Source organism: Burkholderia sp. Bp9004 (assembly GCF_003858025.1).
Lineage (GTDB): Bacteria > Pseudomonadota > Gammaproteobacteria > Burkholderiales > Burkholderiaceae > Burkholderia > Burkholderia diffusa.
This window is the reverse complement of the sequence record NZ_QTQD01000008.1, coordinates 55,774-226,379: the sequence shown is the minus strand read 5'-3', so window position 1 is coordinate 226,379 and position 170,606 is coordinate 55,774. Positions and strand designations below refer to the sequence as shown.

The following is a 170,606-nucleotide window of genomic DNA, read 5'->3' as shown; positions in this document are numbered from 1 at the left end:
GCCGCGATCTTCGCGAGCGAACCGCCGAATTTGCCGACCGCGGTCCGCGCGGCCGATACGATCACTACGTCCGTCATGTTCTCTTCCTGCATTGAAATCAGTGGGTCGATCCGTATTGCGTGCCGGTACCGCGCGGCGGCGGCGCGTGAGCGCCGTGCGGCCGGCGATGCGGCTGCACGTTCGCACGCTCACGCGTGCCGCTCATCCGCCCGCCCCGACCGTGTCCGGGCACGCTGCGGCGGCCGGACATACGCCGAACGCCACGCGGCACACGCGGCGGCCGGCGCCCGCCGGCGCCGCTCAATCAGTGTCGCGCCTGTGCGCGACATGCGCTCATGCAGCCGATTCGCGCGAAGCGGTTTCCTTGCGAGCGGCGGCGGCGGTCTGCTTGGCACCGCGGGCCGTCGTTTCGCTGACTGCGTCGAAACCGCTTTGCGCAGCTTCGATCGCCTGCCCCGTCGCTGCACGCACGGAGTCGGCCGCGGCGGTCGCCGCGGACAGCGCGGAATTCAGCGCGGCGACCACGGCGCCCGAACCCGCCGGCGCATGCTTCGTCAACTCGCCGACCACTTCCTTCACGCGCTGGTCGTTCTGTTCGTACTGAGCCTGGGCAACCTTCGCCCACTCGGCCTGCGTCGACACGGCAATATCGAACAGATGGCGACCGTATGCGACAGCCTTGCCGGCGGCTTCCTGCGGTGCGGCGACTTGCTGCGCGAAGCCTGCAGCCGGGTTGCTCGCGTTGAACGCGTTCTTCAGCATGTCCTCGTATTCCTGGAGCGCCGTCTTGGCCGCTTGCAGGTTGAGTTCGACGACTGCCTCGAAACCATTGATTGCCGGACGGGCAATCGCGAACCACGCGGCGATTCCGGACTGATAATCGGCGGCGAATTTTTCGGGGGCAAATACGGACATCGGGCACGCTCCTGTTGGCAATGCGAGAGACGACGTAAAGAAAATGGAAGTCAGATCGAGGGCCTGCTTCCTTATTCACAACCCTCAGGCACGATTGATTGTTAAGAGTTGAGGATGGCCATTTTAGATGGATTAATTGTCAATTAAGTGGCATTAATACTAGGTGAAAACCCTTAAATGTCGAAGTGACCGCTTCACAACGGTGCTTATTCATAATGGGGTCACCTCGCAACGCCTTGCCCGACAATGACCTTTACCTTTTTACAGCATAACCCGCGGTAGCCGGCCGCAACATTTACCCCGTCATTATTCCCGTTATTAGAAAAAGGGCGCGCATTGAAAACGGGACAGATGATTATGTAATCGTTTTTCCAGATTTATTTTGAAATCGTTTCCGGGATTATTAATGGCGAATTCAATGATCGTATATGAATTGCCGGGAGGGAGCTGCGGCGACACCCTCACCCGACCAGTTCGCGATGCAGTGCCCGAAACTCCTGCGCGAGCTTGTGCGCCGGCTCGAGATGGATCACCGGCGTCGACTGCTGATGCGACTCGCGGATCTTCACCGACGCCGACAGCCGCGACGCCAGCACCGGCAGGCCTTCCTCGACGAGTTCGTCGACCAGCCGCTGCGGCAGGCTCGCGCGCGGCTGGAACTGGTTGATGACGATCCCTTCGACCTCGAGCGCCGCGTTGTGGTCCTGCTGGATTTCCTTCACGTTCTCGAGCAGCGTGTACAGGGCCCGACGCGAGAAGTCGTCGCAGTCGAACGGAATCAGGCAACGCTCGACCGCGATCAGCGCCGAGCGCGTGTAGAAATTCAGCGCGGGCGGCGTGTCGATGTAGACGGCATCGTAGGAGTCGAGCTCGTTGAGCGCATCGCGCAGCTTGTAAATCTTGTAGCGCGATTCGAGCTTGCCGTGCAGCGCGTCGAGGTCCGGATGCGCAGGCATCACGTCGAGCCCGTCGAACGGCGTCGGATGGATGAACGAGGCAACGTCGACCGGCCGGAAGTTGAACGTCAGCGCGGTCTCGAAGAATTCGGCGACGCCGGGATGCGCGTCGGCCGCGCGGTCGCCGAGCAGGTAGCGCGTGGAATTCGCCTGCGCGTCGAGGTCGATGACGAGCGTGCGCAGCCCTTCGCTCGCGCTGATCGCCGCCAGGTTGCAGACGATCGTCGACTTGCCCACACCGCCCTTCTGGTTGAATACGACCCGCCGCATGGTGTCTCCTTCGATCGAAACGTCGAAAGGACGAGCTTAGCCGGTCAATCGTGGCGGCCGCGTGACATACGTCAGATGCGCGGCAGCGGTCCCGACACATGACGGTTGCCGGGCACGCTCCATCGCCAGGGCAGCTCCTGGCCGACGCGAATGCCGACGCGCGGCCCGCCCGCCAGGTTCGCGGGCGGCGCCATGCCGTCATCCACGAGCGCGAAACCTTCAAGCGCGGCGACCAGATCGACCCCGTCCTGCGCGCCGGCGATGCCGAGTGCCTGGGTCAGCCGCGCGGGCCCCCGGCACAGATCGCGATCGCGCGTCAGCGGCGGCCGGGCCGCACGCATCCGTTCGAGCCCGTGCAGCGGCTCCAGCGCACGGATCAGCACGCCCGTCCCGGCGCCTTGCGGACCGCACACGCAGTTGCAGCACCAGTGCATGCCATAGGTGAAATAGACGTACATATGCCCGGGCGGCCCGAACATCGTCGCATTGCGCGGCGTTTTGCCGCGGTAGGTGTGCGCGGCCGGGTCGATCGCACCCGCATAGGCCTCCACTTCGACGATCCGGCCGGCACGGCCGTCCGCTGCCGCCAGGATCTTGTTCAGCAGTTGCGGTGCGACTTCGGTGGCCGCGCGATCGAAGAACGCGCGCGGCAACAGCGCGCCCGGCCAGCACGACGCGGGCTTATTGCGCGGCATCCGACGTTCCCTGCTGCCGGCGGCCCGAAACGGCGTGCGCCGCTTCTCGTAGCTCGCGATACGCGTCGACCAGGTCGTCGATGCCGAATGCGCGGTTCCTGCCGCTCGGATTCGGCAGGATCCAGACGGTCGCGCGCTGCATGTGCTCGGCTTGCCGGCCCCACGTGATCTCGCGTCGTCCGGAGAGCGCGGCGTACGCGGCCTTGCCCAGGAACGCGACGAAGCGCGGCGCGTAATGCACGATCTTCTGCTCAAGGACGGCCGCCTCGGCGACGAATTCCGCGTGCGACAGCTGATCGGCGCTCGCGGTCGGTCGCGGTACGACCGCGGTCAGCCCGCATCCGTACGCGAGGATCGTCCGGTCGTCCCTCGGCGCGATTTCGTCCGGCGTGAAGCCCGCGAGATGCAGCACGCGCCAGAAGCGGTTGTTCCTGCCCGCGAAGTGATGCCCTGTCGCGGCGGCGGTCATGCCGGGGTTGATCCCGCAGAACAGCACATCGAGCCGCGGGGCGATGAGGTCGGGGAGCGCGTCAGCCACTGGCGGTCTCCGGGGCGCGGGGCGTAAACGGAAAAAGACCCGAAGGTCCGTGCCAAGCGATTGGCTTGACTCGGACATTCGGGCCCATTCCGGTGCGGGATGCCGACGTTCCGTCAGAACGGAATATCGTCGTCCATCTCGTCGAAACCGCCGCCTGCCGGCGCGCTCGGACGGCTCTGACCGCCGCCTGCACCGCCGCGCGGCGCACCGCCGGCACGGCCGCCGCCACCGCCGCGTTCCATCTGTTCGCCGCCGCGACCGCCGCCACCACCACCGTAGCCGCCGCCGTAACCGCCTTCGTCACCGCCGCCACCGCCGCCGCCCGAACCGCCGCGGCCGCCGAGCATTTGCATCTGGTCGGCGACGATTTCGGTCGAATAGCGATCCTGGCCGTCCTGGCCCTGCCACTTGCGCGTGCGGATACGGCCTTCGATATAGACCGACGAACCCTTCTTCAGGTATTCGCTGACGATTTCAGCGAGACGGCCGAAAAACGCGACGCGGTGCCACTCGGTCATTTCCTTGAAATCGCCGCTTGCCTTGTCCTTGTAGCGATCGGTCGTCGCGAGACGGATGTTCGCAACCGCGTCGCCGCTCGGCAGGTAACGGACTTCAGGATCGGCGCCGAGATTGCCGACGAGGATGACCTTGTTGACGGATGCCATGTGTTTCTCCAGTAAATTCGATGCCGGGCCGCCCGCGAATATCGTCGGAGCGGCCCGCCGGGCAAGCCGGCGAGCGTCGCCGGTGCCTGCCCGAAAAGAGGGTTCAGGCCTTGCGCGGCGGCGCTTTCATGCTGGCCGCGATTATAAGCCACGCCGCCACGAGCCCCGAGCAGGCATAGAAGACGGTGTTCGCGCCGCCGTGCTTCAGCAGCCAGCCGCCCACGATGCCGCCGAGCGCGAGCCCGATCGATTGCGTGGTGTTGTAGACCCCTGTGGCCGCGCCCTTGCGCGAACCGGGCGCGAGCTTCGACACGAGCGACGGCTGCGACGCTTCCAGGATGTTGAAGCCCAGGAAGTACACGAACAGGATCGCCGCCACAATCAGGATGGTATGCGGTGCGCTGCCGAGCAACAATTGGCCGATCAGGATAGCCAGAATGCCGCCGAGCAGCACCGGTTTCATCTTGCCCCGTTTTTCCGCGACGATGATCGCCGGGACCATCATCACGAACGCGAGCCCCATCACCGGCAAGTAGACCTTCCAGTGCGCGGCGACCGGCAGCCCGCCGTCGACCAGCAGGCGCGGCACGACGAGGAACAGCGCCGTCTGCGTCGCGTGCAGCACCAGCACGCCGAAGTTCAGGCGCAGCAGCTCGACGTTGTGCAGCACCTCGCCGAACGGCGCCGGCACGTGCACGGGCTTCGCCGCGTCGGGCACGATCCACACCACGACGCCGATCGCGAGGATCGACAGCACGCCGACGATCGCGAACAGCCCGCTCATCCCGACCCAGTGAAACACGATCGGCGCGCCGACGATCGCGACCGCGAACGACACGCCGATCGAGCCGCCGACCATCGCCATCGCCTTCGTGCGGTTCTGCTCGGAGGTCAGGTCGGCGATGAACGCGAGCACTGCGGACGACACGGCGCCCATGCCCTGGATCACGCGGCCGACGATGATCCACGTGATGTCGTGCGCGAACGCGGCGACGAAGCTGCCGAGCGCGAAGATCAGGAGGCCGGTGGCGATCACGGGCTTGCGGCCGAACTTGTCCGACGCCCACCCGTAGAAGATGTACAGCAGCGACTGCGTGACGCCGTAGGCCCCGAGCGCGATGCCGACGAGCAGCACGTTGTCGCCGCCCGGGATGGTTTTCGCGTAGACCGAGAACACCGGCATGATCATGAACAGGCCGAGCATGCGCAGCGCGAAGATCGCCGCGAGCGACGTGGTCGCGCGCAGTTCGGGCGCACTCATGCGGGAAGACGTGGCGGACGGATTGGACATCGGGAATGAATTTCGAATGATCGGAATGTCCGCCCGGCGGCGGGCGGCGGAAGATCAGGGCCACCGGCCCGGCAGGCGCTTTCCGGGACCGCTTTCCGGGAGGTCACGCAGGCTGCCTGCGGGCCGCCTCGAGCCGTGCGGCGCGGCCGCTTCCCCGGCGTGGACACCGCCTTGCTGCCAGCTGCTGCAAAGGCTGGGGACCCCCAACGACGGCCTCGAAAAGCCGTTATAGTAGCAGGTTTGGTTCCCTCCATTTTCGCCAGGTTCATGGAACAGATCCGTATCCGTGGGGCACGCACCCACAACCTGAAAAACGTCAATCTCGACCTGCCGCGCCACAAGCTGGTCGTGATTACCGGGTTGTCCGGGTCGGGCAAGTCGTCGCTCGCGTTCGACACCCTTTATGCCGAAGGCCAGCGCCGCTACGTCGAAAGCCTGTCCGCGTACGCCCGCCAGTTCCTGCAACTGATGGAGAAACCCGACGTCGACCTGATCGAGGGCCTGTCGCCCGCGATCTCGATCGAGCAGAAGGCGACGTCCCACAACCCGCGTTCGACCGTCGGCACGGTCACCGAGATCCACGACTACCTGCGACTTTTGTTCGCACGTGTCGGCACGCCGTATTGCCCCGACCACGACATCCCGCTCGAGGCGCAGAGCGTGTCGCAGATGGTCGACGCGGCGCTCGCGCTGCCCGAGGAAACCAAGCTGATGATCCTCGCGCCCGTGGTCGCGAACCGCAAGGGCGAGCACGTCGAGCTATTCGAGGAGATGCAGGCGCAGGGCTTCGTGCGCTTTCGCGTGCGCTCGGGCGGCGGCACCGCGAACGAAGGCGTCGCGAAGATCTACGAGGTCGAGTCGCTGCCGAAGCTCAAGAAGAACGACAAGCACACGATCGACGTCGTCGTCGACCGCCTGAAGGTGCGCCCGGACATGAAGCAGCGCCTCGCGGAATCGTTCGAGACCGCGCTGCGCCTCGCCGACGGCCGCGCGATCGCGCTGGAAATGGACACCGACCGCGAACACCTGTTCAGCTCGAAGTTCGCCTGCCCGATCTGCTCGTACTCGCTTCAGGAGCTCGAGCCGCGCCTGTTCTCGTTCAACAACCCGATGGGCGCGTGCCCGGAATGCGACGGCCTCGGCCAGATCACGTTCTTCGATCCGAAGCGGGTCGTCGCGCACCCGTCGCTGTCGCTCGCCGCGGGCGCCGTGAAGGGCTGGGACCGCCGCAACCAGTTCTACTTCCAGATGCTGCAGAGCCTGGCGGCGTTCTACGAATTCGACATCGACGCCGCTTTCGAGGACCTGCCGGAGAAGATCCGCAAGGTGCTGCTGTTCGGCTCGGGCAAGCAGACGATCCCGTTCTCGTACATCAATGAACGCGGCCGCACGACGATCCGCGAGCACGTGTTCGAAGGGATCATCCCGAACCTCGAGCGCCGCTACCGCGAAACCGATTCGGTCGCGGTGCGCGAAGAACTCGCGAAATACCAGAACAACCAGCCATGCCCGTCGTGCGACGGCACGCGGCTGCGCCGCGAGGCGCGCCACGTGCGGGTCGGCACCGGCGACTACGCGCGCGGCATCTATGAAATCAGCGGCTGGCCGCTGCGCGACGCGCTCGGTTATTTCGACGGCCTGTCGCTCGACGGCGCGAAGCGCGAGATCGCCGACAAGGTGATCAAGGAAATCGTCGCCCGCCTGACCTTCCTGAACAACGTCGGCCTCGACTACCTGTCGCTCGAGCGCAGCGCCGAGACGCTGTCCGGCGGCGAGGCGCAGCGCATCCGCCTCGCGTCGCAGATCGGCTCGGGCCTGACGGGCGTGATGTACGTGCTCGACGAGCCGTCGATCGGCCTGCACCAGCGCGACAACGACCGCCTGATCTCGACGCTCAAGCACCTGCGCGACCTCGGCAACTCGGTGATCGTCGTCGAGCACGACGAGGACATGATCCGCACGGCCGACTACGTCGTCGACATGGGCCCCGGCGCGGGCGAGCACGGCGGCGTGGTGGTCGCCGAAGGCACGCCGAAGCAGGTGCAGTCGAACCCGCAGTCGCTGACGGGCCAGTATCTCGTCGGCAAGCGCACGATCGAGTATCCGGACGAGCGGATCGCGCCCGATCCGGAGCGGATGCTGCGCATCGTCGACGCGCACGGCAACAACCTGAAGCACGTCGATCTCGAGCTGCCGGTCGGCCTGTTGACCTGCATCACCGGCGTGTCGGGTTCCGGCAAGTCGACGCTGATCAACGACACGCTGTACCACGCGGTCGCGCGCCACCTGTACGGCTCGTCGGCCGAGCCGGCGCCGCACGAGGCGATCGAAGGCCTCGAGCACTTCGACAAGGTGATCAACGTCGACCAGTCGCCGATCGGCCGCACGCCGCGCTCGAACCCGGCCACCTACACGGGCCTGTTCACGCCGATCCGCGAGCTGTTCTCGGGCGTGCCGACCGCGAAGGAGCGCGGCTACGATCCGGGCCGCTTCTCGTTCAACGTGAAGGGTGGCCGCTGCGAGTCGTGCCAGGGCGACGGCGTGCTGAAGGTCGAGATGCACTTCCTGCCGGACGTCTACGTGCCGTGCGACGTGTGCCACGGCAAGCGCTACAACCGCGAAACGCTCGAAGTGCAGTACAAGGGCAAGAACATCAGCGAAGTACTCGACATGACGGTCGAGCACGCGTACGAATTCTTCAGCGCGGTGCCGGTCATCGCCCGCAAGCTGAAGACGCTGCTCGACGTCGGCCTGGGCTACATCCGCCTCGGCCAGTCGGCCACGACGCTGTCGGGCGGCGAGGCGCAGCGCGTGAAGCTGTCGCTGGAGCTGTCGAAGCGCGACACGGGCCGCACGCTGTACATCCTCGACGAGCCGACCACCGGCCTGCATTTCCACGACATCGCGCTGCTGCTCGAGGTGATCCACCGGCTGCGCGACCAGGGCAACACGGTCGTGATCATCGAGCACAACCTCGACGTGATCAAGACGGCCGACTGGGTGATCGACCTCGGCCCCGAAGGCGGCGCCGGCGGCGGCCAGATCATCGCGCAGGGCACGCCCGAGCAGGTCGCGAAGACGAAGGCGAGCTTCACCGGCAAGTACCTCGCGCCGCTGCTCAAGCGTCCGACCCGCAAGGCGGCGGCCGGCTGACAATTGCCGTTCCCGCGCGCGGCTGCCGGCCGCGCGCGCCCGGTGCCCGCGGCGGCGCCGGCGTCATCGTTTTCCCTTCCGCGGTTTTCCCCTCTGCGTTTACACCACGAGCCAAACAGCCCCGTGGCGGACCATAATGGCAGCTATACTTTACGGTCGTAAGGTTCGCCATCCGCACCAATCCGGTGCGGCGCCGGGCGACCGCCGTCCTGCCGCCCACCGCGCGGCATGACACACGAACGACAGGAATCCACGATGGAGAAGCAACAAGAGTCGCGCGACGCCCAGAGCCGCGAGCCGCACCTGCGCAGCGTGCGGCTGACGAGCGACTTCAGCCTGCCGAAGCTGTCGGCGATCGAGATCGGCAGCTATCTGTTCGCCCTCGTCGCGATGGTGCTCGTCATCGAGCTCAAGCTGCTGGGCGGGCTGCTGGCCGGCCTGCTGGTCTATCAGCTGATCCACACGATCGCGCCGGTCATCGAACGCCACACGACGAGCATGCGCGCCCGCTGGGTCGCCGTCGTGCTGCTGTCGACCGCGATCGTCGGCGGGCTCACCGGCCTGACGATCGGCATCATCGAGCACTTCGAGCACACGGTGCCGAACCTGCAGAGCCTGCTCGACCAGCTGATGCAGATCGTCGAGCAGACCCGCGCCCGCACGCCGGCCTGGATCGCGAACCTGCTGCCCGTCGACGTCGAACAGATGAAGACCAAGGCGGCGCTGCTGATGCACTCGCACATGGATCAGCTCCAGCAAGGCGGCAAGAGCGTCGCGCGCGGCTTCGGCCACGTGCTGTTCGGGATGATCATCGGCGCGATGATCGCGATCGGCGTCGAGCACGGCAAGGTGCGCCGGCCGCTGTCGACCGCGCTCGTCACGCGCGTGTCGCGCTTCGCCGAGTCGTTCCGCCGGATCGTGTTCGCGCAGATCAAGATCTCGGCGATCAACGCGGCATTCACGGCGATCTACCTGCTCGTCGCGCTGCCGATCTTCCACCAGCGGCTGCCGCTGTCGAAGACGCTCGTGCTCGTCACGTTCATCGTCGGGCTGCTGCCGGTGATCGGCAACCTGATCTCCAACACGCTGATCGTCGCGGTGTCGCTGTCGGTCAGCATGGGCACCGCGATCGCGTCGCTCGCGTTCCTCGTCGTGATCCACAAGTTTGAATATTTCCTGAACGCGAAGATCATCGGCGGCCAGATCGAGTCGCGCGCGTGGGAACTGCTGCTCGCGATGCTGATCATGGAAGCCGCGTTCGGGCTGCCGGGCGTGATCGCCGCACCGATCTTCTATGCATACCTGAAGCGCGAGCTGTACATGCTGCGGCTGATCTGACGCAACGCTGCCCGGCGCGTCACGCGCGTCGCGCGATAAAAAAACGCCGCGCCCCGTCAAGGGTGCGGCGTTTTTGCATCCGGGCCAGCGGCCGGCCAATGGCCGCCCCGCACCGCCGATCAGCGGAACACGACCGTCTTCGTGCCGTTCAGCACGACCCGGTGCTCGACGTGCCACTTCACGGCGCGCGCGAGCGTCACGCACTCGACGTCGCGGCCGATCGCGGTGAGCTGGTCGGGCGTCATGCTGTGGTCGACGCGCTCGACTTCCTGCTCGATGATCGGGCCTTCGTCGAGATCGGTCGTCACGTAGTGCGCGGTCGCGCCGATCAGCTTCACGCCGCGGTCGAACGCCTGGTAGTACGGTTTCGCACCCTTGAAGCTCGGCAGGAACGAATGGTGGATGTTGATCGCCCGGCCGGCGAGCTGCTGGCACATGTTCGGCGACAGGATCTGCATGTAGCGCGCGAGCACGACGAGATCCGCCTGGTGTTCGTCGATCACTTCAAGCACACGCGCTTCCTGCGCGGCTTTCGCCGCATCGGACGAACCGCCGACGAGCGGGAAGTGATGGAACGGAATGTTGTAGCTCGCGGCGAGCTGGTAGAACTCCTTGTGGTTCGACACGATCGCCGGGATCTCGATCGGCAGCTGGCCCGTGCGGTAGCGGAACAGCAGGTCGTTCAGGCAGTGGCCGATCTTCGACACCATGATCACGACGCGCGGTTTCACGGCCGCGTCGTGCATCTCCCAGCGCATCGCGAACTGCTCGGCGAGCGGCGCGAATTCGTTGCGAAGCGTGTCGAGCGCCGACGCGGCATCCGCGCCCCCGCCGTCCTGCACGAAGTGCACGCGCATGAAGAACTCGCCGGTGCGGCTGTCGCCGAACTGCGCCGAATCGAGGATGTTGTTGGCGCGTTCGAACAGGAAGCCCGAGACTGCGTGGACGATGCCGTGCCGGTCGGGGCACGACAGTTTCAAGATAAAGCTGTGATCGGTCGACATGACCGCTACTCCCTTCGTTTCGGTGTTCGTCAAATAGGCCATTCGTTCGGCCGCGCCCGGGCCGGCGTGCTGCGCGTTACGCGGCCGGCGCGAACAGCGCGTCGATGCCCGCCGCGTCGGCCGCCGCGAGCCAGCGATGGCGCAGCAGCGTGTCGAGCATCGCGAGGCTCGCATCCATCGTCGCGCGGCCTTCGCGCAGCCAGCCGATCACCTCGGATACACCGGCCAGCAGGTGCTCGGCCACTTCGCCATCCTGGTTGTGCGGCGCGAAGTCGCGCGGCAGCGGCAGGTCGTACACGAAGATCAGTTCGGACTGCGTGCCTTCCGGCAGCGAGCACAGCACCTGCACCGCCCGGCCCGCGATCGCGCGCGCCGCCAGTTCGGCCGGCATGCCGGCCTCTTCCCAGCATTCCTTCGTGAGCGTCTCGTGAACGCCCAGGCCCCAGCCGATGCCGCCCGCGACGACGTTGTCGAGCATGCCGGGATCGGTTGCCTTGGTCGCGCTGCGGCGGCCGAGCCACATCCGCGGCACGGCCGGCTCACCCGGCGCAACCGCATATTCTACGATGCCGTTCAGGTGCACTGCATACGTCTGCGTGCCGAAGAAGCGCGACGCGGCGCGTTCGATATACGCGAGCGGTGGATCGTCGAAGCGGTTGCGGATCGCGTAGATCTCGTCGCGCCAGCCCGGAATCGCGCCCTCGGCCGCCAGCGCACCGATCGCGCTCGCGAGCGCCATGCTGCGCGCGTCGACCGTGTCATAACGCGCCGACAGCACGACGCGCGTGTCGGTCAGCTCGAACACGTCGGGCCAGCGGGCGAGCTTGGCGACGTCCTGGCGACGCACCCAGCCGACCTGCTCGCCGGCGATCTCGAAACGCAGGTGCGCGGCCGGATCGAAGCGGCGCGCGGCCGCGATGCACGGAAACGTCATCGGGCTCAGTCCTTCAGCGCGACGCGAATGCCGATCGCAATGAACGTCGCGCCGGCGATCCGGTCGAGCCACACGCCGGCCTTCGGGCGGCGCTTCAGCCATGTGCCGATCGCGCCCGCGCCGACGCCGAACAGCGAGAACACCACGGCCGTCTGCAGCATGAACAGCGCCCCGAGCTCGAACATCTGCAGCGTCACGCCCTGCACGCCATGCGGATCGACGAACTGCGGCAGGAACACGACGAAGAACAGCGTGACCTTCGGGTTCATCAGGTTACCGATCACGCTCTGCCGGAAGATCGCGCCAAGCGGCTGCGGCGGACGCGCGTGCGCGTTCGCGAGCCCCTGGCTGCGCAACGCCTTGATGCCGATCCACACGAGGTACGCGGCGCCCGCGAGCTTCAGTGTCTGGAACGCGACCGGCGACGAGCGCAGCACGGCCGCGACGCCGAGCGCCGCGAGCGTCGTATGGAACAGGATCCCGGCCGTGAAGCCGAGCGCGGCGACGAAGCCGGCCGCTCGGCCCTGCGAGATGCCGCGCGCGAGCACCTGCAGGTTGTCGGGACCCGGCGCGAACGTGATCGCGATCGACGTGGCGAGAAACAGCATGAAGTTGGGCATCGTGACCTCGCGGCGTGGGCCGGCGTCCAGTGGTTCAGTGGCCGGCGAATTCGGTGACGGTATAGACGGGCAGCCCCGCGTTGCGCAGCAGCGTCGAGCCGCCGAGATCGGGCAGATCGATGATCGCCGCACCTTCGACGACGACCGCGCCGAGCCGCTGCAGCAGGTTGCGCCCCGCCATCATCGTGCCGCCGGTCGCGATCAGGTCGTCCATGATGATCACGCGGTCGCCGGCGCGGCACGCGTCTTCGTGGATCTCGACGGTCGCGCTGCCGTATTCGAGGTCGTACGACTCCGAGCACGTCTTGTACGGCAGCTTGCCGACCTTGCGGATCGGCACGAAGCCGACGCTCAACTCGTACGCGACGATCGGCGCGATGATGAAGCCGCGCGCGTCGAGCCCCGCGACATAGTCGAGCTTCGCATCGACATAGCGTTCGACGAACAGGTCGACGAGGATGCGCAGCGCCTTCGGGCTCTGCAGCAGCGTCGTGATGTCACGGAACATCACGCCCGGCTGCGGCCAGTCGGGCACGGTGCGGATCTGGCTGTGGATGAAGGCGACCGGATCGAGCGGTGCGCCCGACGACGAATGCGGCATGAAACTCTCCGAAAAAAACGGTGCGCGAAGATCGGGCACCGTTTCGAGTAAATACGGGTCAGGTTATCGAATCGCGACTCACGCGACTGCGGCCGGCGGTTCGCGCCGATGCCGCGACAGCCGCTCCTCCGCGAGCGCGAGCGCCTCGGGCAGCCCGCGCAGCACGACGATGTCGCTCGCGCGCAGCTTGGTCTGCGGATCGGGTTCGACGCCGCGGATGCCGTGCCGGCGGATCGCCGTGACTTCCAGCCCGAGCGCATACAGCCCGAGTTCCTCCAGCGAGCGCCCGACCGCATCCGCGCGCGCGTCGACCGGCACCGATTGTAGCCGCACCTGCTCGTGATCGTCGTCGTCCGCATCGTCCGCGCCGCGGAAATAGCCGCGCAGCAGGCTGTAGCGCTCGTCGCGCATCTCCTCGACGCGCCGCACGACCTTGCGCATCGGCACGCCGACCAGCACCAGCGTGTGCGACGCGAGCATCAGGCTGCCCTCGACGATCTCCGGAATCACCTCGGTCGCGCCGGCCGCGAGCAGCTTCTCGAGATCGGCGTCGTCGACCGTGCGCACGATCGCCGGCAGCGTCGGCTCGAGTTCGTGCACGTGATGCAGCACGCGCAGCGCGGACGGCGTGTTCGCATACGTGATCGCGACGGCCGCCGCGCGATGGATACCGGCCGCGAGCAGCGACTCGCGACGCGCCGCGTCGCCGAACACGACCGATTCGCCGGCCGTCGCGGCCGCGCTCACGCGATCGGGGTCGAGGTCGAGCGCGACGTATGGAATGCCTTCCTGCTCGAGCATGCGCGCCAGGTTCTGCCCCGCGCGGCCGTAGCCGCAGATGATCACGTGGCCGCGCTGCTTGAGGCTTTGCGTCGCGATCCGCGTCATCTGCAGCGACTGCTGCATCCATTCCGTCGACGACAGCCGCATCACGATCCGGTCGGCGTTCTGGATCAGGAACGGCGCGGCGAGCATCGACAGCAGCATCGACGCGAGGATCGCCTGCAGCAGCGTCGAATCGACGAGATGGCGGTCGAGGATCAGGTTCAGCAGCACGAAGCCGAATTCGCCGGCCTGCGCGAGGCCGATGCCGGTGCGCATCGCGACGCCCGGCGTCGCGCCGAACAACCGCGCAAGTCCGGCGATCGTCGTCGCCTTGAACAGGATCTGCCCGACGAAGAAGCCGAACACGAGCACCGGATGCTCCCAGATCACGCGCGGATCGAGCAGCATCCCCGTCGTCACGAAGAACAGGCCGAGCAGCACGTCGCGGAACGGCTTGATGTCCTCCTCCACCTGATGGCGGAACGGCGTCTCGGAGATCAGCATCCCCGCGATGAACGCGCCGAGCGCGAGCGACAGGCCAAAGCGGTCGGTGATGAACGCGGCGCCGAGCGTGACGAGCAGCAGGTTCAGCACGAACAGCTCCTGCGAGCGGCGCCGCGCGACGACGTTCAGCCAGCGCGTCATGAAACGCTGCCCGATGACCAGCAGCAGCGTCAGCGCGATCACGATCTTGACCGCCGCGAAGCCGAGCGTGAGCGCGAGATCCTTCGACGACTCGGCGCCGAACGCGGCGATCACGATCAGCAGCGGCACCACGGCCAGATCCTGGAACAGCAGCACGCCGAAGATGTTGCGGCCGTGCGCGGTCTCGATCTCGAGCCGCTCGGCGAGCATCTTCGACACGATCGCCGTCGACGACATCGCGAGCGCGCCGCCGAGCGCGATGCAGCCCTGCCACGTGATGTGCACCCAGCGCTCGAACAGCAGGCCGAGCGCCAGCGCGAGCACGAGCGTCGCGACCACTTGCAGGAGGCCCAGCCCGAACACGAGCCGCTGCATCGCCCGCAGCTTCGCGAGCGAGAATTCGAGACCGATCGAGAACATCAGGAACACCACGCCGAATTCCGCGAGATGCTCGGCCCGCTCCAGATCCGCGGCGACGCCGAACGCGTGCGGCCCGACCAGGATGCCGACGGTCAGGTAGCCGAGCATCGGCGGCAGGTTCAGCGAGCGAAATACGACGACGCCCACCACCGAGGCCAGCAGCAGCAGCAGGGTCATTTCGAGCGGGGAAATCACGGGCGAAGCGTCCTCGTTCGTCGGGGCCACGGCAATGCGGGCGCGGGTGGTGGCGGTGGGCAAGCGACATCGGACGAGTCCGAAGGCGCGGCGCGGCGAACAAACGCCTTTGCTATACTCCGCGCATGATAGCGAAAATCAATGATGATCGGGCGCTCGCGCTCGCCCGCGACGTGCTCGACATCGAGGCGGACGCCGTGCGCGCGCTGCGCGACCAGCTCGACGGCGACTTCGTCCAGGCCGTCGCGCTGCTGCTCGGCTGCCGCGGCCGCGTCGTCGTATCCGGCATCGGCAAATCCGGGCATATCGCCCGCAAGATCGCGGCCACGCTGGCGAGCACCGGCACGCCGGCCTTCTTCGTCCACCCGGCCGAGGCCAGCCACGGCGACCTCGGCATGGTCACGTCGGACGACGTCTTCATCGGCATCTCCTATTCCGGCGAGTCGGAAGAACTCGTCGCGATCCTGCCGCTCGTGAAGCGGATCGGCGCGAAGCTGATCGCGATCACGGGCCGTGCGGAATCGAGCCTCGGCACGCTCGCCGACGTGAACCTGAACGCCGCGGTCTCGAAGGAAGCCTGCCCGCTGAACCTCGCCCCCACCGCGAGCACGACCGCCGCGCTCGCGCTCGGCGACGCGCTTGCCGTCGCGGTGCTCGACGCGCGCGGCTTCGGCTCCGAGGATTTCGCGCGCTCGCATCCGGGCGGCGCGCTCGGCCGGCGCCTGCTCACCCACGTGCGCGACGTGATGCGCTCGGGCGACGACATTCCGCGCGTCGGGCTCGACGCGACGCTGTCGGACGCACTGTTCCAGATCACCGCGAAGCGCCTGGGCATGACCGCCGTGGTCGACACCGACGGCCGCGTGGCCGGCATCTTCACCGACGGCGACCTGCGCCGCGTGCTGGCGCGCGACGGTGATTTCCGCACGCTGCCGATCGTCGACGTGATGACGCGCGAACCGCGCACGATCGGCCCCGACAATCTCGCGGTCGAGGCCGTGGAACTGATGGAGCGCCACCGGATCAACCAGATGCTGGTGGTCGATGCCGACGGTGCGCTGATCGGCGCGCTGAACATGCACGACCTGTTTTCGAAGAAGGTGATCTGATGAGTGCAGCGCTGACTGCGGCCGAACGCGCGAGCCGCGTGAAGCTGATGGTTTTCGACGTCGACGGCGTGCTGACCGACGGCGGCCTGTTGTTTACCGCGGCAGGCGACGCGATGAAGTCGTTCAATTCGCTCGACGGCCACGGCGTGAAGCTGCTCGGCGAGGCCGGCATCGCAACCGCGATCATCACCGGGCGCCGCTCGGACATCGTCGCGGCCCGCGCGAAGGAAATGAAGATCGCGCATCTGTTCCAGGGCGTCGAGAACAAGCTCGCCGTGTTCGGCGACCTGATCGCATCGCTCGGCATCACCGCCGACGCTTGCGGCTATATGGGCGACGACTGGCCCGACCTGCCGGTGATGCTGCGCTGCGGCTTCGCGACGGCACCGGCCAACGCGCACCCCGAGGTGATCGCCCGCGCGCACTGGGTGGCCGAGGCCCGCGGCGGCCACGGCGCGGTGCGCGAAGTCTGCGACGCGATCCTGCGCGCGCAGCGCCGCTACGACGCGCTGCTCGCCGCTGCCTGCGGAGCCTGACGGATGAACACGCATTTCCGCTGGACCCAGCTGCTGCCGCTCGTCGCGGTCGCCGCGCTCGCGGGCATCACGTGGTGGCTGCTGCAGGCGACGCTGCCGCCGCCCGGCGAAGGCACCGTGCAGCCGAAGCGCCACACGCCCGACTATTTCGCGGACAACTTCTCGGTCACCGAGCTCGACCAGACGGGCACGACGCAGTACCGTCTGACGGCCGCGAAGCTGATTCATTACGAAGACACCGAAAACAGCGACCTGACCGATCCGGCCATGCGCGCATTCCAGCCCGGCAAGCCGGTCGTGACGACCACCGCGAAGCGCGGCACCGTCAACGGCGACGTGTCGATCGTCGACTTGTACGACGACGCGCGCATCCTGCGCGTGGCCGGCGGCGGCGACCCGCAGATGCAGGCCGATTCCCAGCATTTCCGGATCTTCGTCAATGACGATGTGATCCAGACCGAAAAGCCGGTTAAACTTCAGCGCGGCCTGTCGCTCGTCAACGCGACCGACGGCATGAAGTACAACAACGTCACCCGGGTCATCGAGCTTTACGGCAACGTGCGCGGCACGATCGCCGCGGCGGACACGTCCGGCGGCTCGAAAGGTCAATCCAGGTGACGCATCCCTCACGTGACTGCATGAACGAACCGTTCCCTCGACAGAATTCCGGCGGCGCTGCGCGCGCCGTCCGCGCCGCGCTCGCCGCGACGCTCGTGGCGCTCCCGCTCGTCGGGCTGGCGCCGCTCGCCCATGCCGAGAAGGCCGACCAGAACAAGCCGATCAACGTCGAGGCGGACAACCTGACCTATGACGACCTGAAGCAGGTGACGGTCGCGACCGGCAACGTCGTGATCACGAAAGGCACGATCATCATCAAGGGCGACCGCGTCGAAGTGCGCCAGGATCCCGAAGGCTATCAGTACGCGACGTCGTTCGGCAGCGGCAAGAAGCACGCGACGTTCCGTCAGAAACGCGAAGGTCTCGACGAATACATCGACGGCGACGCCGAGCGCATCGACTACGACGGCAAGCAGGACCTGACGACGCTGACCACCGCCGCGACCGTGCGCCGCCTGCAGGGCACGTCGACGATCGCCGACACCGTGCACGGCAGCGTGATCACGTACGACGGCCAGCGCGACTTCTACACCGCGAAGGGCGGCAAGGACGTCGCGGCGCCGGGCAACCCGAACGGCCGCGTGCGCGCGATGCTGTCGCCGAAGAACGGTGGCCCCGGGCAGCTGAACGGCGCGCCGGCGAAGTTGTCGCCGTCGACCACGATCCAGGGAGCGCCGGGCCAATGAACGCGCTTTCGAACCGCCAGCCAGCCGGCACGACGAGCTCGCTCGTCGTCCGCAACCTGAAGAAACGCTACGGCTCGCGCACGGTCGTCAAGGACGTGTCGCTCGACGTGAAGAGCGGCGAAGTCGTCGGCCTGCTCGGCCCGAACGGCGCCGGCAAGACGACGTCGTTCTACATGATCGTCGGCCTCGTGCCGCTCGACGCGGGCGAGATTTCGCTGAACGGCAGCTCGATCAGCCTGCTGCCGATCCACAAGCGTGCGTCGCTCGGCCTGTCGTACCTGCCGCAGGAAGCGTCGGTGTTCCGCAAGCTGACCGTCGAGGAAAACATCCGCGCGGTGCTCGAACTGCAGCACGGCGACGACGGCAAGCGGCTGTCGAAGGACGCGATCGCGGCGCGCACCGAGGCGCTGCTCGACGAGCTGCAGATCGGCCACCTGCGCGAGAACCCGGCGCTGTCGCTGTCGGGCGGCGAACGCCGTCGCGTCGAAATCGCGCGCGCGCTGGCGACCAACCCGAACTTCATCCTGCTAGACGAACCGTTCGCCGGCGTCGACCCGATCGCAGTGCTCGAGATCCAGAAGATCGTCAAGTTCCTGAAACAGCGTAACATCGGCGTGTTGATTACCGATCACAACGTCCGCGAAACGCTCGGCATCTGCGACCACGCATACATCATCAGCGACGGTTCGGTGCTCGCCGCCGGCGCGCCGAGCGAAATCATCGAAAACGAAAGCGTGCGCCGCGTGTACCTCGGCGAACACTTTCGCATGTAACCTTCCCCGCGGCTGGCCGCCCCCTCCGGCGTCCGGCGGCTCCCGCCTGCGGCCGTGCGCCGCGCCGCGCGTAATCGCGGATGGCTCAAGGCACCTGGGTCGTGGCAAACTGCCGGTATGACTCCCTCTCTGCCATGAAAGCCAGCCTTCAACTCCGCCTGTCGCAACACCTGGCACTGACACCGCAACTGCAGCAGTCGATCCGGCTGCTGCAGTTGTCGACGCTCGAACTGCAGCAGGAAGTCGCGATGGCCGTCGCGCAGAATCCGCTGCTCGAGAACGATGACGAATGGATCGCGAGCCCGCTGCGCGTCGCGGCGGACGGATCGCTGATCGCGCAGACGCCTCCCAGCCAGAATACCGAGTCGGGCGCCGCGAACGGCAGCAGCCAGTCGAGCGATCGCGCCGAGCGCGACGAACCGGCCGCCGCCGACGAATACGACAGCTACGCATCGGGCGACGCCGGCGACGGCCCGCAGTGGAATCTCGACGAGTTCGGCCGTTCGAGCGGCGCATCGGACGACGACGACCTCCCGCCGCTGCAGGTGCAGGAAGCCGCGACGTCGTTGCGCGACCACCTGTCCGCGCAATTGCGCGTCACGCAGGCCAGCCCGCGCGATCGCGCGCTCGTGATGTTCCTGATCGAATCGCTCGACGACGACGGCTACCTGACCGCCTCCCTCGACGAAGTGCTCGCCGACCTGCCGCCGGAACTGGAAATCGACTGCGACGAACTGAATGCGGCGCTCGCGCTGCTGCACAGTTTCGACCCGGCCGGGGTCGGGGCCCGCTCGGCGTCCGAATGCCTGAAGCTGCAGTTGCTGCGCCTCGATCCGTCCCCGACACGCACGCTCGCGCTCGAGATCGTGTCGCAGCATCTCGAACTGCTCGCCGCCCGCGACTTCACGCGGCTGCGCAAACACCTGAAGGCGAGCGACGACGCGCTGCGCGACGCGCACGCCCTGATCCGTTCGCTGGAGCCGTTCCCCGGCGCCGCGTACGGCAAGGCCGAGGCCGACTACGTCGTGCCCGACATCATCGTGAAGAAGGCCGGCCAGGGCTGGCTCGCGGAACTCAATCCGGAAGTGATGCCGCGCCTGCGAATCAACAACCTGTACGCGAACATCCTGCGCAACAGTCGTGGCGACCCGTCGGCCGGATCGTTGAAACAGCAGCTCCAGGAAGCACGCTGGCTGATCAAGAACATCCAGCAGCGATTCGACACGATCCTGCGTGTCGCGCAGGCTATTGTCGAACGTCAGAAGAATTTCTTTGCGCACGGTGAAATTGCCATGCGCCCCTTGGTTTTGCGGGAAATAGCTGATACGCTGGGCCTACACGAGTCGACTGTCAGCCGTGTGACAACTGGCAAGTACATGCTGACCCCGTTCGGGACGCTTGAATTTAAGTACTTCTTCGGATCACACGTTTCGACCGACACCGGAGGCGCCGCATCGTCGACCGCCATCCGAGCCCTGATCAAGCAACTGATAGGAGCTGAAGACCCAAAATCGCCACTTTCGGACAGCCGCATTGCCGAGCTGCTGGCAGAACAGGGATTCGTGGTCGCGCGCCGCACGGTTGCCAAGTATCGCGAAGCCCTCAAAATCCCGGCAGTGAATCTGCGCAAGTCTCTTTAAGCCTGCTGCCTGCCCGGCGGCAGGCGTGTTCCGGCCACCGCGCACACGGGGAACAGGCCGGGCGACTTGTCCGCGAATGTGCCGCTACCTGCGGCAGGGGCAAGTCGACCGGAGCGCCGCCTCGATGCGGCCGGGTGGTCACTCGCTTGGAGAAGCACTATGAACCTGAAGATCAGTGGACATCATCTCGAAGTCACGCCTGCAATTCGCGAATACGTGATCACCAAGCTGGACCGGGTGCTACGGCATAGCGATCAGGTAATCGATGGCACTGTGATCCTCTCGGTCGACAATCACAAGGAAAAGGACAAGCAGCAGCGCGCGGAAATCAATCTGCATCTGAAGGGCAAGGACATCTTCGTCGAAAGCGCGAACGGCAACCTGTACGCTGCGATCGATCTGCTGATCGACAAGCTGGATCGCCAGGTCGTCAAGCACATGGAGCGTCTGCAGACCCATGCGCACGACCCGATCAAGCTGCAGCCGTCGATCGACCAGATCGAACTGCCGCCGCAATAACGTTCACCGCAATACACACGCCGCCCGGTTCGCCGGGCGTTTTTTTTGTGTCCGAGCGGCAGTGGTGCGACCGGTCCGTCCATGCCGCGCCACGCACGCGGCTGTGCTCTATAATGTTCCGGTTATCGCCGGGGGGCGTTGGGTGCGGTAGCTGCCTTGCAGGTTTCCGATGCCGAACGCCTTGATATCGCCGAACATGGAAAATCAGTCTGCCGCCGCAAGGAGACCCCAGGCCGCCCAATCGCCTGCCAACATGAATCGCCTAGCCAAAATCCTGCCCATAGAGAACGTCGTCATCGACCTCTCCGTCACCAGCAAGAAACGCGTCTTCGAACAAGCCGGGTTGATCTTCGAGAATCAGAACGGCATCGCCCGCAGCACCGTCACGGATAACCTGTTCGCGCGCGAGCGCCTCGGTTCGACCGGGCTCGGCGAAGGCGTCGCGATTCCGCACGGGCGCATCAAGGGGCTCAAGCACCCGCTCGCCGCGTTCGTGCGGCTGGCCGACGCGATCCCGTTCGAAGCGCCCGACGGCCAGCCCGTCGGTCTCCTGATTTTCCTGCTCGTCCCCGAGCAAGCCACCCAGCAGCACCTCGAGATCCTGTCGGAAATCGCGCAACTGCTGTCCGATCGCGACGCGCGCGAGCGTCTGCACAACGAAACGGATATCGCCGAGTTGCATCGCCTGCTCACTCAGTGGCAACCTTGAGTTGATCCGGGCGGAATTTTTCCGGTACGAGGCGGCATACGCCGTCGTCCAGGGCCGCCCGGCATGGCGACGTCCGTCGCCGCGCGCCTGCACACCGGCCCATTGGAGTGACGAGAGTCATGGATACGTCCAGCATCAACGCCCAGAGCATCTTCGACGACAACGCGGCCACGCTGAAGCTGAGCTGGCTGACGGGGCATGAAGGCTGGGAGCGCGGTTTTTCGGCCGACACCGTCGCCAACGCAACGTCGAGCGCCGACCTCGTCGGCCACCTGAATCTGATCCACCCGAACCGGATCCAGGTGCTCGGCGAAGCCGAAATCGACTACTACCAGCGGCAGACCGACGAAGACCGTTCGCGCCACATGGCCGAGCTGATCGCCCTCGAGCCACCGTTCCTCGTCGTCGCCGGCGGCGCTGCGGCGCCGCCCGAACTCGTGCTGCGCTGCACGCGCTCGTCCACGCCGCTGTTCACGACGCCGATGTCGGCCGCCGCGGTGATCGACAGCCTGCGGCTCTACATGTCGCGCATCCTCGCGCCGCGCGCGACGCTGCACGGCGTGTTCCTCGACATCCTCGGGATGGGCGTGCTGCTCACCGGCGACTCCGGGCTCGGCAAGAGCGAACTGGGCCTCGAACTCATCAGTCGCGGCCACGGCCTCGTCGCGGACGATGCCGTCGACTTCGTCCGACTTGGCCCCGATTTCGTCGAAGGCCGCTGCCCGCCGCTGCTGCAGAACCTGCTCGAAGTGCGCGGCCTCGGCCTGCTCGACATCAAGACGATCTTCGGTGAAACGGCGGTCCGCCGGAAAATGAAGCTGAAGCTGATCGTCCAGCTCGTGCGCCGCCCGGACGGCGAATTCCAGCGGCTGCCGCTGGAAAGCCAGACGGTCGACGTGCTTGGCCTGCCGATCAGCAAGGTCACGATCCAGGTTGCGGCCGGCCGCAACCTCGCGGTGCTCGTCGAGGCGGCCGTGCGGAATACGATCCTGCAGTTGCGCGGAATCGACACGTTGCGCGATTTCATGGATCGGCAACGACTCGCGATGCAAGATCCCGACAGTCAGTTCCCCGGCAAGCTCGTGTAACGCTCCCCGCGCCGGCCTCGCAGCGCCGACGCGTCGAGCCGGTGCTATGATGAAACGTCAGGATTCTCTGCTTCCCATGCGCATCGTCCTTATCACCGGCATCTCCGGCTCAGGCAAGTCCGTCGCGCTGAACGCGCTCGAAGACGCAGGCTACTACTGCGTCGACAACCTGCCGCCGCACGTGCTTCCCGAACTCGCCCGCTACCTGGCCGACGGCGGCCAGCACCGGCTCGCGGTCGCGATCGACGCGCGTTCGAGCGCGTCGCTGGACGAAATGCCCGGTCTGATCCGCGCGCTGTCGCTCGAGCACGATGTCCGCGTGCTGTTCCTCAACGCGAGCACGCAGGCGCTGATCCAGCGCTTCTCCGAAACGCGCCGGCGCCACCCGCTGTCCGGCTCGCCGTCGCACGACGCGAACGTCGGGCTGCTGTCGTCGCTCGAGGAAGCGATCGAGCGCGAACGCGAGCTGGTCGCACCGCTCGCCGAATTCGGCCACCAGATCGATACCAGCACGCTGCGCGCGAACGTGCTGCGCACGTGGGTCAAGCGCTTCATCGAGCAGAAGAACAACGACCTGATGGTGATGTTCGAGTCATTCGGCTTCAAGCGCGGCGTGCCGCTCGATGCCGACCTGATGTTCGACGTGCGCGCGCTGCCGAACCCGTACTACGACCATGAGCTGCGCCCGCTCACCGGGCTGGACCAGCCGGTCATCGCCTTTCTCGACGCACTGCCGATCGTCCACCAGATGATCGACGACATCCATGCGTTCCTGACGAAATGGCTCCCGCACTTTCGCGAAGACAACCGCAGCTACCTGACCGTCGCCATCGGCTGCACGGGCGGTCAGCATCGCTCGGTGTTCATCGCGGAAACGCTCGCCGCGCGCCTCGCGCACGATGCGAACGTGATCGTGCGGCATCGTGACGCGCCCGTGGATGTCGACGCGTCGTCGCGGCTCGTCGCCGAGGTCGAACGACCTTAGCGACACCGCCCTCTTGCCGGTGCGCCATGTCCACGCTATCGACCACCCTGATCGACCTGCCGCTGTTTCCGCTGCACACGGTGCTGTTCCCCGGTGGCTGGCTGCCGCTCAAGGTGTTCGAGGCGCGCTATCTCGACATGTCCCGCGCATGCCTGCGCGACGACGCGCCGTTCGGCGTGTGCCTGCTGAAGAGCGGGCCAGAAGTCGCGCAGGACGGCGCCGTGTCGGTGCCCGAAACGATCGGCTGCATGGCGCGCATCACCGAGTGCGATACCGGCGAATTCGGGATGCTATACCTGCAGGCGATCGGCACGCAGCGATTCGAGCTGCTGTCGTATCGCGTCGAAGGCAACGGGCTGCTGGTCGGGATCGCGGAGCCGCTGCCCGACGACATCCCGCTCGAAGGTGAACAGGCGCTCGCGCAATTCGGCTCGTGTGCCGAGGTGCTGGAGCGCATCATCGAAGCGCTGAAGAAATCCGAACCGGACAAGATGCCGTTCGCCGAACCGTTTCGTCTCGACGACCCGAGTTGGGTATCGAACCGCCTCGCTGAACTGCTGCCGCTCGACCTGCGTGCGCGGCAGAAATTGATGGAATTTCCGGACGTCGGCGCGCGGATCGATGCCGTGCACCACGTGCTCGATCGGCACGGATGGCTGTAAGCCTCGGCTGGCCAAACGCGTCGCAGCGGCGTCGCCGAGCGAATCATCCTGGCGGGCAAAACACCCGCGGCGGCCCGGCGCTTCCGTGAGCGCGCCGCGCCCTTCCCTTTTCTTTACAGCAGCGGCCCGCTCAACGCATCGAGCAGCTTGCGCACGGGCGCCGGCACGCCGTACGCATCGAGCCCCGCCAACGGCACCCACGCCGTCTCGGCATCCTGCGCGTGCGTGAGCGGCCGCCCGCCGTTCGCCACATCGCTCAGCCGCGGCTCGATCTCGAGCCGGAAATGCGTGAACGTGTGCGTGAACGGCGCGAGCGGCACCGGGCCGCCACCGCCGAAGCCGCGTGCGAGTTCCGCGAGTGCCACATCGCCGTCTGCCTGCGGCAGGCACCATAGGCCGCCCCAGATGCCGGCCGGCGGACGCCGCTCGAGCAGCACGGCGTCGCCGTCGCGCAACACGAGCATCCAGGTCTTGCGCGTCGGCACCGCCTTCTTCGGCCGCGCGGCCGGAAGTTCGCGCTGCCGGCCCGTCGATTGCGCGACACAGTCGCCCGCGAACGGGCAGCGCGCGCAATCCGGCTTGCCGCGCACGCACAGCGTCGCGCCGAGATCCATCAGCCCCTGCGTATAGGCACTCACGTCGGCCGCGTTCGCGGCATCCGGCAGCAGCGATTCCGCAAGCGCCCACATGTCGTTCTCGACGCGCTTCTCGCCCGGAAAGCCTTCGACGCCGAACACCCGCGCCAGCACGCGCTTCACGTTGCCGTCGAGGATCGTCGCGCGCGCACCGTACGCGAACGACGCAATCGCCGCGGCCGTCGAACGGCCGATGCCCGGCAGTTCGGCGAGCGCTTCCGGCGTCGACGGGAATACGCCGCCATGCTCGGCGACGACGACCTGCGCGCAGCGATGCAGGTTGCGTGCGCGCGAGTAGTAGCCGAGCCCGGCCCACAGCGCCATCACGTCGTCGGACGGCGCGGCCGCGAGCGCGGCGACGTCGGGAAAGCGCTCGAGAAAGCGCGTGTAATACGGGACGACGGTCGAGACCTGCGTCTGCTGCAGCATGATTTCCGACAGCCAGATCCAGTAGGGATCGCGGGTGTTCTGCCACGGCAGGTCGTGGCGACCGTGCACGCGCTGCCAGGCGATCAGGCGCGTGGCGAACGTGCGATGCAGCGGTGTGACGGGGAACGGAGCGGGAGCAATGCGGGGCGGCTTCAAGTGTTCGAATCTTTGGAAAGAGGTTGCAACGCGCGACTCAACGCTGGCAGGTCGGGCAGAAATAGGTCGAGCGCTGCCCCTGCACGATCTGGCGGATCGGCGTGCCGCATGTGCGGCAAGGTAGCCCCGCCCGGTCGTAGACGAAGCAGTCGAGCTGGAAATAGCCGCTTTCGCCGTTGCTGCCGACGAAATCGCGCAGCGTGCTGCCGCCGCGCTCGATCGCGTCGGCGAGGGTCGCGCGCACCGCGTCGGCCAGCCGCTCGTAGCGCGGCAGCGACACCTTGCCGGCGGCGATCGTCGGCCGGATGCCCGCGCGAAACAGGCTCTCCGACGCATAGATGTTGCCGACGCCGACGACCATGTTGCCCGCGAGCAGCGCCTGCTTGACCGACACCGTGCGGCCGCGCGTGCGCGCGTGCAGCAGCGCGCCGGTGAACGCCGGCGAGAACGGCTCGACGCCGAGGCTGGCGAGCAGCGGATGCGCATGCACGTCGCCCGCTTCGCGCGGGTGCCACAGCACCGCGCCGAAACGGCGCGGATCGCGGAACCGGAGCACGAATTCGTCGAAGATCCAGTCGATGTGGTCGTGTTTCGCGGCGACCGGCACGCCGGCCGCGGGCAGCACGCGCAGCGTGCCCGTCATCCCGAGATGAACGATGAACCAGCCCGCGTCGACCTCGAACAGCAGATACTTGCCGCGACGCTCGACAGCGAGCACCTCGCGCGCGCGCAATTGCTCGGCGAGCTCCGCCGGCACGGGCCAGCGCAGCATCGCGGTACGGACGTCGACACGCTCGACGCGGCGGCCCGCGACAAAGGGCTCGATGCCCCGGCGCGTGACTTCGACTTCTGGCAACTCTGGCATGTTTTGCGGGTCTGAGACTGGATTCACGATCGTGCGTGTATTGTAGCGAGCGCGTTACAATCGGTTGAAACATCGAACGGATTTCCATGACCTTGCCCTCGAAGCTGCTTCTGAAGCGCCCCGCCGCCGTGCGCGGCGCGCGCGCCTTCCCGGTCCGCCGTGCGCTCGGCGCCGCGCTGTTCGCCGCGTGGACCCTCACCGCCTTCCCGGCTCACGCGCAGAATCCGGCATCGGACGACGCGGAGCCGCAGGGCGCGTTCGAGCACGTAATGCCGGACGAGAAAAAGGATCTGCCGGGCGTCCCGCTGACGAGCCAGATCGTCTACCAGGTGCTGGCCGCCGAGGTCGCGCTCCAGCGCAACCAGCCCGCGCCGGCCTACCAGACCTACCTCGCGCTCGCCCGCGACACGCGCGACCCCCGCATGGCGCAGCGTGCGACCGAGATAGCGCTCGGCGCGCAAAGCCCGGCCGACGCGCTGTCCGCAGCCAATCTGTGGCGCCAGTACGCACCCGATTCGAACCGCGCATCGCAAGTCGACGCCGCGCTGCTCGTGCTCGCCGGCAAGCCGGCCGACGCGCAGCCGATGCTCGCGCGCGAACTGGCCCGCGCGACCGGTGAAACGCGCGGCCCCGCGATCCTCGCGCTGCAGGCACTGCTGGTGCGCGGCGCCGACCGCGTCGGCGGCCTCGCGGTGCTGAAGGACATGCTGAAGAACGACATGAACCGCCCCGAGGCGCAGCTCGCGATCGCGCGGCAGCAAATCGCGGTCGACGACAAGGAAGGCGCGGCGCAGTCGCTGAAGCAGGCGCTGCAGATCCGCCCCGACTATCTGCCGGCGGCGCTGATGCTGTCGCAGATGGGGCCCGCCGAGCGCGCGGCCGGCATCGCGTCGTTCGAGAAATATGTTCAGCAGAATCCGAAGTCGCGCGATGCGCGCCTCGCTCTGTCGCAGCTCTATCTCTCCGACGACCGCCTCGACGACGCGCAGAAGCAGTTCGAGACGATGCGCAAGCTCGACTCGAAGGACCCGACGCCGCTGATGGCGCTCGCGCTGATCAAGATCCAGCAGAAGAAGCTCGACGACGCGAGCGCGTACCTGAAACAGTACGTGCAGCTCGGCGACAAGCAGCCGAACCTCGACGTCGGCCAGGGCTACATCTACCTCGCGCAGATCTCGATCGAACAGGGCAACGATGCGCAGGCGTCGCAATGGCTCGACAAGGTCGACCAGACGAGCCAGCACTACCTGCCCGCGCAGATCACGCGCGCGCAGCTGCTGCAGAAACAGGGCAAGACCGACGAGGCACGCAAGGTGCTCGACGACCTGCCGATCAGCGATCCGCGCGATGCGGCCGTGGTCGCACGCACCGATGCGTCGATCCTGTTCACCGCGAAGCGCTATCCGGAAGCCGAGGCGCGACTCGCGCAGGCAGTCCAGGATTTCCCGGACGATCCCGACCTGCGCTACGACTACGCGATGGCGGCCGAGAAGACCGGCCACTACGCGGCGATGGAAAAGCAGCTGCGCGAGCTGATCCGCACGCAGCCCGACAACCCACAGGCGTACAACGCGCTCGGCTATTCGCTCGCCGATCGCAACCAGCGCCTGCCCGAGGCCAGCAAGCTGATCGACAAGGCACTGTCGCTCGCGCCGAACGACGCGTACATCATGGACAGCCTCGGCTGGGTGAAGTACCGGATGGGCGACACGGCGGGCGCGACGAAGGTGCTGCGGCGCGCGTACGAGCTGCAGCCGAACGCCGAGATCGGCGCGCACCTCGGCGAAGTGCTGTGGAAGAGCGGCGCGCAGGACGACGCGCGCGTCGCGTGGCGTGCCGCGCAGAAACTCGAACCCGACAACGACACGCTCGTGCAGACGCTCAAGCGCCTGCAGGTCAACGGCCTGTGATGCGGATGTTCCCGATGCTTTCCCCGTCTTCCCGCGCGCTGCGCGCGCTTGCCGCGGCTGGCGCCGCGCTCGCGCTCGTCGGCTGCGCGAGCACGCCGCCGTCGGCAAATGCGCCGTCGGGCGCCGTGCTGCAGACGGCCGCGACACACGCGTACCACGGCCGCTTCGCGGTGCAGTACAGTGACCGCCTCGGCCGACCACAGAACGTGTACGGTAACTTCGACTGGCAGGAGCACGGCGACGACGTGTCGCTCGAACTGCGCAGCCCGCTCGGCCAGACGCTCGCGGTCGTGAAATCGACGCCGCAGGCCGCATCGCTCGAACTGCCGAACCGCCAGCCGCAATACGCGACGGACGTCGGCGAACTGATGCAGAACGCGCTCGGCTTCTCGCTGCCGCTGGCCGGTCTGCGCTATTGGCTGCTGCCGACGCCCGCGCCCGCGACGCCCGCGCAGACGGTGCGCGACCCCGCGGACACGACGCACGTCAAGCAGATCCGCCAGGACGGCTGGACGATCGACTATCTCGCCTACGCGGACGCACCGGCGACGGGCGTCAAACGCGTCAACCTCGTGCGCGCGACGCCGCCGCTCGACATCAAGCTCGTGCTCGACCAGTAAGCACGTGAACCTAGCCCCGACATACGCATGACCGATTCGATCCGCTCGCTGCGCAACTGCCTTGCGCCCGCGAAACTCAACCTGTTCCTGCACATCACCGGCCGTCGACCGAACGGCTATCACGATCTGCAGAGCGTGTTCCAGCTGCTGAACTGGGGCGATACGCTGCACTTCACGCTGCGCGACGACGGTCGCGTCGCACGCGTCACCGACGTGCCGGGCGTGCCCGAGGAAAGCGATCTCGTCGTGCGCGCGGCCAACCTGCTGAAAACGCACACGGGCACCACGGCCGGCGTCGACATCGAGATCGACAAGCGCCTGCCGATGGGCGCGGGCCTCGGCGGCGGCAGCTCGGACGCGGCGACGACGCTGCTCGCGCTGAACCGCCTGTGGCAACTCGATCTGCCGCGCACGGAACTGCAGTCGCTCGCGGTGAAACTCGGCGCGGACGTCCCGTTTTTTGTTTTTGGAAAAAATGCGTTCGCTGAGGGTATCGGAGAAGAATTAGCTGAGGTAGAATTGCCGACTCGCTGGTTCTTGGTTGTGACGCCACGAGTTCATGTCCCCACCGCTGAAATTTTTTCAGATGAGTTGTTGACAAGAGATACGAAGCGCGTCACAATTACGGACTTTCTTGCACAGCAAAGCAGCGATGCGGGATGGCCAGACAGCTTCGGCCGGAACGACATGCAGCAAGTTGTGACAAGTAAGTACGCGGAAGTTGCGCAGGTGGTCAAATGGTTGTATGATGTGACCCCCGCGAGGATGACCGGCTCCGGAGCAAGCGTGTTTGCAGCGTTTCATAGCAGGCACGAGGCAGAAGCGGCGAAAGCCAAGCTGCCCACCAGTTGGAACGGTGCAGTTGCCGAGAGTCTGAACGAGCATCCGCTCTTCGCTTTCGCGTCATGAAGTTTTGCTTTATCGGATAGCCTACAAGTCCGGTGAAGTTATCAGTTGAGTGTAGGGGAGTCGCCAAGTTGGTCAAGGCACCGGATTTTGATTCCGGCATGCGAGGGTTCGAGTCCTTCCTCCCCTGCCAAAAATTTTCCCGCATTTCCCGCCTAAGCCTGAAGCAGGTGCACGATGAGCAGCCACAGCCATGATGGCTTGATGGTCTTTACTGGCAACGCGAATCCCGCGCTCGCCCAGGAAGTCGTCAATATCCTTGGAATTCCCCTCGGCAAAGCAATGGTCAGCCGTTTCTCCGACGGCGAGATCCAGGTCGAGATCCAGGAAAACGTGCGCGGCAAGGACGTCTTCGTCCTGCAATCCACGTGCGCGCCCACGAACGACAACCTGATGGAACTGATGATCATGGTCGACGCGCTCAAGCGTGCGTCCGCCGGCCGGATCACTGCCGCCATCCCCTACTTCGGCTATGCCCGCCAGGACCGTCGCCCGCGCTCGGCGCGCGTCGCGATCTCGGCGAAGGTCATCGCGAACATGCTGGAAATCGCCGGCGTCGAGCGGATCATCACGATGGATCTGCACGCCGATCAGATTCAAGGCTTCTTCGACATCCCGGTCGACAACATCTACGCAACGCCGATCCTGCTGGGCGACCTGCGCAAGCAGAACTACTCGGATCTGCTCGTCGTGTCGCCGGACGTCGGCGGCGTGGTCCGTGCCCGGGCACTCGCGAAGCAGCTCAACTGCGATCTCGCGATCATCGACAAGCGTCGTCCGAAGGCGAACGTCGCCGAAGTGATGAACATCATCGGTGAAGTCGAAGGCCGCACCTGCGTGATCATGGACGACATGGTCGATACGGCCGGCACGCTCTGCAAGGCCGCGCAAGTGCTGAAGGATCGCGGTGCGAAGCAGGTGTTCGCGTACGCGACGCACCCGGTTCTGTCGGGCGGCGCCGCCGACCGCATCGCCGCATCGGCACTCGACGAGCTGGTCGTCACCGATACGATCCCGCTGTCGGCAGAATCGCTGGCGTGCTCGAAGATCCGCTCGCTGACGAGCGCGAGCCTGCTGGCCGAAACGTTCTCGCGGATTCGCCGCGGCGACTCGGTGATGTCGCTGTTCGCGGAATCCTGATCGCGGAACGACACGACATAGCATGCGCGGAAAGCGAAGCGGCAACGCTTCGCTTTTTGCACAATCGGACGGGATAGACGAAGCCCCGTCCGTTTCATCGGGGGCCGCCATTTCGCCGGCCCCGTTTTACTGCCTGGTCGCGGGCAGCTAATGGAGAATCACATGAAAGTCGTCGCTTTCGAGCGCCAACAGCAAGGTACGGGTGCGAGCCGCCGCCTGCGCAACGCCGGTAAGACCACGGGTATCGTCTACGGTGGCGAAGCAGCCCCGCAAAAGATCGAACTCGATCACAACGCGCTGTGGCACGCACTGAAGAAGGAAGCCTTCCACTCGTCGATCCTCGACCTCGAAGTGGCTGGCCAGTCGCAACAGGTTCTGCTGCGCGACGTGCAATACCACCCGTTCAAGCAACTCGTGCTGCACGTGGACTTCCAGCGCGTCGACGCGAAGAAGAAGCTGCACACGAAGGTGCCGCTGCACTTCCTGAACGCTGAAGTCAGCCCGGCAGTGAAGCTGTCGAGCGCAATCGTCTCGCACGTCACGACGGAAATCGAAGTCGAGTGCCTGCCGTCGGCTCTGCCGGAATTCCTGGAAGTCGATCTGTCGAAGATCGAAGCAGGTCAGTCGCTGCACGCGAAGGACATCGTACTGCCGAAGGGCGTGACGCTGGTCGCGCACGTCGACGCGGAAAACCCGGTTGTCGCATCGGCGACGGTCCCGGCTGGTGCCGTGTCGGACGCAGCAGGCGAAGGCGAAACGCCGGCTGCCTAAACGGCCGCCTACGCGCCCGTTCGATCCGTTTCGAGAAACGGTCGACACAACCCGCCGCGGCTTGCCCGGCGGGTTTTTCTTTTTCTGCGCCCAGGCGGGCGCTGCCGCCTACGAAACGTCATGATCAAACTGATCGTCGGCCTCGGCAATCCCGGGGCAGAATATACTGCGACGCGCCACAACGCCGGCTTCTGGCTGATCGACCAGCTCGCCCGCGAAGCAGGCGCGACGCTGCGCGACGAGCGCCGCTTCCATGGCTTCTATGCGAAGGCGCGCCTGCACGGCGAGGAAGTCCACCTGCTCGAGCCGCAAACCTACATGAACCGCTCCGGCCAGTCGGTCGTCGCGCTCGCGAGTTTCTTCAAGATCCTGCCCGACCAGATCCTCGTCGCACACGACGAACTCGATCTGCCGCCCGGCACGGTGAAGCTGAAGCTCGGCGGCGGCAGCGGCGGTCACAACGGTCTGAAGGACATCACCGCGCATCTGTCGTCGCAGCAGTACTGGCGCCTGCGCATCGGCATCGGCCATCCGCGCGACCTGATCCCGGAAGGCGCGCGCGCCGGCGCGAAGCCCGACGTCGCAAACTTCGTGCTGAAGCCGCCGCGCCGCGAAGAGCAGGACGTGATCGACGCATCGATCGAGCGTGCGCTCGCCGTCATGCCGATGGTCGTCAAGGGCGAACTCGACCGCGCGACGATGCAGTTGCATCGCAACTGACTGCGCACCGCACCGGCATGGTGCAACGTGCCGTCCGGCGCCGCCGGGCGGCGTCTCGGTCGTGCGCAATCGCGCACCGCCGCATCCACATGCGGTAATCTGGTTGTTTTTGCCCGTCAGGAGCCAAGCGGTGAGCCGTTACTGGAGCGACATCGTTCAGCAACTCGTGCCTTACGTGCCGGGCGAACAGCCCGCGCTCGCACACCCCGTCAAGCTGAACACGAACGAGAATCCCTATCCGCCTTCGCCGCGCGTCGTCGCGGCGATCGCACGCGAACTCGGCGACACCGGCGACACGCTGCGCCGCTATCCCGACCCGCTCGCGCGCGCACTGCGCGAGACGGTCGCGGCCCATCATCGCATCAAGCCCGAGCAGGTCTTCGTCGGCAACGGCTCCGACGAGGTGCTCGCGCACGCGTTCCAGGCACTGCTCAAGCATGACCGGCCGCTGCGCTTTCCCGATATTTCGTACAGCTTCTACCCGACCTACGCGCGCCTGTACGGTGTCGAGACCGCAATCGTGCCGCTCGCGGACGACTTCTCGATCCGTGTCGAAGACTATCTCGACGATGTGGGCGGCGTGCTGTTTCCGAACCCGAACGCGCCGACCGGGCGCGCGCTGCCGCTCGCGGACATTGAGCGGATTGCGGCCGCGAACCCGTCGTCGGTCGTGTTGATCGACGAGGCGTACGTCGATTTCGGCGCGCAATCCGCGATCACGCTGATCGACCGCCATCCGAACCTGCTCGTCGTGCACACGACGTCAAAGGCGCGCTCGCTCGCGGGCATGCGCGTCGGCTTCGCGTTCGGCGATGCGGCGTTGATCGACGCACTGAATCGTGTGAAGGACAGCTTCAATTCCTATCCGCTCGACCGGCTCGCGCAGGTCGCCGCGCAGGCGGCATACGAGGACACCGACTACTTCGGTGCGACCTGCCGACGCGTGATCGACAGCCGCGCGCGGCTCACGCACGCGCTGGAGGCACTCGGTTTCGACGTCGTGCCGTCGAGCGCGAATTTCGTGTTCGCGCGCCATCCCGCGCACGATGCGGGCACGATCGCGGCAAAGCTGAAGGATCGGGAAATTTTTGTACGGCACTTCCGGGCGCCACGCATCGACCAGCATTTGCGCATCACCGTCGGCACCGACGCCGAATGCGACGCGCTCGTCGCGGCATTGCGCGACCTGATCGGCTGAAGCGAAGGGAGAAGTGGAACCGGCGCCGAACGGCGCCGGTCAGGGAATTCATGACGTTGCGACGCTCGCGTCACCACACGGTCACTGCGCGTCGTCACCCTTCGCGGCGATCAACGCGTGATACTTCGCCATCAACTGCGCGTGCGATTCCTCATGCTGCGGATCGCGCGGAATGCATTCGACCGGACACACCTGCTGGCACTGCGGTTCGTCGAAATGGCCGACGCACTCGGTGCACTTGTTGGGGTCGATCACGTAGATATCCGGGCCCATCGAAATCGCGCCGTTCGGGCACTCTGGCTCGCACACGTCGCAATTGATGCACTCGTCGGTAATCATCAAAGACATACTGATCTCACTTCTTCAGGCCAGCGGCCGGCTTCGCAGCGAAACCGGCCGGCGCCGCGTCACGCGGCCGGGCCTCCCATCGCGGCGACTTTCTCGGTCAGCCACTTCTCGACGGACGGGAACACGAACTTGCTGACATCGCCGCCCAACTGCGCGATTTCGCGCACGATCGTCCCCGAGATGAACTGATACTGATCGGATGGCGTCATGAACATCGTCTCCACGTCGGGCAACAGATAGCGGTTCATCCCCGCCATCTGGAACTCATATTCGAAATCGGACACGGCACGCAGGCCGCGCACGATCACGCGCGCGTTGTTGGTGCGGACAAAGTCCTTCAACAGGCCCTTGAAACCCATCACCTTCACGTTCGGATAATGGCCGAGCACCTCGTTCGCAATCTTCAGACGTTCTTCCAGCGAGAAAAACGGCTTCTTCGCGCGGCTGTCGGCAACACCGACCACCAGCGTATCAAAAATGCTCGATGCACGCCGCACGAGGTCTTCGTGCCCGCGTGTCAGCGGATCGAACGTACCGGGATACACGGCGACTACCATGTCGCTCCTCCTGTCATCACGCAAACGGGGTGGCAGCCGTGCGACGCGCACGCCGCTGCCGAGATGGGCATGCGTCGCCTTTGCGGCGCGCCGCCTCGTATGGAACGCGCATTATTCATCATTTTCGCGCCGCAGCAAATGAAAGTGAACCGCACCCGCCTTGCCGTGCTTCACCACCTGCCAACCGGCCAGCGCTTCGTGCGCGGCCGGGTCAAGCTCCGCGCCCGTCTCGACGTACAGGGCGCCCTCCGGCGCGACGAGCGGCGCCGCCAGCGCGATCGCGCGATCGAGTACGGCCGGCTCACCGAACGGCGGATCGAGGAACACGACGTCGAACGCACCCGGGGTCAGCCCGGCCGCGAGCCGCAGCGCGTCGGCTTCCGCGACCTCGACCGAGCGTGCGCCGAGCTTGTCCTTGATCGCGCGCAGTTGCTGCGCCGCGCGCGGGTGGCGCTCGACCATCACGACGCTCGTCGCGCCGCGCGACGCGGCCTCGAACCCGAGCGCACCGGTGCCCGCGAACAGGTCGAGGCAGCGCCGGCCTTCGAGATCCTGGCCGAGCCAGTTGAACAGCGTCTCGCGCACGCGATCGGGCGTCGGCCGCAGGCCGTCGAGATCGAGCACGGCGAGCGGCGTGCGTTTCCAGTCACCGCCGATGATGCGGATCGTGTGCGGCTTGCCGCGGCCAGGGGGGGCCGTCGGGCGGCCGGAAGAGGAACGGGACATACGGAATATCGACAACGGGGGGACCGGGTGCGCAGGAGGGCGCACCGCCAAACAGGCGCACGTTACCACAGCGGCGGCACCGGCTGACGCGAGTGCGCCGCCGCACTGATAAAATGCACGGTTTCGGCCGCCATGCGCACGCACGACGGCCCGTCCGGCGCTGCGCCCTAGCGGCGCCCCGCCCTCTTCCCGACGTCAGACCATGTTCAGCTTCTTCAAACGATTCAAGAAAACGCAGGAGCCCGACTCCGCGGAATCGCAATCGATCGATGCACCGCAACCGGACGAACCGTCCGACACGCGCCAGGCGATCGAAGCACCGCAAGCACCCGCGCAACCGCAGCAGGCCGCGCCTGCCGTCGTGATGACGGTCACGCCGACCAACGACGGCAGCGACGAAGTCGTCGAAGCGGTCGAGATCGTGCCGCCGCCGACGCAGGACGCCTCCGCGAAGAAATCGTGGCTCGCGCGCCTGAAGTCGGGCCTCGCGAAGACGGGCTCGAGCATCACCGGCGTATTCGTCAATACGAAGATCGACGAGGACCTGTACGAAGAGCTCGAGGCCGCGCTGCTGATGTCCGACGCCGGCGTCGATGCGACCGAGTACCTGCTCGGCGCGCTGCGCGAGAAGGTGCGCGCGGGCCGGCTGACCGATCCGCAGCAGGTGAAGGGCGCGCTGCACGACCTGCTCGTCGAACTGCTAAAGCCGCTCGAGAAATCGCTGATGCTCGGCCGCGCGCAGCCGCTCGTGATGATGATCACGGGCGTGAACGGCGCAGGCAAGACCACCAGCATCGGCAAGCTCGCGAAGCACCTGCAGAGCTTCGACCAGTCGGTGCTGCTGGCTGCGGGCGACACGTTCCGCGCGGCCGCGCGCGAACAACTGGCAGTCTGGGGCGAGCGCAACAACGTGACGGTCGTCCAGCAGGAAAGCGGCGACCCGGCCGCCGTGATCTTCGACGCGGTCAGCGCGGCGCGCGCGCGCAGGATCGACGTGATGATGGCCGACACGGCCGGCCGCCTGCCGACGCAGCTGCACCTGATGGAAGAGCTGAAGAAGGTGAAGCGCGTGATCTCGAAGGCGCACGATGGCGCGCCGCACGAGGTGCTGCTCGTGATCGACGCGAACACGGGCCAGAACGCGCTCACGCAGGTGAAGGCATTCGACGATGCACTCGGCCTCACGGGCCTGATCGTCACGAAGCTCGACGGCACCGCGAAGGGCGGCATTCTCGCCGCGATCGCGCGGCAGCGCCCGGTGCCCGTCTACTTCATCGGCGTCGGCGAGAAAGTCGAGGACCTGCAGCCGTTCAGCGCAGTCGAATTCGCGGACGCGCTGCTCGACTGAACGCCGCCGGCCCGCACCGCACGGGGCGCCTTCGGGCGCCCTTTTTTCATGCACGTCCGGAAGCCGTCAGCCGGCGGCTGGCTGACCCACGGCGTCATTCGGCGTCATTCGGCGTCGGGCTGCGCGCCGGGCTCGGCGGCCTTGAACGCGTCCAGCGTCGACGCATGATCGGCGATCCGCTGGATCGTCGGAAAGCGCGTCGTGTCGATCGAGAAACGGTTCGCGTTGAACACCTGCGGCACGATGCAGATATCGGCGAGCGTCGGCGTGTCACCGAAGCACAGCTTGCCGGTGCGCGGATCGTTCGCGAGGCGCGTCTCCAGCGATGCGAAACCCGCCTCGATCCAGTGCCGGTACCAGTCGTTCTTCGCTTCCTCGGACACCTTCAGCGAGTGCTTCAGGTACTTGAGCACGCGCAGGTTGTTCAGCGGATGGATCTCGCACGCGACCTGCAGCGCAATCGCCCGCACATATGCGCGGTCGACCGGCTGCTTTGGCAACAGCGCCGGTTCGGGATGCGTTTCCTCGAGATATTCGATGATCGCGAGCGATTGCTGCAGCGTGGCATTGCCGTCGACCAGCGTCGGCACGACCGCATCCGGATTCACCGCGCGGTAGGCGTCCTTCAATTGCTCGCCGCCGTCGCGCAGCATGTGCACGGGAACCGTGTCGTACGGCAGCTGCTTCAGGTTCAGGGCGATCCGCACGCGGTACGACGCGGAACTGCGGAAATAGCTGTAGAGCTTCATGGGATGTCTCTCTGGTTCGTATTCGGCCGGCGACTGCGTCCGCGACGCACGCGGCACCGCCGGGAACCCGAGTTTAGCGCGCCGCGCCGCATCGGCGCGCGCGGCCGTGCCCGTGCGATACTCGGGGCATTCCTCACCGCTCACCGCGCGGCCCGATGCCGGCCGCCCGCCCCACGCCCCGATGACCGCTCCCCTCGACCCAGCAGCCTCGCCGTTTCCTTGCGCCCGCTTCATCAAGGAAATCGGCCGCGGCCCGCACGGCGCACGCGCGCTGTCCGCCGAAGACACGTTCGAGCTTTATCGCGCGATGCTCGATGCGCGCGTGTCGGACGTCGAACTCGGCGCGATCCTGATCGCCTATCGCCTGAAGGGCGAAAGCGCCGACGAACTGGCCGCGATGCTCGCCGCCGCGCAGGCGTCGTTCGAACCCGTGCACGTGCAGGACGCCGCGTTCCGCCCGGTGTCGATCCCGAGCTACAACGGCGCGCGCAAGCAGCCGAACCTGGTGCCGCTGCTCGCGCTGCTGCTCGCGCGCGAAGGCGTACCGGTGCTCGTACACGGTGTCGAGCGCGATCCGGGCCGCGTGACGAGCGCGGAGATCTTCTCTGCGCTGTCGATCCCGCCGTCGACATCGCACGACGCGATCGAGGACACGCTCGCGGAGCGCCGCGTCGCGTTCGCGCCCATTGACGCGCTGGCGCCGCGCATCGCGCGTCTGCTGTCGCTGCGCGGCGTGCTCGGCGTGCGCAACTCGACGCACACGCTCGTGAAGATCCTGCAGCCGTTCGCGCCGGCCGGGCTGCGGCTCGTCAACTACACGCATCCGCCGTACCGCGACAGCCTCGCGCAACTGTTCCGCGATCATCCGGACGCCGCACTGGGCGGCGCGCTGCTCGCGCGCGGCACCGAAGGCGAAGCGGTGGCCGACACGCGGCGCCAGGTGCAGGTCGACTGGCTGCACGACGGCGTGTGCGACACGCTGATCGAGCCGGAGCGCTCGTCGAGCGACGCGCCGCCTGTGGCGCTGCCCGAATCGCGCGACGCGGCCACCACGGCCGCGTGGACGGACGCCGTGCTGCGCGGCGAAATTCCGGTACCCGACACGCTTGCGCGGCAGGTCGAGACGATCGTGCGGATCGTACGAATCGAGCGGACAGCCCGGCTCGCACCGTGACCGGCGTCCCGGGCCGGCACGCCGTCGCGCCGGCGTTTCAACCGACCATTTGACACGCGCATGCTTCCTGACATAGAGTTGTCGCCATGCGTTCCTTTCCGAACACCCTCCGAATTACCTCCGGCCGCCTAGCGCGGTCGCTATCGCTACGACTAGCCTAAGGCTGTCGTAGCGCCGTGTGCTGTCCGCACGGTCCCTCCCTGCAGTTCCTCGCAGCACCCTTCTCGCAGTTTTTACAACCCGAAGTCGTCAGCATTCGTCCGTCTATCCGTCGGCCGATTCGCGAAGATCATCCGCATCCGCAGCGCGTTTCCGGCGCCACGGTGCGAGGCAGCGCCACCCGTCGCCCATGCCGCCCGTCTTCGCTCGCGACTTGAGACCCGAGGTCCAGAAGATGAAGCGCAACCCGCAAGACAAGTACCGTCCGTTCGAACCCGTCCGCATCAATGGCCGCCGCTGGCCGACCCGCACCATCGAGCGTGCGCCGGTCTGGATGAGCACCGACCTGCGCGACGGCAACCAGTCGCTGATCGAGCCGATGAGCATCGAACAGAAGCTGGAATTCTTCGACATGCTGGTCGCGATCGGTTTCAAGGAGATCGAAGTCGGTTTTCCGTCGGCGTCGCAAACCGATTTCGATTTCGTCCGCAAGCTGATCGACGATAAGCGCATTCCCGACGACGTGACGATCGAAGTGCTCGTGCAGTCGCGTGAAGACCTGATCGCGCGCACCTTCGACGCGCTCGAAGGCGTGCCGCGCGCGATCGTGCACCTGTACAACGCGATCTGCCCGTCGTTCCGGCGCATCGTGTTCGGGATGTCGAAGGACGACGTGAAGGCGCTCGCGGTCGAGGGCACGCGACTCATCAAGGAACACGCGGCGGCCCGCCCGGACACGCACTGGACCTACCAGTACTCACCGGAAACCTTCAGCATGACCGAGCTGACGTTCGCGCGCGAGGTGTGCGACGCGGTCGCGCAGGCGTGGCGTCCGACCCGCGATCACAAGATGATCGTCAACCTGCCGGCGACCGTCGAAGCCGCGAGTCCGAACGTGTTCGCCGACCAGATCGAGTGGATGGACCGCAACCTCGCGTATCGCGACAGCATCGTGCTGTCCGTGCATCCGCACAACGATCGCGGCACCGCGGTCGCGGCCGCGGAACTCGCGCTGCTCGCGGGAGCCGACCGCATCGAGGGCTGCCTGTTCGGCAATGGGGAGCGCACCGGCAACGTCGATCTCGTCACGCTCGCGCTGAACCTCTATACGCAGGGCATCGATCCGGGCCTCGATTTCTCCGACATCGACGCGGTGCGCCGCGTGGTCGAGCGCTGCAACCAGATTCCGGTGCATCCGCGCCATCCGTACGCAGGCGACCTCGTATTCACCGCGTTCTCGGGCTCGCACCAGGATGCGATCCGCAAGGGCTTCGCGCAGCAGCGCCCCGACGCGGTGTGGGAGGTGCCTTACCTGCCGATCGACCCGGCCGATCTGGGCCGCAGCTATGACGCGGTCATTCGCGTGAACAGCCAGTCCGGCAAGGGCGGCGCGACGTTCCTGCTCGAACGCGGGATGGGCTTCACGCCGACGCGGCGCGTGCAGATCGAATTCAGCCACGCGGTGCAGACACTCGCCGATGTCTCCGGCGAGGAAGTGACCGGCGACGCGATCTGCGCGCTGTTCGCCCGCGAATTCTTCGAGACCGACGGTCCGGCCGCGCGCCACGGCGACGCCGCACGCTGGCAGAACCGCGACATCGCGGGCGCACCGCCGGCCGACGCGACACCGGAAGAGGTCGTGCAACGAATGGCCGCGGCCTTCGCGACGGCGGCCGGCGCGACAGTCGACGTCGCCTCGTGCGAACACGCGCGCACGACGGACGGACGAATCGCGGTATCGGTCGGCTGCCGGGTCGGCGATGCGCCGCTGCGGCACGGCGTCGGAGTGCATGCCGATGCGACGAGCGCCGCGCTCGATGCGGTCGTCAGCGCGATCAACCGTTCGGCCTGGCAGTGCGCCGACCGCCGTGCGGCGGCCTGACCGGCAGGTTTTCGCTTCAGGGTTCAAACGTCAAGCGAGCGGTGCGTGACCGCCCGTGCTGCGCGCAATCCGCGCCGCACGGGCAATAAAAAGCGGCCCAGAAGGCCGCTTCGGTCGGGACACGAAAAAGGAGCGCCACGCGCGCTCATGTCTCGGTCGCGCACCGCGTCGCCTGCCACGCCAGCAGACGCCACTGCCCCTGCTCATGGGTATGGACGGCGGTATAGGCGATCGGAAACACCAGCCCGCCGTTGTTCGTTTCCATCTCGATCAGAGCGCGCCCGGTGACGACGCAGGTTGCGTCACCGACGGGAAGCAGATCCTGCGACTGGATTTCGATCTGGCGATAGCGGCGGCGGCCGGCGACGATGGCGTCGATGAACTGCTGCTTGGTTTCGCGTTTGCCGTTGGTGTGCACGAAGAACACCTTGTCCGACAATTGCGCATCGAGCGCCTCGCCGTCCCCGTCGACCATCGCCCGGAACCGATCGCGCTCGAGTGCGCGAATCGCATCGACCACCTTCGCCATCGCCTGACTCCTCGGCAACGCGCCCGCCGTGCGCGGGCGTGCGGATCAGAAGTTGTACTGCACGTAGAACTGGTGGAAATTTATACCAGGATTCGGCTCTTTGATACCCGCGTTAGACACATGTTGAAAACGGTAGCCGAGCTGGTACTGTTGCCGTTCTCCGAACTGCGCGCCGACACCGGCGACGTCCACGAACTGGAACGACGTCGCCAGCGACAGTTTGTTGGAGATCGTCGGGGAAGTCAGGAAGCGGATGCCGGCGCCGGCCTCGATGAACGGACGTACCTGGCCCGCGCTCTTGATGAAGCGGAACATCGGCGTCGCGCCGAATTCACCGATGCTGCCATGAACATTGCCGCCCGTGTGCCAGTAGCCGGCGTGGCCTTCCATCACGAACGCGAAGTGCCAGCCGCCGATTTCCCACCAGTTCCAGCCCGGATCCCACACGACGCCGAGATCGGCCTTGTCGATCCCGTGGCGATCGGAAAACCCGCCGCCCGCCTGGATTCCCCATCGATCCGCGAACGCCGCACCCGATCCGCCCAGCAGCGACGCCGCCAGCAGCGCATGCAGCGCAAGCCGGCTACGGGGCCGGCAATTCTTCTTATTGTTCATCAGACACTCCAACTTTGTGGATTGAATGGAGCCTTGCCGCAGCGGCCGGGCCCGAGCGAACTGAATGGTATGGTAAAGGACTTTTCGGATCGGCATCACGAAGCGAAATTGTTTGCTTCCAAAACTACAAAAATCGAAACCGTCTACTGATTACTATCAGAAACAACAACTTACGGAACTTCCTCCGGTCAGCCTTGTCGCAAATTAGACTATCGATTCGACAAGTTCGATAGAGAATCGGGAACTTGGATGCCCCCGCCCCCTCTAAGGAATTAGCACTCAGATTACGGGAGTGCTAAGATGAGCCTCGGAATCTCATCCGAGACTAGGGGTTTGTCCCTGATTCCAAAGGAGTTTTTTAGTGAGCTACGCCCTGACCCTTCCGAACACCCTGAGCCCGACGCCGGCCAAGGCCGAATCGGCAGGCTCGCTGGCGCTCGCAACTCAATCGATGTTGCCGGGCCAGCTTGGCAACATCGACGCGTACATCCAGGCCGTCAACCGGATCCCGCTCCTGACCGCCGAAGAGGAACGCCAGTACGCGACCGAATTCCGCGAAGACAACAACCTCGACTCGGCACGCCGCCTCGTGCTGTCGCATCTGCGGCTCGTCGTGTCGATCGCGCGCAACTACCTCGGCTACGGCCTGCCGCACGGCGACCTGATCCAGGAAGGCAATATCGGCCTGATGAAGGCTGTGAAACGTTTCGACCCGGCGCAAAACGTGCGCCTGGTGTCGTATGCGATCCACTGGATCAAGGCCGAGATCCACGAGTACATCCTGCGCAACTGGCGGATGGTGAAGGTCGCGACGACGAAGGCGCAGCGCAAGCTGTTCTTCAACCTGCGCAGCCACAAGAAGAGCATGCAGGCGATGACGCCCGAGGAAATCGACGGCCTCGCGCAGGAGCTCAACGTCAAGCGCGAAGACGTGACCGAGATGGAAACGCGTCTGTCGGGCGGCGACATCGCGCTCGAGGGCCAAGTGGAAGACGGCGAGGAGTCGTACGCACCGATCGCCTACCTGGCCGATTCGCACAACGAGCCGACCGCCGTGCTCGCCGCGCGTCAGCGCGACATGCTGCAGACGGACGGCATCGCGCAGGCGCTCGAGGCGCTCGACGCGCGCAGCCGCCGGATCATCGAGGCGCGCTGGCTGAACGTCGACGACGACGGCTCGGGCGGCTCGACGCTGCACGATCTCGCGGCCGAGTTCGGTGTGTCGGCGGAACGCATCCGCCAGATCGAAGCGAGCGCCATGAAAAAGATGCGCACGGCACTCGCCGAATACGCCTGACTCCCTGATTTAGAGCGCTTTACCCAAAACCGCTGCCCGCCCGGCAGCGGTTTTTTTTCGTCTGTTATTTCGCCTCGATCGCGCCGCGTTAATCGACCGTATTGATCGGGTATCGGGCAAATTCCGGCCCCTTCCGCATAACCTTGATCTACCTCAAGTTTTGACATGCGCTTCGCGACGGTCTGCCGCAGCGCAGCACTCGGCATCGGAAAGCCGGCATTTTAAAATTGGCATGTCGGCTTAAAAGGATTAAAACAGCTTAACCGCCGTCATAAATCCGACGTAGAGTCGCCCCAAAACCCACGTAAATCGATTCAGGATAATCACCTTGATCTCGATCAATAAAGAGCCTGCGCCGCCTCCCCCGCAGGCCACCGGCACGCTCGGCTGGCGCGCGCGCATCGCCGCGTGGGCTCGCGGGCCAACCCTCGCCCGCGACATCACCCTGGTGTTGATCGTCAAGCTGATCCTTTTGATGTCGCTCAAATACGCATTCTTCAATCATCCGCAGGCTGAGCACATGTCGCTTCCGCCTGCCGCCGTCGCCGAGAAGTTGCTCTCGGTACCGGCGCCCGCACCTACCGAGGGAGACCACCATGATAAGCAGTGAAGTCGTCGATCTGTCACGTCTGCAGTTCGGCATCACGGCGCTCTACCACTTCCTGTTCGTGCCGCTGACGCTCGGCCTGTCCTGGCTGCTCGTCATCATGGAAGCCGTCTACGTGATGACCGGCAAACAGGTCTACAAGGACATGACCCAGTTCTGGGGCAAGTTGTTCGGGATCAACTTCGCGATGGGCGTGACGACCGGCATCACGCTCGAATTCCAGTTCGGCACGAACTGGTCGTACTACTCGCACTACGTCGGCGACATCTTCGGCGTGCCGCTCGCGGTCGAAGGGCTGATGGCGTTCTTCCTCGAATCGACGTTCGTCGGCCTGTTCTTCTTCGGCTGGAACCGCCTGTCGAAGGTCAAGCACCTGATGGTCACGTTCCTCGTCGCGCTGGGCTCGAACCTGTCCGCGCTGTGGATCCTCGTCGCGAACGGCTGGATGAACAACCCGGTCGGCGCCGAGTTCAACTATCAGACGATGCGCATGGAGCTGACGAACCTGTTCGACGTGCTGTTCAACCCGGTCGCGCAGGTGAAATTCGTGCACACGGTGTCGGCCGGCTACGTGACGGCTGCGATGTTCGTGCTCGGCATCTCGTCGTGGTACCTGCTGAAAAAGCGCGACACCGATTTCGCGCTGCGCTCGTTCGCGGTCGCGGCCGGCTTCGGCCTCGCGTCGACGCTTTGCGTGATCGTGCTCGGCGACGAGTCGGGCTACACGACCGGCGAAGTGCAGAAGATGAAGCTCGCCGCGATCGAGTCCGAATGGGAAACGCAGCCGGCACCCGCATCGTTCACGCTGATCGGCCTTCCGAACCAGGAAGAACAGCGTACCGACTACGCAATCAAGATTCCGTACGCGCTCGGCCTGATCGCGACGCGCTCGGTCGATGAACCCGTGGTCGGCCTGCGCGAACTCGCGAAGCACAGCGAGGAGCACATCCAGAGCGGGATGGTCGCGTACGGCGCGCTGCAGAAGATGAAGGAAGGCGACACGAGCGCGGCCACGCGCGAACTGTTCGACCAGCACAAGCAATATCTCGGCTACGGGCTGATGCTCAAGCAGTTCACGCCGAACGTGGTCGATGCGACGCCCGAGCAGATCAAAGCCGCCGCGAAGAAGACGATCCCGCCGGTCGCGCCCGTGTTCTTCTCGTTCCGGATCATGGTGTTCCTCGGTTTCCTGTTCCTCGCGACCTTCGTCGCCGCGTTCTGGTTCTGCGCGCGCCGCCAGCTGCTGCAGGACAACCGCCGCTGGTTCCTGCGCTATGCGGTGTGGGCGATTCCGCTGCCGTGGCTCGCCGCGGAATTCGGCTGGGTCGTCGCCGAGCTCGGCCGCCAGCCCTGGACGATCGCGGGCATCCTGCCGACGCATCTGTCCGCGTCGAGCCTCACGCCCTCGGACCTGTACCTGAGCCTCGCCGGTTTCATCGCGTTCTACACGGCGCTGTTCATCATCGAGATCAAACTGATGTTCAAGTACGCACGCCTCGGCCCGTCGTCGCTGCATACCGGCCGCTATCACCACGAACTCGCCGCGGCCAGCGAGCGCGCTCCGGCCTGAGCACGCACCTGAAACGGAACAAGGAATCGCTATGGACTATGCAACTCTCAAGCTGATCTGGTGGCTGCTCGTCGGCGTGCTGCTGATCGGCTTCGCCGTCACCGACGGCTTCGACATGGGCGCGACCGCGCTGCTGCCGTTCCTCGGCAAGACCGACGAGGAGCGCCGCATCATCGTCAACACGGTCGGCGCGACGTGGGAAGGCAACCAGGTGTGGCTGATCACGGCCGGCGGCGCGATGTTCGCCGCCTGGCCGCTCGTCTATGCCGCGTCGTTCTCCGGCTTCTACTTCGCAATGCTGCTCGTGCTGTTTGCGCTGTTCTTCCGGCCGGTCGGCTTCGACTATCGCAGCAAGCGGCCCGACCCGCGCTGGCGCGCGGGCTGGGACTGGGGCCTGTTCGTCGGCGGCTTCGTACCGGCGCTGGTGTTCGGCGTCGCGTTCGGCAACCTCCTGCAGGGCGTGCCGTTCAAGTTCGACAGCGACCTGCGCGTAACCTACTACGGCGGCTTCTGGGCGTTGCTGAACCCGTTCGCGCTGCTCTGCGGGCTCGTCAGCCTCACGATGCTGGTCGCGCACGGCGCCGCGTTCATCAAGATGAAGACCGACGGCGTGATCGCACGCCGCGCGTCGGTCGCGCTGCGCGTGTCGGCGCTCCTCGCGGTCGTGCTGTTCGTGCTGGCCGGCGTGCTGATCGCGTCGACCATCGGCGGCTTCCACATCACGCACGCCGCGCCGACCGACACGGTCGCGAACCCGCTGCTCAAGGACGTCGCCGCCGGCTCGGGCCTGTGGCTCGCGAATTACGGCGAGTATCCGTGGATGATCGCGGCACCCGTGGTCGGGATCGCGGGCGGCCTGCTCGCGCTGCTGCTCGCCGGCTCGAAGCAGGAAAAGACGGCGTTCTTCTGCACCGGCCTGATGATCGCCGGCGTGATCCTGACCGCAGGCTTCTCGATGTTCCCGTTCATCATGCCGTCGTCGCTCGACCCGCGCAGCAGCCTGACCGTGTGGGATTCGACGTCGAGCCACAGGACGCTGCAGGTGATGCTGTTCGCGGTGATCGTGTTCCTGCCGATCATCCTGCTCTACACGAGCTGGGTGTACCGCGTGATGCGCGGCAAGGTCACGCATCAGTCGCTCGAAGAGAACAAGCACTCGATGTATTGAACCCGGCCGGGGCGCCTGCGCGCCCTCGCCCACCGTTTCGCAAGGAGTCGGATCATGTGGTATTTCAGCTGGATTCTCGGTATCGGCGTCGCGCTGTCGTTCGGCATCGTCAACGCGATGTGGCTCGAAGTGCGGCAGAAGCCGCAGGAAGCGCCGGTGCGCGCACGTCGCGACTGACCGCGCGCGGGAGGCGCACCGCCCCTCCCGTCCGGAACGAACCTCGCGTCACGCGAGGTTTTTTTTCGTCCGTACCATCGGCGCACCCGCGATTCCTCGATGCCAATTTAGCGCCAGATTGATACCACTTGAATACCAATCAAAGGTTTCATAAGATCTTTGAACACGGCCGCCGACAGGCCGAATCCATCGGGTGGGGGAGACATGCGAATCCCGTGTCTGGCGCGCGCCTGCGTGCCGAGTTGCCATGCGTATGCGGCAGCGTCTGCCGTTGCGATCATGCGCGGCCGGTCGAACGCGGCCTGCTGCGGCCGCATCGTTGCCGCGGCGTTTACCGTGCGCCGCCGATGAGCACGCATACGCCGCCCCGCCGATCCGATCGGCACGCGTGCCCGCCTCCCGTTCCGTAACGCACGCCCCTGCGTGCCGAATGCGCGCGGTGCAGCCGCATCGCCCCGTGCGCGGGTTTCTCCCGCAGCTCCATTGAAAGACCCCGATCGCAGCGACGTCGCCCCCACGACGCCGCTACGCCTACTTTTTTCTCAGGAGTTCGAATGAAGCACACCTTGCCATCCTTCGTTGCCGGCCTGTTCATCGCAGCGCTACCGCCTGCCGCGATCGGCGCGCAGCCGACGCCGACCGCCGCCGTCGCGACTGCCGGCATCGCACATCCAGCCGCGCAAGCGGCCAGTCTCGCGACGCTTCTGTCGAACGACCTCGCGCTGCGCGTCGCCGTCGACAACAACCACGCGGCCGCGGCCGGCGTGCCGTGCGCCGATCTCGGCGCCGACGGCGCGGCCTGCGCGACCGGCCGCCTGATCCTGCAGAACCGCGGCCACCAGACGATCGCCGACGGCGGCTGGAAGCTGTACCTGCACAGCATCCGACGCCTGCTGCGAATCGATCATCCGGGCTTCGCGCTGCGGCGGCTCACCGGCGACCTGTACGAGCTGACGCCGCAGCCGGGCTCGGTGCGGCTTGCGCCCGGCGAACGCATCGAACTGCCGTTCGTCGCCGAATACTGGCTGCTGCGCTACAGCGACGTGATTCCGCGCCCGTACGTCGTCGTCGACGGCGCACCGCCCGCCGTGCTCCGCTACAACGACACCGACGACGAGCTCCGCTATGTCGAATCGCTGCCGGCCGACGCGCAAAACAATTCGACCGGCAACGCGCCGCCCGTGGCGGCACGCCCCGACGCGAGCCGCGCGCTGCCGAGCGTGAAGCGCGAACAGCGGCTGCCCGGCACGCTCGACCTGCGCGGCATCGAGCTCGCGCTGCCGGAGCTGCCGGACGTGCAGATCGCGGCGCTGCGCGAACGTGCGACGACACTCGGGCTCGACGGCGCGCGCGTGCCGGTCCGCGGTGCCGTCGCACCGCGCCGGCTGCCGGCCGATATTGCGGTGCCGGGCGGGTACCGGCTCGCGATCGGGCCGCGCGGCGTGCTGATCGAAGGCTACGATCGCGCGGGCCTCTACTACGGCGTGCAGACGCTCTACTCGCTCGCGCCCGCCGGCGGCGGCCCGATCCCGGCGATGCTCGTCGAGGATGCGCCGCGCTTCACGCATCGCGGGATGCACGTCGACCTCGCGCGCAACTTCAAGCACCCGGCGACGCTGCGTCGCCTGATCGACCAGATGAGCGCGTACAAGCTCAACCGCCTGCACCTGCATCTGTCCGACGACGAGGGCTGGCGTATCGAGATTCCCGGCCTGCCGGAGCTGACCGAAATCGGCTCACGCCGCTGTCACGACCCGAGCGAGACACGCTGCCTGCTGCCGCAACTCGGCTCGGGCCCCGACAACCGCTCGGGCGGCGGCTACCTGACGCGCGACGACTACGTGGCGCTCGTGCGCTACGCAGCTGCCCGCTTCGTCACGATCATCCCCGAGATCGACATGCCCGCGCATGCGCGTGCGGCCGTCGTGACGATGGAGGCGCGCTACCGCCGGCTGCATGCGGCCGGCCGCGAGCAGGAAGCGAATGCGTACCGGCTGCTCGATCCGCAGGACACGACGAACCTGACGACGGTGCAGTTCTACGACCGGCGCAGCGACCTGAACCCGTGCGTGCCGGGCGCGCTCAATTTCGCATCGAAGGTGATCCGCGAGATCGCGGCGATGCATGCGGACGCGCAGGCGCCGCTGCACACCTGGCACTACGGCGGCGACGAGGCGAAGAACATTTTCCTCGGCGCGGGCTTCCAGCCCGTGAACGGCACCGACCCGAACAAGGGGCGCATCGATGTCGCCGCGCAGGACAAACCGTGGGCGCGTTCGCCCGCGTGCACGGCGCTGCTCCAGCGCGGCGAGATCAAGTCGATCGACGAGTTGCCGACGCGTTTCGCGAAACAGGTGAGCGCGGCGGTCGACGCGAACGGAATCGACACGATGGCCGCGTGGCAGGACGGCATCAAGCATGCGAACGGGCCGCAGGACTTCAGCACGCGACACGTGATGGTGTCGCTGTGGGACACGATCTTCTGGGGCGCATCGGACAGCGCGCGCGATCTGAGCGGCAAGGGCTACCTGACGGTGCTCGCGCTGCCCGACTACCTGTACTTCGACTTCCCGTACACGCTCAACCCGCGCGAGCGCGGCTACTACTGGGGCTCGCACGCGACGGACGAGTACAAGGTGTTCTCGTTCGCGCCCGAGAACCTGCCGCAGAACGCCGAAGTGATGGGCGATCGTGACGGCAACGCGTTCGAGGTGACGGGCTCGGGCCCCGCGCCGCGCATCGAAGGCATGCAGGGGCAGGCGTGGGGCGAGGTGATGCGCAACGACACCTTCCTCGAATACATGGCCTATCCGCGGCTGCTCGCGCTCGCCGAGCGCGCATGGCACCGGGCCGACTGGGAGCTGCCGTATGCGGCCGGCGTGCGCTTCAAGCGCGGCGACACGCATCACGTCGACCTGACCGCGCTGCAGCGCGACTGGGCCGGCTTCGCGACGCTGCTCACGCAGCGCGAATTGCCGAAGCTCGACCGGGCCGGCATCGGCTACCGGAAGCCGACCTTCACGCTGACGAATCCGTGAACGGTGAAGCGCTTGAGCAACTGAGCGGTTGCTGATCCACGCAAACGGTGCGCGGTGCGGACGAATGCATCGCGCACACGCCCCGCCAAGAAAAAACGGCTTGCGACGCATCGCAAGCCGTTCTCGTTTTACCGACCGGCGGCCCGAACCCGCCACGCGGACCGGGCCTGCCTCATCGCATCATGCCGGATCAGGCCGGTTGCGGGGCCGCCCCGCCGCCCGTCGACGTCAGGCGCGCGCCGAGCTGTTCCGCGTAGCGTGCCGCCGCGTTGCCGCAGACGATGTGGAACGTGTCCGGCGACACCCATGCGACATCGAGCGCGCCGAGTCGATCGCGATCGACCGCCGATGCGTCACGCACGACGACGCGCAGGCGCGTGGTCGCGATCGCGTCGAGCGAAGCGACGTTGGTCGCACCGCCGAACACCGCGAGCCAGCGCAGCGGATCGGGATCGAGCGGACCGGCCGCCGCACCCGTGACCGGCTGAGCTGCAGGGGCCGTCGCCGTCGCCGCCGCGATGGTCGCGCCGCTGCTGATCGCCGAGCGCATCTCGTCGGCGATGATGTCGGCCTCGGGCCCGATGATCACCTGCACGCTGTTGCCGCCGCGCTTGAGCACGCCGCGCGCGCCGATCGACTTCAGTTCCGGCTCCGACACCTTCTCCGGATCGACGACGGTCAGGCGCAGGCGCGTCGTGCATGCGTCGACGACCGTCAGGTTGCCGGCGCCGCCGAGCGCGGCGATGTAGCGCTGCGCACGCGGTGCCGCCGCCGCGCCAGCTGCCGGCGCGACGAAGCCGCCCGATGCGTACGACTCGGCCGCAGCGTCGGTCGAGGCCGGCTCGCGGCCCGGCGTCGCCATGTTGAACTTGCGGATGAAGAAGCGGAACAGCCCGTAATACGCGACGCCGTATGCGATACCGAGCGGCACCGCGATCCAGCCCTTCGTCGACAGCCCATAGTTCAGCACGTAGTCGATCGCGCCGGCCGAGAACGTGAAGCCGAGCTTCACGCCGAGGATCTGGCAGATCGCGAGCGACAGCCCCGTGAGCACCGCGTGGATCACGTACAGCACCGGCGCGAGGAACATGAAGCTGAATTCGATCGGCTCGGTCACACCCGTCAGGAATGACGTGAGCGCCATCGAGAACAGCAGGCCGCCGACCATCGCACGGCGCTCCTTCGGTGCTTCGTGCAGCATCGCGAGACACGCGGCCGGCAGGCCGAACATCATGATCGGGAAGAAGCCGGCCATGAAGGTGCCCGCGGTCGGATCGCCCGCGAAGAAGCGGTGCAGGTCGCCGTGCACGAGCTCGCCGCCGGCCGGCGGCGTGAAGTTGCCGAACACGAACCACGCGAGCGAATTGATGATGTGGTGCAGGCCCGTGACGAGCAGCAGGCGGTTCAGGAAGCCGAACACGAACGCACCGATCGCGCCCGCCGTCGTCAGCCACTGGCCGGCCGCGTCGATCGCATGCTGGACCGGCTGCCACACATACCCGAACACGATGCCGAGTACCACGCAGACCAGCCCCGTGATGATCGGCACGAACCGTTTCCCGCCGAAGAACGCGAGGTAGTCGGGCAGCTTGATGTCCTTGTAGCGGTTGTACAGCAAGCCCGCGACCACGCCCGCGATGATCCCGGACAGCACGCCCATGTTCAGCTTGGGATCGATATCCTTCATGATCGCGGTTTCGATCAGGTAACCGATCGCACCCGCGAGTGCCGCCACGCCGTTGTTGTCCTTCGCGAAACCGACCGCCACGCCGATTGCGAACAGCAGCGGCAGGTTGTCGAAGATCGCGCCGCCGGCGTCGGCGATCATCTTGATGTTGAACACGTCCGGCTGTCCGAGCCGCAGCAGGATGCCGGCGACCGGCAACACCGCGATCGGCAGCATCAGCGCCCGGCCCAGGCCCTGTATCTTCAGAAACGGATTCCCGTCCATTCAGTCCTCCAATCCATGTCTCGTCATTAATCGTCGTTGACCTAATTGCTTGCGTCGTGAAACGCTCGCGCGCCCGCCGTCGACGTTCAGTCGAGCGGCCAGACCTCGCGGCTTGCTGCCCTTACCGCCTGTGCCGAGTCGAGTGCGAGCAGATCCTGCGCACGCTGGCGACACAACTGGTAATCGAGACGGCGCACGCGCGCCTTGATGCCCGGCACCGACACCGGGTCGACCGACAGTTCGGTCACGCCGAGGCCGACGAGGATCGGTACCGCGAGCGGATCGCCGCCGAGCGCGCCGCACACGCCGACCCACTTGCCGTGCTTCGCCGCGCCGCGCACCGCGATGTCGATCAGGCGCAGCACGGCCGGATGCAGGCCGTCGGACTGCGCGGCCAGATCGGCCTGGCAGCGGTCCATCGCGAGCGTGTACTGCGTCAGGTCGTTGGTGCCGATCGACAGGAAATCCGCATGCTGCGCGAGCTGGTCGGCGAGCAGCGCCGCCGACGGCACCTCGATCATCACGCCGACTTCGATCGGCTCGGTACGGCCCTGCGCACGCGCGAATTCGTCGATACGCTTGCGCAGCCGCACGAGCTCGCCCGCATCCGTCACCATCGGCAGCAGGATGCGCACCGCGCCGAACGGCTTCACCGCGAGCAGGCCCTGCAGCTGATCGTCGAGCAGATCGGGGCGCACCTGCGCGAGGCGAATGCCGCGCAGGCCGAGCGCCGGGTTCGGTTCGGGCGGCAGCGTCAGGTAGTCGACTTCCTTGTCGGCGCCGACGTCGAGCGTGCGGATGATCGCGGTGCGGCCCTGCAGCGCGTCGACGATCGACTGGTAGCTCTGCTGGTGCTCGACGACGCTCGGTGCGGCCTGGCGATGGATGAACATCAGCTCGGTGCGCAACAGGCCGACCGCATCCGCGCCGTTGTCCACCGCGGTGTTCGCGTCGTCGAGCGTCGCGATGTTCGCGGCGATCTCGATGGCGCGGCCGTCGACGGTCGCGGCGGCGACGCCGGCCAGTTGCCGGTTCGCTTCGCGCACACCGTCCAGCCGCTGGCGTTCGTGGCGCGCGCGTTCGACGTCGAGCGCGGTCGGCGCGTGTTCGAGACGGCCCGCGCTCGCATCGACGACGACCTGCGTGCCGTCCGGAACCGCGTACAGCGCGTCGCCGACCGCGACGAGCGCCGGAATGCCGAGCTGGCGCGCGATGATCGCCGCATGCGACGTCGCGCCGCCGCGTGCCATCACGAGCGCGGTCACGCGCTGGCGATCGAGCGACGACAGGTCCGACGGCGTGAATTCCTCGGCCGCGAGCACGGCCTCGTCGGGCAGCGTGCGCGTCGCGCCGCTCGTGTGGCCGAGCGCGCGCAGCACGCGCTTCTCGATATCGCGGAGGTCCGCCGCACGCTCGGCGAGCAGTGCGTCGTCGAGCTTCGACAACGTGTCGATCTGCGTGCGGATCGTCGCGCGCCATGCGAAGCCCGCGCTCTTGCCGAGGCTGATCTGATCGCGCGCCGCGTCGACCAGCGTCGGGTCCTCGAGCAGCACGCGATGCACCGCGAAGATCCCCGCTTCGCCAACCGCGCCGCGCGCCGATGCGCTGCGCACCGTTTCGTCGAGTTCGGCGTCGACCGCCATCAGCGCCTGGTCGAGCCGGCGGCTTTCCGACGCGGGCGTGCCGGTCGCCTGCTCGGGCGGCACGATATCCGCATCGTCGAGACGCACCAGCGTGCCGACCGCGATGCCGGGCGCCGCGCACACGCCCGCGAGCGTGTTCGGATCGAGTGTTGCGCCGGTGTTGCGCACGATCGGCTGCGGTGCGGGCGACTTGAGCCGCGCCGGCCTTTCCTCGACCTCGCCGTGCGCTTCGCGCAGCAACTCGTGCTCGACCGCTTCGACGGCTTGCTGCGCGTGCGCACCGCGGCCGACCAGCTCGATCGTCGCGCCTTCGCCGGCGCCGAGGCCGAGCAGGCCGACCACGCTTGCGATCGGCGCCTTGCGACCGTCGAAATGCACTTCGACATGTGCGTCGAGCCCGCGCGCGGCTTCGCGCGCCCGCGCGGCCGGGCGCGCATGCAGGCCACCGGGCTGCGTCAGCACGACCTTGCGGCGCACTTCGTTCATCGCCGCCGCGCCGGCCTGCGCCGCCTGCGCGGCGGCCTCGCCCTTGCCGCGCAGCGTCAGCAACGGCGTCTCGCCGGCCGTCGCGAAACCGCTCGCGCGCTCGATGACGTCGAACGCGTCGGAGTTCGCGATGGCGATCACGGAGACCAGCGAATGCGCGCTGCGTGCAACCGCGTCCTGGTCGAACTCGATCAGCAGATCGCCCGCTTCGACGCGCGCGCCGGCCTCGACATGCGCGGCGAAGCCCTGCCCGTTCAGCTCGACGGTGTCGATGCCGATGTGCAGCAGCACTTCCGCGCCTTCCGGCGTCGTAATCGTCACCGCATGGCCGGTGCGCGCGAGATGCGACACGATGCCGGCGCACGGCGCGACGAGCCGGCCCGCGAGCGGATCGATGCCGATGCCGTCGCCGAACATCCCGCCGGAGAACACCGGATCGGGCACATCGGCCAGCGCGACGATCGGCCCGGTCAGCGGGGCAAGCAGGACGATCTGATCATGGGTGGAACTCTTCAACTGGGACTCCTCGGCGCGTCTCATCGGCTGTCTCGGCTATCAGTGCGTTTCGGTGACTTTGTTCAGGTGGCGCGGCGTGTCGGGATTGCGGCCGCGCGCGACGGCGAGATCCGCCGCCATCACGTAGAACGAAAGAATGGCGGCGATCGGGTCGAGCGCCGAATGGGCGGACTGCGCGAGCGGCAAGGTCGCGCCGGGCGTGCCGGCGGGCGCCGCGAGCAGCACGGCCGCGCCACGTGCGCGCATGTCCTGCGCGAGCTGCAGCAGCCCGGCCTGCTCCGGGCCCGGCGGCGCGAACACGAGCAGCGGATAGTCGCGGTCGATCAGCTCCATCGGGCCGTGACGGACTTCGGCGCTCGAGAATGCCTCGGCCTGGATGCCGGAGGTTTCCTTCAGTTTCAGCGCGGCTTCCTGAGCGATCGCAAGACCGAGGCCGCGGCCGATCACGATCATCCGCTCGATGCCCGCGAGCGCGGCAACGGCCGGCGACCAGTCGAGCCGGCCGGCCTGCGCGAGCACGTCGGGCAGGCCGCGCAATGCCGTCATCAGCGCGGCGTCGCGCTGCCAGTACGCGACGATCTGCGCGGACAGCGACAGCATCGCGATGTAACTCTTGGTCGCGGCGACCGACAGTTCGGGGCCGGCAAGCAGCGGCAACTGGTGCTCGCACGCGTCGGCGAGCGGCGACGGCAGGACGTTGACGGCGGCGACGGTGCGCGCGCCGGCTTCGCGCAGCGCGGCCATGGTGTTGACGAGGTCGGGGCTCTTGCCCGACTGGGAAAATGCGATCGCGAGCTGATCCTGCACCTTCAGCGGCGCCTGCTGCAGCGTCGCGACCGACATCGGCAGCGACGCGACGGGCACGCCGAGGCGGCTCATCGTCAGGCTCGCGAAATAGCTGGCGGCGTGATCCGAGCTGCCGCGCGCGACCGTCAGCGCGACGGCCGGCGGGTGATCGAGGAGTTGGCCCGCGAGCGCTTCGACGCGCGTGGTGTCGGCGAGTTGCGCGGCGACGACCTGGGCGGACTCGCGCGCTTCCTTAAGCATATTCGACAATCGATTCTCCTTCGACGTAGGTCGCGGTGAGGTTCAGGTCGCGATCGAACACCACGAGGTCGGCCCATGCGCCTCGCTCGAGGCGGCCGCGATCGGTGACGCCGAGGTAGTCGGCCGCATAGCGCGACATCCGGTTCGACACGTCGGCGATCGGCAGGCCGAGCGACACGAGGTTGCGCAGCGCCTGGTCCATCGTCAGCGTGCTGCCGGCGAGCGTGCCGTCGGCCAGCCGCACGCCGCCGAGGCACTTGGTCACGTGCTGGCTGCCGAGCCGGTATTCGCCGTCGGGCATGCCGGTGGCGGACGTGCTGTCGGTCACGACGTACAGGCGCGGGATCGCGCGCAGCGCCGCACGAATCGCGCCCGGGTGCACGTGCAACAGATCGGGGATGATTTCCGCGTATTCGGCATGCGCGAGTGCGGCGCCGACGAGGCCCGGGTTGCGGTGATGCAGCGGCGACATCGCGTTGAACAGGTGCGTGAAGCCGCATGCGCCGTGCTTGAGCGCGGCGACGGCGTCGTCGTAGGTCGCGAGCGAGTGGCCGAGCTGCACGCGCACGCCGCGCGCGGCCATCTCGCCGATGATCTCGATGTGACCGGCGATTTCCGGCGCGAGCGTGACGACCCGGATCGGCGCGATCGACAGGTACTTCAGCACTTCGTCGAGCACGGCCGACACGGCCGCGTCCGGCTGCGCGCCGAGCTTGCCGGGGTTGATGTACGGCCCTTCGAGATGCACGCCGAGCACGCGCGCGCCGCCCGGCGTGCGGGTGCGCGCGACGGTGCCGAGATTCGCGACGACCTGCATCAGTTCGTCGCGCGGCGCGGTCATCGTCGTCGCGAGCAGGCTCGTCGTGCCGAACTGCGCGTGTGTGCGTGCGATCGTCTCGATCGCGTCGCCGCCTTCCATCACGTCGGCGCCGCCGCCGCCGTGCACGTGCAGGTCGATGAAGCCGGGCAGGATGTACGGCGCATCGTTCTTCGCGGGATCGGCGGGCGTGCCGTCGAGCGTGGTGATGCGGCCGTTCTCGCTGTCGAGCGAGCCGAGAATCCAGCCGTCGGGGGTAAGGATGTTGCCAGTCAGCATGACGTTTCTCTTGATGATCTGGTGACGCGGACATCCGCGTCGCGATTTGCAAATCGTTGTGCTTCGTTGCGCTGCGCCGCGCGTAGCGCGCGGGCAGTCTCGCGCGTCAGCGTTTCAGTTCGGCGACGAAGTCGTAATAGTCGTCGCGGCAATACGTTTCGGACACTTCGATCGCGCGCTGGTCGGCACCGTAGCCGATGCGCGTGATCACGAGCAGGGCCGAGCCCGGCTTCACTGACATCCACTTCGCGATCTCGTGCGTCGCGTTCGCCGCGCGAAAGTGCTGCAGCGCGCGCACGACGGTCATCCCGCGCGCGTCGAGGTATTCGTACAGCGACGCGCCAAGCGCCTGCGGATCCGGCACCACCGCGGCCGGCAGCGTCGAATGCTCGACGGCCATCACGATGCCGTCGGCGCGGCGCAGCCGCTCGAGCCGCGCGACCGTCGCTCCCGGCGCGAGGCCGAGACGCGTGATCTCGTCGCGGCTCGCGGTGCGCAGCGTTCGCGACAGCCACACCGAATCGGGCACGAAACCGCGCTGCCGCATCTTCGCGGTGAAGCCGACGAGACGCGACAGCGGATCGGCAACGCGCGGCGTGATGAAGCTGCCCGCCCCGCGCGCCCGCTTGATCAGCCCCTGCTCGACCAGCAGCGCGAGCGCACGGCGGGCCGTGATCCGCGACACGCCGACCGTTCCCGACAGCAGCCGCTCCGACGGCAGCGCCTCGCCGGCCCGCCACGCGCCGGCGTGAATCGCGCTCGCCAGGTTGCGGGCGAGCTGCAGGTACAGCGGCGTGTCGTCGAGGGGATCGGGCGCCAGTTCGGACCAGCCGGTTTCCATGTGCCTCCGGGTGTCGGACGACGACCTCGGGCCGTCGAAAGTGAACGCATTATATAACCACCATAATACCAGTCAACGAACTGGTATTAGTGACGCGAAAATCGCCGAAAGCCTTGCCCGGCAAGCGTTTTAGTTGCCAGAAAGCCTTTGTTTATAAAGCGATGCAGGATAGGGATTTACCCGGATTGGTATGCAAGGGGACAGTTCCCGGGCCAGATTTCCCAGGCTTGGGAAGCTGGAAACGATACCGGAATAGAACCAGTTAGGCCGACTGGTATGCATGCGGCGGCAGCGCGCGGGCGGCGTGCCGGCGCGCCGTGTCAGTGGAACTCGCGGCTCGACGTGCGCAGCCCGCCGAGCAGCGGCGTCAGATCCTCGAAATGCTGCGCGACGAGGTGCCTCACGTCGCTGACGACCTGCCATACGCCCGATGCCGCGAGCAGTCGCGAATCGAGCGTTTCGCGGCGCTGCCGCGCGAGCAGCTCGGGCCGCACGATCACGTTCACGCAGCCCGTCTCGTCCTCGAGCGTCATGAACATCACGCCCTTCGCGGTGCCCGGCATCTGCCGTGCGGTCACGAGCCCGCACGCGCGCGCGAGCCGGCCATCGGGACGGTCGCGCAACTCGGCCGCGGACGACAGCCGCTGCGCGCGCAACGCGGGCCGCAGCAGCGCGACCGGGTGGCGGTTCAGCGTGAGGCCGGTGGTGTGATAGTCGGCAAGGATGTCGTCGGCCTCCGAAGGCGCGCCGAGCACGGGCTGCTCCGTTTCGTCGATCGGCGCGGCGGCGAGCAGGTCGCGCTCCGGTGCCGCGGCGACGGCCTGCCACAGTGCATCGCGGCGATGGCCGGCGAGCGTCGCGAGCGCGTTCGCGGCGGCGAGCGCTTCGAGATCGCGTCGTTCGAGCTGCGCGCGGCGCGCGAGCGCGTCGACGTTCTCGAACGGGCCGGCCGCGCGCGCGGCCTCGATGCGCCGCGCGGCAGCCTCGCCGAGGCCGCGCACGAGCGACAGGCCGAGCCGCACCGCGGGCTGACCATGCGGCGGCGGCTGGCCGGGCAGCGCTTCGAGCGAGGCTTCCCAGTTGCTTTGCGTCACGTCGATCGGCAGCACCTTCGCGCGATGACGCTTCGCGTCCTGCACGAGTTGCGACGGCGGATAGAAACCCATCGGCTGGCTGTTCAGCAGCGCGGCGAGGAAGATCGCCGGTTCGTGGCATTTGAGCCAACTGCTCGCATAGGCGAGTTTCGCGAAACTGGCCGCATGGCTCTCGGGGAAACCGTATTCGCCGAAGCCCTTGATCTGCTCGAAGATCTGCTCGGCGAATTCGCGTGTGTAATTGCGTTCGAGCATCCCGTCGACGATCTTGTCGTAATACTTCTCGAGGTTGCCCTTGCGTTTCCACGCAGCCATTGCCCGGCGCAACTCGTCAGCCTCGCCAGGCGTGAAGCCTGCCGCGACGATCGCGATCTGCATCACCTGTTCCTGGAAGATCGGCACGCCGAGCGTGCGTTCGAGCACTTCCTTGAGCGCATCGCTCGGATACGTGACCTCACCCTCCTCTTCGCCGGCCATGATCCTGCGCCGCTTCAGATACGGATGCACCGCGCCGCCTTGAATCGGACCGGGCCGCACGATCGACACCTGGACGACGAGATCGTAGTAGTTGCGCGGCCTCAACCGCGGCAGCATCGACATCTGCGCACGCGATTCGATCTGGAACACGCCGACCGTATCGGCGCGGCAGATCATGTCGTAGGTTGGTTCGTCGTCCTGCGGAATGTGCTTCAGCGTGAACGGCTCACCCCCCGGTTCCGGCGGCCCGCGCCACGCCGTGCGCATGTCGAAGGCGCGATGCAGCGCCGACAGCATGCCGAGCGCGAGCACGTCGACCTTCATCAGCCCGAGCGCCTCGAGATCGTCCTTGTCCCATTGAATCACGCGCCGCCCGTCCATCGCCGCGTTCTCGACCGGCACGAGCCGCGTGAGCTTGCCGCGGCTGATCACGAAGCCGCCCGAATGCTGCGACAGGTGGCGCGGAAAGTTGAGCAAGCGCCCCGCGAGTTCGGCCCATGCGCGAATGATCGGCGTGGCCGGGTCGAGCCCGGTCGTCGCGAATTGCTGCAGCAGATCGCGACTGCCGTCGAACCAGCGATGCCCTTTAGCGACGCGATCGATCAGCATCGGATCGACACCGAGCGCCTTGCCGGTTTCGCGCAGCACGCCGCGCGGGCGATACGTCGAGACCGCCGCCGCGAGTGCTGCGCGGTCCTTGCCGTATTTTTCGTAGATATGCTGAATGACCTCTTCCCGGCGCTGATGCTCGAAGTCGACGTCGATATCCGGCGGCTCGCCGCGCTCCTCGCTGATGAAACGCTCGAACAGCATCGTGCTCTGGTCGGGATCGACCTCGGTGATGCCGAGGCAGTAGCAGACGACCGAGTTTGCCGCCGAGCCCCGGCCCTGGCACAGGATGTTCTGGCTGCGCGCGTATTTGACGATGTCGTAGACGGTCAGGAAGAACGGTTCGTAGCTCAACCTCGCGATCAGGTCGAGTTCATGGCGGATCTGCTTCTCGACCTTCTCCGGAATGCCTTGCGGATAACGCCCCGCCGCCCCCGCGAAGGTTTCCTGTTCCAGATAGCGCGTCGGCGTCAGCCCCTTCGGCACGATCTCGTCGGGATACTCGTAGCGCAGCGAATCGAGTTCGAAAAGACAAGCATCGAGAATCGCGCACGTCTCCGCGATCTCCTCCGGCGAGTACAGTTGCCCGATCCGCTGTCGCGAACGCAGATGCTGTTCCGCATTCGGCGCGAGCGCATAGCCGCACTCTGAAACCGGCATCCCGACGCGGATCGCCGTCATCACGTCCTGCAGCGGCTTGCATGAACGCCGGTGCATCGTCACATCGCCAAGCGCGACGATACGCACGCCGCGCCGCGCGCCGGCCGCACGAATCTCCTCGCGCTGCGCACCGTCCAGCGCGCGCTGCAACTGCACGAGCCCGAGCCGCGCACGTTCGCCGAACGTCGCGCGAAACCACGCGACCTGCGCATCGAGTACATCAGCACGCACCGGATACGTGGGCACGAGAATCGCGAAGCAGTCGGGCATGCCGCGCAAGTGGGCAAACTCGGCAGGCGGCGCCGACAGCATCCGCGACGTCAGCTTGTAAGTGCCCTTCGGCGATGCCATCCGCCGCCACGAGATCAGCTCGGAAAGATTGCCGTAACCCTCGCGATTCTGCGCAAGCAACACGAGCCCGAACGCGCCGGGGCCCGGATCGTGGCCGGGCGCGACTTCATCCGGCATGACTTCGAAATACGAACCGATGACGAGCGGCAGCCCTTTCGCCTTCGCCGCGACATGCATGCGCGGCGCACCTGCGAGCGAGCATTCGTCGGTGATCGCGATCCCGCGATAGCCGAGTTCGGCCGCGCGCTCGACCAGCTCGTCCGCATGCGACGCGCCATGCAGGAACGAAAAGTTCGATCGGCAGAACAACTCCGCGTAATCGGGCAGCCAGCTCAATTCTGCAATCATGACGGCTCACCCGAACAGGCCGTGCAGGAACCAGCGCGGCTCGGACTCGCTCCCCGCCCGTTCCTTGAATACCCAGTAGCACGCACCGACCTCGTCTTGCGCGACGTAGTAATCGCGTGCGGCCAGTTGCCCGTCGAACCACCCGGCTTCGATCCGCTCGGCCGACGACATCATCCTGAGCGGCGTATGGAACACCGGCCGGTTCTCGCGCATCAGGAGCGGCTGCGGCTCGGCCAGCAGCCATGCGGGGCGCGGCGGCACGGCCGGCGGACCAGCGGCCGGCTTGCCTGCTTGCGCATCGAGCGGCAGCCAGCGGTTCGCGGCCTCCGGACGGTGATCGGCGACGGGTGCCGCGCGCAGCACGTTCTCCGCGCCGAGCCGTGCGATCAGCAGTTCGAACAGCCGCGCGCGCGTCTCGCGCGTGCCGCCCGGCTCGGGAAAGAGATCGTCGGCCGGCGGCGCGACCGATTCGACGCGCGTGGCCTTCAGCCGCACCGCGATCACCGCGGACGGCAATTCGACGCGCGCGAGCCGCTCGCCGAGCAGCCGCATGAAGTGCGTCTCGTCGCGCACGGGCGCGGCGAACGCGAGTTCGAGCGGTGTCGGCGGCACGGCCTGACGGCCGCGCTCGTGCTCGAGATCGAACGTCATCGCGGCCAGCGACAGCTGCCGCGCGGCCAGCCATCCGCAGAGCTGCACGACGAGCCGCCGCGCGGCGAACAGCACGGCTTCCGCGTATTCGACGCGCTCCGGCAATTCGAGCCGCACGTCGAACACGGGCGGCACCGCCATCCACGCAAGCGGCTCGATCGCATCGCCGTACGCGCGATCGAGTGCGGCGAGCAGCGCGGGGCCGCAGCGGCGCTGCAACCCCGCGCGCGGCAAGCCGCGCAGATCGGCGAGCGTGCGGCAACCGAGGCCGTCGAACCAGCCCGCATACGGGCGCGCGTCGGGCAGCAGCGCGCACGGCAGCCCATCGAGCGCGCGAACCAGCGACGCAGGGGCGGCCAACCGGCGCCGGATCCGCGCGCGGGCCGAGACACGCGCGAGCAGCCACGCACCGCGCCCGGTCGGCGCGGCGGACAGGCGCGCCGCATAACCGAGCGCCGCGAGCGTCGCGCGCACCTGGCGGCACAGCGACGGCAAGCCGCCGAACAGGCGCAGGCTCGGACCGACGTCGACGATCAGCGTCGCTTCGTCGTCGAGCGCGACGCACGGCGAGAAGCGCAGCAATGCGAGCGCGACCGCGCGCAGCGCATCGGCCTCGCGCGCGGGATCGCGTTCGACGAGTTGCGTCTCGGGCGCGAGCGTCAGCACGCCGCCGCGCTTCATGCCCGCGCGCACGCCTTGCCGGCGCGCGGCTGCATCGGCGATCAACACGACGCCTTGCTCGAGCACCGCGCAGCCGGCGCCGCCGGCCGCTGCGTCAGACGGCTGCGGGGCGCACACGTCGAGCGGCAGGCGCGGCAGATGGATGCCGAGCAAGACGCGCATAGCGGCTCTCCACGATGGGCGACGGCAGGTCGAGCACGAGCGGCTCGCCGCTCGCAGGCCCGCGACGCTTGACGATATCGAGCGACACGCCGCCCGGCACGGGATACAGCGCGACGCGCAGCACGGCCGGCGACGGCTGCCGCGCGGCCGACAGCGGGCGCAGCATCACGAACAGCGTGTCGCCCGTGCGCGCGGCCGCGAGATGCAGGCGCCGCAGTGCATCGGGCCGCGCGTCCTGCCAGAGCAGCAGCGCGCCGCAACAGCCGGTCTTGAGCGCCTGTTCGGCGGCCCATAACGCATCCGTGCGGCTGCCGGCGCGCAGCCACAGCAACGCGTCGGCCGGCACGCCGAGACTGGCGAGCGCGGTCGCATGCGGCGATTGCGGCGGCGCGACGAGCGCGAGCGGACGCCGCGCGCTGACGGTGCGCGCGAGCGCGGGTGCAAGCAGCCGCATCTCGCCGCAGCCCGGCTGCGCGGCCAGCAACTCGACGAGCCCGCCGACCGGCCAGCCGCCGCCCGGCAGCTCGGCGGACAGCGGCGCGAAGCCGGTATCGATCGTGCGCAGACCACCGCGCGCGAGCTGCGAGCCACGCCAGAGCGATGGATGAAGGGATTCGGGAGAAATGGAGGATGCGAGCATGACGCCACCCACAACTGTATGGATATACAGTATATGGCAATGCGCTCGCATCGCACAGCGCCGGTGCGAAACCGGCTTTTGTCGGAGGAAAAACGGGGAGAAAGCCGGCGCGCCCCGTCATGCTACGGCGCGCCGGATCGGGCGTGGCCGGATCGCGCCGCCCGAACGCCCGCCCCAACCATCCGGCCCGATGCGGCGCACGCGCGCCGAATCGCCCGGCCGGATCGGCATGCCAACCCTCACGCAAACCGGCACGATGCAGCACCTCGCACCGCGCCGGCCCGCCCGCCGCGCGTCAGCCGAGCAGCAACGCGTCGTCGTCGAGCTGCTCGTGCCGCACCTTCTCGAACATCTGCAGCAGGTCCGGCACGTCGAGCCCGCGGCGCTGGTCGCCCGACACGTCGAGCACGACCTGCCCCTGGTGCAGCATCACCGTGCGGTCGCCGTAGTCGAGCGCCTGCCGCATGCTGTGCGTGACCATCATCGTCGTCAGCTTGCTTTCGGCGACGATGCGCGCGGTCAGTTCCAGCACGAACGCGGCCGTCTTGGGGTCGAGCGCGGCCGTGTGCTCGTCGAGCAGCAGGATCCGCGACGGCCGCAGCGACGCCATCAACAGGCTCACCGCCTGCCGCTGGCCGCCCGACAGCAGCCCGATCCGGTCGGTCAGCCGGTTCTCGAGACCGAGGTTCAGCAGACGCAGCTTGTCGCGGAACAGCTCGCGCGACGGACGGTCGAGCGCGGCCCGGAAGCCGCGCCGCACGCCGCGCGCCGTCGCGAGCGCCATGTTCTCCTCGATCGTCAGCGCCTCGCAGGTGCCGGCCATCGGATCCTGGAACACGCGCGCGACGAGGTGCGCGCGGTCCCACGCGGGCTGGCGCGTGACATCCGTGCCGTCGATCGCGATGCGTCCCGAATCGACGCGCTGGTCGCCGCTGACCGCATTGAGGAAGGTCGACTTGCCGGCGCCGTTCGAGCCGATCACCGCGACGAACTGGCCGTCGGGAATCTCGAGCGACAGCCCGCGCAGCGCACGCGTCTCGATCGGCGTGCCGGGATTGAACGTGAGTTTCAGGTCTTGTGCGGACAACATGTCAGGCCCCTCCGTTCTTGCGCGCGAACAGCTTCTTGCGCGTCGCCGGCAGCACCAGCGCGATCGTGACGAGCGCAGCCGTCACGAGGTTCAGGTCCTGCGCTTTCAGGCCGATGAATTCGCTGTTCAGCGCGAGCGCGATGAAGAAGCGGTAGACGATCGCACCGAGCACGACCGCGAGCGTCGTCAGCACGAGCCGGCGCGCGGGCAGCAGCGTCTCGCCGATGATCACCGCGGCCAGCCCGATCACGATCGTGCCGATCCCCATCGAGATGTCGGCGCCGCCCTGCGTCTGCGCGAACAGCGCACCGGCGAGCGCGACGAGCGCGTTCGACAGCGCCATCCCGGCGAGCGTCGCGCGGCCCGTCGCGATGCCCTGCGCGCGCGCCATCCGCGGGTTCGCGCCGGTCGCGCGCATCGCGAGGCCGAGCTGCGACGAGAAGAACCAGTCGAGGCCGAGCTTCGCGACCACGACGACGATCGCGAGCAGCGCCGGGCGCAGCACGTAGTCGGGCATCCAGTCGGGCTGCAGCACGGTGAAGATCGTCGGCTCGGTGATGAGCGGTACGTTCGGCCGGCCCATGATCCGCAGGTTCACCGAATAGAGCGCGATCATCATCAGGATGCTGGCGAGCAGGTCCATGATCTTCAGGCGCACGTTGAGCCAGCCCGTGACGAAGCCGGCCAGCGCGCCCGCGACGATCGCGAGCACCGTCGACGTGAACGGGTCGTGGCCGGCGGAGATCAGCGTCGCGGCGACGGCGCCGCCGAGCGGAAAGCTGCCGTCGACGGTCAGGTCGGGGAAGTTGAGGATGCGAAACGAGATCAGCACCCCGAGGGCGACGAGACTGAAGATCAGGCCGATCTCCAGCGCGCCCAGAAACGAGAACAGAGACATGATGGGGAAATCCTGTTGCTTCCCGGCCTCACGTGTACGGCCGGGCGAAGCGGACGGGCGGCCCCGGGTGGGAGCCGCCCGTCCGGCGGTTTCGTTCGGGCCCGGATCGGGCCCGCAAGCGCGGCGGTCGGGCCGCGGCTTACTTGATGACCGTCTTCGCTTCCTTGAGCAGATCCGGCGACAGTGTCACGCCCTGCTTCGCGGCCGCGCCCGTGTTCGCGAACAGCTCGAGGTTGCTGCTCGTTTCCGATGCGATCGCGCCCGGCTTCTCGCCCTTCAGGATGCGCGCGACGACCTTGCCGGTCTGCCGGCCGAGGTCGCCGTAGTTGATGCCAAGCGCCGCGATGCCGCCGCGCTTCACGCTGTCGGTGTCGCCGGCGACGAGCGGGATCTTCGCTTCGTTCGCGACCTTCACGAGCGCTTCGTATGCGGACACGACGTTGTTGTCGGTGTTCGTGTAGATCACGTCGACCTTGCCGATCAGGCTCTTCGCGGCCGGGCCGATGTCGACGGTGCGCGGCGCGGCCGCTTCCTTCAACGTCATCCCCTGCTTCGCGAGGATCTCCTTGAGCTCCTTCACGACCACGACCGAGTTCGCCTCGCCCGGGTTGTAGACCATGCCGACCGTCTTCGCCTTCGGCACGACGCGCTTGATCAGCGCGACCTGACGGTCGAGCGGCAGTTTGTCGGAGACGCCCGTCACATTGGTGCCCGACGGGCCCCAGCCCTTCACGAGCTGGGCTGCGACCGGATCGGTCACCCCCGAATAGACGACCGGCACGCTCTTCGTCGATGCAACCACCGCCTGCGCGGCCGGCGTCGCGATCGCGACGATCACGTCGGGCTGGTCGCCGACGAACTTGCGCGCGATCTGCGCGGCCGTGCCCGTGTTGCCCTGCGCGCTCTGGTATTCCCACTTGAGCTTGTCGTCGCCGTAACCTTCCGCCTTCAGTTCGGCGCGCACGCCGTCGCGGATCGCATCGAGTGCCGGGTGGTCGACGATCGACAGCACCTTGACCGTCTGTGCGTGCGCGGCGCCCGCGAGCGCGAATGCGGCGACACCGGCCGTGATCGAACGGATCGCGAAAATCTTGAAACGCTTCATGGGTGAGTCTCCCCCGTATTTGTGTCGGTTCTGGATGATGGATTCCCGCCGCCGTCATGCAGGTGCCGAGCACGCGCAACCGGGTGACGGTGTGGGCGGCAGCGGCCCCGCGCGGGCCCCGGGAAGGCGCGCGGCGGCGAACGCACGAGGATACCATTTCCGCAGACCACCACCTGACTTCGCGCTTTCGGGCGTCCGGCCGGCACACGCGGCCGCCGAGCGGCTGCGAAACGCTCGGGAAGCCCGGCCGGCGGCGCTTGGCGCCGGCCCCGGCGCAACACGTCAGCCGCGTTCACAGCTTTACGTTATGCTGTCCGCGGACCCAATCCACACCAACGGAGCGTGCATGAAACGGGGAATCCGTGCGATCGCGTGCGCGGTCGTCGCGCTGGCGCTGCCGAGTGCGGCATTCGCGCTGACCGACGGCTATGCGCAATACGACGACTGCATGCTGGGTGCGCTGCGCGAGAGCCGCAACGGCGCGGCCGCACAACTGATCCAGCGCTCGTGCGACGCGCTGTACCGCAACAACGCGATGCTGCTGCCGCGCGAGCGGCGCTTTCACGAGTGCGTCGTGCAGTCGCTGCCGGGCGTGCGCGACAACTACGCGATCCAGCAGATCATGGCGATCTGCTCGCGGCGCGGCGAGATGTGAGCCAGCGCTGAACGCCGGGCGCCGCGCAATGATCTGCAGCCGCGCCAATGAAAAAGGGCCTGCGCGAGGCAGGCCCTTTCGTTTCAGCGGTCCGACCGGTGTGCGCCGTTCAGAACGACGCGACCATCGAGCCCTTGAACTGCTTCTTGATGAATTCCCGCACTTCCGGCGACTGGTACGCCTTGACCAGCTTCTTCACCCACGGCTGATCCTTGTCCTTCGCGCGCACGGCGATCAGGTTCGCATACGGGCTCGTCAGCGATTCGAGCGCGATCGCGTCCTTGGTCGGCTGCAGGTTCGCGGCGAGCGCGTAGTTCGTGTTGATCACGGCGGCGTCGACATCCGACAGCACGCGCGGCAGTTGCGCGGCGTCGAGCTCGGAGATCTTCAGCTTCTTCGGATTCTCGGCGATGTCGAGCACCGTCGCGTTGTTGCCGCCCGTGCCGGCGCCGGCCTTCAGCTTGATCACGCCTTGCGTCTGCAGCAGCAGCAGCGCGCGGTTCTCGTTCGACGGATCGTTCGGCACCGCGAGCTTCGCGCCTTGCGGCAGGTCCTTCAGCGCCTTGAACTTCTTCGAGTACACGCCGATCGGCGAGATGTAGGTCAGGCCCGCGCCGACGATCTTATAGCCGCGCTGCTTCACCTGGCTGTCGAGGTAGGGCTGGTGCTGGAAGCTGTTCGCGTCGAGGTCGCCCGCATCGAGCGCCGCGTTCGGCTGCACGTAGTCGTTGAACTCGATGACCTTCACGTTCAGGCCTTCCTTCTCCTTCGCGACCTTCTGCACGACCTGCCACACTTCCGCATCCGGGCCGGCGACCGTGCCGACCTTGATGACCTTGTCTTCGGCGTGCGCGCCCGCCGACAGCGTCAGCGCGGCACCGGTGGCCAGCACGGAAAATACCTTCAGGAGACTGCGACGCTTCATCTGTTTCTCGCTTTCTTGCTAACTAAAAATGGGGCGCGATACGGGTATCCCCGAACTCGCAGGAAGGGGCAAATGGTGTCACAGGATCGGCCGGAAGTGAAATACATCCCGCTCATATGGGTATGCACCGCAGCGGTGCTGGCGAACGATGCGCGACCAGGCCGCTACCACGCCGCCATCAGGCCGTTAGTTGCGTTCAATGCACGCGGCCACCGGCATCGGCGACCCGGAACGCGCTGATCGCGTCGCGCAGCCGGCCGGCCTGCTCCTGCAGCGACGCCGCGGCCGCGCTGGCCTCCTCGACGAGCGCCGCGTTCTGCTGCGTGACCTGATCCATCTGTGTGACCGCGCGCCCAACCTGCGTAATGCCGCTCGCCTGCTCTTCGGACGCCGCCGCGATCTCGCCCATGATGTCGGTCACGCGCGCGACCGCCTGCAGGATCTCGCCCATCGTCGTGCCGGCCTGGCCGACCAGCGTCGAGCCGTTACGCACGCGCTCGACCGAATCGACGATCAGTTGGCGGATCTCCTTCGCAGCCGTCGCGCTGCGCTGCGCGAGCGAACGCACCTCGCCCGCGACCACCGCGAAGCCGCGCCCCTGCTCGCCGGCCCGCGCTGCCTCGACCGCCGCGTTCAGCGCGAGGATGTTGGTCTGGAACGCAATGCCCTCGATCACGCCGATGATGTCGGCGATCTTGCGCGAGCTGTCGTCGATCTCGCCCATCGTTCCGATCACGCGACTGACGACGTCGTTGCCCGCCCGCGCGATCTCCGATGCATTGTTCGCGAGCCCGCTCGCCTGCCGCGCGTTGTCGGCGTTCTGCTTCACCGTCGCGGTCAGCTGCTCCATGCTCGCGGCCGTTTCCTCGAGCGACGCGGCCTGCTCCTCCGTGCGCTGCGACAGGTCGTCGTTGCCGGACGCGATCTCGCGGCTCGCCGACGCAATCGACTCGGCCGACTGGCGGATTCCGCCGATCGTCGCCTGCAGGCGCGCCTGCATGTCGCGCATCGCCGCCATCATGCTCGTGTCGTCGCCTGCGCGCACCGGCACCGGCCGCGTGAGGTCGCCCTGCGCGATGCGGGTCGCCAGCGCGGCCGCTTCGTCCGGCTCGCCGCCAAGGCTGCCGCGCACGTTGCGGATGATCACGAGCATCGCCGCGCTGATCGCGAAGCCGATCGCGAACACGACCGCGAGGTGGCCGAACAGCGTCCGGTAGTAGACGGTATCGATGTCCTTGAGGAACACGCCGCTCGAGATGTTCCAGTCCCACGGCGCGAAGCGCGTGACGTAGCTGATCTTCGGCACCGCGGTCTCGCTGTGCGGCAGCCGCCCGCGATACTCGGCGAAGCCGCTGCCGGTCGCCTTCGCGGCGTTCAGGATCGTGACGAACAGCGGCTTGCCGTCCGGGTCGAGATAGTCGCCGACCTGCGTGCCGACAAGTTTCGGCAGCGTCGGGTGCATCAGCACGACGGGTTTCGAATCCATCACGAACACATAGCCCGACTCGCCGTAGCGCATCGCGGCCACGCTCGCGAGCGCGTCGCGCTTCGCGTCGGCCTCGGACAGCGTGCCGCTCTGCGCGAGCGCGTGATATGCGCTGACGATGCCGGCCGCCGAGTCGACCAGGTTGGCGATGCCTGCCTTGCGTTCGGCGAGCATCGTCGCGCGCGTCTCGTATGCGCTCCATGCGCCGACGCCGAGCAAGCCGATCCATACCAGCGCAAGCGCGAGCCACAGCTTGCGATTCAAACTCATTCTGCTCATCTGCGTGCCTTGTTGTCGAAGTCGATGCCCGCGATACGCGCGAACGGCCGGTCGCGCGCAAACGGTTGCCTCCGTATTTACGGCAACGAGACTTACAACTTGAATACACGCACGACGGCCGGCACGACACGGGACAGCCGCTGTGCTAAAAAGACCGGCTGACCGGCACACGACGCGCCGGCGACATTCCAGGGCCATCCATGTACGTCATCGACATCCACTACAACGCGTCGCTCGAGCGCATCGACGATGCGCTCGAACGCCATCGTGCGTATCTGCAGCCGCTGTTCGAGCGCGGCATCTTCATCGCAGCGGGGCCGAAGGTGCCGCGCGAAGGCGGCGTGATCCTCGCGGCCCGCATCGACCGCGACGAACTGGACGCGATCCTCGAGACCGATCCGTTCGTGACCGAAGGGCTCGCGACGTATCGCGTGACGGAATTCCGGATCACGCGTGCCGCGCAGGGCTTCAACGTGCCGGCACTGCCGTAACGCGCCGGCGCGCGAATGTGCGCACGCACGCCGCCTCGCGAGGCGGCGCATGCAGATCGAGGGGAAACAGGAAGAATGCGTGACGGCGCATCGCGGCCGTCACGCGTTTCGCCGGGCGAACGCCCGCGCGAACATGCGGCGCGCGCCGCTCAGTCGACCAGCAGCTTCAGGTCGTGAACCCACGGGCCGGGGCCCTGGCCGTCGCGCACGAACAGGCGCAGCTTGCCGTCGCGGTCGAACACGTAGCTCGCGGCGGTGTGATCCATCGTGTAGCTGCCGGGCGTCTTGCCGGGCACCTTCGCGTAGTACACGCGGAAATCCTTCGCGACCTTCTTGAGCGCCGCTTCGTCGGCCGGCCGCAGGCCGATGAACGACGGATCGAACGCGGGCACGTACTGGCCGAGCAGCGCCGGCGTGTCGCGCTCCGGATCGACGGTGACGAACAGCACCTGCACGCGCTTCGCGGCATCGGGCCCGAGCTGCTTCAGTGCTTCAGACAGCTCGGCCATCGTCGTCGGGCACACGTCCGGGCAGTGCGTATAGCCGAAGAACATCACGACCGCACGGCCCTTGAAGTCGGCGAGCGTGCGCACCTTGCCCGTCGTGTCGGGCAGCGAGAAATCGCTGCCGAACTGCGTGTTGCCGGTGATGTCGAGATTCTGGAACTTCGGCGCGTTGTCGCAGCCGGCGAGCAGCGTGGCTGCCGCGAATGCGCACGCGAGCATCCAGCCTTGGCGCGCGCGGCGCCCGAACCATGAATGGAGCATTGCGTTCAAACCGTGCGGTTACACGCCGAGCAGCGGGCGTGCATAGTGATCGACGAGCAGCGCGGCGAACAGCAGCGACAGATAGACGATCGAGTAGCGGAAAGCCTTGCGGGCGAGTTCATCCGAATAGTCGCGGTGGATCTTCCAGGCATACGCGAGGAACACCGCGCCGAGCAGCACCGCGCTCGTCAGGTAGACGGCCCCGCTCATCCCCGAGATGAACGGCATCAGCGTGACCGCGAACAGGATCACCGTGTACAGCAGGATGTGCAGCCGCGTGAATTTCTCGCCGTGCGTGACGGGCAGCATCGGCAGGCCCGCGTTTTCATAATCCTTGCGGCGATACAGCGCGAGCACCCAGAAATGCGGCGGCGTCCACACGAAGATGATCAGCACGAGGATCCAAGCATCGCCGGGCACCGCGCCGGTGACCGCGGCCCAGCCGAGCGCCGGCGGCATCGCGCCCGATGCGCCGCCGATCACGATGTTCTGCGGCGTCATCGGCTTGAGCAGCAGCGTGTAGATCACCGCGTAGCCGACGAAGGTGGCGATCGTCAGCCACATCGTCAGCGGGTTCGTGAACGTATAGAGCGTCCATGCGCCGACACTGCCGAGCACGGCCGAGAACAGCAGGATCTGCGGGGTCGTGATCTCGCCGCGCGCGGAAGGACGCCATGCGGTGCGCCGCATCATCGCGTCGATCTTCTGTTCGACGAGGCAGTTGATCGCGAACGCCGCGCCGGCCAGCAGCCAGATGCCGACGGTGCCGCCGATCAGCACATGCCACGGCACCATGCCCGGCGTCGCGAGAAACATGCCGATCACCGCACAGAACACCGCAAGCTGCGTGACACGCGGCTTCGTCAGCGCCATGTACTGAGAAAACCGGCTACCGGGCGATTGGGAAAGGGTGCTTTGCATGGGGGCGGTCACGCCGGGGCGGCGTCGCGCGCGTGCTGCGCGACACGGCCGGGGCGGCTTGAAAGGATGCGAAAGTTTAACATGACGACGAGCAGCAGCAGGATCGCGGCGCCGCCGTTGTGCGCGACGGCGACCGGCAGCGGCCACTGCAGCACGATGTTGGTCAGGCCCGTCAGGAACTGCAGCAGGACCACCAGCAGCACGCCGTTCGCGGGCCGGCGCAGCGACTCGAAGCGGCGCATCTTGAGCGCGAACGCGACCAGGAACGCGACCACGACGAACGCGAACGTGCGGTGCGTCCAGTGGATCGCGACCAGCGCGTCCTGCGTGATCGCGTCGCCATCCTTCGTCATGCCGAGCGCGCGCCACAGATGGAAGCCCTGCTCGAAATTCATCGGCGGAATCCACTGACCGTTGCAGGTGGGGAAGTCGGTACACGCGAGCACCGCGTAGTTGGTGCTCACCCAGCCGCCGAGCGCGATCTGCACGACCAGCAGCACCAGCGCCGCGAGCGCGGCCGCGCGGTAGCGGCCGGCCTCCGGGTCATGCGACGGCAGCGGCGTCTGCCGCGCCGCGAGCCAGCCGAGCGTGCCGAGCAGCGTGAGGCCGAGCAGCAGGTGCGTCGTGACGATCACCGGCTGCAGCTTCATCGTGACCGTCCACGCGCCGAACACGCCCTGCACGACGATCAGCAGCAAGAGGCTCGTCGGCCACCACGGCGACACGTGCAGCGGGCGGCGGCGCAACCGCGCGGACCACGCAATCACGACCTGGGCGATGATCAGCACGCCGATCGCCATCGCGAAATAACGGTGGATCATCTCGATCCACGCCTTCGTCATGCTGACGGGGCCGGTCGGCATCGCCTGGTGCGCGGCCGTGATCGCGGCGTGCGCGATGAACGGCGACGACGTGCCGTAGCAGCCGGGCCAGTCCGGGCAGCCGAGGCCCGAATCGGTCAGCCGCGTGAAGCCGCCGAACATCACGAGGTCGAGGGTCAGGAACGTGGTGATCCACACCAGCTTGCGGAACTTGTCGTCGTCGGCCTTGACCCACACGTACGACAGCGGCAGCAGCGCGATGCAGAGGCCGATCAGGCCGAGTTGCAGTAGATACGACATTGAATGGTTGCCTCGTCGTCTCGCCTTAGCCGATGCTCGACCACTTCAGCAGCTTCGTGACGTCCGCCTTGATCTTGCTGGGATTCGGGTCCTTCGGGAAACGCATCATCAGGTTGCCGTTCGGATCGACCATGTAGATGTGGTCGCTGTCCCTGGTGCCGGCGTCTGCCGGCAGCCACGCGGCGACCGCGGCCGGATCGGCGACCAGCCGGCGCGTGTCCGGATAGGCCTCCAGCACCTTCGGCGGGACCGCGCCCGCATCGCTGCGCAGCCATACCATCGTGATCCGGTGCCGCTCGCCCGCCTGCGTGACGCGGACCTGGCGCATGAAGTAGAGCTTTTGCGCGCAGGCGTCATCGCACGCGCTGCGATCGGTCATCACGAACAGCCACACGCCGCGCAGCGACGACAGCGGCACCGTCTTGCCGGTTTCGTCGGTCACCTGCAGGTCGGCCGGGATCGGCCGCTGCGGCTCGATCAGCGTGCCGTAGTTGGTCGAGCCGCCCTTCGGCTTGATCACGTAATAGGTGAAGTACGACGCGATGATCGGTGCTGCGCACACGAGACCCAGCAGCACGAGCATCCAGCGGCCGCGCTTGCGGGCCGCGGGCGAAATCGGCGCTGCGGCCGGACCCCGACGGGAAGATTGCATGGACAAATCAGACCTCTCGAAACGAACCCGCGGCGCGTGCGCCGCGTCCTGGCATGGCGCTCACGCGCCGGCCGATTTCTTCGCCGCACGCCGCGCGGCGTACAGGCCGAAACCGAGCGCGGCAGCCGCCATGGCCCACCACTGAAACATGTAACCGTAATTGCGCTCGACGCCGGTCGTCGCCGCCGGCCAGTCGCGCACGAGCTTGTCGCCGTCGTCGCTCGTCTGCTGGATCACGAACGGCTGTAGCGGCAGCCCCGTTTCCTTCGCATACGCGGCGACGTCCAGGTTCTGCCGGATCTTCTGGTGCGCGGCCGAGCCGCCTTCGCCAAGCTCGAACGCGCGCGACGCATCGGCGCGCGCGATGCCTTCGATCTCGATGTCGCCATCCGGTGTCGAAAACGGCTCGATCGCCGTGCGATCGGCGATGTTGCGCGGCAGCCAGCCGCGGTTCACCAGCACGACGCCGCCGCCCGAGAGTTTAAACGGCATCACGACGTAAAAACCCGGCTGGTCGTTATACGGCCGATTGTCGAGGAACACCGCTTGCTCCGGCAGGAAGCGACCCCTGGCCCGCACGCGATGGAACTCGATCGACGCGAGCGGAATCGGCTGCGCACCGACGTCGACGGGCACCGCGTGCTCGTAGCGCACGATGCTCGCCTGCAGCGCCTCCTTCTGATGCGCACGGTCGCGCTGCCAGAACCCGAGGCGAATCGTGACCGCGACGATGGCGAGTATCAGCAGCGCAGGCAGCCAGCGGATCCTCATCGGGCCACCCGCGAGACGCATTCGCGAAAGCGAAGTGCGATAATTATCCTCTTCCTTTCGAATTGCCGTCGTCCGGTTCGCGTCATGCACATCCTCGTTCCCATCGCCTTCGTCCTCATCGTCGCCAGCATGGGCTCGGCGCTCTACTTCATGATGCAAGACCGCGGCCACACGAAACGCATGGTGTGGTCGCTTGCCACCCGCGTCGGGCTGTCGGTCTCGCTGTTCCTGTTCATCCTGTTCGCGAACTGGATGGGCTGGATCCATTCGACCGGCCTGCCGATCGGGCGTTGATGCATTCGTGCCGGCGGTCACCGTGACCGCCGCGACCGCTGTGACATTTCGCCGCACAACGGCACCACCAAGCAAAAGCGCCGCCTGACGAAGTCGCGGCGGCGCCGGGTTGGCGTTGAGCGCAGGCAACCAGCCGCTGCCCCGTCCCCGCCAATGAAAACGGCCCGCGCATCGCTGCGCGGGCCGTTCCTGCATTTACAGCCAGTAGACGACGACGTACAGGCCGAGCCAGACGACGTCGACGAAGTGCCAGTACCACGCGGCGCCTTCGAATGCGAAGTGGTGATCGGGCTTGAAGTGGCCGCGGATCATCCGCACCAGCACCACCGCGAGCATCGTGCCGCCGAGGAACACGTGGAAGCCGTGGAAACCCGTCAGCAGGAAGAACGTCGAGCCGTACACGCCCGAGTTCAGCGTCAGGTTCAGTTCGTTGTACGCGTGGTAGTACTCGAAGCCCTGCATGAACAGGAAGCAGACACCGAGCACGAGCGTCGCGGCCAGCCAGGCGATCGCCTTGTTGCGGTGGTCGTCGCGCAGCGCGTGGTGCGACACCGTCAGCGTCGCACCCGACGCCAGCAGGAATGCGGTGTTCAGCGTCGGGACCGGCCACGGGCCCATCGTCTTGAAGTGACCGGCAAGCGCGGCCGGGCCTTCGTTCGGCCACACGGCGGAGAAGTCCGGCCAGATCAGCTTGTAGTCGAGGCTGCCGAGCTGGTGCAGCGCGATTTCACGCGCATAGAACAGCGCGCCGAAGAATGCGCCGAAGAACATGACTTCGGAGAAGATGAACCAGCTCATGCTCCAGCGGTACGACTTGTCGACGTTCTTGCCGTAATGACCGCCTTCCGACTCGGCGATCGCGTCGCCGAACCAGTGATACAGCGTGAAGAGCAACCACAGCAGGCCAAGCAGCGCCGTGTACGGAGCCCAGTCGTGACCGTTGATCCACAGCGCCACCGACGCGAGCATGACCAGCAGGCCGATGGCCGCGCTGATCGGATGCTGCGACGGATGCGGCACGAAATAGTACGGGGTCTGGTTTTGACCGCTCATGCTTGATTCTCCACTTCAGTCCAATTTGTGTACCGGAAACCGCTCCGGCTTTATTTCTTGCACGGCGCGTGCCGCCGCCGCTCTTTCCCGCACGCAGCGCCCGGGCGCCACGCACTGCATTCTTTCGTGGCCGCGGGCCTCAACCCACGACCGCGCGCACGATCAGGATCAGCACGCCGATGAACACACCGGCCGCGATCAACGCGACGATCAGCACGTGCAGCGGATTGAGCTGCGTCGCGTCGGCCTCCAGGTCGCGCCGCTTGCGCACCCCGAAGAACGACCACAGCACCGCTTTCACCGCCTGGCCGAACGACCCGCTCCGCTTGGTCTCTGTCACCGCCCCGTCTCCGTCGTCATGCGTCCGGCTTCGCCGCGCCCTGCGCCGCCGTCTTGCGCGGTGCCGGCGCCGGCGTGGCCGGCGTGTTCAGCTCGAAGAACGTGTACGACAGCGTGATCGTCTTCACGTCCTTCGGCAGCTTCGGATCGATCACGAACACCACCGGCATCTTGCGCGACTCGTTCGCGGCCAGCGTCTGTTGCGTGAAGCAAAAACACTCGATCTTCTTGAAGAATTCCGTTGCCTGCTTCGGCGCGTAGCTCGGAATCGCCTGCGCCACCATCGGCCGGCCCTGCCCGTTGGTCACGTCGTACACGATCGTCGTCAGCTCGCCCGGATGCACGTCAAGGCTGTTGTGCTCCGGCTTGAACCCGAGCGGGCCGCGCGCATTCGCGTCGAACTCGACCGACACCGTGCGGCTGTAGTCGACCTGCGAGTTCTTCGCCTCGCGTTCGCTGACATCGCGCTGCACCAGGTTGTTGATGCCGGTGATCTGGCAAATCGCGCGATACATCGGAATCAGCGCGAAGCCGAAGCCGAACATCAGTCCGGCCACGACGAAGAGCTTCATCAGCATCGAACGATTGAACGCGCGATCGACGGCGCCCTCTTCCGGCTTCGACATACGACTACTTCCTCGCTACTGCGTCAGTTGCTGCATCAGTGAGTGGACAGCCACCACTGCTTGATCACGACACCCACAAAAAAAACGGCGGCGATGACGAGCAGGATGAGGCCGAGCCGCTTGTTGCCCGCGCGAATCTGCTCGGGCGTTCGTCTTTCTTGTGGATTCCGGTTCATCTGAAACTTCGCTGAAACTTCGATTCGGCGTCCGCCGCGCCTGCCCGCACGGCAGGCAGCGACGGAACGCCAAGTGAAACTTATTCGACGTGCGGCGGTTGCTCGAACGTGTGGAAGGGAGCCGGGCTCGGCACCGTCCACTCGAGGCCCGTCGCGCCATCCCACGGCTTGTCCGACGCCTTTTCCAGCTCGCCGCCGCCACGGTAGGCCGGCAGCGCGACCGCGAACAGGAAGTACACCTGCGCGAGGCCGAAGCCGAATGCACCGATCGTCGCCACCTGGTTGAAGTCCGTGAACTGCGCCGGGTAGTCCGCATAGCGGCGCGGCATGCCCGCGAGACCGACGAAGTGCATCGGGAAGAACGTCAGGTTGAAGAAGATCATCGACGCCCAGAAGTGGATCTTGCCGCGCGTCTCGTTGTACATCCAGCCCGTCCACTTCGGCGCCCAGTAGTACCAACCCGCGAACAGCGCGAACAGCGAACCGGCCACCAGCACGTAGTGGAAGTGCGCCACCACGAAGTAGGTGCCGTGATACTGGATGTCGAGCGGCGCCATCGCCAGCATCAGGCCCGTCAGACCGCCGAACGTGAACACGAACAGGAAGCCGATCGCGAACAGCATCGGGGTTTCGAACGTCATCGAGCCGCGCCACATCGTCGCGAGCCAGTTGAACACCTTCACACCCGTCGGCACGGCGATCAGCATCGTCGCGTACATGAAGAACAGCTGGCCGGTGACCGGCATGCCCGTTGCGAACATGTGGTGCGCCCAGACCATGAACGACAGGATCGCGATCGAAGCCGTCGCGTACACCATCGAGCTATAGCCGAACAGCGTCTTGCGTGCGAACGCCGGGATCACCTGCGACACGATCCCGAACGCCGGCAGAATCATGATGTACACCTCGGGGTGGCCGAAGAACCAGAAGATGTGCTGGTACATCACCGGGTCGCCGCCGCCTGCCGCGTTGAAGAACGACGTGCCGAAGTGGCGGTCGAACAGCACCATCGTGATCGCGCCTGCCAGAACCGGCATCACGGCGATCAGCAGGTACGCGGTGATCAGCCAGGTCCATGCGAACATCGGCATCTTCATCAGCGTCATGCCCGGTGCGCGCATGTTCAGGATCGTCACGACGATGTTGATCCCGCCCATGATCGACGAAGCACCCATGATGTGGACCGCGAAGATCGCGAAGTCCATGCCCGGGCCCATCTGAGTCGACAGCGGTGCGTACAGCGTCCAGCCGGCGGCCGTCGCGCCGCCCGGCGCGAAGAACGAACCGACCAGCAGCACGGCCGCGACCGGCAGCAGCCAGAAGCTGAAGTTGTTCATCCGCGCGAACGCCATGTCGGATGCGCCGATCTGCAGCGGAATCATCCAGTTCGCGAAGCCGACGAACGCCGGCATGATCGCGCCGAACACCATGATCAGGCCGTGCATCGTCGTGAGTTCGTTGAAGAACTCCGGACGCATGATCTGCAGGCCCGGCTCGAACAGCTCGGCACGGATGGCGAGCGCCATCACGCCGCCCGACAGGAACATGATGAACGAGAACAGCAGGTACAGCGTACCGATGTCCTTGTGGTTGGTGGCGAACAGCCAGCGCCGCCAGCCGTGCGGGGCTTCGTGCGCGTGGTCGTCGTGCGCGTGGTCCGCGGCTACGTCGTGCCCGATGCTAGACATGAGAATCTCCTAATGCGAATACGTCGACTAACTCAGCGACACGTCAAGCCGCCGGCCCGATCTCGACACGCCGGGCTTCCTTGGCGTCAGCCCCGCCCGTGATCGTTTCCGGCTTTTTGAGAATAATGTGGTCTTCCGCCACGCCTGCTGCCTTCAGCGCGTCGCGCACGGCCTGTGCACGATGCTTGGCGAGTTCGGCATTCGCGTCGGCCGAGCCCGTCTTGTCGGTGAAACCCGACAGCGCGAGCTTCGCGTCCGGATGTGCCTTCGCATAGTCGGCCGCTGCAGCGATCGCCGCTTTCGCGTCGGCCGGCAGCACGCTCTTGCCCGTCTCGAAGTAGATCGTCGACAGCGCAGCCGATGCCGACGCTGCCTCCGCGCCCGACGCGGCTTGCGCCGGTGCCGAGGCCGCTTCGGCCGGGGCCGCCGCACCTGCCGCGTCTTCCGGCATCTTGCCGTTGCGCGCGTCAGCCACTTGCTTCGGCTGCAGCAGGTCGTTCTTGTGGTTGCCCCACGAATTGCGCTCGTACGTGATGACCGATGCGATGTCGAGGTCCGACAGCGATGCCCACGACGGCATTGCACCCTTGCCGTGCAGCACGCGCTCGACGTGACCTGCGATCGGGCCGTTCACGATCTGGCTGCCGTCCATCGCCGGGAAGGCGCCGAGGCCCTTGCCGTTCACCTGGTGGCAGGCCGCGCAGTTCGCCTTGTAGACTTCCTCGCCGTGCGCGACGAGTTCGGCCATCGTGTAGACCTTGTTCGGATCGACCGAAGCGCTGGCCAGCTTGGCCTTCTGCGCGGTCACCCACTTCGCGTAGTCGTCGTCCGACAGCACCACGACCACGACCGGCATGAACGCGTGTTCCTTGCCGCACAGTTCGGTACAGAAGCCGCGGAACGTGCCGACCTTGTCGGCCTTGAACCACGTGTCGCGCACGAAGCCGGGGATCGCATCCTGCTTCACGCCGAACGCGGGCACGTACCACGAGTGAACGACGTCGTTCGCGGTCGTGATGATGCGGATCTTCTTGTTGACCGGCACGACGAGCGGGTTGTCGACTTCCTGCAGGTACGTCTCGGTGATCGGCTTCTTGCCCATCACTTCGTCACGCGGGGTGCTGAGCGTCGACAGGAAGCTGATGCCCTCGCCCGGGCCCTTCACGTAGTCGTAGCCCCACTTCCACTGGTAGCCGGTGACCTTGATCGTGAGATCGGCGTTGGTCGTGTCCTTCATCGCGACGACGGCCTTCGTGGCCGGCAGCGCCATCAGCACGACGATGATGAACGGCACGATCGTCCAGATGATTTCGACGGTCGTGCTTTCATGGAAATTGGCGGCCTTGTGGCCTTTGGATTTGCGATGCGCGAAGATCGAATAGAACATCACGCCGAACACGCCGACGAAGATCACCGTACACAGGATCAGCATCATCGTGTGGAGATCGTAGAGCTCCTCGGCGATCTTCGTGACAGGCGGCTGAAAATTGATTTCGTTGACGCGGGGGCCGCCCGGGCTATCACCGACCGCCAGAGCAGCGCCGGCAAAGAGCAATCCGCTGCATGCCAGCACGCCCGTGAGGGCTCGCTTGATTGTTTTCATAGCATCCTTACCCAAAATTTCCATTCAAACCCCTCCCCCGTCGCAAGCCGCCGGCCCGTTCCGGCCGATGCCCGCGCCTCGTCAGCCGCAGCGCCTGAGCGACACGCGCAGTTCATCGGCGAACTGCGCCCGCTTGTGCTGCGCGAGATGCTGCCCAATTACGACGGTCTGCCCGCGCGATACGAGTCGAATCGGATCGCGTGGCGTCGCCCCCGGCTCGACCCGCACCCAGCGCGGGTTGAATTCGATCTGCGTGAACCGCTCCGCATCCATCCGCTCGATCACGAGCCGGTGCGGAAACAGCCTGATGCGCTCGTAATCGACCGCATGACGGGCGTAGACCGCAAACGCGACGCCTACCGCCAGCAATTCGATTCCGGTGAAGGGCATGACGAGCCAGGCCCCCCGCCACATCAGCAATGCCGCGATCACCAGCGAGAAGCCCGCGAGCGACGCGTAAAACAGCACGAACTGGCGCGGCGACACCGAACAGTTACGTTTCATGAGCCAGTCTTCGAGGACCGGCTCACCGTTCGTCGTCTCCGCCAAAACCCTCGCTGCTTCCATCGCCGCCTCACGCGAATGGCATGCGATGCATGCCTGCATCGGACTCGTCGGCCCGTATTGCGGGGACCCCGGGACGACAAGCTGACGCATTATAGGCGGGTTCAATGGCATCCACAAGCAAGCGGCTATCGGCCCGCGAGCCAAGCGCCACAAGCTTCCCGGCCGTTTTTCACGTCAATTCGACCCCGCTTTGCGCCGCTAATTTCGGGCATAACAAAACCCCTCTTTACCGCTTTACCGATTCTTCGGACGCCCCTTTCCGATATCTTCGATGCGCACGATCCCGTGCCCCTCGGCGGTCGTGCGCGGCACGGCCTTCCACGCGTGGCCGTAGATCACTTCGAACGTCAGGGCAATCGTGCCATCCGCGCGCCGGCGCGCTTCCAGCGCATCGCCGAGCGCCGCGCGAAAGCGCCGCGCCGCACGCTGCGGCACCGCGCGGTCGAACGGATAGGCGCCCCAGCGGCGCACGTCGGCCAGCAGGGAATCGGGCGTCTTGTACGTCACGGTCAGCACTTCCTGGTCCATCACCGGAATCTCGAAGCCGCTTTCGACGAGCATGTCGCCGAGGTCGTGCATGTCGACGAAATCGACGACGCGCGCGGCGGGCGGCGCGATGCCGAGCGCCGCTTCGGCGTCCGTGCAGGCCGCGCGCAGTTCGCGCAGCGTGTCGGGGCCGAGCGTGCTGAACATCAGCAGGCCGTTCACCCGCAGCACGCGCTGCCATTCAGGAAATACCGCATCGGGACGCGAATGCCAGTGCAGCGCGAGATTCGACCAGATCAGGTCGAACGCGCCGGCCGCGAACGGCAGCATCGAGAAGTCGGCCTGCGCGACGCGCGGGCCGCGCTGGCCCAGCGCCCGGCCGAGCGACGCGGGCAGCCAGCGGCGCCAGCTCGTCTGCTCGACCTCGCGGTGACCCGCCCGCGCGAGCATCGCGCCGGACAGGTCGACACCGAACACCGGCGCTTCGGGAAAGCGCGCGCGCAGTGCCGGCAGGTCGTCGCCCGGACCGCAGCCCGCGTCGAGCACGGCCGCGGGGCTCACCTTGATGTATTCGAGACGCTCGTTCATCCGCTGCGCGATCTCTCGCGGCAGGAACGCGACCGCGTCGAACGCGGCGGCGCGGCGATCGAAGATCCGCCGCAAACGCCGGGCGTCATTGGCCGGACGGCCGGTTGAAGTCGAAGCTGGGGACATGTCAGGCACACTGGCGAAGAGCCCGAAGTATACTCGCTCGCCTCGCGGCCTTCAGCGAGACGGGGGTCGCCAGGAGTGTTCGCAATGGATCGCCGTTTCGCCCCGCGCCCGATGCGCGTCGTTTTGTCGCAGGTTCGTGCGCTAGCCGTGCGCGTCGTCGCGCTCGCGTTGCCGAATCGGTGCGCACTGTGCGGCAATTTGTCACATACGGTGATTTGCAGCGCCTGCGACGCAGCGTACTGGAACGAAGCGCGGCTGCGCTGCGACGTCTGCGCGGTGCCGCTGGGCGTCGGGCAGCCGCGGCTGCGCGAAGCGCGCGGCCGGCACGGTGGTGCCGCTTCCGCATCCGCGTACCGGTGCGACGCATGCTGCGCGACGCCGCCGCCGTTCGATGCGACGCTCGCGCTCGCCGATTACCGCGCGCCGCTCAACGGGCTCGCGCGCGGCCTGAAGTTTCATGCGCGGCTCGCGCTGGGTGCGGAATTCGCGGCCCGGCTCGCGCAGCGGATCGAAGACACGGACGCGATGCGCGCCGCCGGCGGCTTCGACGTGATCGCACCGGTGCCGCTGTCGCGCGGACGGCTCGTCGCGCGCGGCTACAACCAGGCGTGGGCGATCGCGCGGCCGCTCGCGCGCCGGCTCGACGTGCGCGCCGACGCGGCACTGCTTGCACGCGTGACCGAAACCGCGCCGCAGTCGCGGCTCGACCGGCGTGCGCGGCGCGACAACGTGCAGGCAGCGTTCGCAGCGGCGGGCGACCTCACCGGCTGCCACGTGGCGCTCGTCGACGACGTGATGACGTCCGGTGCGACGCTCGCGGCAGCCGCGAGTGCATTGAAGGCGGCGGGTGCCGCGCGCGTGACGAATCTGGTTGCGCTGCGCACCGCCAGGGATTAATTAGTTAGAGAGGCCGGCCGCCCGCACGCGGCGACGGTCGTCACGAACCGGCCTGCCGGGACGGAATGCACGCTGCTCCGCCCCGGTCGGCCCAGCCAGACCCAACCATGTTCAACGTCGTCCTCGTCGCCCCCGAAATTCCGCCGAACACCGGCAACGTGATCCGCCTGTGCGCCAATACCGGCGCGCGTCTGCATCTGATCGAGCCGCTCGGCTTTCCGCTCGACGACGCGAAGATGCGTCGCGCGGGCCTCGACTATCACGAGTACGCGGAAATGCGCGTGCACCGCGACTGGGACGCGTTCGTCGCCACCGAAGCGCCCGATACCGCGCGAATGTTCGCGTTCACGACGCGCGGCTCGGGCCGCTTCCACGACCATGCGTTCGTGCCCGGCGACTGGTTCGTGTTCGGCTCCGAGACGCGCGGCCTGCCGGCCGAATTGCTGGAACGCTTCCCGAACGAACAGCGCGTACGCCTGCCGATGCGGCCGGGCAACCGCAGCCTGAACCTGTCGAACACGGTGGCCGTGGTCGTGTTCGAGGCGTGGCGTCAGGCCGGTTTCGAAGGCGGCGCCTGACGCGCGCCCGGCCCGAACCGCACCGCGCGGCCGGGCAGCGCTAGCTGCGCGCGAGCCGCGCGCGATACAGGTCGTAGATGTCGGATGAAAAACACGCGAATATCACGCGTGCGAGGTTCGGCGCCTGCGGCAGCATTTCGGCGACCGTGCCGACGGCGATCTCGACGGCCTCCTCGGCTGGATAGCGGTACACGCCGCAACTGATCGCCGGGAAGGCGATCGAGGTCGCCGCCACCTCCTCGGCCAGCTCTATCACGCGCCGGTAGCATGCCGCGAGCAGCTCGGGCTCGCCGCGCCCGCCGCCGTGCCACACCGGGCCGACTGCATGAATCACATACTTCGCCGGCAACCCGTGGCCACGCGTGAGCTTCGCGTCGCCGGTCTCACAGCCGCCGAGCGTGCGGCACTCGGCCAGGAGGCCCGGGCCGGCCGCGCGATGGATCGCGCCGTCGACCCCGCCACCGCCGAGCAGCGAACCGTTCGCGGCGTTGACGATCGCGTCGACGTCGAGCGTCGTGATGTCGACGAGTTGCGCGTCGAACGTGGTGGAACCGATCTGCAGCATGACACCCTCCCGAAACGCCGGAGACAGTTCAAGCGTAGTGCGCTTTGGCGCGGCCCGCTTTGCGCGAGCGCGCCCGGCCGCAATAATCGGTGAGATTCGTCCGTGCTATTCGGCGCGCGCGTCGCGCCGCAGCAGGCCGCTGACCGCATCGCGCGGTGCGACGCCGTCGAACAGCACGCCGCACACGGCTTCGGTGATCGGCATTTCGATCGCTTGCGCGCGCGCGAGCGCGAGCACGGCCTGCGCGCAGCGCACGCCTTCGGCCACATGGCCGAGCGCGCCGAGGATGTCGTTCAGCGAGCGGCCAGCCGCCAGTTGCAGGCCGACCGTGCGATTGCGCGACAGGTCGCCCGTCGCGGTGAGGATCAGGTCGCCGAGGCCCGTGAGGCCCGTGAAGGTTTCAGCACGGCCGCCGAGCGCGACGCCGAGCCGCGACATTTCGGCGAGGCCGCGCGTGACCAGCGCGGCGCGCGCGTTCAGCCCGAGCCCGAGGCCGTCGGAGATGCCGGTCGCGATCGCCAGCACGTTCTTCACCGCGCCGCCAACCTCGACGCCGATCACGTCGTCACCCGTGTAGATCCGCATCGCGCCGTGATGAAACGCGGCGAGCGTGCGCTCGCGGCATTCGGCGGAGGTGCTTGCGACCGTCAGCGCGACGGGCAGCGCGAGCCCGACCTCGCGGGCGAAGCTCGGCCCCGACAGCACGCCGTTGCTGTGCTGCTCCGGCAGCTCGGCCGCGATCACCTGATGCGGCAGCAGGTGCGTGTCGGCCTCGAAGCCCTTGCAGACCCACACGATGTGCGCAGGCACGCAGCCTGCGTCGCGCATCGCGCCGAACAGCGCGCGCAGCCCGGCCACGGGCGCGGCGATCACGCACAGCGCGTCGTCCGCGGCGCCGTGCGCGAGCGCGGCGCCGAGATCGGCGTCGTAGCGCAGCGCATCGGGCAGCGCGATGCCGTCCAGATAGCGGGAATTTTCGTGCCGGGCCTGCAGCCCGGCGATCAGCGCAGCGTCGCGCGCCCAGAGAAGCGTATCGTGCCGCGCGGCCAGATGGCCCGCGAGCGCGGTGCCCCAGGCACCGGCGCCGAGAACGGCTACTTTCATACCCAGCACCGGTCCGGAGTGAAACGTCAGTTCAGCGTCGTGCCGTTCGGTGCGCCTGCTGCACCGGCCTGCTGCTGCTGAAGCTGCGCGAGACGCTGCTCGTACAGCGCCTGGAAGTTGATTTCCGCCAGGTGGATCGGCGGGAAGCCCGCACGCGTGATCGCGTCGGCGATGTTCGAGCGCAGGTACGGGAACAGGATCGTCGGGCACGCGATGCCGACGAGCGGGTCGAGCTGTTCGTCCGGAATGTTGCGAATGTCGAAAATGCCGGCCTGCTTCGCTTCGATCAGGAACGCGACCTTGTCCTTCACCTTCGCGGTGACGGTACCCGACACGACGACCTCGAACACGCTTTCCGCGAGGCGGTCGGCCTTGACGTCGACTTCGACTTCAACCGACGGCATGTCCTGCTCGAGGAAGATCGCCGGCGAATTCGGCTGCTCGAGCGACATATCCTTCAGGTAGACGCGCTGGATGTTGAAGAACGGTTGGTTTTCGACGTCGGACATGGTGTTTCCCTAAAAGTGGTGACGGGGCGGCCCGGCTTCACGCCGGCCGCCTCGGTTGAATCCTGCGCGCTCGAGCCGCGGCGCGACCGGCGGCCATTCTGCCCTAATCAGGCCGCTTGCAGAAGCGGCAAGAGCCCGCCTTCGCGGTCGAGCTTCGACAGATCGTCGTAACCGCCGACATGCGTGTCGCCGATGTAGATCTGCGGCACCGTGCGACGGCCCGTGCGCGTCATCATTTCCTCACGGCGGGCCGGGTCGCGGTCGATCAGCACCTTCTCGATCTGCTCGACGCCGCGCAGCTTCAGCAGGCGCTCGGCCTGAATGCAATACGGACACACCTGCGTGCTGTACATCAAAACCTTGCTCACTTCGCCACTCCTTGTTTGACGACCGGCATCCCGGCCTGCTGCCAGGCGGCGACGCCGCCCTCGAGCACGTGCACCTCGGCATAGCCCGCCGCCTCGACCTCGCGCGCCGCCTTCTGCGACTGCTGGCCGTTCTGGCAGACGAGCAGCACGGGGGTGCTCTTGTTTTTCGCGACCTGCGCGATCTTCGCGCCGATCTCGCCGGCGGCGACCTGGCGCGCCGACGGCAGATGGCCGGCGGCGAAGTCGGACGCGGTACGCAGGTCGATCACGACCGCGTTGCGGCGATTGATGAGCTGCGTCGCCTCCGCGGCCGACAGGCCGCCGCGGCCGCGGCGCAGGGCCGGCCATGCGAGCAGGCCGCCGGAAACCACCAGGATCGCGATAAGGGCCAGGTTCGTGTAATTGGTAAAGAACGTCACGGAATGCCGCCGGAAAAAGAGAAATCGGAAAAGGACAATCCCGCCATTATAAAATAACCGTCTTGCGCGATGGCGGACCCGGACCGGGTACCGCGCGACGCGCCCCGCTTCCTTCACTACCGACCGCAAGATCCATGTACAAACTCGTTCTCATCCGCCACGGCGAATCGACGTGGAACAAGGAAAACCGCTTCACCGGCTGGGTCGACGTCGACCTGACCGAACAGGGTCGCAACGAGGCCTACCAGGCCGGCGAATTGCTCAAGGAGGCCGGCTACACGTTCGACATCGCGTACACGTCGGTGCTCAAGCGCGCGATCCGCACGCTGTGGCACGTGCAGGACAAGATGGACCTGATGTATCTGCCGGTCGTTCACTCGTGGCGCCTGAACGAGCGCCACTACGGCGCGCTGTCGGGCCTGAACAAGGCGGAAACGGCCGCCAAGTTCGGCGACGACCAGGTGCTCGTGTGGCGCCGCAGCTACGACACGCCGCCGCCGGCGCTCGACCCGACCGACGAGCGCGCGCCGTTCGACGACCCGCGCTACGCGAAGGTGCCGCGCGAGCAACTGCCGCTCACCGAGTGCCTGAAGGACACGGTCGCGCGCGTGCTGCCGCTGTGGAACGAATCGATCGCGCCGGCCGTCCGTGCGGGCAAGCAGGTGCTGATCGCCGCGCACGGCAACTCGCTGCGCGCGCTGATCAAGTACCTCGACGGCATCTCGGACAGCGATATCGTCGGCCTGAACATCCCGAACGGCGTGCCGCTCGTGTATGAACTCGACGAGAACCTGAAGCCGATCCAGCACTACTACCTGGGCGACCAGGACGCGATCGCGAAGGCTCAGGCCGCCGTCGCGAAGCAGGGCAAGGCGGGCTGATACCCGCGATGCCGGGCATGCCGCCGCGCGCGCGGCCTGCCCGGCGCACCCCGGCGTGCGGCGCGAACCTTCGCGGCCCCGGTGCTGTCGAATCCGCTTTCGAATCCGCTGCGCGTGGGGCGGCACCCCGCCGGGAACCAGGGCTCCGGGGCCATTTCGCACCGTTGCACTGAGCAATCGGACGAACAGTTATACTTGTCCGCTACATCCCCGCTACAGCCACGCGCTTCCCGACCGCACCAGACTCTCTATGCGAATGAAATTGAAGAACATCGGCCTGATTGCCGCGGGCCTCGCCACGGGCGTATTCGCCACGCTGCAGGTTTCGGCGTCGGCCGAGCAGACCGCCACGACGCCGCTTCCCCTCGACCAGCTCCGCCTGTTCGCGGAAGTGTTCGGCCAGATCAAGCGCGAGTACGTCGAACCGGTCGACGACAAGAAGCTGCTGACGGCGGCGATCAAGGGCATGGTGTCGAGCCTCGACCCGCATTCGTCGTTCCTCGACAAGACCGACTATGACGAACTGCAGGAGCAGACCAAGGGTCGCTTCGCGGGTCTCGGCATCGAGATCTCGCAGGAAGACGGCCTCGTCAAGGTGATCTCCCCGATCGAAGATACCCCCGCGTTCCGCGCCGGCATCCGTCCGGGCGACCTGATCACCCGCATCAACGACAAGCCCGTGCGCGGCATGACGCTCGACAAGGCCGTCAAGCAGATGCGCGGCGAGCCGGGCACCAAGGTCACGTTGACGATCTTCCGCAAGAGCGACGACCGCACGTTCCCGATCACGGTCACGCGCGCGATCATCCGGGTCCAGAGCGTGAAGATGAAGCTGCTCGACCCGGGCTACGCATACATCCGGATCACGAGCTTCCAGGAGCGCACGACGCCCGATCTCGCCGCGAAGCTGCAGGACATCGCACGCCAGCAGCCGAATCTGAAGGGCCTGATCCTCGACCTGCGCAACAACGGCGGCGGCCTGCTGCAAAGCGCGGTCGGCGTCGCCGGCGCGTTCCTGCCGCCCGACTCCGTCGTCGTGTCGACCAACGGCCAGATTCCGGATTCGAAGCAGGTCTACCGCGATACTTACGACAACTATCGCCTGCCGTCCTTCGACGGCGATCCGCTGAAGAGCCTGCCGCCGGTCTTCAAGACCGTGCCGATGGTCGTGCTGACAAACGCGTATTCGGCGTCCGCGTCGGAAATCGTCGCCGGCGCGCTGCAGGATTCCAAGCGCGCGCAGATCATGGGCAAGACGACGTTCGGCAAGGGCTCGGTGCAGACGGTCCGTCCGATGACGGCCGACACCGCGCTGCGCCTGACGACGGCCTACTACTACACGCCGAGCGGCCGTTCGATCCAGAACAAGGGCATCACGCCCGACGTGCCGGTCGATCAGTACGCGGACGGCGATCCGGACGACGTGCTCGTGACGCGCGAGGTCGACTACACGAACCACCTCGCGAACACGCAGGATCCGAACGAGAAGAAGGAACAGGAAGAACGCGAGCAGCGCCGAATGGACCAGCTGCGCGTCCTCGAGGAGCAGAACGACAAGAAGACGCCGGAGCAGCGCCAGAAGGACCGCGATCGCAAGCCGATCGAGTTCGGCAGCACCGACGACTTCATGATGCAGCAGGCGCTCAACAAGCTGGAGGGCAAGCCGGTGCAGGAATCGAAGTCGCTGCTCGCCGAAAGCACGGCGAAGAGCCCGGCCGGCAAGGCCGCGGCCACCACGAAGGCATCGGGCGCGAAGGCGGCCGCACCGAAGCCCGCGTCGGCACCGCAGTAAGCGCCGGCCGGCATCCGACGGGCCATCGCGGGAAGACCGCGATGGCCCGTTTTTCATGTACGCCTAGAATGAATCGATACGCCGGCGCTTCCGCCCCGCTCACGACTGTCCCATGAACGACGATCAACTCCTCCGCTACTCCCGCCACATCCTCGTCGACGAAATCGGCATCGAGGCGCAGCAGCGCTTTCTCGACGCGCATGCGATCGTCGTCGGCGCCGGCGGTCTCGGCTCGCCGGCCGCAATGTATCTCGCGGCGTCCGGGGTCGGTACGATCACGCTCGTCGATGCCGACACGGTCGACCTCACGAACCTGCAGCGGCAGATCCTCCACGTGACCGCATCGGTCGGCCGCAGCAAGGTCGAATCGGGGCGCGACGCGCTCGCGCAGCTGAACCCGGAAGTGACCGTGCATGCGGTCGCGGCGCGCGTCGACGATGCGTGGCTCGACGAACACGTGCCGCAGGCAACCGTCGTGCTCGACTGCACCGACAACTTCGCGACGCGCCATGCGATCAACCGCGCGTGCGTCGCGCACGGCGTGCCGCTCGTGTCGGGCGCCGCACTGCGCTTCGACGGCCAGATCAGCACGTTCGACTTCCGCGACCCGAGTGCGCCCTGCTACGCGTGCGTGTTTCCGGAAGACCAGCCGTTCGAGGAAGTCGCGTGCGCGACGATGGGCGTGTTCGCGCCGACGGTCGGCATCATCGGTGCGATGCAGGCTGCCGAGGCGCTGCGCGTGATCGGCGATATCGGCACGACGCTCAACGGCCGGCTGATGATGCTCGATTCGCTGCGGATGGAATGGACGACGATGAAGATCGCGCGCCAGGCCGACTGCCCCGTGTGCCAGGGCCGGCACTGACGCGCGCGGGATGCATGCGCCGGGCGGCGCATGCGTGACGTTTCGCAACCTTCGCGACGGTTCCGCAGCGCGGCGCGTGCCGCCTAGGCGGCCGCGTCCGCGCGCGGTTCCGCGACCGACAGGCGCTTGAGCGCCGCCTGCACTTCCTCCGGCTCGAATGCGGCCAGCACATCGGCCGTGGGCTTCTCGAGCGCCTTCAGGTGCGCGCGCAGGATCTCCTGCTTCACGACCAGCAACTGGCTCGGGTGCATCGAGAACTCGGTGAGCCCCATCCCGAGCAACAGGCGCGTGAGCGCCGGATCGCCCGCCATCTCCCCGCACACCGACACCGACACGCCCGCCCGCTTCGCTTCGCGCAGCGTATAGGAGATCAGGTGCAGCACGGCCGGATGCAGCGGGTCGTACAGGTGCGCGACCGCGTTGTCCGCGCGGTCGATCGCGAGCGTGTACTGGATCAGGTCGTTCGTGCCGATCGACAGGAAATCGAACCGCTTCAGGAACAGCGGCAGCGCGATCGCCGCGGCCGGAATCTCGATCATCGCGCCGATGCGCACGTTCGGATCGTACGCGAGCCCCGCGTCGTCGAGCTGGCGCTTCGCCTCGCGGATCAGGTCGAGCGTCTGGTCGATCTCCTGCGCGTGCGCGAGCATCGGGATCAGGATCTTCACCTGCCCGAACGCGGACGCGCGCAGGATCGCGCGCAACTGCGTGAGGAACATCTGCGGCTCGGACAGGCTCCAGCGGATCGCACGCAGGCCGAGCGCCGGGTTCGGCGCCGTCTCGTAGCCCTCGTCGAGCGCCTCGAGCGGCTTGTCCGCGCCGACGTCGATCGTGCGGATCGTCACCGGCATGCCCTTCATCCACTCGACCGCGCGCTTGTACGCGGCGAACTGCTCCTCCTCCTCGGGCATTTCCTTCTGATGCATGAACAGGAACTCGGAGCGGAACAGCCCGACGCCGACCGCGCCAGCCTCGACCGCGGCCTTCGCGTCGTCGGGCAGCTCGATGTTCGCGTACAGCTCGATCTTCGTGCCGCACAGCGTTTGCGTCGGCGAGAACTTCAGGCGCTGCAGCTTGCGTTGCTCGAGCAGCTTCTCGGACTGGCGGTACGAATATTCCTCGAGGACGATCGGCGCGGGATCGACGATCACGATCCCCTGGTCGCCGTCGACGATGATCAGGTCGTCCTGCCGGATCAGCGAGCTCGCATGCTGGACGCCGACCGCGGCGGGAATGCCGAGGCTGCGCGCGACGATCGCCGTGTGCGACGTGCGGCCGCCGAGATCGGTGACGAACGCCTGGAACGACTGCGACTTGAACTGCATCATGTCGGCCGGCGCGATGTCGTGCGCGACGACGATCATCTCGTTCGTGCCGTTCGCGGCCGCGCGGTCGAGCGCCTGCGACGCGGACGGCGCACCGGCGAGTGCCTTCAGCACGCGCTCGACCACCTGTTCGATGTCGGCCTTGCGCTCGCGCAAGTATTCGTCCTCGATGTCGTCGAAGTGGCGCGTGAGCAATTCGAGCTGCTCGGTCAGCGCCCACTCGACGTTGTAGCGGCGCGTGCGGATCAGGTCGATGGTTTCCTGCACGAGCATCGCGTCGCTCAGGATCATCATGTGGACGTCGATGAATGCGCCCACTTCGCTCGGGGTGTCGTCGGTCAGGTCGGCGCGCAACGCGTCGAGTTCGCGATGCACGACTTCAAGCGCCGTGCGGAAACGCTCGACCTCGGCGTCGATCTGGTTCGCCTCGACCAGGTAATGGGCGACGTCGAGCGCCGCCGGCGCGATCAGATACGCTCGCCCGATCGCGATACCACGTGAGACGGGAATGCCATGCAGCGTGAAGGACACGCGCACCTCCTCTGTACATGTAAAGCCGCGGCACACTGCTGCGATGCGCTTATGACCCCGGTTAGTGATTATAAATTCCGTACCTCCATGCTGACTGCGTGCAGCGCAGCATTACCATTTCCGCATCAACGCCGCGGACGAAAAAAATGCCGCGGCAAACGCGGCATTCTGCTTCGAAACGACAACGATCCCGCGCGGGGATCACTGACCTTCGCCGAACTTGTCCGCGATCAGCTTGAGCAGTGCATCCATCGCCTCTCGTTCGTCGGGACCGTCGGTCTCGATCGACACGGTGCTGCCGATGCCCGCCGCGAGCATCATCACGCCCATGATGCTTTTCGCGTTGATCTTGCGTCCGTTACGCGTCATCCAGACTTCGGACTGGAAGTTGCCGGCCAGTTGCGTAAGCTTGGCCGATGCGCGTGCATGGAGCCCCAATTTGTTGACGATGGTGGTTTCTTGTTGAAGCATGATTCTCGGTCGGGTCGGTCGCGGCCGCCGGCGACGTGCGTCGGCGGGTCAGTCTAAAACGAAAAACGGGACGGTCAGTGCGATTCGGTGCGCGGTTGCGGCTCGGGCGGAATCGGCGCGCATTGGCCGCAGCCGACTTCGGTCGGCGGCGGCGGTGTACCGGCCGCCACTTCGTGGACGCCCTTCGCGCCGCCGGACAGCGCCTTGTCGACGAGCTTGTCGAGCGGCACGGAACGGTAGCAGACGGCCCGCACCAGCATCGGCAGGTTCACGCCCGCCAGCACGCGCACGTTGTCGAGCTTCGCGAGCTGGCCCGCGATGTTCGCGGGCGTCGCGCCGTACATGTCGGTCAGCACGACGACGCCATTTTCTTCCCTGAGCCGCGCGAGCTCCGCGTGCGCGAACGCCATCACCTGGGTGGGATCGCTGTCGGCCAGCACGTCGATGCAGCCGATGCGCGCGGGCACGCCGCCGTAGATGTGCGCGATGCAGTCCCGCAGCGCGGTGGCGAGCGGTGCGTGCGCGATGATCAGAATCCCGGCCATGTCAGACTGCCCCCGGCCGCCCCTGGCGGGCCGACGCCCCGCAGCGGGGCAACGAGCATAGCGAGTGAGGGAATCGTTTCATGTTCAGCCTTGCAACGGTTTCGGCCCGACCGCCGGGCCTTCGGCGCGCTGGTCGCGGCACCGGGCAAGCGGGCATTGTAGCAGGCCAGTCAAGCTGCTCCGGCGACGGGGGACCTGCGCGGCCGCCGCCGGGGTTGCGCGGGAAGACGGCCTACGCGGCCGCACGCTCCAGCGCGTCGATGAACATCGCGGCGACGTCGAAGCCCGTCTGCTCCATGATCTCGCGGAAGCACGTCGGGCTCGTCACGTTCACCTCGGTCAGCCAGTCGCCGATCGCGTCGAGCCCGACCAGCAGCAGCCCGCGCGACGCGAGCACCGGCCCGAGCGTCTCCGCGATCTCGCGATCGCGGGCAGTCAGCGGCTGTGCGACGCCGAGCCCGCCCGCGGCGAGATTGCCGCGCACTTCGCTGCCCTGCGGAATGCGCGCGAGCGAATACGGCACCGGCTCGCCCGCGATCAGCAGAATGCGTTTGTCGCCCGCCGTGATCTCGGGGATGAACTTCTGGATCATCAGCGAGCGCGTGCCGTCGTGGCCGAGCATCTCGATGATCGCGCCGAGATTCATCCCGTCGGCCTTCACGCGGAACACGCCCATCCCGCCCATGCCGTCGAGCGGCTTCACGATCACGTCGCCGTGCTCGGCATGGAACGCGCGCAATCGTGCGGCATCGCGCGTGACCAGCGTCGGCGCGACGAATTGCGGAAACTCGCCGATCGCCAGCTTCTCCGAATGGTCGCGGATCGACTGCGGCTTGTTGAACACGCGCGCGCCCGCGCGCTCGGCGAGTTCGAGCATCCACGTGGCCGTCACGTACTCCATGTCGAACGGAGGATCCTTGCGCATCAGCACCGCGCCGAACGACGTCAGCAGACGCGATTGATGCGCGGCCGCCTCGTACCACGGATGGCGATGCAGGTCGGCCGTGTCGCCGACGATCGTCACGCGCTGCACGTCCGCCTCGACGCCCGACCCCGTCCACGCAAGCTGGTGCGGCTCGCACGTGTAGATCGCGTGCCCGCGCCGCGCGGCCTCCGCCATCATCGCGTAGGTCGAATCCTTGTAGATCTTGAAGCGCTCGAGCGGGTCGGCGATAAAGAGAATGTCCATGCGGGTCCTGTACGTAGCGAAGCCGTTACACCTGGATGGCTTCGGGATCGGTCTTTTCCAGTTCGATCGACGACGCGATCAGCGACAGCCGCGCGACGACGCCGTACATGTAGAAACGGTTCGGCGGCGCGGCGCCCGGCTTCGCGCCGGCATCCGGCAGCGCGGTGTGCTCGAAGCCGAGCGGGACGTAGTGCATGCCGGGCGCGTTCAGGTTCTGGTCGCGCTCGCGGCCGCCGTGCGTGCGGTAGAAACCGCCGACCACGTAGCGGTCGATCATGTACACGACCGGCTCCGCGACTTCGTCGCCGACGCGCTCGAACGTATAGACGCCTTCCTGCACGATCACGTCGCGCACCGCGAGGCCGGCCTTCGACTCGGCCATCTGCGCGCGCTCGGCCTTCGACATGCGGCCGATCTCGGCCGCGTCGTGCACGGTCATCACGCCGCGCCCGGCGGTGCCCGCGTCGGCCTTCACGACGACGTACGGCTTTTCGCTGATCCCGTATTCGCGATACTTGCGCGCGATCTTCTTCAGCACGCCGTCGATCGCGTCGGCGAGCGCCTGCTCGCCTTCATGGCCCTGCCAGTCGACGCCTTCGACGTGTGCGAAATACGGATTCACCATCCAGGGATCGACGCCGACCATCTTCGCGAACTTCTTCGCGACGTCGTCGTAGCACGAGAAGTGCGTCGACTTGCTGCGCACGGCCCAGCCCGCGTGCAGCGGCGGCAGGAGGTACTGCTCGTGCAGGTTTTCCAGCACGGCGGGAATTCCGGCCGACAGGTCGTTGTTCAGCAGGATCGAACACGGATCGAAATTCTTCAGGCCGAGGCGGCGCTGCGAACGCTCGAGCGGTTCGAGCACGATCTTCTGGCCGTCGGCCAGCGTGATCGGTGTCATGTCGGTGATGCTCGGGTCGAGCGAGCCGAAGCGCACGTTCAGGCCGGCCTGGCGCATGATCGTCGCGAGCCGCGCGACGTTTTCCAGGTAGAACGCGTTGCGGGTCGGCAGCTCGGGAATCACGAGCAGGTTCTTCGCGTCCGGGCAGATCTTCTCGATCGCGGCCATCGCGGCCTGGACGGCGAGCGGCAGCACTTCGGACGGCAGATTATTGAACGCGCCGGGGAACAGGTTCGCGTCGACGGGCGCCAGCTTGAAACCGGCGTTGCGCAGGTCCACCGAACAATAGAACGGCGGGGTGTGTTCCTGCCATTCGAGCCTGAACCAGCGTTCGATCGCAGGCGTCGCGTCGAGGATCTTCTGCTCGAGCTCGAGCAGCGGACCGTTCAACGCGGTAACGAGGTGGGGAACCATGAATCACTCGCGAGCGGGAGAATGAAGATTGTAGAGCAATTGCCCTGTCCATTTGGGGATTGTTCCCGGCTTCGCAAGGGTTTGGAGGAAGTTTTCGGCTATTGACCCGATAGCGTGAAGGGTTATGCGCTACGGCAGCGCGCGACAGGAGAAAAAAAAGCCCGCCGTGCGGGCGGGCCGAAGTCGCTGCGCTCATTCGTGGCGGGTGCCGTCTGCGCGGCGGCCCGCCGTCATCCGTACGACTTATTCGACGTGCTCGCCGTGCAGGATCACGTCGAGGCCTTCGCGCTCTTCCTCTTCGGACACGCGCAAACCAATCGTCAGGTCGATCAGCTTGAGCAGCACGAAGCTCAGCACGCCGCTGTAGACCAGCGTGATCAGCACGCCCTTCGCCTGCAGCAGCAGGCTGCCGTCGGCGCCGCCGATGTCCTTGACCGCGAACACCCCCGTCAGCAGCGCGCCGAGAATCCCGCCCACGCCGTGCACGCCGAACGCATCGAGCGAATCGTCGTAGCCGAGCTTCGACTTGAGCCACGTCGCCGACCAGAAGCAGACCACGCCCGCCGCGATGCCGATCACGAGCGCACCCGCCACGCCGACGAAGCCGGCAGCCGGCGTGATCGCCACGAGACCCGCGACCGCGCCCGACACGATGCCGAGCACCGACGGCTTGCCCTTCGCGACCCACTCGGCAAACATCCAGCCGAGCGCCGCGCAGGCCGTCGCCACTTGCGTGGTCAGCATCGCGAAGCCGGCACGGCCGTCAGCCGCGACCGCCGAACCCGCGTTGAAGCCGAACCAGCCGACCCACAGCATCGAGCCGCCGATCATCGTCAGCACGAGGTTGTGCGGCGCCATCGATTCGCGGCCGTAGCCGACGCGCTTGCCGAGCACGAGGCACGACATCAGGCCCGCGATACCGGCGTTGATGTGCACCACCGTGCCGCCCGCGAAGTCGAGCACGCCGTCGGCCGACAGCCAGCCGGTCGGCTCCCACACCATGTGCGCGATCGGCACATAGACGATCAGCGACCAGAGCGTCATGAACACGAGCATCGCCGAGAACTTCATCCGGTCGGCGAACGCGCCGCAGATCAGTGCCGGCGTGATGATCGCGAACGTCATCTGGTAGACGAAGTAGACCGATTCCGGAATCGTCGTCGCCAGGTGGCTGACGGTCAGCGTGGTCGCCTTGTCGCCCTTCACGTAGGTCATCCCGTGCAGGAACGCGCGCGACAGGCCGCCGATGAAGCCGTTGCCCGGCGTGAACGCGAGGCTGTAGCCGACCACCGTCCACAGCACCGTGATCAGTGCGGTGATCGCGAAGCTCTGCATCACGGTCGCGAGCACGTTCTTCTTGCGGACCATGCCCGCGTAGAACAGCGCGAGGCCGGGGACCGTCATGAACAGCACGAGCGCGGTGGACGTCAGCATCCACGCGGTGTCGCCCGAGTTGATCTTCGACGAATCGACGGAGAACGGCTCGGTCGGCGCGGCGGGTGCGGCCGGCGCGGACGCGGCGGCGGCGGCCGATGCGTCGGAGGCGGCGCCCGAAGCGGGTGCGGCGGCAGCGGCGGATGCGTCAGGCGCGGCGCTCGCCGTCGCGGCGGGTGCCGCGGCAGCCGATGCGTCGGAAGCCGTTGCGGCGGGCGCGGACGCAGCCGCGGCGGACGCCGCGTCGTCGGCGAGCGCGGGGCCGACACCGGCCGCGATCAGCGAGCCGGCCATCAGCAGGGACATCAGAAGTTTGCGCATCTTGGATTTCCTCTTGTCGCTTGTCTTTGTCTGTTACAGCGCGTCTGCGCCGGTCTCCCCGGTCCGGATCCGGATCACTTGCTCGATCGGCGTGACGAAGATCTTCCCGTCGCCGATCTTGCCGGTGCGGGCGGCCCGCTCGATCGCCTCGACCGCCTGGTCGACCAGATCGTCGGACACGGCCGCCTCGATCTTCATCTTCGGCAGGAAGTCGACCACGTATTCGGCGCCCCGGTACAGCTCCGTGTGCCCCTTCTGGCGCCCGAACCCTTTCACCTCCGTGACCGTGATGCCGGAGACGCCGAGCGCTGAGAGCGCTTCGCGCGTCTCATCGAGCTTGAACGGCTTGATGATTGCGGTAATGAGTTTCATGAAGTCCTCTCGCTGGGTGGTCCCGTCGAATTGGTTGGAATGGTGTAACGGTCTCTCTTCAGCAACTCGCATGCCATGTTCGTGCGAACACCGCCTCGAACGGCTCTTAAACAGGGTCGCATCTGATGCTGAAAGGTGCGAAAGCCCGGCCGAATGGCCAACATGGCCCGGTTCGCTGGCGCGCCGAAAGGATCGTTGCTAGAGTGCACGCACGTCCCGGCTTACCGGGCCATTCACCCATGCGGGCGCCATGCCCGGAAATCGCGCCGCGGGCGCACCATTTCCGGTCATGCGTGCATCATGGGCACGTATGCAACTGAAGATGCACATTTTTTGTGCAAGGAAGGGAAATCTCATGAAGCAACCCAGCGATGTTTTCAACGACCTGCAGTCGCGCGTCAGCGACCTGCTAAAAAACTCGCCGGCCAAGGATGTCGAGCGCAACGTGAAGGCCATGTTGTCGCAAGGCTTCTCGAAGCTCGATCTCGTCACGCGCGAGGAGTTCGACACGCAGGCACATGTGCTCGCCCGCACTCGCGTGCGTCTCGAGGAACTCGAGAAGCGCGTCGCGGAACTCGAGCAGAAGCTCGCAGCGCCCCAGGCCTGACGCCCCCACCCGACCGACTGGTCCGGGCGCGGGCCGCCTCGCGCGGCCCGCGCCTGCCACCCGGAAATCAGCCAGTCGGCAAGCCGTTCCGTCGTTCTTCGCTGTTCCTCGCTCTTCGCAGTTCGTCGTTCCTCGTTCTTTTCCGCGCCACGCCGGCAGCGCGCAACGATTCCTCCGATTCCCGCGGCATGCGGCCCTGAACGGCCGTCGCCCGTCCGATTCATCTACAGGAGCCTCGCCATGTCGCTCGCCGTGGTGCGCAGTCGCGCGCCGGCGGCCGGCCGCGCGCCGGACGTCACCGTCGAAGTTCATCTTGCCAACGGGTTGCCGTCGTTCTCGATCGTCGGCCTGCCTGATCTCGAAGTCCGCGAAAGCCGCGAGCGCGTGCGCGCCGCGCTGCAGAACTGCGGATTCGACTTCCCCGTCAGGCGTATCACCGTCAATCTCGCGCCGGCCGACCTGCCAAAGGAGTCGGGCCGCTTCGACCTGCCGATCGCGCTCGGCATCCTTGCCGCGAACGGCCAGCTCCCGGCCGACGCGCTGGCCGGCCGCGAATTCGCGGGAGAACTGTCGCTGACCGGCGCGCTGCGGCCGATGCGCGGCGCGTTCGCGATGGCGTGCGGCGCCGCGCGCGACTGGCGCGCGGGTCATGCCGAAGCGCAACTCGATTCCGGCGCCCGTTTCAGTTTCGATTCCAGCGGCCATGCCGGCGTCGATTGCGTCGCGATATCCGGCGAGACAGCCCCGTCGCGCCCGCCCGAGCTGTACCTGCCGCTCGACAGCGCGGCCGAGGCCGCGCTGGTGCCGGGCGTCACCGTGTTCGGCGCGCCCGACCTCCCCGCGCTGTGCGCGCACCTGGCCGGTGCGCCGGATGCCCGGCTCGCGCCGGTCGCGGCGCCCTGCCTCGATGGCGTGCCGGCGCCGGCCGCGCCCGATCTCGCGGACGTCGTCGGCCAACGCGGCGCCCGGCGCGCGCTCGAAGTCGCCGCCGCCGGCGGGCACCACATGCTGATGATCGGGCCGCCCGGCGCCGGCAAGTCGATGCTCGCCGCGCGGCTGCCCGGCCTCCTGCCGCCGCTGACCGACGACGAGGCGCTGACGTCGGCCGCGCTCCTTTCCGCGAGTCGCATCGGCTTCTCGCCCCCGCAGTGGCGGCGGCGCCCGTTCCGCTCGCCGCACCATTCGTCGAGCGCCGCCGCGCTGGTCGGCGGCCGCAACCCGCCTCAGCCGGGCGAGATCACGCTCGCGCACCTCGGCGTGCTGTTTCTCGACGAGTTGCCCGAATTCGACCGGCATGTGCTCGAAATGCTGCGCGAACCGCTGGAAGCGGGCCGCATCACGATCTCGCGCGCGGCCCAGCAGGCCGACTTCCCCGCCGCATGCCAGTTGATCGCCGCGATGAATCCGTGCCCGTGCGGGTGGCACGGCGATCCGTCCGGGCGCTGCCGCTGCACGCCGGATGTCGCCACGCGCTACCTGCGCAAGCTGTCGGGCCCGTTGCTCGACCGGATCGACATCCAGATCGACCTGCCAGCGCTGTCGCCGGCCGAACTCGCGTCGCGCGCGACGGCACCGGGCGAGCCGAGCGCGGCGGTCGCCGCGCGGGTCGCCCAGGCGCGTGCGTTGCAGCTCGAGCGGCAGGGCAAGACCAATCACATGCTGAGCGGCCGCGAGACCGACGACCTGTGCCGGCCGACCGACGACGGCGAGCGGCTGCTGCGCGAGGCCGGCGAGCGCTTCGGCTGGTCGGCGCGCGCGTATTTCCGCGTGCTGAAGGTCGCGCGCACGATCGCCGACCTGGCCGGCGACCCGTTGCCGACGGCCGCGCAGATCGCCGAAGCGATCCGCTACCGGCGTGCGCTCACGGCGCTGTGAGCGTCTTCGGAGGACAAAATACGGCTGTCAAGACTTGACTTATGCACAATTTCACGAACCCGGCCCCAGATCACCCTGCATGGCCGCCCTTTCATCTAGAAATTCATATCCCTTTGTTTTTATTGATTTTTCCCAAGGGAAGCGTGAACTGTCAAATGCGCCGGAGGGCCGTCCGGCGCGGCTTTGCGGGAGATCCGGTCAACTTTTCAACAAAGTTATCCACATGCGCTGTGGATAGCCGAAAAATCCCCGCAAAATCCGGCGATTAGCGTCGAAAGCTGCGAATGAACTTTCAATTGTCACGGGAGTCGGAGGCGCCCTCGCCGGCCGCTGTCAGTCGAGTTTGAACGAGCCGAAAAACTGGTCGATCTGTTCCTGCGCGAGCGGCCGGTCGGCGATCGCGACGGCCTGGTACGCGTGCCGGCCCCGCGCCACGAGCCGCGCCACGATTGTCTTGTGGGAATGGTCGCCGCCGCTGGCCGCGCCCGCGACGCGCAGTTCCAGCCCGTTCACCGCACCGCCGGCCGCGAGCGGCACCGGCACCGAGGCCGTCTCTGGCACGCCTTCGAGATTGCGCGACAACCCGGCCCGCAGGAACTCGAGCGCCGCGCGGCGCGTATCGTCGCGATCGTCGGGCAGCGTCAGCGTGCCGACCGCGAACACCGCGCCGTCGACATGCGCGGCCTGCATCCGCATCGGCATCGACGCACCGCCGACCGCCACCGGCTGATCCTCGACGGTCGGCTTCGCCGGCAGGTCGATCGTGTAGCCGGCGTCGTTGTGCAGCGTACGCCAGTCATATGACGGCGAGCACGCGGCCAGCGCCGCGCTCACGCACGCGAGCGCGGCGAAGTGTCGCAGGGGGCGAAAAAGGGGGCGCAACGAATGGAGAACTTCCTTCGGCATGGCAGTGATGGGGACAGGCAAAACGCCATTATCCGCCGAAGCCGACGCCCGGTATGCGTGGCGGCCGCCGGTGCATGCGCCGCATTCGCGCTAAAATGAGCGCCGAATTTCGACGTCCTTTGCATCGATCCGCGTCATCGACCGACTCCGAGAGCACCGCAGATGAACACCACGCCTCCCGCCCAGCGCCGCACCGGCCCCGCCCGCTATATCGTCGCGGCCGTCGTCGTCGCGGCCATCGCCATTGCCGGCTTCTTCGCGTTCAACGGCAAGTCCACCGTGCCGGACGCCACGTTCACGCTGCTGTCGGGCCAGAAGGTGTCGACGGCCGGCGACCTGAAAGGCAAGGTCTACCTCGTGAATTTCTGGGCGACGAGCTGCGCGACCTGCATGCAGGAAATGCCGCAGATGGTCGATACCTACAATCGCTTCAAGGGCCAGGGGCTGGAATTCGTCGCGGTCGCGATGAACTACGATCCGCCGATGTACGTCGCGAACTACGCGCAGACGCGCCAGCTGCCGTTCAAGGTCGCGCTCGACGACGGCAGCGTCGCGAAGCAGTTCGGCAACGTGCAGCTCACGCCAACGACCTTCGTCGTCGACAAGGACGGCAAGATCCTGAAGCGCTACGTCGGCGCCCCGCAATTCGCGGAACTCGACGCGCTGCTCAAGAAGGCGCTCGACGGCAACGCGGCCTGAGCGCCGCACGACAGGACTCGCGGGGGCGCCCACTGCGCCCTGCTCCGCACCACGGACCGCCCGACCGGCCAGCCCGGTTCCGCGGTCCGTCTCTTTTTCAGCGCTCGGTTTCGCCTTTCGCCGACAGCCCGTAGCGCTTCATCTTCTCGTACAGCGTCGCCTTGCCGACATGCAGCCGGTCGGCCGTCGCCGCGACCGCGCCGCCCGTCTGGTTCAGCGCCTCGGCGATCACTGCGCGCTCGAACTGCTCGATGCGCTCCTTCAGCGTCTGGTCGCTCTGCGCATCGTCGTCGCCCGCGCCGGCTTCCTGCGGCATGTCGGCGACGCCGAGCACGAAGCGGTCGGCCGCGTTGCGCAGCTCGCGCACGTTGCCGGGCCAGTCGCGCTGCATCAGGCTCGCGCGCTGCCGGTCGGTCAGCACGGGGGCCGGCCGCCCGTAGCGCACGGCCGCGTCGAGCATGAAGTGCTCGAACAGCGGCACGATGTCCTCGCGGCGCTCGGCGAGCGGCGGCAGCGCGATCGTCACGACGTTGAGCCGGTACAGCAGGTCGCGCCGGAACGTGCCGGCCGCGACGAGCTCGCTCATGTCGCCTTTCGCGGCCGCGACGACGCGGCAGTTCACGCGGATCGGCTGGTTCGAGCCGAGCCGCTCCAGCACGCCGTCCTGCAGCACGCGCAAGAGCTTCACCTGCAGCGCGAGCGGCATGCTTTCGATTTCGTCGAGGAACAGCGTGCCGCCGGATGCGTATTCGAGCTTGCCGACGCGGCGTTTCGCGGCGCCGGTGAACGCGCCGGGCTCGTAGCCGAACATCTCCGACTCGAACATCGGCTCGGGCAGCGCGCCGCAGTTCACCGCGATGAACGGCTTGTCGCGACGCGGCGACAGCTCGTGCAGGCTGCGCGCGATCAGCTCCTTGCCGGCGCCCGTGTCGCCGTTGATCAACACCGATGCGTCGGTCGGCGCGACGTTCGCGATCAGCTTGCGCACTTGTTCGATCGCCGGGCTGCGGCCGATGATGCGCGGCGCGACGATGTTCTGCCCGGCCAGCTCGCGCCGCAGCGCATGGTTCTCGAGCACGAGCTCGCGCCGCTCGAGCGCGCGACGCACGGTCTCGATCAGCCGCTCGGCCGCGAACGGCTTCTCGATGAAGTCGTACGCGCCGTCGCGCATCGCCTGCACGGCCATCGAGATGTCACCGTGGCCTGTGACGAGGATCACCGGCACGTCGGGCACGCGCTCGCGGCACTGCGCGAGCAGGTCGAGCCCGCTCGCGCCGGGCAGCCGGATATCGCTGACGATCGCGCCGGCGGTTTCCGCGACGATCGCCTTGTCGGCCGCCTCGGCCGATTCGAACCCGACGACGTCGAACCCCGCGAGCTGGAGGCTCTGCACGCTCGCCCGGCGAACGAGCGCATCGTCTTCGATATAGATCACTTGCAGCCGGTTGGCCATCTTGGTCACTTGCTCCTGACAGGCCGCGCGGCGCAGGTGCGCGCGGCTCTCGTTGATGCCGGTCGTGCGGCAAACGGGTTTGCGGCGAGTCCTAGTGCGAGCCCGCCGGCTCGGACACCGAGTCCGGATGATGCGTGCGCGCGCGCCGCAGCGTCAAGACGAACAGCGCGCCGCCGGACGGTGCATTGCGCGCGGTCAGCGCGCCGCCCGCGTCGCTCGCGATCGACGACGAGATCGCGAGGCCCAGCCCGAGCCCGCGCCCCATTTCCTTGGTCGTGAAGAACGGCTCGAACAAGCGTGGCAGCAAGTCGGGCGCGATGCCGGAGCCGTTGTCGCGCACCTCGATCGCGAGCGTCGCGACCGACACCGCGATCGTCACTTCGATTGCCGGTGCCGCGACGCCCGCGACCGCGTCGAGCGCGTTGCCGAGCAGGTTGATCAGCACCTGTTCGAGACGCAAGTCCTCGCAGCGGGCGACGAGTTCCGGATAGTCGCACGCGAGGTCGAGCGGCGCATCCTGCGCGGGCGATACGGTCGCATCCTGCAGCGTCAGCGTGAGCGCGACGCCGCGCAGCCGGTCGCCGAGCAGCGACAGCACGCTGCGCAGCGCGCGCACGACGAGCGCCCGTTCGTTGCGCGGCTTCGCGCGGCCGACGAACAGCTTCAGCTGGTTGGTGATCTTGCCCATCCGCTCGGTCAACGCGGCGATCGCCTCGAGGTTCTCGCGCGCGGCCGCCTGCTCGCCTCGATCGAGCAGCACGCGCGTGTTGTCCGAGAAGCTGCGCAGCGCCGCGAGCGGCTGGTTCAGTTCATGCGTGATGCCGGCCGCCATCTGGCCGAGCGCGGCGAGCTTGCTCGCCTGGATCAGTTCGTCGTGCGCGGCGCGCAATTCCTGTTCCGCGCGGATCCGGTCGCCGACTTCCTTCTGCAATTGCTCGTTCGCCTCCGACAGGTCGGCCGTGCGCTCCTCGACGCGCCGGTTCAGCTCGGCATACGCCTGCTGCAGCAATGCGCGGCCGCGGATCATCTCGCGCACGCGCGCGCGGCGCATGCGCCAGTAGAACGCAAGCAAGGCGACCGACACGAAACCGAAGCCGGTGACGATCGTCGCATTGCGCGCGTCGGCGTCGATGGGCGCGATCGGCGCGAGCGTCACCAGCAGCCAGTCGGGTTCGCCGATCCGCCGCTTGCTGGCGAGGAAGCGCGGCGCGCGCAGGCCGGGACCGAGACGCACGATCTCCGCGTCGGCGTCGAGCACCTGCTCGACGCGCAGCGGCAGCGGCGTGACGGGTTGCTGCGCGTACTGGCGCGTCTCGTAGATCGACGCGGCGACAGGCCCCGTCAACGGATGCAGCGTGTGGTATTTCCAGGCGGGCACGGACGACAGGAACACGACGCCGTGATCGTCCGCGACGACGAGCGGCTCGGACGCGTCGGCGCCCTGGAACCATTCGAGATTGAGCTTCACGACGACGACGCCCGCGATCCTGCCGTCGCGCCACACAGGCTGCGAGATGTAGTAGCCGGGATCGCGCGAGATCGTGCCGATCCCGAAGAAGCGGCCGACCTGGCCCCCCATCGCATCGATGAAATACGGACGAAACTGGTATCCGGTCCCGACGAAGCTGTCGGGCGCGCGCCAGTTGCTGGCGGCGACGCACAGGCCGTCCGCGCCGATCACGTAGGTGACGGTCGCGTGCGCGTGCTCGTTGAGGTCTTCGAGATAGCGGTTCGCGCGCGCGGTGAAATCGGCGCGCTTCGGCTCGGCGAGCAGGTCCAGGACGTACGGGTGGCTGCCGAGCAGATAAGGCAGCGACTCGTAACGGTCGAGCGTGCTCTTGAGCGCGTTGGTGGTGCGGTCGACCCGCACCGCGGCGTTGCGCTGCAGCTCGGCGACGCCGCGCCGCCACGTGATGGTCCACGTCAGCGCGCATGCCGCCGCGAGCGCGGCGGCAAGCATGACGAGGATGAGCAGGCGGCGCTTCACGGACGTGACTTCCTGGCGATGCGGATCGCCTATTGTGTCATAGGGCTCCATATCGCCGCCCGGGCCGCCCGGGCCGCCGCGCGGCGCTCCGCCCGCGGGCGGTGCCGCCGCCTGCTCCTTCATGACGTCAGACGCCGGCCGTCTCGGTCGTCGTGACCTCGCCGCCGCCCTTCAGCGCCTGGCGCAGCTTGTTGCGGTCAAGCTCCTTTTCCCAGGCCGACACGACAACCGTCGCCACGCCGTTGCCGACGATGTTGGTCAGCGCGCGGCATTCGCTCATGAAGCGATCGATGCCGAGGATCAGCACCATGCCCGACAGCGGGATCGTCGGCACGACGGCGAGCGTCGCGGCGAGCGTGATGAAGCCCGCGCCCGTGACACCGCTCGCGCCCTTCGACGTCAGCATCGCGACCGCGAGCAGCGTGAGCTGCTGCATCCACGTCAGCTCGATGTTGGTCGCCTGCGCGATGAACAGCACGGCCATCGTCATGTAGATGTTGGTGCCGTCGAGGTTGAACGAGTAGCCGGTCGGCACGACGAGGCCAACCACCGAGCGCGAGCAGCCGGCCTTCTCCAGCTTTTCCATCAGCTGCGGCAGCGCGGCTTCCGACGAGCTCGTGCCGAGCACGATCAGCAGCTCTTCCTTGATGTAAGACACGAAGCGGATGATCGAGAAGCCCGTGGCGCGTGCGATCGCGCCGAGCACGACCAGCACGAACACGACCGAGGTCAGGTAGAACGTGCCGATCAGCTTGAGCAGCGGCACCAGCGAGCCGACGCCGTACTTGCCGATCGTGAACGCCATCGCGCCGAACGCGCCGATCGGCGCCAGCTTCGTGACGATGTGCACGATGCCGAACAGCACGCGCGTGAGGCCGTCGATGAAGTCGGTCACGACCTTGCCGCGCTCGCCGAGGTGCGCGAGCACGCTGCCGAACAGCAGCGCGATCAGCAGGATCTGCAGGATTTCGCCCTGCGCGAACGCATCGACCATCGTGTTCGGGATGATGTGCATCAGGAAGTCGACCGTCGACTGCCCGTGCGCCTTCGCCGCGTACGACGCAACGGCCTTGCCGTCGAGCGTCGCCGGATCGATGTTGAAGCCGACGCCCGGACGCAGGATGTGCGTGGCCGCGAGGCCGAGCAGCAGCGCGAAAGTCGACACGATCTCGAAGTACAGCAGCGCCTTGCCGCCGACGCGGCCGACCTTCTTCATGTCCTCCATGCCGGCGATGCCGGTGACGACCGTACAGAAGATGATCGGTCCGATCACCATCTTGATCAGCTTGATGAAGCCGTCGCCGAGCGGTTTCATGTCGGTGGCGAGCGCCGGGTAGAAGTGGCCGAGGATCACGCCGACGATGATGGCGAAGATCACCTGCACGTAGAGCACTTTGTAGAAGGGTTTCTTCTTCACGATGGTTCCTGCTGAAGTAGATGAGCCGGTGGAAACGGCGTCACGCGCGCGGACGAATGTCAGGGGAAGAGCCATTCGCCCGCGCGGCTGCCGTGCCGCAACAAGCGATGCCTCAGGACGTCCGGAGGGAGTGGAAGGCAGTGGTCATCGATTGTCTCCTTGGTTTAATAGTCGGCCGGGGGGGATGGCCGTGCTTTTCATATCGCAAGGTCGATGCCAGGTGTCCGGAACCCCTCAAGCCGTTGTTTTCATTGTATTTCTCATAATGCGGCAGGCAAGGAAATCCGGGATTCCGGATTTCCGGAAAACATCCGTCCGGCGATCCGGACGGATATGGCATTTCATCTGACGAATCAGTGCTGCACGGCTTCACCGGCCAGCACGCCCGTCTGCGCGTAGAACTCCTGCCGCGCGAAGGCCTCGCGCTCGCGCCGCGCGCGCTCGCCGCGGTCCGCGAGCGAGCCGGCGATGATCCCGACGAACGCGAGCGGCACCGACACGAGCGCCGGGTTGTCGAGGAACACCGGCGCATGCGCGTGGTGCAGCACGTCGACCCACACCGACTTCGACAGCACCGTGAGCGCCACCGCCGACGCGAGGCCCAGGCTGCCGCCGAGCACCGCGCCGCGCGTCGTCATCCCGCGCCAGAAGATCGACATCGCGAGCACCGGGAAATTGGCGCTGGCGGCCACCGCGGCGACGAGGCCGACCATGAACGCGACGTTCACGTGCTCGAAGAGGATCGACAGCGCGATCGCGACCGCGGACAGCCCGATCGTCGCCGCGCGCGAGATGCGCATTTCCAGCCGCTCGTCGGGCTTGCCGCGCGCCCACATCTGCGCGTACAGGTCATGCGAGATCGTGGTCGCGCCGGCGAGCGTCAGCCCGGCGACCACCGCGAGGATCGTCGCGAACGTGACGGCAGCGATGAAGCCGTAGAACCAGTTGCCGCCGACCGCCTGCGCGAGCTTCACCGCGACCATGTTGGAGCCGCCGAGCAGGTCGTGCGTCAGGTTGAAGGTGCCGTTCGCGCCTAGCTTGAAGAACTCGGGATGCTGCGCGAGCAGCACGATCGCGGAGAAGCCGATCACGAAGGTCAGCAGGTAGAAGTAGCCGATGAAGCCGGTCGCGTAGAGCACCGACTTGCGCGCCTCCTTCGCGTTCGGCACCGTGAAGAAGCGCATCAGGATGTGCGGGAAGCCGGCCGTGCCGAACATCAGCGCGATGCCGAGCGACAGCGCATTGGCCGGATCGCGGATCAGCTTGCCGGGCCCCATGATGCCGAGCGCGCCCGGATGTACGGCCACCGCACGGCGGAACATCTCGTCGATGCTGAAGCCGAATTCGGCGAGCGCGAGCAATACGAGCAGCGTCGCACCGCACAGCAGCAGCACGGCCTTGATCACCTGCACCCAGGTGGTCGCGGTCATCCCGCCGAAGAACACATAGACCACCATCAACACGCCGACGATCAGCTCGGCCGTGCCGTACGACAGCCCGAACAGCAACTGGATCAGCTTGCCCGCGCCGACCATCTGCACGACCAGGTACAGCACGACGATCGTCAGTGCGTTCGCGGACGTCAGTAGCCGGATCGGCCGCTGCGCGAAGCGGTACGCGACGACGTCGACGAACGTGAACTTGCCGAGGTTGCGCAGCGGCTCGGCGATCAGGAACATCACGAACGGCCAGCCGACCAGGAAGCCGATCGAGTAGATCAGTCCGTCGAAGCCGAACATGAACACCATCCCCGACAGTCCGAGGAACGACGCGGCCGACATGTAGTCGCCCGCGATCGCGAGCCCGTTCTGCAGCCCGGTGATGCCGCCGCCGGCCGTGTAGAAGTCGCGCGTCGAGCGCGTGCGGCGCGCGGCCCAGCGCGTGAGCGCGAGCGTCGCGAACACGAACGCGAAGAACATCGCGATCGCGACCGGGTTCAGCTCGACCTTGTCGGGCATCGGCCCCGCGACGGCGCTCGCGTGCGCGGTGGAGGGGGAGGTGGAGAAAACGAGAACGGCCAGCGCGCCGAGCGCGCTCGAGATGCGTCGCATGTCGGCCTCCGTCACGAACGTTGCAGGATCGCGTCGACGCGGCGGTCGAACGCGCGGTTCGCGCGCAGCACGTAGCACGCGGTCAGTCCGATCGCGACCAGGATGATCGCGACGCCCGCGACGATCCCGACCGTGGTCGTCGCGCCGCGGTACAGCGGCGCGGCCAGCACGTGCGGCGCGAGCGCGACGAGCAGGATGAAGCCGTAGTAGGTGGCGATCATCAGCGCCGTCAGCGTGAAGCTGAACCGGCGTCGCGCACGCACGAGCTGCTGGTAGTCACGGCGCGCCGTGACCGATTCGATGAAGGAATGCTGCATGGTGTCTCCAATGTCCCCTCGTCGTTCGCGAGGCGTGTCTTATGGATGGTCGGCGCGCGTCGACTGCTCCGCCCGCGCCGCGGCGGCAATACATGAAACGCGCTACACGACGCGATCCGCATGCAGCCGCGCCAGGTCGTCCGGCGACAGCCCGAGCCAGCTGCCGAGCACGTCGTCCGTATCGGCGCCGAGCACGGGCGGCGCACCGCGCACCGGCAGGCGCGCGCCGTCGAAGCGATACGGCGGCGCGAGCACGTCGACGCCGCCCGCGACCGGATGCGGCTGCCGCGTGACGAGCCCCGCGCGGGTCGCGCGCTCCGACGTCAGCGCGTCGTGCAGCCCGAGCACCTCGCCGCACGGAATGCCCGCATCGGCGAGTGCCGCGAGCAGCATCGCGCGCGGCCGCCGCGCGAGTTCGCCGCGAATCGCCGGCAGCAGCGCGGCGCGGTTCTCCGAGCGGCCGAGGTTGGTCCTGTAGCGATCGTCCGCGGCGAGGTCGGGCCGCTCGATCGCGTCGCAAAAACGCGCGAACTGCGTGTTGTTGCCGACCGTGATCACGAGCGGACCGTCGGCCGCGTCGAACACGCCGTACGGCACGATCGACGGATGCGCGTTGCCGTAGCGCGGCGGATCCTCGCCCATCAGCAGCGCATCGAGTCCGTAGTACGCGGTGATCATCAGCCCGCAGTCGAACAGCGCCATCTCGATGCGCCGCCCGCGCCCCGTCGCATGGCGCTCGTACAGCGCGGCGAGGATCGCCTGCGCCGAATACATGCCGGTGAACAGGTCGACCGCCGCGACGCCGAATTTCAGCGGCGGCTGGCCGGCCTCGCCGTTCAGCGCCATCAGCCCCGCCTCGCCCTGCACAACGAGGTCGTAGCCGGGCCGCGCGGCCTCCGGGCCCGAGCGGTCGTAGCCGGAAATCGCGCAATGCACGAGCCGCGGATTCAATTCGGCCAGCGCGTCGTAGCCGAGGCCGAGCTTCTCCGCGCCGCCGAACTTGAAGTTGTGGATCAGCACGTCGGCCTGCGCGGCCAGCTCGCGCGCGATGCGCTGCCCTTCTTCGGTCTGCAGGTCGACGCAGATCGACCGCTTGCTCCGGTTCACGCTGTTGAAGTAGGTCGTCTCGGTCTCGCCGATCCGCAGCCCCCAGTCGCGCGTGTCGTCGCCGCGCACCGGATGCTCGACCTTGATCACGTCCGCGCCGAAATCGGCGAGCACCATCGCGCTCCACGGGCCCGCGAGCACGCGCGAGAAATCGAGCACCTTCACGCCGGCCAGCGGTAATGCGCGCGGGTCGTTCGTCATCCTTGTCTCCTCCATTCGCGTCGTATGCCTTTACTGTTTCGACAGCGCGATGTAGCGCGCGAGATGGTGATCCTCGTCGCCGAGCTGGTGATCGATCATCACGAGCCGCTTCGCGTAATGCGACAGCGGCAGCTCCCACGTCATCCCGATCCCGCCGTGCAGCTGAATGCTTTCCTCGGCGACCAGCGTGCCGATCCGGCCGATGCTGTATTTCGCCGCCGCGAGCGCGCGCTCGCGCACACCGCGCGGCGCATCGAGCTGCGCGGCCGCATTGATCACCGCCGAGCGCGCCTGCTCGACTTCGAGCAGCAGATCGGCCATCCGGTGCTGCAGCGCCTGGAAGCTGCCGATCGGCAGCCCGAACTGCTTGCGCGTGCGCAGGTAGTCGAGCGTCGCGTCCTTCGCGACGTCCATCGCGCCGAGCGCCTCCGCCGACAGCGCGAGCAGCCCGTAGCCGAGCACGCGTTCGAGTAGTGCCGCGCCCGCTTCGCCGTCGAGCGCATCCGGCGCGCCGAGCGCGGCATCGGCCGGCAGCGCGACACGCTCGAAGCGCACTTCGGCCGCGCGGCCGCCGTCGATCTTCCGGTAGTCGCGCAGCGACACGCCCGGCGCGTCGGCCGGCACGACGAACAGGCCGATGCCGGCCGCGTCGTCGTCGCGTCCCGACACGCGCGCGCTGACGACGAAGAACGCCGCCTGCGCGGCCTGGTCGACGACGCCCTTCGCGCCCGTCAGCACCCAGCCATCGCCGGCACGCTCGGCGCGTGTGCGCACGGTCGTCAGTTCGTAGTGCGAGCCCGGCTCGTCGTGCGCGAACGCGGCGCTCGCGCGGCCGTCGATCAGCGCGGCAAGCCGTTCACGATGCGCGTGGCCGCCGGCGAGCGACAACGCGCGGCCCGCGAGCAGCGCGCCGAGGAACGGCTCGACGACGAGCCCGCGCCCGAGGCATTCGAACACCACGGCGATGTCGAAGCCCGCGCCGCCGAAGCCGCCGTCGGCTTCGGGAAACAGCGCGCCGACCGCGCCGAGTTCGGCGAAGCGCTGCCACATCGCGCGATCGAATCCGTCGGCCGACTGCGCGATGCGGTCGCGCACCGGGAACGCATACTGTTCGGCGATGAAGCGGTTCAACGTGTCCGCCAGCATCCGGCGGTCTTCTGTGTGCTGGAAATCCATCGTCGCGTTCCTCGTTACAGCCCGAGCATCATCTTCGCGATGATGTTCTTCTGGATCTCGTTCGAGCCGCCGAAGATCGACAGCTTGCGGTTGTTGAAGTACTGCTGCGCGGCGCTCGCGGCGCCGTCCGGGCCGACCGGCTCGCCGTCGTGATCGGCGTCGAGCGCCTCCTCGATGAACGGCTGCGCGTATGGCCCCATCGCGCGACGCATCAGCGCGGTGATCTCCTGGCGGATCTGCGTGCCGCGGATCTTCAGCATCGAGCTTTCCGCGCCCGGCACGCCGCCGCCCGCGACCGCGGCCAGCACGCGCAGGTTGGTCGTGCGCATGTTCTCGAGCTCGATCTCGACGCGGGCGACGCGCGCCGCGAAGAACGGATCGTCCGCGAGCGGCCGGCCATTCTTCGTGACCTTCGCGGCCACCGCGCGCAGGCGGTCGAGCGCGGCCGTCGAGAAGCCGATTCCGGCGATGTTGGTGCGCTCGTACGTGAGCAGGTATTTCGCGTAGGTCCAGCCGCGGTTCTCTTCGCCGACGAGGTTCTCCACAGGCACGCGCACGTCGGTGAAGAACACCTCGTTCACTTCATGCTCGCCGTCGAGCGTGATGATCGGACGCACTTCGACGCCCCGCGTGTTCATGTCGATCAGCAGGAAGCTGATGCCTTCCTGCTTGCGCACGTCGGTCGCGGTGCGCACGAGGCAGAAGATCATGTTCGCGTAGTGGCCGAGCGTGGTCCACGTCTTCTGGCCGTTCACGACGTAGTGGTTGCCGTCGCGCACCGCGCTCGTCTTCACCGACGCGAGATCGGAACCGGCGCCCGGCTCCGAATAGCCCTGGCACCACCAGTCGGTGCCGTCGAGAATGCGCGGCAGCCAGTGGCGCTTCTGCGCTTCGTCGCCGTACTTGATCAGCACGGGCCCGAGCATGTTGACGCCGAACGGGACGATGCGCGGCGCGCCGGCGAGCGCGCATTCGTTGTCGAACAGAAATTTCTGCGCGACGCTCCAGCCGGGGCCGCCGTACTCGCGCGGCCAGTGGCTCGCGAGCCAGCCGCGGGCATTCAGGATTGCGTGCCATTCGCGCATGTCGTCGCGCGTCAGATGCAGGCCGCCCTTCACCTTGCGCGCGATGCGCGCGGGCAGTTCGGCGGCGAGGAAGCGCTGCACTTCGGTGCGGAACGCTTCCTCTTCGGGAGTGAAATTGAGGTCCATCGTGAGTCCGTTGCGAATGCGGTGGGCGTTCAGTCGATACGGTTCAGGCTCGCGAAATCCGCGCCGCGCTCGACCAGCTCGACGATCAGCGGCGAAGGCTTCCAGAACAGCGGATCCTCCTTCGCGAACGCGCGGATGTCGGCGAGCACGTTCGCGAGGCCGACCGTGTCCGCGTAGTGCATCGGGCCGCCGCGATAGCGCGGGAAGCCGTAGCCGTACAGGAACACCGCGTCGACGTCGAGCGGGCGCAGCGCGATCTTCTCGTGCACGACGTTCGCGCCTTCGTTGATCATCGCGGCGAGGTAGCGGCGCATGATCTCGTCGTCGGTGAACGTGCGCGGCGCGATGCCCTTCTTCGCGCGCTCGTCGGCGACGATCGCCTCGACTTCCGGGTCCGGCGTGCCGACGCGCGCGCCGTCCGGATACAGGTAGTAGCCGCGCGCGGTCTTCTGCCCGAACCAGCCGCGCTCGCACAGCCGGTCGGAAATCTCCACGTAGCGCGCGCGCGGGTCGCGCGTCGCCGCGCGGCGCTTGCGGGTCGCCCAGCCGATGTCGCCGCCCGCGAGGTCGACGACCTGGAACGGCCCCATCGGGAAGCCGAATTCACGCACCGCGCGATCGATCTGATACGGCGACGCGCCATCTTCCATCAGATAATCGGCGGCGGTGCGATAGACCGCGAGGATCCGGTTGCCGATGAAGCCGTCGCACACGCCGGCGCGTACCGGCGTCTTCTTCAGCTGTTTGGCCAGCGCGAACGCGGTCGCGACGACATCCGCACTCACGCGCGCCGGCACGACGATCTCGAGCAGCTTCATCACGTTGGCCGGCGAGAAGAAATGCAGGCCGATCACGTCGGACGGCCGGTCGACGCTGGCGGCCAGCTCGTCGATGTCGAGATACGACGTGTTGGTCGCGAGCACCGCACCCGGCTTGCACACGCGCGAAAGTTCCGCGAACACCGCCTTCTTCACGCCCATGTCCTCGAACACGGCTTCGATGACCACGTCGGCCTGCGCGAGCGCGTCATACGAGGTGCTGCCCTTGAAGCGCGCGAGCCGCGCCGCGTGCGCGGCCGGCGTCATCCGCCCCTTCGCGACGAGGCCGTCGTACACCTTCTCGACATGCGCGCGGCCGCGCGCGAGCGACGCTTCGTCGCGCTCGATCATCGTCACGGGCAGCCCGGCATCGAGCGCCGCGACCGCGATGCCCGCGCCCATCGTGCCGCCACCGACCACGCCGATCCGCTCGACCGCACGCGCGCTCGCGCGGCGCGCCTCGGGCGCCTTGGCCGCCTCGCGTTCCGCGAAGAATGCATGCACGAGGCCCGCGCGCTGCGGGCTGTCGATGCATTGCAGGAACAGGCCGCGTTCGAGCTTCATCCCCGCATCGAACGACTGCGTGAGCGCGGCCTCGACCGCATCGACGATCTTCGCCGGCGAGAACAGGCCGCGCGACTTCTTCGGCAGGTCGGCGCGCGCCGCGTCGATCGCGGCCTGCGCGGCCGCGCGATCGGCAAGCCCCTGCGCATCGCGCGTGCGCCGCGCCGGCGCGCCGAGCGACACGAGCTCCTGCGCATAGGCGAGACCTTCGGCGAGCGTGTCGTCGCTGTGCGCGACGCGATCGACGAGGCCGAGCGCGAGCGCTTCGTCGGCGCTCGCGTGACGCCCCGTCAGCATCAGGTCGAGCGCGGCCTTCGCGCCGATCAGGCGCGGCGTGCGCTGCGTGCCGCCCGCGCCGGGCAGCAGGCCGAGCGTGACTTCGGGAAGGCCGAGCTTCGCGCCGGGCACCGCCAGCCGGTAATGCGCGGCGAGCGCGACCTCGAGGCCGCCGCCGAGCGTCGCGCCGTGCAGCGCGACCACGACCGGCTTCGCGCTCGACTCGATCCGTTCGCACACGTCCGGCAGCGACGGCGGCACCGGCGGCTTGCCGAACTCGCGGATGTCGGCGCCCGCGATGAAGTTGCGGCCGGCGCCGACGATCAGCACCGCACGGATCGCGTCGTCGGCCTGCGCGGCGTCGAGCGCGTCGGCGAGACCGCGCCGCACGTCGGCGGACAGCGCGTTGACGGGCGGATGGTCGATCGTGACGACGAGCACCTTGTCGCGCCGTTCGCGCGTGACGGTGCCGGCTCGGGATGGTTCGGTGGAAGCGGGTGAATTCATCGTGTCTCCAGTGCGGTGCGCCGCGCCGGCGGAACCGGTCGTCGGGCCGGCGAGCGGTGCCGGCTCCCGAGCCGGGTGCCGCGCGGCGGCAAACGATCCGGCGTGTTTGCCGGGCATGACTCGATTCTCGATTGATCGAGATTTATTGACAATTCCCGCGCGCCTTTACAAGCTGTCAAGTCTGACTTGACATTGAATGTTTTCGGACCGTTAAACGGGCCGGATCGGGAGACACCGGGCATGGACCTGAACGCGCTGACGCTGCTCGTCGAGATCCTCGACGCGGGCAATCTGAGCAAGGCCGCGCAGCGGCTCAAGATGAGCCGCGCGAACGTCAGCTACCGGCTGAACCAGCTCGAACGCTCGATCGGCCAGCAGCTCGTGCGTCGCACGACGCGCCGCATCGAGCCGACCGAGATCGGGCTGAAGCTGTACGAGCACGGCCGGCGCATCCGCAACGAACTGCTCGCCGCGCAGGAATCGGTGACGACGCTCGGCCAGGACCTGCAGGGCCGCGTGCGGCTGTCGGTGCCGAGCGGCTACGGGCAGATGGTGATGTCGGAGTGGCTGCTCGCGTTCAAGCGCCTGCATCCGGGCATCGTGCTCGACGTCGTGTTCGAGAATCGCGTGGAGGACCTGATGCGCGACGAAGTCGACATCGCGATCCGCGTGATGTCCGAGCCACCTCAGAACCTCGTCGCGCGCGACATGGGCGCGGTGCGCTACGTCGCGTGCGCGTCGCCCGCGTTCGCGGCCGCGCACGGGATGCCCGCGAGCCTCGAGGCGCTGGCCGCCGCGCCGGTCGTCACCGCGACGGTGCTGGGGCGGCAGCTGCGGATCGCCGCGTATCTCGGCGACGAGCGCCACGAGGTGCTGCTCGAACCCACGCTGATTTCGGAGAACTTCCTGTTCCTGCGCCAGGCGATCCTCGCCGGGATCGGCGTCGGCATCGTGCCCGACTACGTGATGCAGGACGACATGCGGCGCGGCATCGTCGTCACGTCGCTCGACGCGTACCGGCTCAGCATCTTCGGCACGCACATGTACATGCTCTACATGCCGAACCGGCACCACACGCGCGCGACCGCGACGTTCATAGAGTTCATCCTCGAACAGGCCGGAAAGACCGGCCGGGGCGGGCCGGACGGGATGCGTCAGGGTTTCCTGTCGGGTGACAACCCGCCGGCCGCGCGGCGACAATAGCGCGCCGCCCGTGCGGAGCGCGTGCCGCGCACACGCTGCCTCCTTCGAATTCACTGTTGCCGAGGGTTCAATGTTCGACCGGATTCGTCCGCATTCGCGTCCCTGGACGCCCGTTGCCGCGCTCGCGCACGTCACGCTCGCCGCGCTCGTCACGTTCAGCGCCGGCTGCACGTCCCCGTCCGCGCCGTCGGGCGCCGTCGTCCCGGTCGCCGCCGCGTCGGGTGCCGCGGTGCCGCTGCCCGGCGTTCACGCGCCGGAACAGTCGTCCGGCTGGACCGACAAGCCGGGCTGGACCTCGCAGCACTTCATGATCGCGGCCGCGAACCCGCTCGCGACGCAGGCCGGCTACGAGATGCTGAAGGCCGGCGGCACCGCGATCGACGCCGCGATCGCGACGCAGATGGTGCTCGCGCTGGTCGAGCCGCAATCGTCGGGGATCGGCGGCGGCGCGTTCATGCTGTACTTCGACGGCCGTGCGACGCAGGCGTACGACGGCCGCGAAACCGCGCCGGCCGCCGCGACCGACCGCCTGTTCTACGGGCCGACCGGCCAGCCGATGGGCTTCTACGAAGGCGTCGTCGGCGGTCGCTCGGTCGGCACTCCGGGCGTGCTGCGCATGCTCGACACCGCGCACCGTGCGCACGGCAAGCTGCCGTGGCGCCGGCTGTTCCAGCCCGCGATCCGGCTCGCCGAGCACGGCTTCACGATCAGCCCGCGCCTGGCGATGCTGATCGCGAACGACCGGTACCTGAAGAACGACCCGGCCGCGCGTGCGTACTTCTACAACAAGGACGGCACGCCGAAGACGGCCGGCACGGTGCTGAAGAACCCCGCGCTCGCGACCGTGCTGCGCCAGATCGCCGAGCGCGGCGCGAACGCGTTCTACACCGGCGCGATCGCGCGCGACATCGTCGCGAAGGTGCGCAAGCACCCGACCAACCCGGGCCTGCTGTCGCTGCAGGATCTCGCGCACTACAAGGCGAAGGTGCGCGCGCCGCTGTGCGCCGACTACCGGCGCTCGGTGGTGTGCGGGATGCCGCCGCCGTCGTCGGGCGGACTCGCGGTCGCGCAGATGCTCGGCATCCTCGAGGCGATGCCCGACTGGCAGCAGATCGGCGCGCAGAAGCCGGTGCGGACCGAGCTGGGCTACGAGCCGACGCCGTTCGCCGCGCACCTGTTCAGCGAGGCCGGACGCCTCGCGTATGCGGACCGCGCGCGCTATGTCGCCGATCCCGATTTCGCGCCGCTGCCGGGCGGCAACTGGGCGAGCCTCACCGACAAGACCTATCTCGCGCAGCGCGCGCGCCTGATCGGCGACACGAGCATGGGCGTCGCGCAGGCCGGCACGCCGCAGGGCGCGACGCTCGCGCTGGCCGACGACCGCAGCCCCGACATGCCGTCGACGTCCGACATCGCCATCGTCGACCGCTACGGCCAGGCACTGTCGATGACGACCAGCGTCGAGGACGCATTCGGCTCGCGGCTGATGGTGCGCGGTTTCATGCTGAACAACCAGCTCACCGATTTCTCGTTCGTGGCGAGCGAGAACGGCCGGCCCGTCGCGAACCGCGTGCAGCCGGGCAAGCGGCCGCGCTCGTCGATGGCGCCGGAACTCGTGTTCGACAAGAAGACGAAGCAGGTGACCATGATCGTCGGTTCGGCCGGCGGCCCCGCGATCATCAACCACGTCGCGAAGACGCTGATCGGCGTGATGGACTGGGGGATGACGATGCAGCAGGCGATCGCGCTGCCGAACGTCGGGTCGATGAACGGGCCGACGCAGCTCGAGCGCGGCCGCGTGTCGGACGCGCTCGTCGACGGGCTGAAGGGGCGCGGGCACGACGTGCAGGTCGTCGAGATGAATTCGGGACTGCAGGGGATCCAGCGGCTGAACGTGCAGGGGCAGACGGTGTGGTTCGGCGGCGCCGACCCGCGGCGCGAAGGGATCGCGATGGGGGATTGAAGGCAGCCGGCAGAGGCGGCGCGCATGCGCCGCCTGCTGCGTGTCATCCGCGCCCTTTCCACGGCACGATCCGCCGCTCGACCCATCGCATCGCGAGATCGAACAGCCACGCGATCGCGCCGATGATCAGGATGCCCATCACGACGATATCCGTGCGCAGGAAGCTCGACGCATTGAGCACCATCTGCCCGAGCCCGGCCGTCGCGGCGACCATCTCGGCCGCGACGAGCGTCGTCCAGCCGAACCCGATCGCGATCCGCAGGCCGGTGAGGATTTCCGGCAGCGCGGCCGGCAGCACGACGTGGCGCACGACCTGCGCGAAGCTGCCGCCGAGGGAATATGCGGCGTTGATCTGCTCGACCGTCGCCGCACGCACGCCCGCACGGGCGGCCATCGCGATCGGCGCGAAGCACGCGAGGAAGATCACGACCAGCTTCGCCGTCTCGTCGATGCCGAACCAGATCACGACGAGTGGCAGGTACGCGAGCGGCGGCAGCGGCCGGTAGAACTCCAGCAGCGGATCGAGCACGCCGCGCGCGACACGGCTCACGCCCATCAGGACGCCGGCCGGCACGCCGGCCACGGTGGCGAGCAGGAACGCCCCGAACACGCGCGCGGCACTCCACAGCAGATGCTCGGACAGCGGCAGGCCGCCCTGGATGCGGCCGTGCCACGCGTCGACGAATGCCGCCCACACCGCTTCCGGCGCGGGCAGGAACAGCGGCGGCAACCACTGCCGATGCGTCGCGACCCACCACAGCACGGCCAGCGCCGCGACCGTCGCCGCGCTGAGCCCTGCGGTTTTTCCCTGGCCCGGCAACCGGTAGCGGCGTGACGGCCGCGCCGCCTTGCGCCGCGTCGTGCGCTCGTCCTGCTCGAACCTTCCGGCCGCTCGATCGGCCACCCAGGAATCCTGCGTGCTCATGTCGTCCTGCCTGTGCAAAGTACTGATCCGGCCGCGCCCGACGGACGCGCCCTGCCGCGCGAACTCGTGCATCACGCGGTCTCCCCGACCGCCTCGTCGCGATGCAGATACGCGATCAGCCGCTCGCGCCATGCGATGAATTCCGGCGACGACTTCACCGCGCGCGCATCGCGCGATTCGACGTAGCGCCGCGCGAACGGCAGCTCGAAGGTTTCCGCGATGCGGCCGGGGCCGGGCGTCATCACGACGAGACGCGTCGCGAGGAACAGCGCCTCCTCGACGTCGTGCGTGATGAAGAACACCGTCTTGCCCGTGCGCGCCCATACGTCGAGGACGAGCGCCTGCATCGTGCCGCGCGTCATCGCGTCGAGCGCGCCCATCGGCTCGTCCATCAGCAGCACGCGCGGATCGCTCGCGAGCGCACGCGCGATGCCGACGCGCTGCTGCATCCCGCCGGACAGTTCGTACACGCGCGCATGCGCATGGCGCTCGAGGCCGACCAGCGCGAGCATCTCCGTCGCACGCGCTTGGCGTTCGGCCTTCGACACGCGTGCGAAGCGCAGCCCGAGCGCGACGTTGTCGAGCACGTCGAGCCATGGCAGCAACGCGTATTTCTGGAATACGACGCCGCGATCGGCGCCGGGGCCGGCGACCGGTACGCCGTCGACGCGCACGTCGCCCGTCGTCGGCGCGACGAAGCCGGCCATGCAGTTCAGCAGCGTCGTCTTCCCGCACCCCGACGCGCCGAGCGCGACGACGAATTCACCGGAATCGATGCGCAGGTCGACGCGCGCGAGCGCCTGCGTCGTCGTCCGACCGCGTTCGCCCGGATAGGCGACCGATACCTGACGGACTTCCAGCGTGCTCATGATCGAGGGCTCCGCGATGAGTGGCCTGAGTCGCCTGATGCGCCGCGCTCAGCGCGCGGCCTTCTGCACGAACTGCGGATCGACGCCGACCGAGTAGTCGGCGAGCACCGTCTGGATCGTGCCTTGCGATTTGAGGAAGGTGGCAGTAGCCGCGAGCGACTTCGCGGCGCCCGACTGCGCACCGCCGCCGAGCCAGGTCGGCGACGCCTGCTCGGCCGGCGTCGGGAACGCGTAGAGCGCAAGGCTCGCGGGCACGTCCTGCACGTTCGCGCCCGACACCTTCGCGACCGCCGCGACCTGCGGCGAACCGGCCTTCCACGCGGCCGCGTGCGCGCGGTAATCGGCGTCGGCGGACGCGAGCACCTTCACGAAGCGCGTGACGAACTCGGGGTTCTCGCGCGCGAACCTGCGGCTCACGACGAAGCCGTCGAACGTCGCCTTGCCACTTTCTTTCGCAACCTGACCGGACGTCGTCAGCACGGTGCCCGACTGCTTGACCTTCGCGAGCACGGGATCCCAGATATAGGTCGCGTCGATGTCGCCGCGCGCCCACGCGGCCGCGACTTCGGGCGGACGCAGGTTGACGATCTTCACGTCGTTCGGATTCACGCCGGCGGCCTGCAGCGCGACGAGCGTATGGAAATGCGACGTCGACACGAACGGCACGCCGATCTTCTTGCCCTTCAGCGCCGCGATGCTCGTGACGCCCGAGCCGTTGCGCGCGACGAGCGCCTCGGCGTCGTTGATGTTGTCGAGCACCCAGAACAGCGAGATATCGAGCCCCTGCGACAGGCCGGCCGCGATCGGGCTCGACCCGGCCTCGCCGAGCTGCACGGAGCCCGACGCGAGCGCGCGGATCACGTCGGCGCCGCTGTCGAGCTTGCGGAACGTGACCTTGTAGCCGGTCGCCTTTTCGACTTCACCGCTTGCCTGCGCGTAGCGCCACGGCACGACCATGTCCTGGTACGCGATCACGACTTCGCGCGATTCGGCGTGCGCCGCGCCCAGCGCGGCAAAGGCGGTCAGCGCGACGGCGGCGCGGCGGATGAAGCTGAAACGGGACATGCGGCTCTCCTTCGAATGCGGGCATTGCTGCGGGAGAGCCGACTTTACGAGCTTTGCGCGCGGCGGGAGCGAACTTATCCTGCGAAGCTATCGATGCCGTTTCAGCTTTGCTTTCCACGTTCGACCGGATCGGGCATCCGGTCGGGTGGCGATTGTCGTGCGAACGCGCGGGCGGCAGCCGCAGCAACGAAAAAGCCCGCATCGCTGCGGGCTTTTTTCGACTGCATGACTTCTGCGGAACAGGCCAATGGCGCTCAGACCACCCCTGCCCCATGCGCCTGCAGATCGGCGTGATAGCTCGACCGCACCATCGCGCCGACGGCCGCGTGCGTGAAGCCCATCTTGTACGCCTCTTCCTCGTACATCTTGAACGTATCCGGATGCACGTACGCACGCACCGGCAGGTGGTGCTCGGACGGCTGCAGGTACTGGCCGATCGTCAGCATGTCGACGTCGTGCGCGCGCAGGTCGCGCATCACCTGCAGGATTTCCTCTTCGGTCTCGCCGAGGCCGACCATCAGGCCCGACTTCGTCGCGACGTCCGGATGCTGCGCCTTGAAGTCCTTCAGGAGCTTCAGCGAGTGCGCGTAGTCCGAACCCGGGCGCGCTTCCTTGTACAGGCGCGGCACCGTCTCGAGGTTGTGGTTCATCACGTCGGGCGGTGCCGCGTTCAGGATCGAGATCGCGCGGTCGAGACGGCCGCGGAAGTCCGGCGTCAGGATCTCGATGCGCGTTTCCGGCGACTGCGCGCGCGTTTCGCGGATGCACTCGACGAAGTGGGCGGCGCCGCCGTCGCGCAGGTCGTCGCGGTCGACGCTCGTGATCACCACGTACTTGAGCTTCAGCGCGGCGATCGTGCGGGCCAGGTTCTTCGGTTCATCCGCGTCGAGCGGATCGGGACGGCCGTGGCCGACGTCGCAGAACGGGCAGCGGCGCGTGCACTTGTCGCCCATGATCATGAACGTCGCGGTGCCCTTGCCGAAGCATTCGCCGATGTTCGGGCAGCTCGCTTCCTCGCACACGGTGTGCAGGTTGTGCTCGCGCAGGATCGTCTTGATCTCGTTGAAGCGCGAACTGCCGGTGGCCGCCTTCACGCGGATCCATTCCGGCTTCTTCAGCTTCTCGATCGGAATGACCTTGATCGGGATGCGCGCCGTCTTCGCCTGCGCCTTCTGCTTGGCGGTCGGATCGTAGGCAGGGGTCGCGGCCGAATCGGCCGGTGCGGGGGAAGCGGTAACGTCAGTCATTCGATTGTTCCAGTGCCTGCGGCTTGTCGGCGGCCGCGGATTCGCCGTCGAGGTTGGCGATCAGACGCCCCACCAGCGTGTGGGCGACGTCGTTCCAGTCGGCGGCAACCTCGAGGCTCGCCATGTCGACGGTTTCCAGTCCGGCATAGCCGCACGGGTTGATCGCGAGAAACGGGCGCAGATCCATCTTCACGTTCAGGCTCAGGCCGTGATAGCTGCAGCCGTTGCGGATCTTCAGGCCGAGGGCCGCGATCTTCGCGCCCTCGTGCACGCCGGATGCCACGTAGATTCCCGGCGCGCCCGCCTTGCGGACCGAAGCGAGATTATACGCCGCGAGGGTTTCGATCACGGCCTCCTCGATCTTCGTCACGAGCGTGCGCACCATCAGCTTGCGCCGGCGCAGGTCCAGCAGCAGGTAGACGACGATCTGGCCGGGGCCGTGGTAGGTGATTTGCCCGCCGCGGTCGACCTTCACGAGCGGCACGCCGCTGTCGGCCACCAGCAGGTGGGCCGGGTCGCCGGCCTGGCCGAGCGTGTAGACGGGCGGATGCTCGACGACCCAGATTTCGTCGCCGGTGTCGGCCGTGCGCGTGTCGGTGAACGCGCGCATCGCGTCGAAGCTCGTCTCGTAGGCCTCGCTGCCCCGCCAGCGCACGGTGACCGGCACGACGGGCTGAACCGGAGACCCGGCGGGCGATTCGGAAACAGCGACAGGCGTGGACACGATGGCAACCGGCGAGACGGACATGACCGGTAGTTTACCGAAAACCCATGCGTCTCGCCGGCTCTGGAAGGGGACGGATCGCGAGTATCCGTCGGAGGAAAGGCCCGTCAGACGGTGCGCCAGCCGTCGTGGAGCAGCGCATTCACGCGATTGCGCAGCCGTGCGAGCGCGCCGCGCGCGACTTCCCCGGCCGGCCGCGACACCGAGAACGCGACCTGCGCGCCCTGCCGGCCTTCCGCACTGAGCCACAGCCGCTCGCCGCGATGCAGCCGGAGCGTCTCGCCGTCGACCAGGAAGTAATCTTCGACGTCATTGCTGCGCGTCGCCCATACCGGCCCGCACTGCACCGTCAGGCGGGTGCTGCGCTGCACCTTCATCGGCACGGTTTCGCCCGCGGGAATTTCGAAGGTGATGCTTGAAGAAATTTCTTGCATGATCGACTCCGCCAATAAATGCTTCGATGGCTACAATCGTAGTCATTTGAAGGCACTCGACCAAACGACCAATTTTCACGTCGATGTGAGGAAAATTAGCAAATGGACCTCCGCCAGCTGCCTGCGCTGAACGCGATTCGCGCGTTCGAAGCCGCCGCCCGCCACGAGAATTTCTCCCGCGCCGCCGACGAGCTGTATGTCACGCACGGCGCGGTCAGTCACCAGGTTCGCGCGCTCGAGGAGGAGCTCGGCGTGCAGCTGTTCACGCGCAACGGCAAGCGGCTGTGCCTGACCGACGCCGGCATGCGCTACGCGCAGCAGGTCCGCAGCGCGCTGATGGTGATCGCCGATGCGACGCGCGAGGTGCGCGCAAGCGACCGCAGCCGACGGCTGGTGGTGTCGATGCTGTCGTCGTTCGCCGCACGCTTCATCACGCCGCGCATCGGCACGTTCATCGAGCGGCATCCGGAAATCGACGTCGAGCTGCAGTCGACCAACTCGCTCACCGATTTCGCGCGCGACGACGTCGACCTCGCGATCCGGTTCGGCTCGGGCAGCTATCCGGGGCTGCATGTCGAGCCGCTGTTCGAGGAGGTGTTCTTTCCGGCGTGCTCGCCGACGCTGAACGGCGGCAAGCTGCCGCAGACGCCCGCCGATCTCGTGCACTACAAGCTGCTGCGCTCGGACGACGAGCTGTGGCGGCCGTGGTTCGACGCGGCCGGGCTCGATACGCTGACCGAGCCGAAACGGGGGATTCTGTACCAGGATTCGTCGAACCTGTTGCTGGCCGCGATCGACGGCCAGGGCATCGCGCTGGTGCGCCGCTCGCTCGCGGTGCACGACCTGCTGGACGGGCGCCTCGTGCGCCTGTTCGACATCGACGGGCAGAGCCCGTGGCACTATTTTTTCGTGTGCCCGCCGCCGCTCCTGAACACGCCGCGCGTGCAGGCGTTCAGGACCTGGCTGCTTCAGGAAGTCGCCGAATACAAGCTGCTGTGCGACGAGCTGGACGCGCGGCGCGCGGCGGGGAAGACCCCCGCCGAGTGCGCGCAGGAAGGCGGGTGGAAAGCGGCGCTCAGAGCACGACCTTGACCATCGGATGGCCGGTCAGTGCGCGGTAGATGTCGTCGAGCTGTTGCTGGCTGGTCGCGCGCACGGTGATCGTGAGGCCGGTGTAGTTGCCGCCGCTCGATGCACGCTCCTCGATTTTCTCGACGTCGATCTCGTTGTCGTGGACGGCCACGACCTTGAAGATCGTGTCCTTGAATTCCGGGTGCGCCTTGCCCATGATCTTGATCGGGAAATCGCACGGAAACTCCAGCAGCGACTCCTTCCGGGTATCGATCGCGCCGGTGACCTCGATGGTTTTGGTCGGTTCGCTCATCATTTTCTCCGGGTTAGGTCAAACTGTTCAAACTCGCGTGCCTTCGCACGCTGGTATGCGTCGTACAACGCCGCGAACACGGGGCCCGGTTTGCCGCCCTGCACGGGCAGATCGTCGAGCGACGTGACGGGCAAAATTTCCTTCGTGGCCGACGTGATCATGATCTCGTCCGCCGAACGCAACTCGACCTCGCTGATCTCGCGCGCGACGAACCGAATGCCGCACTCCTCGGCCAGCTGCTCGACCAGCGCGTAGCGGATCCCTTCAAGGATCCTGTTGCTGCGCGGCGGCGCCATCAGCTCGCCGTTCTTCACGATCCATACGTTCGACGACGAACCTTCGGTCACGTTGTCGTCGCGCAGCTGGATCGTCTCGAACGCGTCGCGTTCGGCCGCATGCTGCGCCATCAGCACGTTGCCGAGCAGCGAAATCGACTTGATGTCGCAATGCAGCCAACGGCGATCCTCCGCCGTCACGCAGCGCACGCCCCGCGCGCGTTCCTCTTCCGACGGCAGCCGCAGCGGGTTCGTCATGACGAACACCGTCGGCACCGCGTTCGCCGGGAACGCATGGCCGCGCTTCGCGACGCCGCGCGTCACCTGCAGGTAGACGAGCGCATGGCCGTCGCCGAGGCCTTCGGCGTTCGCGGCGACCACGCGCTCGATCAACGCGCGCCAGCCGGCCGCGTCATGCGGATCGTCGATGCCGATCTTCTTCAGGCTGCGCGCGAGCCGCTCCAGATGTTGTTCGATCCGGAACGGCACGTGTGCGCCGTCGTGCGCATAAACGGGGACGACTTCATACACGCCATCGCCGAAGATGAACCCGCGGTCGAGCACCGGCACCCGGGCTTGCGACAGCGGCACCAGCTCCTCCTGCGACGACACGCTGAGGTAGACGATCGGTTCGAATTCGGCTTGGCTCATGGCTATGACAGATGGGGATGAAGTCGTGAAAACAAAGGCCCGTCGTGCTTACTTCTTCTTGCTGAACATCAGCAGGATCGAGTCCCAGATACGACCGAAGATACCCGCTTCCGGCACCGCCTGCAGCGCGACGACCGGGAACTCCGACAGCGTCTTGCCGTCGGCGACGATCTTCACGGTACCGACCTGCTGGCCTTCCGCGAGCGGCGCGATCAGCGGCGCGTTGACCTCGACTTCCGGCTTGACCTTGTCACCCAGGCCGCGCGGCACGGTCACCCACTGGTCGCCCTTCACGCCGACCTGCACGGTGTTTTCCTTGCCCTTGTAGATGCGCGGCGTCGACATCGCCTGGCCACCCTTGAACAGGCGCACCGCGTCGAACGCGCTATAGCCGTAGTTCAGCATCTTCATGCTGTCCTGCGTGCGCTCGCCTTCCTTCTGCTCGCCCATCATCACCGACACGAGACGGCGCTGGCTGTCTACACCCGGGATCGCGCGCTTGGCCGACGCGATCAGGCAATAGCCGGCCGCTTGCGTATGGCCCGTCTTCAGGCCGTCGACCGTCGGATCGAGCCACAGCAGGCGGTTGCGGTTGCCCTGGCGGATGTTGTTGTACTTGAATTCCTTCTCCGAGAAGATGCTGTAGTACTGCGGAAAATCGCGGATCAGGTGCGCGGACAGCTTCGCGAGGTCGCCGGCCGTCGTGTAGTGGTTCGGGTCGGGCATGCCGTTCACATCGGCGAAGTGCGTGCCCTTCATGCCGAGGCGCGCCGCCTCGTCGTTCATCATCGTGACGAACTGCCCTTCGCTGCCGCCGACCAGTTCGGCCAGCGCGATCGCGGCGTCGTTGCCCGACTGGATGATCATCCCGTATACGAGATCGTGCACCGACACCGGCTTGTTCGCCTCGATGAACATGCGCGACTCGTCGCGGCCGACGCGGCGCACCGCTTCGCTCGGCGTGACGATCTGCTCCATCGAGATCTTCTTCTTGTCGAGCGCCTCGAACACCAGGTAGGCCGTCATCAGCTTCGTCAGCGACGCGGGCTCGACGCGTTCGTCGGCGTTGCCCGATGCGAGCACGGTGTTGCTCGTCGCATCGACGAGCACCCACGAGCGCGCGTTCACGCCCGGCGGCGGCACCGCGCCCGGCATGAACGTCGCGGGCGCGCCGGTGAACTGCTCGGTGGCGGCGGCCGGCGCGGCATGCGCGGCCTTTGCCTTGGCGGCCGGCTTCGCCTCGGCGACGAGGATCGTCGACGCGAGTGCGACGGGCAGCATCACGCCCAGCGCGACGTTGCGCGCGGCGGTGCCGAAGGCGATGGAAGAAGCGAGGGACTTGAGGCCTTGGGGAGACAGACGCATGATCGATTCAGGCTGGTGGCAGAAAGTGCGGCGCGAAACGCGCAGGGGTTGAACGGCAAGGCGGCGAGCGTTCCGGCGTTCGTCCGACTGCGTCGGACGGCGCGAAACGCGCCGGTTGGACTCGTGCGGACGCGTTCGGTTCGCGGCCGTCGCGAGCGGGCGGACAGGCGGCGAAACGAGCGCCGCATCGGCCCGGCCGGGCCGCGGGCGACGCGAAATGCGGCCATTATACGTGGCCGCGAACGGCGTTTTCGCGAACCATGGCTCAGGTGGCCACACCGAGGCTTCGGGAGGATAGCGCGGCTTCGCTCGGGAGAATCGTGCGCGAAGCCGCGCGAAAGGCGTGCGCAGGCGCCGTGCAAGCCGGGTTGCGCCGCGCTGGAGCGGGCATGTGCGATCGTGTCGTGACACGGCGCGGCGCGATGTCGCGCGCGCGGCGGCATCGCGGTCGTGCGGCGGCGGCGGCGCACGCCGGGTTCAGCGGATCAACGCCACGCGTCGACGATGATGCGCTTCAGCACGTGCAGCTTGCGATGCAGGAAATGCTCGGCGCCGGGGATCACGACGACCGGCAGTTCCTGCGGCCGCGCCCAGTCGTAGACCGATCCGATCGGCACCGTGTCATCGGTTTCGCCGTGGATCACGAGCGTGTTCTCCGGCACGTCGGCGACCTGCCAGCGGCTCGCGGCCGTGCCGACGAACACCATCCGCTCGATCGTCTCGCCCGCGTCGCGCAACCGCTTCGCGACGTGCGACAGCACGAAAGTGCCGAACGAGAAGCCCGCGAGCACGAGCGGCAGGTCCGCATAGGCGGGCTGCGCGCGCATGTGCGCGAGCACGGCGAGCAGGTCGTCGGCCTCGCCGATGCCGTTGTCGTGCACGCCCTCGGTCGCGCCGACGCCGCGGAAGTTCGACCGGTACACCACGTAGTCGAGCTGGACCAGCGTGCGCGCGAGCGTTTGCGCGACCTTGTTGTCCATCGTGCCGCCGAACAGCGGATGCGGATGCGCGACGAGCGCGATGCCGCGCGGCGCGGCGCCGCCTTCGCGCACGGCGTCGGGCAGGTCGACCGCGATTTCGATCTGCCCGACCGGGCCAGGGATCAGCGACTTCTGCGTATGAACGTTCATTCGGCGGGCCCGCTCAGATCTTCAGGCGGTCGACGACCTTGCCGTCGCGCAGGTGCGATTCGACGATCTCGTCGATGTCAGCCTGGTCGACGTACGTGTACCACGTGCCTTCCGGATACACGACCATCACCGGCCCTTCCTCGCAGCGGTCGAGGCAGCCGGCCTTGTTGATGCGCACCTTGCCGGGCCCCGCGAGGCCGAGTTCCTTCACGCGCTTTTTCGCGTACTCCTGCATGGTCTGCGCATCGCATTGCGCGCAGCTCGGACGCTCGGCGCCCGGATCGCGCTGATTCAGGCAGAAAAAGACGTGGTGCTGGTAGTAGGAATCCATGATGGTGACGAGCGGCCCGGTGCGGTGCCGGGCGGAAAGAAGGGCGATTGCCGTTGCGCGCGGCAACGGATGTGCGGTCGATTATAGCGACCGGCGCGCGCGGCTGCCCGCGATCGACGCGAGGCGCGGCCGCGCGGCCCCGTTGCCGCTCCTGCGGCGTCAGCGCCGCCGCGCGGCCGGCAGCCACGCGTGCTCGACCCGCTGACCGAGCCAGATCAGCGCCGCGTAGGGCCAGATCCACGCAAGCCAGCGCGCGATGCTGTTGAAGTGCACGTAGCGGCCCTGCCGCCAGCCCGACAGCGTGAAATCGAAGAACGGGTTGACGGGCAGCAGGTTGACGAGCACCACACCGGCCAGCAGCGCGAGCGCCGCGAGCAGCGCGCGCCACGCGGCCGGCACGCGCAACGCGAGCAGCGCCGCCGCGAAGCCGAGCTCGATGCCGAGCCGCGCGCCGGGCGTCGCCCACACGACGACGAGGCCGGTGCTCGACTGCATGAAGGTCGCGGCCGCCTTCAGCGCGAGCGTCGCGCCGACGAACGCGATCAGGAGCCGCACGCGCGGCGCGCCGGCACGCATCGCGAGCGACGCGATCGCCAGCGCGGCGAACAGCATCAACCCGCCGAGCGCGGCTTCCCACGCGGAGTCGGACAGCCAGCCGTCGACGCGCTCGGGCCATTCGCTCACGCGCCACGCGGCCGGCAGCCATGCGAGCAGCGCGTCCTGCATCGAGCCGTCGGCGCGCTCCCACAGCGCGGCCGGCCAGTCGCCGATGCCGAACAGGAACGGCGACGGAAACAGGATCGCGAACGGCCACAGCGCGGCGAGCAGCAGCGGCGTCGCGCCGTCGGTCTCGAACCACGCGAAGCGCAGCCGGCGCAATGCGCCGCGGTCGAGCAGCGCGCCGGTGGCCGGTGCCGCGAGCGCCGCGCCGAGCAGCGCGCCGAGCGCATTGGCCGCGAGGTCGAGATTCGACGCGACGCGCGTCGGCAGGTAGGTCTGCAGCGCCTCCATCGATCCCGACAGCAGCACGCCGAGGCCGCCCACGATCAGCGTCGCGGCCACGCCGCGCCAGCGCGGATGCAGCGCGAGCACGCCGAGTGCGCCGAACGGCATGTAGCCGAGCACGTTGGTGACCACGTCGAACGCGGTCACATAACGCTGCATCGGAGCGAACAAATAATCGAACGGCCCGATGCCGAGCGATACCCAGCCGCCGAACGGATACAGCGATGCATAGACGATGAGCGCCGCATACGCGGCGAACGCCTGCCGCGCCAGCGACGACGCGCGCGACGTGCCCGGCGCGCTCATCGCGGCTGCGCGTGCGGCGTCACGGGTTGCCCGCGTACGCCTGCACGCCGACCCACGCGGCGATCTGCGACACGAGCTCGTCGCTCGCGGCCGCGAGCGCCCGCGCGCCGCCGGCCGCATCGGGCGTGCTCGACGGCGCGCGCGCGACGAACGTGCGCTGGCCGAGCACCTTGCCGCCCTGCACCAGCGTCGCGCGCGCGGTGACCGCGCCGTGGCTCTTCGACTCCCCGTCGAACACCTGCTCGAATTCGTTCAGGTCGACCTTGAGCGTCGGCGCGCGCACGCCGTCGGAACCCTCGAGCACCGCGCCGCGCGACGACAACGCGCCGCGCAGCCGCTGCGTGAGCAGTTGCGCGGGCGGCGCGATCCAGCGGCTGTCGCGATAGACGGCCATGCGCTGCGCATCCGCATACGCGAGCCGGTAGACGAACTTGTCCGTGTCGAGCGCGTCGGGCGCGGCGACGTCGAGCACCTTCAGCGCGGGGCCCGTGCCGGCCGTGACGGCCGATGCGGCCGGCCCGAGGTCGTAGCGGACGTTCGACAGCGCCGCACTGTTGCCGGCGCAGCCGGCGGCGAACACGAGCGTCAGCATCGCGAGCGCGGTTGCGGCGGGACGCAGCCCGCGATCAGGGATTCGTGGCATGGCATGTTCCTGCATGATGTTTCCGGTTTCGATGGCGTCGTGGCCCGGTCTCGCGCCGGGCCGGCCGATCAACGTCGATGGGCTGACGATCGGCTTCATTTCCCGGCCGCGGCCCCTGCCCCCGGCCAGACGAAGCCCGCCTCGCCGGGGCCGGGCGCGGAGCCGGGCGAACCGAACAACAGACTGCTCGGATTGCGGCCGAGTTCACCGGCGACGTCCTTCAATTGCCGCGACGCATCGCCGACGCTGCCGGCCAGCGCGTTGAAGCGCGGCAGCGTGTCGTACTGGACCCGCGCGTTCAGGTCGTTCAGCGCGACGCCGACCTGCTCGGCAGCCGATCCGGCCTTGTTCAGGTTCGACACGAGCGGCCCGTTCGGCTGCAGCAGCGTGTTCGCCGACGCCATCGCGCGATCGACCTGGTGCATCGTTTCCGGCAGCGCGGCCACAGCCGGCGCGAGCTGCTTCGACAGCGTCGTCGCGCCATCGGCCGCGTGCTGCAGGCTTTCGGCCGTCGCGCGCAACTGCTCGCGCATCTCGGGCGACATCAGCGCGTTCGCGCTTTTCGCGGCCAGTTCGAGCTGCCGCAGCAGCACGTCGCCGCGCTCCTGGATCTGGTCGAACAGGCTCGGCCGCATCGGGATCTGCGCGATCGCCTTCGGCGACGACGGCAGCGGCGCCAGGTCGCGGCCCGTATCCTCGAGCTGCACGAACGCGATGCCCGTCACGCCCTGGAAGCCGAGGCTGCCGTAGGTCGACTGCGTGATCGGCGCATCGTGGTCGACGAGAATCCGGATCCGGATCTGGCCCGGGTGCGTGCGGTCGAAGCCGATCGACTGCACCTTGCCGACGTCGAGGCCGCGAAAGCGCACGGCCGCGTCCGGGAACAGGCCCGTCACGTTGGTGCGCGCGAGCAGGTCGTACGGCACGCGCACGGTCCGGTCGACGTTGAACCAGAACACGGTGCCCGCGATCGCCAGCGTCAGCGCGATCGTGAACAGGCCGGCCCAGAACGCATGTGATTTGTTTTCCATTCGCGGGTTCCTTGCTTCTTGCCTTTCCTACAATTCGACGCTCGACAGCGCCGGCTCGAGGGCCGCCTTCGGCAGCTTCGCGCGCCGCTCGGGCGGCAGCGCCTGCAGTGCGCGGCGCCCGCGCAGCCCCAGGAAATATTCGTGGATGAACGGATGGTCGACGCTCGCGGCCTCCTCGACCGGCGCCGCGACCAGCACCTTGCGATCGGCCAGCACCGCGACGCGCGTCGACAGCGCGACCATCGTGTCGAGATCGTGCGTCACCATCACGACGGTCAGCCCGAGCGTGCGATGCAGCGTCGCGATCAACTCGACGAATTCGTCGGACGCCTGCGGGTCGAGGCCAGCGGTCGGCTCGTCGAGGAACAGCAGCTCGGGCTCGAGCGCGATCGCGCGCGCGATGCCGACCCGCTTCACCATCCCGCCCGACAGCGCGGCCGGCATCTTCGACGCGTGCTTGCACGGCAGCCCGACCATCTCGAGCTTCAGCATCACGATGTCGTGCAGCAGGTCCGACGGCACGCGGCCGAGCTCGCGCAGCGGCTGCGCGACGTTGTCGAACACCGTCATCGACGAAAACAGCGCGCCCTGCTGGAACAGCATCCCCGAACGCGTGCGCATCATCCGCGCGGTCGCGTCGTCGATCTTCGACGTGTCTTCGCCGAACACCTTGATCGTGCCCGACGTCGGCCGCTCGAGGCCGAGGATCTGCCGCACGAGCGTCGTCTTGCCCGAGCCCGAGCCGCCGACGATCGCGACGATCTCGCCGCGCCGCACGTCGAAATCGAGCTTCTGGTGAATGATGTTGCGCCCGTAGCGCTTGGTCAGGTTGCGCACCTCGATCACGAGGTCGCCGCCATGCGCGGCCGCCGCCGGCGGCATGCCGACCGTGCCCGCGCCGACTGCCGTGGCATCTGCGCTGGCGCCATCGGCCGGCGCGGCACCGGCCGGCGATTCATTCGACGCGTTCATCCGAGCCCCACGTTCTGGAACAGGATCGCGAACACCGCGTCGGCGAGGATCACGACCGTGATCGACGACACGACCGACGTCGTCGTGCCTTCGCCGAGGCTTTGCGAGTTCGCCTTGATCCGGAAACCGAAATGACATGCGACCAGCGCGATCAGCATGCCGAACACGACGCCCTTGCCAAGGCCGATGTACAGGTTCGCGATCGGCACGACGCCCGGCAGCGAGCGCACGAAATAATTGACGTCGATCCCGAGTACGAACTTCGCGGCAAGCGCGCCGCCCGTCAGCGCGACGATGTTGGTCCACATCACGAGCAGCGGCATCGCGACGCCGAGCGCGAGCACGCGCGGCAGGATCAGCCGCAGCCCGTGCGGAATGCCCATCACGCGCATCGCGTCGAGCTCCTCGGTCACGCGCATCACGCCGATCTGCGCGGTGATCGCCGAACCCGAGCGGCCCGCGACGAGGATCGCCGACAGCACGGGCCCGAGTTCGCGAATCACCGACAGCCCGAGGATGTTCACGATGTAGCGGTTCGCGCCGAACATCTGCAGCTGCTGCGCGGACAGATAGCTGAGCACGATGCCGATCAGGAATGCGACCAGCGCGGTGATCGGCAGCGCCTGCGCGCCGGCGCTGTAGATGTTCGCCGAGGTTTCCTTCCACGGCATCGTCTGCGGACGGCGCAGCACCGACAGCGCGTCGAGGATCACGAGGCCGAACATCGCGATGCCGCCCTGCAGGTGTTCGCCGAACGCGAAGATCGCCTGGCCGAGGCGCGTGACGGGATCGAAGCGCACGACGCGCTCGGGCGCCTCGCGCTGGCTGTCGAGACGTTCGATCCGCTCGAAGATCGTGCGCTGCGTGTCGGTCAGCTCGACGCCCGCCGGCAGCTTGCGGCCCCATACGCGCCACAGCGCCTGGCCGCCGACGTGGTCGAGCCGCTCGATGCCGGACAGATCCCATTCGTTCACGCGTCCGGACGCGATGCCCGCGATGCGGCGCGCGACCTCGCCGCGATTGCGTGCGAGCGCGAGCGCGGTCCACTGGCCGGTCAGGCGCACCGTCTGGCCCTGGCCGCCGGCGTCGACCAACAGGCCGGGAGGTGTCTCGAAGTCCAAGGGCGGGTTGTTTGCAAAAGGATGACAGCGGCCATTGTAGCGAACCGTCCGGCGCCGCGACGTGAGGATTTCCGTCGGGGCGCGCAGCCGGCGGCGTCCGGCGGAAATGGCGGGCGAGAGGCGCCTCTTTGCGGATGCCCGCCCCGCCACGGCACGGGGTTCGCCGCCGGAACGGCGTGCCGGGCACGCGACCTTTCATTCTTCCGTCACGTTTCCTTTCGATACTCTCACGCGCCGCACGTCAGGCCGTCGGCGCCCGCGCCGCCATTTCGCTGCGCTCCTCGCGATTCATAGAACAGAACACAGAACAGGACAATCGATGCGTCTCCCCCCGCTTTCCCGCCGCCGCGTGACCGCCGCCGCCGCGCTCGCCAGCCTCGCCTTCGCCCTCGCCGGTTGCGGCGGCGACGACGTCACCGCCCCGCCGTCGTCGCAGACGCAGGCGCCCGCCGGCACGACGGCCACGCTCGCGCTGCTCGAAACGACCGACCTGCACACCAACGTGCTGTCGTACGACTATTTCAAGCTCGCCGCCGACAAGTCGCTCGGCTTCGAGCGCGTGTCGACGCTGATCGCGCAGGCGCGCGCGCAGTACCCGAACACGCTGCTGCTCGACAACGGCGATACGATCCAGGGCACCGCGCTGTCGGACTACCAGGCGCTCGTGAACCCGATCGGCTGCGACCAGACGCTCGCGATCTACAAGGTGATGAACGCGGCGAAGTTCGACGGCGGCGGGATCGGCAACCATGAGTTCAACTACGGGCTGCCGTACCTGTCGCAGGTGACCGGCAACACGTTCGACGTCGACGGGCTGCCGGCCCCCGCGCAGCAGAAGAAGTGCGCGGGCCCGAACTTCCCGCAGGTGCTCGCGAACGTGATCAGCGCGAAGACCAACGCGCCGCTGTTCACGCCGTACACGATCCTGACCCGCACGGTGACGGCCGTCGCGCCCGACGGCAAGACGGTCAGCGCGCCGGTGAAGATCGGCATCATCGGCTTCACGCCGCCCGCGATCATGAGCTGGGACAAGCGCTGGCTCGACGGCAAGGTCTACACGACCGGCCTGAAGGAAGCGGCCGAGAAGTACATCCCGGAGATGCGCGCGAAGGGCGCCGATCTCGTCGTCGCGATCTCGCACGGCGGCCTCGACAACACCGCGTATTCGCCGACCATGGAGAACGGCAGCTGGTGGCTGTCGAAGGTGCCCGGCATCGACGCGATGCTGATCGGCCACTCGCACCAGGTGTTCCCGGACGCGAACAGCACCGTGGCGCAGTTCAACCTGCCGGGCGTCGACAAGGCGAAGGGCACCGTCAACGGCGTGCCGACCGTGATGGCCAACTACTGGGGCAAGCATCTCGGCGTGATCAAGCTCGGCCTGACGTTCGACGGCAAGACGTGGAGCGTCGACAAGTCGCAGACGACCGTCGAGGCGCGGCCGATCCAGAACGCGGACAAGAGCTACGTCGCCGCCGATCCGTCGGTGTCCGCCGCGATCGCCGCCGAACACCAGGCGACGATCGACTACGTGAAGACGCCGATCGGCTCGACCGACTACCGGATGAACTCGTACTTCGCGGACGTCGGCGATCCGGGCGCGATCCAGATCGTCAACGAGGCGCAGGCCGATTACGTGAAGACCTACGTGCAGGCGAACCTGCCGCAGTACGCGTCATTGCCGGTGCTGTCGGTCAGCGCGCCGTTCAAGAGCGGCTTCGGCGGCGGCAGCGACTACACCGACGTCGCGCCCGGCGCACTTGCGATCAACAACGCGGCCGACCTGTATCTGTATCCGAACACCGTGTACGCGGTGAAGGTGAGCGGCAGCGACGTGAAGAACTGGCTCGAGACGGCCGCGAAGCGCTTCAACACGATCGATCCGACCAAGGCGACGGTGCAACCGCTCGTCAGCAGCTTCCCCGGCTACAACTTCGACATGTTCACGTCCGCGGATCTCACTTACGAGATCGACGTCACGCAGCCGGTCGGCAGCCGGATCAGGAACCTGACGTACAAGGGCGCGCCGATCGACCCGAACGCGCAGTTCATCGTCGCGACCAACAACTACCGCGCGAGCGGTGGCGGCAACTTCCCGGGCCTCGACGGCAGCAAGACGATCTTCGCATCACCCGACGCGAACCGCGACGTGCTGATCGCGTTCATCAAGAAGCGCGGCGCGATCACGCGCGCGGCGGACGGCGCGCAGCGCAGCTGGCGCTTCACGAAGCTGGCGAGCTCGGTCGCGCACGTGCAGTTCACGTCCGCGCCGAACCGGCTCGGCGACGCGGCGGCAGCCGGCCTGACCGGCCTCACGCAGGTCGCGGCCGACGACGGCTCGGGCAAGAACCTCGCCATCTATGAGATCGACCTCACGCAATGACCACGAGACCCGCGATGCAACCGATCCGGACGATGCGGCCTGCCGAAGCCGGCTTCACCACCGCCGCGCGGCGCCTGCTGCGCGCGAAACTCCCGCCGGCCGCGTTGCTCGCGGCGGCGGCCGTGACCGTTGCGGCCGTGGTCGCTGCGACCGGCTGGCGCGCCGCCGGCCCCGCGCCGAGCGCCGCGCAGCTCGACGAATGGCAGGCGATGGTCGCGCAGGCCGTCGAGCCGCACGCGCTCGCGCAGTTGCGCACCCTCGCGCGGCGCGGCTCGGGCGACGCGCAGGCGGCGCTCGGCATCGCGCTCGTCGATGCGCGCGAGCCGGGGCTGCGCGACGAGGGACGCGGCTGGCTCGAAACCGCCGCGCAGGCGGACACGAACGCCGACACGCCGGCCGCACGGCGTGCGCAGCTGGCACTCGGCAAGGCGCTGCTGCTCGGCAGCGGCGACATCCCGAAGGACTACGCACGCGCCCGCACGCTGCTCGGCGAAGCGGCCGGCCAAGGCGATCCGGCCGCCGCGTATTACCTCGGGCTGATCTATCGCAGCGGCTATGGCGTCGCAGCCGATCCGGTGCAGGCCGCGCACTGGTTCGAGATCGCGTCGCGCGCGGACATCCCGGCTGCGGATTTCATGCTTGCGAACGCGTACCGCGAAGGCAGCGGCGTGCCGCGCGACGAGGCGCGCGCGCTCGCGCTGTATCGCCGTGCGGCCGAGCACGAGCTGCCGGAAGCCGTGCAGACGCTCGCGATGGCGTATCGCAACGGCGAGCTGGGGCTGCGACCCGACGCGGACGCGTTCCACGCGCAGTGGATCGAGACCGCGCATGCGTTGAAGCATCCGGTCGTCGCGCCGTAACGGTGCGTCGGCGGCGCGGGCACGAACGCGCGGCGGCGGCGCGACGGGCATGACCTGGCGCGCCGCCCGTCACGCACTGCCCCCTGTCGCTACAATAGGCGCCATGAACGCCCCCACCTCCTCCGACACGCCCGATTCCGGCGACGCGCACATCGCGCGCAACCGGCTCGAGGCGCACCTGGACGCCGCGCCGCGCGCGTGGCCGCTCGACATCGTCGCCGCCACCGGCTCGACCAACGCCGACGTCGCGACGCGCCTCAAGGCGCTGCCGCGCACCGCGAACGCGCTGCCCGCGCCGCTCGTGCGCGTCGCGTTCGAGCAGACGGCGGGCCGCGGCCGGCAAGGCCGTCCCTGGTTCGCGCAGCCCGGCAACGCACTGCTGTGCTCGGTCGGCTGCATCGTGCCGCGCCCCGTCGATGCGCTCGGCGGCCTCAGCATCGCGATCGGCGTCGCGCTCGCGGAAGGGCTCGCCACGCTGCCGCTCGACGCTCACTCGCGCGTCGCGCTCAAGTGGCCGAACGACCTGCTGCTGACGACCACCGACGACGGCACGTCGCGCATCGTCGGCAAGCTTGCCGGCATCCTGATCGAAACCGTCTGGACCACCGCCGACGCGACCGCCGTCGTGATCGGCTTCGGTATCAACGTGCGCGGCGCGGAGGCCGTCGCCGCGCAGGTCGATGCGCTGCGTGCGCGCGAAGCGGCGCTCGCGAGCGGGCTGCCGCCGGCCGCGTTGTCGGCCGCATGCGCATCGGCGAACCTCACCGATACGCTCGCCGCGGCGCTGAACGCGCTCACGCCCGCACTCGCGCAGTTCGGCACCGACGGGCTCGCGCCGTTCTTGCCGCGCTGGCACGCGCTGCACGCGTACGCGGGACGCGAAGTCGTGCTGCTCGAACAGGGCGTCGAACGCGTGCGCGGCATCGCGACGGGCATCGACGCGACCGGCCAGCTGCTGCTCGACACGCCCGACGGCATCAAGGCGATCGCGGCCGGCGACATATCGCTGCGCGAAGCGCAATGAACGAACCGCATCTGTTGATCGACGCCGGCAACAGCCGGATCAAGTGGGCGCTCGCCGACGCGCAGCGCACGCTCGTCGAGACCGGCGCATTCGGCCATACGCGCGACGGCGGTGCCGATCCCGACTGGTCGGCCCTGCCGCGTCCGCATGGCGCATGGATCTCGAACGTCGCGGGCGCCGACGTGGCCGCGCGGCTCGACGCGCTGCTCGACGCCCGCTGGCCGGGCCTGGCGCGCACGACGATCCGCTCGCGGCCCGCGCAATGCGGCGTGACGAACGGCTATACGACGCCCGAGCAGCTTGGCAGCGATCGCTGGGCCGGCCTGATCGGCGCACGGGCGGCGTTTCCGGGCGAGCACCTGCTGATCGCGACGTTCGGCACGGCGACGACGCTCGAAGCGCTGCGCGCGGACGGCCGTTTCACCGGCGGGCTGATCGCGCCGGGCTGGGCCCTGATGATGCGCGCGCTCGGCACGCACACCGCGCAGTTGCCGACGCTGACCACCGACATCGCGAGCGGGCTGCTCGCGGGCGCGCAGGCCGAGCCGTTCCAGGTCGATACGCCGCGCTCGCTGTCGGCGGGCTGCCTGTACGCGCAGGCGGGGCTGATCGAGCGCGCATGGCGCGATCTCGCCGATGCGTGGCAGGCACCCGTGCGGCTCGTGCTGGCGGGCGGCGCGGCGGACGATGTCGCGCGCGCGCTGACGCTGCCGCATACGCGGCACGACGCGCTGATCCTGTCGGGGCTTGCGTTGATCGCCGCGGAAGCGGCGGCGCAGAATTGACGGAAACCGGTCGGCATCGCGCCGGCCGCGTTGATGCAGGCCCGGCTGCGGGCTTCGTCACGGTGAGGATGGAAAGCGGGCGCCGGTGCGGGCGCCCATGCAGACAGCCGGCCGCACATGCATGCGCCCCGGCCGACGCGTGCGATCGCCGGCGGCAACCACCGCGCGTGCCGCGCGGCCGGCCCGACCGAACGGTTGAACGACTGAACAACGACGAGGAGTGTCGACGATGCTGCGCTGGCTGATCGCTGTTCTCATTCTCGCGAACCTGCTTGCGTTCGTCGCCGTGCGCGGCGTGTTCGGGCCGCTGCCGGCGGCAGGCCCGCGCGAACCGGGCGTGCTGTCCCGGCAGGTTCGGCCCGATGCGTTGCATGCGATGCCGCTCGCGCAGGCGAGCGATCAGCCCGTGATCGGCGGTCCGATCGGCCCGCCGGCCGTGACGGCCGAGCCGCTCGCGGCTTCCGCGCCCTGACGGCGCGGCACCCGCATCAGGACTGCTGCGCGCGCACCTTCTTCAGCAGCGCGGTGGTCGAGCGGTCGTGCTCGAACGGAATCGCGAGCGCACGCCCGCCCCAGCTGCGCACGATGGCCGATTCCGGCAGCGCGTCCATGTCGTAGTCGCCGCCCTTCACGAGAATGTCCGGACGGACGGCCTCGATCAGCGACACCGGCGTCTTTTCCTCGAATTTCACGACCCAGTCGACGCTTTCCAGCGCCGCGAGCAACGCCATCCGGTCTTCCTCGCGGTTGATCGGACGGTCGTCACCCTTGCCGAGCATGCGCACCGACGCATCGCTGTTCACGCCGACGATCAGGCATGCGCCGAGCGCCTTCGCATCGGCGAGATACGTGACGTGGCCACGGTGCAGGATGTCGAACACGCCGTTCGTGAACACGACGGGCGAAGGCAGCGAAGCGCGCAGGGCAACCAGGGCGTCGCGGGTGATCAGCTTTCGTTCGAAGGTAGCGGACATGATGAATTTCGGTTGGCGAGAGCGGCGCGCGGTGCACGTCGCGACGGAACACGGCGGCGCCAGATAAAAAGCCCGCCGGATGGCCGGGCGGGCTTCATGCGGGACTACACTGCGGCGATCGCGACCGGCGGCGCTTCACGCCGGCTGCGATGCCGCGCAGCCTCAAGCCGGTTGCGCGGCCGACGACGGGCCACTTTCGGACTGCAGGCGGCCGGTGACTTCCTTGCGGTAGCGGTTCAGCTCCTGGGCCGTCGCGAACGTGCGCTCGAACAGGATCGACAGGTTGTGCAGGATCCGTTCGACGACCTTCTTTTCCCACTCGCCGTCGAAGCGGATCTGCTCGTCGAGCCAGCGCTCGAGCCATTCCGGATCCGGCAGGCGCGACTGCACGGTGTCGCGCGGGAACAGCGCCTGGTTCACGTGCAGGTTGGTCGGGTGCAGCGGCTTCTCGGTGCGACGCGCCGACGCCATCAGCACGCCGATCTTCGCGAACGCCGCGCGCGCGACGTCGCCGCAATTGTTCAGCGCCTTCTTCATATAGCGCAGGTAGGCGCCGCCATGGCGCGCTTCATCGCGCGAAATCGTTTCGTAGATGTGCTTGATGACCGGCTCGGTGTGCCAGTCGGCCGCGCAGCGATACCAGTGGTTCAGGCGGATCTCGCCGCAGAAATGCAGCATCAGCGTCTCGAGCGGCGGCGCCGGATCGAACTCGAAGCGCACCGCGTGCAGTTCCTCTTCGGTCGGCACCATTTCCGGCCGGAAGCGGCGCAGGTATTCCATCAGCACGAGCGAATGCTTCTGCTCCTCGAAGAACCACACGCTCATGAACGCGGAAAAGTCGCTGTCGTGCTGGTTGTCGCGCAGGAACATTTCCGTCGCGGGCAGCGCCGACCATTCGGTGATCGCGTTCATCTTGATCGTCTTCGCCTGCTCGTCGGTGAGCAGCGAAGCGTCGAACTTGTCCCACGGAATGTCCTTCTCCATGTCCCAGCGGACAGCTTCGAGCGACCTGTAAAGTTCCGGATAAAGCATGGTGTTCATGATGGTCCCACCCCTGTTCTGCGCAATGCGACTTCTCTAAACGTGACTGTTGCCGCGTCGGCGCGCGAGCGCGCCTTTCGCAGCCAAGACTGTAATTTTACGCGTGTATCCAGCCCCCGGGACGCAGTTTCCGCCTCCGGCAGCCGGGCGGCCGCGTCGCCGCCTTGAAGCACGCCGCGACCCCGCTCCGCTCGAACGGAACCGGCCGCGCGTGCCTGATGTGGGGGCCGGCGCAGGCCGGCTCGGTGGCGAGCCCGCCCGGCGCCACGCGGTTCCCGAACGGGTCCCGTGCGACCGCCGGACCGGCGGGCTGCTCGATATGGTGTATACGGCGGCGGCCATGATAGCACGCGGGCATGACGGTTCCGAGACGCGGAACCGGTCGCGCGCCGCCACCTGGGGTGCGGCGATCAGTCGCGGGCAGGCGTCGCGAAAACGCAACCGATATGTAAGTTTCATCCGTTTCGGCCCCGCTCTGCTCGCGTCAGACCCGTATTTCGCCGATCGCGCGGCCGCTCTCCGGCGGCATGCCGGATGCCGGCGCGCTGCCGCCGTCGGCTCCCGCGATCCAGTTCGCCAGCGTGTCGCGCTGCGCGCGCCCGTCGCGATAGCCGAGCTCGATCAGCTCGCGCGTGAAGGCTTCCTCGAACAGCAGGTAGCTCGCGAACGACGCGCCGGCCGGCTGGCTGCCGCCGATCGCGCCGAGCAGCCCGCGCATCGTCGCCGGCATCTGCTTCAGGTGTTTCGCGGCGATCAGCTCGATGCGCTCGGACGGCGCGATCGCGAGCACGTCGACGTGCCGCCAGCCGCTGTCCACTTCGACCTGGTGCGGCAGGTGCTCGATCATCCGGTTGATGTGCTCGATCCGCTCGATGTCCGAGCCGATCGAGTCGAGAAACACGCTCGCGAGCACCTGCTGGCCGATCTGCGCGAGCGTCGGGTAGCCGCGCACCCGTCCCGAGCCGTTCGCGGCCGGAATCTCCGGCCGCGGGTCGGCCGCGCCGACGACGACGATCCGGTGCGCGCCGAAGTGGATCGCCGGCGACAGCGGCGCGACCTGCCGGATCGAGCCGTCACCGAAATATTCGATCTGGCCGTCGAGCACGAGCGGCACGGCCGGAAACACGAACGGAATGGCCGACGACGCGAGCAGGTGCGATGCCGACAGATCGACGAGCCGCGCGGTGCGCTGCGCGCGCCGCCATGCCTGGATCGGCTCGGCGGCCTGGTAGAACGTCAGGTGCCGGCCGCTCGAATAGCTGAGCGCCGTCACCGAGAGCGCATGCAGCAGCCTGCTCTCGAGCATCTGCTCGATCCGGTGAAAGCTCAGCTCGCGCTGCAGCAGGTGCGCGAGCGGAGCGTTATCGAGCAGCCCGCGCGGCGAGCGGCGCGCCGCCCAGCCGAATGACATCGTCGCGAGCCAGCGTGCGCCCGCCGCCGCGATGCCGAGCCAGTCGGTGCGATACACGTAGTCCGCGCGCAGCGGCTCCCAGAATTCGAGCAGACGCCGCACGCCGTGCGAAAAGTCGTCCGCGTGGCTCGCGATCGACGTCGCATTGATCGCGCCGGCCGACGAGCCGCAGACAACCGTGAACGGTACCGTGTGCCGGTTCGGATCGGCCTCGCGCGCGATCTCGGCCAGCGCCTTCAGCACGCCGACCTGGTAGGCGGCACGTGCGCCGCCCCCCATCAGCACGAGCGCGAGCCGCATGATCGACCTGCTATCCGGTTCGCGTCACGTCGAGCGCTTCGGCGGACGCGTTTCGGGCGACGAGGCGGCCGCCGCGCGCGCCGCGGCCGATCCTGCCGGCTTCGCACGCTTCGCGGCCGGCTTGCGCGGCGCGGCGGCGGCGGCCGCGGCCGGTGCGGGCTGCTCCGCCCGCGCCGTCGATGCGGTCTGCCCGGACGGCGCGGCGCCCGGCTCCGCGGGCTGCGCGCCCGGCTGCGTCATTGCGAGGCTCGCGAGCTGGTTGAACTGCGCCTGCAGCAGGTTCCACCAGCCGGCCGGATCGAACGCCTGCTGCGCGGCGTCGCCTGCCGGCGGTGCGTCAGCCGCGCCAGCGGCATCCGGCGCTTGCGGCGCATCGGCGCGCGGCGCGGACGCCGCTTGCGCGGCCGCGACCGCCGCTTCCTCGGCCGCCGACATCGAGCTTTGCGCGAACGCGCCGAACGCACGCAGCGTCGCGAGCGTCGCGCGCTGCACCTCGAGCGCCTGGATCGCGGACTGCAGCATGCCGAGATTGAGCTTGAGCCACTGCTCGACCGCGCGCAGATCGGTGATTCGCTTGTCGAGCTCCTCGACGCTCGTGAGCGGCGCCATCATGTCGGACATGCTCGACAGCGACGGCGGCAGCCCCGACGCGGCGCCGGGAAACGACGCCATCCCGCCGAACGGCGACATCCGCATCATGTCCCACATCCGGTCGAGCATGTCGGCAGGCTTGAAACCGGCAAAGCCGGCAAAAGGATTGGAGCCGGGGGCATCGGTCGTCATACGGGCATCCTGGTTGGCTGGGTGGGCGAAGCGGTCGGCACGAGTCGTGCGGCCGCCCTTGGTCCGATCATAACGCGCGTCAGAACGGTGCGTCGCCGGGGAAGTCTGGCGGGCGCCGCTCGCGCAGCGAGCGGATGCCCTCCTGAACGTCGGGCCCCGAGAAGCCCATGAATTCGAGCGCGAGCGACGTATCGAAGGTTGGCCCGGCGCTGCGCAGCCAGTTGTTCAGCGCGTACTTGGTCCAGCGGATCGCCGACTGGGATCCGTGCGCGAGCCGCTCCGCGACCTCGTACGCCTTCGGCAGCAGGTCCGCCGGCTCGACCGCGAGCGACACGAGGCCGATCCGCTCGGCCTCCTCGCCGCTCACCGGTTCGCACAGCAGCAGGTAGTACTTCGCCTTCGCCATCCCGCACAACAGCGGCCACACGATCGCCGCGTGATCGCCGGCCGCGACGCCGAGCCGCGTATGGCCGTCGATGATGCGCGCATCCTTCGCGGCGATCGAGATGTCGGCGAGCAGCCCGGCGACGAGCCCCGCGCCGACGGCCGGGCCGTGCATCGCGGACACGATCGGCTTGCTGCAGTTGATCACGTTGTAGACGAGGTCGCGCGCCTCGCGCCACACGCGGGCGCGCACGTCGAAGTCGTTCGCCATCGCCTCGACGAGCGCGAGATCGCCGCCCGCCGAAAAACCCTTGCCCTCGCCGCGGATCACCGCGACGCGCGTGTCGGGATCGCGGTCGACGTCGCGCCAGATGTCGGCGAGCTCGCGATGCATGCGCTCGTTCGCGGTCGCGAGGCCGCTGCGGTTGGCGCCCTCGCCGCTCATCACGATGTCGAGCACGCCATGATCGCGGCGCGTCACCTTCAATGCTTCGTAACCGCCGTATGCGGCGAGATCGGCCATGCGCAGCTCCCGGGTTCGTGAAATGCTTGAAACGCCTGAATCGAGTGTAGCCAAGCCCGCGCGGGCAAACATCAGGCGAAACCCGGCGCGCGGGCCGGGACCGGGTTTCGCGCGGACGTCAGGCCGCGCCGTCGGGCGGGGCGACCGCCTGCTCGATCGCACCGAAGATCGACTTGCCGGCCGCGTCGAACATTTCGATGCGCACGGTGTCGCCGTAGCGCATGAATTCGGTCTGCGGCGCGCCGTGCTCGATCGTCTCGAGGCAGCGCTTCTCGGCGATGCAGCAGTAGCCGCGCTTCGCGTCCTTGTTCGACACCGTGCCCGAGCCGACGATCGAGCCGGCACGCAGGTTGCGCGTCTTCGCCGCATGCGCGATCAGCTGGCCGAAGTGGAACACCATGTCGGTGCCCGCGTCGGGCTGGCCGACCTTCTTGCCGTTCCAGTGAACGATCATCGGCCGGTGCACGCGGCCTTCGCGCCATTCGTCGCCGAGTTCGTCGGGCGTCACAGCGACCGGTGCGAATGCGCTGGCCGGCTTGCTCTGGAAGAAACCGAAGCCCTTCGCGAGTTCGGCCGGAATCAGGTTGCGCAGCGACACGTCGTTCACGAGCGTGACCAGCCGCACGGCCTTCAGCGCGTCGTCGGGCGATGCGCTCATCGGCACGTCGCCGGTGATCACCGCGACCTCGGCCTCGAAGTCGATGCCCCACGCCTCGGACGGGCACACGATGTCGTCGCGCGCGCCGAGGAAATCGTCGCTGCCGCCCTGGTACATCAGCGGATCGGTCCAGAACTCCGGCGGCATCTCGGCGCCGCGCGCGCGGCGCACGAGCTCGACGTGGTTCACGTACGCGGAGCCGTCGGCCCACTGGAACGCGCGCGGCAGCGGCGCCATGCAGTTCGCCGGGTCGAACGCGAACGCGTTGCGCGCACGGCCGTGGTTCAGCGCGTCGTACAGGTCGCGCAGCTGCGGCGCGTAGAACGCCCAGTCGTCGAGGACGCGCTGCAGCGTCGGTGCGATCGCATCGGCGATCGCCGCGGTGTGCAGGTCGCGCGACACGACGATCAGCTGGCCGTCGCGCGTGCCGTCCTTCAGCGATGCAAGTTTCATGGGGTATCTGCCGTTGTAGTGACGATGGAGGGAATCTATTTTACGATGGTGAATCCGCGCGGCGCGCCACCATCGTGCACGCCGTTTTCGTCCCGACCCTTGCCGCCTTGCCGCGCCCCGTTGCCCATGCCCGCCAGCCCGCTTCCCGACGACGATCTCGCCGATTCCGACACCGACGACACCGGCTCCGGCGAGCATGGTGAAGGCGGCGAGAAGGTCCGCTCCGGCATCCAGTCGATCGAGGTCGGCTTCCGCCTGCTCGACGTGCTGACGAGCGAGCCGCGCGCGATGATGCTGCGCGATCTCGCGCAGCGCGCGGGCATGAGCCCGGCGAAGGCACACCGCTATCTGGTCAGCTTCTCGCGGCTCGGCGTCGTGTCGCAGGATCCCGTGTCGGGCCGCTACGAACTCGGCGGCTTCGCGCTGCAGATGGGGCTCGCGCGGCTCGCGCGCGTCGACGGCGTGAAGCTCGCGCGGATCGCGCTGACCGAGTTGCGCGACCGCGTCGACCAGACGGTCGGCATCGCGGTGTGGGGCAACCAGGGGCCGACGATCGTGCACTGGATGGAATCGAGCCATCCCGCGAAGGCGTCGCTGAAGCTCGGCGACGTGATGCCGCTGCTCGGCTCCGCGACGGGCCTGCTGTTCGCCGCGTACCTGCCGCGCAGCAAGACCGCGGCGATGCTCGAACGCGAGCTCGCCGACACGCGCCGCTCGCCGCATCACGGCGGCCCGCGCACGCTCGACGAGGTCGAGGCGGTGCTCGCCGACGTGCGCGCGCATCAGGCAGCACGCGTCGAAGGGATGCTGCTGCCAACGATCCATGCGTTCTGCATGCCGGTGTTCGATGCGGTCGGCGAACTCGCGCTCGCGATCGTCGCGCTCGGCCAGGAAGGCATGTTCGACATCGCGTGGGGCGGCGAGATGGATACCGCGCTGCGTGCATGCGCGCAGAAACTGTCTTACGAACTCGGCTATAGTCCGGACGCGCGCGACGCCTGACACGCGGGGCGTGTGACACTCGCGCGATGTACCGCGAACGCGCGGCGCACCCGGCGGTCCGATGGCTGTGACGCGCGATGCGCGCCGCGACCGCCCCAACCCTGTTCCGTTTCGCCGATGCCGCCTGCCGACACCCGTCCTCGTCACGCCCTGCCCCGCCACTGGCTGCGCGTGGGCGTCGCGCTCGTCGTCGTGCTGGTGCTGCACGCGCTCGCGGCGTTGTGGCTGGCGCGCAGCCGCGACGCGTTCACGCCGCCCGCGCCCGCCGAGATACCGGTGCAGATCGAGCTGCTGAAGCCGCGGCCGATCGAGCGCCAGCCCGCGCCGAAGTCGGCAGAACGACCGGCCGAGCCAGCGCAGGCGAAGCCGGCCCCCGCCGCACCGAAATCAGCACCGAAATCTGCACCGAAGCCCGCGCCGTCGCCCGAGCCGGTCCTCACGTCGACGCAGACGGCCGAGCAAGGCGAGCCGCCGCCGGCCGCCGCCTCAGCCGCCTCAGCCGCCTCAGCCGCCTCAGCCGCCTCAGCCGCCTCAGCCGCCTCAGCCGCCTCAGCCGCATCAGCCGCGAGCGGCGCGGCAGGCGCATCCGGCACGCACCCGGCATCGGCCGGCGATGCCGGCAGTGCCGCGACGCCGGGCCCCGCGACGAGCGGCGTGAAGTTCGCGGCGCCGCCGCCCGGCGACCTGCAGTACGACACGTTCTACAACGGGATGCAGAACATGATCGGCACGATCCACTGGCGCACCGACGGCCGCACCTACGACCTGTCGGTGTCCATGCCCGTGCCGTTCGTCGGCCCGTTCACCTACCGCAGCGAAGGCCGCATCGACGCATTCGGCGTCGCGCCCGACCGCTATGTCGAGAAACGCGGCAAACGGCCCGAGGACATCGCGATCTTCAACCGCGAAATCCGCCAGGTGGTCTTCACGCGCACGCCGAACAACGCGCCGCTGCCCGACGGCGTGCAGGATCGCTTCAGCATGCTGATGCAGCTGTCGGGGCTCGTGCGCGGCAATCCGTCCGCCTACCAGCCGGGCGTCACGCAGCAGTTCTTCGTGATCGACAACAACAACGGCGAGACCTGGCCGATCACGGTGATCGGCGACGAGGACGTGCAGACGCAGGCCGGCATCGTCCGCGCACGCCACTTCATGCGGCTGCCGCGCCGCGACGGCGACACACGCCGCATCGACATGTGGCTCGCGCCGTCGCTCGACTGGCTGCCCGCGCGGCTCGTACAATCGGAGCCGAACGGCTCGCAGATCGAGCTGCTGTGGCACGGCCGGCTCGCCCCGCCCGGTGCGCCCGCCGATGGCGCGACGCGAGGCGCAACGAACGAAGACGCAACGAACGCGCCCGCCAGCGTGCCGGCCTCCGCCGCACCGGCCATGGAGCCGGCACAGCCCGCAGCGCCGCCCGCGGAGCAGGCGCCCGCGCCAGCGGCTGCGCCGCCGGCAGCGTCGCAGCCCGCGCCGTAACGATCGACCAATCGGCAATTTCGACCGATTAAAGCTCTCGCCAAAATGGCCGATGACACTCTTTAACAACTATTTCGGTATTCCGGATCACAATAAGAAACGTTTGATAGATATCGGCTTCTAACCCGATACACCCCACGCAAACGGGAGAACGGGGTGTGCAGCGCAAGCCCCTTGAAACCGGCAAGGTCTGCCCCACCTACGGGACAACAAGGCCAGATGCCACTGCGAAGAGGAGTGCCGCCATGCAAATGATCTACAACAGCCCCAACTACTGCGTCGTCGAATTTGCGCCGCAGGCCGGCCACCATCTGATGAATGCCGGCGGATACGAAATCGTCGACAAGAACGCGCAGCGCGAGATCTTCATCGACGGCGAGCTCGCCGAGCGATTCCGCGCACACGTGAAGCAACTGATCGAGGATGAACCGTCGCTCGACGAAGTGGACGAATTCCTCGGACAGTTCGACAGTCTGATGATGATGCCCGTCGTCCTGCACTGACGACCCGCGGCCCGGCGCATCGTCGGGCCATTCGCCGCTTTCGGGCGGCGCCGCGAGCACTCCGATCCAAGCCCCCGTCCGGTTCGCCGGGCGGGGGTTTTCATTTGGGGCGGGCCGGGCGGCGCCCTGGCGCACCGGCTACAATGACGGTTTTCCCGTCTTCGCCGCTCTTCCGCCATGTCCGCGACCCCTCTCGCCGCTTCCGCCCCGCTCGACGCGCCCTACACGCGCGGCGCCGACCTGCCCGCGCTGCTGAAATCGCGCATCCTGATCCTCGACGGCGCAATGGGCACGATGATCCAGCGCTACAAGCTCGACGAGGCCGCGTATCGCGGCGAGCGTTTCAAGGATTTCCCGCGCGACATCAAGGGCAACAACGAACTGCTGTCGCTCACGCAGCCGCAGATCATCAGCGAGATCCACGACCAGTATTTCGCGGCCGGCGCGGACATCGTCGAAACCAACACGTTCGGCGCGACGACGGTCGCGCAGGCCGACTACGGGATGGAAGACCTCGTCGTCGAGATGAATGTCGAATCGGCGCGGCTCGCGCGCGAATCCGCCGCCCGCTACGCCACGCCCGACAAGCCGCGCTTCGTTGCCGGCGCGATCGGGCCGACGCCGAAGACGGCGAGCATCTCGCCGGACGTCAACGACCCGGGCGCGCGCAACGTCACGTTCGACGAGCTGCGCGACGCGTATTACCAGCAGGCGAAGGCGCTGCTCGACGGCGGCGTCGACCTGTTCCTCGTCGAGACGATCTTCGACACGCTGAACGCAAAGGCCGCGCTGTTCGCGCTCGACGAACTGTTCGAGAACACCGGCGAGCGCCTGCCGATCATGATCTCGGGCACCGTGACCGACGCGTCGGGCCGCATCCTGTCGGGCCAGACGGTCGAGGCATTCTGGAATTCGCTGCGTCACGCGAAGCCGCTCACGTTCGGCCTGAACTGCGCGCTCGGCGCGGCGCTGATGCGCCCGTACATCGCCGAGCTCGCGAAGCTGTGCGACACCTACGTGTCGTGCTACCCGAACGCGGGCCTGCCGAACCCGATGAGCGACACCGGCTTCGACGAAACGCCGGACGTGACGTCGGGCCTCCTGAAGGAATTCGCGCAGGCCGGGCTCGTGAACCTCGCGGGCGGCTGCTGCGGCACGACGCCCGAGCACATCGCCGAGATCGCGAAGGCGCTCGCCGACGTGAAACCGCGCCGCTGGCCGAGCCAGTACAGCGACGCCGCCTGACCGACCGCCCCAACGCCCGCCCTACATCACACGAATTCGCACCGCCATGACCGATCACATGATGCGCCTTGCCGGCCTCGAGCCGTTCAACGTCACGTCCGGGACACTCTTCATCAACGTCGGTGAACGCACCAACGTCACCGGCTCGAAGGCATTCGCGCGGATGATCCTCAACGGCCAGTTCGACGAGGCGCTCGCCGTCGCGCGCCAGCAGGTCGAGAACGGCGCGCAGGTGATCGACATCAACATGGACGAGGCGATGCTCGATTCGAAGGCGGCGATGGTGCGCTTCCTGAACCTGATCGCATCCGAGCCGGACATCGCGCGCGTGCCGATCATGATCGACTCGTCGAAGTGGGAAGTCATCGAAGCGGGCCTCAAGTGCGTGCAGGGCAAGGCGATCGTGAACTCGATCTCGCTGAAGGAAGGCGAGGAAGCGTTCCGTCACCACGCGAACCTGATCCGCCGCTACGGCGCGGCCGCGGTCGTGATGGCGTTCGACGAGAAGGGCCAGGCCGATACCTACGAACGCAAGACCGAGATCTGCAAGCGCTCGTACGACTTCCTCGTGAACGAAGTCGGCTTCCCGCCGGAAGACATCATCTTCGACCCGAACATCTTCGCGGTCGCGACCGGCATCGAGGAGCACAACAACTACGCGGTCGACTTCATCGAGGCGACCCGCTGGATCAAGCAGAACCTGCCGTACGCGAAGGTGAGCGGCGGCGTGTCGAACGTGTCGTTCTCGTTCCGCGGCAACGACCCGGTGCGCGAGGCGATCCACACCGTGTTCCTGTACCACGCGATCCAGGCGGGCATGGACATGGGCATCGTGAACGCGGGCCAGCTCGGCGTGTACGCCGATCTCGACCCGGAGCTGCGCGAACGCGTCGAGGACGTGATCCTGAACCGCCGCGCGGATTCCACCGACCGCCTGCTCGAGATCGCCGACAAGTTCAAGGCCGGCGGCGCGAAGAAGGAAGAGAACCTCGAGTGGCGCAACCAGCCGGTCGAGAAACGGCTCTCGCATGCACTCGTGCACGGCATCACGACCTTCATCGTCGAGGATACCGAGGAAGTGCGCGCGAAGATCGACGCGGCGGGCGGTCGCCCGATCAACGTGATCGAAGGCCCGCTGATGGACGGGATGAACATCGTCGGCGACCTGTTCGGCCAGGGCAAGATGTTCCTGCCGCAGGTCGTGAAGTCGGCGCGCGTGATGAAGCAGGCCGTCGCGCACCTGATCCCGTTCATCGAGGAAGAAAAGCGCCTGCTCGCGGAAGCGGGCGGCGACGTGCGCGCGAAGGGCAAGATCGTCATCGCGACCGTGAAGGGCGATGTGCACGACATCGGCAAGAACATCGTGTCGGTCGTGCTCCAGTGCAACAACTTCGAAGTGGTCAACATGGGCGTGATGGTCCCGTGCAACGAGATCCTCGCGAAGGCGAAGGTCGAGGGCGCGGACATCATCGGGCTGTCGGGCCTCATCACGCCGAGCCTCGAGGAAATGGCGTACGTCGCGTCCGAAATGCAGCGCGACGACTACTTCCGCGTGAAGAAGATTCCGCTCCTGATCGGCGGCGCGACGACCTCGCGCGTGCACACGGCCGTGAAGATCGCGCCACACTACGAAGGCCCGGTCGTCTACGTGCCGGACGCCTCGCGCTCGGTGTCGGTCGCGTCGAATCTGCTGTCGGACGAAGGCGCGGCGAAGTACCTCGACGAGCTGAAATCCGATTACGAACGGATCCGCGACCAGCACGCGAACCGCAAGGCGCAGCCGATGGTCACGCTCGCCGAGGCGCGCGCGAACAAGACGAAGGTCGACTGGGCAGGCTACCGGCCCGTGAAGCCGAAATTCATCGGCCGGCGCGTGTTCAAGAACTACGACCTGAACGAGCTCGCGAACTACATCGACTGGGGCCCGTTCTTCCAGACCTGGGATCTCGCGGGCCCGTACCCGGCGATCCTGAACGACGAGATCGTCGGCGAATCGGCGCGGCGCGTGTTCTCCGACGCGAAGTCGATGCTCGCGCGCCTGATCCAGGGCCGCTGGCTGACCGCGAACGGCGTGATCTCGCTGCTGCCCGCGAACACGGTCAACGACGACATCGAGATCTACACCGACGACTCGCGCTCGGAAGTGCTGATGACGTGGCGCAACCTGCGCCAGCAGAGCGTGCGTCCGGTGGTCGACGGCGTGATGCGCCCGAACCGCTCGCTCGCCGACTTCATCGCGCCGAAGGAATCGGGTGTCGCCGACTACATCGGGATGTTCGCGGTGACGGCCGGGCTCGGCGTCGACGTGAAGGAAAAGCAGTTCGAAGCCGACCACGACGACTACAGCGCGATCATGCTGAAGGCGCTCGCGGACCGCTTCGCGGAAGCGTTCGCCGAAGCGATGCACGCGCGCGTGCGCCGCGAGCTGTGGGGCTACGCGAGCGGCGAGACGCTCGACAACGATGCGCTGATCGCCGAAAAGTACGCGGGCATCCGCCCGGCGCCCGGCTACCCGGCCTGCCCCGACCACCTCGTGAAGCGCGACATGTTCGACGCGCTGCAGGCGAACGAGATCGGCATGAGCGTGACCGATTCGCTGGCGATGCTGCCGGCGGCCAGCGTGTCGGGTTTCTACCTCGCGCACCCCGACAGCACGTATTTCTCGGTCGGGAAAATCGGTCAGGATCAGCTCGAGGACTACGCGCGACGCATGGCGCTGTCGCTCGACGATGCGCGCCGCGCGCTCGCGCCGCAGCTCTGATCGATGCGCGACCGGGGCGGCCTCGCCGCATTTTGATCAGACAAATAAAAAGCCCGCATCGAGCGGGCTTTTTCTTGCCGGACCCATCTTGCGGCCGGCGTCGCCGGGCAACGAAGCTCAGAAGCCCCAGTGCACGTCGGCCTGGCCGGCCTTCGCTTCGCGCAGCATCGTGAGGAACGGTGCCACGCGCTGCGCCAGGCTCGGCGGCACTTCGTGGTGCGCGTGGTCGTCTTCGTCCTCGTGGAAATGGCCGGCGTGCTCGGCGCGCTCCTGCTTCGCCTGCGCGACCGCGCCTTCCAGCTTCGCAATCGCGTGGTCCAGTTCGTCGTGCGTAATGACACCGCGTTCGCCCAGCTGCTTGCCGACGAGGCCCAGCACGTACACGGCGAAATCCTTCAGCACGTCGAGATCCTGTGCCGCCTTGCTCTTGAACGTAATCATGACAATTCCCTTTTCATCTTGTTGTGCCTGCGCGGCGCAGTTGGGGGGACGCCGGCAGACCGGCGTCCGGCCTCGCGGACGCGGGGCGCCTGAGCGGCATATTAGCACCTGTTAAAATTCTGCGATCCCTGAAACGCGCGCTTAAAAAGCGCGCCGGCCGGCCGGCGTTTCCGGCCGCCACCAACGAAGCCTTCTACCAGCATGCTGCCAGCACACAAACAGACCCTCGAAGCCCTGCTCGCGGATAGCGTCACGCAGGTCGCACACGCGCTGAAAGGCGCCGACGCGGCATTCGTCACCCCGGCCATCACGCTGGAGCGCCCGAAGGTCGCCGCGCACGGCGACGTCGCGTGCAACGTCGCCATGCAGCTCGCCAAGCCGCTCGGCACGAACCCGCGCCAGCTCGCCGAGAAGATCGTCGCCGCCCTCACGGCCCAGCCGGCCGCGCAAGGGCTCGTCGACGCAGCCGAAATCGCCGGCCCCGGCTTCATCAACCTGCGCCTGACGGCCGCCGCGAAACAGGCGGTGATCGCCGCCGTGTTCGACCAGGGCCGCGCGTTCGGCACGTCGGATCGCGAAAAGGGCAAGCAGGTGCTGCTCGAGTTCGTGTCGGCCAACCCGACCGGCCCGCTGCACGTCGGCCACGGCCGCCAGGCAGCGCTCGGCGACGTGCTCGCGAACGTGATCGCGAGCCAGGGCTACGCGGTGCACCGCGAGTTCTACTACAACGACGCCGGCGTGCAGATCGGCAACCTCGCGATCTCGACGCAGGCGCGCGCGCGCGGCCTGAAGCCGGGCGACGCGGGCTGGCCGGAAGCCGCGTACAACGGCGAATACATCGCCGACATCGCACGCGACTACCTGAACCGCGAGACGGTGGCCGCGAAGGACGGCGAGCCGGTCACCGGCGCCGGCGACATCGACGATCTCGACGCGATCCGCAAGTTCGCGGTCGCGTACCTGCGTCACGAGCAGGACATGGACCTGCAGGCGTTCGGCGTGAAATTCGACCAGTACTACCTCGAGTCGTCGCTGTACAGCGAAGGCCGGGTCGAGAAGACGGTCGACGCGCTGGTCAAGGCCGGCATGACCTACGAGCAGGACGGCGCGCTGTGGCTGCGCACGACCGACGAAGGCGACGACAAGGACCGCGTGATGCGCAAGTCGGACGGCACGTACACGTACTTCGTGCCGGACGTCGCGTACCACGTGACGAAATGGGAGCGCGGCTTCACGAAGGTGATCAACATCCAGGGCTCGGACCACCACGGCACGATCGCGCGCGTGCGCGCGGGCCTGCAAGGCCTGCACGTCGGCATCCCGAAGGGCTACCCCGACTACGTGCTGCACAAGATGGTCACCGTGATGCGCGACGGCCAGGAAGTGAAGCTGTCGAAGCGCGCGGGCAGCTACGTGACGGTCCGTGACCTGATCGAATGGTCGGGCGGCGCGGCGCCGGGCCAGGAAGCGGCACCCGACCTGATCGACGAGGCGACCATCACGCGCGGTCGCGACGCGGTCCGTTTCTTCCTGATCTCCCGCAAGGCCGACACCGAATTCGTGTTCGACATCGACCTCGCGCTGAAACAGAACGACGAGAACCCGGTCTATTACGTCCAGTACGCGCATGCGCGGATCTGCTCGGTGCTCAACGAACTGAAGTCGCGCTACAACGTCGAGGCGGCGCAGCTGCCGGGCGCCGACCTGTCGCAGCTCACGAGCCCGCAGGCCGTGTCGCTGATGCAGAAGCTCGCCGAGTATCCGGACATGCTCACGCACGCGGCGAACGAACTGGCGCCGCACGCGGTCGCGTTCTACCTGCGCGATCTCGCTGGTGAATTCCACTCGTTCTACAATGCGGAGCGCGTGCTGGTCGACGACGAAGCGCCGCGCAACGCGCGCGCCGCGCTCCTCGCCGCGACCCGGCAGGTGCTCGAGAATGGTCTGGCGGTACTCGGCGTGTCTGCGCCCGCCAAGATGTAACGATGCAAGCGGCCCGAACCGGGCAGCGAATGGCCGCGGCAGCGCCCGCCGCGACCTTTTCACGATTCTTTTTGCAGGTGACTCAAGCAATGGCACAACCACGCCGAACTTCGAAGCAATCGAAACAAGCCGGAGGGACATTTCTTGGAATCGTGCTGGGCCTGATCGTCGGCCTCGCGATCGCGGTGGTGGTGGCGCTCTACATCACGCGTTCGCCGTCGCCGTTCGTGTCGAAGGTCGCGCCGCCGCCCGCCGACAACGGCGCGAGCCAGCCGCAGCAGTTCGACCCGAACCGCGCGCTGCAGGGCAAGACGCCCGGCCAGCCGGTGCCGCAGGCCGCGCAGTCCGCGCCGCCCAATACCGCACCCGGCCAGGCCGCGAACCAGACCCAGGGCGGCCTGCTGCCCGAGCCGCAGATCGTCGAAGTGCCGCCGTCGGGCGACACGAACGGCACGACCGGCTCGAGCAACACCACCGCGTCGAACAATGCGTCTTCGGGCAACGGCGTCGCCGTCGCGCCGAAGCCGGCCGACAACACGCCGCCGCCGAAGAAGACGCAGCAGGCGCAGCAACACCCACAACAGCAGCAAGGCGGCGAGGACGATCTCGCGCGCTTCGCCGCGCAGAAGCAGGCGCAGCAAGCCGCCGCGCAGAAACAGCAGCAACAGCAACTGGCCGCGAACACGCCGAAGCCGACCTCGTCGGCCACGGCCGCCGCGGCAGCGAAGCCGCCGACCGCGAACGACGCGAACACCGGCTACTTCCTGCAGGTCGGCGCGTACAAGACGGAAGGCGACGCCGAGCAGCAACGCGCGCGCCTGGGCTTCCAGGGCTTCGAGTCGAAGGTGTCGAAGCGCGATGTCAGCGGCGTGACCTATTTCCGCGTGCGCGTCGGCCCGTTCTCGAAATTCGAGGATATGAACTCGGCCCGTCAGCGCCTGTCCGATGCAGGTGTCGACACGGCGGTGATCCGTTTCACGAAGCAGTAAGCAACCGGCCGCGCCCACGCAGAACCCGTTACGTTTCGTAACCCGAGCAACTGATTCGACGTCTACAACATGAAAAAACTGCTTAGCACGCTCCTTCTGTCCCTGGGCCTCGCCGCTGCAGGCTTCGCCCAGGCAACGCCTGCCGCACCGGTGTCCGGCAAGGACTTCGAGGTGATGAAGTCGCCGCAGCCGGTGTCCGCGCCGGCCGGCAAGGTCGAGGTCATCGAGTTCTTCTGGTACGGCTGCCCGCACTGCTACGAATTCGAGCCGACGATCGAGGCCTGGGTGAAGAAGCAGGGCAACAACATCGACTTCAAGCGCGTGCCGGTCGCCTTCCGCGACGATTTCGTCCCGCACTCGAAGCTGTTCTACGCGGTGTCGGCGCTCGGCATCTCGGAGAAGGTCACGCCGGCGATCTTCAACGCGATCCACAAGCAAAAGAACTACCTGCTCACGCCGCAGGCGCAAGCCGACTTCCTGGCGACGCAAGGCGTCGACAAGAAGCAGTTCATGGACGCGTACAACTCGTTCAGCGTGCAGGGCCAGGTGAAGCAGTCGGCCGAGCTGCTGAAGAACTACGCGATCGACGGTGTGCCGACGGTCATCGTCCAGGGCAAGTACAAGACGGGCCCGGCTTACACGAACAGCATCCCGGGTACCGCGCAGGTGCTCGATTACCTCGTGAAGCAGGTTCAGGACAAGAAACTCTAATCCCCGCCCGCGCGCCGGCATGACTACTCCGCTGAAGGTCTTCATCACCGGCGCGTCGAGCGGCCTCGGCCTCGCGATGGCCGAGGAATACGCCCGCCAGGGCGCCACGCTCGCACTCGTCGCGCGCCGCACCGATGCCCTCGATGCGTTCGCGCGACGCTTTCCCAAGCTGTCCGTCTCCGTCTATTCCGCCGACGTGCGCGACGCCGATGCGCTCGCCACGGCCGCCGCGTCGTTCATCGCCGCGCACGGCTGCCCCGACGTCGTGATCGCGAACGCGGGCATCAGCCAGGGCGCCGTCACCGGACAAGGCGATCTCGCCACGTTCCGCAACGTCATGGACATCAATTACTACGGGATGGTCGCGACGTTCGAGCCGTTCGTCGGCCCGATGACGGCCGCGCGCCACGGCACGCTGGTGGGCGTCGCGAGCGTCGCCGGCGTGCGCGGCCTGCCCGGTTCCGGCGCGTACAGCGCGTCCAAATCGGCCGCGATCAAGTATCTCGAGGCGCTGCGCGTCGAGCTGCGCCCGGCCGGCGTCGGCGTCGTGACGATCGCGCCCGGCTACATCCGCACGCCGATGACCGCGCACAACCCGTACCGGATGCCGTTCCTGATGGACGCCGACCGCTTCGCGGCCCGCGCCGCACGCGCGATCGCTCGGCAGCACGCGTTCCGCGTGATTCCATGGCAGATGGGCGTCGTCGCGAAGGTGCTGCACGTGCTGCCGCGCTGGCTCTACGACCGTCTGTTCGAAAAGGCGCCGCGCAAGCCGAAGGCCGGCACGCACTGAGCGCATCGGGGGCATCGGGCGTCCGGCGCGTCTGGCGCGCCGTTCATGCCGGACCGGTGCAGCGCCACGGTCGGTGCCAATGCAGCGCGCGCCGCTTCCTCCTGTCGGCCGTACCACGCATCGCACGCCGGTACCGAGCTTCCTCCGCTTCCTCCGCTTCTTCCGCTTCTTCCGCTTCCCTCGCCTCCGCCGCTCCAACAGATTCGCGCCGACCCGCTTCGATTCGCAGTCTCCGCGCAACAGTCTCGCCCGCCCGCCGTTCGCCGCCGCACCTGCCCCGCCGCCCCCGCCGCTGCGCCGCCCCAACACGCATTCCGTCGCCAACGCAGCCGTTTTTCGCTCAACTCACCGCGTTCCGGCGCTTTTTTCACGCGCGGCACGCTTTGACGGTATGCTATCCGCCAGCCGCGCCGGCCCTGCCCGCTTCCGGGCCGCGCCCGCATTCCGACACCCGGCAAAAAATCACAAGTCACGTGGGAGATCCTATGCAGGTCAAGCTGTTCGCCGCGGCCACGCTCGCCGCCGCCCTCGCCGCCCCCGGCCTCGCCGCCGCCAAGCCGCTCACCGTCTGCACGGAGTCGAGCCCGGACGGCTTCGACGTCGTGCAGTACAACTCGCTCGTCACGACCAACGCATCGGCCGACGTGATCTTCAACACGCTCGTGTCGTACGACGAAGCCGCAAAGAAGGTCGTACCCGCGCTCGCCGACAAATGGGAAGCGAGCGCCGACGGCCTGACGTACACGTTCCACCTGCGCCCCAACGTCGCGTTCCAGACCACCGACTACTTCAAGCCGGGCCGCTCGCTGAACGCGGACGACGTCGTGTTCACGTTCTCGCGGATGCTCGACGATACGAATCCGTGGCACAAGGTGGCCGGCGCGAGCGGCTTCCCGCACGCGCAGTCGATGGGCCTCGTGAAACTCGTGAAGTCGGTCACGAAGGTCGACGACAGCACGGTGAAGTTCGTGCTGAACGAGCCGAATGCGACGTTCGTGCCGATCCTGACGATGGGCTTCGCGTCGATCTACTCGGCCGAATACGCGGACCAGCTGCTGAAGGCCGGCAAGCAGGCCGACCTGAATGCGAAGCCGGTCGGCACCGGCCCGTTCGTGCTCAAGAGCTACACGAAGGATGCGCTGATCCGCTACGACGTGAACCCGGCCTACTGGGGCACGAAGCCGAAGGTCGACCGGCTGATCTACGCGATCACGCCCGACGCGTCGGTGCGCATGCAGAAGGTGAAGGCCGGCGAATGCCAGATCGCGCTGTCGCCGAAGCCGCAGGACGTGCTCGCGGCGAAGGGCGAAAGCGCGCTGAAGGTCGTGCAGACGCCCGCGTTCATGACCGCGTTCGTCGCGCTGAACACGCAGAAGAAGCCGCTCGACAACGACAAGGTGCGCGAGGCGCTGAACCTCGCGTTCGATCGCGCGACCTATCTGAAGGTGGTGTTCGACAACACCGCGACGGCCGCGAACAACCCGTATCCGCCGAACACGTGGAGCTACGCGAAGGACATCGCGCCGTATGCGTACGATCCCGCGAAGGCGAAGCAGCTGCTCGCGCAGGCCGGCTTCCCGAACGGCTTTTCGACGACGATCTGGACGCGCCCGACGGGCAGCGTGCTGAACCCGAACCCGAAGGCCGGCGCGGAACTGCTGCAGGCCGACCTCGCGAAGATCGGCGTGAAGGCCGAAGTCAAGGTGATCGAATGGGGCGAGCTGATCAAGCAGGCGAAGCTCGGCCAGCATGACATGCTGTTCATGGGCTGGGCCGGCGACAACGGCGATCCGGACAACTACCTGTCGCCGCTGTTCAGTTGCAACGCGGTGAAGTCGGGCATCAACTTCGCACGCTTTTGCGACGCGCAGCTCGACAAGCTGATCGCCGACGGCAAGTCGACCGCCGATCAGGCCAAGCGCGCGAAGCTGTACGAATCCGCGCAGAAGATCATCCACGACCAGGCGCTGTGGATTCCGCTCGGCTACCCGACCGCGGCCGCGCTCACGCGCGCGAACGTGAGCGGCTATCGCGTGAGCCCGTTCGGCCGCCAGAACTTCGCTGCGGTCACGGTGCAGTAACCGCGCGTGGCACGCAAGCGACGGCATGCTCGCCCGTCGCTTGCGGCGCGCGCGCCGCGCTTGCTACACTGCGCGCTCATTCCTCATACCGGACGCCAGCCGAAGTGAACAACTAAGCCTTCCCAAAAATGTTTTCGCCGCCGTGCCATGCACGCCGCGCGAAGGGTTTCACGCATTTTCGGAGGTGCTTATGGCTGCTGCCACGCCGACCGGCGCGCTCGTCGCGCTTCATCACGTTTCCATCCGCTTCGACGACGGCGTCACGCTGTTCGACTCGCTCGACCTGTCCATCGATCGCACGCCGACGGGTATCGTCGGCCGCAACGGCGCCGGCAAGAGCCTGCTCGCGCAACTGATCGCGGGCCGGCGCGCGCCGAGCGCGGGCACGATCGACCGGCAGACGCCGGTCGTCTACGTCGCGCAGCAGCACGACGACGCGCCGGCCGGCACGCGGACCGTCGCGGAAATCGCCGCGCTGGATGCGCCGCTCGCGGCCCTGGCGCGCCTCGCCGACGGCCGCGCGCACGCGCACGACTTCGACCTGATCGGCGATCGCTGGGACCTCGCCGAGCGGCTGCGCGCGGCACTCGACGCAGCCGGCCTGCACGACGTGCGCGCCGACACGCCGGCGCACGCGCTGAGCGGTGGCCAGCTCGCGCGCGTCGCGCTGATCGGCGCCTTGCTGTCGGAGGCCGGGATGCTGGTGCTCGACGAACCGACCAACCACCTCGATGCGCCGGGCCGTGCGTGGCTGCGCGCGGCGCTCGACGGCTGGCGCGGCGGTGTCGTCGTCGTCAGCCATGACCGCGCGTTGCTCGCGCACGTGCAGCGCATCGTCGAACTGACGCCGCACGGCGTGCGCACGTATGGCGGCAACTACGCGCTGTACCGCGCGCAGCGCGACGCGGAGCACGATGCCGCGCAGGCCGCGCTCGAGCATGCGCGCACCGAGCGCGGACGCGCGCGGCGTCGGCTCGAACAGGAACACGACACGATCCAGCGTCATGCGGCCGGCTCACTGCGCGATGCGAAGACGGCCAACCTGTCGTCGATGGCAAAACAGAGCCGCAAGGGAGCGGCACGCAGCATCATGGGGGCGGTCCGCCGTCACCAGAGCGAATTCAAGGCGACGCTCGATGCGCGCGTGCAGGAAGCAGCCGCGCGCGTCGAAGCCGACGCGCCGGTGCTCGTATCGCTGCCGGGCACCGAGGTGAGCGCGCGCCGCCATCTGTTCGCGTTCGAGCGCGCGCAATTGCCGTGGCGCACCGCGGGCCGCACGGACGCGATCACCTGGTCGGCCAGCGGCCCCGTGCGCATCGCGCTGACGGGCCCGAACGGCTGCGGAAAATCGACGCTGCTGCGCATGCTCGCCGGCGAACTCGCTCCGCGCGCCGGCACGTGCACGACGCACGTGAGCGCTGCGTATCTCGACCAGCGGCTCGCGCTGCTCGATCCTGAACGCTCCATCGTCGAGCAGTTGGGATTCCTCGATACGCCGCTCTTCGAAGGCGAACTGCGCAGCCGGCTCGCGCTGCTGCAGCTCGATGCCGCGCGCGCGACGCAGCCGGTGCGCCGCCTGAGCGGCGGCGAACGGCTGAAGGCCGCGCTCGCATGCGCGCTGTGGCGCGGCACGCCCGCGCAGCTGCTGCTGCTCGACGAGCCGACCAATCACCTCGATCTGGAATCGGTGCGCGCGATCGAAGCCGCGCTGGCCGGCTTCCCCGGCGCGATCGTGGTCGCGTCGCACGACGCCGCGTTTCTCGCGGCGCTCGCACCGACGCACACGATGCAATGGCAGCGCGACGGGTGGCGTTACGAACCCGTCGCGTGACGGTGACGATGCGCGCTCAGCGCGCGGTACGGAAACGCAGCACGCCGTCGTCACCCTGCTCGCGCACGAGTTCGCCCGCGAGCCACAGCAGGTTCAGGTGGGCGAGCGCCTCGCCGAGCGCGAACGTCATCTGGTGGATGTCGAGCTCGCGGCGGCGGAACATGATCGGCACGATGTCGGCCGCGCTCGCCGGCTTCTCCGCGCAGGCGACGCGCACTTCGTCGAGCCGCGCGTCGTGGTGCGCGCGCAGTTGCGCGATGCGCGTGCGCACGCCGCGGAACGGCTTGCCGTGCGACGGCAGCACGAGCGTGTCGGGCGCCATCGTCTCGTAGCGGCCAAGCGATTCCAGGTACAGCGCGAGCGGGTTCGCTTCCGGTTCGAGATCGAACACGGACACGTTGGTCGAGATGCGCGGCAGCACCATGTCGCCGGAAATCAGCACGCCGTCCGCTTCGCTGTGGAGCGCGCAATGTTCAGGCGAATGACCGTAGCCGGTGACGACGCGCCACGTGCGCGCGCCGATCTTCACCGCGTCGCCTTCGCGCAGGCGCCGGTAGCGCGGCGCCACGGCCGGCACGAGGTCCGAGTAGTAGCTGCGGCGGCTGCGCAGCTTCTCGAGCGCGACCGGGTCGGTCAGGCCGTGGCGCGCGAAATGATCGGCCGCGGCCGCACCGCCGGCGTTCGAACCGTTGCCGGCCGCCATCAGGCAGCCGAACATGTATTCGCCGAGCGTCATCCACAGCCGCACGTTCCAGCGGCCCTTGTCGCCGCCTTCGCAAAGCCAGTTCGCGAGGCCGAAGTGATCGGGATGGCAATGCGTGACGAGCACGCGCAGCACCGGCAGCCCGTCGAGATGCGTGTCGAAAATCTGTTCCCAGTGCGTACGGATCGCGTCCGACGAGATCCCGCAGTCGACGATCGTCCAGCCGGCCTGTCCGTCGATCTCGTCGCGCAGCAGCCAGAGGTTGATGTGATCCAGCGAAAACGGCAGCGGCATGCGCAGCCAGCGCACGCCGGGCGCGACCTCGAACGTGTCGCCCGCGGCGGGCAGCGTGTCGGCGAAGGGATAGTCGAGTTGGTGTTCCAGTGCGTTCATCGGTGGGGCGTCTCGTCGTTATCAGGGCAGGCAAGTGCGAATGCGGGGCAGGCGCGCGCGGGCTGCAGGCCGCGCGGGGATCGCGTCGATTCTATCGCCGTCGCGCGAAACGCGCGCCCGCGCCGGCGCCGGACGGGCAAAAAAAGTTCGTGCCAGAATCAATTCCGTACCCGTATCTTTACGCGAAGATGCCCCGAACGGCATGTAACGGCACACAACCCGCGCATTGACGGCGCTTGGGCGCCAGCCCCGAAAGTCATTGAAACGCCGACTTGGGCGCTAAAATGGCGAGTGCTTACAGTCCCTCTCGAACGAGCCTGCACGCGATGAATCACTTCCCCAAACTGCTGTCGTCGCAGATCGGTTTCGACGTCGCACAGACGATGCTCGAATACTTCGACCGCCACTACCGGATCTTCCGGGAAGCCGCCGTCGAGGCGAAGACGCTATACGAGCGCACCGACTGGCACGGCCTGCAGCGGCTGGCGCGCGAGCGGATCACGTCGTACGACGATCGCGTGCAGGAATGCGTCGAGGTGCTGGAGGACGAATACGACGCGGAGAACATCGACGACGAGGTGTGGCAGCAGATCAAGCTGCACTACATCGGCCTGCTCACGTCGCACCGCCAGCCCGAGTGCGCGGAGACGTTCTTCAATTCGGTGTGCTGCAAGATCCTGCACCGCTCGTATTTCAGCAACGATTTCATCTTCGTGCGGCCCGCGATCTCGACCGAATACCTCGAGAACGACGAGCCGGCCGCGAAGCCGACCTATCGCGCGTACTACCCGGGCACCGACGGGCTCGCGGCCACGCTCGAGCGCATCGTCACGAACTTCCAGCTCGAGCCGCCGTTCGAGGATCTCACGCGCGACATCGGCTGCGTGATGCAGTCGATCACCGACGAATTCGGCGAGTTCGACGCCGCGCCGAATTTCCAGATCCACGTGCTGTCGTCGCTCTTCTTCCGCAACAAGAGCGCGTACATCGTCGGCCGCATCATCAACGCCGATCGCGTGCTGCCGTTCGCGGTGCCGATCCGCCACGTGCGCCCGGGCCTGCTCGCGCTCGACACCGTGCTGCTGCGCCGCGAGCAGCTGCAGATCATCTTCAGCTTCTCGCATTCGTATTTCCTCGTCGACATGGGCGTGCCGTCCGCGTACGTGGACTTCCTCTGCACGATCATGCCGGGCAAGCCGAAGGCCGAGATCTACACCTCGGTCGGCTTGCAGAAGCAGGGCAAGAACCTGTTCTACCGCGACCTGCTGCACCATCTGTCGCATTCGAGCGACCGCTTCATCATCGCGCCGGGTATCAAGGGCCTCGTGATGCTCGTATTCACGCTGCCGTCGTTCCCGTACGTGTTCAAGATCATCAAGGATCACTTCCCGCCGCCGAAGGAAACGACGCGCGCGCAGATCATGGAGAAGTACCAGCTCGTGAAGCGCCACGACCGTCTCGGGCGGATGGCCGACACGCTCGAGTATTCGAGCGTCGCGCTGCCGCTGTCGCGGCTCGACCATGCGCTCGTGCGCGAGCTGGAGAAGGAGGTGCCGTCGCTGCTCGAATACGAGGACGACAATCTCGTGATCAAGCACCTGTACATCGAGCGCCGGATGACGCCGCTCAACCTGTACCTGCAGAACGGCACCGACGCGGACATCGAACACGGCGTGAAGGAATACGGCAACGCGGTGAAAGAGCTGATGAAGGCCAACATCTTCCCGGGCGACATGCTGTACAAGAACTTCGGCGTCACGCGCCACGGCCGCGTCGTGTTCTACGACTACGACGAGATCGAGTACCTGACCGACTGCAACGTGCGGCGCGTGCCGCCGCCGCGCAACGAGGAAGACGAACTGTCCGGCGAGCCGTGGTATACCGTCGGCCCGCACGACATCTTTCCGGAAACCTACGGACCGTTCCTGCTCGGCGACCCGCGCGTGCGGACGGTCTTCATGAAGCATCACGCGGACTTTTTCGACCCTGCGCTGTGGCAGTCCAGCAAGGACAAGCTGCTGCAGGGCGAGTTGCCCGATTTTTTCCCGTACGACGCGTCGCTGCGCTTCAGCGTGCGCTACCCCGCGCGCTTCGACGCGACGCCGGGCGCCGATGACGCCGGTGACGATGCAGGCGACGCGCAGCGCGCCGCCTGACGCGCGCCCGGATCGAATCGAACCCGTTATCGACCCGCTTTCCGCCAACGGAATCCACACCGATGAATACCCAAGACAATCCGCTTTCACATCTGTTCGACAACAACGACGCCTGGGTCAAGCGCCAGCTCGCCGAAGATCCCGATTTCTTCGCGCGTCTCGCCGACCAGCAGGCGCCGGAATATCTGTGGATCGGCTGCTCGGATTCGCGCGTGCCCGCGAACCAGATCATCGGCCTGCCGCCGGGCGAAGTGTTCGTGCACCGCAACATCGCGAACGTCGTCGTCCATAGCGACCTGAACTGCCTGTCGGTCATCCAGTTCGCGGTCGACATCCTGCGCGTAAAGCACATCATGGTCGTCGGCCACTACGGCTGCTCGGGCGTGAACGCGGCGCTCCACAACCGCCGCGTCGGCCTCGCCGACAACTGGCTGCATCACGTGCAGGACGTGCGCGAGCGCCACGCGGCACTGCTCGACGAATGGCCGGTCGGCGAGGCGCGCTATCGCCGCCTGATCGAGCTGAACTCGATCGAGCAGGTCGTCAACGTGTGCCGCACGACGATCGTCAACGACGCGTGGGCGCGCGGCCAGTCGCTCACCGTGCACGGGCTCGTGTATGGCGTGCACGACGGGCGGATGCGCAACCTCGGGATGTCCGTGTCGAACTTCGACGCGCTCGATGCGACCTACAAGCGCTGCGTCGCGGCGCTGACCGCGCGTGGCCAGCACGCGCCCGACAACGACATGGTCGCGGCGGATGCCGCGCGGCTCGACGACGTCGCGCAGGCGGTCGCCGACACGCTGAAGCCCTGCGGCGACGCGAAGTAACGTCCGCCGGCGCGGCGCGCACGCGCCGCGCGGCGCCAGGCCGAAGAAGCATCACGCGCCTGGCCGCGACGGGCATCGCACTGATCTGACACCGACACTGCCGCGACGGCGGTGCACTGAGAAGGAGCGGCGAACATGAAAACCGTATTGATCGTCGGCGCATCGCGCGGCCTCGGACGCGAATTCGTCCGGCAATACCGGCGCGACGGCTGGAACGTGATTGCGACCGCGCGCGACGACGCGTCGCTCGCCGCGCTGCGCGAACTCGGCGCGCACGCGCACGCGCTCGACATCGCGCGGCCCGAACAGATCGCGGCGCTCGGCTGGAAGCTCGACGGCGAACGGCTCGACGCCGCGGTGCTCGTGTCGGGCGTGTACGGGCCGCGCACCGAAGGCGTTGAAACGATCGGCGCCGAGGATTTCGACGCGGTGATGCATACGAACGTGCGCGGGCCGATGCAGTTGCTGCCGATCCTGCTGCCGCTCGTCGAGGACGCGCGCGGCGTGCTCGCCGTCGTCTCGAGCCGGATGGGCAGCATCGCCGAGGCGACCGGCACGACCGGCTGGCTGTACCGCGCGAGCAAGGCCGCGCTGAACGACGTGCTGCGCATCGCGTCGCTGCAGACGCGCCACGCCGCATGCATTTCGCTCCATCCCGGCTGGGTGCGCACCGACATGGGCGGCGCGCAGGCCGCGATCGATCCGGAAACCAGCGTGACCGGCATGCGCCGCGTGATCGCGGAAGCCGGCGCGGACGTGTCGCGGTCCAACGGCCGTTTCTTCCAGTACGACGGCGTCGAGCTCAGCTGGTGAGCCGACATCACAACCCGGCGTCGTTAATTCACGATTCGCATGATTTTGAACCGACCTGACGCGTGCCCGTGCGGCGGCGCGTCCCCCGCGCCTGCCGGCAAAGCCCCGGCACCGCGCTATGCGGCCTGCTGCGGCCGCTTCATCGACGGCGGCGAAGCCGCGCCGACCGCGCTCGAGTTGATGCGCTCGCGGTACAGCGCGTACGTGCTCGGCGCGACCGACTACCTGCGCGCGACCTGGGACGCGCGCACCTGCCCGGCCGATCTCGATGCGGACCCGGATGCGCCCGACGCGCCGCGCTGGCTCGGCCTCGCGATCAAGCGCCATGCGCCGCTCGACGAACGGCACGCGGAGGTCGAATTCGTGGCCCGCTACAAGGTCGGCGGGCGCGCTTACCGGCTCCACGAGACGAGCCGGTTCACCCGCGACGAGCACGGGTTCTGGCGCTATGTCGACGGTGAAGTAAGTGAACGCTGACAAATAGTTGCTGTGTCAGACGCCGGGTAATTCCCGCATTGCACAACCTGAATTTGTCGGGCTAGGATGGCCCTCAGATTGGTCATGTTGCATGGCAGGGCTTACGAATGGCGTTCAGCAAGGTATTGGTGGGATGGATGGCGGCCTGTGCGCTGTCGGCCGCTCAGGCCGGTGCGCTGCCGAACGTCGGCACGGCCACGGCAAGCGGCTCGCTCGCCCACGCCGAGCGCTTCGATTACGGCGATTCGGGCCTCCCGCAAGTTGCCGCGAACCTCAACGAACAAATCGTCAGCATTCCGGCCGATGCGTCGGGTTCCGTGATGCTCGAGGCCACGCTGTTCAAGCCGAACGGCCCCGGCCCCTTCCCGCTCGTCGTCTTCAACCACGGCAAGAACACCGGTGACCTCCATCAGCAGCCGCGCAGCCGGCCGCTCGCGTTCGCGCGCGAATTCGTGCGCCGCGGCTATGCGGTGATCGCGCCGAACCGCCAGGGCTTCGCCGGGTCGGGCGGCTCGTACCAGCAGGAAGGCTGCAACGTCGGCAAGAACGGGCTCACGCAGGCCGCCGACGTCGACGCGACGGTCCGCTACATGTCGCGTCAGTCGTACATCGATGCGTCGCGCATCGTCGTCGCGGGCACGTCGCACGGCGGCCTCGTGTCGGTCGCGTACGGCACCGAAGCGGCGCCCGGCGTGCGGGGCATCATCAACTTCTCCGGCGGGCTGCGCCAGGATCTTTGCGACGGCTGGCAGCGCAATCTCGTCGATGCGTTCGACCAGTACGGCGCGCATACGGCCGTACGTTCGCTGTGGCTGTACGGCGACAACGATTCGGTGTGGACCCCCGCGCTCGTCGCGCGGATGCACGACGCGTACGTGTCGCACGGCACGCAGGCGCAGTTCATCGATTTCGGCCGCTACAAGGACGACGCGCACCGGCTGATCGTCGATCGCGACGGCGTGCCCGTGTGGTGGCCGGCCGTCAATGCGTTCCTCGCGGAACTGAACCTGCCGACCTCGGTGCGCTACGCGGTCGCCAACCCGCACGAACCGAAGGCGACCGGCTATGCGTCGATCGATGCGATCGACGCGGTGCCGTTCCTCGACGAGGCCGGCCGCGAAGGCTATCGCCGCTTCCTGAACCAGCATCCGAGCCGTGCCTTCGCGGTGTCCGCAGAAGGCGCGTGGTCGTGGGCCGAAGGCGGCGACGATCCGATGGCGCTCGCGCTCGACAACTGCTCGAAGCAGGGTGCGGGCGCATGCCGGCTGTATGCGGTCAACGACCGCGTCGTGTGGAACGCGAACGCGACGCAGACGGCCGACGACGGCAACGCCAACTCGCGCGCACTCGCTTCGCGCTGACGCGCGAGCCGCGGCGCTCCGGGGCGGGCGCGGCCTGCGTCTGCCCTTCTCCGTTTCGTGAACGCTCGCGCGGCCCGTGGCGGCGTTCGCACGCCCGTTCCCACGCCCGCTCACGCGGCCGCATGAGCCGCCAAGCGCCCCGCCCGCAACGCCCTCCGGGGTCATATGCACGCCGTCCCTGAACCGCGGCCGCGCCTGAGTCCGCACGCCATTCGCCTACGACCGCGCACATCGCATCGCGCTTCCGCCCCTTTTTATTCGTGCCCCGATTTTTCGCCCGTCGGCAACCGCCTGCGCCGCGATTTTTTTCTGTCGGGGGGTGTCACTCGAACGTCGTCATCTGCGGTCATTTCTGGGCATCTGGCGCGTACCGTCCCGAGCACCCCGTATCTGCGCCGAACTCCCGTCCAGCAAGGCTTTGCGGTGTTTGTAACCGGTAGTGCAACGTGCGGCGGAACACGCTAATCTCACCGCGTTTTCCGTCTGTCGCCGCGCGGCATCCCGTTCGATGCCCGCCGCCGTTTTACCCCCGGAGTTGCCTTGAGTACGCCAGCCACCGACGACTGGGTCGCGCGCAGCCTGCGCGCGGTCTGGCATCCCTGCACCCAGATGAAGCACCACGAGCGCATGCCGCTCATTCCCGTCGCGCGCGGCGCGGGCCTGTGGCTGTACGACCGCGACGGGCGCCGCTACTTCGACGCGATCAGCTCGTGGTGGGTGAACCTGTTCGGCCATGCGAACCCGGACATCAACGCGGCGCTGAAGGACCAGCTCGACACGCTCGAACACGCGATGCTCGCCGGCTGCACGCACGAGCCGGCGATCGAGCTCGCCGAGCGGCTGCATGCGCTCACCGCTCGCACGCTCGGCCATGCGTTCTTCGCGTCGGACGGCGCGTCGGCGGTCGAGATCGCGCTGAAGATGAGCTTCCATGCGTGGCGCAACCGCGGCCGCGCGGACAAGCGCGAATTCGTGTGCGTTGCAAACAGCTATCACGGCGAGACCATCGGCGCGCTCGGCGTGACCGACGTCGCGCTGTTCAAGGACGCGTACGACCCGTTGATCCGCCACGCGCACGTGGTCGCGTCGCCCGACGCTCGCGGCGCGCAGCCGGGCGAGACGGCCGCCGACGTCGCGGGCCGCGCGCTCGATGACGTGCGGCGCCTGTTCACCGAACGCGCCGACCGGATCGCCGCGTTGATCGTCGAGCCGCTCGTGCAATGCGCGGCCGGCATGGCAATGCACGACCCGTCGTACGTGCGCGGGCTGCGTGCGCTGTGCGACGAATTCGGCGTGCACCTGATCGCCGACGAGATCGCGGTCGGCTGCGGCCGCACCGGCACCTTCTTCGCATGCGAGCAGGCAGGCGTGTGGCCCGATTTCCTGTGCCTGTCGAAGGGCATCAGCGGCGGGTACCTGCCGCTGTCGCTCGTGCTGACGCGCGACGACGTGTTCGCGGCCTTCTACGACGACGACACGACGCGCGGCTTCCTGCATTCGCATTCGTACACCGGCAACCCGCTCGCGTGCCGCGCGGCGGTCGCGACGCTCGACCTGTTCGCGCGCGACGACGTGCTCGCGAGCAACGCGCGCAAGTCGGCCGCGATGCGCGCGGCGCTCGCGCCGCTCGACGCGCACCCGCAGGTGCGTCACCTGCGCGAGCGCGGCACGCTGTTCGCCTTCGACGTCGCACTCGACGGCGACGCGGCACGCGGCTTCTCGCGGCGCTTCTTCGAACGCGCGCTGGAACGCGAGCTGCTGCTGCGCCCGATCGGCACGACCGTGTACCTGATGCCGCCGTACGTGATGAGCGACGACGACATCGCGTGGCTCGCGCAACGCACGCGCGACACGCTCGACGCGACGCTCGCGGAGGTGGCGCGATGAAGCAATCCTCACGGGAAACGACCATGCCCCTGCTCGACACGCTGCAGCGCGGCCTCGCCGAACTCGACGCGCAGGGCCTGCGACGCGTGCGCCGCACCGCCGACACCGCGTGCGACGCGCACATGCGCGTCGACGGCCGCGACATCGTCGGCTTCGCGAGCAACGATTACCTCGGCCTCGCCGCGCATCCCGCGCTCGTCGCCGCGTTCGCCGAAGGCGCGCAGCGCTACGGCTCCGGCAGCGGCGGCTCGCATCTGCTCGGCGGCCATTCGCGCGCGCACGCGACGCTCGAGGACGAACTCGCCGGCTTCGCGGGCGGCTTCTCCGATGCACCGCGCGCGCTGTACTTCAGCACCGGCTACATGGCGAACCTCGCCGCGATGACGGCGCTTGCGGGCAAGCACGCGACGATCTTCTCGGACGCGCTGAATCACGCATCGCTGATCGACGGGATCCGGCTGTCGCGCGCGACCGTGCAGGTCTACCCGCATGCGGACATGGCCGCGCTCGCCGCGCTGCTCGATGCGTCGGAGGCCGAAACGAAACTGATCGTCAGCGACACCGTGTTCAGCATGGACGGCGACATCGCGCCGCTCGCCGAACTCGTCGCGCTGGCCGAACGCCACGGCGCGTGGCTCGTCGTCGACGACGCGCACGGCTTCGGCGTGCTCGGCCCGCAGGGCCGCGGCGCGCTCGCGGCCGCCGCGCTACGCTCGCCGAACCTTGTGTACGTCGGCACGCTGGGCAAGGCCGCCGGCGTCGCGGGTGCATTCGTCATCGCGCACGAGACCGTGATCGAATGGATGATCCAGCGCGCGCGCAGCTACATCTTCACGACGGCCGCGCCGCCGGCCGTCGCGCATGCCGTCTCGGCGAGCCTGAAGGTCATCGCCGGCGACGAAGGCGATGCGCGACGCACACACCTCGCAGCGCTGATCGAGCGCACGCGCGCGCTGCTGCGCATGACGCGCTGGCAGCCGGTCGACTCGCACACGGCCGTGCAGCCGCTCGTGATCGGCAGCAACGACGCGACGCTCGCGGCGATGCGCTCGCTCGACGCGCACGGCCTGTGGGTGCCCGCGATCCGGCCGCCGACGGTGCCCGCCGGCACGTCGCGGCTGCGCATCTCGCTGTCGGCCGCGCATTCGTTCGACGATCTCGCGCGGCTCGAAGCCGCGCTGATCGAAGCCAGCGAAGGAGCGGACCACCCCGACGCTCACGCGCGTTCGCTGCCCCCCGAGGAGGCTGCAGCATGACGGCCCCGCTTTCCCTCTTCGTCACCGGCACCGACACCGAGATCGGCAAGACCTTCGTGTCGGCCGCGATGCTGCACGGCTTCGCGCGGCACGGGCTGCGCGCGGCCGCGCTGAAGCCCGTCGCCGCCGGCGCGTACGAACGCGACGGCGTCTGGCGCAACGAGGACGCCGACCAGCTCGACGCGGCCGCGAACGTCGTGCTGCCGCCCGAGCTGCGCACGCCGTTCCTGCTGAAAGCGCCGGCCGCACCGCACATCGTCGCCGCGCAGGAAGGCGTGACGCTCGACATCGACACGATCGTCGCGAGCCACCGCGAAGCGCTGACGCGCGCGGACGTCGTCGTCGTCGAAGGCGTCGGCGGCTTCCGCGTGCCGCTGAACGACACGCAGGA

Annotated in this window: 158 protein-coding genes and 1 tRNA gene (1 of these 159 running past the window's edge); 68 read left to right on the top strand and 91 right to left on the bottom strand. The window is 67.7% G+C overall.

From position 1 onward, the window contains the following. Positions 1-333: 333 nt before the first annotated feature. The 6 genes from phaP to DIE08_RS12400 all read right to left on the bottom strand — a co-directional run bounded on the left by phaP (position 334) and on the right by DIE08_RS12400 (position 5,330). The gene (phaP, locus tag DIE08_RS12425) at positions 334-915 is read right to left on the bottom strand and encodes a TIGR01841 family phasin (protein WP_124902042.1); all 582 of its coding nucleotides are present in this window, start codon (positions 913-915) and stop codon (positions 334-336) included. A 461-nt stretch (positions 916-1,376) separates the two neighbouring features. Continuing rightward, positions 1,377-2,141, bottom strand: a complete 765-nt coding sequence (locus DIE08_RS12420; protein ID WP_124902041.1) for a ParA family protein — start codon at positions 2,139-2,141, stop codon at positions 1,377-1,379. 71 nt (positions 2,142-2,212) lie between these two features. After that, a complete protein-coding gene (locus tag DIE08_RS12415; protein WP_124902040.1) occupies positions 2,213-2,836 on the bottom strand; it encodes a DNA-3-methyladenine glycosylase in 624 nt (207 codons plus the stop codon). Beyond that, positions 2,823-3,374 carry a G/U mismatch-specific DNA glycosylase gene (gene mug / locus DIE08_RS12410; protein ID WP_059603015.1) on the bottom strand — a complete coding sequence of 184 codons (552 nt, stop codon included), beginning with the start codon at positions 3,372-3,374 and terminating at the stop codon, positions 2,823-2,825. The genes DIE08_RS12415 and mug overlap by 14 nt, the downstream gene beginning before the upstream one ends. Positions 3,375-3,487: 113 nt before the next feature. Beyond that, positions 3,488-4,039: a single-stranded DNA-binding protein gene (locus tag DIE08_RS12405; protein ID WP_059603013.1), complete on the bottom strand. Its 552-nt coding sequence runs from the start codon at positions 4,037-4,039 to the stop codon at positions 3,488-3,490. A 103-nt stretch (positions 4,040-4,142) separates the two neighbouring features. Continuing rightward, the gene (locus DIE08_RS12400; protein WP_124626285.1) at positions 4,143-5,330 is read right to left on the bottom strand and encodes an MFS transporter; all 1,188 of its coding nucleotides are present in this window, start codon (positions 5,328-5,330) and stop codon (positions 4,143-4,145) included. A gap of 267 nt (positions 5,331-5,597) precedes the next feature. On the opposite strand from DIE08_RS12400, the gene uvrA reads away from it, so the two are divergent. Beyond that, positions 5,598-8,483, top strand: coding sequence for an excinuclease ABC subunit UvrA (gene uvrA, locus DIE08_RS12390; protein ID WP_059598825.1), 2,886 nt, complete (start codon positions 5,598-5,600; stop codon positions 8,481-8,483). 255 nt (positions 8,484-8,738) lie between these two features. Next, positions 8,739-9,821, top strand: coding sequence for an AI-2E family transporter (locus tag DIE08_RS12385; protein ID WP_185715857.1), 1,083 nt, complete (start codon positions 8,739-8,741; stop codon positions 9,819-9,821). Between the two features lie 119 nt (positions 9,822-9,940). Here the strand turns inward: DIE08_RS12385 and purU are convergent, their stop codons facing one another. The 5 genes from purU to DIE08_RS12360 all read right to left on the bottom strand — a co-directional run bounded on the left by purU (position 9,941) and on the right by DIE08_RS12360 (position 15,065). Next, positions 9,941-10,825, bottom strand: coding sequence for a formyltetrahydrofolate deformylase (gene purU / locus DIE08_RS12380; RefSeq protein ID WP_124626287.1), 885 nt, complete (start codon positions 10,823-10,825; stop codon positions 9,941-9,943). 76 nt (positions 10,826-10,901) lie between these two features. Next, entirely contained in the window at positions 10,902-11,759 is an 858-nt protein-coding gene (locus DIE08_RS12375; protein WP_124902039.1) for a DUF4743 domain-containing protein, read from the bottom strand. Between the two features lie 5 nt (positions 11,760-11,764). Continuing rightward, a complete protein-coding gene (locus DIE08_RS12370) occupies positions 11,765-12,379 on the bottom strand; it encodes a LysE family translocator (protein ID WP_059598829.1) in 615 nt (204 codons plus the stop codon). A 34-nt stretch (positions 12,380-12,413) separates the two neighbouring features. Beyond that, positions 12,414-12,980, bottom strand: a complete 567-nt coding sequence (locus tag DIE08_RS12365) for an adenine phosphoribosyltransferase (protein ID WP_059526281.1) — start codon at positions 12,978-12,980, stop codon at positions 12,414-12,416. 78 nt (positions 12,981-13,058) lie between these two features. Continuing rightward, positions 13,059-15,065 carry a monovalent cation:proton antiporter family protein gene (locus tag DIE08_RS12360; protein WP_124626291.1) on the bottom strand — a complete coding sequence of 669 codons (2,007 nt, stop codon included), beginning with the start codon at positions 15,063-15,065 and terminating at the stop codon, positions 13,059-13,061. Positions 15,066-15,190: 125 nt separating this feature from the next. Between DIE08_RS12360 and kdsD the strand changes: the two genes are divergently transcribed. The 11 genes from kdsD (at position 15,191) to DIE08_RS12305 (ending at position 24,390) form a co-directional block, all read left to right on the top strand. Next, positions 15,191-16,174, top strand: a complete 984-nt coding sequence (gene kdsD, locus DIE08_RS12355; RefSeq protein WP_059598830.1) for an arabinose 5-phosphate isomerase KdsD — start codon at positions 15,191-15,193, stop codon at positions 16,172-16,174. After that, entirely contained in the window at positions 16,174-16,710 is a 537-nt protein-coding gene (locus DIE08_RS12350) for an HAD family hydrolase (protein ID WP_059598831.1), read from the top strand. The genes kdsD and DIE08_RS12350 overlap by 1 nt, the downstream gene beginning before the upstream one ends. A gap of 3 nt (positions 16,711-16,713) precedes the next feature. Beyond that, the gene (lptC, locus tag DIE08_RS12345) at positions 16,714-17,328 is read left to right on the top strand and encodes an LPS export ABC transporter periplasmic protein LptC (protein ID WP_059451451.1); all 615 of its coding nucleotides are present in this window, start codon (positions 16,714-16,716) and stop codon (positions 17,326-17,328) included. A 20-nt stretch (positions 17,329-17,348) separates the two neighbouring features. Next, entirely contained in the window at positions 17,349-18,014 is a 666-nt protein-coding gene (lptA, locus tag DIE08_RS12340) for a lipopolysaccharide transport periplasmic protein LptA (RefSeq protein WP_059464489.1), read from the top strand. Continuing rightward, positions 18,011-18,787, top strand: a complete 777-nt coding sequence (gene lptB / locus DIE08_RS12335) for an LPS export ABC transporter ATP-binding protein (protein WP_059598832.1) — start codon at positions 18,011-18,013, stop codon at positions 18,785-18,787. Before lptA ends, lptB begins: the two co-directional genes overlap by 4 nt. Before the next feature lie 134 nt (positions 18,788-18,921). Next, positions 18,922-20,427, top strand: a complete 1,506-nt coding sequence (locus DIE08_RS12330; protein ID WP_059598833.1) for an RNA polymerase factor sigma-54 — start codon at positions 18,922-18,924, stop codon at positions 20,425-20,427. A 159-nt stretch (positions 20,428-20,586) separates the two neighbouring features. Next, positions 20,587-20,946, top strand: a complete 360-nt coding sequence (gene hpf / locus DIE08_RS12325) for a ribosome hibernation-promoting factor, HPF/YfiA family (protein ID WP_006477786.1) — start codon at positions 20,587-20,589, stop codon at positions 20,944-20,946. Between the two features lie 169 nt (positions 20,947-21,115). Further along, a complete protein-coding gene (locus DIE08_RS12320) occupies positions 21,116-21,655 on the top strand; it encodes a PTS sugar transporter subunit IIA (protein WP_059598834.1) in 540 nt (179 codons plus the stop codon). A gap of 119 nt (positions 21,656-21,774) precedes the next feature. After that, complete coding sequence (gene hprK / locus DIE08_RS12315; protein ID WP_010090664.1) at positions 21,775-22,743, top strand: HPr(Ser) kinase/phosphatase; 969 nt, start codon at positions 21,775-21,777, stop codon at positions 22,741-22,743. Between the two features lie 76 nt (positions 22,744-22,819). Beyond that, positions 22,820-23,728 (top strand): RNase adapter RapZ, encoded by a 909-nt coding sequence (rapZ, locus tag DIE08_RS12310; RefSeq protein WP_059526093.1) that lies wholly within the window; start codon positions 22,820-22,822, stop codon positions 23,726-23,728. Positions 23,729-23,754: 26 nt separating this feature from the next. Next, positions 23,755-24,390 (top strand): LON peptidase substrate-binding domain-containing protein, encoded by a 636-nt coding sequence (locus DIE08_RS12305; RefSeq protein ID WP_059598835.1) that lies wholly within the window; start codon positions 23,755-23,757, stop codon positions 24,388-24,390. Between the two features lie 113 nt (positions 24,391-24,503). Here the strand turns inward: DIE08_RS12305 and mutY are convergent, their stop codons facing one another. Next, positions 24,504-25,610: an A/G-specific adenine glycosylase gene (gene mutY / locus DIE08_RS12300; RefSeq protein ID WP_124902038.1), complete on the bottom strand. Its 1,107-nt coding sequence runs from the start codon at positions 25,608-25,610 to the stop codon at positions 24,504-24,506. Between the two features lie 37 nt (positions 25,611-25,647). Next, complete coding sequence (mutM, locus tag DIE08_RS12295; protein ID WP_124902037.1) at positions 25,648-26,475, bottom strand: bifunctional DNA-formamidopyrimidine glycosylase/DNA-(apurinic or apyrimidinic site) lyase; 828 nt, start codon at positions 26,473-26,475, stop codon at positions 25,648-25,650. Between the two features lie 86 nt (positions 26,476-26,561). Between mutM and DIE08_RS12290 the strand changes: the two genes are divergently transcribed. The 8 genes from DIE08_RS12290 (at position 26,562) to hisC (ending at position 33,740) form a co-directional block, all read left to right on the top strand. Continuing rightward, positions 26,562-28,385 carry a tetratricopeptide repeat protein gene (locus DIE08_RS12290; protein ID WP_124626297.1) on the top strand — a complete coding sequence of 608 codons (1,824 nt, stop codon included), beginning with the start codon at positions 26,562-26,564 and terminating at the stop codon, positions 28,383-28,385. Then, positions 28,385-29,005, top strand: a complete 621-nt coding sequence (gene lolB / locus DIE08_RS12285) for a lipoprotein insertase outer membrane protein LolB (RefSeq protein WP_124626472.1) — start codon at positions 28,385-28,387, stop codon at positions 29,003-29,005. The genes DIE08_RS12290 and lolB overlap by 1 nt, the downstream gene beginning before the upstream one ends. A gap of 27 nt (positions 29,006-29,032) precedes the next feature. Then, positions 29,033-29,914, top strand: coding sequence for a 4-(cytidine 5'-diphospho)-2-C-methyl-D-erythritol kinase (gene ispE / locus DIE08_RS12280; protein WP_124626299.1), 882 nt, complete (start codon positions 29,033-29,035; stop codon positions 29,912-29,914). Positions 29,915-29,967: 53 nt separating this feature from the next. Next, positions 29,968-30,044 (top strand) — tRNA-Gln (locus tag DIE08_RS12275). Positions 30,045-30,088: 44 nt separating this feature from the next. Beyond that, a complete protein-coding gene (locus DIE08_RS12270) occupies positions 30,089-31,051 on the top strand; it encodes a ribose-phosphate pyrophosphokinase (protein ID WP_006483739.1) in 963 nt (320 codons plus the stop codon). 162 nt (positions 31,052-31,213) lie between these two features. Then, positions 31,214-31,822, top strand: coding sequence for a 50S ribosomal protein L25/general stress protein Ctc (locus DIE08_RS12265; protein WP_124902036.1), 609 nt, complete (start codon positions 31,214-31,216; stop codon positions 31,820-31,822). A gap of 120 nt (positions 31,823-31,942) precedes the next feature. Then, complete coding sequence (pth, locus tag DIE08_RS12255; RefSeq protein WP_059451462.1) at positions 31,943-32,542, top strand: aminoacyl-tRNA hydrolase; 600 nt, start codon at positions 31,943-31,945, stop codon at positions 32,540-32,542. A gap of 130 nt (positions 32,543-32,672) precedes the next feature. Beyond that, positions 32,673-33,740: a histidinol-phosphate transaminase gene (gene hisC / locus DIE08_RS12250; RefSeq protein ID WP_124626301.1), complete on the top strand. Its 1,068-nt coding sequence runs from the start codon at positions 32,673-32,675 to the stop codon at positions 33,738-33,740. 81 nt (positions 33,741-33,821) lie between these two features. On the opposite strand, the gene DIE08_RS12245 is transcribed toward hisC, so the two are convergent. The 3 genes from DIE08_RS12245 to rsmD all read right to left on the bottom strand — a co-directional run bounded on the left by DIE08_RS12245 (position 33,822) and on the right by rsmD (position 35,371). Next, entirely contained in the window at positions 33,822-34,088 is a 267-nt protein-coding gene (locus DIE08_RS12245; protein ID WP_059507779.1) for a YfhL family 4Fe-4S dicluster ferredoxin, read from the bottom strand. A 59-nt stretch (positions 34,089-34,147) separates the two neighbouring features. Further along, entirely contained in the window at positions 34,148-34,645 is a 498-nt protein-coding gene (coaD, locus tag DIE08_RS12240; protein WP_006398238.1) for a pantetheine-phosphate adenylyltransferase, read from the bottom strand. A 111-nt stretch (positions 34,646-34,756) separates the two neighbouring features. Next, positions 34,757-35,371, bottom strand: coding sequence for a 16S rRNA (guanine(966)-N(2))-methyltransferase RsmD (rsmD, locus tag DIE08_RS12235; protein WP_124902034.1), 615 nt, complete (start codon positions 35,369-35,371; stop codon positions 34,757-34,759). Between the two features lie 202 nt (positions 35,372-35,573). Here rsmD and ftsY point away from each other — a divergent pair, with 202 nt between their 5' ends. Continuing rightward, positions 35,574-36,719, top strand: a complete 1,146-nt coding sequence (ftsY, locus tag DIE08_RS12230) for a signal recognition particle-docking protein FtsY (RefSeq protein ID WP_059598844.1) — start codon at positions 35,574-35,576, stop codon at positions 36,717-36,719. 104 nt (positions 36,720-36,823) lie between these two features. Here ftsY and maiA read toward each other — a convergent pair whose 3' ends face one another. Further along, positions 36,824-37,468 (bottom strand): maleylacetoacetate isomerase, encoded by a 645-nt coding sequence (gene maiA / locus DIE08_RS12225; RefSeq protein WP_124902033.1) that lies wholly within the window; start codon positions 37,466-37,468, stop codon positions 36,824-36,826. Between the two features lie 181 nt (positions 37,469-37,649). On the opposite strand from maiA, the gene ybiB reads away from it, so the two are divergent. Further along, the gene (gene ybiB, locus DIE08_RS12220) at positions 37,650-38,642 is read left to right on the top strand and encodes a DNA-binding protein YbiB (protein ID WP_124902032.1); all 993 of its coding nucleotides are present in this window, start codon (positions 37,650-37,652) and stop codon (positions 38,640-38,642) included. A 394-nt stretch (positions 38,643-39,036) separates the two neighbouring features. Further along, positions 39,037-40,683: a 2-isopropylmalate synthase gene (gene leuA, locus DIE08_RS12215; protein ID WP_124902031.1), complete on the top strand. Its 1,647-nt coding sequence runs from the start codon at positions 39,037-39,039 to the stop codon at positions 40,681-40,683. A 145-nt stretch (positions 40,684-40,828) separates the two neighbouring features. On the opposite strand, the gene DIE08_RS12210 is transcribed toward leuA, so the two are convergent. Further along, complete coding sequence (locus DIE08_RS12210; protein WP_059464474.1) at positions 40,829-41,212, bottom strand: nuclear transport factor 2 family protein; 384 nt, start codon at positions 41,210-41,212, stop codon at positions 40,829-40,831. A gap of 45 nt (positions 41,213-41,257) precedes the next feature. Continuing rightward, positions 41,258-41,827, bottom strand: coding sequence for an acyloxyacyl hydrolase (locus tag DIE08_RS12205; RefSeq protein ID WP_124626314.1), 570 nt, complete (start codon positions 41,825-41,827; stop codon positions 41,258-41,260). Positions 41,828-42,188: 361 nt separating this feature from the next. Between DIE08_RS12205 and rpoH the strand changes: the two genes are divergently transcribed. From rpoH to DIE08_RS12170, 6 genes are all read left to right on the top strand, one after another. Beyond that, on the top strand, positions 42,189-43,124 hold the full coding sequence (rpoH, locus tag DIE08_RS12200) for an RNA polymerase sigma factor RpoH (protein WP_059541288.1): 936 nt from the start codon (positions 42,189-42,191) through the stop codon (positions 43,122-43,124). Between the two features lie 328 nt (positions 43,125-43,452). Beyond that, positions 43,453-43,734 (top strand): cytochrome oxidase putative small subunit CydP, encoded by a 282-nt coding sequence (cydP, locus tag DIE08_RS12195; protein ID WP_059598849.1) that lies wholly within the window; start codon positions 43,453-43,455, stop codon positions 43,732-43,734. Continuing rightward, the gene (locus DIE08_RS12190; RefSeq protein ID WP_124626318.1) at positions 43,721-45,301 is read left to right on the top strand and encodes a cytochrome ubiquinol oxidase subunit I; all 1,581 of its coding nucleotides are present in this window, start codon (positions 43,721-43,723) and stop codon (positions 45,299-45,301) included. Before cydP ends, DIE08_RS12190 begins: the two co-directional genes overlap by 14 nt. A gap of 31 nt (positions 45,302-45,332) precedes the next feature. Next, positions 45,333-46,469: a cytochrome d ubiquinol oxidase subunit II gene (cydB, locus tag DIE08_RS12185; protein ID WP_059598851.1), complete on the top strand. Its 1,137-nt coding sequence runs from the start codon at positions 45,333-45,335 to the stop codon at positions 46,467-46,469. Between the two features lie 54 nt (positions 46,470-46,523). Continuing rightward, the gene (gene cydX, locus DIE08_RS12180) at positions 46,524-46,646 is read left to right on the top strand and encodes a cytochrome bd-I oxidase subunit CydX (RefSeq protein WP_059598852.1); all 123 of its coding nucleotides are present in this window, start codon (positions 46,524-46,526) and stop codon (positions 46,644-46,646) included. A 554-nt stretch (positions 46,647-47,200) separates the two neighbouring features. After that, positions 47,201-49,684, top strand: coding sequence for a family 20 glycosylhydrolase (locus DIE08_RS12170; protein ID WP_124902030.1), 2,484 nt, complete (start codon positions 47,201-47,203; stop codon positions 49,682-49,684). Positions 49,685-49,874: 190 nt separating this feature from the next. On the opposite strand, the gene nagE is transcribed toward DIE08_RS12170, so the two are convergent. The 11 genes from nagE to DIE08_RS12115 form a co-directional block, all read right to left on the bottom strand. Further along, on the bottom strand, positions 49,875-51,635 hold the full coding sequence (nagE, locus tag DIE08_RS12165; RefSeq protein ID WP_124902029.1) for an N-acetylglucosamine-specific PTS transporter subunit IIBC: 1,761 nt from the start codon (positions 51,633-51,635) through the stop codon (positions 49,875-49,877). An 86-nt stretch (positions 51,636-51,721) separates the two neighbouring features. Then, positions 51,722-54,304 (bottom strand): phosphoenolpyruvate--protein phosphotransferase, encoded by a 2,583-nt coding sequence (gene ptsP / locus DIE08_RS12160; RefSeq protein WP_124902028.1) that lies wholly within the window; start codon positions 54,302-54,304, stop codon positions 51,722-51,724. Between the two features lie 15 nt (positions 54,305-54,319). Beyond that, on the bottom strand, positions 54,320-55,327 hold the full coding sequence (locus DIE08_RS12155; RefSeq protein WP_059599886.1) for an SIS domain-containing protein: 1,008 nt from the start codon (positions 55,325-55,327) through the stop codon (positions 54,320-54,322). Then, entirely contained in the window at positions 55,320-56,423 is a 1,104-nt protein-coding gene (nagA, locus tag DIE08_RS12150) for an N-acetylglucosamine-6-phosphate deacetylase (RefSeq protein ID WP_059819816.1), read from the bottom strand. Before nagA ends, DIE08_RS12155 begins: the two co-directional genes overlap by 8 nt. 106 nt (positions 56,424-56,529) lie before the next feature. Beyond that, the gene (locus tag DIE08_RS12145; protein WP_059599884.1) at positions 56,530-57,264 is read right to left on the bottom strand and encodes a GntR family transcriptional regulator; all 735 of its coding nucleotides are present in this window, start codon (positions 57,262-57,264) and stop codon (positions 56,530-56,532) included. A gap of 320 nt (positions 57,265-57,584) precedes the next feature. Next, entirely contained in the window at positions 57,585-60,803 is a 3,219-nt protein-coding gene (locus DIE08_RS12140; RefSeq protein WP_124902027.1) for an error-prone DNA polymerase, read from the bottom strand. Positions 60,804-60,809: 6 nt separating this feature from the next. Further along, a complete protein-coding gene (locus DIE08_RS12135; protein ID WP_124626328.1) occupies positions 60,810-62,297 on the bottom strand; it encodes a DNA polymerase Y family protein in 1,488 nt (495 codons plus the stop codon). After that, entirely contained in the window at positions 62,230-62,937 is a 708-nt protein-coding gene (gene imuA, locus DIE08_RS12130; RefSeq protein WP_059681656.1) for a translesion DNA synthesis-associated protein ImuA, read from the bottom strand. The genes DIE08_RS12135 and imuA overlap by 68 nt, the downstream gene beginning before the upstream one ends. 295 nt (positions 62,938-63,232) lie before the next feature. Then, positions 63,233-64,027, bottom strand: a complete 795-nt coding sequence (locus DIE08_RS12125; RefSeq protein ID WP_059599880.1) for an ABC transporter ATP-binding protein — start codon at positions 64,025-64,027, stop codon at positions 63,233-63,235. Between the two features lies 1 nt (position 64,028). Continuing rightward, on the bottom strand, positions 64,029-64,925 hold the full coding sequence (locus DIE08_RS12120; protein WP_059599879.1) for an ABC transporter permease: 897 nt from the start codon (positions 64,923-64,925) through the stop codon (positions 64,029-64,031). A 139-nt stretch (positions 64,926-65,064) separates the two neighbouring features. Further along, positions 65,065-66,030, bottom strand: coding sequence for an ABC transporter substrate-binding protein (locus tag DIE08_RS12115; protein ID WP_059681653.1), 966 nt, complete (start codon positions 66,028-66,030; stop codon positions 65,065-65,067). A gap of 346 nt (positions 66,031-66,376) precedes the next feature. Here DIE08_RS12115 and DIE08_RS12110 point away from each other — a divergent pair, with 346 nt between their 5' ends. Continuing rightward, positions 66,377-66,685 (top strand): VF_A0006 family four-cysteine protein, encoded by a 309-nt coding sequence (locus DIE08_RS12110; RefSeq protein ID WP_124902026.1) that lies wholly within the window; start codon positions 66,377-66,379, stop codon positions 66,683-66,685. 109 nt (positions 66,686-66,794) lie between these two features. Here DIE08_RS12110 and DIE08_RS12105 read toward each other — a convergent pair whose 3' ends face one another. Together DIE08_RS12105 and DIE08_RS12100 are read right to left on the bottom strand one after the other, a co-directional pair. Continuing rightward, on the bottom strand, positions 66,795-67,610 hold the full coding sequence (locus DIE08_RS12105) for a MetQ/NlpA family ABC transporter substrate-binding protein (RefSeq protein ID WP_124902025.1): 816 nt from the start codon (positions 67,608-67,610) through the stop codon (positions 66,795-66,797). Between the two features lie 196 nt (positions 67,611-67,806). After that, positions 67,807-69,375, bottom strand: a complete 1,569-nt coding sequence (locus tag DIE08_RS12100; protein WP_124902024.1) for a methyl-accepting chemotaxis protein — start codon at positions 69,373-69,375, stop codon at positions 67,807-67,809. Positions 69,376-69,575: 200 nt separating this feature from the next. On the opposite strand from DIE08_RS12100, the gene DIE08_RS12095 reads away from it, so the two are divergent. Then, positions 69,576-69,866, top strand: a complete 291-nt coding sequence (locus DIE08_RS12095; RefSeq protein WP_044848209.1) for a YciI family protein — start codon at positions 69,576-69,578, stop codon at positions 69,864-69,866. 149 nt (positions 69,867-70,015) lie between these two features. Here the strand turns inward: DIE08_RS12095 and DIE08_RS12090 are convergent, their stop codons facing one another. The 5 genes from DIE08_RS12090 to DIE08_RS12070 are packed head-to-tail and all read right to left on the bottom strand — an operon-like array spanning position 70,016 to position 74,098. Beyond that, entirely contained in the window at positions 70,016-70,633 is a 618-nt protein-coding gene (locus DIE08_RS12090) for an SCO family protein (protein WP_059526197.1), read from the bottom strand. 18 nt (positions 70,634-70,651) lie between these two features. Next, positions 70,652-71,554: a heme o synthase gene (gene cyoE / locus DIE08_RS12085; protein WP_006477738.1), complete on the bottom strand. Its 903-nt coding sequence runs from the start codon at positions 71,552-71,554 to the stop codon at positions 70,652-70,654. An 8-nt stretch (positions 71,555-71,562) separates the two neighbouring features. Next, the gene (locus DIE08_RS12080) at positions 71,563-72,675 is read right to left on the bottom strand and encodes a heme A synthase (RefSeq protein ID WP_124902023.1); all 1,113 of its coding nucleotides are present in this window, start codon (positions 72,673-72,675) and stop codon (positions 71,563-71,565) included. A 25-nt stretch (positions 72,676-72,700) separates the two neighbouring features. Continuing rightward, positions 72,701-73,327 carry a cytochrome C oxidase subunit I gene (locus DIE08_RS12075; RefSeq protein ID WP_124902022.1) on the bottom strand — a complete coding sequence of 209 codons (627 nt, stop codon included), beginning with the start codon at positions 73,325-73,327 and terminating at the stop codon, positions 72,701-72,703. A gap of 60 nt (positions 73,328-73,387) precedes the next feature. Further along, positions 73,388-74,098, bottom strand: a complete 711-nt coding sequence (locus DIE08_RS12070; RefSeq protein ID WP_059599899.1) for an SURF1 family protein — start codon at positions 74,096-74,098, stop codon at positions 73,388-73,390. An 84-nt stretch (positions 74,099-74,182) separates the two neighbouring features. On the opposite strand from DIE08_RS12070, the gene DIE08_RS12065 reads away from it, so the two are divergent. Beyond that, the gene (locus tag DIE08_RS12065; protein WP_059599872.1) at positions 74,183-74,392 is read left to right on the top strand and encodes a twin transmembrane helix small protein; all 210 of its coding nucleotides are present in this window, start codon (positions 74,183-74,185) and stop codon (positions 74,390-74,392) included. Between the two features lie 195 nt (positions 74,393-74,587). On the opposite strand, the gene DIE08_RS12060 is transcribed toward DIE08_RS12065, so the two are convergent. The 8 genes from DIE08_RS12060 to DIE08_RS12030 all read right to left on the bottom strand — a co-directional run bounded on the left by DIE08_RS12060 (position 74,588) and on the right by DIE08_RS12030 (position 81,644). Continuing rightward, positions 74,588-75,445, bottom strand: a complete 858-nt coding sequence (locus DIE08_RS12060; RefSeq protein WP_059464449.1) for a cytochrome c oxidase subunit 3 — start codon at positions 75,443-75,445, stop codon at positions 74,588-74,590. Positions 75,446-75,584: 139 nt separating this feature from the next. After that, complete coding sequence (locus DIE08_RS12055; protein WP_059599870.1) at positions 75,585-75,785, bottom strand: DUF2970 domain-containing protein; 201 nt, start codon at positions 75,783-75,785, stop codon at positions 75,585-75,587. Positions 75,786-75,801: 16 nt separating this feature from the next. Beyond that, positions 75,802-76,410 carry a cytochrome c oxidase assembly protein gene (locus tag DIE08_RS12050; protein ID WP_124626339.1) on the bottom strand — a complete coding sequence of 203 codons (609 nt, stop codon included), beginning with the start codon at positions 76,408-76,410 and terminating at the stop codon, positions 75,802-75,804. A gap of 35 nt (positions 76,411-76,445) precedes the next feature. Next, complete coding sequence (locus DIE08_RS35630; RefSeq protein WP_006760728.1) at positions 76,446-76,586, bottom strand: cytochrome oxidase small assembly protein; 141 nt, start codon at positions 76,584-76,586, stop codon at positions 76,446-76,448. Between the two features lie 80 nt (positions 76,587-76,666). After that, positions 76,667-78,274, bottom strand: a complete 1,608-nt coding sequence (ctaD, locus tag DIE08_RS12045; RefSeq protein ID WP_059599869.1) for a cytochrome c oxidase subunit I — start codon at positions 78,272-78,274, stop codon at positions 76,667-76,669. A 43-nt stretch (positions 78,275-78,317) separates the two neighbouring features. Then, the gene (coxB, locus tag DIE08_RS12040) at positions 78,318-79,901 is read right to left on the bottom strand and encodes a cytochrome c oxidase subunit II (RefSeq protein ID WP_124626341.1); all 1,584 of its coding nucleotides are present in this window, start codon (positions 79,899-79,901) and stop codon (positions 78,318-78,320) included. Between the two features lie 57 nt (positions 79,902-79,958). Continuing rightward, positions 79,959-80,483, bottom strand: a complete 525-nt coding sequence (locus tag DIE08_RS12035) for a DUF2244 domain-containing protein (RefSeq protein ID WP_059599867.1) — start codon at positions 80,481-80,483, stop codon at positions 79,959-79,961. Positions 80,484-80,678: 195 nt separating this feature from the next. Beyond that, a complete protein-coding gene (locus DIE08_RS12030) occupies positions 80,679-81,644 on the bottom strand; it encodes a methyltransferase domain-containing protein (RefSeq protein WP_124902021.1) in 966 nt (321 codons plus the stop codon). 84 nt (positions 81,645-81,728) lie between these two features. Here DIE08_RS12030 and DIE08_RS12025 point away from each other — a divergent pair, with 84 nt between their 5' ends. Then, entirely contained in the window at positions 81,729-82,541 is an 813-nt protein-coding gene (locus tag DIE08_RS12025; RefSeq protein ID WP_124902020.1) for a ComF family protein, read from the top strand. Between the two features lie 107 nt (positions 82,542-82,648). Next, positions 82,649-83,119: a tRNA (uridine(34)/cytosine(34)/5-carboxymethylaminomethyluridine(34)-2'-O)-methyltransferase TrmL gene (trmL, locus tag DIE08_RS12020; protein WP_059599864.1), complete on the top strand. Its 471-nt coding sequence runs from the start codon at positions 82,649-82,651 to the stop codon at positions 83,117-83,119. Between the two features lie 40 nt (positions 83,120-83,159). Here trmL and DIE08_RS12015 read toward each other — a convergent pair whose 3' ends face one another. From DIE08_RS12015 to DIE08_RS11995, 5 genes are all read right to left on the bottom strand, one after another. Further along, positions 83,160-83,684 (bottom strand): O-acetyl-ADP-ribose deacetylase, encoded by a 525-nt coding sequence (locus DIE08_RS12015; protein ID WP_124626346.1) that lies wholly within the window; start codon positions 83,682-83,684, stop codon positions 83,160-83,162. A 105-nt stretch (positions 83,685-83,789) separates the two neighbouring features. Further along, a complete protein-coding gene (locus DIE08_RS12010) occupies positions 83,790-84,788 on the bottom strand; it encodes an NAD(P)H-dependent glycerol-3-phosphate dehydrogenase (RefSeq protein WP_124902019.1) in 999 nt (332 codons plus the stop codon). Between the two features lie 26 nt (positions 84,789-84,814). After that, a complete protein-coding gene (secB, locus tag DIE08_RS12005) occupies positions 84,815-85,297 on the bottom strand; it encodes a protein-export chaperone SecB (RefSeq protein WP_059681636.1) in 483 nt (160 codons plus the stop codon). Between the two features lie 107 nt (positions 85,298-85,404). Continuing rightward, positions 85,405-85,665, bottom strand: a complete 261-nt coding sequence (gene grxC / locus DIE08_RS12000; protein ID WP_012364773.1) for a glutaredoxin 3 — start codon at positions 85,663-85,665, stop codon at positions 85,405-85,407. Continuing rightward, positions 85,662-86,084: a rhodanese-like domain-containing protein gene (locus DIE08_RS11995; protein ID WP_059599861.1), complete on the bottom strand. Its 423-nt coding sequence runs from the start codon at positions 86,082-86,084 to the stop codon at positions 85,662-85,664. Before DIE08_RS11995 ends, grxC begins: the two co-directional genes overlap by 4 nt. Positions 86,085-86,218: 134 nt before the next feature. Between DIE08_RS11995 and gpmA the strand changes: the two genes are divergently transcribed. The 3 genes from gpmA (at position 86,219) to DIE08_RS11980 (ending at position 89,622) form a co-directional block, all read left to right on the top strand. Continuing rightward, positions 86,219-86,965, top strand: coding sequence for a 2,3-diphosphoglycerate-dependent phosphoglycerate mutase (gene gpmA / locus DIE08_RS11990; RefSeq protein WP_124902018.1), 747 nt, complete (start codon positions 86,219-86,221; stop codon positions 86,963-86,965). A 250-nt stretch (positions 86,966-87,215) separates the two neighbouring features. Further along, positions 87,216-88,757: a S41 family peptidase gene (locus DIE08_RS11985; protein ID WP_124902017.1), complete on the top strand. Its 1,542-nt coding sequence runs from the start codon at positions 87,216-87,218 to the stop codon at positions 88,755-88,757. A 112-nt stretch (positions 88,758-88,869) separates the two neighbouring features. Beyond that, positions 88,870-89,622, top strand: coding sequence for a HesA/MoeB/ThiF family protein (locus tag DIE08_RS11980; RefSeq protein ID WP_124902016.1), 753 nt, complete (start codon positions 88,870-88,872; stop codon positions 89,620-89,622). An 83-nt stretch (positions 89,623-89,705) separates the two neighbouring features. Here the strand turns inward: DIE08_RS11980 and ptsP (DIE08_RS11975) are convergent, their stop codons facing one another. The 7 genes from ptsP (DIE08_RS11975) to DIE08_RS11945 all read right to left on the bottom strand — a co-directional run bounded on the left by ptsP (DIE08_RS11975) (position 89,706) and on the right by DIE08_RS11945 (position 97,125). Next, positions 89,706-91,478 (bottom strand): phosphoenolpyruvate--protein phosphotransferase, encoded by a 1,773-nt coding sequence (gene ptsP, locus DIE08_RS11975; RefSeq protein ID WP_124902015.1) that lies wholly within the window; start codon positions 91,476-91,478, stop codon positions 89,706-89,708. A gap of 201 nt (positions 91,479-91,679) precedes the next feature. After that, positions 91,680-91,949, bottom strand: coding sequence for an HPr family phosphocarrier protein (locus tag DIE08_RS11970; protein ID WP_059599857.1), 270 nt, complete (start codon positions 91,947-91,949; stop codon positions 91,680-91,682). 74 nt (positions 91,950-92,023) lie between these two features. After that, positions 92,024-92,494 carry a PTS sugar transporter subunit IIA gene (locus DIE08_RS11965; protein ID WP_059599856.1) on the bottom strand — a complete coding sequence of 157 codons (471 nt, stop codon included), beginning with the start codon at positions 92,492-92,494 and terminating at the stop codon, positions 92,024-92,026. Between the two features lie 232 nt (positions 92,495-92,726). Then, a complete protein-coding gene (gene gshB, locus DIE08_RS11960) occupies positions 92,727-93,683 on the bottom strand; it encodes a glutathione synthase (protein ID WP_059599855.1) in 957 nt (318 codons plus the stop codon). 25 nt (positions 93,684-93,708) lie between these two features. Next, on the bottom strand, positions 93,709-94,998 hold the full coding sequence (gene gshA, locus DIE08_RS11955) for a glutamate--cysteine ligase (RefSeq protein ID WP_059599854.1): 1,290 nt from the start codon (positions 94,996-94,998) through the stop codon (positions 93,709-93,711). 243 nt (positions 94,999-95,241) lie between these two features. Then, the gene (locus DIE08_RS11950) at positions 95,242-96,753 is read right to left on the bottom strand and encodes an ammonium transporter (protein ID WP_124626356.1); all 1,512 of its coding nucleotides are present in this window, start codon (positions 96,751-96,753) and stop codon (positions 95,242-95,244) included. 33 nt (positions 96,754-96,786) lie between these two features. Then, complete coding sequence (locus DIE08_RS11945; protein ID WP_006398175.1) at positions 96,787-97,125, bottom strand: P-II family nitrogen regulator; 339 nt, start codon at positions 97,123-97,125, stop codon at positions 96,787-96,789. 355 nt (positions 97,126-97,480) lie between these two features. On the opposite strand from DIE08_RS11945, the gene DIE08_RS11940 reads away from it, so the two are divergent. Together DIE08_RS11940 and DIE08_RS11935 are read left to right on the top strand one after the other, a co-directional pair. Next, positions 97,481-97,732: an accessory factor UbiK family protein gene (locus DIE08_RS11940; protein WP_059599852.1), complete on the top strand. Its 252-nt coding sequence runs from the start codon at positions 97,481-97,483 to the stop codon at positions 97,730-97,732. Positions 97,733-97,972: 240 nt separating this feature from the next. Further along, positions 97,973-99,607: a YifB family Mg chelatase-like AAA ATPase gene (locus tag DIE08_RS11935; protein ID WP_059599851.1), complete on the top strand. Its 1,635-nt coding sequence runs from the start codon at positions 97,973-97,975 to the stop codon at positions 99,605-99,607. Between the two features lie 333 nt (positions 99,608-99,940). Here DIE08_RS11935 and DIE08_RS11930 read toward each other — a convergent pair whose 3' ends face one another. Beyond that, positions 99,941-100,513, bottom strand: a complete 573-nt coding sequence (locus tag DIE08_RS11930) for a hypothetical protein (RefSeq protein WP_059599850.1) — start codon at positions 100,511-100,513, stop codon at positions 99,941-99,943. A 162-nt stretch (positions 100,514-100,675) separates the two neighbouring features. Here DIE08_RS11930 and DIE08_RS11925 point away from each other — a divergent pair, with 162 nt between their 5' ends. Then, on the top strand, positions 100,676-101,212 hold the full coding sequence (locus DIE08_RS11925) for a peroxiredoxin (RefSeq protein WP_059599849.1): 537 nt from the start codon (positions 100,676-100,678) through the stop codon (positions 101,210-101,212). Between the two features lie 97 nt (positions 101,213-101,309). Here DIE08_RS11925 and DIE08_RS11920 read toward each other — a convergent pair whose 3' ends face one another. From DIE08_RS11920 to DIE08_RS11880, 9 genes are all read right to left on the bottom strand, one after another. Continuing rightward, the gene (locus tag DIE08_RS11920) at positions 101,310-102,665 is read right to left on the bottom strand and encodes a sigma-54 dependent transcriptional regulator (protein WP_059599848.1); all 1,356 of its coding nucleotides are present in this window, start codon (positions 102,663-102,665) and stop codon (positions 101,310-101,312) included. 91 nt (positions 102,666-102,756) lie between these two features. Then, the gene (locus tag DIE08_RS11915) at positions 102,757-104,775 is read right to left on the bottom strand and encodes an ATP-binding protein (protein WP_124902014.1); all 2,019 of its coding nucleotides are present in this window, start codon (positions 104,773-104,775) and stop codon (positions 102,757-102,759) included. Positions 104,776-104,779: 4 nt separating this feature from the next. Further along, on the bottom strand, positions 104,780-106,069 hold the full coding sequence (locus DIE08_RS11910) for a dicarboxylate/amino acid:cation symporter (protein ID WP_124902013.1): 1,290 nt from the start codon (positions 106,067-106,069) through the stop codon (positions 104,780-104,782). A 353-nt stretch (positions 106,070-106,422) separates the two neighbouring features. Continuing rightward, complete coding sequence (locus DIE08_RS11905) at positions 106,423-108,120, bottom strand: cation acetate symporter (RefSeq protein WP_124902012.1); 1,698 nt, start codon at positions 108,118-108,120, stop codon at positions 106,423-106,425. An 11-nt stretch (positions 108,121-108,131) separates the two neighbouring features. Beyond that, entirely contained in the window at positions 108,132-108,437 is a 306-nt protein-coding gene (locus tag DIE08_RS11900) for a DUF485 domain-containing protein (protein WP_059599844.1), read from the bottom strand. Between the two features lie 102 nt (positions 108,438-108,539). After that, the gene (locus tag DIE08_RS11895; RefSeq protein ID WP_124902011.1) at positions 108,540-109,745 is read right to left on the bottom strand and encodes a CaiB/BaiF CoA-transferase family protein; all 1,206 of its coding nucleotides are present in this window, start codon (positions 109,743-109,745) and stop codon (positions 108,540-108,542) included. A 30-nt stretch (positions 109,746-109,775) separates the two neighbouring features. Further along, entirely contained in the window at positions 109,776-110,921 is a 1,146-nt protein-coding gene (locus DIE08_RS11890) for an acyl-CoA dehydrogenase family protein (protein WP_124902010.1), read from the bottom strand. 14 nt (positions 110,922-110,935) lie between these two features. Continuing rightward, the gene (locus tag DIE08_RS11885) at positions 110,936-112,132 is read right to left on the bottom strand and encodes an acyl-CoA dehydrogenase family protein (RefSeq protein WP_124902009.1); all 1,197 of its coding nucleotides are present in this window, start codon (positions 112,130-112,132) and stop codon (positions 110,936-110,938) included. A gap of 29 nt (positions 112,133-112,161) precedes the next feature. Then, positions 112,162-114,297 carry a 3-hydroxyacyl-CoA dehydrogenase NAD-binding domain-containing protein gene (locus tag DIE08_RS11880; RefSeq protein ID WP_124902008.1) on the bottom strand — a complete coding sequence of 712 codons (2,136 nt, stop codon included), beginning with the start codon at positions 114,295-114,297 and terminating at the stop codon, positions 112,162-112,164. A 240-nt stretch (positions 114,298-114,537) separates the two neighbouring features. Between DIE08_RS11880 and DIE08_RS11875 the strand changes: the two genes are divergently transcribed. Both DIE08_RS11875 and ggt read left to right on the top strand, forming a co-directional pair. After that, complete coding sequence (locus DIE08_RS11875; RefSeq protein ID WP_124626378.1) at positions 114,538-115,500, top strand: LysR family transcriptional regulator; 963 nt, start codon at positions 114,538-114,540, stop codon at positions 115,498-115,500. A gap of 70 nt (positions 115,501-115,570) precedes the next feature. After that, positions 115,571-117,463, top strand: coding sequence for a gamma-glutamyltransferase (gene ggt, locus DIE08_RS11870; protein WP_124902007.1), 1,893 nt, complete (start codon positions 115,571-115,573; stop codon positions 117,461-117,463). Positions 117,464-117,506: 43 nt separating this feature from the next. On the opposite strand, the gene DIE08_RS11865 is transcribed toward ggt, so the two are convergent. From DIE08_RS11865 to DIE08_RS11840, 6 genes are all read right to left on the bottom strand, one after another. Then, positions 117,507-118,460, bottom strand: a complete 954-nt coding sequence (locus tag DIE08_RS11865; RefSeq protein WP_124902044.1) for an ABC transporter permease subunit — start codon at positions 118,458-118,460, stop codon at positions 117,507-117,509. After that, entirely contained in the window at positions 118,460-119,257 is a 798-nt protein-coding gene (locus DIE08_RS11860; protein ID WP_124902006.1) for a taurine ABC transporter ATP-binding protein, read from the bottom strand. Before DIE08_RS11860 ends, DIE08_RS11865 begins: the two co-directional genes overlap by 1 nt. A 48-nt stretch (positions 119,258-119,305) precedes the next feature. Then, positions 119,306-120,322 (bottom strand): taurine ABC transporter substrate-binding protein, encoded by a 1,017-nt coding sequence (gene tauA / locus DIE08_RS11855; protein ID WP_124902005.1) that lies wholly within the window; start codon positions 120,320-120,322, stop codon positions 119,306-119,308. A 254-nt stretch (positions 120,323-120,576) separates the two neighbouring features. Then, positions 120,577-121,569 (bottom strand): lipoyl synthase, encoded by a 993-nt coding sequence (gene lipA, locus DIE08_RS11850; protein ID WP_059600040.1) that lies wholly within the window; start codon positions 121,567-121,569, stop codon positions 120,577-120,579. Beyond that, positions 121,562-122,317: a lipoyl(octanoyl) transferase LipB gene (lipB, locus tag DIE08_RS11845; RefSeq protein ID WP_124902004.1), complete on the bottom strand. Its 756-nt coding sequence runs from the start codon at positions 122,315-122,317 to the stop codon at positions 121,562-121,564. Before lipB ends, lipA begins: the two co-directional genes overlap by 8 nt. Before the next feature lie 83 nt (positions 122,318-122,400). After that, positions 122,401-122,727 (bottom strand): DUF2917 domain-containing protein, encoded by a 327-nt coding sequence (locus DIE08_RS11840; protein ID WP_124902003.1) that lies wholly within the window; start codon positions 122,725-122,727, stop codon positions 122,401-122,403. Positions 122,728-122,829: 102 nt separating this feature from the next. Between DIE08_RS11840 and DIE08_RS11835 the strand changes: the two genes are divergently transcribed. Continuing rightward, the gene (locus tag DIE08_RS11835) at positions 122,830-123,819 is read left to right on the top strand and encodes a transcriptional regulator GcvA (RefSeq protein WP_059600038.1); all 990 of its coding nucleotides are present in this window, start codon (positions 122,830-122,832) and stop codon (positions 123,817-123,819) included. On the opposite strand, the gene DIE08_RS11830 is transcribed toward DIE08_RS11835, so the two are convergent. The 10 genes from DIE08_RS11830 to DIE08_RS11785 form a co-directional block, all read right to left on the bottom strand. Further along, the gene (locus DIE08_RS11830; RefSeq protein WP_057928637.1) at positions 123,803-124,111 is read right to left on the bottom strand and encodes a YbeD family protein; all 309 of its coding nucleotides are present in this window, start codon (positions 124,109-124,111) and stop codon (positions 123,803-123,805) included. The genes DIE08_RS11835 and DIE08_RS11830 overlap by 17 nt on opposite strands. Next, the gene (locus tag DIE08_RS11825; protein ID WP_124902002.1) at positions 124,111-125,037 is read right to left on the bottom strand and encodes a D-amino acid aminotransferase; all 927 of its coding nucleotides are present in this window, start codon (positions 125,035-125,037) and stop codon (positions 124,111-124,113) included. The genes DIE08_RS11830 and DIE08_RS11825 overlap by 1 nt, the downstream gene beginning before the upstream one ends. A gap of 48 nt (positions 125,038-125,085) precedes the next feature. Continuing rightward, positions 125,086-126,402, bottom strand: a complete 1,317-nt coding sequence (locus DIE08_RS11820; protein WP_124902001.1) for a D-alanyl-D-alanine carboxypeptidase family protein — start codon at positions 126,400-126,402, stop codon at positions 125,086-125,088. Positions 126,403-126,887: 485 nt separating this feature from the next. Beyond that, positions 126,888-127,532: an alpha/beta hydrolase gene (locus tag DIE08_RS11815; protein ID WP_059524004.1), complete on the bottom strand. Its 645-nt coding sequence runs from the start codon at positions 127,530-127,532 to the stop codon at positions 126,888-126,890. 13 nt (positions 127,533-127,545) lie between these two features. Then, positions 127,546-127,863 (bottom strand): ferredoxin, encoded by a 318-nt coding sequence (locus tag DIE08_RS11810; RefSeq protein WP_006485233.1) that lies wholly within the window; start codon positions 127,861-127,863, stop codon positions 127,546-127,548. Positions 127,864-128,022: 159 nt separating this feature from the next. After that, entirely contained in the window at positions 128,023-129,174 is a 1,152-nt protein-coding gene (locus DIE08_RS11805) for a VanZ family protein (RefSeq protein ID WP_124902000.1), read from the bottom strand. A 19-nt stretch (positions 129,175-129,193) separates the two neighbouring features. Then, positions 129,194-129,817: an ABC-type transport auxiliary lipoprotein family protein gene (locus DIE08_RS11800; RefSeq protein WP_059681695.1), complete on the bottom strand. Its 624-nt coding sequence runs from the start codon at positions 129,815-129,817 to the stop codon at positions 129,194-129,196. 95 nt (positions 129,818-129,912) lie between these two features. Further along, positions 129,913-130,848, bottom strand: coding sequence for an MlaD family protein (locus tag DIE08_RS11795; RefSeq protein WP_124901999.1), 936 nt, complete (start codon positions 130,846-130,848; stop codon positions 129,913-129,915). A 27-nt stretch (positions 130,849-130,875) separates the two neighbouring features. Continuing rightward, the gene (locus DIE08_RS11790) at positions 130,876-131,820 is read right to left on the bottom strand and encodes an ABC transporter ATP-binding protein (RefSeq protein ID WP_124901998.1); all 945 of its coding nucleotides are present in this window, start codon (positions 131,818-131,820) and stop codon (positions 130,876-130,878) included. Continuing rightward, the gene (locus DIE08_RS11785) at positions 131,817-132,941 is read right to left on the bottom strand and encodes an ABC transporter permease (RefSeq protein WP_124626397.1); all 1,125 of its coding nucleotides are present in this window, start codon (positions 132,939-132,941) and stop codon (positions 131,817-131,819) included. Before DIE08_RS11785 ends, DIE08_RS11790 begins: the two co-directional genes overlap by 4 nt. Before the next feature lie 319 nt (positions 132,942-133,260). Between DIE08_RS11785 and DIE08_RS11780 the strand changes: the two genes are divergently transcribed. The 5 genes from DIE08_RS11780 (at position 133,261) to DIE08_RS11760 (ending at position 138,465) form a co-directional block, all read left to right on the top strand. Then, positions 133,261-135,324 carry a bifunctional 2',3'-cyclic-nucleotide 2'-phosphodiesterase/3'-nucleotidase gene (locus tag DIE08_RS11780; RefSeq protein WP_124901997.1) on the top strand — a complete coding sequence of 688 codons (2,064 nt, stop codon included), beginning with the start codon at positions 133,261-133,263 and terminating at the stop codon, positions 135,322-135,324. 14 nt (positions 135,325-135,338) lie between these two features. Beyond that, on the top strand, positions 135,339-136,184 hold the full coding sequence (locus tag DIE08_RS11775) for a tetratricopeptide repeat protein (protein ID WP_124901996.1): 846 nt from the start codon (positions 135,339-135,341) through the stop codon (positions 136,182-136,184). A gap of 103 nt (positions 136,185-136,287) precedes the next feature. Then, the gene (locus DIE08_RS11770; RefSeq protein ID WP_124626403.1) at positions 136,288-137,208 is read left to right on the top strand and encodes a biotin--[acetyl-CoA-carboxylase] ligase; all 921 of its coding nucleotides are present in this window, start codon (positions 136,288-136,290) and stop codon (positions 137,206-137,208) included. Continuing rightward, on the top strand, positions 137,205-137,993 hold the full coding sequence (locus tag DIE08_RS11765; protein WP_124901995.1) for a type III pantothenate kinase: 789 nt from the start codon (positions 137,205-137,207) through the stop codon (positions 137,991-137,993). The genes DIE08_RS11770 and DIE08_RS11765 overlap by 4 nt, the downstream gene beginning before the upstream one ends. Positions 137,994-138,222: 229 nt before the next feature. After that, entirely contained in the window at positions 138,223-138,465 is a 243-nt protein-coding gene (locus tag DIE08_RS11760; RefSeq protein WP_059600026.1) for a hypothetical protein, read from the top strand. 16 nt (positions 138,466-138,481) lie between these two features. Here DIE08_RS11760 and rfaE2 read toward each other — a convergent pair whose 3' ends face one another. From rfaE2 to DIE08_RS11725, 6 genes are all read right to left on the bottom strand, one after another. After that, positions 138,482-138,967: a D-glycero-beta-D-manno-heptose 1-phosphate adenylyltransferase gene (gene rfaE2 / locus DIE08_RS11755; protein ID WP_059600025.1), complete on the bottom strand. Its 486-nt coding sequence runs from the start codon at positions 138,965-138,967 to the stop codon at positions 138,482-138,484. Positions 138,968-139,129: 162 nt separating this feature from the next. Beyond that, entirely contained in the window at positions 139,130-140,008 is an 879-nt protein-coding gene (locus DIE08_RS11750; protein ID WP_059451551.1) for a ferritin, read from the bottom strand. 484 nt (positions 140,009-140,492) lie between these two features. After that, positions 140,493-141,719, bottom strand: a complete 1,227-nt coding sequence (locus tag DIE08_RS11740) for a patatin-like phospholipase family protein (RefSeq protein WP_124626406.1) — start codon at positions 141,717-141,719, stop codon at positions 140,493-140,495. Positions 141,720-141,743: 24 nt separating this feature from the next. Then, positions 141,744-142,502, bottom strand: coding sequence for a PhaM family polyhydroxyalkanoate granule multifunctional regulatory protein (locus DIE08_RS11735; RefSeq protein WP_124901994.1), 759 nt, complete (start codon positions 142,500-142,502; stop codon positions 141,744-141,746). Between the two features lie 79 nt (positions 142,503-142,581). Next, positions 142,582-143,409, bottom strand: coding sequence for an enoyl-CoA hydratase/isomerase family protein (locus DIE08_RS11730; RefSeq protein WP_059600022.1), 828 nt, complete (start codon positions 143,407-143,409; stop codon positions 142,582-142,584). 118 nt (positions 143,410-143,527) lie between these two features. After that, entirely contained in the window at positions 143,528-144,520 is a 993-nt protein-coding gene (locus DIE08_RS11725; RefSeq protein WP_124901993.1) for a fumarylacetoacetate hydrolase family protein, read from the bottom strand. Positions 144,521-144,646: 126 nt separating this feature from the next. Here DIE08_RS11725 and DIE08_RS11720 point away from each other — a divergent pair, with 126 nt between their 5' ends. The 5 genes from DIE08_RS11720 to metH all read left to right on the top strand — a co-directional run bounded on the left by DIE08_RS11720 (position 144,647) and on the right by metH (position 151,510). Then, positions 144,647-145,522, top strand: coding sequence for an IclR family transcriptional regulator (locus DIE08_RS11720; protein WP_059523979.1), 876 nt, complete (start codon positions 144,647-144,649; stop codon positions 145,520-145,522). A 117-nt stretch (positions 145,523-145,639) separates the two neighbouring features. Then, positions 145,640-147,001, top strand: a complete 1,362-nt coding sequence (locus DIE08_RS11715; protein ID WP_124901992.1) for a DUF3108 domain-containing protein — start codon at positions 145,640-145,642, stop codon at positions 146,999-147,001. A gap of 245 nt (positions 147,002-147,246) precedes the next feature. Beyond that, on the top strand, positions 147,247-147,504 hold the full coding sequence (locus tag DIE08_RS11705; protein ID WP_006477667.1) for a DUF3567 domain-containing protein: 258 nt from the start codon (positions 147,247-147,249) through the stop codon (positions 147,502-147,504). Between the two features lie 177 nt (positions 147,505-147,681). Beyond that, complete coding sequence (locus tag DIE08_RS11700) at positions 147,682-148,749, top strand: homocysteine S-methyltransferase family protein (RefSeq protein ID WP_059600019.1); 1,068 nt, start codon at positions 147,682-147,684, stop codon at positions 148,747-148,749. Between the two features lie 46 nt (positions 148,750-148,795). After that, on the top strand, positions 148,796-151,510 hold the full coding sequence (metH, locus tag DIE08_RS11695) for a methionine synthase (RefSeq protein ID WP_185715856.1): 2,715 nt from the start codon (positions 148,796-148,798) through the stop codon (positions 151,508-151,510). A gap of 117 nt (positions 151,511-151,627) precedes the next feature. On the opposite strand, the gene DIE08_RS11690 is transcribed toward metH, so the two are convergent. Continuing rightward, a complete protein-coding gene (locus DIE08_RS11690; protein ID WP_044846191.1) occupies positions 151,628-151,951 on the bottom strand; it encodes a DUF1840 domain-containing protein in 324 nt (107 codons plus the stop codon). A 201-nt stretch (positions 151,952-152,152) separates the two neighbouring features. On the opposite strand from DIE08_RS11690, the gene argS reads away from it, so the two are divergent. The 6 genes from argS to DIE08_RS11660 all read left to right on the top strand — a co-directional run bounded on the left by argS (position 152,153) and on the right by DIE08_RS11660 (position 160,339). Further along, positions 152,153-153,934: an arginine--tRNA ligase gene (gene argS, locus DIE08_RS11685; RefSeq protein WP_124901991.1), complete on the top strand. Its 1,782-nt coding sequence runs from the start codon at positions 152,153-152,155 to the stop codon at positions 153,932-153,934. An 89-nt stretch (positions 153,935-154,023) separates the two neighbouring features. Further along, positions 154,024-154,923, top strand: a complete 900-nt coding sequence (locus DIE08_RS11680) for an SPOR domain-containing protein (protein WP_059600016.1) — start codon at positions 154,024-154,026, stop codon at positions 154,921-154,923. Positions 154,924-154,992: 69 nt separating this feature from the next. Beyond that, on the top strand, positions 154,993-155,634 hold the full coding sequence (locus DIE08_RS11675) for a thiol:disulfide interchange protein DsbA/DsbL (protein WP_059523964.1): 642 nt from the start codon (positions 154,993-154,995) through the stop codon (positions 155,632-155,634). 19 nt (positions 155,635-155,653) lie between these two features. After that, positions 155,654-156,427, top strand: coding sequence for an SDR family oxidoreductase (locus DIE08_RS11670; RefSeq protein ID WP_124901990.1), 774 nt, complete (start codon positions 155,654-155,656; stop codon positions 156,425-156,427). A 485-nt stretch (positions 156,428-156,912) separates the two neighbouring features. Continuing rightward, entirely contained in the window at positions 156,913-158,508 is a 1,596-nt protein-coding gene (locus tag DIE08_RS11665; RefSeq protein ID WP_124901989.1) for an ABC transporter substrate-binding protein, read from the top strand. 190 nt (positions 158,509-158,698) lie between these two features. Then, entirely contained in the window at positions 158,699-160,339 is a 1,641-nt protein-coding gene (locus tag DIE08_RS11660; RefSeq protein WP_124901988.1) for an ABC-F family ATP-binding cassette domain-containing protein, read from the top strand. 16 nt (positions 160,340-160,355) lie between these two features. On the opposite strand, the gene DIE08_RS11655 is transcribed toward DIE08_RS11660, so the two are convergent. After that, the gene (locus DIE08_RS11655; protein WP_124901987.1) at positions 160,356-161,435 is read right to left on the bottom strand and encodes an MBL fold metallo-hydrolase; all 1,080 of its coding nucleotides are present in this window, start codon (positions 161,433-161,435) and stop codon (positions 160,356-160,358) included. 326 nt (positions 161,436-161,761) lie between these two features. On the opposite strand from DIE08_RS11655, the gene aceK reads away from it, so the two are divergent. The 8 genes from aceK to bioD form a co-directional block, all read left to right on the top strand. After that, on the top strand, positions 161,762-163,591 hold the full coding sequence (gene aceK, locus DIE08_RS11645; RefSeq protein WP_059600011.1) for a bifunctional isocitrate dehydrogenase kinase/phosphatase: 1,830 nt from the start codon (positions 161,762-161,764) through the stop codon (positions 163,589-163,591). A gap of 62 nt (positions 163,592-163,653) precedes the next feature. Then, a complete protein-coding gene (can, locus tag DIE08_RS11640; protein WP_124626421.1) occupies positions 163,654-164,421 on the top strand; it encodes a carbonate dehydratase in 768 nt (255 codons plus the stop codon). A 135-nt stretch (positions 164,422-164,556) separates the two neighbouring features. Then, positions 164,557-165,234, top strand: coding sequence for an SDR family oxidoreductase (locus DIE08_RS11635; RefSeq protein ID WP_059600010.1), 678 nt, complete (start codon positions 164,557-164,559; stop codon positions 165,232-165,234). 39 nt (positions 165,235-165,273) lie between these two features. Then, on the top strand, positions 165,274-165,711 hold the full coding sequence (locus tag DIE08_RS11630; protein WP_059691402.1) for a YchJ family protein: 438 nt from the start codon (positions 165,274-165,276) through the stop codon (positions 165,709-165,711). A gap of 107 nt (positions 165,712-165,818) precedes the next feature. After that, positions 165,819-167,072, top strand: coding sequence for a dienelactone hydrolase family protein (locus DIE08_RS11625; RefSeq protein ID WP_124901986.1), 1,254 nt, complete (start codon positions 165,819-165,821; stop codon positions 167,070-167,072). A gap of 540 nt (positions 167,073-167,612) precedes the next feature. After that, positions 167,613-168,959 (top strand): adenosylmethionine--8-amino-7-oxononanoate transaminase, encoded by a 1,347-nt coding sequence (gene bioA / locus DIE08_RS11615; protein WP_124901984.1) that lies wholly within the window; start codon positions 167,613-167,615, stop codon positions 168,957-168,959. A 23-nt stretch (positions 168,960-168,982) separates the two neighbouring features. Then, a complete protein-coding gene (bioF, locus tag DIE08_RS11610; RefSeq protein ID WP_124901983.1) occupies positions 168,983-170,215 on the top strand; it encodes an 8-amino-7-oxononanoate synthase in 1,233 nt (410 codons plus the stop codon). Next, positions 170,212-170,606, top strand: partial view of a dethiobiotin synthase gene (gene bioD, locus DIE08_RS11605; protein WP_059600005.1) — the 5' portion only. 325 nt of this gene lie beyond the right edge of the window; only the first 395 of its 720 coding nucleotides appear in the window; the start codon lies at positions 170,212-170,214; the stop codon falls past the right edge of the window. Before bioF ends, bioD begins: the two co-directional genes overlap by 4 nt.

Excerpts from the sequence above, each read along its gene's own strand:
- DIE08_RS11920 (WP_059599848.1), bottom strand. The coding sequence starts at position 102,665 with ATGGCCAACCGGCTGCAAGTGATCTATATCGAAGACGATGCGCTCGTT.
- DIE08_RS12420 (WP_124902041.1), bottom strand. The coding sequence starts at position 2,141 with ATGCGGCGGGTCGTATTCAACCAGAAGGGCGGTGTGGGCAAGTCGACG.
- DIE08_RS12190 (WP_124626318.1), top strand. The coding sequence starts at position 43,721 with ATGATAAGCAGTGAAGTCGTCGATCTGTCACGTCTGCAGTTCGGCATC.
- DIE08_RS11925 (WP_059599849.1), top strand. The coding sequence starts at position 100,676 with ATGAACACCACGCCTCCCGCCCAGCGCCGCACCGGCCCCGCCCGCTAT.
- DIE08_RS11905 (WP_124902012.1), bottom strand. The coding sequence starts at position 108,120 with ATGCGACGCATCTCGAGCGCGCTCGGCGCGCTGGCCGTTCTCGTTTTC.
- purU (WP_124626287.1), bottom strand. The coding sequence starts at position 10,825 with ATGTCGACCGATCACAGCTTTATCTTGAAACTGTCGTGCCCCGACCGG.
- DIE08_RS11825 (WP_124902002.1), bottom strand. The coding sequence starts at position 125,037 with ATGAGCCAAGCCGAATTCGAACCGATCGTCTACCTCAGCGTGTCGTCG.
- DIE08_RS12015 (WP_124626346.1), bottom strand. The coding sequence starts at position 83,684 with ATGCTGCAGATCGGTTCCACCACGTTCGACGCGCAACTCGTCGACATC.
- DIE08_RS12350 (WP_059598831.1), top strand. The coding sequence starts at position 16,174 with ATGAGTGCAGCGCTGACTGCGGCCGAACGCGCGAGCCGCGTGAAGCTG.
- lipB (WP_124902004.1), bottom strand. The coding sequence starts at position 122,317 with ATGTCCGTCTCGCCGGTTGCCATCGTGTCCACGCCTGTCGCTGTTTCC.
- DIE08_RS11680 (WP_059600016.1), top strand. The coding sequence starts at position 154,024 with ATGGCACAACCACGCCGAACTTCGAAGCAATCGAAACAAGCCGGAGGG.
- DIE08_RS11890 (WP_124902010.1), bottom strand. The coding sequence starts at position 110,921 with ATGGATTTCCAGCACACAGAAGACCGCCGGATGCTGGCGGACACGTTG.
- DIE08_RS12090 (WP_059526197.1), bottom strand. The coding sequence starts at position 70,633 with ATGCTCCATTCATGGTTCGGGCGCCGCGCGCGCCAAGGCTGGATGCTC.
- DIE08_RS12060 (WP_059464449.1), bottom strand. The coding sequence starts at position 75,445 with ATGAGCGGTCAAAACCAGACCCCGTACTATTTCGTGCCGCATCCGTCG.
- DIE08_RS11940 (WP_059599852.1), top strand. The coding sequence starts at position 97,481 with ATGAAGCAACCCAGCGATGTTTTCAACGACCTGCAGTCGCGCGTCAGC.
- coxB (WP_124626341.1), bottom strand. The coding sequence starts at position 79,901 with ATGGAAATTTTGGGTAAGGATGCTATGAAAACAATCAAGCGAGCCCTC.
- DIE08_RS12370 (WP_059598829.1), bottom strand. The coding sequence starts at position 12,379 with ATGCCCAACTTCATGCTGTTTCTCGCCACGTCGATCGCGATCACGTTC.
- DIE08_RS11935 (WP_059599851.1), top strand. The coding sequence starts at position 97,973 with ATGTCGCTCGCCGTGGTGCGCAGTCGCGCGCCGGCGGCCGGCCGCGCG.
- DIE08_RS12375 (WP_124902039.1), bottom strand. The coding sequence starts at position 11,759 with ATGACGTTTCCGTGCATCGCGGCCGCGCGCCGCTTCGATCCGGCCGCG.
- ptsP (WP_124902028.1), bottom strand. The coding sequence starts at position 54,304 with ATGAGACGCGCCGAGGAGTCCCAGTTGAAGAGTTCCACCCATGATCAG.
- ftsY (WP_059598844.1), top strand. The coding sequence starts at position 35,574 with ATGTTCAGCTTCTTCAAACGATTCAAGAAAACGCAGGAGCCCGACTCC.
- DIE08_RS12095 (WP_044848209.1), top strand. The coding sequence starts at position 69,576 with ATGTACGTCATCGACATCCACTACAACGCGTCGCTCGAGCGCATCGAC.
- DIE08_RS12145 (WP_059599884.1), bottom strand. The coding sequence starts at position 57,264 with ATGGAAACCGGCTGGTCCGAACTGGCGCCCGATCCCCTCGACGACACG.
- phaP (WP_124902042.1), bottom strand. The coding sequence starts at position 915 with ATGTCCGTATTTGCCCCCGAAAAATTCGCCGCCGATTATCAGTCCGGA.
- DIE08_RS12205 (WP_124626314.1), bottom strand. The coding sequence starts at position 41,827 with ATGAACAATAAGAAGAATTGCCGGCCCCGTAGCCGGCTTGCGCTGCAT.
- DIE08_RS11630 (WP_059691402.1), top strand. The coding sequence starts at position 165,274 with ATGATTTTGAACCGACCTGACGCGTGCCCGTGCGGCGGCGCGTCCCCC.
- rfaE2 (WP_059600025.1), bottom strand. The coding sequence starts at position 138,967 with ATGTCCGCTACCTTCGAACGAAAGCTGATCACCCGCGACGCCCTGGTT.
- DIE08_RS12100 (WP_124902024.1), bottom strand. The coding sequence starts at position 69,375 with ATGAGCAGAATGAGTTTGAATCGCAAGCTGTGGCTCGCGCTTGCGCTG.
- DIE08_RS11720 (WP_059523979.1), top strand. The coding sequence starts at position 144,647 with ATGCCCGCCAGCCCGCTTCCCGACGACGATCTCGCCGATTCCGACACC.
- DIE08_RS11885 (WP_124902009.1), bottom strand. The coding sequence starts at position 112,132 with ATGGACCTCAATTTCACTCCCGAAGAGGAAGCGTTCCGCACCGAAGTG.
- ispE (WP_124626299.1), top strand. The coding sequence starts at position 29,033 with ATGACCGATTCGATCCGCTCGCTGCGCAACTGCCTTGCGCCCGCGAAA.
- tauA (WP_124902005.1), bottom strand. The coding sequence starts at position 120,322 with ATGTCCCGTTTCAGCTTCATCCGCCGCGCCGCCGTCGCGCTGACCGCC.
- ybiB (WP_124902032.1), top strand. The coding sequence starts at position 37,650 with ATGACCGCTCCCCTCGACCCAGCAGCCTCGCCGTTTCCTTGCGCCCGC.
- DIE08_RS11750 (WP_059451551.1), bottom strand. The coding sequence starts at position 140,008 with ATGAACACCATGCTTTATCCGGAACTTTACAGGTCGCTCGAAGCTGTC.
- DIE08_RS12110 (WP_124902026.1), top strand. The coding sequence starts at position 66,377 with ATGAAACGGGGAATCCGTGCGATCGCGTGCGCGGTCGTCGCGCTGGCG.
- DIE08_RS11675 (WP_059523964.1), top strand. The coding sequence starts at position 154,993 with ATGAAAAAACTGCTTAGCACGCTCCTTCTGTCCCTGGGCCTCGCCGCT.
- DIE08_RS11790 (WP_124901998.1), bottom strand. The coding sequence starts at position 131,820 with ATGAACGCGTCGAATGAATCGCCGGCCGGTGCCGCGCCGGCCGATGGC.
- DIE08_RS11740 (WP_124626406.1), bottom strand. The coding sequence starts at position 141,719 with ATGCGGCTCGCGCTCGTGCTGATGGGGGGCGGCGCACGTGCCGCCTAC.
- DIE08_RS11730 (WP_059600022.1), bottom strand. The coding sequence starts at position 143,409 with ATGGCCGATCTCGCCGCATACGGCGGTTACGAAGCATTGAAGGTGACG.
- DIE08_RS11670 (WP_124901990.1), top strand. The coding sequence starts at position 155,654 with ATGACTACTCCGCTGAAGGTCTTCATCACCGGCGCGTCGAGCGGCCTC.
- DIE08_RS11950 (WP_124626356.1), bottom strand. The coding sequence starts at position 96,753 with ATGCGCAAACTTCTGATGTCCCTGCTGATGGCCGGCTCGCTGATCGCG.
- DIE08_RS12030 (WP_124902021.1), bottom strand. The coding sequence starts at position 81,644 with ATGTCCCCAGCTTCGACTTCAACCGGCCGTCCGGCCAATGACGCCCGG.
- DIE08_RS11830 (WP_057928637.1), bottom strand. The coding sequence starts at position 124,111 with ATGAGCGAACCGACCAAAACCATCGAGGTCACCGGCGCGATCGATACC.
- coaD (WP_006398238.1), bottom strand. The coding sequence starts at position 34,645 with ATGGTAGTCGCCGTGTATCCCGGTACGTTCGATCCGCTGACACGCGGG.
- nagE (WP_124902029.1), bottom strand. The coding sequence starts at position 51,635 with ATGGACGGGAATCCGTTTCTGAAGATACAGGGCCTGGGCCGGGCGCTG.
- hpf (WP_006477786.1), top strand. The coding sequence starts at position 20,587 with ATGAACCTGAAGATCAGTGGACATCATCTCGAAGTCACGCCTGCAATT.
- uvrA (WP_059598825.1), top strand. The coding sequence starts at position 5,598 with ATGGAACAGATCCGTATCCGTGGGGCACGCACCCACAACCTGAAAAAC.
- DIE08_RS11985 (WP_124902017.1), top strand. The coding sequence starts at position 87,216 with ATGCGAATGAAATTGAAGAACATCGGCCTGATTGCCGCGGGCCTCGCC.
- DIE08_RS11930 (WP_059599850.1), bottom strand. The coding sequence starts at position 100,513 with ATGCCGAAGGAAGTTCTCCATTCGTTGCGCCCCCTTTTTCGCCCCCTG.
- DIE08_RS11915 (WP_124902014.1), bottom strand. The coding sequence starts at position 104,775 with ATGAAGGAGCAGGCGGCGGCACCGCCCGCGGGCGGAGCGCCGCGCGGC.
- DIE08_RS12305 (WP_059598835.1), top strand. The coding sequence starts at position 23,755 with ATGTCCACGCTATCGACCACCCTGATCGACCTGCCGCTGTTTCCGCTG.
- lipA (WP_059600040.1), bottom strand. The coding sequence starts at position 121,569 with ATGACTGACGTTACCGCTTCCCCCGCACCGGCCGATTCGGCCGCGACC.
- argS (WP_124901991.1), top strand. The coding sequence starts at position 152,153 with ATGCTGCCAGCACACAAACAGACCCTCGAAGCCCTGCTCGCGGATAGC.
- gpmA (WP_124902018.1), top strand. The coding sequence starts at position 86,219 with ATGTACAAACTCGTTCTCATCCGCCACGGCGAATCGACGTGGAACAAG.
- trmL (WP_059599864.1), top strand. The coding sequence starts at position 82,649 with ATGTTCAACGTCGTCCTCGTCGCCCCCGAAATTCCGCCGAACACCGGC.
- DIE08_RS11765 (WP_124901995.1), top strand. The coding sequence starts at position 137,205 with ATGAACGAACCGCATCTGTTGATCGACGCCGGCAACAGCCGGATCAAG.
- DIE08_RS12400 (WP_124626285.1), bottom strand. The coding sequence starts at position 5,330 with ATGTCCAATCCGTCCGCCACGTCTTCCCGCATGAGTGCGCCCGAACTG.
- lptC (WP_059451451.1), top strand. The coding sequence starts at position 16,714 with ATGAACACGCATTTCCGCTGGACCCAGCTGCTGCCGCTCGTCGCGGTC.
- maiA (WP_124902033.1), bottom strand. The coding sequence starts at position 37,468 with ATGAAGCTCTACAGCTATTTCCGCAGTTCCGCGTCGTACCGCGTGCGG.
- DIE08_RS12075 (WP_124902022.1), bottom strand. The coding sequence starts at position 73,327 with ATGCAATCTTCCCGTCGGGGTCCGGCCGCAGCGCCGATTTCGCCCGCG.
- DIE08_RS11805 (WP_124902000.1), bottom strand. The coding sequence starts at position 129,174 with ATGAGCGCGCCGGGCACGTCGCGCGCGTCGTCGCTGGCGCGGCAGGCG.
- DIE08_RS11655 (WP_124901987.1), bottom strand. The coding sequence starts at position 161,435 with ATGAACGCACTGGAACACCAACTCGACTATCCCTTCGCCGACACGCTG.
- DIE08_RS11700 (WP_059600019.1), top strand. The coding sequence starts at position 147,682 with ATGTCCGCGACCCCTCTCGCCGCTTCCGCCCCGCTCGACGCGCCCTAC.
- DIE08_RS12155 (WP_059599886.1), bottom strand. The coding sequence starts at position 55,327 with ATGCTTAAGGAAGCGCGCGAGTCCGCCCAGGTCGTCGCCGCGCAACTC.
- DIE08_RS12035 (WP_059599867.1), bottom strand. The coding sequence starts at position 80,483 with ATGCAGGCATGCATCGCATGCCATTCGCGTGAGGCGGCGATGGAAGCA.
- DIE08_RS12115 (WP_059681653.1), bottom strand. The coding sequence starts at position 66,030 with ATGAAGCGTTTCAAGATTTTCGCGATCCGTTCGATCACGGCCGGTGTC.
- DIE08_RS12330 (WP_059598833.1), top strand. The coding sequence starts at position 18,922 with ATGAAAGCCAGCCTTCAACTCCGCCTGTCGCAACACCTGGCACTGACA.
- DIE08_RS11875 (WP_124626378.1), top strand. The coding sequence starts at position 114,538 with ATGGACCTGAACGCGCTGACGCTGCTCGTCGAGATCCTCGACGCGGGC.
- DIE08_RS12405 (WP_059603013.1), bottom strand. The coding sequence starts at position 4,039 with ATGGCATCCGTCAACAAGGTCATCCTCGTCGGCAATCTCGGCGCCGAT.
- DIE08_RS11980 (WP_124902016.1), top strand. The coding sequence starts at position 88,870 with ATGAACGACGATCAACTCCTCCGCTACTCCCGCCACATCCTCGTCGAC.
- DIE08_RS11690 (WP_044846191.1), bottom strand. The coding sequence starts at position 151,951 with ATGATTACGTTCAAGAGCAAGGCGGCACAGGATCTCGACGTGCTGAAG.
- DIE08_RS11815 (WP_059524004.1), bottom strand. The coding sequence starts at position 127,532 with ATGAACGTTCATACGCAGAAGTCGCTGATCCCTGGCCCGGTCGGGCAG.
- DIE08_RS11795 (WP_124901999.1), bottom strand. The coding sequence starts at position 130,848 with ATGGAAAACAAATCACATGCGTTCTGGGCCGGCCTGTTCACGATCGCG.
- DIE08_RS11970 (WP_059599857.1), bottom strand. The coding sequence starts at position 91,949 with ATGCTTCAACAAGAAACCACCATCGTCAACAAATTGGGGCTCCATGCA.
- DIE08_RS11775 (WP_124901996.1), top strand. The coding sequence starts at position 135,339 with ATGCAACCGATCCGGACGATGCGGCCTGCCGAAGCCGGCTTCACCACC.
- can (WP_124626421.1), top strand. The coding sequence starts at position 163,654 with ATGAATACCCAAGACAATCCGCTTTCACATCTGTTCGACAACAACGAC.
- metH (WP_185715856.1), top strand. The coding sequence starts at position 148,796 with ATGACCGATCACATGATGCGCCTTGCCGGCCTCGAGCCGTTCAACGTC.
- DIE08_RS12365 (WP_059526281.1), bottom strand. The coding sequence starts at position 12,980 with ATGCCGCATTCGTCGTCGGGCGCACCGCTCGATCCGGTCGCCTTCATC.
- aceK (WP_059600011.1), top strand. The coding sequence starts at position 161,762 with ATGAATCACTTCCCCAAACTGCTGTCGTCGCAGATCGGTTTCGACGTC.
- DIE08_RS12070 (WP_059599899.1), bottom strand. The coding sequence starts at position 74,098 with ATGAGGATCCGCTGGCTGCCTGCGCTGCTGATACTCGCCATCGTCGCG.
- DIE08_RS11665 (WP_124901989.1), top strand. The coding sequence starts at position 156,913 with ATGCAGGTCAAGCTGTTCGCCGCGGCCACGCTCGCCGCCGCCCTCGCC.
- DIE08_RS12025 (WP_124902020.1), top strand. The coding sequence starts at position 81,729 with ATGGATCGCCGTTTCGCCCCGCGCCCGATGCGCGTCGTTTTGTCGCAG.
- DIE08_RS12105 (WP_124902025.1), bottom strand. The coding sequence starts at position 67,610 with ATGAAGCGTCGCAGTCTCCTGAAGGTATTTTCCGTGCTGGCCACCGGT.
- DIE08_RS12210 (WP_059464474.1), bottom strand. The coding sequence starts at position 41,212 with ATGGCGAAGGTGGTCGATGCGATTCGCGCACTCGAGCGCGATCGGTTC.
- DIE08_RS12245 (WP_059507779.1), bottom strand. The coding sequence starts at position 34,088 with ATGTCTTTGATGATTACCGACGAGTGCATCAATTGCGACGTGTGCGAG.
- DIE08_RS11735 (WP_124901994.1), bottom strand. The coding sequence starts at position 142,502 with ATGACGACCGATGCCCCCGGCTCCAATCCTTTTGCCGGCTTTGCCGGT.
- secB (WP_059681636.1), bottom strand. The coding sequence starts at position 85,297 with ATGTCCGACGTCGAAAACCAACCGTTCTTCAACATCCAGCGCGTCTAC.
- ctaD (WP_059599869.1), bottom strand. The coding sequence starts at position 78,274 with ATGTCTAGCATCGGGCACGACGTAGCCGCGGACCACGCGCACGACGAC.
- ggt (WP_124902007.1), top strand. The coding sequence starts at position 115,571 with ATGTTCGACCGGATTCGTCCGCATTCGCGTCCCTGGACGCCCGTTGCC.
- rapZ (WP_059526093.1), top strand. The coding sequence starts at position 22,820 with ATGCGCATCGTCCTTATCACCGGCATCTCCGGCTCAGGCAAGTCCGTC.
- DIE08_RS12050 (WP_124626339.1), bottom strand. The coding sequence starts at position 76,410 with ATGTCGAAGCCGGAAGAGGGCGCCGTCGATCGCGCGTTCAATCGTTCG.
- DIE08_RS12135 (WP_124626328.1), bottom strand. The coding sequence starts at position 62,297 with ATGCGCGTCTTGCTCGGCATCCATCTGCCGCGCCTGCCGCTCGACGTG.
- cyoE (WP_006477738.1), bottom strand. The coding sequence starts at position 71,554 with ATGCAAAGCACCCTTTCCCAATCGCCCGGTAGCCGGTTTTCTCAGTAC.
- DIE08_RS11800 (WP_059681695.1), bottom strand. The coding sequence starts at position 129,817 with ATGCCACGAATCCCTGATCGCGGGCTGCGTCCCGCCGCAACCGCGCTC.
- cydX (WP_059598852.1), top strand. The coding sequence starts at position 46,524 with ATGTGGTATTTCAGCTGGATTCTCGGTATCGGCGTCGCGCTGTCGTTC.
- nagA (WP_059819816.1), bottom strand. The coding sequence starts at position 56,423 with ATGCTGACTGGCAACATCCTTACCCCCGACGGCTGGATTCTCGGCTCG.
- DIE08_RS11965 (WP_059599856.1), bottom strand. The coding sequence starts at position 92,494 with ATGGCCGGGATTCTGATCATCGCGCACGCACCGCTCGCCACCGCGCTG.
- DIE08_RS11945 (WP_006398175.1), bottom strand. The coding sequence starts at position 97,125 with ATGAAACTCATTACCGCAATCATCAAGCCGTTCAAGCTCGATGAGACG.
- DIE08_RS11865 (WP_124902044.1), bottom strand. The coding sequence starts at position 118,460 with ATGCACGAGTTCGCGCGGCAGGGCGCGTCCGTCGGGCGCGGCCGGATC.
- DIE08_RS11635 (WP_059600010.1), top strand. The coding sequence starts at position 164,557 with ATGAAAACCGTATTGATCGTCGGCGCATCGCGCGGCCTCGGACGCGAA.
- DIE08_RS11810 (WP_006485233.1), bottom strand. The coding sequence starts at position 127,863 with ATGGATTCCTACTACCAGCACCACGTCTTTTTCTGCCTGAATCAGCGC.
- mutM (WP_124902037.1), bottom strand. The coding sequence starts at position 26,475 with ATGCCAGAGTTGCCAGAAGTCGAAGTCACGCGCCGGGGCATCGAGCCC.
- DIE08_RS12010 (WP_124902019.1), bottom strand. The coding sequence starts at position 84,788 with ATGAAAGTAGCCGTTCTCGGCGCCGGTGCCTGGGGCACCGCGCTCGCG.
- DIE08_RS35630 (WP_006760728.1), bottom strand. The coding sequence starts at position 76,586 with ATGAACCGGAATCCACAAGAAAGACGAACGCCCGAGCAGATTCGCGCG.
- DIE08_RS12065 (WP_059599872.1), top strand. The coding sequence starts at position 74,183 with ATGCACATCCTCGTTCCCATCGCCTTCGTCCTCATCGTCGCCAGCATG.
- DIE08_RS11760 (WP_059600026.1), top strand. The coding sequence starts at position 138,223 with ATGCTGCGCTGGCTGATCGCTGTTCTCATTCTCGCGAACCTGCTTGCG.
- rsmD (WP_124902034.1), bottom strand. The coding sequence starts at position 35,371 with ATGTCCCGTTCCTCTTCCGGCCGCCCGACGGCCCCCCCTGGCCGCGGC.
- DIE08_RS11770 (WP_124626403.1), top strand. The coding sequence starts at position 136,288 with ATGAACGCCCCCACCTCCTCCGACACGCCCGATTCCGGCGACGCGCAC.
- DIE08_RS11705 (WP_006477667.1), top strand. The coding sequence starts at position 147,247 with ATGCAAATGATCTACAACAGCCCCAACTACTGCGTCGTCGAATTTGCG.
- lptB (WP_059598832.1), top strand. The coding sequence starts at position 18,011 with ATGAACGCGCTTTCGAACCGCCAGCCAGCCGGCACGACGAGCTCGCTC.
- DIE08_RS12270 (WP_006483739.1), top strand. The coding sequence starts at position 30,089 with ATGAGCAGCCACAGCCATGATGGCTTGATGGTCTTTACTGGCAACGCG.
- gshB (WP_059599855.1), bottom strand. The coding sequence starts at position 93,683 with ATGGACATTCTCTTTATCGCCGACCCGCTCGAGCGCTTCAAGATCTAC.
- DIE08_RS11715 (WP_124901992.1), top strand. The coding sequence starts at position 145,640 with ATGCCGCCTGCCGACACCCGTCCTCGTCACGCCCTGCCCCGCCACTGG.
- DIE08_RS12265 (WP_124902036.1), top strand. The coding sequence starts at position 31,214 with ATGAAAGTCGTCGCTTTCGAGCGCCAACAGCAAGGTACGGGTGCGAGC.
- DIE08_RS12080 (WP_124902023.1), bottom strand. The coding sequence starts at position 72,675 with ATGTCGTATCTACTGCAACTCGGCCTGATCGGCCTCTGCATCGCGCTG.
- DIE08_RS12120 (WP_059599879.1), bottom strand. The coding sequence starts at position 64,925 with ATGTCTCTGTTCTCGTTTCTGGGCGCGCTGGAGATCGGCCTGATCTTC.
- DIE08_RS12415 (WP_124902040.1), bottom strand. The coding sequence starts at position 2,836 with ATGCCGCGCAATAAGCCCGCGTCGTGCTGGCCGGGCGCGCTGTTGCCG.
- DIE08_RS12125 (WP_059599880.1), bottom strand. The coding sequence starts at position 64,027 with ATGTTGTCCGCACAAGACCTGAAACTCACGTTCAATCCCGGCACGCCG.
- DIE08_RS11820 (WP_124902001.1), bottom strand. The coding sequence starts at position 126,402 with ATGCGTCTGTCTCCCCAAGGCCTCAAGTCCCTCGCTTCTTCCATCGCC.
- DIE08_RS11835 (WP_059600038.1), top strand. The coding sequence starts at position 122,830 with ATGGACCTCCGCCAGCTGCCTGCGCTGAACGCGATTCGCGCGTTCGAA.
- DIE08_RS11880 (WP_124902008.1), bottom strand. The coding sequence starts at position 114,297 with ATGAATTCACCCGCTTCCACCGAACCATCCCGAGCCGGCACCGTCACG.
- DIE08_RS11660 (WP_124901988.1), top strand. The coding sequence starts at position 158,699 with ATGGCTGCTGCCACGCCGACCGGCGCGCTCGTCGCGCTTCATCACGTT.
- DIE08_RS11625 (WP_124901986.1), top strand. The coding sequence starts at position 165,819 with ATGGCGTTCAGCAAGGTATTGGTGGGATGGATGGCGGCCTGTGCGCTG.
- DIE08_RS11900 (WP_059599844.1), bottom strand. The coding sequence starts at position 108,437 with ATGCAGCATTCCTTCATCGAATCGGTCACGGCGCGCCGTGACTACCAG.
- imuA (WP_059681656.1), bottom strand. The coding sequence starts at position 62,937 with ATGCTCGCATCCTCCATTTCTCCCGAATCCCTTCATCCATCGCTCTGG.
- pth (WP_059451462.1), top strand. The coding sequence starts at position 31,943 with ATGATCAAACTGATCGTCGGCCTCGGCAATCCCGGGGCAGAATATACT.
- lptA (WP_059464489.1), top strand. The coding sequence starts at position 17,349 with ATGAACGAACCGTTCCCTCGACAGAATTCCGGCGGCGCTGCGCGCGCC.
- DIE08_RS11725 (WP_124901993.1), bottom strand. The coding sequence starts at position 144,520 with ATGAAACTTGCATCGCTGAAGGACGGCACGCGCGACGGCCAGCTGATC.
- bioF (WP_124901983.1), top strand. The coding sequence starts at position 168,983 with ATGCCCCTGCTCGACACGCTGCAGCGCGGCCTCGCCGAACTCGACGCG.
- DIE08_RS12290 (WP_124626297.1), top strand. The coding sequence starts at position 26,562 with ATGACCTTGCCCTCGAAGCTGCTTCTGAAGCGCCCCGCCGCCGTGCGC.
- kdsD (WP_059598830.1), top strand. The coding sequence starts at position 15,191 with ATGATAGCGAAAATCAATGATGATCGGGCGCTCGCGCTCGCCCGCGAC.
- DIE08_RS12385 (WP_185715857.1), top strand. The coding sequence starts at position 8,739 with ATGGAGAAGCAACAAGAGTCGCGCGACGCCCAGAGCCGCGAGCCGCAC.
- DIE08_RS11840 (WP_124902003.1), bottom strand. The coding sequence starts at position 122,727 with ATGCAAGAAATTTCTTCAAGCATCACCTTCGAAATTCCCGCGGGCGAA.
- DIE08_RS11860 (WP_124902006.1), bottom strand. The coding sequence starts at position 119,257 with ATGAGCACGCTGGAAGTCCGTCAGGTATCGGTCGCCTATCCGGGCGAA.
- DIE08_RS12170 (WP_124902030.1), top strand. The coding sequence starts at position 47,201 with ATGAAGCACACCTTGCCATCCTTCGTTGCCGGCCTGTTCATCGCAGCG.
- gshA (WP_059599854.1), bottom strand. The coding sequence starts at position 94,998 with ATGGTTCCCCACCTCGTTACCGCGTTGAACGGTCCGCTGCTCGAGCTC.
- hprK (WP_010090664.1), top strand. The coding sequence starts at position 21,775 with ATGGATACGTCCAGCATCAACGCCCAGAGCATCTTCGACGACAACGCG.
- DIE08_RS11895 (WP_124902011.1), bottom strand. The coding sequence starts at position 109,745 with ATGACGAACGACCCGCGCGCATTACCGCTGGCCGGCGTGAAGGTGCTC.
- cydB (WP_059598851.1), top strand. The coding sequence starts at position 45,333 with ATGGACTATGCAACTCTCAAGCTGATCTGGTGGCTGCTCGTCGGCGTG.
- DIE08_RS12320 (WP_059598834.1), top strand. The coding sequence starts at position 21,116 with ATGCCGAACGCCTTGATATCGCCGAACATGGAAAATCAGTCTGCCGCC.
- DIE08_RS11780 (WP_124901997.1), top strand. The coding sequence starts at position 133,261 with ATGCGTCTCCCCCCGCTTTCCCGCCGCCGCGTGACCGCCGCCGCCGCG.
- leuA (WP_124902031.1), top strand. The coding sequence starts at position 39,037 with ATGAAGCGCAACCCGCAAGACAAGTACCGTCCGTTCGAACCCGTCCGC.
- lolB (WP_124626472.1), top strand. The coding sequence starts at position 28,385 with ATGCGGATGTTCCCGATGCTTTCCCCGTCTTCCCGCGCGCTGCGCGCG.
- DIE08_RS12140 (WP_124902027.1), bottom strand. The coding sequence starts at position 60,803 with ATGATTGCAGAATTGAGCTGGCTGCCCGATTACGCGGAGTTGTTCTGC.